We start from the raw sequence: 222731 nt of genomic DNA on the forward strand, positions 1-222731 counted from the left end.
CGGCGGTCAACCGCGCTTTCTCGCCCTTGGCGGTATCGCCCATCGTACCGAGGCCGAGCAGGAGCTTCGTATCGCCGCGAGGCTGGTACAGCGCCGTCGTGCCCGCCGGCAGCGGGATGCCAAGACCGCTCTTCTCCTCGTTGCGCATCCTGAGCACCGCCGATGCCGCAGCGCCGCTTGCCGCGCTCCAACTGTAGAGATGGACCCGGTAGACCTTATCGAACGCGACGTGATGCTGGACCAGCAACGCCACCTGCTTCTGCCCGTTGGCCGAGACATCGACGGCCTCGGGCACCCGGTAGAGTTTCAGGTCGCCCAGATCCTCTGGCGGAGGGGGAGGTGGCGGCGGCGGCGGTGGAGCTGCCGGTGCGACCAGCCCCGCCCGCGCGAAGCGACGCGCTCCAGTCACCACGATGTCATAGGCCTCCGCCACTTTCGGAGCGCGGCTATAAGGCTCGATCACCGGCAGATCGGACGTGGTGGTGCCGAGCGGATAGCAATGCAGTTCGAGCCTTGCTGCCCGCGCCGCGATCTCGCGAATATTCTGGCGCTCGATCCGCCCGGCAACCGCCTGCACATTCGCATCCGGAAAAGCCTGCGCGTTGGAATTGGCGAGCGTGAGCCATGCGAACAGGTCGAGCGAACCGCCGCCCGGCACGACATTCGCGACATAGCTCGCGCTCCAGTCGAAACCGCTCGCCAGGTAGGACAGGCTGACGGTCGCATCCATCGCCTGGGGGCTGTGGGTCAGCACGCTCAACACCGGTTTCGCGGACAGCCCCTGCGGAACGCCGTCATAGCGGGGACTTTCTCCTAGCCCCGAGCAGCCCAGCGTCTCGATCCCGCTCTCGGTGCGCAGCACCACCCCGTGCGCCGGGCCGGCGACGATCGTGGCGCGCTCCTCGCTGACCTTGCCGGTCTTGCGATCGGTGCGACGCAGCGTCACCTCCCGACCAAGCGTGCCGTCGATCAGCGCTGCCGGGGATAGCAGCCGCGCATCCCGGTTCTTCTCGATCGTGCCGCCAGGCAGGCCCGTGACGATCGCACTCGCCGGTATGATCCCGTCCGCCACACCCTCGAACCGCAGCACCGCATCGCCGGCCGGCACATGGATGCGGCGCGTCTCCGTTACCAGCGCAAACCCGCCGAGCCAGCGCAGATCCATCGCCTGCTGCCGGCCGCGCGAGGGATCGCGGTATATGGTCAGCGAAACATGCTCCGGCCCCGGCGACGCCGCCGTCGGGGCAGGCGGAACGGCCGCGGCGAGAAGCACCGCAAGGCCGAACATCAGAAGCGCGTTTCAAATGTCGCGGTGACGGTGGTCGTTCCGTTGGCCGGCACCGGCACCTGCCACACGGAGGTGCTGGCGTCGCGCCGCTCGCTCTTCAGGCTCTCGGCGGTGATGCGGGTATCGTTCCACCACCAGGGCACGCCGTCCTGCACCAACTCCACCGTCACCGGGCGATCCTTGGCGTTTGTGACAGTGTAGCGCATCGCGGTGCGCCAGCGGTCGGAGGAGAGCCGCGTCCGCTCGATCACGGCGGGCTGCACCTTCACGTCGAAGGCATCGCCGGTGCGGATCACAAGGTCCGATCCCTGCGGTGTATGATCGATCCGGTTCTCGCCGATGAACTGCGGCTGACCACGCGCGTCGCGCATGTAGACGCGCACCGTTCCGGCCGGCAGCGCGTCGCCGAGGCCGCCCTTCTCGGCGTTGGAGAATTTGAGCACGCTGGATGCGCTTTCCGGCTGCTCGGCACTGTCGTTCCACTGTGCGTGATAGACGTAGCCGCTGGTCGCCGGCGCGCCCTTCACGTCGAGGAAGCTCACCTGCTTCGTCTGCTTGTCGGCGATGGTGGTGCGTTCGGGCAGCGGATAGAGGTAGAAATCGCCCAGTTGCTCGCGTGCCGCCGTCTCCGTGCCGGCCCGCCGCAGTGGCGGCACCGCAGGGCGCGGCCGATAGAGGTTCGGGTTGGCATTGTCGTCCCCGGACCCGACCTCGCCCGCCACCAGCAATGTCTTGGCGTTGTAGAACGAGGTGCCGCTGGTGTTGCGTAGCGTCACCCAGCCCTGAACGTCGATCGTGCCGGCCTTCTCGTCGAACAGCGCGACGTAATCGGCACTCCACCCCAGTCCGCCGGAAAGATAGGATAAAGTCACCGGCCGGGCACCGGCGCGCTTGCTGTCGAGGCTGACCGACAGCGTCGGCCGCGCGCGCAGGCTGTCCGGCACCTTGTCGAAGATCGCGCGGACCGGCAGGCCGTCGTCGCGCAGCACCTCGATCTTGTCGCCGACCTGCAGCACCACACCGCCGTTGACCGCGAGCACCTTGGCCCGTTCGCGTGTCTCGGCCCCGGTGCCGGGATTGGTGCGGACGAGCGTGATCGTCTCGCCGACCGCCTTCTGCATGAGGCTGGAGGGGCTGAGCAGATCGTAATCGAAATTCTGCTCGATCACCGTTGCGTCCGGCGCGGCGAGGCCGACCGTCTCGGGCCGGATCGCGGCAGACACATCGGCGAAGGCCTGCCGCGTCCGGCCGGAGGGCAGGTCGAGCCGCCGTACATCCTGCACCAGCGCGAGGTCGTTGGAATAGATGGTGACGGAGAGGTCGCCCTGCGCGGTGCCGCCCGCACCCGGCGGGGTCTGCGGCGCGGGCTGCCCCCATGCGATCGAGGGAAGCAGGACCAATCCGGCCAAAACCGCTGCACGCATACGCCTCTCCCTGTCTTTGGAAGATCATGACTCAATTCGATGACGAAACAAGGTGCGCCACCGAAACGATGGTCATTTCCTTTTAAGAGTCCGGAGATTAGGATGGTTTCCGTTGCCGCGAAGGAGGCGGACGTGAAACCGGTCGCAGCGCTGCCCCTCACCCACAGCTGGCCGCTCTTCGAGTGCGCGCAGCAGTTCGAGCTGGGCACGACCTTCGATGCCGGGATGGTGGCCGAACTACCCATCTCCTGCGCCATCGGGCGTTGGGAATGTGATCTGCGCGACAATCGGCTCACCTGGTCGTCCGCCGTCTACGATCTGTTCGGCCTGCCGGAACACGCGCCGCTCGTGCGCAGCGAAACCCTGCCGATCTACGCGGAGGAATCGCGCGCCGTGATGGAGCGGCTGCGCGCCTATGCGATCCGTCACCGGCGCGGCTTTACGTTGGATGCGGAGCTTCGGCCCGCCAATGGCGGTACGCGCTGGATGCGGCTGATCGCCGCGCCGATCGTCGAGGACGGACGCGTCGTTCGAATCCACGGCATCAAGCGGGACATCTCCCACCAATATCCCTGATGCCCAGCGCCATTGCGCCACGCCCGCTTTTCGTCTTGAATATCGTATAATCGGTTCAGGACAGGGCAGACGATGATCAAGGGACTGTTGCTTTTCGCCGCCGCGCTCACGGCTCCGGCCGCGGCCTTCGCGGCACCCACGCTGGACGTTCCCGCCGCCAAGGCGAAGATCGACGCCAGCCTCGCCAAGACCTATCCGGACCTCGAAACGCTCTACAAGGATCTCCATACCCATCCGGAGCTGGCCTTCCACGAAACCCGCACCGCCACACTGCTCGCCGCCCGGATGCGCAAGCTCGGCTTCACCGTGACCGAGCATGTCGGCAAGACGGGCCTCGTCGCGCTCTACAAGAATGGCACCGGCCCCACCGTGCTGGTCCGCACCGAGCTGGACGCGCTGCCGGTCGAGGAGAAGACCGGTCTGCCTTATGCGAGCACGGTCAAGACGATCGGCGAGGATGGCAAGGAAACCTTCGTCGATCACGCCTGCGGGCATGACAGTCACATGGCCTGGTGGATCGGCACCGCCGAAGCGCTGCTCGCGATGAAGGACCAGTGGCACGGCACGCTGATGTTCATCGCCCAGCCCGCCGAGGAGATCGTCGCGGGCGCCAAGGCGATGCTGGCGGACGGCCTCTATTCCAAGTTCCCGAAGCCCGATTACGGCTTCGCCGCGCATGTCGATCCCAGCCCGATCGGTACGGTTGCGGTGAAGCAGGGCGTCGTAACCTCCGCGTCCGATACGATCCTGATCACCTTCAAAGGGGTCGGCGCGCACGGATCGATGCCAGACAAGAGCATCGATCCGATCATCGAGGGCGCGCATTTCGTCGATGACGTGCAGACTGTGATCAGTCGCCAGAAGGATCCGCAGAAGTTCGGTGTGGTGACGGTCGGTTCCTTCCATGCCGGCACGGTCGCCAACATCATCTCGGACCATGCGGACCTGCAGCTGACCCTGCGCTCCTACGATCCGGACGTGCGGAAGGTGCTGAACGACGGCGTGGTGACGACCGCCAACGCCGTGGCGATGATGGCGCACGCTCCCGCCCCGGACATCAGGCACCCGTTTGCGGCGGACCCGGTGTTGAACGACAGCGCGCTGGCCGCCAACACCGCCGCGATCCTCAAGACCGCACTGGGCGATGCCAATGTCGATCTCGTGCCGGAAACCAAGCCCGGCTGGACGGCGAGCGAGGATTATTCGGAACTGGTTAACGCCGGAATGCCGCACTCGGTCTATTTCAGCATCGGCGGCTACGCGCCCGAGACGATCGCGAAATACAAGGCCGAGGGAAAGCCCTTGCCGGTGAACCACTCGCCCTTCTTCGCGCCCGTGCCCGAGCCTACGATCCGGACAGGCGTCGAAACCCTCGCGCTGGCCGTTCTCAGCGTCGCGGGGGGCAAGTGAGCATGATCCTCGCACTCGCGATGGCCCTGCAGGCCTCAACCCCCGCCGTCTCCGCGCCATCCAAAGCCGTCGCAGCCGAAGTCTCGAAATGGCCGACGCATGAGGCCGACTATGTCGTCCACAATTTCCGTTTCCGCTCAGGCGAGACGATGCCGGACGTGCGGATCCACTACACCACGCTCGGCCAGCCGCACCGCAACGCGAAGGGCGAGATCGACAATGCGGTGATGGTGCTCCACGGTACCGGCGGCAGCGGGCACCAGTTCCTCTCGCCGCAATTCGCCGACCAGCTCTATGGGCCGGGCCAACCGCTCGACATCCGCAAATATTGGGTGATCCTGCCGGACAATATCGGCCATGGGAAATCGTCCAAGCCCTCTGACGGGCTGCGGATGAAGTTCCCGCGCTACGATTACGCAGACATGGTGGAACTGCAGCATCATCTGCTCGCCGACGGCCTCGGCATCATCCATGCCCGTCTGATCATGGGCACCTCGATGGGCTGCATGCACGCCTTCGTATGGGGCGAGACCTATCCGGATTACGCCCGCGCGCTGATGCCGCTCGCCTGCGAACCAATCGAGCTGGCCGGCCTCAATCGCATGTGGCGGCAGATGATCGTCGACGGGATCGAGGCCGATCCGGCCTGGGACGGCGGCAATTACAAGGCGCAGCCACAGGAAGGATTGCGGCTGGCGGAATCGATCCTCGTCATCGCCGGATCGGCCCCGCTCAATTGGCAGAAGCTCTATCCGAAGCGCGAGCAGGCGGTGGGCTTCGTACGCGACCGGATCAGCAAGGGCATCGCAAGCCTCGACGCGAACGATCTGATCTATCAGGTGGATGCCTCACGCACCTACGATCCCTGGCCCGATCTCGAAAAGATCACCGCGCCGATGATGTGGCTCAATTCGGCCGACGACTTCATCAACCCGCGCAACTTCCCCTATCCGCAAGAGGCGGTGAAGCGGATGCCCAACGCGCGCTTCCGCCTGATCCCCGAGACCGACGACACGCACGGCCACGGCACCCACACCTGGGCCGTCAACTGGAAGGCCGATCTCGCGGATCTGCTCAAGCGGACGGAATGAGGCTCACGGCGCCGGGGCGTGCGCCTCGTAGCTGGAGACATGGTTCATCGCGATCACCCAGCGCCCGCCTACCTTGCGGAACAGGCGGGTGTTGATCCCCTCCTGCGGGTGATCGGGGCGTTCGAGATGATAATGGCCGACCAGCATGGCCGCGTCCGGCGCCAGCACATCGATCTTCATGTCGTAGAAATGGAGCGTGCCGCGCCGTTCCGGCGCCCCGCCATAATCGCGGACATAATGATCGAGCGTTCCCTGCCAGTCGGCCTGCATCTTGCCGCCCGACACGAACACCACGCCGGGGTTTTGGAAGCCCACCATATAGCCCCTGAAATCACCCCGGTTCCACGCCGCCTCCATGTCGGACACGGTGTGGAGGATGGCGGCCCTGATCGGCTCCGGATCGGGCACGCGCGCAGCGAGCGGCGTGGCCGCCAATGCCACGGACAGGATGGCGGCAACATATTTCACGGGCGGTTCTCCGTATCCTGGGGGCGCATCAGGCCGATCGATGCCAGTATCATACCGGCCAACGGCAGACAGACCACGACCCATTCCATCTTTCCGCCCGGCATCACGGCACGCTCTCCCACGAGGCCGGTCAGCGCCATCATCCAGCCGAGCAACGCGGCCGCCATGCCGTCGGCGATCCGCTGCAACAGTTCGGCAATCGCATAGAGCAGCGCGTCCATGCCCTGCCCCGCCTCACGGCCCACCCGCTCGACCTCGGCCGGCAGCAACGACCAGAAGCCGAAGAACAGCCCGGACGCGCCGATCTGAAACAGGATGAACGACACGCGCGACAGGGCCGGATGTGACGGCAAAGCGATCATCGCGATCGCACCCAGCAGGCAGCTGGCACCCCATTGCGCCCGGTGACCGAACCGCGCGGCGCAAGCCATCCAGACCGGCACGGACACCACCCCCGCCACCCCCATCAGTGAGAGCGTCGCGGCCGTCGCGCGATCGTCGTGCACCACGTAGTGGAAGAAGAAGGGCACAGCGCGGGAGAGTGCCGACATCGCAGCCACGCATCCGCATATGCCGAGGTTGAGCCGCAGGAAACGGCCATCTCGCACCAGCAGAGCCAGCGCGCGGCCGAGGCCATGCAATCCCGCTCCGCACCGGATCGACGGCGAATTCGTGCCGGCCGTGCTCACCAGCAGCAACAGGGGCGTCGCGATCAGCCCGACGATCAGCGCGATGGCCGCATATCCGAAACCGCTCGCCCACTCGACCGCGTGCCGGGTGCCCAGCGCGACCGCACCCGCCGCCGCCGCCCCGAACAGCATGCGCAGGCCCGCAATCCGCGATCGATCGGCCTGGACGCGGGAAACCCGCACGGTGAGCGCGGCATAGGGAATACTCACCGCCGCATAGAGCGTGCGGAACAGGATCTGCGCCACCAGCGCGAACCAGACCATCGCCGTTCCGGCCAGTGGCATTGGCCAGTAGAGCAGCAGAAATGCAACCGCGAGCGGAAGCGCCGCAATCCGCATGAGGAGACGTTTGTCGGTGCGATCAGCCGCCAGCCCCACCAGCAGACCGACCGCGCCATCCCACAGGGACGCCGCCAGCGTGATCGCCCCTGCCGTCGCGACCGGCACGCCGAGCACAGTGGTTGTGAAGAAGAGCAGATAGAAGCTCTGGCTTTGCCAGTAGAGATTGCAGGCGAAATCGCCGCTCGCGAACAGGATGCTGCGCGGCCAGCCGATCCGCGATGCCGCCGATGCGGTCACCTCAGCCGATCTGGACGAACAGGTTGGCAGTCAGCCGTCCAATAAGCGGGTCGGCGCTGAATTCCACATCCGGCGCGATGATCCCCGAATGAAGCAGCGCGCCGCGATAGATGACGAGCCGATCCGCCACGCCCTCGACCATGCCGATCTGCTCGTAATGATCATCCGACGCGCGGATATAACCTTGGGCAGCCTCTGCCGCTGGCCGGGCCGCCGCGACGAAGGCCTCGACATTGTCCTTGCCGACGATCTCGATACCCGTGGCTCGCTGGCGGTAGAAGGCCGTCCCCGGCGTGCCCGACAGGTAATGAAGCAACGCGAGATAGCCCGGATCGAGGGAATCGAAATGCGGCGCACGCTGCGCGGGTGACAGCGCCGACGGCTGCGCCGTCACCATCGAGAAGCTCGCCTCCAGCACATCGAAACGCGCCGCGTCGAAGCCGCCACCGATGAACGGCGAAGCCTGGCGCAGCACATGTTCGACATAAGCGAGCGCTGGCCGATCCGACACCTCGATGATCCGGCGGAGACCCGGATAGTAATTGCCCCGGCTCGCCGGAAAAGGCGCCATCGCCGCCGCGATCGCGCGGATCTCCGGCAGGCGGCCGGTGAAGCCGTCCACCACGACCACCGGATGCCGGCCTTCTCCCACGTGGTGCAACTCGGGCTTCATGCGAAGGCTCATGCCATCCCGCGCCGACATCGCCAAGAAGGGGCGCGGCGAAAGCCGGCGCCCCTCCCCGTCGATCACGTCAGAAGCTGTATTTCAGGCCGACCTGGAAGCTGCGCGCCGGCGGATTGCCGGTGAAGCTGTTCTCGACGCGCGGCGCGGGCGTACCCGAACCGGCGCCCCATGCCGAATAATCGCGGTTCAGCGTGTCGAACACATTGAACACCTCCGCATCGACGGTCAGCTCATGCCCCCAAGGAGTCTTGAACTGCTTCTCCAGCCTCAGGTCGAGATCCTTGTAGGCGAAGGGGTTTTTCGGCCAGTAGACGCCGCCCAGATTGACGATGCAGCACGCGTTTTCCGGGGGATTGGCGGGGAATTTCACCGATCCGAAGGACGGGCCGCTGGCAAACGTGCCGGTCGCCGAGAACTTGATGTCCCAAGGCAGGCGCACGATGCCGGTGGCCACGATGCGATACTTGTCGATGCCGGCGACATTCTGCCAGCCGAACTGGGTCATGTTCGGGCCGGAGAAGAACTCGTCCGCCCCCTGCTCCAGCGCCGCGTTCGATTTGGCGTCGGACAAGGTACCGGACAGCGTGAAACCCCAGCCGTCCTGCTCGCTATAATCCTTGTTCAGCGTCAGGTAGATCGCGTCGTAATGCGCCTTTCCGGCGAACGAGCCGATGTTCAGCTTGCCGTTGAAGCCGGGAAGCTGGCCCGCAGCCGGGAAGCTGTCCTCGACCCAGCCGTCGCCCTGCGAGGTGTAGGTGCCGTCCGGCAGGCGATTGCCGCGTACATACGCGAAGATATGGCGGGATTCATTGTGCGCGAAGGTGATCGCCGCCTGAATCTTGCCGAAGCGCTTGCGGATGCCGAAATCGTACTGATCCGTGTAGGGAACCTTGGTCTTGTTCGGCAGCAGCCAGACATTGCCACCCTGATGACAGGAGGCCGCGAGCGCGCGGAGGTTTTCGACGTCGTAATAAGAAGAGTTGAACTGCGGCACCTGCACGGTGCCGTTGTTGCATGTTCCGCCGAACACGATCGTCGTATCGGAGCGCACGCTATCCGTCAGCGTCTCGATCTGGCCGGTGGTGAAGAGATTGCGATCGTAATAACGGCCGGCGCCTGCGAAGATCACGATGTCGCGATCCCCGTTCCAATCGTACGAGATACCGAGACGTGGCTGGAAGGCCTTCAGATAGGGTTTCCTGTTATGGCCGTTGGAAATGTAATCGGCCGGATTGATCCCTGCCGCCTTCCAGCCCTGATAATTGTTCAACGCCGTCACAATGTTCGCCGGGGTGACGAAATTGTAGTTGAACATGTTGGACTCATAGTCCCACCGCAGACCGTAATTGATCGTCAGGTGATCGTTGACCGTCCAGTCGTCTTGGATGAACACGCCGAGCTGATCATCCTTGGCGCTGGCGGCCTTGGGTGGATTGACCGAGACGGTCGCGCCGATCGGCTCGCAGCTCGGCGTGCTGGTGCAGGTCGGATCCTGATAATCGGCTGCGTTGAAGTAATAGGCGCCGTTCGTATACCAGTCTTCCTCGCGCTTGAACTTGGCGTGGTTGAACTTGAAACCCGCCTTGATGACGTGCCCGTTGCCGAAGAAGGTGATGTTGTCCTTGAACGTCAGGAAATTCTGGCGGCTGTCCTGCTGGAAGCTGTTGGCGCCCGTCTGGGCGACCGTGCTGCCGACGCTGTCTCCGGCTGTGCCGCCGGTCGTCAGGTTGATTTCCGGACCTTGGGTGAGGTTCGGCGTGCCGGTCCGCTGCTTCTGATAGGCGACGCTGAACTCGTTCAGCCAGTGATCGCCGCGGTGCGAATATTGCAGCAGATACTGCCGCGTCGCGACCGCGAGATCATGGCCGTGAGACTGGGTGGAGGTGCCGCCATAATCGGTGTGATCCGATTCCGTACGGTCGAACACGCTGAAATTGAACGTGTCCTTGTCGCTGGCGAACAGGGTCAGCTTGCCGAACCAGAGATCCTGCTTGAACGGATCGGCGAAGGTGCCCGCCGCGTCGAGGATCGAGGCCGGCACGCCGCTGCCGTTGGCGAACTGGATGTTCTTGGGCGGATTGTTCTGCTGCGTGCCCTCATAGGCGACGAAGAAGTGCAGCACATCCTTGATGATCGGGCCGCCGAGATCGGCGCCATATTGCCAGCGCTTGTAGTCTGGCTTCGGGATCGATCCGTCCGGATTGTTCGGCCCGCCGGCTCGGCTCAGCTTGTCGCGGCCGTAGAAGCTCTTCGGCATGAACTCGCCGAAGGCATCGCCATGGAAGGAGGTGCCGCCCGTCTTGGTGACGGCGTTGATGATCGCGGAGCCAGCCTGATCATATTCGGCCTTGAAGTTCTGGGTATCGACCTTGAACTCCTGCACCGCAGACTGCGGGAAGGGATTGCCCTGCGAGAAGGACTGGCCGGCGACGCCGCCATGGCCGTTCTGGTTCTTGAAGCTCTCGCCATCGATATAGACGTTGACGTTGTCGGACGAGACACCCCCGGCCTGGACCTGCTTGCTCGACGGATTGGTCGAGACGGCGACGCCCGGCGCCAGCGCGGCGAAGTTCAGGAAGTTGCGATCGTTCTGCGGCAGCGTGTTGATCTGCAGCTGGCTGACGTTGGTCGCGACTTCCGCGGTGCGCACCTCGTTGCGGGCACGAACGCCCTTGACGACGATTTCGCTGCCCTTGGCGCCGGCCTCGCCCGACGGGCTGCCGAGATTGATGTCGAGCGTCGCGGTCTGGCCGACCGGCAACGTGATGTCCTGCGGCGCGCCGTTTTCCAGCTGCACGTGGTAGGTACTCGGCCGCATACCCACGAAGATGTAATTGCCGGCAGCGTTGATCGTGGAGGTGATGCGCTGGCCGGTCACGGCGTCGGTCGCGATCACCTTCGTTCCGGCGGGAGCGCCGGTGACGTGGCCCTGGATGGTGCCGGTATCGTTGGCGGCGTAGGCGGGCCGGGCCACCACCAGCGCCGTGCACAGCGCGACCCCGGAAATGCTGCGCGCAAAACCGGTGCGACGATCCTTCAACCTCATGCGATCTCCCCTCTGTCCCCGGCCTTCTCGACTGCACCCGCCCCTCCAGGGGACCGAATGAGTCGGAGACCTATGTTTCGCGTAGCTGCGCTCGTAACCGGTTACAAGGACACTTCCTTCATCCGGCGTTCACACAGCACCGATCGTCTCGAATTGTTGCGCGCGTGCTACGGTTCGATGCTCAAGCGGTCTTGGGCAGCGGCGGTGCCTGGCAGGTGCGAGCTATGAATGCGGCATGATCGGGCATGGCCCGCGCGCAATCCGCGATCACCTCCTCGATATCGCGGAGGAAAGACAGCGCCTGATCGTCCGGTACCATATCGACCATCGGATCGTACCGCATCGGCAAGCCCTGCCCCAGCAGGACCTGAACCCAGCTTTCCTCGCGGAACAGCTCGGCCTTGGCGCGCATGAAGAAGCGGCCGGACGAGCGGAAAAGCTCCAGTCGCTCGACCAGGCTGTCGGGCACGTCCATATGCTTCAGATAGGCCCAGAAAGGCGTGTCTTCGCGATCGGTAACCTTGTAGTGCGCGATGATAAAATCGCGCACGTCGCAGAATTCAAAGTCGTGCTGGCGGTTATATTCGGCGATGTCGGCGACGTTGAAGCCCTGCCCCGGAAACAGGGCGACCAGTTTGGTGATGCCAGTCTGGATCAGGTGGATGCTGGTCGATTCCAGCGGCTCCAGAAAACCGGCCGAAAGCCCGATCGCGACGACATTCTTTTCCCATGCCCGATGCCGCTTTCCGGGCCGGAAACGCACGACCCTGGGATCGGCCAGCGGCTTGCCGTCGAGATTGGCGAGCAACACCGAAGCCGCCTCGTCATCGGAGATATGGCTGCTCGCATAGACGTGCCCGTTGCCGATGCGATGCTGCAGCGGGATACGCCACTGCCAGCCGCTGCCGTGCGCCGTGGAGCGGGTGTAGGGGGTGAGCGGCGAGACGCTTTCGCACGGCACCGCCTGTGCCCGATCGCACAGCAGCCAGCGGTTCCAGTCCTCATAGCCGACACCCATCGCATCGCCGATCAGCAGCCCGCGCATCCCCGAGCAGTCGACGAACAGATCGCCATCCACCTCGCGCCCGTCGGCGAGCACGACGCGATCGACGAAGCCGTCCTCCGGCCGGAGCTTCACGTCGACGATCCGCCCCTCGATCCGCTCGACGCCGCGCCCCTCCGCCTGCCCCCGCAGGAAACGCGCGAACAGCGAGGCATCGAAATGGTAGGCGTAGTCGATGTCCGCCATCGGCGAGCCGGGGTTGCGAGGATCGGGCGGGCAGAAACGGTTCATCCGCGCGGCCAGCGTATTCAGCGAATAATGATCGAAATGCCTGGCCCGCCCCTTGGCCAGCGCCTTCAGCCAGAGCTGGTGCGGGTGGAGCCACATCAGATCCTGCCCGATCTTGCCGAAGCCGTGGATATAGCTGTGGCCCGGCGCCCGCCAGTTCACGAACTCGATGCCGAGCTTGAACGTCGCCTGCGTCGCCTGCACCATTTCCTTCTCGGCGATGCCGGCAAGGCCGTTATAGCTGCGGATCGCCGGGATGGTCGCCTCGCCCACGCCGATCGTGCCGATCTCGTCGGATTCGATCAGGCGGATCGTGTACCCGCGAATGAACAGGCGCGAGAGGAGCGCCGCCGTCATCCATCCGGCGGTGCCCCCGCCCACGATCGTGACGGTTTTCAGCGGCACATTGGGACTGTCCACGCGATCCCCCTCAATCCTTGCGGAAGCCGATCTTCTTCAACGCCGGCGCGATTTCGGGATTGGACATGAACAGCTTCCAGATCAAGCCGCTCCGGTAGTTCTCGATCATCACCACCGGCGGCGCCTGGTTCAGCCCCATATAAGTCTCGTCAAACCAGTTGTCGGTCTCGTTATAACCGTCCGAGAAGCCATAGACGCCCCAGGTCTTCGCGCCGAGATCGCGGTAGAAATGCTTGAGCGCCTTCATCGATTCCACCGGCGTGTAGGGAAAGGAACTGAGCGCCCCCTGCGGCGTGATCGTGCCGTTGTCGTCGGCCTCGCGCGGGCGGCCGCCGGCGTGGATACCGGCCGTGAAGCCCCAGGCATCATCGCCATAGCCCTTGAACCCGCGCGGATTGTCCACCGCATAAGCGTGATTGATCAGCGAGATGGCGCGGTTGTTCTTGAAATAGTCGGTATAGGCATCCCGCTTGCCTCGCGGGTCGAAGCCCATGAAGGAGAAATGGGTGAAGAACAGGTCGGCGCCATTGCCTTCGCCGACATCCAGCTTGATGCCGTAGAAGCTGTGGCCGTTGGTGAAGTGGTCGCCGAGCGTCGTCTTGCTCCAGCGCTGGCGATAGGCGACGGCGAGCGGCGATTGCCCCGCCCACCCGGTGTGCCAGAGGCTCGGCGGCACCGCATGGGTCGGCGAGGCGATCGCCAGCAGATAGGCGATCATCGACTCGTTCCAGCCGATCAGCGGATGGTGGATGTGGAAGCCGTAATCCGGCGACCAGTGCCAGTAGAGATAGGGGCTGTCCGCACCGTCGCGATACCAGTTCCAATCGACCGCCTTCCACATCGCGGTGATCGTGTCGCGGATTTCGCGCTCTTCCGGCGTGTTCCGGATGAAATATTGGCGCGCGGTGAGCAGCCCCTCCATCATGAAGGAGGTCTCGATCAGATCCCCGCCATCGTCATACTGGCCGAAGAAGGACATCGCCTTCCCCGTCCGCCCGTCGAGATAATGCGGCCAGACGCCGTGGAAGCGATCCGCTTTGTCCAGAAACCGCACGATCCGGAGGAAGCGCTGCACGCCCTGCTCGCGCGTGACGAAGCCGCGATCGATACCAACGACGAGCGCCATCAGCCCGAAGCCCGATGCGCCCAGCGCGACCTGGTTGGGATTACCGGGCTGGATCTCCAGCGCCAAGCCCGCATCGGGATGCGCGCCCTCCCAATAATAGCGGAACTGCGCCTCCTGAACCATGGTGAGCAGTTCGTCGTCGGACAGCGCGCGGGTCGTGGCGCTCACCTCGGCCGAAGGCGCCGACTCCTGCCCCGCCGCGTCGAGCGCGGTCACGCGATACCGCGCCGACTTGCCGCTCGCGCCGAGGAAATCCTCGAAGCGGGCGATGTTGCCCTTCTGCGTACCGAGCGGCACGAAGGGCTGGCCGTCGATGGAACGGTCGATCCGCCAGCTGTCCACCGGTGCGGACGGCAATTGCCAGGCCAGGTCGATATGCCGGTCATAGCCCTTTGCGGTGACGCCCACCGGCGCCGATGGAGGCGTGGCGGGCGCCTGCGCCTTGCCGTCCTCGACGCGGATGTCGTCGATGTAGAGCGTGTGCGGCGTTCCGTCGTCGAGCGACTGGTTGATCGTGATCCCCGACAGTTTGGTCATGTCCACCTTGCGGTCGCTGATCGATCCGATCATGTCGACGAAGGTGGCGAAGGGCAGGCTGATCTTAACCCACTTCTTCACCGGAATATCGGGGTTCGGCCCCAGCAGCGGGATGGTCGTGGTGCTGCTGCCGGTCGCATCGGTGAGGAAAAGACCCGGCGACCCATGCGGCCCGACCGGCTGTTCGGCATAGACCCAGAAGCTCAGCGTATCGCCGATGAAGCTGGCGGTACGGAAATATTTCTGGACATCCAAGGCGACCCGCCAGTCGCCGCCGGTCTTCGATGTCCATGACAGGCGCAGGCTGTTGGGCGGGCTGTGGAAGGTGCGCGCATCGACCGGCAGCGCGCCATTTTCCAGCTCGAAGCTGCTCGGCGCGATCACGCTGCCCTTGCTGAAATGATAGGGACCGCCGACACGCGCATTGTCGAACGCGACATGCTCGTCATAGCTTTCGGCAAGTGCCGGCACGGCGAGGCCGATCGCCAGAGCGACCGCGGTCGATCGACGGAGCCAGAGCCTCCCCCTACCGCGATTTTGCCTCGTCATCATCATCCCCTCGCTTATTATGTAATCGGTTCCATAACGCGCTGCGGAGATTCCGCATCGCAAATCGACGGGTTTCTAGGACTTGTCTTGCGGAGCGGATCCCGTGGTGGTGCCGCGCACGACCAGATCGGGCTGATGCCATTCCACCAGCGGCGCGTCGTCGCCCTCATCATCCATCATCGTCGCGAGCCTTTCCACCGCCCGCGCTCCGATTTCGGCAATCCCGACCCGGATCGTCGTCAGCCCCAGATAGCGGGCGATCGGAACATCGTCGAAGCCCGCAATGGCGATTTCCGCAGGCACCTGCCGACCGGCGTCGCGCAGGGTCTGGAGACAGCCGACCGCCATCATATCGTTCGCCGCAAAGATCGCGTCCACGGGAATGTTTTCGGCGAGGATATGCCGAGCGGCCGCTTCCCCGCTCTCCTCGGTGAAATTGCCCGGCAGCAGCGTGAGCAGCGCACCGGGAATTTCGCGACCGATCGCCTCCGCGAAACCGTCCCGCCTTTCGCGCGCATCGACGTTATGATCCGGTCCGGCAACGTGAACGATCGAGCGTCGGCCGATCGTCGCGAAATGCCGCGCCACGGCCGCCGCGCCGGCGCGATTGTCCATGCGAAGCGCGGGATGGTGGCCGTTATCGTCGGAAGAATTGATCAACACCGCCGGCAGTCCGCGCGGCACCGCCGACGACCAGCCATCCGCCCGCATCTGGGGGGACATGATCAACAGGCCATCGACCCGACCACGCATCGCCCGCAGTGCCTGCGTCGCCTGTGCCGGATCGGCGTGCATGTTGGACAGCAGGAGTTGCAGGCCCCGGCGGCTCGCCTCCCGATCCATGCCGCGCACGATCTCGGAGAAGAACTCGCCATGGAGATCGGGCAGCACGACGCCAATCGCGTTGGAGCGCGCCATGCTGAGGCTGCGTGCACCCGCATGGGGCACATAACCCAGCCGGTCCGCCACTGCGACGACATGTGCCCGTGTCTCGGGCCGCACGCTCTTGTGGCCGTTGAGCGCGCGGGACACGGAGGCGACCGAAAGCCCGGCTTCCCTTGCCACGTCGCGGATCGTCGCCTGTGTCATGCCCCTCCTGCCGACCCGTCGATTCAGCGATCGATCGGGTGCCGGCATTCCGGTAACCGGTTCCACCCCGCGCAGCAAGCGCGGCGGCCGTTCGGCCGATCAGCGGAGATCAGAAATGGTGCGTGCAGAGCGCCACCAGCAGAATGATGGGGATCGGAACACCGATCACGTAGAGCAATATCGAACGCATGTCTGGCTCCATCCGCGAGAAGATCACGGGCAAACGCCCCGGAGCCGAAAATTCTCCTTGCGCGTCAGTCACAAGCTCCGTCAGGCGCAGGCGCGCGGCGGCTCGAGGTAGGAGAGGAGCTGGCCGCCCAGCGTCAGCGGATCGAACGGCTTGGTCAGCACGCCATCGGCACCCCGCTTGCGGTACGCGGCTTCCTCGCGCAGGCCCACCTTGGCCGTCATCAGGACGAAAGGCATTCGTTTCAGCCCCTCGCGCTGCAGGATGTCGAGCAGTTGCAGGCCGTTCAGACCGGGCATCATCAGGTCGCTCACCACCAGGTCAGGCAGCCATCCGCCCTCCTTGAGCTGGCGCAGCGCCTCGTCACCCTCCTCGACATGGCGGGCCTCGATCCGCGAATCGAGATCGAGGGCGAGCAGCGTGATCTGGGCAATGTCCCAGTCGTCTTCGATCAGGAGAACCTTTGTCTTGGTCATCATCTCAACTCACGTTCGCGATACGACGCTCGCCGTGCATTCCGGCATGTCTGTCGATCCAATCCCGCCGGCCACGATCGCCGCCGAGTTGCGTCCGGTCGAACGGTCCCAACTCGTCCCAGCGCCCTTCCGGACGCAGCAGCAGCATCGGATCCGCGCCAAAGCGTATCGCGTCGTTGGACGGCTCGAGATCGAGCATGATCTCGCGATACGGAATGTCGGCGAAGCTGAAATTCCTGCCGCCCATGTCGCGCCAGCCAAGGCTGCCCCACAGCGGCACGAGATCCGCGCGCGAGTGGGCGTAGAGCTTGCGATAGCCCTTGCGTCGGCAATGTTCGACGGCGGTGCGGACGAGTTGCCGCGTCAGCCGGTGGCGACGATATTCCTTGCGTACCGCAACCCGCTCGATCTTGGCGAAATCGCCGAACCAGCGAATGCGCAGACATCCTGCCGGATCGCCGTCCACCGTCGCGAGGAAATGGGTAGCGCAGAAATCGTTTCCGTCGAACTCTTCCTCATAGAGCGGGAACTGCTCGGCCATGTAGACGGTGGAGCGCACGGCGAAAACACGGGCGATATCCTCCATGCTGCGCGCCACATGCACGCCGATTTCAGGGCGATGCAGCTTCACCGCGGGAAGTGCCACCAGCAGCCAGTCGGGCGCGGAAGGGTAAAGCTCGCTCGCGTGCTGGAAGCCGATCGCGGCCTGCATACGCGACGAAACCCGCGTGACGCCGCGCGAGAAGATCGGGATGCCATCCGCCACGCAGTCATCCATGTGGCCGATCAGCCGGACGCACTGGCCGATCTGCTGTGGCGCCCAGACCAACCAGATGTAGATCGACGACGCCGGCTCGCCGGGACGAGCCAGCCAGGCGGGGTTCGGCGAACGACCGGAGAAGCGACCGTCGATGATCGCGGCCGTACCCGCCTCGTTGAGACGAAGAAACGCGATGAGCTGGCGCGCCCCGCCTGCGCTCGGCTCGGTGATTCGGAACTGCGCGGGATCGATCGCCCACACAGCATCGACCGCGCGGTCATCCGCGAGGGTCATGACCTCCCGCGCGACGGCGAGAATCTCGGCGACATCCTGACGGGTAGCCGCGCGGATCGGGCGCGCCTCGGCATGATCGGCCCAGCGGTAGAAGACCGGCTCGAACCGCCGCCCCGCCGACATCTCCAGTCCGGTCGCACGTGCAATGTTGCTCATGATTCCCGCCTCGATCCGTGCTAAAAAGTTAACGAGAAACATAATGGCGACCTTGCACGTGACGGATATGGAGATTGCTGAACGCAGCGTTCAGGCGCTGAACACACGGCTGGAGGCGTTGCCGGCCGGCGCGCGGTGGGACGATGTGCGGGTCGCCCAATCCCTGAATGATGTCGGCAGTTTCCGGCAGGCGGCGGAACGCCTCGGCATCACCGTGAACACGGTGCGAGCGCGTCTTGATCGGCTGGAGGCTGCAGTCGGACTACGGCTCTTCCGGCGCTCGCCGAAAGGGGTCACCGCCACGCCGGCCTGCGTCGATCTCCTTGCTGCCGTGCGGCGTATCCGCACCGGCCTGGACACGCTGGAGATTGAGTCGGCACCGCCCCTGGTGTCGCCCGGCGAGATACGCATCGGCGCATCGGAGGCGCTCGGCGTACTCTGGCTCGCCCCTCGACTCGGCGATCTGCAGGACCGTCTGGAAACGCGATCCGTCCATCTCAGTTGCTCCTACGATCTTCAGCGGGATCGCAGCTTCGAAATCGATGTCGAGGTCGGGTTCAAGCGTTCCGAAAATCCGGATCGAATCTGCGCGCGTCTTGCGACCGTGCATTTCATGCTGTTCGCGTCCCGTGACTATATCGCGCGGCACGGCGCCCCCCGAACGCTGGCGGAGATTACCCGTCATCGCTTCATCGAGCAGGTCGCGCCGGGGGTGAATTCGCACATCATCGATTTCCTCGTCGGCACGGGCCACGAGGAATCGTTCAGGCCGCTGCGCATGAATTCGGGGATGGCGCTGCTCACGGCGGTGGAGCGCGGCGAAGGGATCGCGTTCATGCCGACCTATGTCGTGGCGCTTGATCGGGGTCTCGTGCCGATCGCTCTTCCGGTACAGCTGCGTTTCGACATCTTCCTCAGCTATGCGGGCGACGTGAAAGGCGCGAAGCCGATCGTCGATACCGTCCGCTGGCTCCGCGAGATTTTCGATCCTGCCGACCAACCGTGGTTCGGCGAGGATTTCATCCACCCCCATGCGATGGCGGACATGACATTGCGCGCGCTCGCGGATTTCGACGGCAGCATCCGCTAGCACGCACGACGCCGCCGCGCTGCTATCGCCCGGTCGCCGGTATAAGCGCCGGGGGCAGGCGCGGCTTCACCACCTCGCGCAGCACGAAACCCGATTCCATCCGTACCACACCGGGCAGGTGCGACAGCTCGGCACGATGGATTTCCGCGAAATGATCGAGGGACCGCGCCAGCACGGTGACCAGATAATCGTCGGTGCCGGACATTAGATCGCACCGGACGACCGAAGGGCAATCCACGACCGCGCGCTCGAATGCCTCCAGCACCTCGGCCCGCTGGCTGCCCAGCGCGATCTTGATGTGGACGATCGTGCCGTGGCCCAGCCGCCGCAGGTCGAGCTTCGCCTCGTAGCCCGCGATCACGCCCGCCTCCTCGAGCGCCGTCTGCCGCCGGGCGATGGCTGTGGGCGACCGGCCGATAGTCTCCGACAGCGCATTCTGCGTTATACGTCCGTTACGCGAAAGTTGACCGAGGAGCTGCCAGTCGAGCGCGTCGAGCGAAGGTGGGGATTCCTGCATGGATGATCGCCTTTGCGAAGATTATCGGCGCTCGTAGCAGGTTCATTCGCCGACTTCGCCGGGAAACAGCGTCCGTTTCGATATATCCTGTGTTCAAACCACTAGGAGACCCACCATGCTCGTCGGCGTTCCCAAGGAAATCAAGAATCACGAATATCGCGTCGGCCTGACGCCGGGCGCGATCCGCGAATATGTCGCGGCCGGCCACAAGGCGATCGTCGAGACCAATGCCGGTGCCGGCATCGGCGCCTCCGACGACGTCTATCGTGCAGCGGGTGCCGATATCGTCGATACCGCCGAGGAAGTCTTCGCGCGTGCCGAGATGGTGGTGAAGGTGAAGGAGCCGCAGCCCTCCGAGTGGGTACAGCTGCGCGAGAGCCAGATCCTCTTCACCTACCTCCACCTCGCGCCCGATCCCGAGCAGGCCAAGGGCCTGATGGCGTCCGGCGTCACCGCCGTCGCCTATGAGACCGTGACCGATGCGACCGGCGGCCTGCCGCTGCTCGCGCCGATGAGCGAAGTCGCCGGTCGTCTCTCGATCGAGGCGGCGGGTACCGCGCTGAAGGCGGTCTCCGGTGGTCGCGGCTTGCTGCTCGGCGGCGTTCCGGGCGTGCAGGCGGCGCGCGTCGTCGTGCTGGGCGGCGGTGTCGTCGGCACCCACGCGGCCCGCATGGCGGCCGGCCTCGGCGCGGAAGTCACGATCATCGATCGCTCGATCCCCCGTCTTCGTCAGCTCGACGAGCTGTTCCACGGCCGGGTCCGCACCCGCGTCTCGACCATCCAGTCGATCGAGGACGAGATCGCCGAGGCTGACGTGGTGATCGGTGCGGTGCTGGTGCCGGGCGCCTCGGCGCCGAAGCTGGTGACCCGCCCGATGCTCGGCCTGATGAAGCCGCGCGCGGTGCTGGTCGACGTCGCGATCGATCAGGGCGGCTGCTTCGAGACCAGCCACGCCACCACCCATGCCGACCCGACCTACGAGGTGGACGGCATCATTCACTATTGCGTCGCCAACATGCCGGGCGCGGTGCCGCTGACCTCCAGCCACGCGCTCAACAACGCGACGCTGCCCTACGGCCTCGCGCTGGCGAAGGATGGCGTCAAGGCGTGCGAGACCAATGCGGGCCTCAAGGAAGGCCTGAACGTGCAGGGCGGCCACATCGTCAACAAGGTGGTGGCCGACAGCCTTCACTTCGCCTGAGGCTTCGCCCCGAAATCGATGGCGCCGCGACGATCCACCGTCGCGGCGCCATTGTCGTTTCAGGGCAGATCCATCCAATCGCTCTCGCCACCGATCGGATCGCCGGGCGGGACATCGACGGTGCGCGGGCGATCGGCGAGCAGGCGCTCGCGCTGTTGCGGATCGAGCAACTGCCGCGACAGGCTGGAGGCCCACGCCATATCCGCCGCGTCGCCCTTGCGACGCGCCAGCCCCTCGGCGACATCGTGAACGCGACTGTCGAGGATCGCGGCGATTTCGGGCATGACCTGCGGGTTGCGTGCTGCCTGCGCCATCGTGACGATGGTGCGATAGGCGATGCGGCGGGTCAGCGCGTCCGTGCGATCGGGCAGCGTCACGGCCAGCAAGCGGTCGAGCAGTTCGCTGACGCCCAGCGCGTTCGGATCGACCGCGTGCTGCACCTCCAGCCGCGCCAGTCGCGTCGGCGCCAGCAGGGCGTTGAGCGGGACCTCCGCGCCGACATCGGCCGCCACCAGCGGATCGAACACCGGCCCCCCGGCGGTCGCGAACAGCTCGATGTCGAACTGGCGGTTGTCGCTGCCGTTGCGGGCCGAGGAGAGCAAAGGAAGCAGCCCCGCCGGCACCCGCAACTGATCCGGTGACAGCGTCGCCAGCACCGCCGAGAGCGCGGCGCGCTGGCGGTCCGCCGGTACGGGCAGCGACTGCTCGCGCCCGTCGCCATAGATCGAATAGGCAAAATCGACGCCGCCGATCGCCTTGGCCGCCGCAACCACCTCGTAGCGGTGGAGCAGGTAGATCGGCACGAAGCGGCGGCGCAGATCGGCCATCGGCTCGCCCGGCAACAGAGCGGCGGTGCCGAAGCCATCGATCGCCGCCCGGCGGACAGTCATCAGACGGGTCAGCTCGGCGGTCGGATCCGGCCCGTCATCCCACAGGCCGCCCCATGGCTGGGCGGTGTCCGCCTTACGGGCATTGTCGTCCTGTACGTAGCGCATGCCGGCCGCGACATCGGCGGTCGCCTTGGCATCAGCCTCGGCCTGCGTGCCGGCGCCATAGAGCCAGTCGACCGTCGCCTTATCCCACGTGCCGATGCCGCGCGCATAGGCGTCGGTCAGGTCCGGCTTGCCGTCGACCAGCCCGATGCGCGGCCCCGGATAATCCATCACCGAGGCGCGATCCTGCGTGCTGCCTGCGAAATTGTGCGCGAAGCCGAGCGAATGGCCGACCTCGTGCGCGCCGAGCTGGCGGATACGCGCGAGCGCCACCTGCACCGGATCGTTCGGCCCACCCTGCCCGGTCTTCGCCGCGCCGACGAGGCCCTGGAAGATCAGGATGTCCTGCCGCACCCGCTCGGAGCCCAGCACGACCATGCCCTTGACGATCTCGCCGGTGCGCGGATCGACGATATCCTGCCCGTAGGACCAGCCGCGCGTCGCGCGATCGTCCCAGTTCACGATGTTGTAGCGCACATCCATCGGATCCGCGCCCTCGGGCAGCAGCTCGGCCTTGAAGGCATCGATATAACCGGCAGCGTCGAAGGCCTGCCCCCACCAGTCGATCCCCTCCAGCAGCGCGGCGCGGATCGGCTCGGGCGCGGCGCGATCGAGGTAGAAGATGATCGGCTTCTTCACCCGCGAACGCGCGGCTGTCGGATCGACCTTCTCCAGCCGGAAGCGGTTGGCGACGTCCCGCACGACATCCTGCCCCAGCGGCACACGATAATCGACCGACTGGGTGGAGAAGCCCCCAATACGTGGATCGAAGGCGCGCGGCACGAAGCCCGGCCCCGGCAGCCGCACGAAGCTGTGATGGACGGTGAAGCTCACCTGACGCGGATCGGGCGCGATATTCTCGACCTCCGCGCCGGGCTTGTCCGACGTGTAGGTCTGGATCGCGTCGATCTCGAGATTGTCGGGGAACAGCTTTACCGATGCGGGATCGGCGGCGCTCAGCTTGTCGTCGAGCTTGAAGCCCTTGCCCGCGCCCTGCGCGGCGTCGCCGGTGCCCATCGCGTCGCCTTCCTGCCCCAGCGACTTGGCGATGCCAAGCCGGTCGGCGGTGAGAAAGCTCGCTATGTCGACGACGATCGATCCGTCCGGCTGCGTCGCCACGACGTCACCGGTCCACACCACCGAGGTCGCGAAATCGCCGCTCGGCACGCCGGCACCGGCGGGCGAGCGGAAACGGGGGTTCTCGAACTGCGCCACCACCTTCTTGCCGAGCCGGCGGAACGCGAGGATCTGCGCGTCGCCGACCCGCCCGCGATCGAGGAAGGTCGGTGCCGAGCCAAGGCCGGTACGAAGCGCCGTTGTGTAGAGATAGCGGCCGGAAACCCCGTCCGGCCCCGCCGCCGGCAGAGTCAGAAGGATGCGCCCACCGTTGCGATCGACATGGACGGGCAACAGCCCCTCCATCGCGACGCTCCCCGCAAAGGGCGACGGCACGGAAGCCGGCGCGGCGGCGTGAACTGGCAACGCGAACGCCAGCATCGCGGCAGTGGACAGTAGAGCAAAACGCATGACGCCCCCGAAACATTGGCCCCCGTCCGCACGATGCGGAAAGCGGCCGGCATCGGCAAGCACCGATCGTATAAATTACGTCACGATCATCATCGCTCCGCTGGTGCCATAGCCCTCGACGATCGGGGCCAGCGCGACGTGCACCGGCCGCTCATCCGCTCCGTTGACCAGCAGCAGGCTGGCGATGGAGCGAGCACCCTTGCCGGACAGCACCTCCTCCAGCGCCTCCGTGACCTTCGCACGGGCTGAGAGCGCCAGCAGATCGGTGGCGCGAACGCCGACGAGACGGCCGGGCATGAAGCCCGCCATGCGCGCGAAGCCGACATCCGCCACCTTGATCGTGCCTCGCATGCTGAGGTGCGCCGTGCCGATCGCGCCATGCACGTCGATCGCCTCGCGCAACGCTGCGGCGGTGCGCTCGGCCTGATCGGCCTCGTCCTCCTCGCCGGCCGGGCGGAGCGTCAACGCCACGCCGTCCGGCCAGGGAAAGACGTGGACGCGCAACTTGCCGCCGCCATGCGGCGCGGTCAGCCTGCCTTCCTCGCCGGTGCGCAGCGTGCGGCGGATCTGGCCGCCGACCGGCCCATCCGCCAGCACCGGCATCGCCTCCGCGAAGGACAGGCCGGCGAGCGTCTCGCGCGCATGGCCGAGCATCATCGCGCCCAACGCGTTGGCGCCGCGCACGATCAGATCGGCATCGAGCGCGATGAAGCCGGAATCGATCCGTTCTGCCAGCAGATCGTGCTCGATCAGCGCGCGCTCGCCATCGGGCACCGGCTCGATCGCCGACATGGCGTTCCACGTCGCGGCGGAGACGAGCACGCAGCGCGGCCGCCCGTGGTGGGTGACGATCAGCGGCCCGAGCGCGGTGCGATCCTGCCACATCCCGAAGTTTCGCGTAATTTCCGCAGCCGACACGAACCGCGGAGCCTGCCGTTCCAGCATGACGCCCTCTCTTCCCACGATTGCGTGCGTGATCGTGGTTAAGGGACGTGAACGTTGCAACCGAAGCCCGATCCGAATTGCGCGTAATCTCCGCGAAATTGCGCGAAAGCGGAGAGACCGGCTCCTTCATCGTGATCGGGCCATGATCGGGCCATGGTCAAGCATCAGCCCGGATCGACTCTTCTGGCGGCGCGCAAGCGCTTGTCGGCCGACGCGCGCGGTGCCGCGATCGTCGAGATGGCGATGACGCTGCCGATCCTGTTGATCCTGCTGATCGGGATCGTTTCCTACGGCGACTGGATGCTGACCGCCCACAGCGTGCAACAGGCCGCCAACGATGCGGCGCGCGCATCGATCGCGGGGCTGACCAGCAGCGAGCGGGCCGGCATCGCGCAGACGACCATGCAGACCACCCTGCGCCGCGCGGGCGCGCTCGATCCGAACCGTGCAACGCTGTCGGTGGACGACGACGGCACCACGCTCGTCGTGCGGCTGCGCTACGATGCCAGCGCCGACCCGCTGCTCCACCTCACCTTCGTCCCCATGCCGAGCGCGCAGATCCAGCGCAACGCGGCGATCCGGCTCGACAGCCTTTGAGGCCGTCCATGATCCGCTGGCTCCAGCGCCTCCGTCGCGATCGGCGCGGCGCCGTCACGATCATCGCAGCGGGGTCGCTGATCGCATTGCTCGCCGCCACCGCGCTGGCGGTGGACATGGGATCGGTCTACCTCAACAGCCGCCGCCTGCAGGGCGTCGCCGATGCCGCAGCCCTTGCGGCGGCCGGCGCGAAGGATCCGACCGGCGCGGCCCGGCAGGCCATCGCGATCAACGGCCTGGCAGCGGCGCAGGTCGCAGCGCTCACGCAGGGGAGCTATACGGCCGACGCCTCGCTCGCCCCCGGCCAGCGCTACGCCGCCGGCGCATTCCCCACCAATGCCGCGCAGGTGACGCTGGAGCAGGACGTGCCGCTCTTCTTCGCGCGGGCCTTCACCGGTCATGCGACGACCCACATCGCCGCCAAGGCGACGGCGGTGCGCATCGACTATGCCGCCTTCTCGATCGGATCGCGGCTCGCATCGGTTCAGGGCGGGTTGCCAAACACGCTGCTCTCTGCGCTGGCGGGGACGAGCCTCAACCTCTCGGTGATGGACTATAATGCGTTGGTCGGCACCGACATCGACGTGCTGAAATTCTCCGACGCGCTGCGTACCCAGCTTAAACTCACCGGCGCCACCTTCGGCCAGACGCTCGATACCAACGTCACGCTCCCGCAGGCGCTGAGCGCGCTCGCGGCGGTGACGCCGGACAGCACCGCCGCTGCCGCGCTCAACCGCATCGCGCTGAAGGTCTCGCCCGTCACCGTCCGCCTGTCCGACCTCATCGATCTTGGCCCCTATGCCAACCAGGACCATGCCGACCCCGACACGGTCGTGAAGGTCGATGGCTATTCGGTTCTCCGCGAGTTGCTTCAGCTTTCCAACGGCCAGCGGCAGGTGGCGCTGAACCTCGGCCTGTCGCTGCCGGGGGTGACGAGCACCACCCTCACCCTCGCGATCGGGCAGCGGCCGTCTCACTCACCCTGGCTCGCGATCACGCAGGCCGGCGGAACCTTCGTGCGGACCGCGCAGGCGCGCCTCTATCTCGATACGCGGGTGGGCGGCGTGGCGACGCTCGGCATCGCATCCCTGCGCGTGCCGATCCTGATCGAACTGGCCGAGGCACAGGCGAAGCTGGACAGCATTTCCTGTTCGGGGGGCGCCGCCAGCGCCTCCGTTACGCTGGACGCACAACCGGCGGTCGGGTCGATCGCCATCGCCGACATCGACACCGCGACGCTCGGCGACTTCACCGTGGCGCCGACCGAGAACCGCGCGCTGCTCGCCCACGCGCTGCTGCTCGACGTCACCGCGAAGGCACATGCGGCGCTGGGCGGGGTGACGTGGCAACCGGTCACCTTCTCCGCCGCCGACATCAAGGCGGGCAGCATCCGCCCCGTCTCGACCGGCGACATTCTGCAGGGCGTCGCGACCTCCCTGATGAAGAGCATGGATCTGCAGGTGAAGGTGCTCGGCCTCGGCGTGAATGCATCGGCCGCGACGCAACTGGTCGGCGGCGTGCTGATGCCATTGTCGCCCGCGCTCGACGGGATCGTCGATCAGGTAACCGGGCTGCTCGGCGTCCATGTCGGCCAGGCCGACCTGCGCGTCGATGGCGTCCGTTGCGGCAAGCCGACCCTGGTCGCCTAATACCCCATCAGGCTGAGCACTTCCTGACGGCTGCGTTCGTCGTCGCGGAAGACACCGAGCATCCGGCTGGTCACCATGCCGACGCCGGGCGTGCGCACCCCGCGCGCGGTCATGCAGGCATGGCTCGCCTCGATAACCACGGCGACACCGGCCGGCTGCAGCTTCTCCCAGATGCAATCGGCCACTTCCGCGGTCAGCCGCTCCTGCACCTGCAGGCGGCGCGCATAGCCCTGCAGCACGCGCGCGAGCTTGGAAATGCCGACCACCCGGTCCTTCGGCAGATAGGCGATCGAGGCCTTGCCGATGATCGGCGCCATATGATGCTCGCAATGCGACTGGAAGGGGATGTCTTTCAGCAGCACCACATCGTCATAGCCGCCCACCTCCTCGAAGGTGCGGGCGAGGTGCTTGCCCGGATCGTCGCCATAGCCCGAGCAATATTCCTTCCAGGCGCGCGCGACGCGCTTGGGGGTATCGAGCAGGCCCTCGCGGGTAGGGTCGTCGCCGGACCAGCGGATCAGGGTGCGGATCGCGTCGGCGACCTCGTCCGGCACCGGGATCTTGGCTTGCTCGGCGACCAGATCGCCATCCTCTGGATCATGTATCATGCGTCGCATGTGGAGGCTGCACCGCCCCCGCACAACATAGAAAAGGGAGGCGCCCCCGAAAGGCCGCCTCCCCCTTTTGGCACGCAACGCTACGAAAGCAGGATCAGCCGTGCAGCTTGATCGCCGTCTCGGCGACGAGCTTGCCCTGGAAGCGGGCGGCGTCGAGCTCCTCCTGGCCCGGCTGGCGCGAGCCGTCGCCATCGGCGAGCGTGGTGGCGCCGTAGGGAGCGCCGCCCTTCACCTTCTCCACGCCCATCTGGCCCTGGAAGCTGTAGGGCAGGCCGACGATCGTCATGCCGAAATGCAGCAGGTTGGTGATGATCGAGAACAAAGTCGTCTCCTGCCCACCATGCTGGCTGGCGGTGGAGACGAAGGCCGCCCCGACCTTGCCGTTGAGCGCGCCGCGCATCCACAGGCCGCCGGCCTGATCGAGGAATGCCGCCATCTGCGAGGAGATTCGGCCGAAGCGGGTGCCGGTGCCGACGATGATCGCGTCGTAGTCCGCCAGTTCGTTGATCGTCGCGACGGGAGCCTTCTGGTCCAGCTTGAAATGTGCGGCCTTCGCAACCTCCTCGGGCGCCGTTTCCGGCACGCGGCGGATCGCGACCTCCGCGCCGGCCGCGCGCGCGCCCTCGGCCATCGCCTCGGCCATCTGCTCGATGTGGCCGTAGGAGGAATAATAGAGGACCAGAACCTTCGCCATGATCGTGTCTCCCGATTTGATCGCCCGAAGGCGCTGAACACGGAAGCCGATCTAGCGATCCGACCCGAGAGGGGCGACCCGGATAAAACGGGATCGAACGTTCGAGATTTTGGAAAAGGTGGTGGCCCCAGAGGGATTCGAACCCCCGACCTGCGGTTTAGGAAACCGTCGCTCTATCCTGCTGAGCTATGGAGCCACTCCGGCGCGGAGCGTTAGGCGAGCAGCCCGATACGGTCAATTGTCGCGCGCCGGATCTCGCACCGGAAAGGGCAAGGGCGCCACCGGCACGCCTTCCTCGATCAGCGCCTTCGCCTCGGCGGGCGTGGTCTGGCCGTGGATCAGGCGATCCTCGGAATCGCCGGCATGGATGGCGCGGGCTTCCGATGCGAAGCGGTCGCCGACATCCTCCGAGTTCGCCAGCATCCTTCGCTGGGCCATCATCATCGCCTGCATCACCTGCTTGGGATCGGGCGTGGCGTTGCTCCGGGTGCCGGAGATGCGCGGCGCCATTGGTGCCTTGTCCACCGCGCCGTCTCCGCAGATCGGGCAGGAGACCAGCTTTCGGGCGCGCTGGTCGTCATAATCGGCCTGGCTGCCGAACCACGCTTCGAACACATGGCCGCCCGAACAGGCGAGATCGAACACGATCATGCGCGCACGACCTCGGGGATCGGACGACGATGCTTCAGCACTGGGATACGCGCGCGAACCTCGTGGAGCGTGGCCAGGTCGATCTCCGCGAAGCCGACGCCGGGCGCTTCGCCCATGTCGAGCAACACCTCGCCCCACGGATCGATCACCAGCGAATGACCATAAGTGGCGCGGCCGTCCTCGTGCGTCCCGGTCTGCGCTGCGGCGACCACGAAACAGCCCGCCTCGATCGCGCGGGCGCGGAGCAGGACGTGCCAGTGCGCCCTGCCCGTCGGCACGGTGAAGGCGGCAGGCGCCGCGAGTATCTCGGCGCCGGCATCGCTCAACGCGCGATAGAGATCGGAGAAACGCATGTCGTAGCAGATCGACAGGCCGAGCTTGCCGATGGGCGTCTCCGCTACCACGGCGCCCTCACCGGGGGCATAGGCAGCCGATTCGCGCCAGCTCTCGCCGGTCGGCAGATCGACGTCGAACAGGTGGAGCTTGTCATAGCGCGCGCGGATCGCGCCGGCATCGTCGATGAGGAAGGCGCGATTGACGTAGCGCCCCTCCCCACCGCCGGGCCGGAGCGCCAGCGAACCGAGATGCACCCACAGGCCCAGCCGCGTCGCCGCTTCACGCACCGCCGCCAGCACCTGATCGGCATCTTCCTCGACGATCGAGGCGGCAGCGCGCTTGCGGTCGCGATCGAGCAGCCCGGTCATCTCCGGCGTGAACACCATGCGCGCGCCACCCACCGCCGCCTCTTCCAGCCCGGCGACGAGCGTCGCGGCGTTGGCGGCGGGGTTGATCCCGCTGGTCATCTGGAGGACGGCGATGCGCATCGATCAGGCCGCCAGCAGCGTATCCAGCTCGCCCGATGCATTCAGCGCGGCGAGATCGTCCGACCCGCCGACATGCCTGCCGTCGATGAAGATCGAAGGGACGGTGGTGTGGTTCGGTGCGCGCTCCAGCATCTCCTTGCGCTTCGGCCCGCCCATGGTGATGTCGATCTCCTCGAACGCCACGCCCTTCTCGTCAAGCAGCTTCTTGGCGCGCGCGCAGAAGGGACAGAACATCTTGGTATACATCTCGACCTTGGCCATGGGACGCTCCTTCGTTTCCGTTGACCTGTGGATGCGTCACGCGATTGTCAACGTATCGCCGGCTTCGTCCCGCAAGACGCGCGCCCAGCAGAGTAGCCGCACCTCGCTCGCGCCCTCCCGTTTGAGCACCTTGGCGCAGGCGTTGGCGGTGGCGCCGCTGGTGTAGACGTCGTCGATCAGCAGCACGGCCCTGCCCTTCAGCCGCGCGCGATCGGTCACCGCGAAGGCGCCCGAGACCGTCCTGGCACGCTGCTTGCGGCCGAGTCCGCGCAAGGCCGGCGTCGCCCTGGTGCGGATCAGCGTGTCGGGCAGACACTCCCGCCCCGATCGTTCGGCGAGGCCACGCGCGATCAGCAGTGCCTGATTATAACCGCGCGACCACAGCCGCCAGCGATGCAGCGGCACCGGAACGATCACCGCATCGGCCGGCAGATCGCCGATCAGCCGCGCCATGTGATGCGCCATCGTTCGGGCCACGCCGGGCCGTCCGCCATATTTGAGGCGCAGCGCCACCGTCCGCGCGACGTCTCCATAGGCCACCGCCGCCGCCGCGCGATCGAAGGCGGGCGGATCGGCGTGGCAGGCGCCGCACAGCGCGTCGGTGCCGAGATCATGCGGCAACGGCACCGCGCAGCGCGCGCAGGCCGGCGGCCCGAGGAAGTCGAGCGCCTGCCAGCAATCGACGCAGAAGCGGTGATCCCCATCGACGATCAGTCCGCAACCGGGGCAGCGCGGCGGCAGCACGAAGTCCAGCCCCGTCGTCCAGAGCGAACGCATCCATGTCGCGGCGAGGGCGGCCATGCGCCCTTGTCCGCCGGGACGCGGCGTTGCACAAGCCGGCATGGCCTCCGCTCCCCCCGAACCGTTCGACCGCCGCCGCCGCCGCGCGCGCCGCGACCGGGCGCTGTCGCGCTTCGCCGATCACGGCTTCCTCACGCATCATATCGTCGAGGAACTGCTCGGCCGACTGGAGGCGATCGACCGCCGCTTCGCGCGCGCGCTGGTGATCGGCGCGGGCGACGACATACTGGCGAGCGCGCTCCGGGCGCAGGGCATGACGGTGATCGTCGCCGAGCCGGGCTTCGCCGCCGCGAAGGCCGCCGGCGGCATCCAGTGCGACGAGGATCGCCTGCCCTTCGCGGATGGCGTGTTCGACATCGTACTCTCGGCGGGATCGCTCGACAGCGTCAACGACCTCCCCGGCGCGCTGGTGCTGGCGCGGCGCGTGCTGAAGCCGGACGGGCTGTTCATGGCCGGCTTCCTCGGCGCGGGCAGCCTGCCCCGCCTGCGCGCCGCGATGCTGCAGGCGGATTTCGCCGGCGGCGGCGGAGTGGCCCCGCGCATCCATCCGCAGATCGACGTGCGTTCGGCGGGCGACCTCCTCTCCCGCGCCGGCTTCGCGCTACCCGTGTCGGACGGCGAGACGTTGCAGGCGCGCTACCGCGACCTGGGCGGACTGCTCGCCGATCTCCGCTTCGGGGCGCAGGGCGGCGTGCTGTCGGGCGATCGCCCGCCGCTCGGACGGATGCAGGCAGCCGCCGCGCACGGTGCTTTCCTCTCCGAAGCGGATGAGGACGGCCGGGTCAGCGAGACGTTCGAGATCGTCTACCTGATCGGCTGGGCGCCCGATGCCTCGCAACCGAAGCCGGCGCGACGCGGCAGCGCGGTCGCGTCGCTGGCGGACGCGTTGAAGGCGAAGGGCTAGACCAGAGCCTCCAGCAACCCGATCAGCGGGCGATCGGGCGCCGGCATGTCGAGCCGGTGCAGTTCGACCGGGCGCACCCATTTGAGCGCCGAAGCCTCCAGCGGCTGCGGCACGCCCTTCCATTTGCGGCAGACGTGGAGCAGCAGCAGCAGATGCCGCTCGCCCAGCGGCTCGCTGGCGAAGGCTGCGGGTGCGAGGCAGGCCGCCTCCACATCGATGCCCAGTTCCTCGCGAAGCTCGCGGATCAGCGCCGTGGCGGGCGTTTCACCCCCTTCGATCTTGCCGCCCGGAAACTCCCACAAGCCCTTCAGCGGGCCGGCCGCGCGCTGCTGAACCAGAACCCGCCCGTCACGATCGACGAGTGCCACCGCGGAAACCAGCAGAAGGGTCGGATATGGTTCCATCGGCGTAAATCTTCCTTAAGCCAAAACGAATAAGGCAGCATCGGGACGTGAATCGACAGGGGATCTGTGTGCGCTGGTTTCGGGAGCTTTCGCGCGATGAAAAAGGCGGGACGCTCATCGAATATGGGCTGATCCTGGCATTGATCTTCGTCGTGATGATGGTTGCGGTACACGCGCTTTCGATCCAGGTCGTCGGCACGATCAATCACGTCAAGAACGAGGTCGTCAACGCGAGTGATCTTTAATGTCGCGTTTACGATAGATTCTTCGCCTCTCCCCGTTCCCGTTTAAACATTTGGCAACCCAGTTTCGTCTAAAGCCGGTTCTGCCGAGCCCAAGGGGGCAAAGCCGGGTAGTGTTACGGACGAAGACGTAGGAGAATTCCATGCGCAAGTTTCTGAAGAACAACAAGGGCGCCACCGCGATCGAGTACGGCCTGATCGCCGCCCTCATCGCCGTTGCCGCGATTTCCGCGATGTCGGCCCTCGGCACGAAACTGAAGAACACCTTCACCAACGTGTCGACCGCGATGAGCTCGACCGTCTCGTAAGAGACGCGTCCGATCTCACGATCGAATGGGCGGGCGGCGTATCTTCGGATACGCCGCCCGTTTCATTTCAGGCTATCGCTCTGTGTGCGGGATCCGCCCGTCCCGCTCAGCCGATCGTCAGGAACTTGTCGCGACGCCGGTTTCGGACCTCCACCGACGACAGCGGCGCCAGCGCATCCAGTTCCTCGCCCAGCGCCTTGCCGAGCGCGGCCACCGCCGCCTGCGGATCGCGATGCGCCCCGCCAACCGGCTCGGTCACGATGCGATCCACCACGCCGAGCTTTTCCAGATCCTGCGCGGTGATCTTCATCGCGTCCGCAGCGTCCGCCGCCTTCTCGGCGGTGCGCCACAGGATCGACGCGCACCCCTCGGGCGAGATCACCGAATAGACGGCGTGTTCGAACATCAGCACGCGGTTCGCCGCCGCCAGCGCGATCGCGCCGCCCGAGCCGCCCTCGCCCACCACCGCCGACACGATCGGCACGCCGAGCGCGAGGCACGCCTCGGTGGAGCGCGCGATCGCCTCCGCCTGGCCACGCTCCTCGGCCTGCACGCCGGGAAAGGCGCCGGACGTGTCGACAAGCGTCACCACGGGGATACCGAAGCGGTCCGCCAGTTCCATCAGGCGGATCGCCTTGCGATAGCCTTCGGGCTTGGCCATGCCGAAATTGTGCTTGAGGCGCGTCGCGGTGTCGTCGCCCTTCTCGTGGCCGATCACCATCACCCGGCGCCCGCCGATCCGGCCGAAACCACCGATGATCGCCTGATCGTCGGCGAAGGCGCGGTCGCCGGCCAGGGCCATGAAATCATCGACGAAGCCGGCGATATAATCTTTCAGGTGCGGGCGCTGCGGATGGCGCGCGACCTGCGTCTTCTGCCAGGGCGTCAGCTTCGCATAGGTGTCGCGAAGCATCTTGTCGGCCTTGGCCTCCAGCTTGCCGACCTCCGCCTCGATATCGAGCGAGCCGGAATCGGCGGTGTCGCGCAGTTCGGCCACGCGGGTGCGCAGCTCGGCGATCGGCTTTTCAAAGTCGAGAAACATCATGGCCAGAGCGATTAAGCGTCCGGCTTGGCGAGGTCAACGGAAGGCGGATCGTTCAACGGGTGACGCTGGTTGACCAGTTCGATCAGGCGGCGACTGTCGACATGGGTGTAGATCTGGGTGGTGCCGATGTCGGCATGGCCCAGCATCGTCTGAAGCGCGCGCAGGTCCGCCCCGCCTTCGAGCAGGTGCGTGGCGAAGGCGTGGCGCAATACGTGCGGGCTGATCCGGTCGGGCGGGATGCCCGCCTGGGCGCCCAGCGCGCGGATCAGCTGATAGAGGCGCACCCGGCTCAGGTGGCTCTTGCCCGATGGGAAGAGGAAGGGCTGCCCATCCGGCACCAGCGCCCGCCAGCGATCGACCGCCGCCAGTGCGCGATCCGAGATCGGCACCAGCCGCTCGCGCCCGCCCTTGCCCTTCAGGATCAGGAAGGGCTGGCCGGTGCGGATCGCGGCGCGCGGCAGCGAGACCAGTTCGGTGGCGCGCAGGCCCGATCCGTAGAGCAGTTCGACCAGAGCGGCGGCGCGAATATCCTCCGGCCGGGCCGGATCGAGGCAGCGACGGTCCAGCACTTCGAACAGGCGGTCGACGTCGGCGTGGCTCAGCACCTTGGGGAGCGAACGCCGCACCTGCCCGCGCGGCAGGGCCGCGGAAGGATCGTCGCTGCGATCGCCCTCGTCGACGAGGAAGCGGTAGAAGCGCCGAAGCGCCGCCGACTTACGCGCGATCGTGGCGCGGGCGAGCGCCGCCCATTCCTCGCCGAGCGTCGCCATATCGTCGGCCCCCGCGCCCGCCAGCCTGCCCTCCAGCAGCGTAGAGGCGGAACGCAGATCCGTCCCGTAGGCGAGCAACGTGTTGCGCGAGGCCCCCGCCTCCGCCGCCATCGCTTCAAGGAAGCGCTCGATGGCGCGCGCGTCCTCCCCCTGGGCGAACGCCGCTCCCACCCTCTTCGTCATTGCGAGCGAAGCGAAGCAATCCAGTCGCGGCGTCTGGATCGCCACGCCGCTACGCGGCTCGCGATGACGAGAGTGGAGATCATGTCCGCATCAGGGCTTCGGCGGCGATCATCCGGGCCTCCGGCTCCAGCCCCACCGATCGGAGCGCAGCGAGGATGTGGTAGAGGAACACCGGCTGAACCTGGCTCCAGTCGCTGGTCTGCATGCCGACCGCCGCCAGCACCACCACCGTCGCCGGCTCGCGCCGCGCCGCCGCTTGGTCGATCGCCTGCGTCCAGATGTTGCGCACGCCCATCGGCACGTCGAGCTTGCCCGCCAGTTCCTGAGCGTCGCTGGCCTTCAGCCGGCCGAGCGCGGCGAGGCTGACATAGAGCAGTTGCGCCCTGAGCTTGGCCGAGCCGCGTCCGCCATCACCGAAGCTGGCGACGCGATCGGCATCGACATCGACCACCGGACGGGGTGCGCCGACCGCCATCAACGCCCAGGCCTCGTCGCCGGTCGTGCCGCTCGCGCCACGCGCGATATCGGCCCAGCGCGCCGACTGAATATCGAGACCGGCCGAGAGCATCGCCGCGATCAGGTTCGAGACATCGGAGGCATAATCGCTCGAAGGAACGATCCGCGCCGCGGCCCGCGCGGTGAGGATGCGCGAGGCGTACTGGTCGCGCTCGTCCTCCGGATCCTTCCACAACGCCCGCAGCGCCGCGACGCGATCCGCCTCGTTCTCGCCGGCATAGGCCTTGCGGAGACGGCCGGCGGGGCTGTCGTCCATCGCATAGGGGTCGCCCCCCTCGGCCACCTGGGACACGAAATCGACCAGATCGGCCGACGAGACAACACCCAGGGTCGCCGCCACCCGCTCCGCCTTGGCGCGGCTGGCGACCGGCAGCATCGGCGCACGCGCGCGCCAGCCCTGCATCGCGAGGCCGCCCTGATCGAGCAGGTAGGACGGGATTTCGAGACCCAGCGCGCTGCCGAGGCCGAAGCGCCAGCTCGTCAGCGAATTGACGCTGTTCCAGTCGACCTCCGGCGCGCGCTTGGCGGCGGTACCGGCGCCGACCACGCGCTCGGCAAGCGCGAGGTCCATGCCGTCGGCGGCGCCGGGCAGCGAGCGGGCGCGATCGATCAGCGCGGAGGCCGTGCCGCCGTCATTCTGCAAGCCCGCGCACATCGCGCGCGCCAACGGCCAGGTGGAGGTCTTGGACGCCGCGTCGGCGGCATCGGCAACCGGGCAGAGCGCGCCGGGATCGGCCGCCGCCATCGCCGATTCGAGCACCGCCTCGTAATAACGCGGCGTGCCCTTGTCGGGATCGACCTTCTCGACCAGCAGGTGCGCCGCATCCGCCTCGCCCATGCGCGTGAGCAGCAGGGTGCGTTCCGCCACCCAGTCCGACGGGTTCACCCCGCCCGGCGTGGCGATGTCGGTGGTCAGCACGCGACGCAGCAGCATCGACAGCCAGCGCGAGGCGATCGGCGCATCGAGGCGCGCGAGCAGCGTGTTCAGGTAGCGACCCGACGTGTTGCCGAAGCCATCCTGCGGAATGCCGGTGACGGCACTGCTGAGGATACCGACATGCTCGGTCGAGCGGCGGGCGAATTCCGGAATGTCCTGCTTGCGCAGGGCATCGGCCGCTTCCTCCGCCGCCTTCTCGGCGGCGTTGTCCGCCTCGTCCTGCGCGGCGGCGGCGGCGTTGGCCTCCTCCGGCGTCGGCGGCGCGAGCGTGAGGGTCGGCACCTCCTGCACCTGCCCGGTGTCGGGCGCCTGCGCGGGTTCGGCGGGTGCGGCCGGCTGCGGCTGCGCCTTGGGTGACGGAGACCCGAAACCCGGCGGCAGGATCGATTGCGGGGACTGGCCGATCGCGGCGGGAATACCGATCGCCAGCAGCGCGACGCCGCCGGCGAGCGCCGCGACGCGCTTAGTGCGAGGACGCATCGGCGCCGTTCAGCGTCACCACCTTCTCGACGTGATGCGGCGTCACATCATGATGGCCGCGCGACAGCCAGACGAGGCCCGCGATGATCAGGACGATGATGACGATCAGGATGGTGGTGCCGCGGGACATGGGGCTTTCTGCCTTGAGAAGAAAAAGATGACACAGACGAAGGAAGCGGGCTTTTGCCCCAACCCATGGCCCTGTGTATAGCCCCGGCGCCATGCCGCAAACCCCGCCCCCGCAACGGTCCGCCCCGATGCCGCCCCGGCCGCGCCGGCCGATCGTGCTCGTGGGGCTGATGGGGGTCGGCAAATCGACCGTCGGGCGACGGCTGGCGAGCCGTCTCCATCTGCCCTTCGTCGATGCCGACAAGGAGATCGAGACCGCCGCCGGCCTTTCCATCGCCGAGATCTTCGCTCGTTATGGCGAGCAGGCCTTTCGCGACGGCGAGCGGCGCGTCATCGCGCGGTTGATCGACGGCCGCCCCAAGGTGATCGCCACCGGCGGCGGCGCCTTCATGAACGACGAGACGCGCGCGCTGATCCTCAAGCGCGCCACCGCCGTGTGGCTGGATGCCGATATCGACGTGCTGGTCGATCGGGTGGGCAGGCGCGACGATCGCCCCCTGCTCCACGATCGCGATCCGCGCGAGGTGCTGATCGAGCTGTCCGCCACGCGCAACCCGGTCTACGCGCTCGCCCCCATCCATGTCCGGTCCGAACCGTTGCCGCACGATGCGACGGTCGACTCCATCCTGAAGGCGCTCATTCCATGACGATCGTTCCTGTGTCCCTGGGCGATCGCAGCTATGACGTGGCGATCGCGGCAGGCGCGCTGGCCCATGCCGGAGAGCGCCTGAAATCCTATGCGCGGGGCGGCCGGTTCGTGGTGGTGACCGACGAGCATGTCGCCGCCGCACAGCTGCCGAAGCTCACCGCCTCGCTGGAGGCGGCGGGGCTGACGGTCGAGCCGATCGTGCTGCCCGCCGGCGAATCGACCAAGAGCTGGGAGCAACTGGCGGCATTGAGCGACCGGCTGCTCGGCCTCGGCATCGAGCGTTCCGACAACATCATTGCGCTCGGCGGCGGCGTGATCGGCGATCTGGTGGGATTCGCGGCCTCGATCCTGAAGCGCGGCTGCGGCTTCGTGCAGGTGCCGACGACCTTGCTCGCGCAGGTCGATTCATCGGTCGGCGGCAAGACGGCGATCAACACGCCCGCCGGCAAGAACCTGATCGGCGCGTTCCATCAGCCGAGTCACGTGCTGATCGATCCCGACACGATCGATACCCTGCCTCGGCGTGAGGTTGGGGCCGGCTATGCCGAGGTGGTGAAATACGGGCTGATCGACGATCCCGTGTTCTTCGACTGGTGCGAGGCGAACGGCGAGCACCTGCTGGCCGGCGATCCGGCGGCACGCACCCACGCCATCGCCACCAGCATCGCCGCCAAGGCCCGCATCGTCGCCGCCGACGAGCGCGAGACGACCGGCGTGCGCGCGCTGCTCAATCTCGGCCACACCTTCGGCCACGCGCTGGAGGCGGAGACCGGCTTCGGCACGCGCCTGCTCCATGGCGAGGGCGTGGCGTGCGGCATGGCACTGGCTTTCCGCTATTCGGCGCGGCTGGGTTATTGCGAGCCTGAGGATGCGGCGCGGGTCTCGGCGCACCTCAAGGCCGCCGGGTTGCCGGTGACGCTGGCGGAGGCGGGCGTCGATACCTCTGGCGAGGTGCTGGTCGGCCACATGCTCCACGACAAGAAGATGGCTGGCGGCAAGCTGCCCTTCCTGCTCGCGCACGGCATCGGGCGGACGTTTCTGGCGAAGGGTGTCGATCTGGCCGACGTGGCGGCGTTTCTGGACGGGGAACGCGACAGCTAGATCAGGCTCGTGCCCGCCACGCCCCGATCGCCAGCGCGAACCAGCCCATGATGAGGCCCATGCCCCCGAACGGGGTGACGATCCCGAAGATATGCGGCGCCCCCAGCGCCAGCGCATAGAGCGAACCCGCGAACAGCGCGCCGCCCGCCACGAAGCACCAGCCGGCGAACGCGCCCAGCGGCCGCTGGAACAGCGCCAGCGCAGCGAGCGCGTGGATCAGCTGATAATGCGATCCTGTCTTCAGCAGTTCGGCCGCCATGCCGCTCGCGCCGTGCGCACCGAACGCGCCCGCCGCCACCGCCAGCGCGCCGGACAGAGCGGCGAGGATGGCGAGTGCCCTCACCCCTCGGCCTGGTCGTCGAGCGCGTCCGGCGTGCGGCCGGGCCGGTACATCAGGCTCACCGCCGTCTGCGCGCGCAGTTCACCCGCCTCGTGCTGGGCACGCAGACGGCGCATGTCCCGCTCGCGATAATCGGCCTCGATCCGATCGATCTCCTCGGTCTCCGCGCCAACCGAATCGAGCGCCATGCGCCCCATCTTCACCGCGCTCTCCATCACCTCGCGCACCGATTGCGGCGCGAGGCCGATCTTCTTGAGCGCCAGCACGTCGCGCCGGTCGAACACGCGGACCAGCAGGCGGGCGTGCGGGAACGTCTCCTGCACCGCCTCCAGCACATCCACGGAGGGCTGGTCGCCATCGATACAGAAGCAGATCAGCTCGGCCTCGTCGGCGCCCGCCTGCCGCAGCAGATCGAGCCGGGTGCCGTCGCCATAATAGACCTTGATCTCCATCCGGTCGCCGATGTCGATGATCTCGGTGTCGAGATCGACGATGGTCACCGACATGCCGTGGGCGAACAGCATCTGGGTGACGGTCTGGCCGAAGCGGCCATAGCCGACGACGATCGCCTGCCCCTGCTCGGCCTCCTCCGGCCCGGCGAGCCCACGCAGCTTGGCGCCCGCCTCCTCGCCGCCGAAGCGCCGGGCGAGCGACATCAGGAACGGTGTCGTCGCCATCGAGAGCGTGACGACGGCGGAGAACAGGCTCGCCGCCTCGGGCGCGATCAGATAGGCGGCCTGCGCCTGCCCGAACAGCACGAAGCCGAATTCGCCGCCCTGGCTCAGCAGCAGGCCGAGCGCGAAGGCGGATTTCGTCTCCATCCGCGCGATCTTGGCGATCCCGAACAGCACGCCCGTCTTCACGATGATCAGCGCGGCGGCGATGCCCAGCACGAAGAAAGGCCGCGTCGCGATCGCCGACAGATCCAGCAACATGCCGACCGTCAGGAAGAACAGGCCGAGCAGGATCGAGCGGAACGGCTCGACATCCGCCTCCAGCTCGTGCCGGTAGGGCGAATCCGCCAGCATCACACCCGCCACGAAGGCGCCGAGCGCGGTCGAGAGATGCAGCCACTCCATCAAAGCGGATGCCGCGAGCACCGTGAACAGCCCGGCCGCCACGAACATCTCGCGCTCGCCGAGCTTGCCGATCGCGCGCAGCGCGGGGCTGAGCACATAGCGTCCGGCCAGCACCAGCGCGACGATCGCACCCAGCGTGTAGAGGCCGAGCAGCCAGCCCGGCGGCGCATTCTGGTCCACCGGCGCGCGGCTGAGCGCGGTGATGATCGTGATCAGCGGGATGATCGACAGATCCTGGAACAGCAGGATCGAGAAGGCCCGCTCGCCGAACTGGGTGTGCAGGCGCCCCTGCGAGCGCAGCAGCGGCAGCACCTGCGCGGTGGACGACAAGGCCAGCGGCAGGCCGATCGCCAGCGCCGCCTTGGGGCTGAAATTGGCGCAGAAGCGCAGCACCAACGCGACCGCGAGGCCCGCCGCGATCACCTGCGCGGCGCCCAGCCCGAAGATGTCTCGCCTCAGCTCCCATAGCCGGCGCGGATTGAGCTCCAGCCCGACGAGGAAGAGCAGCAGGGTGATGCCGATCTCGGCGATGCCCATCTTGCCCTGCGCGTCGCCGACCAGATCGAGCATCTGCGGCCCGATCAGCACGCCCGCGACGAGATAGCCCAGCACCGCGCCGAGGCCGAAGCGGCGGAACAGCAGCACGGCGGGCAAGGCCGCGCCGAGCATGATCACGCCGTCACGCAGCAGGTTGTCGGTCGGCGTCGTCATGCCGCCTGCGCCCGGCGGGCGTCGGCGACGGCCTCGACCACCGCCTCGAAAGCGAGGCGGATCGAGGGGTGGCGCGCCGGATAATCGCGCGCCGGGCCGAAGATTTCGAGGCCGGGCCAATCGCCCGGATCGTCCCGCTCTTTCGCGAGGAAGGCCGTGATCGCATCGCGCGCCGCCGCCAGTTCCTCGGGGCTTCGGCCGATCGCGTGTGCGCCCATCAGCGAGGCGGAGGCCTGCCCCAGCGCGCAGGCGCGCACCTCCTGCCCCAAGGCGGCCACCCGCCCTTCGCCGTCCAGCACGACATCGACTGTGACGCGGCTGCCGCAGACCGGCGAGCGCTTCTCCGACGAGCCTTCCGCATGGGTCAGCCGCGCGTCGTGCGGGATCGAAGCGGCGAGCCGCAGGATGGTGGAATTATACAGCGCGGCCGACATGGACCGACAGATAGGCGACCGTTTCAGCCGCGTCACCCCCACGTGCCCCCCTCCCTGAAAGGGAGGGATTAGGGGTGGGTTCTTCTCAGTATCTCGTCATGCCTGCCTTAAACGAACCCACCCCCGGCCCCTCCCATTTAGGGAGGGGAGGTTTCAGTTCGTCGTACTTCCCTCGACATTCTCCACACCCGCCGGCTCGCCGCGGCGCTTCGCGATCATGTCGTCGATCGCGTGGCGGCTCGCCTGCAGCAGCGAGATCGAGCGCGCCTCGCGCACCCAGTCCGGGCGCGGCGCCGCGCCGCCATAGCCGATGTCGTAGACGAGGTTGCCGAACATGAAGAGCAGCGTCGCGCCGATCAGCCCCTTCAGCGCGCCGAAGCCGAGGCCGAGCGTGCGATCGATCGGCCCCAGCACCGAATCGCGCGTCCGCCGGCCGATCCGCTGCGCGATCATGCGCCCGCCGAAAAAGGTGATCCCGAACACCAGCACGAAGGCGAGTAGCGACGCGCCCGATTTCGTGTGCAGCCACGTCCCCACGATCAACGCGGCGGGCGTGTAGAAGAGCTTGAGCGCGATCACCACCGCCACCCAGGCGAACAGCGACAGCACCTCCGTCACGAAGCCGCGCAGCACGCCCAGAATGGCGCCGCCGCCAACGAAGATCAGCACGATGATGTCGAGAAGGGTGAGTGAGTGCATGGTCGCGCGGAGGTAGGAGGTGGATGCGGGAGGGTCAATCGGGACCGCTCATCCTCCCTCGGGCGGGGGGAGGATCTGGAGAAGGCACACGTCTCCCGTAAAATCAGGACAGGGGGAAGGTCACGGCCGGCGCGTCCTTTGCCAATGGCACCCGGTTGCTGGACGGCTTGGGGTAAGCAAGTGCGGATCGTAACCGGAGCCGCGTCCAGACTTTGAGATCGGGACCAGAAGCCCCTGCCCACGGTTGGCCTGGCAGGGTGTCACGACAGTCCCGGGGTTACAGTTTTTTCAGCGAAGCTTCGGCTTGTAACCGGATGACTCCGCGCCGCCGCCCAGGGCTTCGATGCGAACATCTCGGACCCGGTTCCCATCCTTCGCTCCCGTGCGCTTAGGGTTTGAAGAACGCCGCAATTAATAACCCATATGGTTCTCAATGTCAAGATCCATCCGAGCGCGCTATCGCCGCCGGGCCGATCGATGCTAGGCGGCGCCGAAAGGTGCGTATCGATGATCGCCATTGGTTGCCTGTTGCTCGGCATCCTTCCCATCGCCGGCTTCATGCTCGGTCTGTTCGTATCGGGGATGCCGATGGCGATCGGCCTCGCGGTCTCCGGCTTCGTGATCGCAGCAGCCGTTTGCGGCGTCACCGGCTACGCCCTCGCCAAGGCCGGGCGGCGGGAGTAGCGGCGACACCGGCGATGGAGCGATCGTCCGCAAATGGTGGATTTGCGACGGTTGGCTTTCGGATGGCAATTAGAAAAAGCCGACTGCCCGCTTATCGACGTTGGGTTATCGTCGTAGTTTCATGTGCCGACTTGTAAATAGACCTGTTGATAATGGCAAGGAATAGGCCACCAAATCCGCCAGCAATGGCTGTCGGCCAAGACGCTTGAGAAGCACTATGACTCAATATCATTACCCAGAAAACGCTCGATATCGCCCCCGTACCAACAGACATCATGATTCCGATGATCTTTTTTCGAGCCGTTTCTTGCATCAATATGAGCAAGGCCGCAGTTGCCGCGCTTGGAACAAGACCCACTTCGTAGATGGCAAACCATGCCTTTGGACCAGCGATAAACACGATCAGAAGTAGTGGGCAAATGATCGACAATGCGGAAAAACCGAGCAGAGGCCCTAACATCGCAAGGAAAGCCCCGCGCATAAAAGGATACGCGTTCAGAAAGCGGATCATTCGGTACCTGCCAAACCTACTACTACGCGGTCAATATCCCTGAATTCACTTATCAAACGTTGCGGCGACCAATCATGGAAATGGCCTGACTGTTTTTCGGGCCGACATCTCGGTTCGAAACGTCCACGCCTATTCGTGTGCAAGCCAGCGGCCCGAACTGGCACCGATCATGGCGTTCGCACGGCCGGCGTGGTGGCATCGAGACAGTCAGCTATCCCCCGCTGAGATGCGCGGAATAGAAAAGCAGGCCAGTGAACGCCGCGATTGCGCCTGAGGAAAGCGCGTAAAATAGCTTCACGCTTGATTTCATTGTTAATAGGGCCATGGCACTGCAAACCACTGCGGTCCAAATCAGCGCTTTTGACCACATCGGCGCGTAAGGTGGCGTGCCGTGATCCAATTCGAGCGCAGAAATGACCATCAATACTAGAGCGTCTATGATAAAAAACGCGACGGCAATAGCTATTTTTATTCTTGCCATGGAAGGCTCGCGCGAATTCATAACATCAGTTGCCCTAATGATCGGAGAGGCTTGCGCCTACCGCATGGGATGTATGCCGCAATTGGACGCTAGCTGCCAGTAGTCGCCCCTGCGAGGCCAACGGCCAATCCTTACCGGTCCGCGAGCGCGTCAGTTCGGATGATGGGCTCCAGTCTGCGCAGGAGCGACGGCTATTCTCGCGATCATCTTCGGGCAGGCTCTCACCCCCGCCCGAGCAGATGATCCACCAGCCGCCCCAGCGTCGGGAAGCGGCTGGGCGCGATGCTGCCCGCCTCGATGCTCCCCGCGCTCGGCACCAGCGCGCGTTCGAAGCCGAGCTTGGCGCTTTCCTTCAGGCGGATCGCGGCGTGGGCGACGGGGCGCAGTTCGCCCGACAGCGAGACCTCGCCGAACGTCACCGCGTCGGCCGGCACCGGCCGCTCGGCGAGCGCCGACACCAGGGCCGCCGCCACCGCGAGATCTGCCGCCGGATCGGTGATGCGGTAGCCGCCCGCCACGTTCAGATAGACCTCGGCGGTGGAGAAGCTCAGCCCGCAGCGCGCCTCCAGCACCGCGAGGATCATCGCCAGCCGCCCCGAATCCCAGCCGACCACCGCGCGGCGCGGCGTCGCACCGGAGGCCAGCCGCACGGTCAGCGCCTGGATCTCGACGAGCAGCGGCCGCGTCCCCTCCAGCGCAGGGAACACCACCGCGCCGGCGACACCCTCGTCGCGTTGCGTCAGGAACAGGGCGGAGGGGTTCGGCACCTCGCCCAGCCCCTGCTCGGCCATGGCGAAGACGCCGATCTCGTCGGTACCGCCGAAGCGGTTCTTGATCGCGCGCAGGATGCGATACTGGTGGCTGCGCTCGCCCTCGAAGCTCAGCACCGTGTCGACCATATGCTCCAGAACGCGCGGGCCGGCGATCGCGCCGTCCTTGGTGACATGGCCGACGAGGATCAGCGCCGCGCCCGTTTCCTTGGCGTAGCGGATCAGTTCCTGCGCCGACGCGCGCACCTGGCTGACCGTGCCGGGCGCGCCCTCGATCATGTCGCTGTGCATGGTTTGAATCGAATCGATCACCAGCAAGGCGGGCGGGCGGCCGCTGTCCAGCGTGGCGAGGATGTCGCGCACCGAAGTGGCGGACGCGAGCTTGACCGGCGCGTTGCCGAGACCGAGGCGACGGGCGCGCAGCCGCACCTGATCGGCCGCCTCCTCACCCGAAATATAGGCGACGGGCAGACCGCGATCGGCCAGCCGCGCCGCCGCCTGGATCAGCAGGGTCGACTTGCCGATCCCCGGATCGCCGCCGATCAGCGTCGCCGAACCGGGGACGAGACCGCCGCCAAGCGTGCGGTCCAGCTCGGCGATGCCGGTCTGCGTGCGCGGCGGCAGCGCGACGTCGGCGTCGAGCGCTACCAGTTCGATCTGTCTGCCACCGCGCCGCAGGTCATGCTTGGCGGCGAAGGCGGTGGCGGCGACGGGCGCTTCCTCCACCAGCGTGTTCCACTCGGCGCAGTCGCCGCACTGCCCCTGCCAGCGTGACGTCACGCCGCCACAGGCCTGACAGACGAAGCGCTTGGTGACCTTGGCCATGGGGTGTCCGGGCGGTTGAACGAAGCGGGAACATAGCAACACAATTCCTCTCCCCGCAAGGGAGGGAGTTTACGCTTCGCTCATCGTCGCCTTCAGACCGAAGCTGGCCGCCAGCGTCTTGTGCCGCCGCTCCACCGCCTCGCCGTAGAGCGCGCCGTCTCCGTCCGCGAGACGCAGCGCGACCGCATCCTTCTCCAGCCTGATGCTGCTCGACTTGAGCGGCCCGGCGACACCGCCCGACAGGCGCTGCCCCAGCCGCATCGCGAGACCCCAGCGAAGCGCCCGCGTGCGATCCTCCGGCGAGCAGAGCTGCGCGACGATCTCCGGTTCTCCATCCGCGCCGAAGCTGGTGTAGAGCGCCTGCGCCATCATCGCCCGGCCGCGCGCGTCGATGCCGACCCAGTTGCCGTGCAGCGCCGTTTCCAGGCCGCGTTCCCCCCGGAACTCGGGATGTGCGCGCCAGCCCACGTCGGCGAGCAGGCAGCAGGCATGGCGGAGGCGGGTCTCATAGGCGCCTTCCTCCTTGAAGAGAGGCGCCATCCATTTGTCGAGCAGGTCGCCATGTTCGGGGAAGCGCCCCAGGCGGCGCCCCTCCTCGCGGGTGGCGTGGATCAGCGGATCGACGTCGCGGATGTCGGCCGGCAGATTGCGGTGCAGCACGCCTTCGCGCAGACCGTAGGCGGAGGTGACAAGGCTCGCCGACCCCAATTCGCGCACCACCAGCGCCAGGATCGCGGCGGCATCGGGCAGCGCCCCGGCTCGCGAGGAAGACAGCGAATGGACGTCCTTGAGCCGTGCCTTGTCGAGATGGGCGAGCGCCCGGACCACGCGCTGCGCGGTTTCCGCCGGCATGGCGTAACCGTGGACGATCGGCAGCGGATAATCGGTCATGTGCATGACCAGCCGCGCCAACGCGCGCCACGATCCGCCGACGAGGTAGAAGGGCAGGCCTGCGCCCTTGCCGTGCCAGCCCGCCTCGCCGAGCATATGCTCGACCCGCTGACGCAGCGCGCGCGGGCCTTTCTTGCGGATTTCGGCGACGCGCAGCACACCGAGCGGGAAGGAGACGCGATCGTGGACCTTGCCGTCCTTCACCCGCGCGAGTTCGAGGCTGCCACCACCAAGATCGCCGACGATGCCATCGGCCTCCGGAAAGGCGGCGAGTACGCCCTCGCCCGCCATTTCGGCCTCTTCCTCGCCGGAGAGGACCGAGACGTCGAGACCGATTTCGGCCGCACGGGCGAGGAAATCGGTGCCGTTGGTGGCATCGCGCACCGCCGCCGTGGCGACGACGTGGAGCGTGGCGACGCCGATCTTGTCGGCGACCAGGCGGAAGCGCTCCAGCGCCACGAAGGCCCGCTCCACCGCCTGCGGATCGAGCGCGCCGGTGGCGGCCAGGCCCTTGCCCAGCCCCGCCATCACCTTCTCGTTGAACAGGATCGAGGGGATGCGGTGCGGCCCGTCATAGACGACGAGACGAATCGAGTTGGAACCAATGTCGATGATGCCGACGCGCCCGTCGGCGCCGTCCGGGCGATGAACGCCGGCTTCCTTGGGCGGGGCCGGGCGGAAGAGAAAACCGGGTTTCATTACGGTGGAGAGTTAGCCGCATTTCGGGATGAGGCAAAGGGGAGGCATTCGGTTGGGCGCTTGGGAATGTCGGATCGACGACCCTGCCCGATCCTCCCCCGCCAGGGGTGAGGTGGCACGCAGCACGCGTGACGGAGGGGGCGGGCGCCGGGATGTCATAGGCGAATTCATCGCCGTCCTCCCCCTCCGTCGCCTTCGGCGTCACCTCCCCTGGCGGGGGAGGATCGGGATTAGGCCCCGCCCCGCCTGAGCTTCAGCCTCGGCACGCCCTCGCTCTTCTTGAGCGCAGCACCTCGACCGGACAGCGACGGATTGGTCATGAAATAGCGGTGCAAGTTGAATGGCTTGCCACCCGCATTGACAACCCGGTCGTAGCTTCCGTCCGGCTTCAGAACCCAGCTCTGCTCGGTGTCGATCAGGTTGGCGACCAGCACCTGCCCCAGCACCTGCTCGTGCACCGTGGGGTTGTCGATCGGCAGCATATATTCGACTCGGCGATCGAGGTTGCGGGGCATCCAGTCCGCCGACGAGATGAACACCTTCGCGCTCGGGCTGGGCATCGCTTCGCCGTCGCCGAAGCAGAAGATGCGGCTATGTTCGAGGAAGCGTCCGACCACCGACTTCACGCGGATATTCTCGGACAGCCCCGGAACGCCGGGCTTGAGACAACAGATGCCGCGCACGATCAGATCGACCTGCACGCCCGCCGCGCTCGCCCGATAGAGCTTCTCGATGATCGAGGGATCGACCAGCGAGTTCATCTTGGCCCAGATCGTCCCCGGTCGCCCGGCGCGGACATGATCGATCTCCGCATCGATCAGCGCGGAGAGCTTCTCGCGCAGGCCGTGGGGCGAGATGGTGATGCGCTCCAGATCGTGCGGTTCGACATAGCCGGTAATGTAGTTGAACACCTGCCCCGCATCGCGCCCGATGCGAGGATCGGCCGTGAAGAAGCTGAGATCGGTATATATTTTCGCCGTCACCGGATGATAGTTGCCGGTGCCGAAGTGGCAGTAGGTACGAAAGGTGCCGTTCTCGCGACGGACAACCATGCTGATTTTGGCATGGGTCTTCCAGTTGGTGAAGCCGTAGACCACCTGCACGCCGGCGCGCTCCAGCTGGCTCGCCCACATGATGTTCTGCTCTTCGTCGAAGCGCGCCTTCAGCTCGACCACCGCCGTCACCGACTTGCCGGCTTCCGCCGCGTCGATCAGCGCGCGGATGATCGCGGACTGCTTGCCGGCGCGGTAAAGCGTCTGCTTGATCGCCACGACATCGGGATCCTGCGCCGCCTGCTTGAGAAAGGCGATGACCACCTCGAAGCTCTCATACGGGTGGTGGACGACGATATCCTTGTCTCTGATCGCGGCGAAGCAATCGCCGTCATGTTCTCGGATTCGTTCGGGAAAACGTGGCGTGTAGGGTGGCCATTTGAGATCCGGCCGGTTCTCCTCGGTCAGCTGGTCGAGATCGGCGATGCCGAGGAAGCCCGAGGCTTCGGAGACGATCGCGCCCTGCCCCACCGCCTCGCAGACCAGCGCCTCCAGATCCTCCGGCATCCCCGCTTCCATGCGCAGCCGGATCACCCGGCCGCGCCGGCGGCGCTTGATCGCGGTGTGGAAGAAGCGGACCAGATCCTCCGCCTCCTCCTCGATCTCGATATCGCTGTCGCGGATAATGCGGAAAGCGCCGTCGCCGAGCAGTTCGTAGCCGGGGAACAGGATCGCCGTGAAGCGGCGGATGATGTTCTCGATCGAGACGTAGCGTGCCGCATCGCCCGGCAGGCGCACGAAGCGCGGCAGGGTGGTGGGGATCATCAGCAGCTCGCGGATCGGCTCGCCGTCCGAGATGCGCTTCAGGTCGAAGATCAGGCTGAAGCCCTTGTTCGGGATGAACGGGAAGGGATGCGCGGGATCGAGCGCCTGCGGGGTGAGAACCTGCAGCACCTGATCGCGGAAATATTCCTCCAGCCAGCGCGAGGAGTCGGCATCGACATCCTTGTTGCTCAGCACGCGGAAGTCCTGGGTGGCCAATTCATGCCGCAGCTCGCGCCAGACGATCTGCTGGCGATGCATCAGATTCTCGGCGCTGGCTCCCAGCGCTTCGAGCTGTTGCACCGGGGTCAGCCCGTCCGCCGACAGCTGCTCGACCGCGTTCAGCTGCTGGCCGCGCAGGCCGGCGACACGCACCATGAAGAATTCGTCGAGATTGCCGCCCGAGATCGACAGGAAGCGCAGCCGCTCCAGCAGCGGGTGCGCCGGATTGCACGCCTCGTCCAGCACGCGCTCGTTGAAGGCAAGCCAGCTCAGTTCGCGGTTGAAATAGCGTTCGCGCGGGGCGACCGGATCGGCCACGACCGCCTCGTCATGGTGGCTCTGCACCTCGGCGACGGCCTGCTCGATGGTTTCGGTGGTGACCGGCGTAATGACCGGCGCGTCTTCGGGGGTTTCGATCCGTTCGCTCATCGGTGACAGGATAGCGCAGCTTTCATGAATCGTCGATGACACCGGCCTGCAGCAAGGCGTCCCGCGCCAGCGGGATGGTGAGCCGATGATGACGGGTGAGCGAGGCGCGGTCGAGTGCGTCCACCGCCGACAGTATGCCGACATAGCTCCGCTCGATCCGCGCGCCGAGCCAGGCGATCAACGTCGGCGGCGCGGGCAGGCCGCGATGCGCGAGGCCGCGCTCGATCAGCGCGCGCAGCAGATCGTCGTCCGGCGGCAGGATCGCGACGCGCGGCGTCGCGGTAAGGCGCGAGGCGAGATCGGGGAGCGCCACCCGCCATTCGGGCGGCGCCGCATCGGCCACGATCAGCAGCGGACGTCTTGACGTCATCGCCGCGTTCCAGGCGTGGAAGATCGTTTCCTCGTCCGCCTTCCACGCATCGTCGATCAGCCGGCCGCCGGTCTTCTGCGCGAACAGGCGGGCGAGCAGGCTGCGGCCGGACTTGCGCGGACCGGTCAGGATGGTGATCGGCACCGGCCAGAGCGCCCAATGCTCCAGATGCTTCGCCACGGCGGCGTTGGCGTCGGACAGGATGAACTGGTCGTCGCGCTCGTCCTCCGGCCAGTCCAGCGGGAGGGCGATCTGGCTCACGGCTTGGGCTGTCCCGCGGGCGTCGGCGGTGCGGGCGGAGCCGCCGCCGGAGCGGGCGCCGGCCCGCCACGCTTCATGCTGAGTGCCGTGCCGGAGCCTTCCAGCCGCCAGCCGCGTGCCTGCAACCCGATCTTCAGCGCCGCGAGATCGCCATTGTAGGTGAGCGAGAGCAGCGAGGTGCCGCCGAGCGCGAGGCTCTGCACGCTGGCCGATTGCACGCCCGGCACCGCGCGCAGCGCCGCCTGCGCCTGATCGAGCGTGGCAACGTCGCCGGTCTCCAGCTGGATCGTGGCGTTGTTCTGATCGATACCCGAAATCACCGAGGCGAGCGGATCGTCCGCCGTGGTCGGCAGCAGATCGTCGGTCGGCGTGTCCGGTTCCTCGATGGTCAGCGACGGATCGGGCTTCAGGCGGCCGCCATTGAGCGCCTGGATGTAGAGATCATCGACCTGCTTCACGCCCTGATCGAGCATCTTGTCCAGCCCGGCAGTGTTCGGCGCGGCCAGCGTGAAGGTGCCGAGCACCTCCCCGTCCGGCCCGTGCCGCGCGATGAAGCGCGCCGCGATCGGCCCCCCGGGGAAGCGACGCTGAAGGTGGACTTCCGGCACGACGATGTCCGATGCGCCATATTGGTCGAGCAGAGCGCGCCACCACAGCCGACCCGGACGATTGGCCTGGCCGATGTTGAGCAGCAGCGGATCCGGCCCGTTGCCGTAGGGGCGGACGTAGTCGATCGGGCTCTGGCCAGTGCGATAGCGCGCCCAGGCCTTCTGCCAGCTGCTCCGCTGCTCGAAGGTGACGGGGCCGGCACCGTCCATCTCGACCGGGATCACCAGCATCGGCGCGGAGTGCGGGGTGCCGTTGACCGATCCGATCATCTCCCCGGTGCGGCCGCGATCGAACAGGATGCCGAGCGTCGCAATATAGCGGTGCGGGCCGACCTGCTCCTGCTCCACCTCGATGCCCGCGACGATCGAATCGAGCGTCGAATCGGGCACGCCGGGCGCCGCATCGGGGCCGAGGCCGTGCATCCGGCCCCACAATATCTTCCAGCCCTTGCGCTGGGCGAGCCGCCACGCGGCGGTGCGCGCCTCGTCCGCCGTCTTGCCGGCGACGTCGACCTGCACGCCCGTCACCTCGTAGTTGGACGAGCTGTCGATCGGCGCGACTCCGCGATCACCGGGCGCCAATTGCGCGATGGCATACCATCCGCCGACGCCCGCCAGCGCCACGCCCAGCGCGATCATCGGGGCGCGGAAACGCCGCCGGGGGGCAGGCACGACGAAATCGGAGGGGTTCACAGGCTTCACGATCGCCCTTCTGGCGGGTTGGGCATGGAAATCCAAGTCCGGAGTCGCTACGGGCCGCGCATGAGCGACGACGAGAGCTACACCTACGCCAAGGCAGGCGTGTCCATCGCGGCCGGAAACGCCCTCGTGAAGGCGATCGGGCCGCTGGCCAAATCGACCCGCCGGCCGGGCGCGGACGCCGATCTGGGCGGCTTCGGCGGCTTCTTCGATCCGAAGGCGGCCGGGTACAAGGATCCGTTGCTGGTGGCGGCCAATGATGGCGTCGGCACCAAGCTGAAGCTCGCGATCGACAGCGGGCGGCATGACGGCGTCGGCATCGATCTCGTCGCGATGTGCGCCAACGATCTCGTCGTACAGGGCGCCGAACCGCTCTTCTTCCTCGACTATTTCGCCACCGGAAAGCTGGAAACCGGCGTCGCCGAGCGCGTGATCGCCGGCATCGCCGAGGGCTGCCTGCAGGCCGGCTGCGCGCTGATCGGCGGCGAGACGGCCGAGATGCCCGGCATGTACGCGGACGGCGACTACGACCTCGCGGGTTTCTGCGTCGGTGCGGTGGAGCGCGGCGAGCAGCTGACCGGGGACAAGGTGGCCGATGGCGACGTGATCCTCGGCCTCGCGTCGACCGGTGTGCATAGCAACGGCTACTCACTGGTCCGCCGCCTCGCCGCCGACAAGGGCTGGAAGCTCGACCGCCCCGCCCCCTTCGACATCGAGACGCTGCTGATCGACGCGCTGCTGGCGCCGACCCGCATCTACGTGAAGTCGTTGCTGCCGATCGTGCGCAGCGGCCACATTCACGCCATGGCGCACATCACCGGCGGCGGCCTGCTGGAGAATATTCCGCGCGTGCTGCCCGACGGCCTCCACGCCTTCATCGACGCGGATGCCTGGCCGCAGGCGCCGATCATGGCATTCCTGCAGGCGCAGGGCCGGATCGAGCCGGAGGAGATGGCGCGCACCTTCAACTGCGGCATCGGCATGGCGGTGGTGGTGAACCCCGTCGACGTCGATTTCGTCACCACCGAGCTGGAACGCGCCGGCGAGACCGTTCACCGCATCGGCCGCATCGAGACGGGCGCCAAGGGCTGCACCGTCTCGGGCAAGGACGAAACCTGGGCCAAGCGCGAGGCGTGGTCGGCCACGCACAATGCGTGAGTGATCGCAGACGCGTCGCCGTCCTGATCTCGGGGCGGGGATCGAACCTCAAGACGCTGATCGATGCCGAGCAGGACGCCTACGAGATCGTCCTCGTCGCCTCCAATGTCGAGGATGCGCCCGGCCTCGATTTCGCCCGCGCCGCCGGCATCCCGGTGTTCGCCAAATCGCACAAGGGCCTCAAGCGTGCCGAGTTCGATGCGCTGATCGACGCGCAGTTGCGCGCCCATGACGTCGAGGCGGTGGCGCTCGCCGGCTACATGCGCATCCTCTCCGAAGGCTTCGTCGAGGGCTGGGCCGGGCGGATGATCAACATCCATCCCTCGCTGTTGCCGCTCTACAAGGGCCTCGACACCCATGCCCGCGCGATCGAGGCGGGCGACCATTTCGCCGGCTGCTCCGTCCACATCGTCACCGCCGGGCTGGACGAAGGCCCGGTGATCGCGCAGGCGCGCGTGCCGATCATGCCGTGGGACACGCCCGACACGCTCTCGGCCCGCGTGCTGATCGAGGAACATCGCCTCTATCCCCGCGCGCTGGCGGCGCTTACAAGGACGCTGTGACGCCGCTGGACCGCATTCGCGCCATCGCCATGGAGCAGCCCCGCGCAGCGGAGAAGCTATCCCACGGCATGCCCGTCTTCTTCATCGACAAGGGCAAGACCTTCGCCTGGTTCAGCGAGAACCACCACGGCAACGGCATCACCGCCGTACTGGTGAAGACCTCCGGCCCCGACGAGCAGGATGCGCTGGTCGAAATGGACCCGGACCTGTTCTACAAGCCCGCCTACCTCGCGCCGTCTGGCTGGATTGGCATCCGCGTCGACACCGGCGACACCGACTGGAGCCAGATCGAGGCCCGCATCGAACAGAGCTGGGCCTATGCCGCCACACCCCGTCTGAGAGAGCAGTTCGGCCGATGAACGACGTCCCCGAAACCCCGATGGAACGCGCGCGCCGCAAGTCCCGCCTGCGCTGGATCACGCTGGGCGAGGCGGTGGCGGTATCCGCCGTGATCATCTCCGGTCTCGGCCTCTGGATGAACTATCAGGACCGCCGCGACGCGCGCGCCGACAAGGTGGCCGAGGCGACGAAGGGCATGACGCGCGCCCCCTTCCACCTGAAGGCGGAAGCGAATGGCTCCGGCTCTTCGCTGACGCTGGCGCCGGTGAACGCCGACGACGTCATCCAGGGCCAGTCGATCCGCTTCCCGCCGAGCTTCGGCCTGTCGCCGGTGACAACAACCAGCGACGCGCGGATCGACGCCGACTGGTTCGCGAGCGCCCTCAAGGCGGATCGCAAGAAGCGCGAACTGCCCGACGAGACGGCCGGCGACGAACGCGTGCCGGTGATGATCGAAACAGACTATCTGGCCAATGGCGAGACGAAAAGCGCGCGTTCCTATTACGACATCGGCTACGCGCTGGAGGGCCACTTCTTAGGCGGGGCGAGCGTAAAGCTGCGTGGCTTGTCGCTGATCGGCGTCGCGGCGACGCAGGATACCCCGGCGGACCAGCGGCTCGCGGGGCTGTGGAGCCTGCGCGCGGGGAAGGTGAAGGAAAAGAAGTAGGCCCCGGCAGCGCCGAGGCCTTTTCGTCATTGCGAGCGAAGCGAAGCAATCCATGCCACGAACGTTGCGCGGATGGATTGCTTCGTCGCTACGCTCCTCGCAATGACGGCCCGAGAGCCGTCATCCGCGATGTCAGCCGACGATCTCTTCCGGCTTGAAGAAATACGCGATCTCGATCGCGGCATTCTCCAGGCTGTCCGAACCGTGGACGGTGTTCGCCTCGATCGATTCGGCCAGCTCCTTGCGGATCGTGCCCGCATCGGCGTTGGCCGGGTTGGTGGCGCCCATCACTTCGCGGTTGCGGGCCATGGCGTTCTCGCCCTCGAGCACCTGCACGACGACCGGGCCGGAGATCATGAAGGAGACGAGCTCGCCGAAGAACGGGCGCTCCTTGTGGACGGCGTAGAAGCCCTCGGCCTGCTCCTGGGTCATGTGGATGCGCTTGGAGGCGACGACGCGCAGGCCCGCATCCTCCAGCATCTTGGTGACCGCGCCGGTCAGGTTGCGGCGGGTGGCGTCGGGCTTGATGATCGAGAAGGTGCGTTCGGTCGCCATGGCGAAGCCAAGCTCCATGTTTTTAAGGTTGGAAATTGCGCGCCCCTCTAGGCGTGCGCGCGTCCGGAGGCAAGGCCCCCTCCCCGCGCCGCGCCGCGCTTCCGCCACAATCATCGCCGAGCTTGGGCAGATCATCGCTTCGATGCGGGGTGCCCATGCCCGGTTTCGCGCTGCTCATCCTCCAGGCGGCCTCCACCGTCACCACGCCCACCCCCGACGAACGCCTGCTCCATCCCGTTCCGCCCCGCCATTGCGAGGGATCGTCCGGAGAGATCATGGTCTGTGCGAAAGATCAGGAGGCATACCGCCTTCACGGCAGCGGCCCGCAGATCGAGCCGACGGTGCCGACGAAGGCCGAATGGCGGCTGTTCGGCGATACCAGGATGAACGTACATGCCGAACAGCGCGCACTCCCCGGCGTCGGCAGCGCGCCCGCCGCGATGGTGACCGTCACCGTCCCCTTCTAGTCGGATCCATGCTTGCTGGCGGCGCCGCGCGTCCGTAAGGGCCGGCCGATCTCCAGGGGGATGACAGTCATGTTCGATCGGCGTCAGTTCGGTGCTCTCCTGCTGGGAGGCCTCGCGGCGCCCGCCGCCTTCGCCACCAGGCGCGACGCGATCGCGACACCGCTGATCCTCGAGGACAAAAGGCTGTGGATCGCGGCCGCGATCGGTTCCGCCAAGCCGATGCTGTTCGTCGTCGATACCGGCGCCGGCCACGATTATATCCGCCCCGAAATCGCGCAGCAGCTGCATCTGCAGGTCGCAGGCGCCGCCGTCGCGCGCGGGCTGGGCAAGGATGCCGTGCAGGGCACGATGTACGTCGCCCACAACGTGCTGCTGGGCGGCACGATGATGGAGCAGACCGTCGCCTTCGCCGGATACGAATTCGGCGGCGGCCTTCCTGACGATGCCGCCGGGCTGATGACCGCCGGCCTGTTCACCACGCGGGACAGCGACATCGATTTCGACAAGAACGAATGGCGGCTGTGGCGCGACGGCAAGCCGGATCGCGAGGGGCTGGTGGCACTCGATTCGAAGATCACCGGGCCGGGGCGCAGCGATCTCTACTCGCACCGCATGTTCGTGCAGGCGACGCTAGACGGCGCCAGCTACCGCCTGCTGGTCGATACCGGATCGCCCGGCACGCTGCTGCTCGGGCCGCGCGCCGCCGCGCGATCGGGCCTGTTCGCGGACGATCGCCCTTATGCCCCGGCGCAGACGCGGGGGTTCGGCGGCAATGCGGCGCGGCTGAGCCGGCGCGTCCGCGCGGGCCGCTTCGCGATGGGGCCGCTCACGGTCGAGCGGCCGCTGGTCACGCTGATGGATCCGCGCCAGCAATCGCACGCCGACGACGATCATGACGGCATCCTCGGCCTGCACTGGGCGAGCCTGCTCAACTGGTCGACCGACGTGCAGGCATCGCGCCTGTGGGCGGCGCGCAACACGCGGCCGGAGACGCCCGAATCCTATCTGCTGAGCGCGGTCTGGCTGGAAAAGGACGACGACGGCCACGCCCACATCGCCGATGTCGGCGTCGGCAGCCCAGCCCATCAGGCGGGTCTGCGCGCCGGCGACACGATCGTCTCGCCTGCGGGTCTGGCCGACGCGGCGAAGGCGCTGTCGGGCCAGCCCGGCAAGGCCGTGTCGCTCCAGGTACAGAGCGCGGGCGGAGCGCCCCGCCCGGCGAACTTCACGCTACAACCCTATCTCTAGGCGACCTTCGTCCAGCGGCCGTCTTCCTGCCGCCAGTAGCGCGGCTCGACGCCCTCGCGCCCCTTGAGGCCGCGCCACGCGGTGCGCGCCGCGTCGATCGAATTGTCGTCGAAGAAATGGAAGGCGCGGTCGAAGCCCATCGCCTCCTCGCGCCATACGCCATCGACGATCGCGACATTGCGCGCCGCGTTGGCGGGTTCGGGCGTGGCGGAGATCAGGATCGGCTGGTCGGCGCCGATCAGGCCGTGCGGCAGGAAGCTTTCGACCTGTGCGGTCCACAACCCCTCGTCGATCGCCTTCGCCTGTTCCTCGTCGCCGGTGACGACGAGAAGCCGCCCGCCCCCCGCCAGCACGCGCGTCGCGATGCTGGCGAGGACGGACGCGAGCGGATCGCGGCCGAGCTGGTAGAAATCGACCTGCATCGGCCGCGCCCGAATCAGCCTTCGAGGTTGTCGGCCACGAACTTGTCGAGCACGCGCACGCCGAAGCCGGTCGCGCCCTTCTCGTAGGTGGAGCCGGCCTTCGCCGACCAGACCATGCCGGCGATGTCGAGATGCGCCCACTTCACGCCATCCTCGACGAAGCGCTTGATGAACTGCGCCGCCGTAATCGAGCCGCCACCGCGCGGGCCGACATTCTTCATGTCGGCAATCGGCGAGTCGATCAGCTTGTCGTAGGCGTCGCCCAGCGGGAAGCGCCACAATTTGTCGCCCGAGGCGTCGCTCGCCTTGAGCAGCTTGTCGGCGAGGCCGTCGTCGTTCGAGAACAGGCCGCCATATTCGTTGCCGAGGCTGATGATCATCGCGCCGGTGAGCGTGGCGAGATCGACGATCGTCTTCACGCCATGGGTCTTCTGCACCCAGGTGATCGCGTCGCACAGGACGAGGCGCCCTTCGGCATCGGTGTTGATCACCTCGATCGTCTGGCCGGACATCGACGTCACGACGTCACCAGGGCGCTGGGCGTTGCCGTCGGGCATGTTCTCGACGAGGCCGCACACGCCGATGACGTGCGCCTTCGCCTTGCGCCCGGCGAGCGCCATCATCGTGCCCGCGACGGCACCGGCGCCGCCCATGTCCCACTTCATGTCCTCCATGCCGGCGGCGGGCTTGATCGAGATGCCGCCGGTATCGAACGTCACGCCCTTGCCGACGAACGCCACCGGCTCCTTGTCCGCGCCCTTCCAGCGCATGACGAGCAGGCGGGCGGGCTTGCGCGAACCCTGCGCGACGCCGAGCAGCGCGCCCATGCCGAGTTCCGCCATCTGCTTGTCGTCCAGCACGGTGATCTCGACGCCGAGATCGGCCAGCTTCCGACAGCGCTCCACGAAGCTCTCGGGATAGATGATGTTGGCCGGCTCGGTGACCAGCTCCTTGGTGAAGGCGACACCGTCGGCCAGCGCCTTGGCGGACGTCCAGGCGGCGTCCGCGCCCTCGCCCGCGCCGACGATCACGATCTCGTCGAGCTGCGGTTTCTGGCTCGCCTTCAGCCTGGTGCGATAGACGTCGTAGCGCCAGTTGCGCATCACCGCGCCGAACGCCAGCGCGGCGGCACGGGCGCCGCTCGTCTTGTGGCCGGAGAAGTCGACGACCAGCGTCTTTTCGGAGGTCTGCACCTTCGCGGCGAGCGCACCGCCGGCCTTTTCATAGGCCTTGTCCGAATCGCCATCGCCGAGGCCGACGAGGATCACGCGCTCCTCACCGGTGAACAGCTCGGCGATCGCACCGGCCTCTCCCTCGAACTTCGCGGACACGGCGGCGCGCGCGACGAAGGCGGCGGCATCGCCGGAAAGCCCTGCGAGTCGAGCGGCTTCCACCTTGCCGGCGGTCAGCGGGATGGCGAGCGCGTGGGGCGCTTCCGGGCGGCGGTCTGCGAAGCGGACGTTCATTGCTCTTATTGTCTCCATGGGGGCGCCTTCGGGCGCTCGTTGGGGGCATATGGCAAGCCCCGCGCGCCCGCGCCACCCCTGCATCCCGCCGCAGACCCGTTCAGGGGAGATTGCGGAGCCGGCGTTGCGGTGCGATAGGCGCTGGAAAGGCTAGGCCGTTCGGGCACTCCCTGGGGGACAAGTGGATTTCAGAAGCCCGAATATCGTGTTGAACGCCCGGCGCCTGGCAGACACGCGCCTCGCTACCGCCCTTCCGCTCGTGCTCGCCCTGACTTCGGCGCCCGCGCTGGCGCAGGGTGCGCCCGACGCCAGCATGGGCGCCGGCGGCGGCTTCGGCGCGAGCGACAACGGCCGCCCGGCATTGTCCCGCCCCTCGCCCGACCCGGCGCTGACCGTCGCGAACGTCGACAAGCCGCTGGCCGACAACGAGGCCGCGTTCACCGCCGACCAGCTCGACTACGACACCGACAAGCATATCGTCACCGCCACCGGCGACGTCCGCATGATCCGCCAAGGCAACCGGATGCGCGCCGACAAGGTGGTGTGGAACCGCGACACGGACGACGTCCACGCCTACGGCAATGTCGCGATCCAGAACCCGCAGGGCGACATGACGTACGCCCAGGATGCGGAATTGACCGATTCGATGAAGGACGGCGTGGCGCAGGACATGCTGCTCGTCCTCGAAAACGGCGGACGCATGGCGGCCAAGCAGGGTGCGCGCAAGGATGGCGTCTACACGCTCAACCACGCCGCCTACACGCCCTGCGACGTGACCACTAACGCGGGCTGCCCGAAGGAGCCGATCTGGAAGATCACCGCGGCGAAGGTGGTCTACGATCCCGCCCGCCACCGCGTTTCATACCGTGACACCCGCCTGACGTTCCTGGGCCTGCCGATCTTCTGGCTGCCCGCCTTCTCGCATCCCGACGGATCGGGCGCGGGCGGCAATTCGGGCCTGCTGGTGCCGGACATCAGCTATAACAGCCGCAACGGCCTGCAGGTCGCGACGCCTTATTACATCCAGCTCGCGCCGAATCGCGATCTGACCGTCACGCCCTACGTCTTCACCGCCGTCGCGCCGATGCTCAGTGCCGAATATCGCTCGCTCTCCGAAAAGGGCGCGTGGCGGATCCAGGCCTATGCCACCGAAAGCAGCCGCACGACGATCACCGGCGACAATGGCAAGCGCGATCCGCGCGGCTATATCGAGGCGAACGGGACGTGGCAGCTCAGCCCGACCTGGACACTGACCGGATCGATCCGCGCCGTATCCGACAAGACGTTCCTGCAGCGCTACGACCTCAATTACGACGACACGCTGCGTTCGGTGGTGAAGGCCGAGCGGATCGACGACGACAGCTATCTCTCGATCGCCGGCTGGGCGTTCCAGACGCTGGTCCCGAAGCTGCCCGGATCGAACCTCGCGCAGGCGCGACAGGGCCAGCAACCCTTCGCGCTGCCCGCGATCGACTATCGCCGCCGGATCACCGACCCGTGGCTGAACGGCACCTTCACGCTGCAGGCCAACTCGCTCGCGCTGATCCGCACCGACGGGCAGGACACGCAGCGCGCCTTCACCAGCGCGCAGTGGGAAAAATGGCTGCTCACCGGCATGGGCCAGCTGATCACCTTCACAGCCTATGGCCGCGCCGACGTCTATCACAGCTCGGACAACGGGCTGACCCAGACGGTGATCTACCAGGGCCAGCCCGGCTGGCAGACGCGCGGCATCGCCGCGGGCGCGATCGACGTGCGCTGGCCTTTCGCCGGCGCGGTTTGGAACGGTACGCAGCGGATCACGCCGCGCATCCAGTTCGCCGGCAGCCCCAAGACACGCAACATGCAGATCCCCAACGAGGATTCGCGCGCCGTCGATCTGGAGGACACCAACCTCTTCTCGCTCAACCGCTTCCCCGGCTACGACCGGTGGGAGGATGGCGCGCGCGTCACCTACGGCGTCGAATATGCGCTGGACCTGCCGCGCTTCTCGCTGCGTTCGGACATCGGGCAGAGCTATCGCTTCTCCAACCGCGCCAGCATCCTGCCGCCGGGCACCGGGCTTTCCGGCCGCACCTCCGACATCGTCGGCCGCGCGACCGTGCGCTACGGCAATTTCGTGAGCCTCACCGAACGTTTCCGGCTCGACAAGAACAGCTTCGCCATCCGCCGCAACGAGATCGACGCGACGCTGGGTTCGGCCAACTCCTATCTCGAGGTCGGCTACCTCAACCTCAGCCGCAACATCGATCCGGCGATCGAGGATCTGCGCGATCACGAGGAAGTGCGGCTGGGCGCGCGGCTCGCGATCGGCAAGCGCTGGTCGCTGTTCGGATCGACGACGCTCGATCTCACCAAGAACGAGCAGACCGTCACCGCCAGCCAGAGCCAGACGCTGCAGGATCTGGAGGACGGCTTCGATCCGGTGAAGTCGCGCGTCGGCCTCGCTTATGAGGACGACTGTTTCGAGGCGAGCGTCCAGTGGCGGCGCAACTATGCGGCGTTCGGCGACGCACGCTACGGCGACAGCTTCCAGTTCCGGCTGGCGTTCAAGAACCTCGGACGCTAAAGCCTTCATTCATCGGCGCCCTGCGACAAGGGCCGATCGCGATGTGTGCTTCCGAGGGGGAAGCGCGACCTGACGGGCGGGATTGAGAACGGCGTGATTTCCAAGAAAGCTATGTTCAAGCCGCGCCTGGCGGCGCTTTGCCTGGCGGGCGCGATCGCCCTCATCGGCCCCGGCCACGCCTTCGCCCAGGGCGATGACGGGGCTGGCGTCACCAATCCGCTCAACCTGCCCAATGACGTGCAGGTGTTCGGCAAGTTCGATCCGACGATCCGCAAGGCGACCGCGATCGTCAACGGCTTCATCATCACCGACACCGATGTCGATCAGCGCCTGAACCTGGTGCTTGCCGCCAACGGCCAGCAGGTCGCCGGTGAGGAGAAGGACCGCCTGCGCCTGCAGGTGCTGCGCAACCTGATCGACGAGACGCTGGAGATCCAGGAAGCGAAGTCCAACGATGTCGACGTGCCGCAGTCGGACATCGATTCGACATTCCAGCGCGTCGCCGGCCAGTTCAAATACACGCCGGACCAGTTCGCCGCCTTCCTGAAATCGAAGGGTTCGTCCGCCGCCTCCATCAAGCGCCAGATCCAGGGCGAAATGGCCTGGCAGCGACTGCTCGATCGCAAGGTGCAGCCGTTCATCAACGTCGGCGACGACGAGGTGAAGCAGGTCATCGCCCGTCTCAACGCGGCGAAGGGCGCCAAGGAATATCATGTCGGCGAGATCTTCATCTCCTCGACCCCGGCCACGGATGCGCAGTCGCATGAGAATGCCGACAAGGTGTTCGAGCAGTTGAAGAAGGGCGGCAGCTTCGTCGCCTATGCCCGCCAATATTCCGAAGCCTCGACCGCCGCGGTCGGCGGCGATCTCGGCTGGGTGCGCGCCGAGCAGCTTCCCGATGCCATCGCGCAGGTGCTCCCGCAGATGCAGAACGGCTCGGTCACCCCGCCGATCCAGGTGCCGGGCGGCTATTCGATCATCGCCCTGCAGGACACCCGTCAGGTGCTCACCTCCGATCCGCGCGACGCGCTGCTGAGCCTGAAGCAGATCACGATCAGCTTCCCGCCGGGCACGACGCAGGCCACCGCCGGCCCGCGCGTCGCCGCCTTCGCCGAGGCGACGCAGAAGATGGGCGGCTGCGGCGCCGCCAAGGACGTCGCCACCAAGTTCGACGGCAACATGGTCGAGAACGATAACATCAAGATCCGCGATCTGCCGCCGGCGCTGCAGGAGCAGATGGCGGCGCTGTCGATCGGCCAGTCGACCACGCCGTTCGGCTCGGTCGAGGATGGCGTGCGCGTGCTCGTGCTGTGCGGCCGCGACGATCCTCAGACCGCGAACGCGCCCTCCTTCGACGCCATCTACAATCAGATGGAGCAGGAGCGCGTCGATCTGCGTGCCCGCCGCTACCTGCGCGATCTGCGCCGCGACGCGGTGATCGAGTACCGATGAGCGTCGCCCCGATCGCCGTATCGATCGGCGATCCGGCCGGGATCGGCCCCGAGGTGCTGGCCAAGGCCTGGGTGCGGCGCGCCCAGGACCGGCTGTCGCCCTTCTTCGCGATTGGCGACCTGCGCTCCATCTCCACCGTCTGGAAAGGCCCGCTGCGCAAGATCGACGGACCCGAGGACGCCGCCGCCTGCTTCGGCGAGGCGTTGCCGATCATGGAAGTGGAGGATGCGGGCGAGATCGTCCCCGGCCAGCCCAACATGCCCGGCGCACGCTGTGCCATCGCCAGCCTGGAGATCGCGGTCGGCCTCGCGCGGGAGGGGGCCGCGAGTGCGATCGTCACGGGGCCGGTCTCCAAGGCCGAACTCTACGCGATCGGCTTCACCCATTCCGGGCAGACGGAATTCGTCGCCGAACGCTGTGGCGTGTCGCCGGGCAATGTCGCGATGATGCTCGCCGGCCCGACGCTGCGCACCGTCTGCATCACCACCCACGTTCCGCTGGCCCGCGTGCCGAGCCTGCTCAGCGTCGATCTGGTCGTGTCGCGGGCGCGGGTGACGGCGCGCGGCCTGCAGCGCGATTTCGGCATCGACAATCCGCGCATCGCCATCGCCGGCTTCAATCCCCATGCCGGGGAAAGCGGCGCGCTCGGCCGTGAGGAGATCGACATCCTGCTGCCCGCGATCGAGCAGCTGCGCGACGAAGGGATCGACATCGTCGGCCCGATGGCGGCGGACACGATGTTCCACCCCCGTGCCCGCGCCCGCTACGATGCGGCGCTGTGCACCTATCACGATCAGGCGCTGATCCCGCTCAAGACGCTGCATTTCGACGAGGGCGTCAACATGACGCTGGGCCTGCCGATCGTGCGCGCCGCGCCCGATCATGGCACCGCGTTCGAGATTGCGGGCAAGGGGCTGGCCGAGCCGGGAGCCACGATCGCGGCGATCCGGATGGCGGGCGAAGCCGCGGAGCGTCGCGCCAGCGCGTCATGAGCGGTCTCGCCGATCTTCCCCCGCTGCGCGAGGTGATCGCGAAGCACGGGCTGTCCGCATCCAAGTCGCTGGGCCAGAATTTCCTGCTCGATGGCCAGCTGCTCGATCGCATCGCGCGGGTGGCGGGCAATCTGGACGGGCAGCGCGTCTACGAGGTCGGCCCTGGCCCCGGCGGGCTGACCCGTGCGCTGCTCCGCGCCGGCGCCACCGTGACCGCCGTGGAGCGCGACCGGCGCTGCCTCCCCGCGCTGGCGGAGCTTGGCGAGGCCTCGGGCGGGCGGCTGCGCGTGATCGAGGGCGATGCGCTGGAAATCGACGAGCGGGCGGAGGCCGGCGACGGTGCGCACATCGTCGCCAACCTGCCCTACAATGTCGGTACCGTGCTGCTGGTCCGCTGGCTGGAGAGCGAGGCGTGGCCGCCCTTCTGGTCCTCGCTCAACCTGATGTTCCAGAAGGAGGTCGCCGAGCGGATCGTCGCGAAGCCCGGTAGCGACGCTTATGGGCGGCTGGCGGTGCTTGCCCAGTGGCGCGCCGACGCCGCGATCGCGCTCAACGTCCACCGATCGGCCTTCGTGCCGCCGCCCAAGGTGATGTCGGCGGTGGTGCACATCGTGCCCAAGGCGATGCCGGAAGGCGTCGATCCGGCGAAGCTCTCCGCACTCACCGGCGCCGCCTTCGGGCAGCGCCGCAAGATGCTGCGCCAGAGCCTGAAGGGGATGCCCGGCGCGCTGGACGCGCTGACGACGCTCGGCATCGCGGTGGAGCGTCGCCCGGAGACGCTCTCGGTCGACGAATTCGTCGCAGTGGCGCGGGCACTCAGCTAACCTACCACCCCATCGTCATTGCAGAGTTGAGAAGCAATCCACAGGCGCTACGTTCGTGGCGCGGATTGCTTCGCTACGCTCGCAATGACGAAAAAAGCCGCTCAGTTCTTCTCGGGCGTGGTGGCTTCCTGGCCCTTCGGCGGCACCTTGTCGGTCACCTGCGCGGTCTGCACTGCGGCCGGCGGGCCCTTGGCGATCGCGGCGGCGAGCGTTGTCGCGGCCGGGCAGGTCGCGTTGCCGCAGAGCTTCTGGACGCGCGCGAGATTGTCCTTGGCGCGATCGACCGCGCCGCGCTGGACCAGCGCATCACCCTCGCCCGACAGCGCCGCGAGATCGTTCGGCTCCAGCAGCAGCGCGTTCTTGTAGTAGCGGATCGCCTTGCCCGGCATCGCCTGCGCCTGCGCGACCTTGCCGAGCGACACGAAGGCCGCACGATTCTTGGGATCGGCGACCACCGCTGCCTCCAGCGCATCGTTGGCGGCGGGCAGGTTGCCGGCGGCCAGTGCCGCCTCGCCGCGCTTCTCGAAGGTCAGCGAAGTCGGGTTGATCTGGCTGTCCGGCTTCTGGCCCAAGCTTCCGCTGGAAATCGTCAACACGCCGAGCACGGCAGCAGAGGCAAGGGCGAGGAACCGCATCTGTTTCTCCGAAAGCGACATCACAGTCTCTCTAGCACGGTGCCTTGAGCCTCGCGACGAAAAAGCCGTCGGTACCGTCGGTGGCGGGGGTCAGGCGCAGGCCCGGCCCGCGCGGGGTGCCGGCGGGGAGCATGACCGGTTCGGCCGCCCAGCCCGGATGGCGCGCGAGGAAGGCCTCGGCCTGCCCCGCCCCCTCCTCGTCGAGCAGCGAGCAGACGATGTGGACAAGCGTGCCGCCCGGCCGCACCAGCCGCGCCGCGACATCGAGCAGGCGCGATTGCAGCGCCACCACCCGCGCCAGCCGCTCGGGCGTGAGGCGCCAGCGCGCCTCCGGATTGCGCCGCCAGGTGCCTGTCCCCGAACAGGGCGCGTCCACCACCACGAGATCGGCCACGCCCATCAGATCGCCCAGCGCCATGATCTCGCGCCCGCCGTCGAGCAGGCGCGTCTCCGCGATGGTCACGCCGGCCCGCTCGGCACGGGGCGCCAGGCGCGAGAGGCGGTTGCGATCCGCGTCGCAGGCGAAGATGATGCCGCGATCGTCCATCGCCGCCGCGAGGCCCAGCGTCTTGCCGCCGGCGCCTGCGCAGAGATCGACCACCTTCATGCCGGGCTCGGCGGCGCAGGCGATCGTGACGAGCTGGCTGCCCTCGTCCTGCACCTCGACCAGACCGGCCTCATATTCGGGCAGCGTATCGACCAGTGTACCTTCGGGCAGGCGCAGGCCGTCGGGCGCGTGGGGTGTCGGCTCCGCCCCCTCGATGGCGATCGGGCCGTCCTTGAGGCGGTTGATCCGGAGATCGAGCGGTGCGCGCTCAAGCAGGCCCAGCCCGCCGAGCTTGTCGCGCAGCCACATCGGCACTTCGGCCGCTTCGGCGCTGGTTTCGTTGGCGGCGATCGGCGGCGGACCGTGGACCGAACCATCGAACAGAGCGGCGAGCGCCGGATCCCCCTCCGCCAGCCCGATCAGCGCGGCACGCCCGCTTTCGGGCCGCTCGCCCGAACGACGAATCGCGGCATAGACCAGTTCGCGCACCGCGCGGCGGTCCTTCGACCCCGCGTAGCGGCGCGCGCGGAAGTAACGCTGGATGATGACGTCGGCGGCCGCGCCGGCATCACGCGCGGCGGCGATCACCTCGTCGAGAATGTCGATCGCCGCCTGGGCGCGGGCCTGCGGGGTCATCGATCCACCCCCTCGCCACGCAAAACTCCGTTCGCACTGAGCGAAGTCGAAGTGCGGGCATCAGGCGCAGCGCTTGCAGCCCGTCCTTCGACTTCGCTCAGGACGAACGGACGATTGGGCAAGGGCCTAGCGCGTCGGATAGTTCGGCGCCTCGCGCGTGATCGTCACGTCGTGGACGTGGCTTTCCTTGAGGCCCGCGCCGGTGATCTGCACGAAGCGGGCGCGCTCCTGCAGCTCCTCGATGGTGTGCGATCCGGTATAGCCCATCGCCGCCTTCACGCCGCCGACGAGCTGATGGATCACATCCTTGGCCGGGCCCTTGTACGGCACCTGACCCTCGATCCCCTCGGGCACGAGCTTCAGCTGATCCTTGATGTCCTGCTGGAAATAGCGGTCGGCCGATCCGCGCGCCATCGCGCCGACACTTCCCATGCCGCGATAGGATTTGTACGCACGGCCCTGATAGATAAAGGTTTCGCCCGGCGCCTCCTCGGTGCCGGCGAGCAGCGAGCCGACCATCACGGTCGAGGCGCCCGCCGCCAGCGCCTTGGCGATGTCGCCCGACGTGCGCAGGCCGCCGTCGCCGATCACCGGCACGCCATGCTTCTTGGCCTCCTCGGCCGCGTCCATGATCGCAGTGAGCTGCGGCACGCCGATGCCGGCGACGACGCGCGTGGTGCAGATCGAACCGGGGCCGATGCCGACCTTGAGACCGTCCGCCCCCGCATCGATCAGCGCCTTGGCGGCTTCCGCGGTGGCGATGTTGCCGGCAACCACCTGCACGTTGTTGGACAGGCGCTTCACCCGGTCGACCGCCCTCGCCACGTCCTTGTTGTGGCCGTGGGCGGTGTCGATGACGATCAGGTCGCATTCGGCGTCGATCAGCGCCTCGGTGCGCTCGAAGCCCTTGTCGCCGACCGTCGTCGCGGCGGCGACGCGCAGGCGGCCCGACGCATCCTTGGTGGCCGACGGATAGGTCACCGCCTTCTCGATGTCCTTCACGGTGATCAGGCCGACGCAGCGATAGTCACCGTCCACTACCAGCAGCTTCTCGATCCGGCGCTGGTGGAGCAGGCGCTTGGCATCCTCGGTCCCGGTGCCGAGCGGCACGGTGGCGAGGTTCTGCGCGGTCATCAGCTCCGAAACCGGCTGCTTCGGGTTCTCGGCGAAGCGCACGTCGCGGTTGGTGAGGATGCCGACCAGCTTGCCCGACGCCTCGGTGACGGGGATGCCGTTGATGCGGTGGCGGGCCATCAGCTCCTGCGCGTCGGCCAGCGTCGCGTTGGGCGCGATGGTGATCGGGTTGACCACCATGCCGCTTTCGTAGCGCTTCACCGCCTTCACGGCCGCCGCCTGTTCCTCGACGGTCAGGTTGCGGTGGAGCACGCCCATTCCGCCGAGCTGCGCCATCACGATCGCCATGTCGGCTTCGGTGACCGTATCCATCGCCGCCGAGAGGACGGGGATGTTGAGCGCTATGCCCTTGGTGACGCGGGTCTGGGTGTTCGCCATGCTCGGCAGCACTTCGGACTCCGCCGGCTGGAGGAGCACGTCGTCGAAGGTAAGGCCGAGGCGGATCTGCATGGGGGTCGAATCTTTCGCTGGGCGACGGGATTCGCACCCCTATAGGCATGGGTCGGTTGCTTTTCCAGACCATCCCGCCACAGGAACAAAAGCCGGGGGCGATGCGATCATGTCGGGCCACCGAAACCGGAGACCGGATGATCCTCGATCGACGCGCTCTGCTGGCCAGCATCGCCGCCGCCGCCTCCCCCGTGACGCGGGAGGGCAAGCCGGTGAGCCTGGTGCCGACGGACCAGCAGACCAAGAAGCCGTCGTCGGCGACGATCCCGCTCTGGCCCGGCCCGGCACCCGGTTCGCCGCCGGCGCCGCGATTGCCCTCGCCCAAGCTCAGGCAGACGCCGGTGACGGGCGGCAAGGAATATCGGCTGAAGGGCATCGCCGCCCCCGTGCTGTTCGCCTATCGCCCGGCGCAGCCCAACGGCGCCGCGATCATCGTGATGCCGGGCGGCGGCTTCACCTTCCTGTCGATCGAGAATGAGGGGAGCGTGCCGGCAACCTTCTTCACCGATTTCGGCTACACCGTCTTCGTGCTGAGCTATCGCCTGCCGGGCGAAGGCTGGACCAACCGCGCCGACGCGCCGCTGCAGGACGCGATCCGCGCGATCCGTCTGGTGCGGGATCAGGCCAAGGCCTACGCGATCGATCCGGACCGTGTGGCGGTGCTGGGCTTCTCGGCGGGCGGGCATGTCGCCGCCAGCCTCGCCACCGACTACGGCACGCCGCTCTATCCGCCGGTCGACGCGGCGGACAAGCTGTCGGCCAAACCGGCGCTGGTCGGGCTGATGTACGCCGTCACCACGATGAAGAAGTTCGAGACCCATTCGGTCTCGCGCGCCAACCTGCTCGGCCCCGATCCGGCGCCCGATCTGGTGCAGCGCCGCTCGCCGCTCGCCCATATCGGCGCGGGCACCCCGCCCTGCTTCGCGGGCTGCGCGCTCGACGACCCGGTGGTGCCACCCTTCTGCTCGATCGACTGGCTCGCCGCCTGCCAGACGGCGAAGGTGCCGGTGGAGGGCCATTTCTTCGAGAAAGGCGGCCATGGATTCGGCCTGCGCCTCTCCACCGACAATCCCGGCGCGCTGTGGCCCGAGCTTTTCCGGCTGTGGATGGGCAAGCACGGCCTCTGACCCCGCATCGTCATTGCGAGGAGCGAAGCGACGCGGCAATCCATAACGCAACGCCTGTGGCCGTGGATTGCTTCCCCCGGATCAAGTCCGGGGTCGCAATGACGAAGGAAGGCCGATTTGCCCCTTGGCTCCGCTCTGCTAGAGGATCGCGATGTCCGCCTCCATTGCCCTCGTCGACGACGATCGCAACATCCTGACCTCCGTCTCGATCGCCTTGCAGGCCGAGGGCTTCGCCGTGCGCATCTATTCGGACGGCGAGGCCGCGCTCAAGGCATTCGCCGAGAACGCGCCCGATCTCGTCGTGCTCGACATCAAGATGCCGCGCATGGACGGGATGGAGGTGCTCCGGCGCCTGCGCGAAAAGAGCCAGGTGCCGGTGATCTTCCTCACCAGCAAGGACGACGAGCTGGATGAGGCGCTGGGCCTCGCGATGGGCGCCGACGATTACATCGCCAAGCCTTTCTCGCTCCGCCTGCTGATCGCGCGCATCCGCGCCATCCTGCGCCGCACCGACGCGCGCGCGCAGCCACAGCCCGAGGAGGAGACGCCCGCCGAGCGGCTGGTGCGCGGCCGGCTCGACATGGACCCTGCCCGCCACAAGGTGCGCTGGGACGGCGAGGAGGTGGTGCTGACCGTCACCGAATTCATGATCCTGGAGGCGCTCGCCCAGCGCCCCGGCTTCGTCAAATCGCGCGATCAGCTGATGGATGCCGCCTATCAGGACGACGTCTATGTGGACGATCGCACCATAGACAGCCATATCAAGCGTCTGCGTCGCAAGTTCAGGCAGGTCGACCCGCAGTTCAAGGCGATCGAGACGCTGTACGGGGTGGGATACAGATTTGGCGAGGAATGAGCCGCCGGCGCGATCGCTGCGCACGGATCCGGACGACAATCCGCTCACCTGGTCGGCCCGCTGGTCGCTGACCAGTCGTATCCTCGCGGTCAACGTCTTCGCCGTTGCCATGCTGGCGGGCAGCTTCGCTTATCTCGACAGCTATCGCGCCCGCGTCGCCGAAGAACGGACCGAGCAGGCCGAGGACGATGCGCAGATGATCGGCACTGCGCTCGCCGCCGTGTCGCCGGAAAAGCGCGCGCGCCTCGCCACCCAGCTCGCTCTGTATGAGGGCGAACGGGTGCGCGTCTATGATGCCGCCGGCACCCCGATCCTCGACAGCTGGCGTACCGGGCCGATCACCTACCAGTTGATCGATCCCGAGACGCAGCCCTGGCAGAAGCATGTCGCGCGCTTCATGGACAGGACGTTCGACGATATCGTCGGCGCCGATCATGTCAGCGATTTCGTCGAGCCGGCGCACGACGTGCGCGATGCCTGGCCGGAGGCGAAGCTGGCGGCGGCCAATCCCAACCGCGTCTATTCGATGCGCCGCTACGCGCCCGATCGCACGCCGGTCTTGTCCGCCGCCGTCGCCGCGCCCGGCGTGGGCACGGTGCTGACCACCAACAATGTCCGCGACATCACCCGCATCGTGCGGGCCGAGCGCTACGCCATCGGGCTGGTGATCGGAGGCGTGCTGATCGTCTCGATCCTGCTTTCGCTGTTCCTCGCGCGCACCATCGCGCGGCCGCTGCGCCGGCTGGCGCTCGCCGCGCATCGCGTGCGGCTGGGCCGCGCGCGCGAGGTGGTGGTGCCACGCCTGCCCTCCCGCCGCGACGAGATCGGCCTGCTCGCCCGCGCCCTGTCGGACATGAGCCAGGCGCTGCGCCGCCGGATCGACGCGGTGGAGGCGTTCGCCGCCGACGTCTCCCACGAGCTCAAGAACCCGCTCGCCTCGTTGCGGTCCGCTGTCGACAGCCTTGGCGTGGTCAAGGATCCGGCGTTGCAGGATCGCCTGCTCGACATCGTGCGCGACGACGTGGTGCGGCTCGACCGGCTGATCACCGACGTCGCCGAGATCTCGCGGCTCGACGGCGAGCTTTCGCGCGCGCGCTTCGAGGCGGTGGACCTCGGCCTGCTGATCGAGGGCATGGTCGAGGCGCGAGACGAGCGCGGCCGCAACGGCGATGTCCGCGTCGCCTTCGCGCGCCCCTATATCGACACCGCCGTCGTGTTCGGCGATCCCGGTCGCCTGGCCCGCATGATCGAGAATCTGATCGACAACGCCGTCTCCTTCTCCCCGCCGGGCGGGCTGGTGGAAGTGAGCGCGATCGGTATCGAGGGCATCGTGCTGATCGCGATCGAGGACGAAGGCCCCGGCGTCCCGCCCGACAAGCGCGAGACGATCTTCCGCCGCTTCCACACCGACCGACCGGATGCCGAGGAGCCGGAACGCCATTCCGGTCTCGGCCTCGCCATCGCCAAGGCGATCGCCGACGGGCATGACGGCACGATCGAGGTGCGCGATCGCTCCGACGGCCGCAGCGGCGCCCATTTCCTCATCACCCTGCCGAGGGCACCCGAAGCATGAGCCAGCTCTCCTCCGATCTTCTCCACGCATCCTGCGTCGCGATCGGGGGGCAGGCCGTGCTGCTCTCCGGCCGGTCGGGCACCGGCAAGTCCGATCTGGCGCTGCGCCTGATCGATCGCGGTGCGGTGCTGGTGTCGGACGATTATACCGAGGTCCGCCGTCGCGACCGGAAGCTGTACGCGACGCCCCCCGCCCGCATCGTCGGCAAGATCGAGGTGCGCGGCATCGGCATCGTCGACATGCCGCACCTCGCCGAGGCCGAGGTCGCGCTGCTGATCGACCTGGACGGGGCGGTCGAACGGATGCCCGAGGCCGCCACACGCCGGCTGGCCGGCATCGAGGTGCCGGTGTTCACGCTGGCGCCGCTGGAGGCGTCCGCGCCGATCAAGGTCGAGCTGCTGCTCAAGGCGCTGGCGCGATGAGCGAAGGCCAGCATCGTCGCCTCGTCCTGGTCACCGGCATGTCCGGCGCGGGCAAGTCGACGGCGGTGCGCACGCTGGAGGATCTCGGCTGGGAGGTGGTCGACAACCTGCCGCTGATGCTGCTCGATCGCCTGCTCGACGCCCCCGCCCCCACCGACGGGGACGAGGAGCGCCCGCTCGCCGTGGTGGTCGATGCACGGACCCGTGGTTTCGATCCCGCACGCACGGTCGCCCGCATCCAGAAGCGCCGCGAACAGGGCGACGATGTCGGCATCCTGTTCCTCGATTGCACCGGCGCCGAGCTGGTTCGCCGATTCTCCGAAACGCGTCGCCGCCACCCGCTCGCCCCCGATCGCCCCGCGGAAGACGGCATCGCCCGCGAGCGCGAGCTGCTGCAGCCGCTCAGGCAGGCGGCGGACCAGTTGATCGACACCACCGACCTCAACGTCCACACGCTGGCGCAGGAGCTGCGCAGCCGCTTCGCCACGCCGGAGGCCGGGGTGACGCTGTCGATCATGTCGTTCGGTTTCGCGCGCGGGGTACCGCGCAACGCCGATCTGGTGCTCGACATGCGCTTCCTGCGCAATCCGCACTGGGATCCGGAACTCAAGCCGATGACGGGACTCGATCAGCCTGTGGCCGATTATGTCGCCGCCGATCCGGCCTATGCCGAAGCGCTGGACCGCATCGACGGGCTGCTCGCCCTGTTGCTTCCGCGCTACGCTGCGGAAGGAAAGAGTTACGTCACCATCGCTTTCGGCTGCACAGGCGGCAGGCACAGGTCCGTCCATGTTGCCGAAACGATAGGCAGACGGTTGCGCGGGCGCGGTTTTTCGCCCACCATCCTGCATCGCGATCTGGCCCCGCACTGAGAGAGCCGGACGCAAGGGAGCGAAGGGTGACCGCGGAGAAGGGCCAAACTCGGGTGGATCGATGATCGGTTTGGTGCTGGTGACGCACGGACGTCTTGCGGCGGAATTCGTGACCGCGATGGAACATGTGGTGGGTCCGCAGGAGGCGATCGCGCCGATCTGCATCGGGCCGGAGGACGATATGGAGGGTCGGCGCAACGACATTGCCGAGGCGATCCGCTCCGTGGATCAGGGCGACGGCACGATCGTGCTGACCGACCTGTTCGGCGGCACGCCCTCCAATCTCGCCATCTCGCTGATGAAATCGGACAGTGTCGAGGTGATCGCGGGCATCAACCTGCCGATGCTGATCCGCCTCGCGTCCGCGCGCCGCACGATGAAGATCAAGGCCGCCGTCGCTGCCGCGCGCGATGCGGGGCGCAAATACATCTCCGTCGCATCCGACCTTTTGGGAGAGGCCGCCGCGTGACACAGCCCGTCAGCCAGACTGTCCAGATCACCAACAAGCGCGGGCTGCACGCGCGGGCCTCCGCCAAGTTCGTCACGCTCGCCTCGGGCCAGCCGGCCGCCGTGGAGGTGGAGAAGGACGGATCGAAGGTCGCGGGCACCTCGATCATGGGGCTGATGATGCTGGGCGCCGCGAAAGGCGACCACGTCACGATCAGCGCCGAGGGCGAAGGCGCCGAGGCGACGCTGGCGGTGCTGGTCGAGCTGATCGAGAACAAGTTCGGCGAGGAATGAACCTCTAGAGCCGCCGCCATACCCCGTTCGCACTGAGCATAGTCGAAGTGCGGGCCTCACATGCAGCGCTCGCTGCCCGTCCTTCGACTTCGCTCAGGACGAACGGATCGCTATAGCCCTCCATATGCCCCGCGAGATCACCGCCTTTTCCAATCCCCTCGTCAAGCGCGTGCGCAACCTGCGCGAGAAGCGCCATCGCCGCGAGGAGGGCCTGTTCATCGCCGAAGGGCTGCGCATCCTCACCGATGCGGAGGAAGCCGGCCGCCTGCCGCGCTGGATCTTCTACACCGGCGAGATGCGCAACCATCCGCTCGTCCGGCGCCTGTCCGCCGCGTGCGAGGCGGATGGCGGCGAGGCGATCGAGACCAATGTGGACATCCTCCACAAGCTCTCCGGCAAGGACAATCCTCAGACCGTGCTGGGCGTCTATGCCGAGTTCGATACCGCGCTGGAGCGGATCGACCGGTCGGCCTCGGGCATCTGGATGGTGGCCCAATCCCTGCGCGATCCCGGCAATCTCGGCACGATCCTGCGCACCGGCGACGCGGTCGGCGCGGGCGGGCTGATCCTCGTCGACGATTGCGTCGATCCCTTCTCGGTCGAGGCGGTTCGCGCCTCGATGGGCGCGTTGTTCACCCAGACCATCGCCAAGGCGAGCTGGGCCGAGTTCATCGGCTGGCTGCGGTCCGGCCCCGGCCAGCTCGTTGCGCTCAGCCTGCGCACCGACATCGACTATCGCGCGGCGACCTATGAAGCGCCGACCTTCCTGCTCGTCGGCAACGAGGCGCGCGGCCTGCCGGCGGAATATGAGGATGCCTGCGATCTGCGCGTGAAGCTGCCGATGCGGGGCAAGGCGGACAGCCTCAACGCCGCGATCGCCACCGCGGTCATGGCCTATCAGGTGCTCGGCCAGCGGCTCTGATCGAGCGGGCCGATCACTTAAACCACATCAAGCCGCTGGACCCGTCTGTCGCAAAGGATCATCCTCGCACCCATAACGATGAGAGGGTGCCAGCGATGAGCGATGATCCGGTACCGCTGCGTGCGGAAGGGCCGGCGATGCAGATCGTCCACGATATCGGTTCGCTGAGGCCCGGCACGGCCTATTGGGTGCCGGCGGTCGAGGCACCCGAGCGCGGCTGGGCCGGCCTGCCCGGCGCGCATCGCGGATCGCGCTACCTGATCGACGCGGAGAGGCTGCGCCCCGGCCATGACGGATTCCCCGTCTTCCTGAGCCGCGCCGACTGCCTGCGCTGGATCATGGCCAACCAGCGCGCCATTGCGGAAGGCGCGCCCGGCGCGCACGTCCATGCCGCGCGGCTGGATGCCTGGATGCTGGGTCTGGACGCGATCTAGCGGCCGGCCCGGACGGCGCGCCTTACAGCGCGCCGTGACAATGCTTGTATTTCTTTCCGGATCCGCAGGGGCACGGCGCGTTGCGGCTGACCTGCCCCTCCCAACTCGCCGGATCGTCGCCGAGGTTGCTGTCCTCCGGCGCATCCGGCTGCGGGATCTGCATCGGCGCCACGCGGGTCGTGATGTAGCCCGAATCGTAGCCGTCGCGGTCCGACGTGTCGTCGCTGCCGGTGAACGGATCGAGGTGAGTGGTCAGGAACTCCGGCAGCTCGGGCAGTTCCGGCGGCGCCTGGAACTGCACCTGCGCGAGGATACGCGTCACGTCCTCGCGGATCGTTTCGAGCATGCGCTCGAACATCGCGAAGGCTTCCTGCTTGTACTCGTTGATCGGCGTCTTCTGCGCATAGGCGCGCAGGTGGATCACCTGGCGCAGCGAATCGAGCCGCGAAAGGTGGTCCTTCCAATGCTCGTCGAGGCTCTGGAGCAGCACGCTCTTCTCGATGCCGCGCCAGCTCTCCTCGGTGATCTCGCCGATCTTGGACTGGATCTGAGCGTCGGCCTGTTCCTTGATGCGCTCGGCCAGCACTTCCGGCTCGATGCCTTCCTCGGCGACCCATGCGGGGATCGGCAGCTCGACGCCGAAGATCTCCAGCACGCGGGCCTGCAGGCCCTCGCCATCCCACTGCTCCGGATAGGAGCCGATCGGGCAGGCATCGCCGACCAGCGTCGAGACGGTCTCGCCGCGCATCTCGTCGGTCACGTCATCCACGGTCGCGGCGTCCATGATGTCGGAGCGCTGCTCGTAGATGATCTTGCGCTGGTCGTTCATCACGTCGTCATATTCGACGACCTGCTTGCGGATGTCGTAGTTGCGCGCCTCGACCTTCTTCTGCGCGGTCTCGATCGCCTTGGTGATCCAGGGCGAGATGATCGCCTCGCCGTCCTCCAGATTCTTGTTCATCATCTTGGCGAACAAGGTCTGGGGGCCGAAGATGCGGAGCAGATCGTCGTCGAGGCTCAGGTAGAAGCGGCTGAGGCCGGGATCGCCCTGACGGCCCGAACGGCCGCGTAGCTGGTTGTCGATGCGGCGGCTTTCGTGCCGCTCGGTGCCGAGCACGAACAGGCCGCCATTGGCGAGCACCTGCGCCTTCTCGGCCTTGATCTCCTCGGCGATGACAGACGCCTTGGCGTCATAGTCCGGCGTGCCCTCGACCAGATCGGGGAACTCGTCGGCCATGCGGAACTCGAGGTTGCCGCCAAGCTGGATGTCGGTGCCGCGGCCCGCCATGTTGGTGGCGATGGTGACGGCGCCGATACGGCCGGCCTGCGCCACGAGATGCGCCTCGCTCTCGTGATGGCGCGCGTTCAGCACGTTGTGCTTCACGCCTTCCTTCTTGAGGAACTCGCTCAGCAGCTCGGACTTCTCGATCGACACCGTGCCGACCAGGATCGGCTGGCCGCCGGTTTCCTGCTTCTGGCGGATCGCCTGCGCGATCGCGCCGAACTTGTCGGTGATGTTCTTGTAGAATTCGTCGTCGTCGTCGCGGCGCTGGACGGGAACGTTGGTCGGGATCGAGACCACGTTCATCTTGTAGATCTCGAAGAATTCCGGCGCCTCGGTCGCCGCCGTGCCGGTCATGCCACCGAGCTTCGGGTACATGCGGAAATAGTTCTGGAAGGTAATCGAGGCGAGCGTCTGATTCTCCGGCTCGATCTTGACGCCTTCCTTGGCCTCCACCGCCTGGTGCAGGCCGTCGGACCAGCGCCGCCCGTCCATCATGCGGCCGGTAAACTCGTCGATGATGACGACCTTGTCATCCTTCACGATGTAGTCGATGTCGCGCTTGAACACGGCGTTGGCACGCAGCGCCTGGTTCAGGTGGTGGACCACCTGCGTGTTCTCGTAATCGTACAGATTGTCGCCTTCGAGCAGCCCGGCCGCCTCGAGCATCCGCTCGATCTTCTCGGTGCCGTCCTCGGTCAGCACGACCGAGCGCTGCTTCTCGTCGATCTCGTAATCCTCGTCCGACAGCTGCTTCACGACGGCGTCGACGCTCATGTAGAGCTCGGACTTGTCGTCGGTCGGGCCGGAGATGATCAGCGGCGTGCGCGCCTCGTCGATCAGGATCGAATCCACCTCGTCGACGATCGCGAAGTTGAACGGCCGCTGGACCATCATCGAGCGGTCGTACTTCATGTTGTCGCGCAGATAGTCGAAGCCGAACTCGTTGTTCGTGCCGTAGGTGATGTCGGCGTGATATGCCTCGCGCCGCTCGTGATCCTGCAGGTTCGGCACGATCACGCCGGTGGTGAGGCCCATGAAACGGTAGACCTGGCCCATCCACTCCGCATCGCGGCGCGCCAGATAGTCGTTGACGGTGACGACGTGGACGCCCTTGCTGGTGAGCGCATTCAGGTAGGTGGCGAGCGTTGCCACCAGCGTCTTGCCCTCGCCGGTGCGCATCTCGGCGATCTCGCCGCGATGGAGCACCATGCCGCCGATCATCTGCACGTCGTAGTGACGCTGGCCGAGCACGCGCTTGGCCGCCTCGCGCACCGTGGCGAACGCCTCGGGCAGCAGATCGTCGAGCGTCTCGCCCTGATCCAGCCGCTGCCGGAACAGCACCGTCTGGTTGGCGAGCGTTGCATCGTCCATCGCGGAGATCTGCGGCTCAAACGAGGCGATCTTCGCGACGGTGCCGCGCAGAGACTTGACGTAGCGGTCGTTGGACGAACCGAAAATGGCCTTGGCGATACCGCCGAGCATGGGCGTTCCTACACGAATGGGACGGCGGGGATCAGGCACGGCAGGCCGCCCCGCGACCCCCGCGCGAGCAGGCGGCTGATCTAGGGACGGGGCAAGGGGGTGTCAATTCGCGGAGGTGCGATCCACGCTACGGGATCTTCCAATCCACGCTGGCGCTATAGTCCGCCTGGATCGGGTCGCCATGCGCATCAACGGCCGGCTTGAAACGGCCCCTCGCCAAAATATTCCGACATGTTGCCTCATCGAGCACGGAATGCCCGCTCGATGACGTTATTCGGCAATTAGAAGCATGACCCGACGGATCGATCGCGACTGTAAAGCCGACCCGCCCTTCCCAATGATGCGCGAGCGCTTCCGGTGGATAACCCTCCTCGCTAACAAAACCACCCGCCATTGACGGTGCAGAAACAGCGAACACGAACAAGATCGCAATTGTACGCATTGCCGGCGAAAGCATCGCCAACTCCCCCTTCTCTAATTTCTGACTATTCTGGAAACCTAGCCGACAACCATAGGATCGCAAGGGCGAGATATAGCAAAACGGCCGCGCCCCAACGGAGCGCGGCCGTCTCGTTCCGGCGAGCCGGTGTTACCAGGTGCGGCCGTTATGCTTGGCGCGATAGATGTGGCGGCTGGCGCGGTCCTCGCGGTGCTGGAGCATGGCGCGCTGATAGCCGTTGAGGTGGCCGCCGTTGCGGTAGCGCATGCGCGCCTCCTGACGGTCGATCGAATGCTGCTGGCGCTCGATATGACGCGCCTCGCGCGGGGTCATGCTGCCGTTGCGCAGGCCGTGATCGATGCGGCGCTGCTGGTCGTAATGGCGCTGGTCGACACCCTGCGCCTGCGCGGCGCCGGCGACGAGGCCCATGCCCAGCAGGGCGGCAGCAATGCGGTGCGACATCTTCATGACAATTCCTCCTCTTACGCGAACTGGCGTGGATGAGGATGTAACGGCCCCGGTCTGAACGCGTTGCGAACGCGCCTTGCAGCATCGGTTCAGGCGAGCGCTTCGCCCGCTCGCGCGTGCGACGGCGGTTGATCCTGTCGCTCTGGATCGATAGCGGCTCAGCGACCCTTCCAGGCCCGAGGAATCGCCCATGTCCGACGCCGTCTCTCCCCTCGCCTCGCCTTTCCCGGCGATGCCGCCCGTCGCGGGCGCCCGCCTCGCGACGGTGCGCGCAGGATACAAGGCGTGGGAGCGCCACGACCTGACGCTGGCGCTGCTCGACGAGGGCACGGTGGTGGCAGGCGTCACCACGCAATCGAAATGCCCCTCGCCGGAGGTGGAATGGTGCCGCACCGCGCTGCCGCTCGGCCGCGCGCGGGCGCTGGTGGTCAATGCGGGCAACTCCAACGCCTTCACCGGCCATCGCGGCCGTGCGGCGGTCGAGGCGATCGCGGCACGGGTGGCGGCGCATGTCGGTTGCCAGCCGTCGGACGTGTTCGTCGCCTCGACCGGGGTGATCGGCGTGCCGCTGCCCATCCCCACCGCCGAGGCCGGGATCGACGCCGCCCTGATCGCGCCGCAGGTCGGCTGGGAGGAAGTCGCCGCCGCGATCTCGACCACCGACACCTTCCCCAAGGGCGCCAGCGCGCGCGCGGTGATCGGCGACCGCACGGTGGAGATCGTCGGCGTCATCAAGGGCTCCGGCATGATCGCGCCGGACATGGCGACGATGCTGGGTTTCATCTTCACCGACGCGGCGATCGAGCCTTTGTTCCTCCAGCAGATGCTGAACGCGGCCAACGCGCGCAGCTTTTCGTGCATCACGGTGGATGGCGACACCTCGACGTCGGACACGGTGCTGGCCTTCGCGACGGGCAAGGCGGGCAACGCTCCCCTCGCTTCGTATGACGATCCCGGCGCCGACGCCTTCGCCGCCGCGCTGAGCGACGTCTGCCTCCAGCTCGCGCAGCTGGTGGTGAAGGACGGCGAAGGCGCCTCCAAGTTCATCGAGGTGGCTGTGGAGGGCGCGGAGAACGATGCCAGCGCGCACCGCATCGCGCTCTCGATCGCCAACTCGCCGCTGGTGAAGACCGCCATCGCCGGCGAGGATGCGAATTGGGGCCGCGTCGTGATGGCGGTCGGCAAGGCGGGCGAACCGGCCGAGCGCGACAAGCTGGCGATCCGCTTCGGCGACACGCAGGTGGCGGCGGGCGGCCTCGCGGTCGAGGGCTATGACGAGGCGCCGGTCGCGGCGCATCTGAAGGGGCAGGATGTGCGGGTCGGCGTCGATCTGGGCCTTGGCGAAGGCCGCGCGACGGTCTGGACCTGCGACCTGACCCACGGCTACATCTCGATCAACGCGGACTATCGGAGCTGACCATGGCGCTGACCGGCGGCTGCGCGTGCGGGGCGATCCGCTACCGGATCGATGGCCCCGCCTACGACACCGGCTGGTGCCATTGCCGCCTGTGCCAGAAGAGTTCGGGCGCCCCCGCCATGGCGTTCACCACCTGCGCGCTCAAGGATTTCCTGATCGAGCAGGGCAGCATCGCGACCGTGAAGCTCGTCGATTATGGCGAGCGCGGCTTCTGCGCGGCGTGCGGCACCTCGCTCACCATCCATGTCGATTACCAGAAGGACGAGATCGACGTCGCCTGCGCCAGCCTCGACGACCCGGAGGCCGTGGTGCCGGAGTTCCATATCTTCCACGACCAGAAGATCGGCTGGGTGAAGCTCGCCGACGGGCTGCCCACCTATGACGGCTTCGGCGTCGACGCGCGCGGCCTGATGCCCGGAGATCGCCCCGCATGAGCCCGCTCCACGCCGCCGTCGACGGGCTGATGCGCAAGATCGGGCGCGACGTCGTGATGGCGCGCTTCCGCAACCTCGACGCCTCCGACATCGAGGAGAAGGCGAAGGACGATTACGTCACCGTCGCCGACAGGCTCTCCGAGGAGAAGCTCACCGAGGGGCTGATGGCGATCCTGCCGGGCAGCCATGTAATCGGCGAGGAGGCGGTGGCGGCCGATCCCCAAGTGGTCGATCGCATCGCGGAGGGTCAGGCATGGATCGTCGATCCGATCGACGGCACCGGCAATTACGCTGCCGGCCGCACGCCCTTCGCGATCATGGTCGCGCTCGCCGAGGAGGGCGTGGTGCAGGCGGGCTGGATCCTCGATCCGGTCACGCGGCGGATGTGCCATGCGGCGCTCGGCGAAGGCGCGTTCGTCGACAACAAGCGGATCATGGCGCGGGAGACCGGCGCCGCGCTCCCCGTAGCCGCGCTGGCGACGCGCTACCTGCCGCCCGATGTTCGCGAGCAGGTGCTGTCACGCGGCGCCGGCCGCCTCAGCGAAGTCGAGGTTCCCCACTGCGCTGGCGAGCAATATCCGCGCGTGGTGCTGGGCGAGAACGATCTCGCGCTGTTCTGGCGATCGAAACCGTGGGACCATGCCCCCGGATCGCTGTTCGTGGAGGAAGCGGGCGGCCGTGTCGGGCGGCTGGACGGATCGCCCTACCGCGTCGGCGACGAGCGGACCGGGCTGCTCGCCGCTGCCTCGCCCCGGCTGTGGGACGAAACGGCGGCGCTGCTGTTCGGGTGAATCGAAATCCTCCCTACGCGAAGCGTGGGAAGGGGGACCGCTCGCCGCAGGCGAGCGGTGGAGGGGGCAAACGCCGCGCATCTTCCCCTCCACCACCCTGCGGGCGGTCCCCCTCCCCATCTGCGATGGGGAGGATGGGGAAAATTACAGCGACTCTTCGATGAAGGCCTTGAGCCGGCTCTTCGGCGCGGCGCCGACCTGCGTCGCGGCCGGCGCGCCGCCCTTGAACAGGATCATCGTCGGGATGCCGCGCACGCCGTACTTGCCGGGCGCATCGGGGTTCTCGTCGATGTTGAGCTTGGCGATCGTTACCTTCTCGCCCAGCTCGTCCGACAGTTCTTCCAGCGCCGGGCCGATCATCTTGCACGGGCCGCACCACTCGGCCCAGAAATCGACCAGAACCGGGCCGTCGGCAGCGAGGACGTCGCTCTGGAAGCTGGCGTCGGTGATCGTCTTGGTGGCCATGGACACGTACTCCTGATTGCGTTTGATCGCAGATGTAGGCGGCTCGCTGCCCTACCTCAACCGACCGCGCCCAAACTTTGCTCCATGCCCCGCAAGCGCGGCTTGTGCGCGGCGAGGATGTCGGCGGTGAGCGGGATCAGGATCGGTCCGGCAGTGTAGAGCAACGCCGCCTCGATCGCGCGACCGGGGAAGATCGCGGCGAGTGCGGCGGCATAGGCGCCCATCTGGTCGAGATGATGCTCCGGCACCCGATCCAGCGCGGCAGGCGCGCGCCGGCCGGTCTTGAAATCCACGATCGTCACCCGGTCGTCGGTGACGAGTAGCCGATCGACCGTGCCGGCGATCACGTCTCCCTCCACCACCGCCGCGATCGGCGCCTCGGCCAGCGCGGAGGGCGAGAAGATCGCGGCGAAGCGGGCGTCTTCGATCACCGCGAGCGCATCGCCGATCAGCGCATCGCGCACGGCCTTGTCGGAAACGCCGGCGGATCGCTCCAGCCATCGATCCGCCGCGGCGGCACGGGCGGCGGGCGCGAGATCTGGCAGACGCTCGAACAGGGCATGGAGCAGCCGCCCGCGTTCGGCAGCCGCGCGCATCGCGGCGCCGGGTGGCGGGTTGGTGATGGTGTCGACGCCGATCGATGACGGCGAGAGCGGACGGGGCGGACGCGCTTCCTCCGGCGCTGACGCATGGAGCCAGGCCGGCGGCAAGGATTCCGGTCCGGCGGCCGCCTTGGACCGTTCACGACCCTTCGGCGCTTCGTGGCCGTGCGACCGCTGCGTCCCCCACAGCGCGTCCTCCGCCTCCTCCGTGTCGAGGTTCCCGAGCGCCGCCTCCAGCGCCGCATACCAGCTGTTCGCCGGGATCATCCCGCGCGCGCCCGGCCCGAGTGCACCGCCGATCGCCAGCCACTCCTCGGCCCGCGTCGCCGCCACGTAGAGCAGCCGCCAATGCTCCTCGAGGTCGCGCTTTTCCTGTTCCTCGATCAGCGCAGTAAAGGGGGCGAAGCGCTCCTCCTTGCGCGGGCGGATGACGGGGACGGTCTCGCCCCCCTCCACCGGCCAGCCGATGCCGCCGCCGGGCGAGCGATCCGGGTCGCCGGTCGCATCCGCCAACACCACGATCGGCGCCTGCAAGCCCTTGGAGCCATGCGCGGTCATCACGCGCACGGCATCGAGCGGCGCGGACGGGTCGCGCTTGATCTGCACCTCGCCGCGGTCGAACCAGTCGAGGAAGAGTTGCAGCGACGGCGTACCATTCTCCTCGAAGAGCAAAGCGGCGTTGAGCAGTTCCTCGATCGGGTCGCGCGCCTCCTCGCCCAGCCGCCGCAGCAGCTTGCGTCGCGCCTGCAGCGGGCCTGAGAGCAACTCCTCGAAAAAGCGGTAAGGCGTGACGAGATCGGCGGAGGAGAGGATTTGACGCAGAGCCTCGCGGAGTTCGCCTTCGGGCAAAGCCTGCCAGAATGTGCCCGCACGGCCGAAGCCGATCTCGTAGAGCTGATCCTGAGACAGCCCGAACAGCGGCGAGACGAGCAAGCCGGCGAGATTGAGGTCGTCCGCCGGCTGGAGCGCGAAGCGGGCGGCAGCGAGCAGATCCTTCACCGCCAGCGGCGCACCGAGGCTGAGGCGATCGACGCCCGCAACCGGCACGCCATGCGCGTGCAGCCGCGCGACCAGCAACGAGGCGAGATCGCCGCGCTTGCGGACGAGGATCATGATGTCCTCGGGGCGCAGCGGCCGATCCTTGGTGACCATCCACGGCCCCGCGTCGATCCACGCCTTCACCTGTTGAGCGACCTTGTCGGCGAACTCCCGCGTGGCCTCGCTCAGCCATCCCTCCTCGCCCGGCACACCATCGTCAGCTTGCCCGGCGATCACCGGCGGCCAGAGTATCACGCGCCCCGGCCCCTGCTTAGCGGCTTCGTGCGGTGGCACTGCTTCGAAAAGACCCAGCGCATCGGCGCTCAGATGTTCGATCAGCTTGTCGACGACTGCCAGAATCGGGGGAGTAGATCGAAAGGAGCGATCTAAGGACAATGCACTAAAACGCCGTTCGCCCTCTTCTGCTCGCTCCGAGAAGAATTGCTCGGCAGCTTTGAAAAAGACCGGATTGGTTCCTTGGAAGCCGAAGATCGCTTGCTTAAAATCTCCGACTGAAAAAAGAGTGCGAAGGCGCTCGTTTGGCTCCGGCTCCGTCCGCCAGAACTCTTCCACCAGAGCCTTCACGATCGACCATTGGTGAGCATTGGTATCCTGCGCCTCGTCGACGAGGATATGGTCGGTGCGCTGATCCAGCTTGTAGCGGACCCACTCGCCCATCCCCTCGGTGCCGAGCAGCGCGACCGCCTTGCGGATCAGATCCTCGAAATCGACCGCACCGGCCGCGCGTTTGGCCTCGGCATAAGCGCGGGCATAGGCCTGCCCCGCGCGCAACCCGGCGCCGAGCAGCGCCGCGAACGCCGCCTTGGCGCGCAGCGCGAGAAGCTCCGCGCAATCCTCGCCCAGCCGCATCGCGAAGTCGGCATAAGCGGCGTCGGCGGCGATCAGTTTGGGCGAATATTTGCGCGGCTCGCCCTTCGCGGTGTGAAAGACGCGGACCAGATCGCCGAGCGAGGCCGCCCGCCCCGCCGGATCGCGCCCGCGCCACGCCGCGATCACATCCGCGTCGGCCAGCCCCGTAGCTGTGCCCCATGCCGCATTCGCCGCCGCCAGCCGTGCCAGCGCCCCCATATCGAAGCGATCATCGCCGCAGCCCTCAGCGATCACCTCTTCCACGTCGCCATCGGGCACATCCACTGCGCGGCGCAGCTTCGCCTCGATGCCCGGCCCCAGCGCCGCCATGGCATCGGGCGCGCGGGCGCATTGGCGCAGGAAGCTCTCGGCGCCCTGTTCGCCCAGGCGGCGGCTCAGCGCCTGCACATCGCGGATCAGCGGCAGGTCGCCGCCGCGCTCGGCCTCGACCAGCATCTGCGCGAGCGTCGCGTGGGCGAGCGCCTGCTCCTCGCGCTCTTCCAGCGGACGGAAGCCGGGGATTAGCCCCGCCTCGGACGGAAAACCGGCGAGCAGGGTCTGGCAGAAGGCGTGGATGGTCTGGATACGCAGCCCGCCGCCGGTCGCTTCCAGCACGCGGGCGAAGAGGGTGCGCGCGTCGGCGATCGCGTCATCGTCGTTCGGCTCGCCCAGCGCGAACAGCTCCTTGCGCAGATCCGCCTGCCGCATCCTGACCCAGCTGGCGAGCCGTGCGTGGATGCGATCCGCCATCTCGGCCGCGCCCGCCTTGGTGAAGGTGAGGCAGAGGATCGCCGCCGGGTCGTTCCCCGCCAGCAGCAGGCGGATCACGCGCGCGGTGAGAACGTGGGTCTTACCGGTGCCGGCCGAGGCCGACAGCCAGACCAATTTGCGCGGATCGGACGCTTCGGCCTGCGCACCCTCCAGCGGCCGTAGCAGCGACGGGCGGCGGCTCATGGCGTCGGCTCCCCGTCCGTCCGATCATCCTGGCGGCCATACCACTCGTCGAGGCGCATCAGCTGGTCATAGTCGCCATAGGGGGAATATTCGGGGTGGAGCTTGGCTATGAACTCGGCCTCGCCGGTCAGATAGGCGGCGGCGGCCTCCTCGAACTGGACGCGCGCGTGGCCGACGAAATCGGCCGGATCGAGGCCCGCCCGCTTCGACGTCGCGCCCGCGACATAACCGAGCTGCCCGTCCTTCTGCGCCAGCGACCAATATTCGAAGGTGGAGGCGGTGCCCTGCACGCCGCCGAACCCGGCCTCCGCGATCAGTCCGAGCAACCCTAGCTGCATCGCATAGCCCGCCGCGACCTGCCGCGGCGCGGGCGGCTGTCCGGTCTTGTAGTCGACGATCGCCAGCGTGCCGTCAGCGAGGCGGTCGATCCGGTCGACCTTGCCGTAGAGGCGGATGCCTTCGATCAGACGCTCGCCGAATGTCTCGGCGACGACGGGTTTGCGCCCCTCCGCCGCATCCTCGATCATCTTCGCGGCGATCCAGTCGATCGCCTCGCGCAGACGCGGCGCCCACAGCGCGCGGAGCACCGGATGCGCGGCGATGCCGTCAAGCATTTGATCCGCCCGCTGGGGGAGTTTCGCCGGATCGTATTCGTCCTCCTTGGCCCACGCCTCCAGCACCTCGTGGACGGCGCTGCCCCGCCAGGCGGCGCTGGGATCGGCATCGATCGGGTCGAGCGCGGAGAGCTTCAGCATCTGCTGCGCGTAGAAAGCGAAGGGGTCCGCCTTCAGCCGATCGAGGCGGGTAACGGCCAGTTCGCGGGGGCGCTGATCGACCGGCGGCTTGGGGCGCGGGCGAGAGGCCGGTGCAAACTCGCCGGGCCGGTCAATCGCGGCCATCCAGCGGCGATATTCGGGCGCGCGGGCGACACCGCCGGTCATCGCCTCCAGCCTGAGCCAGAAGCGCGAGGCGACGGCCGGTGCGCGTGCGTCACGGCGGGCACGGGTGATGAGGACGCGGGGGCTGCCGAGCGTCGAGACGAAATCATGCGCCGCGACGCCGATCCGCCGCTCCAGCCCCGGCAGGCCGAGCATCGCCCGCACGCGCGGCCCGAGCCACGGATCGGGGCTGGGCAGCGCCGGCCAGACGCCTTCGTTGAGGCCCGCCGCGACGACGAAATCGGCATGTTGCAGCCGCTGCTCGATCAGGCCCCAGATGAAGACGCGCGGGTGGCCGCCCTGCGGCGGGCGGATCGCCACCTCGTCCATCAGACCGCCGAGCAGCGGCGCGACGGCGCTCGGCGCCAGTTCGCGCGGGCCGAGCGGGGCGGAGGCCTCGACATCGGCGAACAGCTCGGCGGCGGCACGCCCCGCCGGCCCCGCCCATGCAGCCTCGCCGGTGAGCGCGGAGGCCGCTTCGCGGATCAGCGGCAGAATGTCAGGCAAGGCGGTCGCGCCGGAGAACGCGATTTCCAGAGGCGCCAGCAGGCGCGCCTGTCGCTCCCACCAGTCGCCCAGTCCGCGCGGCAGCTTCCTGGCTTCGGCCAGATGCGCGCCGATCCCGGCCAGCCCCGGCGACGGCCGCGGCCCGCGCAACACAAGGTCGAGCGCGCGGACCTGATCGAGCCAGGCGAGGCGATCTCCTTCCGCCGCGACCAGCGGATGTTTCAGCAGCGTCAGCAATTCCACCGGCGCGAAGTCGCTCGCCGCCGCCTCGGCCAGCGCGACGATCAGCGTGCCGGCGGGCGTCGTGGTGAGCGGACGGCCGGCCGAATCGTCGGCGACGATCCCCCAGCGCGCAAGATGCGCCGAGACGCGGCGGGCGAGCGCGCGATCGGGCGTCACCAGCGCGGCGGTTTGTCCCGGCTCCTCGATCTTCTGCCGGATCGCGATGGCGATGGCCTGCGCCTCCTCCGCCGGGGTCGCACATTCCAGCGCGCGGATGCCCGACAGGCGGCGCTCGGGCGGCCGCAGATCCTGCCACTTGCCCGTGAACGAGGCCGGGGCCATCGCATTGGCGACCGCCCGCCCCCGCGCCGCCGTGGCCGATGCGCCGGTGCGGCCCCGCCAGCGCCAGCGTTCCACCTCGCCCCGCGCGACGCCCATGCGATCGAGCAGCAGCTTGAGGTGGTATTGCGGGTGGGTCTCAATCCGGCGACCCTGATCGTCCGGGCCGAGTGCCTCCCACTCCTCGTCCGGCATGGCGAGATCGATGCCGGGCAACAGCACCGTGCCAGCGGGCTGAAGGGCGATGGCGCGCAGCAGGCGACCAACAGCGGGTGCCGTATCGGTGATCCCGGCCGCGACCACGAACGAGGCTGGCGACCGTCCGCGCCAGATCGCAGCCGCGCGATCCAGCAGCCGGTTGCGGCGCTCACCCGGCTCGATGCGGCCCGTCGCGGCCAGTTCCGCCGGCCAACGCGCCAGCACTGCGGTCAGCACCCCCAGCGCGCGCTGCCAGTGGTCGGAAAGATCCCCCTCCACCTCCAGATCGAGGAGTGCGCGCGTCGGCACTTCCTCGACTGCCAATTGGTCGAGCGTTCGCACCAATGCCTGCGCCAATCGCACCGCCTCGGCGGCATCGACCGGCTCGCCCGCCATCGCCCGCTCCTCGGCGATCAGGCGGGCCAGCATCATGCGGCGCGGCATCGCCTCGATCGCGGGTGGCACCGGCTCGGCATCGGCGGGATCGAGCAGTTGGCCCAGCGCCTCGTCGGGGTCGAAAGCGCCGATCGGCACCAGTCGGGGGAGCAGCAACCCGCCTTCCGCGCGACGCACGAAGGCATCGGTGATCGCGCGCTGGGCGCGGTTGTTGGGAACGAGGATCAGTCCCCGCGCCAGCGCCATCCGGTCGTCGCCGGCCTGCGCCAGCAGCCCCGCCACCAGCGCGTCGGCGAAGCGCCGGTGCGCGGGAATCGTGAAGACGGCGGGGCGGCCCTCAGCCACCCTTGAGCAGCTCTTCCGCCAGCGGGATCGCGGCGGGCGTGCCGACGTCGCACCACAGGCCCTGATGCACCACGCCGAACGCGCGCCCCTGCTCGATCGCGCGATCCCACAGAATGTTGGTGGAGAAAGGCCCTTCCGGCGCATCCGCGAACAGCCGCGGCGAGACGAGCTGGACGCCGGTATAGACGAAGGGGGCGATCCGGCGCGGCTCGCGACGGCGCAGGCGCCCGGCGGCGTCCATGTGGAAATCGCCCTGCCCGCCATGCGCCGTGGCGCGCGCAAGCGGCACGACGAGGAGCAGCGCGTCCATCCGCTCGTCGTTCCAGCGATGGGCGAGCAACCGCAGGGTATCGATCGGGCCATCGACCCAGAGATTGTCGCTGTTGATCACGAAGAAGGGCTTGTCGCCGAGCAGCGGCAGCGCGTGGACGACCCCGCCACCGGTTTCCAGCAACGTCGCCCGCTCGTCCGAGATGGTGACGTCGAGATCGGCGGCGTGGCGGCGGACGTGCGCCTCCAGCGCGTCGGCCAGATAGTGGACGTTGACCACCACCCGCTTCACGCCCGCCGCCCGCACGCGATCGAGCGCATGATCGAGCAGCGCCTTGCCGCCCACCTCGATCAGCGGTTTGGGCCGCGTCGCCGTCAGCGGCCGCATCCGCTTGCCGAGGCCGGCGGCGAGCAGCATGGCGATGTCGGGCAGTTCCTGCGCCGCATGCGGATCGGGGCGCAGCGCGAGGGGCTTGGCGAACTTGCTCACGCGCTCATCTCCGTCCAGTGCGCCGCGCGACGATCGACGGGCACGTTGGCTTGGAACCATTCGGCCACCGGCGCCAGCGCGGGGTGACGCAGATTGCGCTCCAGATAGCGCCAGACGCGCGGCTGGAAAGGCAGATAATTGCGCTTGCCGTCGCGCTTCCACAGCCGGGTGAAGATGCCCAGGATCTTCGTGTTCCGCTGTGCGCCGAGGATCTCGTAATCGGCGCGGAAGGCGTCCATGTCGGCGATGCCCGCTTCGGCTGCGTAGGCCTGCAGCATCTCCGCCTCCAGCGCTTCCGGCACGTCGCGCCGCGCATCCTGCAGAAGCGAGACGAGATCGTAGGCCGGGTGCCCCGCCAGCGCGTCCTGAAAATCGAGCAGGCCGAGCCGCTTCAGGCCTTCGCGATCGAGCAGGATGATGTTGTCGACATGATAGTCGCGCAGCACCAGTACGGCGGGATCGGGCGCGGCGACGCGGGGCAACACCTCGCCCCAGGCCTTCGCCCAGCCTTCCTGATCGATGTCGAGATCGACGGCGGGCGCATACCATTCGGGGAACAGCCCGATCTCGCGGGTCAGCACCGCCATGTCGTAGGGCGGCAGGCCCTTGGGGAGCGGCCGTCCGACAAGCTGCGCCAGCAGCGTGATCGCATCTCGGTAGATCGGCGTCTCGTCTTCCGACCCGGCACGCAGGAGCGGCCCGACCAGCCGATCGCCGAAATCCTCCAGCAGCAGCAGGCCGCCGGCGCGATCGACGGCATGGCTCTGCGGCGCCGAGAAGCCCAGCGTATCCAGATGTTCGGCGATGGCGAGGAAGGGACCGACATCCTCATGTTCGGGCGGCGCGTCCATCAGCACCGCCTGCCGATCGCCATCGACGACGCGGAAATAGCGGCGGAAGGAGGCGTCGCCGGCCAGCGGCAGGATCTCCGCTCCGCCCCACCCGTTCGCGGCGAGGAAGGCGGGGGCGTGGGCGGGCGGAATCATCGGGGCGGCCATCGCGCTTCCCATGCCGCCGGCGCCACCCAAGTCAAGCGCCGGCCGCCCGCCGGGTCCGGCTCCAGCGTCAGGCGGAGCGCGTGGGGCCACAAAGCGGCGCCCAGCCGCTCGGGCCATTCGATCAGCAGGGCACCGTCCTCCAGCATCTCGTCCAGGCCCAATTCCTCCGCGTCGTCGGGATCATCGATGCGATAGAGATCGACATGCGCGACCGGCAGCGAGACTTCGGGCGGCGCGTAGGGCTGGACGATCGCGAAGGTCGGACTCGGCGCCTCTTCCGCCAGACCCAACGCCGCGAGCGCGCCGCGTGCGAGGCTTGTCTTGCCGGCACCGAGATCGCCGTAGAGTGCCACGACGTCACCCGCCGTCAGAAGCCTCCCGAGCTTACGACCCAGAGCTTCGGTGGCGGCCGCATCGGCGAGATGGATCACGCCTTGATCCTCGGCAGGCGGATCGAGATGGTCGTACCTTGCCCCAGTTCGGAATCGAGCGCGACCTCACCGCCATGCGCCTCGACATAATGGCGGGCGAGCGGCAGGCCGAGGCCGATCGAGCCTTCGCGCCGTTCGCCGCCAGCCCGGTGAAACGGATCGAACAGCTTGTCGCGCTCTTCCTGCGGGATGCCGTTGCCATTGTCCGACACCACGACGGTCGCCTGTTCGACGTCGCCCGAGGCGTGGAAGAAGATGCGGCCCCCCTCCGGCGTATAGTCCACTGCGTTGCGCAGCACATTCTCGATCGCCTGGCGCAGGCGGCGCACATCGCCGGTCACCACGCCGGCGGACGGTTCGATCGCGACGATCATCTCCAGCTTGCGCTCACGCCCCTGCGCGGCGAGATCGCCCGCGACGCCCTTGCAGAGCGTTTCCAGCTCGATCGGCACATGTTCGAGATCAAGGTTGCCCGCCGCGCTCCGGGTGAGATCGAGCACCTCGTCGATCAGCTGGCCGAGCCGCGCCGAGGCGGTGAGGATCGAGCGGACATATTCGTCGCCCCGCTCGGTCAGCGGCCCGGCGAAGCCCGCCTGCAGCATCTCCGCAAAGCCGCCGATCGAAGTGAGCGGGGTGCGCAATTCGTAGCTCATCGTCGCCATGAAGGCAGACTTCACCCGATCGCCCTCCTCCAGCGCGGCGGCGCGATCGCGCAGCGCCTGCTCAGCCCGTCGGCTGTCGGTGACATCGAGCAGGGTGAACAGCGCGTTTCCATCCGGCAACGGCACGGCGGCGAACTGGAAATGGCGACCGTCCGCGAAGGCGATGCGACCCGCGCGCCGCTGGCGCTCGGTAGTGGCGAGGCGCACCAGTTCGCGGATCAGCCCCGCACGCGCCGGATTGGCGAGGCGCGTGGCGACCATCGAGACCAGCGCATCGACCCGTGGGTGACGCGCCAGTTCCTCCTCGCTCAGCTCCCACACGTCGGAGAAGCGGTTGTTCCAGAGATGGAGGCGACCGTCCGCCGCGAATACGCCGACCGCCTCGTTCATATTATTGAACGTCGCGGTGCGCACGCGCAGCAGCGTGTCGGCCTCCGAGCGCAACCGCACCTGCTCGGTGCGGTCCTCGAAGATCATCAGGATGCCGCCGTCGGGCAATGGCTGGGCGACGACGCGCAGGTGCGTGCCGGATGGGAGCTGCCACGCCTCCTCCTGCGCCTCTTCCTGCAGGAACCAGCGCCGCCGCTCTGCCTTCCATCCGGGGAAGTCGCGGCTTTCAGGCAGGCGATCCGCCTCACGCATCCGTTCCAGCACGCGATCGAATTCCGGCCGGTCGGCGATCCATTCGGGCAGCATCGCGAACAGGCGCTGGAAGGCGGCGTTGGAAAAGGTCAGGTGGCGGCTGGCATCGAACTGCGCGACGCCCGCCGAAAGCCGGTCCAGCATGTCGCGCTGGGCGTCGGCGAAGCGGACGAGATCCTGCCGCGCCTGCTCGATCTCCTCGATGTCGATCGCATAGCCCGCGATGCCGGTCGCGCCGAGCGGCACGTCGACCACGCGCAGCGTGCGCCGCTCGCCGCCGATGGTGGCGGGCACGGTGCGCACCGACATCTCGCCTTCGTCGCGCGCGGCGGCAGCCGTGGCGATCGGGCTGCCCGGCCCCTGGCCCTCGATCAGTTCCAGACCGCGCTCGATCACGTCGTGCGCGCTGTCGCCATCGACGGCGCGGGTGTAGGCGGAATTGACCAGGCTGAGGCGCAGATCGGGGCTGCGATGCCACATCGGGATCGGCGCCGCCTCGATCAGCCCGGCGAGCGCATCGATCGCATCGGCAAGGCGATCGCGCTCGGTCTCCAGCCGGCCGATCTCCTCCTCGCTTTCGGTGGCGTCGAACAGCCAGAGCAGCGCCGCGCCCTCACCCAGCGCGGCGGCTGCGGGCCGGCCGCGCACCATCAGCACGCGCTGCGCATCGATCGGGCGGAGCGCCCGCGCAAAGTCGGCACCGCCGCGCTGCACGGCGAGTACGTCATGCGCCAGAGCCTCGGCATCGGCCGGTTCCAGCCGGGGCGCGATGTCGGCGAGCGTGCGGGGCACCCGATCCAGCCCCAACCAGTCCGCCACGCGCTCGTGCGCGCGCAGGCGCCCGTCGGAGGATACGAGGATCGGCAGCGCGGGCGCGCCGGCCAGCATCTGGCGCAACCGGCCCAGTTCGGCGATGCCGGCCTTGGCGGCGTTGTGCCGCCGCCAGCCGAGCGTCACGGCGACGACGGCCGCCGCCAGCCAGATGGCGAGGATCAGCCCGGCCAGCGTCGCGTGCAGGGGATCGAGGGTGATCATCTGCCCCGCCCCGAAAGGAATCCCCGCTCCATTCTCACAGCGCTTCGCTTAGAGGCTGCTCGGACCAGATGGAAGCGCCTTGCAACAAACCGCCACGCGGACACATCGCACAAACTGTTGCTCTTTTATAACACCGGGTCCTCGAATCTTTGTCCGATTGTGGCAGAAGGTTGACCATTGCGTATCAATACGTTGCTGTAGTGCGGCAATCCGAAGTCGGATGCGAAACAGGGGTCCAGTATGCGCACTCACTTCAGCGGCGGCAGCGCCGCCCTTTCCGATTCATCCTTGCGGCTCGTTCGCTCCGCCCTGCTGGCGGGAGCGTCCGTCGCCCTTCTCGCCGCAGCATCCACCGCCAACGCCCAGGCCGATGGCGCCGCCGCCCAGACGCAACAGGATCCCAAGGCGCCAAGTGCCGCCGAGAGCCAGGACAGCGCGCTGAGCAACGAGATCGTCGTCACCGGCTCGCGCATCGTCCGCAAGGCGGTCACCTCGCAGCCCACCGCCGTGCTGGGTACCGACGAGATCAGCAAGCGGGGTTATACCAACCTCGGCAACGCGCTGCAGGAGCTGCCCTCGTTCGGCGTTCCGGGCAACAGCCCGATCGGCGGCCAGGGTTCGTTCAGCGCCGGCCAGACCTATGTGAACCTCTACAACCTGGGTTCACAGCGCACGCTGAGCCTCGTCAACGGGCACCGTTTCGTAACGTCGGCCAGCTCCTCCATCTTCTCGCCGATCTCCGGCGATCCAGTCGATTTCTCGGCGATCCCGACCGCGCTTGTCGATCGGGTCGAGGTGGTGTCGGTCGGCGGCGCGCCGATCTATGGTTCGGACGCGATCGCAGGCACCGTCAACACCATCCTGAAGAAGGATTATCAGGGCTTCGAGATCAACGCCCAGACAGGCATCTCGCAGCATGGCGACGGCGCCGATTACAACGTCTCGGCCCTTGCCGGTCAGAACTTCTCCGAAGGCCGCGGCAACATCACGCTGAGCGTGAACTACGACAAGCAGAAGGGCATCCCCAGCTCCGATCGCTATACTCTGGGCGGCAACGGCCCGTTCTTCGGCACGGCACTGCCCGGCTCCGACTACACCTACCAGCTCTATCAGGGCGGCCTGCACTATAACGAGTTCACCAATACCGGCATTCCGCTGCTGGTGGACAGCTACCCCACGCTGTATGGACAGGCATACGCGAGCTTCACCAACGCCGCCGGCCAGCCCCTCTATTTCGACAAGAGCGGCCATCTCGCGGTGTTCAACACCGGCCAGGCGACGGGCAGCGCCCTCTACGGCGCCGGCGGCGACGGCTTCGCGATCGACGACTACGCCAATTTCCTGGCGCAGAGCCAGCGCATCCAGGCGACGTTGCTCGCCCGCTACGACTTCTCCGATCACTTCCACTTTTCGGGCGAAGGCTGGTACGGTCACAGCAGCGCGCACAATCTGCGCGACCAGCCGTTCTACAACACCGCTCTCTTCGCCGATGCGGGTGACGTCAACGGCGACCTGATCATGAGCACGGACAACCCCTTCCTGTCCGCGGCCGACCAGGCCGCGCTCAAGGCCAGCCTGACGGAAAATGGTCTCGACCCGAGCACCTTCTATCTCGCCCGCGCCAACACCGATCTCGCGACTGGCGCGTTCAAGACCAGCACCGATCTCTATCGCGTCGTCGGTACGCTGAACGGTGACTTCTCGGTGGGCACGCACCAGTTCAACTGGGAAGTGAACGCCGTTTACGGCCGCACCGTATCGCACACCCGCGATCGGCAGGTCGTCAACCAGAACTTCTACAACGCGCTTGACGCCGTGACGGATGCCGATGGCAACATCGTCTGCCGCCCCGGCTACACCAACGCCAATATCGCCACGATCAGCGAAACCTGCGCCCCGCTCGACGTGTTCGGCGTCGGCCAGGCCAGCCAGGCGGCGATCGACTATATCACGGCGCTGACCAAGACCACGCAGAAGAACTCGCAGCTCGATATCGTCGCCGACATCAACGGCTCGATCATCACGCTGCCGGCCGGCGACGTGAAGTTCTCGCTGGGCTACGAACATCGCCGGGAATCGACCTCGTTCGATCCGGGCGCGTTCTATTATGGCGAGGATAACGGCGACGGCACGCGGACCCAGTATGGCAACTCGATCCCGATCGATCCGGTCGGCGGCGCCTACCATACCGACGAAGGCTTCGGCGAACTCGACATTCCGGTCGTCTCGCCGACCATGAACGTGCCGCTGGTCCACAGCCTCGATATCAACGGCTCGGCCCGTTACGTGCACAACAGCATGACCGGCGGTTTCTGGACCTATACGGGCGGCGGCACCTATTCGCCGGTCAAGGACATCACGATCCGCGGCAACTACACCCGCTCGTTCCGCGCCCCGGCGATCACCGAGCTATTCGCCCCCACCGGATCCGTGTTCGATACCGGCGATGATCCCTGCGACTCGCGCTTCATCGACGGCGGCCCCAATCCGACCCGCCGTGCGCAGAATTGCGCGGCCGCCGGCATCACCCAGCCGTTTACCTCGAACGTCGCGGATTACACCGCACAGGGCACGTTCGGCGGAAACCAGAACCTCAAGAACGAAACGGCGGATAGCTGGACGGCCGGCGCCGTGCTGCAGCCGACCTTCCTGCCGGGCTTCCGCCTGTCGGGCGACTATGTCTCGATCGACATCAAGAACGAGATCACCTCGCTCGGCCTGACCGACCTGATGAACGCCTGCTATGACGCGGTCGATTATCCCAGCAATCCGTTCTGCAGCACCTTCACGCGCGATGCTGATCATCAGGTGACATCGTTCGCGGAGGGCAACTACAATATCGGCATCGAGCATTTCCGCGCGCTGCAGGCCGAACTGGAATATACGTTCAGGCTGAGCGCTCTGGGCCTGCCGGAAAATGCCGGCGCGCTGGGCCTGTCGGTGAACTACCTCCACACGTTCTCGCATTACACCAAGGTCGGCGAGGGCGATAAGGAATACTCGGTCGGCACCACGCAGGAGCCGTCCGACAACTTCACTGCCAACCTGAACTACAATAACGGCGGCTTCAATTTCATGTGGCAGACCATGTATTATGGTCCGACCAAGCTGACAGTGAATCTGCCGCAGACGACCTATCAGTATCCGAAGGTTGGCCAGTATTTCATGTTCAACACGTCGGTCGGCTACGATCTCGGAAAGAATTACAACATCCGGCTGGTTGTCAACAACGTACTCAACAAGCACGTGCCGTTCCCCTATGCGGTTTCGCAGACGCGCTATTATGACGCGCTGATGGGCCGCTACTTCAAGATGAGCGTCGGCTTTAAGTTCTAAGACACGACGACATCCAGCTCAGCGAAGCCCGGCAGGTGCGAGCCTGCCGGGCTTTTCTTTTGCTGCCCCATCGAAAGCCGCCCCGCATTGAGGCCACAGAAAAAGGGCGGAACCTTGCGGCTCCGCCCCCTTCGAATGCACCGATGGCAGTGGGATCAGTAGCGATAGTGATCCGGCTTGAACGGCCCCTCGGTCGTCACGCCGATATACTTCGCCTGCTTCTCGCTCAGCTTGGACAGCTTCACGCCCAGCTTCTCGAGGTGGAGGAAGGCCACCTTCTCGTCGAGATGCTTCGGCAGGACGTAGACCTTGTTCTCATACTTGTTGGCGCCGGTGAACAGCTCGATCTGCGCCAGCGTCTGGTTGGTGAAGCTGGACGACATCACGAAGCTCGGGTGGCCGGTCGCACAGCCAAGGTTCACCAGGCGCCCCTTGGCGAGCATGATGATCTTCTTGCCGTCCGGGAACTCGACCTCGTCGACCTGCGGCTTGATCTCGGTCCACTTCATGTTGCTGAGGCCCGAAATCTGGATCTCGCTGTCGAAATGGCCGATGTTGCACACGATCGCCATGTTCTTCATCGCGCGCATGTGATCGACGGTGATGATGTCCTCGTTGCCCGTCGCGGTCACGAAGATGTCGGCGCGGCTGGCCGCGTCCTCCATCGTCACGACCTCATAGCCCTCCATCGCCGCCTGCAGCGCGCAGATCGGATCGATCTCGGTGACCAGCACGCGGGCGCCGCCGTTGCGCAGCGACGCGGCCGAGCCCTTGCCCACATCGCCGAAGCCCGCGACGCAGGCGACCTTGCCGGCGAGCATCACGTCGGTGGCGCGGCGGATCGCGTCGACCAGCGATTCCTTGCAACCGTAGAGGTTGTCGAACTTGGACTTGGTGACGCTGTCGTTCACGTTGATCGCCGGGAAGGGCAGCTTGCCCTGCTTGGCGAGCTCGTAGAGGCGGTGGACACCGGTGGTGGTCTCCTCCGACACGCCCTTGATAGCGGCGACCGTCCGGGTGAGGTAGCCCGGACGCTCGGCAAGGAAGCGCTTCAGCGTCGCGACGAAGATCTCCTCTTCCTCGTTGCCCGGCGTGAACAGCGCCTCTCCAGCCTCGACGCGCGCGCCCCACAGCGCGAACATCGTGGCGTCGCCGCCATCGTCGAGGATCATGTTGCAGGTCTCGTCCTGGCCCCAGTCGAAGATGCGGGTGACGTAGTCCCAATATTCCTCCAGCGTCTCGCCCTTTACGGCGAAGACCGGAATGCCCGAGGCCGCGATGGCGGCGGCGGCGTGATCCTGGGTGGAGTAGATGTTGCAGGTCGCCCAGCGCAGCTCGGCGCCGAGCGCGGCCAGCGTCTCGATCAGCACGGCGGTCTGGATCGTCATGTGCAGCGATCCGGTGATCTTCGCGCCCTTGAGCGGCTGCGACGCGCCATATTCCTCGCGCAGCGCCATCAGGCCGGGCATCTCGGTCTCGGCGATCTCGATCTCCTTGCGGCCGAAGGCGGCGAGATTGATGTCGCGGATGACGTAGTCGTTCGCGGGCAGGACGGAGGCGGTGGCCACGGAAAATGCTCCCAATATCTGGGGCCGGCCCAGCGACATGCGGCCGGCGATGGTTCGCCACCTAACCCCGGCGACGGCCTAATGCAAATATAAAGATGTCTTTATATGTGTCGCGGAACCGTCACGCATGGCCGCTGCTGGAGGAGAGCAGGCGCACATCGATGCCTCCCGACGCGAAAGCGGCGGTCCAGCGATGGCCGACCTCGCGCTCGAACAGCAGGGTGTCGGTGCCGGGCACGCCGAACCAGCCGTTGGCCAGCATCTCGTCGTCGAGCTGGCCCGCGCCCCAGCCGGCATAGCCCAGCGCGGCGAGCCATTTGCGCGGCCCCCGCCCCTCGCCGATCGCGCGCAGCACATCGAGCGTGGAGGTGAGGCGCCACAGGCCGGCGACGTCGATGCTGCCCTCGCCCGCCCAATCGTCCGAGTGGACGACGAAGCCGCGATTGGGCTCGACCGGCCCGCCCATGAAGAGCGGCGCGTCGGGCGCCACGCCCGGATCGATATCCAGCTGCTCCATCAATCCATGCAGCGTGATCCCCGCGACATGATGGCCGATGCCGATGCCGAGCGCGCCCTGCTCGTCATGGTTGCACATCGCGATCACCGCTCGCTCGAAGCGCGGATCGGTCATGCCGGGCATGGCGAGCAGCAACTGGCCGGTGAGGAAGCGGGGGCTTTCCATGATTCCGCTGTAGCGGGATGCACCCCGCCGGTCCACTTTCCGGCAGAATTCCGCCGGAACGCGACATTTGTTCACGCGGTGGTAGCGATTGGGCGTGCTATGATCGCCGCGCATGAACCCGCCCCCCGCCGTTTCCGTGATCGTCCCGGCCTGGGGTGTGGCGCATCTCGTCGGCGAGACACTGGCGTCGCTGCAGGGCCAGGCCTTTGCCGACTGGGAAGCGATCGTCGTCGATGACGGCGATCCGGCGATCGCCTCCGTGATCGCGCCGCTCGTCGAGGCCGATCCGCGCATACGCTTCGTCGCCATCCCGCACGGCGGCCTGCCCTGGGCGCGCAACCACGCCATCGCGGCGGCACGCGCGCCGCTGATCGCCCTGCTCGACGGGGACGACCTCCATATGCCGGGCTATCTGGAAAAGATGGTGGCGGCGATCTCCGCCGATCCCGCACTCGGGCTGGTGACATGCGATGCGATCTTCACCGGCGACACGCGGCGCGCCGGTCGTCGTTTCTCGGACTATCTGCCGCAGGGTGGCGCCTACACGCTTGATGCCGTAATCACGCGGAAGGCTAACGTCTTCATCGCCTCGATCATGCGTCGCGAGGTGCTGGACGCGATCGGCAGCTTCGACGAGGAATTGCCGGCGGCCGAGGATCTCGACCTCTGGATTCGCATCGCCGAGAAGGGCTGGCCGATCGCGCACGTGCCCGAACCGCTGGTTCTCTATCGTCGTCGCCCCGGATCGCTCTCCGCCGCGACCCTGAAGCTGCGGCTCGCCGCCGCCTCGGTCTACGAAAAGGCCGCCACGCGACTGGACGGGCGGCCCGAGGCGGACAGCGCGGCGGCGATGGCACACACGATGCGTGAGGAGGCAGGCTGGGTGGAGGGCGAGGACATGGTGATCGCCGGGCAGATCCGCGATGGGCTCGCGATGCTTCGCCAATCACATGCCGAGCGGCGATCCCCCCGCTGGCGGATGATGATGCCGCTGTTCACGGCCCTGCCCCCTCTGGCCCGTCCGCTGCTCGCCTGGCGTCGCCGGCAGGAACTGGCCGAAGGCTGAGGATTTTGGGCAAAGGCCGGACCGGCCTTGGCGCGGCGGCGCGGCTCGGCTAGTCCGGCGCGAAACCAACGCCCAGGAAAGGACGCCTGCCATGACCATCCAGATCGGCGACACGCTTCCCGACGTCACCTTCACCACGATGACCGCAGACGGCCCCGAGCCGGTCGGCCAGGATTTCTTCGCCGGCAAGACGGTGGCGCTGTTCGCGGTGCCCGGCGCCTTCACGCCGACCTGTTCCGCCAAGCACCTGCCCGGCTTCATCGATAAGGCCGGCGAGTTGAAGGCCAAGGGTGTCGACGCGATCGCCTGCACCTCGGTCAACGACGTGTTCGTGATGGGCGCGTGGGGCAAGGATGCCGGTGCCGAGGGCGTTACCATGCTGGCGGACGGCAACGGCGCCTTCGCCGAGGCGGTGGGCCTTACCATGGACGGCTCCAAGTTCGGCATGGGCACGCGCTCGCAGCGTTACTCCATGCTCGTCGAGGACGGCATCGTGAAGCAGCTCAATGTCGAGGGTCCGGGCGAATTCAAGGTTTCGACCGCCGACTACCTGCTCGGCCAGCTCTGACCGCTCGGGCCGGCTGGGTCGCGCGATCCGGCCGCCTCAGCGCGCCGCGCGGCGCGGCATCGCGCGATAATCGAACTCGGCCTGAGGCCCGGCCTCGAACGGCTGGAAGCGCGGCGGTGCCAGCGTGATCCGGTCACGCCCCTCCATCTTGGAGCGGTAGAGCGCGGTGTCGGCGCGCTGCATCATATCGGCCAGCGTATCATGGCGCCCGGCCAGCACGGCGATGCCGAAACTCGCGGTGATCCGGTAATCCGGGCCGAATTCCGGCACCGTCGCCGCGAAGCCTGCGCGAACCCGCTCCATCGCGTCGAACGCGGCGCGATCGCCGGTATCGGGCAGGACCAGCACGAATTCCTCGCCGCCCAGCCTGCCGAACAGGTCGCACCCGCGGATCACGCTCGAAACATGGGCCGAAAAGCGCTGAAGCGCGACGTCGCCAAGGTGGTGGCCGAAACGATCGTTCACCGCCTTGAAACGATCGATGTCGGCGATCACCACCGCCAGCGGCCGTCCCTTGCGCTGGGCCTGCGCGATGAGCGGTATCGCCGCCTGCTCGAAACCGCGACGGTTGAGGATGCCGGTCAATGGATCGCTGCCCGCCAGCCGCCGCATCCCCTCCGCCAGATCCGCGGCCAGCAGGAACATCGCGAACAGGCCGACGCCGAACAGGCCCGTCGGCACCCCCATCAGCAGCATCAGGCGGTAGAGGTGGAAGACGGGATCTTCGGTCGGATAACCGCTCCCCGCCGGCGTGCAGAACGCCAGTACGCCCAGCGCGGTGGTGTAGATGGCGAACAGGGTCAGCATCCAGAACGCAGCACCGCCGGTCGCCAGCCGTCCGTTGCGCCCGCCGGCCCGCAGCGACAGGGCCGAGATCACCAGCATGGCGGCGCAGAACAGCACCACCAGCGCGCGCGTGAAACCCGCCTCGCTCGATCGCAGGATCGCTGCGCCCACGAAGAATATCGTGACGCCGGCCGCCGCCAGAATCGCATCCCAGCGCAGCGCCAGCCCGGCTCGGCGACGGAACCCCAGCGCGATCAGCGCGAAGCTGCCGATCGAGCAGACCGCCGATATGAGCGTCAGCCCGGAATCGGCAGGAAGCAGCCACACCTTCAGCAGGTTGGCGGACCAGTTCGCGGCGGAAAGCCCGTAGGCCAGCGACCAGAGCGCGGCATGAGCCTCGCGGCCGAACGTGCGCCACGCGACAGCGAGCGCGATGCTGAGCAGCAGGCTCGTTGCCACAAGGCCAAACAGGACGATCACCGCGGATTCCATCCCCGGTGCTATCCGACTATGCCTGTGAAGGATTTGCTAAATTTCCGCGCGGTTTTGCGCGATCGGGCGGTCAGCGCGCTAGAAAGCGCGCCATCGCCTCACCCAGCGCCCTGTTGGTCACCGCGCTCATGTGATTGCCCGGCACCGCCGCATAGGTGCCGTGCGGCAGCGCCTCGGCCAATGCTTCGGACGATCCGTTATCGTGATCGTCGCGACCGGACACCACCAGCACCGGCGTTTCGATCGACCGGATGGTCTCGATCGGCGTGTCCACGAAGGTTTCGAGGATGTGGAGCAGAGCCACCGGGTCTCCGCCTGTCGTCTTGAGGAAGGCTTCCGCCATCCACTCGGGCGATCCGCGCTCGAACGTGCCGAGGTTGGTGAGGATCTTGCGGAAGTGGCCGCCGCGCCCCTGGGTATGGATCGTGCCCTCCAGCCCCATGCCGGCGCAGATCGCCTTGCCGGGTTTCGCGCCGCGCGCGAGCATCCGCATCGTGGTGCGCCCGCCCAGCGAATAGCCGGCGAGATCGTAGTCGGTGAGGCCGAGATGCGCCACCAGTGCGAAACAGTCATCGGCCAGCGCATCCTTGGGATAGGCCGCGACATCGTGCGACTTGGTGCTGTCGCCATGCCCGCGAAGATCCGGCATGATCACGCGGTAGCCTTCGGCCGCGATCCGCTCCGCATGGCCGTAGCGCACCCAGTTGACCATCGCGGTCGAGAAGAAGCCGTGGATCAGGACGAGCGGCCGTCCTCCGCCGTTTTCCGGCCCCAGTTCGCGATACGCGATCTCTTCCCCGTCGAAGCTCGTGAAACGGTGGACGGGCAGTTCAGTCGGGGAGCTTGCCAAGAGCCTTCTTCCAGCGATCGACGGCCGGCGCGTGCTCGTCGAGCCGCTTTCCGGGCAGGTGGGTGACGTCCATCCACGCCTCCAGCGCCGTCTCGATCGAGAAGTTGGAGGTGGGGCGGAAACGGCTTGGGTCGTCGAACGAGCCGACGGTCAGGTCCATATTCGGGCTGTCGAGGAATTGGAAGCCGAGCGGTGTGCCGCACGTCGCGCAGAAGGGCCGCTTCGCGATCGGCGAGGACTGGTAATAATCCGGTGGCGAGGTGGTCCATTCCACATCCGCCTGTGCCACGTTCTTGAACGCGATCGAGACGCCGCCCGTCGCCCGCCGGCAATAATTGCAATGGCACAGATAGGCCTCGTCGTCGGCGATCCGCACCGTGTAGCGCACGCGCCGGCACTGGCAGCCGCCGGTCATGATCCCGGTCATCCGTTCTCTCCTCCGGCGCGCAGGATAGGCCGGTTGGGATATTTCGCCAATCGCGCCAGCCCTTGGCGATATTCACCAATCGGAAAGCCGCCGACCACTATCCGATCGCCCGCATTCCGGGGGATTCCGCGACTTGGCATGGCGTCTGCAAAGCGGCTGTCACGATCGCGGGATAGTCCGCCGGAAGCATGGAGCCGAACCGATGTCCGCCAACCAGACCCAGACCGACGCCCCCGCCAAGGACAACCTTCTGGGCATCTGCCATGCCATCGGCGAGGATTTCGGTTTCAACCCGATCTTCCTGCGCATCCCGCTCGCCGCGATGATCATCGTCAACGCCAAATGGACGCTGATCGCCTATGCCGCGATGGGCGTACTCGTGCTGGCCAGCCGTCTGCTGATCCGCAAGCCGAAGGCGAAGCCGGCGTCCGCGATGGTGATCGAGGGCGTCGCCACCCATCGCGAGACGCAGCCCGCCGAGGAACTGGCCATCGCCGCCTAAGCCGGCCTGAGCGCCGCTGCCAGGTCGTCCAGCGGCGCGGCCTCCGGCCAGGTCCGCGCGCCCTCTGGCAACGCCAGCCACGGCTGCTTTCGCTTCACCCAGATATGCGCGGCGACCTCGATCCGGTGCGACTCGTCCAGTGTCCCCGCCCGGATCACTGCGATCCCCGGCCGCCGCGTGTTCGTGTTGTAGAGCCGGGTATGGCAGGTTCCGCACATGCGCTGCTGCGACGTGCGGTCCTCGGTGGTGAGATCGTAGCGCACCACCGGCCCGACCACCGACACCTGATCCTCCCGCAGCAGCAACTGCTCGCTGAACGCGCTGCCGCTCCACGTCTGGCACTGGAGGCAATGGCAGGCGTAGGCGGGCGGGATCGCCTCGATCGCCAGTTCGTAACGCACCGCCCCGCAGCGGCATCCTCCGCTGATCGACATAGCCCGCTCCTTATGGGACGACGGCCCGGCACATCCACGCCGGACCGTCATGCCATTATCGATCAGGCCGCCTTCTTCAGGTGCCGGCGGCCGAGCAGCTCGGCGATCTGCACCGCGTTCAGCGCCGCGCCCTTGCGGAGGTTGTCGCTGACGCACCACAGGACGAGGCCGTTCTCCACGGTCGGGTCCTCACGCACGCGGCTGACGAAGGTGGCGAAGTCGCCGACGCACTCGACCGGCGTCGTGTAGCCGCCATCCTCGCGCTTATCGATCAGCATCACGCCGGGGGCTTCGCGCAGGATACGCTGCGCGTCCTCGGCGGACAGCTCGTTCTCCATCTCGATGGTGAGCGCTTCCGAATGGCCGACGAACACCGGCACGCGCACGCAGGTCGCGACCACCTTGATCTTGGGATCGAGGATCTTCTTGGTCTCGACGACCATCTTCCACTCTTCCTTGGTGAAGCCGTCGTCGAGGAAGGAGTCGATGTGCGGGATCACGTTGAAGGCGATCTGCTTGGTGAACTTCTTCGCCTCGGCCGCATCGCCGACGAAGATATTGCGGCTCTGCTCAAACAGCTCGTCCATGCCCGCCTTGCCCGCGCCGGAGACCGACTGGTAGGTCGAGACCACCACGCGGGTAATCTTCGCCGCATCGTGGATCGGCTTCAGCGCCACCACCATCTGCGCGGTCGAGCAGTTGGGGTTAGCGATGATGTTCTTACGCGTGTATCCGTCGATCGCCTCCGGATTCACCTCGGGCACGATCAGCGGCACGTCCGGGTCCATGCGGTAGAGCGACGAATTGTCGATCACCGTGCAGCCGGCGGCGGCGAAGCGCGGCGCGTGGATCTTGGTCGCCTCCGATCCGATCGCGAACAGCGCGATGTCCCATCCGGTCGGATCGAAATGCTCGATGTTTTTGATCGTCAGCATCCGGCCCGTCTCGCCGAACTCGACCTGATCCCCGGTGGAGCGCGACGAGGCGAGCACCGCGATGTCGTCAATCGGGAACTCGCGCTCGGCGAGAATGGCGAGCATCTCGCGCCCGACATTGCCCGTAGCACCAGCCACCACGACACGGTAACCCATCTTACTGCTCCAATATGCCTTCGTCTTGCGCAGGATTGCGCGGGCGGCATAGCGCGGCATGGCATTTTGTCCATCCCGGCCATCCATGGTAAAACATCGTTGCGGCCAAGCTGGGCTTCAACCCCACTGGCCCCAACCCGATCGCCGACGGGCGATGCCCCGTCCCCGACCGATGGAGAATGATGATCGAACCGTAGGAGAGTGTCGCCATGGTAGCCGTATCCGCCCCCGCTTCGTCCGCGCCGCCCGCAGCCGTGCCGATCAGACGGATAGGCCCTGCCGACCTCCGCATTTCCCTGCGCATGGGCTGGGACGATTTCCTGGCGATGCGCGGCGACCTGCTGTTCGTGGCGCTGATCTATCCGCTGGTTGGGCTGGTCACTGCCTTCCTCGCGCTCGACGGGCTGCCGCTGCACCTCTTCTTCCCGCTCGCTGCCGGGCTGTCGCTGATGGGGCCGCTGGTCGCGGTGGGATTCTACGAGCTGGCACGGCGACGCGAGGCGGGGCTGGAGAGCGGCTGGAGCCACTTCTTCGATCCGCTGCGCAGCGCCTCGTTCGGGTCGCTGCTTGGCATCGCGATCGGCATGATCGCGCTGTTCGGATCGTGGGTCTATGTCGCGGGCGCGATCCACGATGCCTTCATGACCAACGTGCCCCCGCCGAGCGTTGGCGCCTTCCTGTCCCGCCTGTTCGGCACGGCGGAGGGCTGGCAGATGATGATCGTCGGCAATCTGGTCGGCCTCGCCTACGCGATCGTCACGCTGGCGCTGACCTGGGTGGCGATGCCGATGCTGGTCGACCGGCCTACCGACAGCTGGACGGCCATCTCCACCTCGCTCCGCGCGATGGCCGCGAACCCGATGATGGCCGCGCGCTGGGGCCTGACGGTGGCGGTGCTGCTGGTGCTGGGATCGATCCCGGCCTTCGTCGGTCTCGCCGTGGTGCTGCCGTGGCTGGGCTATGCGACCTGGCACCTCTATACGCGCGTCATCGACCGAGACGCGTGGGCGCGGGCCTGACCGCGCGGCTGGCAGAGGGCACCGGCAAGGGTGGGTTGGTTCGACATCGTACTGTGACACCGACGCCCCGGTGCCCCTCTGTCCCGGCAAAGGGACGGATCGATTTGGCGCGCATCAACGAGAATACAAACCAAACAGCGCCGACACTTGCGACCCCTAACCAAGAGTATTCCTGATAAGTTGTTTAAATTTTGTAACTTTTCTTAGAATAATTGGCGGAAATAAATCTTCAATCAATTCTTGCTTCTTTATTGACCAATCAGTTCTATCGCGACTTCCGGGCCTGACCTTGAATTGAGTGGTATGAGATCTTTTGGATTTATCCCATGTCGACGTATAATAATAAAGTGCTATCGATTTTCTTGATAAACCATCAGGATGATTGATTGGATTTGGATTGCCGTGCAGACTGTTGTTTGACGTGGTGAATATGACGCACCGGTTGAATGATGGCTCAAACGAACGCACCGCGTGCGTCATTTGAGCATCCCACAGTTCAAGCTGGCCGCCATATTCGCTCTTCCAGTCCTTGTTGAGATAGATCAAGACTGTGATACGGCGCTCCAGATTGAGTATTTTGTGATGATTAAAATCGGTGTGGATCGCAAGGGATCCGCCGTTGTGCATTTCATGAAACCCGGCACCAAAAAAATATGGGTCTGGGATCAATCCTTTCAATCCAGTAATGTTTTCAAAAATTTTTACAAATGATCTGGAATTAAATGAATAAAAAATCGCCCTTGCAAAATCATCCAGTGTATCTGGATTATAGCTATCCTTAAGTTTTTCCTGATACCTATTATAATGGTGATTCAGGTCACTCGACTTGCGCTTCTCACAAAAGCGCTCAAAAAGACCATTTATCAATTCATCCGGCAAGAAATCATCGATCGCGATTGATGGAAAAGGCTTCGCGGACGTGTAGCTACCAGCCAGTTCTTTCCCCTTATGTTCGAATCCGGTCAAAGGGATGAATCCGGTCCGCGGGTCGATGCCATCCAGATACGCCATATGCCCTCGCCCGCGTTATCTGTGGACAGCTTTAAGCGCGATCCATGTCGACCCATGCAAACTAAAAAGAACTAGTTATGGAGCTACATTAAAAAATGTTCATTATTTCGCAATGCAGCCGATAGCCAATGTGATTTTTGGCTATACTTCCCCTAGCGGCCATCCATCGCGAGATGCCTTTACGGCCTGGCTCGTATACCTCGCGCCTCCTGCATCGGTCGGCTGGCCGTCCCCAGCACCTTCTCTTTCAGAAACTGCTCGATCGTGTGCTGGACGTGCGCCTGCCGCCCTTCGCCCGCGATATGGTGGGTCTGGCCGACATAAAGCATCATGTCGAACGGCGTGTCGGTCTCCTGCAGCCGGTTGATCAGCGCCGCGCTGTTCTCGAACACGACATTGTCGTCGGACAGTCCGTGCATCAGCAGCATCGGCGTCTTGATCGACGGCGCCTCGTCGATCGCGTCCGACGTCGCGTAAACCTTGGGATCGGCCAGCGGGTTACCGAGATAGCGCTCGGTATAGTGGGTGTCGTACAACTCCCACTTGGTCACCGGCGCGCCCGAGATACCGGCGGCGTAGAGGCCCTGCCCCTTCTCCAGCATCTTGAGCGTCATGTAGCCGCCATAGGACCAGCCGTAGGTGGCGATCTTCTTCGGATCGACGAACGTCTGGCTCTGGAGCCAGCGCGCGGCGGTCGCCTGATCCTCAACCTCGACGCTGCCCATCGCGTGATAGATCTGGTTCTGGAAGGCGGTGCCGCGATTGGGCGATCCGCGATTGTCGATCTGGAAGTATATCCAGCCCTTCGACACCCAATATTGCGCCATCGGTGCCATCCACGCCCGCTTCACCTGCTGCGATCCGGGGCCGCCGTAATGCTCGAAGAAGACCGGGTAGCGCTTTCCCGCCTCCAGCTTGGGCGTGATCATCTCGTAGTAGAGCGTCGATCCGTCCGCCGCCTTCATCGTGCCGTATGTCACCGGACGATGCGCCGCGAGATAGGGCGCGTAGGGATGGCTGGCGTCGAGCCGGTTCTCCTCGATCCACGCGATCCGCTTGCCGGTCGCATCGGCGAGATAGACCTGCGGCGGCTGGCTCGGCGACGAGCGCGTGACGACCATGCGGGTAGCTGCCTTGTCCATCACCGCCTCGTTCCACCAGCCGCGCTCGGTTACGCGCTGCGGTTCGCCCGGATGGAGATAGTCGACCGTGTAGAGCTGGCTTTCCAGCACGTCGTCCTTGTTGGCGGTGAAGAACAGGCGATGGTTCGCCTCGTCCACCGCGATCAGGCCGGTATGGGCGGACTGGCCGTTCATCTCCACCGACCAGTCGCCGTGGGTGAGTTGCGTCCATTTTCCGTCAACGAAGCGGTAGAGATGCATGAACCCGCTGCGCGCCGATCCCCAGATCAGGCTGCCGTCCTTCAACGGCTTGAAATCGTCGGTGAGGTCGATCCAGGTCTTCGATGTCTCGGAGAACAGCGCCCTCGCTGCACCCGTCACGGGATCCACCGCCAGCATATCGAGCCGCTTCTGGTCGCGCGTCTCGCGCTGGACGTAGAGGATGCGGCCGTCCGGTGCCCAATTGACGCGGGCGATGTAGATATCAGGATCGGTGCCGAGATCGACCTTCACCGCCTTGCCTGTCGTCGGCGAGACGATGCTCAGCGAAACCGTGACATTGGGCGTACCGGCCGCCGGATAGCGCTGATCGAAGGTCTTGGTCCCGTCCGCGCCGATCGCGGCGCGGGTGACGACCTTCACCTTCGCCTCGTCGTAACATTCGACCGCCACACGGGAATCGTCCGGGGACCACCACGCGCCTTCGGTGCGATCCATCTCCTCCTGCGCGACGAACTCGGCGGTGCCGCAGGTAACGGTGCCGCCGCCAGCCTTGGTCAGCGCGTTCGCCTTGCCGCTCGCCAGATCGAGCGCGACGAGATTCTGGTCGCGCACGAAGCTGACGTAACGGCCACCTTCCGAGACATGCGGATCGAGCACCGCCTCGCCGCTGGTCAGCTTGCGCACCTTGCCGTCAAGCGTCGCCAGATAGAGATCCCCGTCGATCGGCACGAGCAAGGCCTTGCCGTCCGGCGCCCAGTCATATTCGACGATGCCCTCGGTGCCACCGACACGCGCGCGCTCGCGCCGCATCTTCTCTGCCTCGCTGAGCGCCGCGCCAGAGCCGACCTTCTTGCTGTCCACCAGCATCGTCTGCTTGGCCGTGGTCGTATCGACCGCCCAGAGATCGTAACGATCGCGATCGTCGGCGCGGGGCTTGAGCAGGGTCACCCACTTGCCGTCCGGCGAGAGCTTCAGCTTGCGCGGCGTCGGGCCGGACAGCGAGGGACTCGCGAAGATCCGGTCGATGGTGAGCGGCTGTTGCGGAACCGGAGCGGCGGCGAGGAGCAGCGGCAAAGCCGCGAGGAGGAGCGAACGCATACATCGTCTCTAGAACGACTCCCCGAAAATCGGAATCGTCATTGCGAGCATAGCGAAGCAATCCAGTCCGGCGTTCGTGAATATGGATTGCTTCGCTACGCTCGCAATGACGGCGGAGATGCGTCACTCGCTTGCCTCACGTCCGCCGTAGGCTAGGCTCGCACAAGGGGGGACGGAAAGGATGACGATGGCCCATCGATTGCTCCCCGCGCTCGCTCTCGCCCTGTTCGCCGCCGCGCCGACCTGTGCGAAGCCCGCCCCGGCGGCGCCAGCCGCAACGCCCTTCTCGATCGGCAGGATCAAGTTCGTGGCGCTGCGCGACATGAGCAACGTGGTGCCCAACGACGGCAGCGTGTTCGGCGTCGGCGTGCCGACCGATCAGGTCGCGGCCGTACTCAAGGCACATGGCGCGGCGACCGATCAGATTCCGCTGAGCGTCGATGCCCTGCTGGCCATCCTGCCGGGCCACGTCGTGCTGCTCGACACCGGGCTGGGGCCGAAGGTCGGCGGCGTGCTGCCGCTCAGCCTGGCCGAAGCCAAGGTCGCGCCCGCCAAGATCACTGACATCCTGATCACCCACAGCCATGGCGACCATATCGGCGGGCTGCTGACCAAGGAGGGCGGTCTCGCCTTTCCCAACGCCACGATCCGCATGTCGGCTTCCGAATGGGCGTTCGTGCAGGCCAAGGGCAATAAGGCAACGGTCGAGGCGATCCGTCCCAAGGTACAGCCGTTCGAGCCGGGCGCGGAGGTGGTGCCGGGCATCCGATCGGTGCCGCTGCCGGGGCACACGCCGGGTCATTCGGGCTATCTGATCGGCACCGGCCAGGATGCGCTGCTCGACATCGGCGACACCGCCCACAGTGCGATCATCTCGCTCGCAAAGCCGGATTGGCCGATCCAGTATGATACCGACGAAGCCGAAGGACGCGCCCAGCGCAAGGCGGAACTCGCCAAGCTCGCCGCCAGCCACCAGCGCATCTTCGCGCCGCACTTCCCGTATCCGGGGGTGGGCTATGTGGTGAAGGCGGGGGATGGATATCGCTGGGAGGCGGACATTCCGAAATAAGGAAAGGGCGCCGGCGGTTCCCCGCCGACGCCCTTCCGATAAGGCTCTCGCGAACCGAAGGCTTACGCCTTCGCGGTCTCGCGGTTGTCCTTGCGCTCGGCGATGCGGGCCGACTTGCCGGTGCGGCCGCGCAGATAATAGAGCTTCGCGCGACGGACGGCGCCCTTGCGCACCACCTCGATCGTATCGACGTTGGGCGAGTAGAGCGGGAAGACACGCTCCACACCTTCGCCGAACGAGATCTTGCGGACGGTGAACGACGAACCCATGCCCTTGTTGGCGCGCGCGATGCACACACCCTCGAAGGCCTGCACGCGGGTGCGCTCGCCTTCGACCACCTTCACGCCGACGCGCAGGGTGTCGCCGGGGCGGAATTCCGGAATCTTCTTGGTCTCGTTGAAATGCGCGATGGCCTCGGCCTCGAGCTGCTGGATCAGGTTCATGACTTCTCGTCCCAGTCTTCGTGCCGCGCGCCAGAGGGCGACCGACCCGGAGTGCCACCGTGGCGCTCCCAAAGGTCCGGCCGCCTTAGCCGTGTGATGGCCTCGGCCTCGCGTTTCCGCCAGGCCGCGATCCTCGCATGATCCCCCGATCGCAGCACTTCGGGGATCGTGCGCCCTTCCCACTCCTGTGGTCGGGTATAGTGCGGATATTCGAGCAGCCCCGTCTCGAAGCTCTCGTCGTCTCCGCTCGAAGCGGCGCCCATTACGCCGGGAAGCAGCCGGATGCAAGCGTCCAGAAGCGTCAAAGCGGCCATTTCGCCGCCCGAGAGGATATAGTCGCCGATCGAGACCTCCTCGATCTGCCGCGCGTCGAACAGCCGCTGGTCGATCCCCTCGAACCGCCCGCAGAGAATGATCGCGCCGGGGCCTTGTGCCAACTGGCGGACGCGGGCCTGCGTGAGTGGCGCGCCGCGTGGCGTCATGGCGAGGACGGGGATGCCCGGATGGCGCGCAACGGTGGTGTCGAGCGCCAATGCCAGCACGTCGGCGCGCATCACCATGCCCGCGCCGCCGCCTGCGGGCGTATCGTCTACGGAGCGATGCCTGTCAGTCGCGAAATCGCGAATCTGCACCACATCGAGTGACCACTTGCCCTCCGCCAGCGCTCGCCCGGCAAGGCTGATGCCCAGCGGCCCTGGAAACATCTCCGGATAGAGCGTCAGGACGGTGGCGACGAAGGTCATAGCCGGCTCAACCAGCTTTGGCTCAGGAAAACGGCCACATATCCAATAACGAACATGACAGCGGAGAGCATGATACCGAACATGCCCGCTGCGGTTGCCATGCCACAGGCATCAACTCCGCATCTCTCGCGAGGCGCATTGGCGGCATCGACGATGACGACGACGCTCGAGAGACAACCGAGAAGCGGCAATGGAAGCGCCGAAAGCATGGCGAGCCGATGCCGTGACCACGACGGCCGAAGGCGACCGAGACAATAGCCAGAGACACTTGCCACCACCGCCACGACAAAGACGATAAGAAGGAAATACAGGCTGTCCATCATCGCTGCGTCCAGCGGATCACCATGCTCGCGAGGATCACGCCGATCAGCCAAAGGATCGCATAGGCAAAGAAGAATTCCGCGACCGGCCCGGTCGAGACGCTATCCGCCGGAACGCCCTGCTGTTGCAGACCGCGCACGTAGGAGATGCTGACGATCAGGAAGAGCAGGATCGGCACCGCCGCCGGCGCCACGAACCGATAGGTCTGCGCGCGCGACGGGAAACGGCGCGCCACGACCAGGGTCAGCGCGACGGTGAAGCAGAATTGCGTCGCCAGCACGACGAAGAAGAAAATGGCCGGGCCGCTCATGCTTCCACGAACTCCGCATGCACCCGGATCGGCGGGCCAAGATCCTCGACGCCGGCCTTCACCGGCACGAGGAAGCGGCGGCCGTCGGGGCGCTCGATCTCGATCAGGTCGCCGGCGCCGTAATCCATGACGTCGACCACCTTGCCCAGCGCCTCGCCGGTGGTGGAGAGACAGGCCTCGCCGATCAGGTCGGCGTGATAATATTCGTCGTCGCCCAGATCGGGCAGCGACGCGCGCGGCACGGCGATCTGGGTGCCGCGCAGCGCCTCGGCGGCGTTGCGGTCGCTCACCTCGGCGAAGCGCGCGACCGCGCCGTTGGGGCCGGGGCGCACCGACTTGAGCGTCAGCGTGCGGGCGCCCGCGATCAGCGACGGATAGCGCGCCAGATCGTCGGTGAAGAGCTTGAGGCGCACCTCGCCCGATATCCCATGCGCGCCGATCACGGCGGCCAGGGTGACGAGCTTTTCGTGCGATTCAGACTGGTCAGGCAAAGCAAACTCCGTTCGCACTGAGCGAAGTCGAAGTGCGGGCTGCAAGCGCCGCGCCTGTGGCCCGTCCTTCGACTTCGCTCAGGACGAACGGAGGAATGGCGCCCGCCCCCCCGGAAGGCGGCGGGCGCCCGAAGCATTACACCTCGGTGGTTTCCTCGGCGGCCGGAGCCTCCTCGGCGGGGGCCTCCGCAACCGGCTCTTCCTTCGGCTTGGCGGCCTCGGCGGCAGCCTCGGCAGCGGCAGCGGCCTTCGCCTCGCGCTCCTCGGCGCGCTCCTTGGCCTTCTCGCCCGGCTCGGCCTTCTTCGGGTTGTTCTTCGCGGCGCGCTCACGGACGCCGGCGGCGTCGAGGAAGCGGGCGACACGGTCGGTCGGCTGCGCGCCGACGCTCAGCCAATGCTTGGCGCGATCGGCGTCGAGGATGACACGCTTCTCGTCGCCCTTCGGCAGCATCGGGTTGTAGGTGCCGATCTTCTCGAGGAAGTGGCCATCGCGCGGCGCCGTCGAGTTGGCGACGACGATGCGGTAATAGGGGCGCTTCTTGGAGCCACCACGCGACAGACGGATCGAAACGGACATTCTCTTCTTCCTTCTTCAAATCAATGGCCTGACGGCCAAACTTCTCACTTCTTCTTCATGAAATTCTGGAAGCCGGGCGGCAGGTTCTGCCCACCGGGGAGGCCGGGCAGACCACCCAGCCCGCCGCCACCGCCGAGGCCCGGCGGCATGTCGCCCCCCGGACCGCCGGCACCGCCGAGGCCACCCATGCCACCACCGCCCATGCCGCCCTTGCCGAACATCGCGGCGAGGCCCTTGAGGCCGCCCATCTTCTTGATCTTCTTCATGGCGGTGGCCATTTCCTGATGCATCTTCAGGATCTTGTTGACCTCCTGCACGGTGGTGCCGGAGCCCTTGGCCACCCGGATCTTCCGCTTGGCATTGAGCAGTTCGGGCTTGGCGCGTTCCTTGGGCGTCATCGAACCGATGATCGCGTCCATGTGGATCAGCACCTTGTCGTCGACCTGGCCGTTGGCCATGGCGTTCTTCACCTTGGCGACGCCCGGCAGCATCGAGGCGAGCGCGCCGAGGCCGCCCATCTTGCGCATCTGGTTGAGCTGGCTACGCAGGTCGTTCAGGTCGAACTGGCCCTTGCTCATCCGCTCGGCGAGCTTTTCGGCGTCTTCCTGCTTGATCGTCTCGGCGGCGCGCTCGACCAGCGACACGACGTCGCCCATGCCGAGGATGCGGCCGGCGACGCGGCCCGGCTGGAACAGTTCCAGCCCGTCCAGTTTCTCGCCGGTGCCGACGAACTTGATCGGCTTGCCGGTGACGGCGCGCATCGAGAGCGCCGCACCGCCACGCGCATCGCCGTCCATGCGGGTGAGCACGACGCCGGTGAGGTTCACCTGTTCGGAGAAGCTCTTGGCGACGTTGACGGCGTCCTGGCCGGTGAGCGAGTCGACGACGAGCAGGATCTCGTCCGGCTCGGAGACGGAGGCAACCGCCTTCATCTCGTCCATGAGCGCCTGATCGACGTGGAGGCGGCCGGCGGTATCGAGCAGCAGCACGTCGAAGCCCTGCAGCTTCGCGGCGTTGAGCGCGCGCTTGGCGATGTCGACCGGCTGTTGGCCGGCGACGATCGGCAGCGTCTGCACCTCGGCCTGGGTGCCGAGCACCGCCAGCTGCTCCTGCGCCGCCGGGCGATTGACGTCGAGCGACGCCATCAGCACCTTCTTGCGGCCTTTCTCGCGCAGGCGACGGGCGATCTTGGCGGTGGTGGTGGTCTTGCCCGAACCCTGCAGGCCGACCATCATCACGATCGCGGGCGGGGTCACGTCGATCTGGAGATCGGAGGCTTCCGAGCCCAGCATCTCGGTCAGCGCGTCGTTGACGATCTTGACGACCTGCTGGCCCGGCGTGACCGAGCGGAGGACCGACTGGCCGACCGCCGCTTCCGTCACCTTGTCGACGAACTCGCGCACCACCGGCAGCGCGACGTCGGCTTCCAGCAGCGCGATGCGAACCTCGCGCATCGCCTGGCGCACGTCATTTTCGTTGAGCGCACCACGGCCGCGGAGTTTGTCGAAAACCCCACCCAGCCTTTCGCTCAGACTCTCGAACATGCGCCAAACTCCAATCTCACCAGCTCCAACGCACAAAGCGCCGGCGGGCGAAACTCGCCGGCCGGCGTGCGCCACCTCTCAGTGGGAAGCGCTGGAGCCATCACGATCCCGAGGGAACGATTGCGGCGGCCGATAGCGGAAGCGCGGGCGGATGGCAACCCGCTCGGGCTATCCGCCCGCTCGATCTATCGGAGCGTGCGGGCGAAGAACGCCGTCATGTCCTTCATCGCAGTCACGCTTTCTGGAACGTCCGGTCCGGCGAGATAGGTGGCGTGGCTCTCGCCTTCATAGACGATCAGCTCGCTATGGCGATCGGCATCGCGCAGCTTGCGATCGACGCGGATGGTGTTCGACAGGAACAGGTCGCGCGTCCCCGTCAGCAGCAGGGTCGGCGGAAAGGCCGCGAACGAGCCGTAGATCGGCGACAGTCGCGGATCCTTCAGATCCATGCCGTGCGCATATTGCGCGGCCGAGACGCTGAGATCGCCCTGATAGACCATCGGATCGGCGTAGCGGTTGGTGAAATAGCTGTCGCCCGTTTCCGACAGGTCAGACCATGGCGTGCCGGCGATGATCGCGTCGGGCACGCGGAAATGCTCGGCGATGGCGCGCTGCGTGACTTCGAGGACCATCGCGCCGCCGGTCGATGTGCCGAACAGGCCGATCTTCCGCCCCGGCCAGCGCTGCACGATCTGCTTCCACGCGGCGACCGCATCGTCTACCGGAACGGGGAAGGAAAATTCCGGCGGCATGCGATAGTCGATCGAGACCGTCCGGATCCCGCTCGCACCGGCGAGCAGGATGGCCTCCCCGACGCCAGCCTCGCCCGCGCCTGCCGTATAGGCACCACCATGGATGTGGACCAGCAGGCGCCCCGGCTGCATCTCCCGCCCGCGCGGCGCGATCACATAGCAATGCACGCCGCCGATCCGCTCCTCGGTCAGCGTCAGCCTGTATCGGTCGAGCAGCCTCACGACGTCCGCATGGGTCCGGGCGGGATCGGGATTGCTCCGTGCGATCCATCCCGCATTGGTCGTCGGCATCGATGCCGCAGGCTCGGATGGCGGCGCCTTGGCGATAGCGGCCTGCAGCTGTGGACTTACTGTCGAAGGAATGGGCAAATCGTAGGCCGGCACATGGCGGACCGGACCGGCATTCGCCCATCCTGCCGCCGAGATCGCCAGGTACGCGAAGCCCAGTTTCATGGCGGTGCGCGTCATCATCCCTCTCCGATACCGACCTTCGAGCGAGCCACTTCCGACGATCGCCAGGAGATTTCAACCGCGCGACGACCCATGCCTCTTTACCGGTTCTACACGCTTTCCAGCCAAGAGAGAGATTGCCGTGGCAGGGATATGGCGACGATGACGAGACGAAAGGGCGAGCAGAACAGCGCCGCGAAAGCGTTGAGCCGCGCCCGTCGCGATCTGGTCACCGGCGTGATCCTGATCGGTGGCCTGACCCTGCTCGTCACCAGCGGGTGGCACTATGTCGCATCGCTGGAACGCCTGCTCGGCAGCACCAGCCGCGCGCAGGAGCTGGCTTCCAGCGACCGCATCCTGATGGCCGGAATGCTGCTCAATCTCGCGCTGATCCTGTTCGGCTGGCGCCGCTACCGCGACCTCGTCGCGACCAGCAGCCAGCGCGACGAGGCGGAAGCCCGCGCCACCACCCTCGCCCGCACCGATGAGCTTACCGGCTTCCTCAACCGCCGCGCGCTGGCCGAGGAAGGCGCCGCCGCGATCGCGCTCGCCACCCGCCGCGACAAGGCGGTGGCGCTGCTGGTCGTCGATCTCGATCACTTCAAGACGGTCAACGAGGTGCATGGCCACCTCGCCGGCGACAGCATCCTGCGCTGCGCGACCGACATCATCCGCAAGGCGCTCCCCGCCTCCGCCGTCGCGGGGCGGCTCGATGGCGACGAGTTCGCGGTGCTGCTGCCGTTCGATCCGCGTCATGTGAACACGGTCGATTCGATCGCCGACTATATCGTGGGCGCACTCGCGCAGCCGATGATCGCCCGATCCGTGACAGCGCATATCGGCGCCACCATCGGCGTCGCGCGTACCGAGGCCGACTGCCATACGGTCGATGCGCTGCTTCGCCGCGCCAACATTGCGATGCAGGCCGCCAAGACCGCGGGACGTGGCCGCCACGCCTGGTTCGACGCGACGATGGAGCGCGAGCTGATCAGCCGCAACGCCATCGAGGCGGGCCTGCGCGAAGGCATCCCCGCCGGCCAGTTCGTTCCCTATTACGAGCCGCAGGTCGATCTCACGAGCGGCGCGATCATCGGCTTCGAGGTGCTGGCCCGCTGGGAGCATCCGACGCGCGGCATCATCCCGCCGGACAGCTTTATCCCGGTCGCCGAGGAATGCGGGCTGATCGCCGACATGTCGGTCTCCGTGATGCGCCGCGCCTTCACCGAGGCACGCGACTGGGATCCCTCGATCACCCTCTCGGTCAACATCTCGCCGGCCCAGCTCAAGGATCCGTGGCTGGCGCAGAAGGTCGTCAAGCTGCTGGTCGAGACCGGCTATCCCGCCAACCGGCTGGAGATCGAGATCACCGAAAGCTCGCTGTTCCAGAATCTCAGCCTCGCCCAGTCGATCGTCGGCAGCCTGAAAAATCAGGGCATCCGGCTGGCGCTCGACGATTTCGGGACGGGTTACTCCTCGCTCGCCCACCTGCGCGCTCTGCCGTTCGATCGCATCAAGATCGACAAGAGTTTCGTCACGGCGATGAACAAGGATCCGGAATCGATGGCGATCGTGGACGCCATCTCGAAGCTCGGCGAAAGCCTCAACCTGCCGATCACGGCGGAAGGCATCGAGGATCAGGCCATCTACGACTCCTTACGCAAGATGGGCCTGCACAAGGGCCAGGGATGGCATTTCGGCAAGCCGATGACGGTCGCCGCCGCCCGCCGCCTGCTGGCCGAGAAGGGCCTGCTGCCCAGCGCGCGCGCCGTCGTCGAGGAACCGCTACAACGCCGCGCCTGATAGACTTGGACATGGACTTGGGGAAAGCGCGCCCCTAGATGCGCGCGATGCGGCAGATTTTTCACAAGATGCACGGATTGGGCAACGACTTCGTCGTGTTCGACGCGCGTGACGCCGCGATCGCCATCACGCCGCAGCGCGCCCGTGCCATCGCGGATCGCCACTTCGGCGTCGGCTGCGACCAGCTGATCCTGATCGAACCGTCCGACGTGGCCGCCGCCCGGATGCGCATCTGGAATGCCGACGGGGGCGAGGTCGAAAGCTGCGGCAACGCCACCCGCTGTGCCGCCATCCTGCTCGGCGACGGCACGACGCTGGAGACGATGGGCGGCATTCTCGATCTGTCCGTGACCGACGGCGGCGCCAGCGTCGACATGGGGGCGCCGCGCTTCGACTGGGACGCGGTGCCGCTCGCCTATGCGATGGACACGCGCGCGCTGCCGCTGGCGTGGGACGGCGTGGAGACGATCACCCCGCCGATCGCGCTCAGCGTCGGCAACCCGCACGTCATCCTGTTCGTTCCCGATACCGATGCGCTGGACATCGAGGCGCTGGGCCGGCCGATCGAGCATGACCCGATCTTCCCCGAGCGGGTGAACGTCAACTTCGCCACGATCGAAAGCCGGACACGCATCCGCCTGCGCGTGTGGGAGCGCGGATCCGGCGCGACGCTCGCCTGCGGGACGGGCGCCTGCGCCACGGCGGTCGCGGCGATCCGATCCGGCCGCGCCGAAAGCGGCGTGACGGTGGCGCTGCCCGGCGGCGAACTGGTGATCGACTGGCAGCCCGGCGGCACGATCCGCATGACCGGCCCCGCCACCCACGTCTTCTCGGGCGAGCTCGATCTCGCCGCCTTCCCGGCGTGACCGAGATCGTCACCCTCGGCTGCCGCCTGAACGCGGCGGAGAGCGAGGCGATGCGCCAGCTGGCCGGGGATCAGGACGATCTCGTCATCGTCAACAGCTGCGCGGTGACCGCCGAAGCCGTCCGCCAGGCGCGCAAGGAGATACGCCGCGCGGCGAAGCTCCGGCCCGATGCGCGCATCGTGGTGACGGGCTGCGCCGCGCAGGTCGAGCCGGAGCGGTTTGCCACGATGCCGGAAGTCGCTGCGGTGATCGGCAACAAAGAGAAGTGGGACGCACGCCACTTCCTGCCCTCGGCCGAGCAGGTCCGCGTCTCCGACATCATGGCGGTGCGCGAGACCGCGCCGCACCTCGTCGCCGGTTTCGGCGAGCGCGCGCGCGCCTTCGTCGAGGTGCAGAATGGCTGCGATCATCGCTGCACCTTCTGCATCATCCCCTTCGCACGCGGCCCGTCCCGCTCGGTGCCCGCGGGGCTGGTCGTCGATCGCATCCAGGCGCTGGTCGACGAAGGCTATAACGAGGTCGTGCTGACCGGTGTCGACACCACCAGTTACGGGCCGGATCTGCCGGGCGACCAGAGCCTCGGCCACCTCGTCGAACGCGTGCTGAAGCTGGTGCCCGGCCTGCGACGGCTGCGCCTCTCCTCGCTGGATTCGGTCGAGATCGACGATCGCCTGTTCGATCTGGTGACCGGCGAGCCGCGGGTCCAGCCGCACCTCCATCTCTCGCTGCAGGCCGGCGACGACATGATCCTGAAGCGCATGAAGCGCCGCCACTCGCGCGCGCAATCGGTGGCGATGGTCGAGCGGCTGAAGGCCAGGCGACCCGACATCGCGATCGGCGCCGATCTGATCGCCGGCTTCCCGACCGAGACGGAGGCGCAGGCACTGAACGGCCTCGCTTTGCTCGACGATTGCGATATCGTCCACGCGCACATCTTCCCCTTCTCGCCCCGTACCGGCACGCCCGCCGCGCGGATGCCGGCACTCGACCCCGTGCTGGTCGCCGCCCGTGCCCGCCGACTGCGCGAGGCGGCCGAGGCGCGACGCCGCCGCTGGCTGGAGACGCTGGTCGGCACCGAACAATCCCTGCTGATCGAGCAGATCGACGGGCGCGGCCATACCGCCGGTTACGCCCCCGCCCGCCTCGCGTCCGGCGCCGCACCGCGCGGCGCCCTCACCAACGCCGTCCGGCGCGGCGATGTCGTCGCCATGCGCATCACCCATATCGAAGGCGAGATGCTCGTCGGAGAGGCCCTTTGAGCGATACCCGCAACACCCCCTGGCACGACAAGCTGGCCGCCGGTTTCCGCCGCACCGCCGAGCGGCTGGGCGGCAATCTCGACAGCCTGTTCAACAAGGAAAAGCTCGACCGGCAGACGCTGGACCAGATCGAGGAAGCGCTGATCGCCTCCGATCTCGGCCCCGTCACCGCCATGCGCATCCGCGACCGGCTGGAGGACGAGCGCTACGACAAGGATCTCGACGAAGCCGGCGTCCGCAAGGTCGTGGCCGAGGAAGTGGCCAAGGTTCTGCGCAAGGTCGCCAAGCCGCTGGAGATCGAGGCGTTCCCGCGCCCGCAGGTGATCCTCGTGATCGGCGTCAACGGATCGGGCAAGACCACCACCATCGCCAAGCTCGCGCATCTGCTGCAGGAGCAGGATTATCAGGTGATGCTGGTCGCCGGAGACACCTTCCGCGCCGCCGCGATCGGCCAGCTGAAGGTGTGGGCCGAGCGGATCGGGGTGCCGATCATCACCGGAAAGGAGGGCGGCGACGCCGCGTCGCTCGTCTGGGAAGGCGTGAAGCAGGGCACCGCGATCGGTACCGACGTGCTGATCGTCGACACCGCCGGCCGGCTGCAGAACAAGGCCGGGCTGATGGACGAGCTCAGCAAGATCCGCCGCGTACTCGGCCGTCTCAACCCGGCGGCGCCGCACGACGTGGTGCTGGTACTGGACGCCACCACCGGCCAGAACGCGATCAGCCAGATCGAGATCTTCGGCCGCGATGCCGGTGTGACCGGACTCGTCATGACCAAGCTGGACGGCACCGCCAAGGGCGGCGTGCTGGTCGCTGCGGCGGAGAAGTTCGGCCTGCCGATCCACGCGATCGGCGTCGGCGAGACGCTGGAGGATTTCCGCCCCTTCGATCCGGACGAGGTTGCCGGGCTGATCGCGGGCAGCAAGGCGAGCGTCAAATAAGCGTCAAGCACGTTCAGGATTGCGAAGGCCGACCGGTTCTATGCCGGCGGGAATGGAGAGGATCGCTTTGAACACCCCCGCCAAGCCCGAAGCCGGGCCGTTGCTGCGTCTCGCGCTCGATCTCGGGCCGCTGGTCGTCTATTTCGCGGCCTATTCGCTGACGGGGAAGAACATCTTCGCCGCCACCGGCATCTTCATGGTTGCCACGGTCGCCGCGATGATCTTCTCGCGCATCCGCTTCGGCTGGATCTCCGCGATGCAGTGGTTTTCCAGCGCGATGGTGCTGGTGCTCGGCGGCCTGACGCTCTGGCTGCACCAGGACTGGTTCATCAAGATCAAGCCGACCATCTATTACCTGATGGTATCGGGCATCCTGTGGTTCGGGCTGTGGACCGGCAGGCCGACGCTCAAGCTCGCGCTCGGCTCCGCCTATCCGGGGCTGGATGAGCGCGGCTGGGTGCTGCTGTCGCGCAATTGGGCCGTCTTCTTCATCGTCATGGCGATCGCCAACGAAATCGTCTGGCGCAATTTCTCGACGAGCGTCTGGATCGGCTACAAATTGTGGGGTGCGCTGCCCGCCACGATGATTTTCGCCGCCGCCAACGTGCCGATGCTGCTGAAGCACGGCCTGGGCGAAACCCCGGCGGAAGCGATCGCGGACGCTCCGCCGACGGAATGAGCGGGCCGACGGAATGAGCGGGGCAGCCCAAGCCGCCCCGCTCCTCGTCATCACGCCGCCGGCTGATCGGCGCGCGAAATGCCCTCGCCGTCGAGATTCTGCGACACGAAGTCCCAGTTCACGACGTTCTTGAGCACCTTCTCGGCAAAGTCCGGACGGGCGTTGCGATAGTCGATGTAATAAGCGTGCTCCCACACATCGAGCGTGAGCAGCGGCTTCATGCCCTCATGCACCACCGGCGTGTCGGCATCGTGCAGCGACGTCACCTTGAGCGCGCCGCCATCGAGCACCAGCCACGCCCAGCCCGACGCGAAGTGGCCGACGGCCTCTTCCTTCAGCTTGGCGATCAGCGCGTCCTGGCCGCCGAAATCGTCGATCAGCTTGGCGAGCTTCTCGCTCGGCTTGGTGGTGCCGGCCGGCGCCAGGCTGTTCCAGAAGAAGGTGTGGTTCCAGATCTGGGCGGCGTTGTTGAACAGGCCCTTGTCGCCCTTGTCCTTGGACAGGTGGATCACCTCGACGAGCGACTTGCCCTTCAGGCCCTTCTCGTCTTCCCAGCCATTGACCTTCTGGACATAGGCATTGTGGTGCTTGCCATGGTGATAGTCGAAGGTCTCGGCCGACATGATCGGATCGAGGGCAGTCTTCTCGAAGGGCAGCGGGGGGAGGATGAAGGCCATCGGGCGTCTCCTGGCTGGTTGGCAAAAAGGTTCGGCTCCCTAACGCCTGCCGATGCCAAAAGTGCAGCGAAATCGCCTGTTGCGAAACATTCTCACAGAACGGACACGAAACGAGGTAAGGCTGGAAGCGATCGGCATCGTCTTGGTATTCGAGAGCGGAGGGTCGGGCTCTTCCATCCCTCAACAACCGGAAGTCCCCCTCCCGGCCCTTCGTTCTCACCCTCAGGAGGTGCGATCGAGCAAAGCGTGCTTCTTGAGCGCGTGGCGAAGCTGGTCGTAGGTCAGCGACAGTGCCACCGCCGTCGTGCGCTGGTTGAATCGGCACCGCTTGAGCGCGGCCTCCAGCAGGCGCTTCTCATAGGCTTCGCAGGCCGCCTTGAAGTCGCTGGTCTCCGGCTCCTCCACCACCGCGATCGCCTGCGCCGGCCCCGGCTCGGCGGTCATCGCCGGCCTGGCGGCGGCACCCTGCGGGCGCCAGGGCGAGGCGAACGGATCGAACTCGATCGCGTCGATCGGCTTGCCTTCCTCCCAGCGATAGACCGCGCGCTCGATCACGTTGCGCAGCTCGCGGACATTGCCCGGCCACTCGTAGGCGACGAGCGCGCCCATCGCCTTGGAACCGAAACCCGGCCAGCGCTCCCAGCCCACCTCGATCGCCATGCGGCGACCGAAGAAGTCGGCAAGCACCGGAATGTCACCCTCGCGATGGCGCAAGGGAGGGAGAGTCACCACCTCGAACGACAATCGATCGAGCAGATCGGCGCGGAACCGTCCGCTTTCCACCAGCGCCGGCAGATGCTCGTTGGTCGCCGCAACGATCCGACAATCGACCCGGATCGCCTTGGACGATCCGATGCGCGTCACCTCGCCATATTCGACCGCGCGCAACAACCGTTCCTGCGCACCGGACGACATGGTCGCCAGCTCGTCGAGAAACAGCGTGCCGCCGTCCGCCTCCTCGAAGCGCCCCGCGCGCGCCTTTGTCGCGCCGGTGAAGGCGCCCGCCTCGTGCCCGAACAATTCGGCTTCGATCAGCGTCTCAGGCAGTGCCGCGCAATTCAGCGTCACGAACGGACCAGCCCAGCGCGGCGAGAGGTGGTGGAGGCGCTCTGCGATCAGTTCCTTGCCGGTTCCCCGCTCGCCGATCACCAGCACCGGGCGGTTGAGCGTCGCGGCGCGGCTGGCGCGCTCGACGGCATCGAGGAAGGCGGTCGATTCGCCGATGAATTTCTGGTCGCGATCCATGGGCGCCAGTTGGGATATTTCACCAACGCTTGGCAAGCCTCACATGGCGTATTGCTGTATTAACACGGCAAGAAACGGCAGAAAATGGTCGTTCGTCGAAACTGGCACGCTCTCTGCAGAACTGTCCTCGTCACCGCGCGATGCGGTTCAAAAGATCGAAGACGGAGAAGTCACCATGTTCACCCTCGATGCCACGGAGCGCAGCCGGATCGCCGTCGCGCTCGTCACCCTGGTCGCGACGGCCGCCGCAAGCCTCGCCTGCGTCGCCGCCGCCGTCGGTCCGGCCCTGTCCTGATCGACGCCCCGCCGGCGGGGGCACGTCCCCGCCCCCGCCGGCCCTTCCCCACCAAGTTCGAAACTGGAGTGCAACAGATGGGTATCTTCTCCCGCACCCGAGACATCATCGCCGCCAACGTCACCGACCTGCTCGATAAGGCGGAGGATCCGGCGAAGATGATCCGCATGATCATCATGGAGATGGAAGAGACGCTGATCGAGGTTCGCGCCTCGGCCGCGCGCACCATCGCCGACCAGAAGGAGATGCGCCGCCACATCGCCAAGCTCGACAAGCTCCAGGAGAGCTGGACCGAGAAGGCTGAGCTGGCGCTGAGCAAGGGCCGCGAGGATCTCGCCAAGGCCGCCCTGGTCGAGAAGAACAAGGCGACCGATATGGCCGAGCGCCTGAAGGAAGAGATCGGCGTGCTGGACGATGCCCTCCAGGCGTCCGAGGCCGACATCACCAAGCTGCAGAACAAGCTGCGCGAGGCGCGTGCCCGTCAGACCTCGATCGTCGCCCGGCTGGAGAGCGCGCACAACCGGTACAAGCTGCGCGAGATGACCAACGGCCCGAAGATCGACGAGGCCTTCGCCCGCTTCGAGACGCTGGAGCGCCGCGTGGACTTCGCCGAAGGCCGCGCCGACGCCGCCGGCATGGGTGCCGCGCCGCGCACGCTGGAGGAGGAGATCGCCGATCTCAAGTCCTCCGAGAAGGTCGATGCCGAACTTGAGGCGCTGAAGGCCCGCATGGGCAAGTCCGCCGGCCAGGAGGGCTGATCCGATGGAGGATGTCCTCGTCCCCGTCATGATCTGCGGGATCCTGTTCATCGGGCTGCCCTGGATCATCTTCCACTACGTGACGCAGTGGAAGAAGGCCCGCGGCCTCTCGATCGAGGACGAGAACCTCCTCGACGGCCTGCACGACCTCGCCCGCCGCCTCGACGACCGGCTCTCGACCATCGAGCGCATCGTCGCCGCCGACAATCCCAACTGGCGCCCCGGCCAGTCCGAACGCCCGAGCCGCGACATCACCCGCGATCTCGGCCGCGATGCGGACGACTGGCAGGGCCGCGCCTGAAACGAACAGAACAAGATTAGGGAGAAATCCGATGTCCGCCCGTCACACCAAATTCTACCTCGACAAGCGGAATTCCAAGTGGCTCGGCGTCTGCTCCGGCATCGCCGACTATACCGGCCTCGATGCGACCCTGGTGCGCGTCGCCGCCGTGATCCTGACCCTGATCGGTGGCTTCCCCTGGACGCTGATCGCCTACTGGATCACCGCCTGGATCGCCTCGGACAAGCCGCGCGAGTTCGAGGACATGAGCTACGAGGATCGCAAGTTCTGGCAGAAGGTCCGCGTGACGCCGGGCAATTCGGTCCGCGACGTGCGCAGCCGCTTCCGCGACATCGACCGCCGGCTCTCCGACCTCGAAGTCTATTACACCAGCCACAATCGTCGCCTCGCCGACGAGATCGACAGCCTGCGCTGATCGCCTGAGACCGGAGACCCGTCATGGCCCCCAACGCCTTCGCCCAGTTGCTGCCCTTCATCATCATGCTGGGCCTGATCGTCACCGCCGCCGGCATCGGCGGGTGGGTGTTCACCACCTGGCTCCGCGTGAAGAACGGCTATCCGCTGGACGGCGCCTGGGGCCAGGCGATCCACCCCGCCCGCAACACCGAAACCGACGAGCGGGTGAAGCTGCTGACGCAGGAAAACGCCCAGCTCCGCGCCGAGATCGGCTCGGTCAAGGATCGTCTCGCCAATATCGAACGGATCGTCACCGACGGCGCCTACCGCCTCGATCGCGAGATCGACGGCCTGCGCGGCCCCGCCAACTGATCACCGCTGAAGGAAACGCCCGATGAGCCCCCTTCTGATCCCCATCTTCGCCTTGATGATCCCGATCGTCGCGATCCTGTCCGGCCCGCTCAAGCGCTGGATCGACATGAAGGAGCGCGCGACGCAGCAGGCCTCCAGCGAGGCCGCCGAGAAGGCCGCGCAATACGCCGCCAAGACCGAGCGCCTGGAACAGCGGGTCGCGGTGCTGGAACGCATCCTGACCGACCGCTCCGCCAATCTCGCCGACGAGATCGACCGGCTGCGCGACAGCCCCCTGAACTGATCGGCCCTTTAACCGACGCTTCCCAACAGGGAGACAGACAATGAACCACGGTGAATGGATGGTCGTCGTGATCGTGGGCATGGTGATCGCCGCCCGCATCTACCGCGACAAATGCGGGATCGGCGGAGGCAGCTTCGGCCGCCGCAACGCCAACCGCGACCGCTTCGACACGCCCCGCCAGCGCTTTGCCGGCGATGCCGACGACGCGGAGAACCAGCGGCTCCGCGAGGAAGTCCGCGCGCTCAAGGACCGGATCGCGGTGCTCGAGCGGATCGCCACCGACAGCTCCACCAGCCTCGATCGCGAGATCGAAGCCCTGCGCGATCGCCCCTACGATCGCGCCAGCCCCGAACCGCGCGACCGGCCGTCCAGCCGCGAGCGCCAGTAACCGAGGACCGATGCGATGACCGAGACCGTCTCCATCATCACGCTTTCCGTCGCGGGCCTCGCCGGCCTGGCGATGGTGACCGCCGCCGCTCTGGCCGGCTGGCGCGGCTGGCTCGACCTCCAGCGTACCGCGCTCGCCGGCGACCATCCCGAGATGCCGGCCGCGGCGGCGCCCGCCAACACCGGCGCCCGCATCGAACTCGCCGACCTCAAGGAGCGCGTGCGCAAGCTCGAGGCGATCGCGGCGGGGATCGACCTTTGACTCCGCGGGGGTACGTGGCCGGCTGAGGGCTTCCCGCCCGCCGGCCACGCTGCTAACCGCCCCGCATGGCCGCCTCTCTCGACGATATCCGCGAGGAATATGAATTCCTCGATTCCGACGACCGCTATCGCCTGCTGATCGATCTGGGCCGCCAGCTCGAAGCGATGCCCGAACCACTCAAGACCGACGCGACGCTGGTGCGGGGCTGCTCCGCTTCGGTGTGGGTCTATCCGACGCAACCTGACGGCGACCGGCTCCACTTTCTCGCCGACTCCAACGCCGCGATAACAAAGGGCATCATCGCGCTGGTGCTGCTGACCGTGCAGGACAAGCCCGCATCCGAGATCGCCAAGACCGATATCGAGGAGCTACTCGCCCCGTTCGACCTGAAGAACCAGCTCAGTTCCAACCGCACGCAGGGCATCCCCAACATGATCGCGCTTATCCGCGAGACCGCGACGCGCTATGCTGGGGCATGATGTTCGCAAAGCGTACCGCCGCCGCTCTCGGGTTCGCGCTGCTGCTCGCCGGTAGCGCGGTCGCAGCCGTTCCGGCCAAACCTGCCAAGACCTATCCTACCGGTGCCTTCGCCGTGGCCGATCACAAGGTCGCGCCGACCGAGGTCATGGATGCACGCGCTATCCCCGACATGACGGGTAAGCCGTCGCTGATGATCACGCTGAGCCCGGCGGCCGCCGCCGCGATCGGCGGAAAGGCGGGCGACAGGCTGCCCTGCACGCTCGATGGCAAAGTGATCGGCACCAGCCCCGCCGATGCGCTGGCGACCGATCATGTCCTCGCGATCTCGGGCGATTTCGGCGACTACGACGCCACCGCCGCGCTCGCCCGCCGCATATCGGGCCGCGATCCGCTGCCGGACGCCGAAGGCGACGAGTGAGCCGCTAGACTGTCAGGCCAAGCCGCTCGGCCACCTCGTCCACCGACGCACCTTCTTCCACCAGCATCCACTTGCCTGGATGCGCGGCGTCGATCACCGTGACAGCGCCCTTGGGGCAGACGCCGAGGCAGCGCGTCTCGATCACGCCGAAATCTGCCTTGCGCTTCTTGCCGCCGCCGAGCTTCCGCAGCACCTTGGCGAGCGGCGTCCTGCCCTTCTCGCCGAAGCCGCCGCCGATCTTCTTCGAGCATTTGCCGCAGACGAGGATCGTCGCCGACCAGTTGGACCGGACCGAGAGCTTCACGAAACGCCCTGGCGCCGTTCCTCGGCGGTCCTGAGAACGTCCCACGCCGCCTGCACCTTGCGGAAGCGCTCGGCGGCGGCATCGTCTCCCGGCTTCACGTCGGGATGGTTGGCCTTGGCGAGCCGGCGCCACGCCGCCTTGGCATCCTCGAACGAGGCGTCGCCGTCCAGCTCCAGCGCCTCCAGCGCGCGCATCTCGTCGCGCGAGCGGCTGCCGTCGCCGGGGCCGCCCCAGCTGTTGTAGGAGGAGTCCGCATAGCCCGCCGACGTCCGCCGCTCGTCGCGCTCGCGCTTGGCCGCCTCCTCTGCGGAGAGGCCCTGAAAATAATCCCAGTTCCGGTTATATTCGGCGGCATGTTCCTCGCAGAACCACCAGCGTTCGGGGCTGTTGGGCGATTTGGGCGCGGGCCGGTCGCCGGGCCGGTCGCAGCCGTCGCGATCGCACAGGCGCACCTGCGTGGCGCCGCGCTCGGACCCGTAGCCCCGCCAGCGGGGAAAACCCCAGTCGTTCGATCGTGTCTGCCGTCGTGCCATTCCGCCCTATCTAGGAGCGCGCGCCGACTTTCGCGACTGCGAAAACCGAAAAATCAGGCGGTGCGGCGGCGGGAGAACCAGGCTTCGACGATGCTCAGCAGCACCAGTGCGGCCGCCGGCGCAAACAGAACCTCCGGCCCGTAGCGCAGTTGCCCGCGCGCGCCGAGCGCCACGCCGAGCACCAGCGCGCCCCAGAGCAGGCAGTCCAGCATCACTGCCCGCGCCTCGCCGGGGCGGCCGAGGCGGGTCAGCCCGGTGCCGATACGCACCAACGTCCCCGTCATGTAGGTCATTCCGATCCGCGCGCCGCGCTCGCCCAGCACCAGCGCGTTGGACAGCCCCATCGCCACCGGGAGCAGCACGATACCCGTAATCGGGTGCGCGCCCTCTATCATCAGGCCGGCCACGCCGATCAGCGCCGCCTCGACGAGGAACAGCAGCGACGCGGCGAAGCGGCCCGCCACCTCGTCGATCAACGCGCCCAGCGCCGCGCCGCCGATGAACAGGACGATCAGTCCGCCGACGAACAGCGCCGAATGCCATTCCCGGTAAGCGAGGTGCATGCCGAGCCGGGTCGAGTTTCCGCTCATGAACGAGACGAAATAGCCGCCAAGCTCGGTGAAGCCGACCGCGTCCACGCAGCCGGCAACCAGCGCAAGAAGGATGGCGGCGGTGGTCCGTTCCGTCGGCAGGCTCTGCATCGCCGGTATTGCTAGGGCGTGATGCGCGAAAGCGGAAGAGGTAAGTTAACAGCGGTCCGATCCTCCCCCGCCAGAGGGAGGTTGCACGCGAAGCGTGACGGAAGGAGGCCAGCGGAAGGGTCGAAAGCGGATCGCCGCCCGCCCCCTCTGACGCCCGTTGGGCGCCACCTCCCCCTGGCGGGAGAGGATTTCAAAGCGCCAGAGGGTCTATAAGCCGGGTTCTGTCCATCCCTTTCGGGACTGTGCGACCATTCCTCTCGGGCCGGTGTCGCCACCGGCCTCCAGCAACCAACCCGGACCACGGGGCGGAAGCGGCCCCATATGCGGTCCCTATTCGGTCTTGCTCCCGGTGGGGTTTGCCGTGCCGCTCCTGTTGCCAGGAACGCGGTGCGCTCTTGCCGCACCCTTTCGCCCTTACCGTGCCGAAGCGACGGCGGTGTCCTTTCTGTGGCACTTTCCCTGGGGTCGCCCCCGCCGGGCGTTACCCGGCACCGTGCTTTCCGTGGAGCCCGGACTTTCCTCGACACTCGCGTGACGCGGTCGCCCGACCCTCTGGCGCAGCGGCTGTTAGCCGAGCCGCGACTGTCACGAAAGCGAAATCAGTATGGATCCCCGGCCCGCATCGCCGCGCCCTTGTCTCCGCCGGTGAGCAGCGATAGCAGGATGGCGCGGCACTGGCCGTCGATCACGCCGTCCAGATTCTCCGGCCGGAAACGCCGCTGAAAGGCGCGCACGGCCGCCTCCTGATCGACGATGTCGTAGCCGAACCGCTCCAGCGCGAGCAGGAAACCGGCATCGCTCCAATGCGGGTCGGTCAGATACTTCTCCGGCCTCGGCAGCGCGAGGCGCAGCTTCGCCAGCCGCTCCCAGTCGAACAGCTCGCCCGGATCCTCCTTGCGGGCCGGCGCGATGTCCGAATGGCCGACGATGTTCCCGCGCGTGATGCCGTAGCGCGGCACGATCTGCATCATCAGCGTCACCAGCGCGGCCATCTGCTGCTCGGGGAAGGGTCGATAGCCGAATTCGTGCCCCGGATTGACCAGCTCGATCCCGATGCTCGCCGAATTCACGTCGGTGATGCCGCGCCAATAGCTGCGGCCCGCGTGCCAGGCGCGCAGTTTCTCATCGACGAGGCGGACGACCTGCCCGTCTTCGGCGATCAGATAGTGCGAGGAGACCTTCGCCTCCGGATCGGTCAGCCGGCGCAGCGCAGAGGCGCCGTCCTGCATCCCGGTATAATGCAGCACGATGATCGAGATGGGCAAAGACCGCTCGTCGAAATTCGGCGAGGGACAATCGATGATACCGGCCATGGCGCAGCAGTCGCGCGGCTCGGTTACCGCGTCAAGTCAGAGAGCGTGTCGAAGCCCCTCAGCGCAGCACGGCGACCGAGGACGCATCGATGCGCTTGCGATACAGGCCCCGCGCCTCGAAATCCGAAACGAAGGCGTCGGTCTGGCCCATTGCCGTCTCGCCCGCGCCGAGCATGAGCACCGCATCGGCCTGCATGGCGCTCGCGATCCGGCTGAAAACGAGCGTGCGCACGTCGGGCGAGAAATAGAGCAGCACGTTGCGGCACAGCACGACATCGAACAGCCCGACCGGCGGCGGCGTCAGCAGATTGTGCACGCGGAAGCGCACCGCCTGCCGCAGCAAGGGAGAAGCCTGCCAATATCCGCCATCCTGATCGAAACGGCGCAACATCTGCGCGACCGGCAGGCCGCGCTGGATCTCGAACTGCGAATAGCGCCCTTCCTTCGCCCGCTCGATCGCGGTGGGCGAGAGATCGGTGCCGAGGATGTCGATCGTCCAGCCCCGCCAGCGATCGGGCCGCTCGGCGATCATCATCGCGATCGTATAGGCCTCCTGCCCCGTCGAGCAGCCGGCCGACCAGATGCGCAGGCGCCGCGTGCCGGCGCGCGCGGCGCGCATCCGCTCCAGCCCCTGTTCGTCGAGCAGGCGAAAAGCGTTCAGGTCGCGGTAGAAGAAGGTCTCGTGGTTGAGCAACGCCTCGATCGCCTCGTCCGCGAGTGCCGCGTTGCGTCCGGAGACGATGCGGTGGACGAGATCATCCAGCGTCGGGATGTCATGCTTCGCGATCAGCGGACGCAGCGCGGTATCGATCCGCCAACGGCGGCCGATCGCGAGCTGCTGCCCCGTCCTCGCCTCCAGCAGACCGGCGAGGATACGGACCGCACCGTCACTTATCTCCATGCCGGCACCCGCCGCGGGGGCTGGCCGCGCATACGGTCGGCGATGCGGGCCGCGATCGTCGAAGGCCGCGCGATGGTGGAGGCGAGACCGGCGGTGGCGACGCTGCCAGGCATACCCCAGACGACCGAGGTGGTGCGGTCCTGCGCGGCAATCTCGCCACCGGCTTCGACGATGTCGCGCGCGCCGATCGATCCGTCGCGCCCCATGCCGGTCAGCACCACCGCGAACGCGCGCTCGCCGAACAGCTGGGCGACCGAGTGGAACATCGGATCGACCGAGGGCAGGCAGCCCGAAGGCGCCGGATCGCGGTTGAGGATGACGCGCGGCAACCCGCCTATCGAGCGCAGCCCGATGTGGGCGTCACCCGGCGCGACGAGGATCTGGCCGCGCAACAGGCTGACGCCATCCCGCGCGACAGTCGCCGGACGACCCGCGATCTCGGTCATCTGCGCGGCGAAATAGGGCATGAAGCTGGCCGGCAGGTGCTGCGTAATCAGGATCGGCATGTCACAGGCTGATGGCAGCGAGTCGAACAGCTCGGCCAAAGCGTGGAGGCCGCCGGTGGAAGAACCGATGGCGAGGCAATCGACCGGACCCGCGACCAGCGGCCGGGTGACGTCGGGCGTTACCGGCACAGCCTTGGCGGCGGCGCGCACTTCCTCGCGCTCGGCCGGCCGACTCTCGCCGACGCGGCGCAATTTCTCGACAAGAGCGGCCGCGAAACGGTCACGATAGGTGCCGGCGCTCGGCTTTTCGAGCGTGTCCGCGGCGCCGAGCGTCAGCGCCCGGACGCAGGCCTCGGCGCCTTCGCTGGCCGAGGTAGAGACGATCAGCACGCGAGCCCCCCGCCCGCGCGCGATGATCTCGGGAAGTGCCGTGAAGCCGTCCATGCCCGGCATGGCGAGATCGAGCAGCACGATATCGACGATGCAGCTGCGCAGTTTGTCGAGCGCCTGATCGGCGCTGCTCGCCGTCGCGACGATTTCGAATTCGGGATACTCGCCCAGAATCGTCTGGAACACCGATCGCGCGACGATCGAGTCGTCGACGATCATCAGCCTGATCGGCCTGGGCTCCGTCTTGCGCCCGTAGAGGGACTGGGCTGGCATCTCCGCGTGTGCAAGGTCAGGCGACGCCGACCAGCTGGAACTTGCTTTCGAGCGTCTCGCGGTCGAACGGCTTCATGACATATTCGTCGGCGCCGGCGTCGATCGCGGCGCGGATGTGGGCGATGCCGTTTTCGGTGGTGCAGAAGATCACCTTGGGACGCGTCTCAAACTCTTCCTGGCCGAGCGCGCGGAGGAATTCGATGCCGCTCATCACCGGCATGTTCCAGTCGAGCAGCACCACATCGGGCGCCGACGCACGGCAGCTGTCGAGCGCTTCCTGGCCGTCGCCGGCCTCACTCACGGTGAATTCCAGCGTCTCCAGGATATGGCGGGCGACCTTACGGATCACCTTGGAATCGTCGACAACCAGACAGGTCTTCATCACCAAACCCTCGATGCAAGCACTTGTACGTAAAAGGATTAGCCGACGGTCGGTAAGGACCGGGTTAACGCTGCCGCTCAGGCTGCCGCAGAAAGCGGGCCGGAAACGATGCGGGCGGGATCAAGCAGCAGCAACGCGCGATCCTGATGCTCGACGAGGCCGAGCGCGGCGTGCGCCCAGCCCAGCGACAGCCCGGCATGGAGCGGCTGGGGATCGCCGGTGATCGCCGCGACATCCACCACCTCGTCCACGAGAAGCCCGTATAGATGGTTGTCGATCGTCACCACGATCGCCTGGATCACACCGTCACGGGGCGATTGGCCAAGCTCCAGCGCGGCATAGGTATCGATGATCGTCAGCACCCGACTGCGCAGCGCGGCGAGGCCGGCGATGTGGCGGGCGGCGAGCGGCACCGGCGTGATCGCATCGATCTCCACGACCGATTCGACGGCGTCTGCCGAGATCGCGACCTCCTGGCCGGCGACGCGGGCGATGAGCTTCAGGTCTTCCATCTCAGCGCCTCCCCTGCGCGGCCGCCAGAGCGGCCATCAGGCCGCTGCGATCGTAGCGATAGATGCTGCCGGCGGAGGCCGCCGTCTCGTCGGCGGTGGCACGAAGGCGGATCACCGATGCGGCGGGCAGCGGCGCCGACGGCGCATGATCGACAGAAAGGATCGCGACCGCAGCCGCTTCGCCCCCCTCACCGCTCCAGCCTACACGGTAGCCGGCCTGCTCCACGATCGGGCGCAGGATGTCGCGCATCCACGGATCAGTGCCGTCGAGTACGCAGAGCGGGCGCTCGGGCGGCAGGGCAGCGGCACCGGCCTGGCCGAACAGCCAGAAGCTGTCGACCAGCTCCACCTGGACATCGCCGACCAGCATGACGCCCGCGATCGGCCCGGCCTCGGCGGCGGGCAGGAAATCGGGGGCGAGCGCGTGGATGTCGATCACTTCGCCGATCGCGTAGGCGATCTCGCTGGTGCCATCACCGAGCAGCAGGACGCGGACACGCCCGTCCTTGTCGGGCATGGCGCGGTCGCAACCGAAGAGCGGCAGGATGCGGCCATCGTGGCTGAGCCGCAGGCGACCGCCGACGCGCGCCACGGCGCTCTCGGCGACATCCTCGATACGCTCGACCAGGCTGAGGCGGATGGCGCGGACGGCGCCATCGCAGGCGCGGAAAAGAAGGGTCGGCACGGTTTCGACCCGCGCTTCCTCGGCCTCGACCTTCGCCGGGATCGCCGCATCGGGCGCGCGGACACCGGCGACCTGGGCAACGCCGGCCGGATTGATCAGCAGCATCGGGCGGCCGTTGTCGGGCAGAGTGGTGCCGGCATAGACGCCGGTCGCCATGATCGCCGGAGCGGCGGGCTTCACCACTAGTTCCTCGTGATCCTGCACGCTATCGACGGACAGCGCGTAGCGCTCGCCGGAGGATGCGCGGACCACAACGAGGATCGAACGACCGGGCGGGGCATAGCCCTGCACGCCGAGCAGCTTGGCCAGATCGACCACCGGCACGCGCTCGCCACGGATGCGGGCGACCGGCGCGGAGCCGACCGTCTCGACCTCGACCGAGCCGCCATAGGATCGCACGATCTCGTCCACCGCGCCGCGCGGGATGGCGAACAGCTCCGAACCGACCGCGAAGGTCAGCGCCGGGATGATGGTGAGCGTCATCGGCACGCGCAGCGTCAGGCGGGTGCCGCGCCCCAGATTGGTGTCGATCTCGACGGTGCCACCGATCCGTTCAACATTGGCACGCACCACGTCCATGCCGACGCCGCGCCCGGAAATGGCCGTGACCGCCTGCGCGGTGGAAAGGCCGGCGGCGAAGATCAGCTCCAGCCGCTCCTGCCGATCCATCCGCTGCGCGCGCTCGCGGGTCACGATGCCGGCAGCGATCGCCTTGGCGAGCAGTTTCTCATCGTCGATGCCGCGCCCGTCGTCGGCGATCTCGATCAGGATCTGGTTGCCCGACTGGCGCGCATCGACGCGCAGCGTGCCGACCATCGGCTTGCCGGTGGACGCACGCTCGGCCGGCGCCTCGATACCATGGTCGATCGAGTTGCGGACGATGTGGGTCAGCGGATCGCGGATCATCTCGATCATCTCGCGATCGAGCTCGACGTCGCCGCCATCGACGATCAGGTGGATCTGCTTGTGCAGTTCGGCCGACAGGTCGCGCACCATGCGGGGCAGCGCGGAGAACAGGCCGTCGATCCGCTGCATACGGGTGCGGGTGATCGATTCGCGCATCTCCGCGACGCAGGCGGAGAGGCGCTCGAACGCGGTATCGACGATCGCGTCGCCTCCGCGTTCGCGCAGGCGGCGGGACAGTTCGTTGCGGGCCAGCACCATGTCCGACACGCCGGCCATCATGCGATCGAGCAGTTCGACCGGCAGGCGGATGGATCGCGCCGGGGCACGCGGGGTCGACTGGGCCTGGGCGACCACGGCCGGGGCCGGCTCAGGCGCTTCGACCTCATTGTCCTCCAGCGCGAGGATCAGCGCTTCGTCACCGCCTTCGGGATAGGTTTCGCCAGCCGCCAGGGCCTCGACGAACTCGCCGATGCGATCGATGATCGCGAGCACCGCATTGACCAGCTTGCGATCGGCAGAGCGATCGCCCGAGCGAACCTCCGCCAGCGCGCTTTCCGCCGAGTGGCTCAGGCGCTCCAGACGCGGGAGATCGAGGAAGCCGCAGCTGCCCTTCACGGTATGGACGAAGCGGAAGATCGAATCGAGTCGGGCACGATCGGACGGGTCCGCTTCCCACGCGACGATCTCGCCGGCCAGCGGCTCCAGCGTCTCGCGCGTCTCCGCGATGAATTCGCCCAGCAATTCTTCCATCGGCCCCGCTCACACAGATACGGGACCGCTATCGTCCGGCGATGGTAAAGAACGCGTTAGCTGCGGGCGTTTATCAGGCGCCCGAAGGCAGAGAACAGCCGAGCATCAGCACGCCGTCCTCCGGCTCGGCGATCATCACCTGGCCGCCGCGCTCGTTGGCGAGGTGCCAGACCAGCCATGCGGCGGACGCGCGCGGCGTCAGCGCATCCTGCGCGGTGCCGCCGGTCAGCGCGGTGCGCAATTCCGGATCGAGCACGATGCGCGGCCCTTCGGCGCGGATCACGATTTCGGTCGCCGAGCCGGTATTCTCGACGCCGATATCGAGCCGACCGCCGCGCACCAGCGCATCGCCCGCAATCAGCGCGAGGTTGAGCAGGATCTTGATCGGTCCCTTGCCGAGCGAGGCGTCGCCAACCATCCAGCCCACCGAAATCCGGCGATCGCCGCCGAACAGCCCCTCGATGGCGGCGCGCACCTCGCGCGTGTCGACCGAATCGCCGAAGCCGCCGGCCGCGCCGAAGGCCAGCCGGAAGAACTTGAGCTTGTTCGCCGATGCGCGCGCGCTTTCCGCCAGCAGATCGAGGCAGCGCGCCCGCATTTCCGGATCATGCTCGTCGGCGAGCAACTCGATGCCGTTGTTCAGCGCACCGACCGGACTCAGCAGATCGTGGCACAGACGGGAGCAGAGCAGGCTCGCAAATTCGATGCCGTCGCCTGCCGCCATGTCGTCCTCCCGAAACCTTCTCGAAACGCGGCCCTTGTGGCGATTGCGCCCCTCAAGTGCAACCGTCGTCCGCGCCATCCACCACGAGTTCGACCGGATCGAACGCTCCGTGCATCGCACCGCCGGACTGTTCGCGCCACATCCGCGCCTCTCCCGCCGCGACGATCAGCCACAGCCGGCCGGGCTGGAACGCCATGGCGGCATCGCGCGCGGAAGGGGTCGCAGAGCCGTTGGGATGCGAATGATAATGGCCGAGAATGCACGGGCCGCCGGTGCGTTCGGCCCGGACCGCGGAGAAGAGCGCGGCGGGATCGATCTCGAAGGTGGTGGAGGGATCGGGGGCGACGTTGGCGGTTTCGGCCGTTCCCGTGATCCGTTCGTCCTGAGCGAAGTCGAAGGACGGGCTGCAAGCGGCCCGTTCGTGGCCCGCACTTCGACTTCGCTCAGTGCGAACGGATTTGTTGGATGCGAACAGCAGCCCGCACACCTCCCGCCCCGGCTCCTTCGCCGCATGTGCGAGGATGCGTTGCAACACGCCTCTTGAAATCCGGATCGTCATCCCCACATCCGCTAGCGGATGATATCGGGGGTTTCCAACATCGATGTGCTGATCCCGGCCGACGCGGACGGCTGGCGGCTCGATCGCGCGCTCGCGGCGGCAGTGCCGACGCTGTCGCGTGAGCGGCTGAAGGCGCTGATCTCGTCCGGCGCGGTCAGCAATGATGGCCTGCTGGTCCGCGATCCGGCGGCGAAGGCGAAGGCCGGCGCGATCTTCACGGTCGCGGTGCCGGAACCCGCTCCCGCCCACAACGAGGCGCAGGATATCCCGCTCGTCATCGCGTACGAGGACGAGCACCTGATCGTCGTCGACAAGCCCGCCGGCCTGGTGGTCCACCCGGCCTGCGGCAACCTCGACGGCACGCTGGTCAACGCTTTGCTCCACCATTGCCACGGCGAACTGTCCGGCATCGGCGGCGTGGCGCGGCCGGGGATCGTCCATCGCATCGACAAGGATACGTCCGGCCTCATCGTCGCCGCCAAGCATGACCGCGCGCATGAGGGCCTCGCGAAACAATTTGCAAAGCACTCGATAGACCGGCGTTACAAAGCGATCGTAGACAAGGTGCCGCTGCACAGTGCAGGCAAGGTGGACGCGCCGCTGGCGCGCTCTCCGCACGACCGCAAGAAAATGGCGATCGTTCAATCCTCACACGCCAAGCACGCTGTAACCCACTGGCGGCTTGAGTCGAAGTTGAAGGATGCGGCGCTGGTCGAATGTCGGCTGGAAACGGGGCGGACCCATCAGGTCCGTGTCCACATGGCCTCGATCGGCCACCCGCTGCTCGGCGATCCGGTCTACGGGCGCGCCGGGTCGCGGCACGGGAAACTATTGAAGGAGTTGGGCTTTCAACGACAGGCGTTGCACGCGGCGGTGCTCGGGTTCACCCATCCGATAACAAGCCAGTCTATCAGTCTGATCAGCAAAATTCCTGACGACATGCAGCGACTGTTCAGCGAACTCTCGCTATAAAGGTTTCAAGTCGGAACCGATCTTCGAGTCGGTTCCACAAGGTTTGGGAGACACGAACATGGCAACCGCCGCAAAAGTCCCCGCGACCATCCCCGCCCTTGGTGGTGAGCAGAGCCTCAACCGCTACCTGTCGGAGATCCGCCGCTTTCCGATCCTCGCCCCCGAGGAGGAATATATGCTCGCCAAGCGCTATCAGGAGCATGGCGACACCGAGGCCGCGTCCAAGCTGGTCACCTCGCACCTGCGCCTCGTCGCGAAGATCGCGATGGGCTACCGGGGCTATGGCCTGCCCGCGTCCGAGCTGATCTCCGAAGGCAATATCGGCCTGATGCAGGGCGTGAAGAAGTTCGAGCCGGATCGCGGCTTCCGCCTCGCCACCTACGCGATGTGGTGGATCCGCGCCTCGATCCAGGAATATATCCTGCGGTCGTGGAGCCTCGTGAAGATGGGCACCACGGCAGCGCAGAAAAAGCTGTTTTTCAACCTGCGCCGGATGAAGTCCAAGCTCGACGCCTTCGAGGAGGGCGATCTCAACCCCGAGCATCTCGCCAAGATCGCCAAGGATCTCGGCGTGACCGAGGACGAGGTCAACTCGATGAACCGTCGCATGGCGATGGGCGGCGATTCGTCGCTCAACGCGCCGATGCGCGAGGATGGCGAAGGCACCTGGCAGGATTGGCTGGTCGATACCGATCCGCTGCAGGACGAGCGTCTGGCCGAGGACGAGGAGAAGCATGTCCGCCACGATCTGCTGGTCGAGGCGATGGACGATCTCAACGATCGCGAGAAGCATATTCTCGCCGAGCGTCGCCTGTCCGACGAACCAAAGACGCTGGAGGAACTGAGCCAGGTCTATGGCGTGTCGCGCGAGCGCGTCCGCCAGATCGAGGTCCGCGCGTTCGACAAGCTGCAGAAGGCGATGCTCCGGCTCGCCGGCGGCAAGGGCCTGCTGCCCGCGATGGCCTGAGGGTTATAAGTTCCCTGATGGAAGGGGCGTCCGGAGCGATCCGGGCGCCCTTTTCTTATGGGGAGGCGATCAGAAGGCGGCGCGGTCGAGCCCGGTTGCCGACGCGCACATCGTCTGGAACACCTTGCCGCTCGGCGGCTCGTCGAAGACGCAGCCGATCCGGCCCCTGTCGTTCCAGATCACCCGGCCGACCAGCCGGGGCCAGCCCGAAACCTCCAGCCGGAACGTTTCACCCGCATCGTAGCGGCCATCGACATGCAGGCGGAAACCGTGCCGCGAGAAGTTGACGAGCGATGCGGCGATCGGCTCGCCCTCGTCCACGATCATCGCCGCCGGCAACCGGGCACTGAGCCGCGCCTCCTGAAACCGCACGGAGACATGCTCAAGATAGGGGTCGTGCTGCATCTCTCGCTCTTATGATTGGCAGTTGAACGCAACTCGCTCCGCGGGAGACTATGATCTGCATTGGTTTCGGACCCGTTACCTCGATCGTCATGGCGCTGCAGGTTCCCGCTTGTCCGGAGACGCATCGGCCCGCTAGGTCCGCGACATGGACGAACTTGCCGAGCCTGCCCGCCCCCGCCGCTTCACCCCGCGCCGCATCGTGCGCTGGTGCGCCAGGGCGGTGATCTGGTTCGTCGTAATCTCGGTCGTCTGGGTCGGCATCTATCGCTTCGTGCCGCCGCCGGTGACGGTGACGATGCTCACCAACGCGCTGGACGGGCGCGGCATCACCAAGGACTGGATGCCGCTGTCGAAGATCGATCCGGACATGGCGCGCGCCGCGATCGGTGCGGAGGATTCGCGCTTCTGCTCACACCACGGCTTCGACTTCACCGCGATCCAGAAGGCGATGGCGCATAACGAGGACAGCAAGCGGATCCGCGGTGGATCGACGATCAGCCAGCAGACCGCGAAGAACGTCTTTCTCTGGCAGGGCCGCTCCTACGTCCGCAAGGGGCTGGAGGCCTGGTTCACCGTGCTGATCGAGCTGCTCTGGGGCAAGCGCCGGATCATGGAAATGTACCTGAACGTCGCGGAGACGGGGATCGGCACCTACGGAGTCAATGCCGGTTCCGAGCGCTATTTTCACCATGACGCCAGCCACATGAGCCCGATCGAGGCGGCACGCATCGCGGCTGTGCTGCCGCTCCCCAAGAAACGCGGTGCGGTGGCGCCCAAGGGGTTCGTCGCGCGCTACGGCAACAGCATCGCACGGCGCATCGGCGCGGTGCGGGCGGGCGGCTACGACAGCTGCCTGCGGTAATCCGTCGTCATCGCCAGCGAAGCGAAGCAATCCAGAGCCGCTAGCCTCGTGCACAGGGATTGCTTCGTCGCTGGCCTCGCAATGACGGGGGGGACGATCAGAACGGCAGCTTGAAGCCCGGCGGAAGCGGCAGGCCCTGGGTCATCTTGCCCATCTCCTGCTGGCTGACCGCATCGGCCTTGGCGCGCGCGTCGTTGAAGGCGGCGGCAATCAGATCCTCCAGCATCTGCTTTTCGGAAGGCTGGAGCAGGCTCTCGTCGAGATCGACACCGATGATGCGGCCCTTGGCGGTCGCCTTCACCTTGACCAGACCGCCGCCGGCGAAGCCTTCCACCTCGACCTTGTCGAGCGTGTCCTGTGCCTTGCTGAGCTGGTCCTGCACATTCTGGGCGGCCTTCATCAGCTCTTCGATGTTCATGCGATGCTCCGTTCGTCTTCGATGAGCTCGGCGCCCGGAAAGGCGGTGCGGATCGCCGCGACCACCGGGCTGTCGAGGATTTCCTGTTCGGCCGCCGCCTTGGCCGCCAATTCCTGCTCGCGCAAGGTCGGCTCGCCGGGCTGGTCCGCCAGCGCCACCTTCCACTCGATCGAAAAGACCTCACCCAAGGCCTTGGCGATATTGCCGTCTATCGGTCGCTTGGGGTGGATCGCCAGCTCCGGCGGCGCATAGCGGACGAGGCTGGCATAATCATGCAGCTGTTGCGCGAGATGCGCGTGGCGGCTGGCGACCCCCTCGATCAGCGCTGGGAAGTCTGCCGGCAGGCGCACCGCCGGCATCACTGGCGCTGCCATCACAGGCGCACCACCGCCCGCGACGGGCGCGGCGGCATCCAGCGCCGGCATCGGCTCGCCCGACTGCAGTTTTCGCAGCAGTTCGCCCGGATCGGGCAAAGTGCCGGCGTGGACGACGCGCAGCAGCGCCATCTCGGCCGCCTCCATCGGCATCGCCGTGGTCTCGACCTCGCTCAATCCCTTGAGCAGCAGCTGCCATAGTCGGTGCAGCGTCGCGTGGCCGAGCTTGCCGGCCCATTCCTCCAGCGCGGCGCGCTCCTCGACCGACTGGGCCGGATCGGGCGCGCCGCCGGCCTTGGCGCGGGTGACGCCATGCACCGCCTCCAGCAGCCCACGGAACAGCGCGGCCGGCTCTACGCCCAGCGCGTGCTGCTCGGCGAGTGCCGCCAGCACGGCCGGCGCATCGCCCGACAGCAGCAGCGCGAACAACCGCCGCACCGCGCCGCGATCGGACAGGCCCAGCATCTCGCGCACCTGCACGGCGGTAACGCCGCCCGCATCGGTGCCGGCATGGGCGATCGCCTGATCGAGAATCGAGAGGCCGTCTCGGGCCGACCCTTCCGCCGCGCGCGCAATCAGCGCCAGGGCCTCGGGTTCGGCGGAAATCTGTTCCTCGTCCACGACATGCTGGAAATGCTTCGCCAGCAGCTCGGCCGGGATGCGCCGCAAATCGAAGCGCTGGCAGCGCGACAGCACCGTGATCGGCACCTTGTTCACTTCGGTCGTCGCGAGGAGAAATTTAACGTGCTCAGGTGGTTCTTCGAGCGTCTTCAGCAGCGCGTTAAACGCGTTCTTCGACAGCATGTGAACTTCGTCGATGATGTAGATCTTGAAGCGGGCCGAGAACGCGGCGAGACGAGCGGCCTCGATGATATTCCGCATATCGTCCACGCCGGTATGGCTCGCCGCATCCATTTCGATGACGTCGATATGTCGGCCCTCGGCAATCGCCTGGCAGGGATCGCATATGCCACATGCCGAAATCGTCGGGCCACCTTGTCCGTCCGGCCCGACGCAGTTCAGCGACTTGGCGATCAATCGCGCGGTCGAGGTCTTTCCCACTCCGCGCACCCCGGTCATCAGGAACGCGTGCGCGATGCGGCCCCGCTTGATGGCGTTTTCGAGCGTCTGGACCATCGCGTCCTGCCCGATCAACTGATCGAAGGTCTGCGGACGATATTTGCGCGCCAGGACGCGATAAGGTGTGGGGGATTCGCTCATCGGAGCATGTCTAGCCGGAAAGGGCAGAAGGTGGGAGCCGGAACGACCCGGCGAGAAATCGTTGTGGCTGCTTCCTTCCGGACCTGACCAAGTTGGCGACGACGACGTCCGCCCGACTCCCGGCGCGGGAGATAGGGGACGGCGCCCGCGCTGGCAAGGGCCTGGACCATCGGCTAGTCTCGAGGCCGATGACCTGCCGCACCGCCTCCTGCTCCTGTGGAGCGCTCACCGCCACCTGCGAGGGTGAGCCGGTGCGCGTGTCGGTCTGCCATTGCCTCGATTGCCAGAAAAGATCGGGCAGCGCCTTTGCCGTGCAGGCCCGTTTTCCGCAGGAGCGGGTGGAGATTGCCGGCGAATGGCGCGAGTGGGTGCGGATCGGCGACGAGGGTAGCCACGCCCGCTTCCGCTTCTGCCCGACCTGCAGTTCGATCGTCTTCTATGAGGTCGACGAAATTCCGGGCTTCGTCATCGTGCCCGTCGGCGGGTTCGCCGATCCGTCCTTTCCGCCGCCGCACGTGACCGTCTACGAAGGGCGCCAGCATCCCTGGCTCTCGATACCCGGCGAGCATATCGAGCGATACTGACGCTCAGCGCCCCGTCATGTCGTGCGCGGCGCCGGGCATGCGGACAGTCAGCTCCGCCAGTTCCTCTGTAAGATGAATCTGGCAGGCCAGCCGCGACGTGCGCGAGACATGTGCGGCCAGATCGAGCAGATCCTCCTCCATCTCGGAAGCCGCGGGCAGCGACGCGAAATCGGCGGGATCGACGATGACGTGGCAGGTGGAACAGGCCATCTGCCCCTCGCACGTGCCTTCCAGCGGCTGACCGGCGGCCTGCGCGACGTCGAGCAGGCGCTCTCCGGCAGGCGCATCGACCTCGGCGGAAAGCGCGCCGCGCGGATCGAGGAAGCGGATGCGGGTCATGCGAAGGCCCGCTGGCGATCGGCGGCCTCGCGGATCAGCGCCATGGCGGTGTCGACCTCCTGTTCCGTGGTATAGCGGCCGAAGCCCAGGCGGATGCTGGAGCGGGCCTGCGCCGCCGCAAGCCCGATCGCCTCCAGCACATGGCTCGGCCGCCCCGATCCGCTGGCGCAGGCGGAGCCGGCCGAGAAGGCGACGTCGCGCACGTCCGCCATCAGGCGCGAGACGTCCAGGCCGTCGCGGCGGACGTTGAGATTGCCGTGCCAGCGCCGGCTGGCGGCGCCGTTGAGCGTCCACTCGGATCCAAGCGCGCGCGCCCGGCGGAAGAGCATATCGACGTGCTCGGCGTCCGCCCCGATCCGCTCGAACGCCAGCTTCGCCGCCGCGCCGAAACCCGCGCACAAGGCCGGCGCGAGCGTGCCGGAGCGCAACCCGCCCTCCTGCCCGCCACCGTGCATCAGCGGTGCAGGCTCCACACCATCGCGCAGCCAGAGCGCGCCGATGCCTTTGGGTCCGTGGATCTTGTGCGCCGAGACAGCGATCAGATCGCAGGCATCGACCGGCAGATCGATCCGGCCGAAACCCTGCACGGCGTCGCAGATCATGACCGCACCCGCCGCCTTCGCGAGTGCACCTAGCTCCGCGATCGGCTGGATCGTGCCGATCTCGTTGTTGACCAGCATCGCGGCGACCAGCGCCGTATCGTCATCGATCGCCGCGCGCGCTGCATCGAGATCGACGAAGCCGTGGCGATCGACCGGCAGCACGATGACGTTATGCCCTCGTCCGCCAAGCCATGCGACCGTATCGAGCACGGCGGCATGTTCGATCGCGGTCGTGACGATGCGGCGGCGCGGGCTGTTTTCCGCAATCCCCTTGATCGCCCAGTTGAGCGCCTCGGTGGCGCCGCCGGTGAACAGCAGACGCCCGCCCGGCCCGAACGGCGCCGCGATCCGGTCCCGCGCAACCTCGACCGCTGCCTTCGCCGCGCGACCCATGCGATGCGGCGAATGGGGATTACCGAACTCCTCCTCCAGCAGCGGGCGCATCGCGGCCAGCGCCTCGGGGGCGAGCGGCGTGGTCGCCTGATAGTCGAGATAGATCATGCCGCGCGCGCTTTCGCATCGCTGGCGATCGCGCGCCATTGCTCGGCGAAGCGCCAGACGTCCTCGCGCCGGGTGGTGCGGCCGAAGCTCACCCGGATCACCTCGCCCGCCGCCTTCGCGTCCAGCCCCATCGCGGCCAGCACATGGCTGGGCCTGAGGCTGCCCGACGAGCAGGCGCTGCCCGCCGACACCGCGAAACCGGCGCTGTCGAAACGGATCAGTTGCGCCGCCGCCGACATTCCCGACATCCGGTAGGAGGCGATCGTAGCGAGACGCGGGGCATCGCGGGCGATCACCTCGCCGCCCGCATCCTCGATCGCCGAGTCGAGATGCGCACGCAGATCGGCGATACGCTCGATCCAGCCCGCGCCTTCCTCCAGCGCCGCCGCCATGCCGGCAATGGATGGGAAGTCCTCGGTGCCGCCGCGATAGCCCTGTTCCTGCCCACCCGAAGGCTCCAGAGTGGCGAGATCCTTCACCAGCAGCGCGCCGATGCCCGGCGGCCCGCCGAATTTGTGTGCCGACAGAGCGAGGAAGTCAGCATCCGGCAGCTCTATCTTGCCCACCGCCTGCGTCGCGTCGCAGAGCCAGAGGCCACCTCCGCCGCGTACAGCCTCACCGATCGCGTCGAGCGGCTGGATCACGCCGGTCTCGCTGTTCACCGCCTGCACTGCGACCAATGGCCGCTCGCCCGCCTGCTCGATCGCGAGCGCAAGGCCGACCTCCGTCGCCCGGCCATCGGCGCCGACAGGCAGCGGCACGGCATCCGCGCCATGCCGCAGTACCGCGTCATGCTCCACCGTCGAGACGATGCGACGCCCCGCCTTCGCCCGCGCCATCACCATCGCGATCGCCTCGCTCGCGCCGCTGGTGAACAGGATCGCGCCGCGCCAGCCCAGCGCCTCGGCGATCCGCATCCGCGCCGCCTCCAGCGCGGCGCGCGCGGCGCGGCCTTCGGCGTGGGGCGAGGACGGGTTGGCCCAGACCTCGTATGCCTCCAGCATCGCGGCCCGCGCAGACGGCCTCAGCGGCGTGGTCGCGGCATGGTCGAGATAGACGCGGGAGGGCATGATACGGGCGTGTTTCCAGATTCGTTGCGCGAAACGGGTGCCTTTCTATATAGGACGCCGTTCGCGCGGCCAGTGCCGCACCCCTCTGTTTCTGTCAGGTGCCTGTGCCCGAAGTCATTTTCCCCGGCCCCGAGGGCCGTCTCGAAGGCCGTTTCACCCCCGGTCCGCGCCCCCGCGCACCCGTCGCGCTGATCCTCCACCCGCACCCGCAGGCGGGCGGCACGATGAACAACGCCATCGTGCAGGCCCTTTTCAAGACCTTCGTGCGGCGCGGTTTCGCGACCTTGCGCTTCAATTTCCGGGGCGTCGGCAAGTCGCAGGGCGTGTTCGACAACGGCATCGGCGAACTGTCCGACGCGGCCTCCGCGCTCGACTGGGTGCAGTCGATCCATCCCGAGGCCTCACAGACCTGGATCGCCGGCTACAGCTTCGGCGCGTGGATCGGCATGCAGCTGCTGATGCGCCGCCCGGAAGCGCGCGGCTTCATCTCGATCGCGCCGCCAGCCAGCATGTACGATTTCAGCTTCCTGGCGCCCTGCCCCTCCTCCGGCATCCTGATCCAGGGCGACGCCGACGAGGTGGCGACCCCGGCTGCCACCCAGAAGCTGGTCGACAAGCTGCGCACCCAGCGCCACATCACCATCCACCACGACGTCATCCCCAACGCGAACCACTTCTTCGCCGACGAGATGACCGAGATGATGAAGTCCGTGGACGATTATCTGGACATGCGACTGAAGTAGGCTCCAAGCGCGGAAGGCATACCCGTTCGTCCAGAGCGAAGTCGAAGGACGTGCTGCAAGCGTTGCGCTTGGGGCACGCACTTCGACAGGCTCAGTGCGAACGGATTTTGCTGTTTAGTGGCCGGTCACCGGCATCGGCCAAGCCCAGATCAGCACGTTGATCACCAGCACAGCCGCGACGCCGAGCATCAGCCCGCCGCGCCTGCGATCCCGACCCGTCGCGATCAGGCGGATGCCGAAACCACCCAGCACGAAGGCCGCCACCATGGCGAGGCTGAGCGCGAAGGTGGCGAAGCCGCTCCCCAGGATCATGCCGTCAGCGCCTGAAATTTCGCCGGATCGACATTGCCGCCGGAAACCAGCAGCACCGTGCCGTCGAGCGGCACCTTGCCCGCCAGCGCCGCCGCCAGCGCGACCGAACCGCCCGGTTCCGCCACGATCTTGAGCCGCTCGAAGGCGAAACGCATCGCGTCCGCCACCTCCGCCTCGCTCACCGATACACCGGTCGCGCCGCGCGCCTTCAGGACGCCGAAGGTCAACTCCGCAACCCGCAACGTCTGGAGCGCATCGCAGGCCGTCGCGGGCGGGTGAGGCTGGACGGGCACAATCTCTCCGCGCCGCAACGACTCGCCCATGTCGTCCCAGCCGTCCGGCTCTGCCACCACGATTTCGGCATCCGGCGCGCCGAGCGAGATGCCGGAGGACAGGCCGCCGCCCCCGCAGCACACCACGATCCGCTGCACGTCATGGCCTGTGGCCTCGCGATACTGCTCGACGATCTCCAGCCCGGCCGTGCCCTGACCCTCGACGATCCATGGATCGTCGAAGCTCGGCACCAGCACCGCCCCCCGATCCGCAGCGATCCGTGCAGCGATCTCTTCGCGACACTCGGTCAGGCGGTCGTAGAAGACGATTTCCGCCCCGCTCGCCCGCGTACCGGCCACCTTGGCGGCCGGAGCGTCGGACGGCATCACGATCAGGGCCGGCATCCCCAGCCTGCTTGCCGCCCATGCCACGCCCTGCGCATGATTCCCGGACGAGAAGGCGACGACTCCGGCCCGCTTTTCCGTTTCGTTCAAGGACGATAACCGCCACCACGCGCCCCGCAATTTGAAGCTGCCGGTGCGCTGGAGGCATTCGGCCTTGATATAGACCGGTTCGCCCCGAACCTCGGTTGCAATCAGGGGTGTTCGGACCCCTATTCCCTCCAGGGCAAGGGCTGCGGCCCGGACACCCTCGAGAGTCGGTTGGCGGTTCGTTAATTCGCGCTGTGAGTCGGCGGCAAAAATGGCTGTTCTCCGCGGGTTTCCATGGGTCTTTACATGGGGGTTCGGCGTCCGTATATCGCCCCCCTCGCTGCCCCATGGGACTTCCAACCGCAAGGCAGCTTTTAACCGTAACTGCTCGTTGGAGGTCCCTTGAATTGCACAAGCACCATAGCGCGCTGGGGGTAGCTGCTTCCCTTCGTCCGGTTCAGCCGGTCACGCTCGTTCGTCCGCACGCCGCCAAGCGTGCCGCCCGCTTCTTCTCGGAGAAGTTTCCTGGCCGGTCGCTCTATGCGGTGAAGGCGAACCCGTCGCCTGAGCTTCTGCTCACCCTGTGGGAAGGCGGGATCACGCACTACGACGTGGCCTCGATCGCCGAGGTGCGTCTGGTCGCGCGCACGCTGCCGCAAGCGACGCTCTGCTTCATGCACCCGGTGAAGGCAGAGGAAGCGATCGCCGAGGCGTATTTCACGCACGGTGTCCGCACCTTCTCGCTCGACAGCCATGAGGAGCTGAACAAGATCGTGCGCGCCACGAATGGCGCGACCGACCTGACTCTGTGCGTTCGTCTGCGCGTCTCCTCCGATCATTCGAAGCTCAGCCTCGCGTCGAAGTTCGGCGTGGATCTGGCCGACGCCGCCTCGCTGCTGATGGCGACCCGCCAGGTTGCCGACGCGCTCGGCATCTGCTTCCACGTCGGCTCGCAGGCGATGAGCCCGGCCGCCTATGGCGAGGCGCTGACCCGCGTGCGCGCCGCGATCGTTTCGGCGGCGGTAACCGTGGACGTGATCGACGTCGGCGGCGGCTTTCCGTCCGTCTATCCGGACATGGAGCCGGTGGCGCTGGAGCAGTATTTCCACGTCATCCACGAAGGCTTCGAGTCGCTGCCGGTCAGCTATTCGGCCGAGCTGTGGGCCGAGCCGGGCCGTGCGCTCAGCGCCGAATATGCCTCGCTGCTGGTGCGCGTCGAGCGTCGCCGTGGCGACGAACTCTACATCAACGACGGCGCCTATGGTGCGCTGTTCGATGCCGCGCACATCGGCTGGCGCTTCCCGGTCACGCTGCTGCGCGAGCCGGAAAGCCACGCCAAGACGATGGGCTTCAGCTTCTACGGCCCGACCTGCGACGACATGGATCGCATGGCCGGCCCGTTCGAGCTTCCCGCCGACGTGCAGCCGGGCGATTATATCGAGATCGGTATGCTCGGCGCCTATGGCTGCGCGATGCGCACCGCGTTCAACGGCTTCACCAACGGTGAAACGGTGATCGTGGACGACGAGCCGATGCACAGCCTCTACGTCGAGGCGGAAGCCCCGGCCGAGGTGGCGGGCCGCGTCATCAAGCTGTAAAGGCTTCGGCCAACAACAGATCCACTCCCGGCGCGGGCTTCGGCCCGCGTCGTCCCTTTTCGTTTTCCTCGGGAGCGAGACCATGAACGACCAATCCCCGATCAACGACACCCGCAAGGCGGAGCTTCTCTCCACCGTCGTCGAGCATGTCGACATCACCAGCTTCGATGCGCGCCCGATCGTCGATGCGATGAAGAAGATGAGCTTCACCTCGCGCGATCTCGGCCGTGCCGCCGACATCTACAACCAGATGCTCGCTGACAAGGATTGCTCGGTGGTGCTGGTGATCGCGGGGTCGACCTCCGCCGGCGGCTGCATGGATCTCTATGCCGAGCTGATCCGCAACAACATGGTCGACGCGGTGGTCGCCACCGGCGCCTCGATCGTCGACATGGATTTCTTCGAGGGCCTCGGCCACAAGCATTATCAGGCCAAGGAAATCCCCGACGACGACACGCTGCGCTCGCTCTACATCGATCGCATCTACGACACCTATATCGACGAGGTGGCGCTGCAGAACGTCGATCACACCATCTTCGAGATCGCCGAGACGCTGCCGGCCAAGGCCTATTCGTCCCGCGCCTTCATCCGCGAGATGGGCCGATATCTCGTGAAGAACGGCAAGAAGGACAACAGCCTCGTCAAGCTGGCGTTCGAGCATGACGTGCCGATCTTCTGCCCGGCCTTCACCGACTCGTCGGCGGGCTTCGGCCTCGTGAAGCATCAGGTCGATGCGATGAAGGCGGGCAAGCCCTACCTCACCATCGATTCGATCGCCGACTTCCGCGAGCTGACCGACATCAAGATCAAGGCGGGCACCACCGGCCTGCTGATGATCGGCGGCGGCGTGCCGAAGAACTTTGTGCAGGACACCGTGGTCTGCGCCGAGATCCTCGGCCACGACGATTGCGAGGTCCACAAGTACGCCGTGCAGATCACCGTGGCGGACGTGCGCGACGGCGCCTGCTCATCCTCGACGCTGCAGGAAGCGGCCTCGTGGGGCAAGGTGAGCACCGCGCTCGAGCAGATGGTCTATGCCGAGGCGACCTCGGTGATGCCGCTGCTGGCGTCCGACGCCTATCATCGCGGCCACTGGAAGACCCGCGAGAAGCGCTCGTTCAGCAAGATGTTCGCCGACGATTGAGCCGGGATTCCCCTCGTTCCGGGTCTGCGCTATGCTGCAACCCGGAGCGAGGGAGACTTAATGCGTACCATCACCACTCTGGCTTTGCTGGCGGGCGCGCTGCTCGTCACGGCGTGCAATACCGTCCATGGCGTCGGGCAGGATGCGAAATCGGTCGGCCGCGTCTTCTCGCACGATCCGGACGGCGATCACCGGAATCACTGACGGCGGAAACTCGCCGCCAGTTCGACATGGGTCGACCAGCGGAACTGGCCGACCGGTCTGATCCAGTCCAGCCGCCATCCGCCATCGACCAACATCTTCGCGTCGCGTGCGAAGGTGGCGGGATTGCACGACACGTAGGCGATGCGCGGCAGCTTCGCTTTCGCGAGTTCGACGGTCTGCTCCTTGGCGCCCGCACGTGGCGGATCGAGCACTACCGCGCCGAAGCGCGACAATTCGGCCGCCGTATAAGGCCGCCGGAACAGATCACGGTGATCGGCCACGATCGGGCGCCCCGCCTGCCCCGCCGCCGCCTTGAGCGACAGGATCGCATCGCGCGCGCCCTCCGCCGCCAGCACTTTCGCCGTTGCGGATAGCGGCAGCGCGAAGGTGCCGAGACCCGAGAAGAGATCCGCCACCACCTTCGCCCCCCCGACGATCTCGCGGACCGATCCGAGCAGCACCGCCTCGCCGTCCGTTGTCGCCTGCAGGAAACCGCCCGCCGGCAACCCCACCGCCACGCCGCCGAGCGTCACCGTAGCAGGGCGCGGCTCCCAGCGCGCCTCGGCGCCATAGCCGCCGTCCGTGGAGACGCGGGCGAGACCATGGGTCTGGGCGAAATCATTGATCGCCTCGATCGCGGCAAGCCCGTCCGGATCGATGCCGGTGAGCAGCAGGTCGATTCCCTGATCCGCCACGGTCAACTCGACACCACAACCGCGCTTGTCGGCGAGCAGGATCGCCAGCAGCCCGCGCAGCGGCGCCAGCAGCGCGAACAGCTCCGGTAGCAGGATCCAGCATTCGGCCAGGTCGACGATCTTGCGGCTCTGCCCCTCGTTGAAGCCGAGCAGGATCTTGCGCCCGATCCGCTCCGCGCGCAGCGACGCGCGGCGCCGGGTGCGCGGCGGTGAAAGGTGCGGGCGTGCGATCTCCGCCGTCAGCCCTTGCTGCCCCATCGCTGCGGCAACGCGGTCGACGAGATAGTCGGCATAGGCCGCGTCATCGACGTGCTGGAGCGTACAGCCCCCGCATGTCGGAAAATGGCGGCAGGGCGGCGTCTGATGGTGCGGTCCGGGCACGACGCTACCGTCGCCGAGCACCATGTCGCCAGGCGCGGCGAGCGGCACAGCGCGGCCATCGGCGGTCATGCCGTCGCCACGCGCGGCCAGGCGGATGATGGGGGAGTCGGTCACAGGCAGGCGGCAATGGCGCCTGGAAGCTCCGCGATCAAGTCGTCCGCGATCAGCGCCGGCCCCGCCCGCCGCCCGGCCTCCGAATGGAGCCACACCGCCGCCTGCGCCGCCGCGAACGGATCGTCCATCTGCGCCAGCATCGTGCCGAGGATTCCGGCAAGGACATCGCCCGTCCCCGCGCTCGCCAGCCATGCGGGTGCCGGCGCGCCGATCGCGGCACGGCCATCGGGATGCGCGACGACGGTGCAGGCGCCCTTGAGCAGCAGGATCGCGCCCGCCGCCCGTGCCCCGGCCAGCGCCTTGTCGAGCGCGGTGCCCTGCGCATCGGGGAAGAGCCGCGCATATTCGCCACCATGGGGCGTCAGCACCACCGGCGCCGCGCGCCCCTTCAGGCGGCCCAGTCCATCCTTCGCCAGCATCGTCAGCGCATCGGCATCGAGCACCAGCGGCCGATCGCCAGCCAGCACGAGATCGAGCCGACGCCGCGCCTCCTCGCCCATGCCGAGGCCCGGCCCGATCACGACCGCACCGATCCGTTTGTCGGTGAGCGCGGCATCGTTCCATGCCCGGCGGACCAGCGCGTGTGGCGGCGCCTCGCCCTCCGCGCCGAGCAGCTCGACATAGCCCGCCCCAGCGCGCTGGGCGGAGAGCGATGCCAGCAGCGACGCACCCGGCATCGCGCCGGCCGCCACCACCACCTTGCCGCGCGTATATTTGTTGGCGTCCAGCCCCGGCGCCGCGATCGACGGCCGCGCGATCTCCATCACGCCGTGCGGCAGATCGCCGAGGCCGATATCGGCGACCACGACATTCCCGCACTGCGCCACCGCCGGCATCGACCGGTGCGCGCGCTTCAAGGCGCCGAGCGCGACGGTCAGGTGTACGGCCGGAAGCGCGGTGAGCACCGCCCCATCGTCGGTCGCGACGCCGCTCGGCAGATCGACAGCGACGCGAAACGATGCGGCCAGGAGCAATCGCGCGGCGGATGTCGCAATTTCATCGGTGAGCGGCCGGGAGAGGCCCGTGCCGAACAGGGCGTCGATCGCCAGCGGCGCGGACGCCGCCCCCGCCAGCGGCTCCACCGGCCCGTTCCACATCTCCCGCGCCTCCCGCGCCGCGTCGGTCTTCGGCTCGCCTGAGGCCGCGACGCGCACCCGCACGCCGCGTTCGCGCAGCCGCGCGGCGATCACATAGCCGTCTCCACCGTTATTGCCGGGGCCGCACAACACCAGGGTTTCACACGGGCCGAAGCGATCCCAGGCGATGTCCGCGACCGCACGGCCCGCCTTCACCATCAGATCGAACACCGGCATCCCGCGCGCGAAGAGCGCATCTTCCGCCGCCCTTGTTTCCGCGGCGGTGAGGATCGGGCGTGCGGTCATTGCGATCCGGCTGTCTGCCCTTTCACCGTCGCGGGCAAGCGATAACGATCCTCGCCGACCGTGACCTCGATCGATCCGGGCGAAACCACCTTGACGTTGGCGGCGTCCGCGCCGTCGGCGGTGATCACGCCGCGCCCGTCGGTCGCGACCTGCAGCCGGCGGAAGCCGCCATCGGGATGGTGCAGGGTCAGCACGATGCCATCCGCCACGGCCGTCCGCTCGACCGTGCAATCGGGCTTGAACGCCTCCGATCCGCCGAGCGCGCAGGGGATGGTGGCGCCGCCATCGCCGGATACCGCGCCATGGCTGCTGGAGGTGGCATCCTTGTCGCAGGCGGCGAGCGGCAGGGTCAGCAGGGCGGCGGCGAGGAAGAGGATGCGCATCCCGCTTTCCTATGCCCGCCGGCGGGCGCCGTCATCCATCGCGTCGGCGAAACTGTCCCAACTCGCGCCGATTATCGGCGCCAGCCGTTCCGCCCAGAGCATCACGCCGGCATCGTCGCCGATCAGATCCTGCCGCACTTCGATGCCGATATAGGGAATCCCGGCGCCTTCGGCATGGCGGTTCATCGTCGCGTTGAGCACGCGCCCGGAATAAGGCTGGTTGTCGCCGGTGACGATGCCGGCGGCCTCCAGCAAGGGAATCGCGATGCGCGCGGCGCGCTCGTCCTGATTGTAAAGGATGCCGATCTGCCACGGGCGCTGCTCTTCTGGCCGCGTCTCCAGCTTCGGCGTGAAGCTGTGCAGGGAGACGATCAGCGCCGGCCGCCCCCGCGCAATCGCTGCCGCAACGGCATCATGATAGGGCCGGAAGATGCGGGCCAGACGCGCCTCGCGCCCGGCCGCATCCAGATGATTGCCCGGAATGTCGATGCCGTCGCTGGAGAGCGGAATGAGGCCTGGCGCATCCTCCTCGCGATTGCAGTCGCAGACCAGGCGCGACACGCCACCGAGCACCGCATCGCAGCTGAGCCGATCGCACAGGGCCTGCGCCAGCGGCGCCACGCCGATATCCACCGCGACGTGGCGGGTCAGCACATCGGCCGGGATGCCGAGATCGATGTCGTCGGGAATTCGCGCGGAGGCATGGTCGGCGACGATCAGGATGCCGCCCTGCCCCCTACCTGCGCCGATCGTCTGCCAGGCTTCCACCCCTTCTCCACTCATCCGGCGAAGTCGGGCTTGCGGCCGGAGCGGAACGCCTTCCAGCCTTCCTGAAAATCAGCGGAGGCGAAGGCGTCGTCAAAGCGCTTGTCGACGCCGAAGCGCCCGGCCAGCGTCGCCTTGAGCGCGTAGAGGCTGTAGGGGGCGTTGCCGGCGATGCTGTCGATCACGTCGCAGCCGGTCGCCGCCTGCGGACAGACCATCTCGACCAGCCCGATGCGGTGCGCTTCCGCGGCATCGATGAAGGCGGCGGTGAACAGCAGGCGCGCCGCCTGCCCCGGCCCGACCAGTTCGGCCAGTCGCATCAGGTCCGGCTGCGGATAGGAGATGCCGAAGCGCGCGGGCGTGATCGCATAGGTCGATTTCGGCCCGGCGATCCGCATGTCGCAGGCCATGGCGAGCGAGACACCGGCGCCGAAGCAGCCGCCCTCGACGATCGCCAGCGTCGGCTTGTTGATGGCGCGAATGCGCGACAGGGCGCTCGTCATCGCGCCGCGGAAGATGTGGCGCTTCTTCACGTCGTCGATCAGCGCCGGCATTTCGGAGAGGTCGGCGCCGGCGCAGAAGCTGACGGGATCGGCCGACGTGATGATCACCAGCCGCGCATCGGAAGCGGCAGCCTCGCTCACCGTCTTTTCCAGCGCGCTCCACTGCGCGATCGGGACCGCGTTGCGCTTCTCGCCGCGATCAATGACGACCCGTGCGACGGGCCCTTCCAGTTCGAGCCTGAACATCGACATCGGCCTTCTCCTTCCCCCAGGGGCAACTCCGCAGCGTGGTTCGGGTTGCATCCTGCAACCGGAACGGCCGCCTTGTCACCTCTCAGTAAGGCTCGTCGCCTCACCGCAAGAAGGTTGCCAGAAACCACCAATCGGGGAAACGATTCTCTATCGCCCGATAGGCACCATCCCGCTCTTCGGCTGTGCCGAAAAGGGCAAAGCAGGTAGCACCCGAGCCGGACATGCGCGCGAGGCGGACGCCCGGCGCGACGGAGAGTGCCTCAACCACTTCGCCGATCACAGGCTGCATCGCGCGGGCGGGTGGTTCCAGATCGTTGCGGCCGGCCAGCGCGGCGGCGAAGGGATCGCCATCATCCAGCGCCCCGCGATCCGTCCCGTCCCAGCGCTGGAAGACCGGCCCGGTCGGCACCGGAACGCGCGGATTGACGAGCAGCACCGGCACACCCTGCAGGGTCGCATCGTCGAGCAGATCGAGCGCGTCGCCCTTGCCCTCGCCGCGACAGCTCCGCGAGACGAGGCAGGCCGGAACGTCGGCGCCCAGGCGGGCCGCGATGTCGTGCAGCGCCGTATCGGGGATATCGATATCCCATAGCCGCACGAGCAGCCGCAAGGCAGCCGCCGCATCGGCCGATCCGCCGCCGATCCCCGATGCGATCGGCAGCCGCTTGTCGAGCCGGATCGTGGCACCGGCCTCCACACCCGCCTCATCGCGCAGCATCGCGGCGGCGCGCAGGACGAGATTGTCCTCCCCCGCCGAAAGCCCCTCGCCGAACGGCCCGGAGATGGTAAGGCCCAGCCCACCGGCCGGCGCGACCGTCAGTTCATCCCCGTCCACGCAGAAGGCGAACAGGGTCTCGAGGTCGTGATAGCCATCGGCCCGCCGACGGCGGACGTGCAGGGCCAGGTTGATCTTGGCGTACGCAGTCTCGGTCAACATCACGGCTTGGCGGTCAACCCGTTGTCGATCTTGGCCTTGATCCGCGCCTTCTCGTCATCGTCGGCCGCGACCAGCGCCGCGCGCCACGCATAGCGGGCGTCGAGCCTGCGATCGGCCTTCCAATAAGCGTCACCCAGATGCTCGTTGATGTCGCTTTCCGCCGGCGCCCCCTGCGCCGCGCGCTCCAGCAACGGGATGGCGCGATCGAGATTGCCGCGCAGATACCAGGACCAGCCGAGCGAGTCGGTGATCGAGGGATTGTCGGGCGCGAGCGCGCTGGCCTTGGCGATCATCGCCCCGGCGCCGGAAATATCCTCGCCATGCTCCAGTTCGGAATAGCCGAGAAAGTTCAGCACTTCGGGCTGCTGCGGCGCCAGCGCCAGCGCACGGGCGGCCTTGGTCCGCGCGGTCGGCCAGTCGCCCGCTTCCAGCACCGCATTGGCCTGCTGGAGCAGCAGCGGCCAGGCGATCTCGGCCGCGGCCTTGTCACCGCCGGCCATCGCCAGCGCATGGTCATAAGCCTGCCCGGCGTCGGCCGGCCGCTTCGAGGCGGAGAGCAGATCGCCGTACCGGCTCCAGTCGCCAATCGTCGCGGCGGGATCGCGCACCGCCGCTTCCGCCTCGGCGAGCGCCTGGTCCTTGCGGCCGGCGCGGACCAGCAGGGTCAACCGCGTGTCGCGCGCGGCGCCGGCGAAGGGATCGTCGGGCGAGACATGGTTCACCGCTTCCAGCGCCGCATCGTCCGCGCCGCCGAGCGAGAGCAGGCTCGCCGTCACCAGCCATGGCTCGCTGGCGTCGGGCGCCAGCATCGTCGCCACCCGCGCGAAGCCGAGCGCCAGCGGCGCCGCCTGCTGGCGGTTGAGATCGGCCGCCACGCGCACGTAAAGTTCGGCGATGCCTTCGGACGGCGTGTCGATCGCGCCGGGCAGCTTGCGCTTTGCCGTCAGGATCGCGCGCGCCTTGGCGATCGCGGGAGAGTCGCCGACCAGCATGGCGAGCGCGGCGTCGCGCTTGCGCCGCTTGTCCAGCTCGGCGGCGGCGGCGATGCGGATACGGGATGCGCGCGCGCCTTCGGGAAGCTGCATCGCGTTGATCGCGGCGACGCCCTCCTCCTCCTTGCCCATCGCGATCAGCAGCAGGCCCTGATGCTCGTTGCCGTATGTTTCGGAAAGGCTGCCCGGCGGCAGCGCCTTGAGCGGGGCGAGCGGATCGCCGTCATGCGCGCCATAGGCGATCCAGGCGCGCATCGCCGGCACCAGAAAAGCGAACAGCCGTTCGCCGACCACGCGGTTGGCCAGCGTGTCCGCACGCTTCCAGTCCTTCCGGTTGACCGCATCGGCGAGCAGCAGCAGCGTGCCGTCCGGCGGCAGCGACTTGTCGGCGTCGAGCGCCTGCGCGCCCCGCAGCGCCAGATCCATGTCGCCCGCCGCCACCGCCTGCCGATAGGCCCGGAGCGCGAGCATCTTGTCGCCCGGATTCTGCGCCGCCGCCGCCGCATAGCCGTTGGCCGCGACGGAAAGCTCGCCCAGATCGTCGGCGGCACGGGCGCGGACGTAATCCACCACCGGGTCCGTCTTCGCTGCGCGCCTGGGATTGTCGGCCGTCGCGGGGGTCATGGCCGTCGCCGCCATCAGGGCGGCGAGGAGAAACGGGCGGGAGAAATTCATCGATATCATGCTCGGCAATACGGGTGACGCCCCGCCCGAACCTTTGTCGATCCGGCCGCCCGTGGCAAGCGCCGCTTTCGCCGCACCGGCAAATGCCGGAGCGGCGAAGACGGACTTACATGTTCGGATAGTTCGGGCCACCGCCGCCCTCCGGCACCACCCAGTTGATGTTCTGGGTCGGATCCTTGATATCGCAGGTCTTGCAGTGGACGCAGTTCTGCGCGTTGATCTGCAGGCGCGGATCGCCCTCGTCGCGCCCCACGATCTCGTACACGCCGGCAGGGCAGTAACGCTGCTCGGGCGCCTCGAACTCCTTGAGGTTCACCTCGATCGGCACCGAGGCGTTCTTGAGCGTCAGGTGGACCGGCTGATCCTCCTCATGGTTCACGCCCGAGATGAACACCGAGGACAGGCGATCGAAGCTGATCACGCCATCGGGCTTGGGATAGTCGATCTTCCGGCACTGATTGGCCTTCCAGAGCGATTCCGCATCGGTGTGCTTGTGCTTGAGCGTGAGCGGCAGGCCGATCTTGAGATAGCGCATCCACAGGTCGAGGCCCGACACCAGCGTGCCGACCGTGCCGCCGGACTTGGCGACCGCCGGCTCCGCATTGCGGACCATCTTGAGCTCCTTCGCCACCCAGCTGGCGTTCAGCGCATCCGGATAGCTCGCCAGCTCGTCCTGCTTGCGATCGGCCTTGAGCGCATCGAACGCGGCCTCCGCGGCGAGCATCCCGCTCTTCATCGCGGTGTGGCTGCCCTTGATGCGCGGCACGTTGACGAAGCCCGCCGAGCAGCCGATCAGCGCGCCGCCGGGGAAGATGAGCTTGGGCACCGACTGCCAGCCACCCTCGTTGATCGCGCGCGCGCCGTAGGAGACGCGGCGGCCGCCTTCGAGGATCGCCTTGATCTCCGGATGCTGCTTCCAGCGCTGGAATTCCTCGAAGGGCGACAGCCAAGGATTCTTGTAGTCGAGCGCCACCACGAAGCCGAGCGCGACCTGGTTGTTCGCCTGATGATAGAGGAAGCCGCCGCCCCACGCATCGTCGAGCGGCCAGCCCTGGGTGTGGATCACGCGGCCCGGCACGTGCTTGGCAGGATCGATATCCCACAATTCCTTGAGGCCGATGCCGTAGACCTGCGGATCGCAATCGCGCTCCAGATCGAACAGGCGCTTCAGCTCCTTGGTGAGATGCCCGCGCGCGCCCTCCGCGAAGAAGGTGTATTTGCCGTGCAGCTCCATGCCGGGCTGATAGTCGCCCTTATGCTCGCCGGTGCGAGAGATGCCCATGTCGCCGGTGGCGACGCCCTTCACCGCGCCATCCTCGTCGAACAGCACTTCGGCCGCCGCGAAGCCGGGGAATATCTCGACACCGAGATTTTCTGCCTGCGAAGCGAGCCAGCGGCAGAGATTGCCGAGCGACACCGTGTAGGTGCCCTTGTTGTTCATGAACGGCGGCATCATCAGGTGGGGCATTTCCCACTTGCCGGCCTTGGACAGCACCCAATGCTGGTTGTCGGTGACCGGCACCGTCATCGGGCTGTCCAGCTCCTTCCAGTTCGGGATCAGCTCGTCGAGCGCGATCGGATCGACCACCGCGCCGGACAGGATGTGCGCGCCGATCTCCGAGCCTTTCTCCAGCACGCAGACCGACAGTTCGCGCCCCTCGGCCTCCGCGAGCTGCTTCAACCGGATCGCCGCCGACAGCCCCGCGGGGCCACCGCCCACGATGACGACGTCATATTCCATCGATTCGCGATCCGACATGCTCACTCCTTCCGCGCGCCAACCCCTACGGAATCCGCACAAATCTGCGGATCGGCGCAATCCCCTAACGCTCTGACCTCTCCCCGCGTTTCCCGAGATTGACCTCCACGTCAACCGCAAGGCATGGGATGCACATGCTTAATGGGGGGCAGCATCGCTTTCGGGACGTGATCGCCAGCGCGATCGGCTGGTGGGCCGAGGCGGGGCTGGACACGATCGCCGACGAACAGCCGCGCGACTGGCTGGCGGCACCGGCCAGGGTGGCGCGGCCGACGGAAGGCCCGGCTCCGGGGGTTTCGACACCAGCCGCCGCGGTTCCAGCCGCCGTGATCCCCGACAGCCTCGACGCCCTTCGCGCGTTGCTCGCCATCGGGGACTACGCGCCCCAGTCCGCCCCGCCAAGCCGCCGCATCGCGCCCTCCGGAACGCCCGGCGCAGCGCTGATGATCGTCGCAGACATGCCCGATGCGGACGATGTCTCCGCACTCTTCACCGGAGAGGCCGGCCGATTGTTCGATGCGATGGTCGCTGCGGTAGGCCTCGATCGCGAGCGTATCTATCTCGCCCCCTTCTCCCCGGCCCGCTCCGCCGGCCGCATCGCGCCCGATCAGGGCGAAGCGCTCACCGCAATGATGCGTCGCCATGTCTCGCTCGCTGGCCCAAAGGCGCTGATGGTCTTCGGCGACGAGCCGGCGCGCTGGCTGTTCGGGCCGGAAGCTCTCCAAAATCGCGGTGGTTTACGCGAGTTTAACCATGACGGCGGCACGGTGCCCGCCATCGCAACCTTTCACCCGCGCCACCTGCGCCGGATGCCCGCCCTGAAGGCGAGCGCCTGGGCGGACATGCGCCTGCTGCTTGGAGTTATCGGCCAGTGACGTTCCGCTCTTGCGCCTGGGCGCTGGCTCTCGCCTGCACCTCCGCCTCGGCCGTGGCCGCCGCCGATCTCACCACCCCGCCCGCCTACACCGCCGCCGCGCCGGTGACCGCCTCCTCTTCCGGCGCGATCCTCACCCCCGATCAGCGCCAGGCCTATGAAGGTGTGTTCGGCGCGATCCGCGACGGCCGCTGGAGCGATGCCAGTGCCGCGCTCGCCGCAATGCCCGATGGCGTGCTGACCCCGGTGGCGCGCGCCGAGCTGTTCCTCGCCAAGAACAGCCCGCGCGTCGAACGCGACGATCTGGTCGCCCTGATCAACGCGGCGCCCGATCTGCCGCAGACGCCGCAACTGGTGCTGCTCGCCAGGAAGCGTGGTGCTACCGACCTCCCCGCTTTGCCCACCCCACGCGATCTGGACTGGGTGAACGGCGCTCCCAACCGGACGCCCGCCCGCGCGACCTCCGGCGACATCGCCGCCGCCAACCTCACCGTGCAGGCGCGGCCATTGCTCAAGACCGACAATCCGGCGGGCGCCGAGGCCCTGCTCAACGCCGCGATGACGCAGCTGACGCCCGAGGCGCAGACCGAATGGCAGCAGCGCATCGCCTGGAGCTACTTCCTCAACAACGACGACATCAACGCCACGCGCCTCGCCAGCGTCGCCGCACGCGGCCCCGGCGAATGGGCGGTGCAGGCGAGCTGGGTGCAGGGCCTTTCCGCCTGGCGCCAACAGGATTGCAAGGCCGCCGACGGCGCCTTCTCCCGCGTCGCCGCCAACGGCAGCGACGTCGCGATGCGCGCCGCCGGCCATTTCTGGGCCGCGCGCGCCGAGACGAGCTGCGGCCATTTCTCCTCGGTGCAGAGCCACCTGCGCATCGCCGCGCGCAATCCGGAGACCTTCTACGGCCTGATCGCCGCGCGCCTGCTCGGCATGGCGGTGCCCGCGTCCGCCGTCGCGCCCAAGCTCACCGTCGAGGAGTGGACCGCGCTCTCCACCCATGCAGACGTCCGCCGCGCCGCCGCACTGGCCGAGATCGGCGAATATGGCCTCGCCGACGAGATGCTGCGCTGGCAGGCGCGGATCGGTTCGGACAACGAGCACAGGTCGCTGCTCCACCTCGCCGCCCGGCTCGATCTTCCGGCGACCCAGATCTGGCTCGCGCACAATTGCCCGACCGGCGAGATCGTCGAGGCCTCCGATCGCTATCCGGCCCCCAATTGGGTGCCGCAGGGCGGCTGGCAGGTCGACAAGGCTCTGGTCTTCGCCCACACGCTGCAGGAATCGCGCTTCCGCACCGACGCACTCTCTCCCGCCGGCGCGCGCGGGCTGATGCAGGTGCTGCCCACCACCGCCGACCTGATCGAGCGCAAGCGCGGTTCCGGCGTCACCGTCGATCGCGCCAGCCTGTCCAGCCCGCAGGTCAACATGGCCTATGGCCAAGCCTATCTGCAGCAGCTGCGCGACGCGACTGGCGGCCTGCTACCCAAGGTGATCGCCGCCTACAATGCCGGCCCCAACGCCGTCGCCCGCTGGGACATCAACAACCGCGCGCAGAACGATCCGCTGCTCTATATCGAGAGCATCCCCTATGCCGAGACGCGCGGCTACGTGACGACGGTGCTGCGCAATTACTGGATGTACCAGCGCCAGTCCGGCGAGCAGACCGCCAGTCTGAAGGCGCTGGCGCAGGGCGCCTGGCCGCGCTTCCCCTCGACCATACAGGCGAGCGTGCGGACGGGCACGGCCTCTGCCGAGGTCCAGCGCTCGGCAATCGCCAACAACTGATGGCTCTGGATGAGAGCATCGCGTTCAAGCCGGTCCGCATCGCCGTCCTGACGGTTTCGGACACGCGCACGGCGGCGGACGATCGATCGGGCGACACGCTGGTCGAACGGCTGACCACGGCCGGCCACATCCTCGCCGACCGGGCGATCGAGAAGGACGATGCCGAACTCATCGCCGGCCGCCTGCTCGGCTGGATCGCCGACCCGCAAGTCGACTGCGTGATCTCCACCGGCGGCACCGGCGTCACCGGTCGCGACGTGACGCCCGAGGCGTTCGCGAAGGTGTGGGACAAGGAGATTCCCGGCTTCGGCGAGCTGTTCCGCTGGCTGAGCTACGCCAAGATCGGCACCTCGACGATCCAGTCGCGCGCCTGCGCGGGCGTGGCGCGGGGCACTTACCTGTTCGCGCTCCCCGGATCGACGGGCGCGGTGAAGGACGGTTGGGACGGCATACTCGCCACCCAGCTCGACATCCGCCACCAGCCCTGCAATTTCGTCGAGTTGATGCCACGGCTGCGCGAGGCGTAACGCGCCCCGCGCACTCCGGCTCGGTCGCCGTCAGCGATGCCGGCCGCCGCCATGCCCGCCCATCGGCGGTGTGAAATTGCCGTGCATCGGGTGGAAGGCATGGCCACCTCCGACCGGCTGACCCATGTCGTGCCGGAAATGGCCGCCAGTGTCGTGCCGCCAATGACCATGCTCGCTGGTACGGTAGTAGAAGGCGCCGCCGTCGCCCCAATAGCCGTCGTAAATCGGGCCGTAATAATCGTCGTAGAAGCCGTCATAGGCGATCGGCCCCGGCCCGGCCGGCCCGCCATAATAACCATCGCTCACGCAGCCGGCGAGCGGCACGGCCATCACGACGCCGGCAAGGGCGATCAGCTTCTTCACGGTCTTTCTCCTCATTGTCCCGCAGGAGAGGAAACCGGCCGCGAAACGGAATGTTGCCTTACAAATCGGACAGGTTGAGCGCTCCCGAAGCGAACGGCGCGCGGCACGGAGCCGCGCGCCCCACAAGCTCAGACCAGCTCGGCCAAGGCCGCCGCCTGGAAGCCCTTCAGCCCCTGCGCCTCGTTGACGCGGACCTTGGCCGCCCAGTCGGCATCGCTGATCAGCGCGCGGCCGACCGCGATCAGATCGAACTCGTCGCGCTCCATCCGCTCGACCAGCCGCTCCACCCCGACACTGGTCGAGGCCTCGCCACCGAATGCCGCCATGAAGTCGCCCGAAAGGCCGACCGAGCCGACGCTGATCGTCGCAGCACCCGTCAGCTTCTTCGCCCAGCCGGCGAAGTTCAGGCCGTTCTCGCCGTCGATCTCGGGGAATTCCGGCTCCCAGAAACGGCGCTGCGAACAGTGCAGCACGTCCACCCCGGCATCGACCAAGGGCTGCAGCCAGTCGGTCATCAGTTCCGGCGTCTCGGCGAGGCGCGCGGCATATTCCTGCTGCTTCCACTGGCTGACCCGCAGGATGATCGGGTAATCGGGGCCGACCGCCGCGCGGATCGCCGCGATCACCTCGCCCGCGAAGCGCGAGCGCTCGCGGATCGTGGCACCGCCATAGCGATCGGTCCGCTCGTTGGTGCCCGACCAGAAGAACTGGTCGATCAGATAGCCATGCGCGCCATGCACCTCGATCGTATCGAAGCCGAGCGCCTTGGCCTCGGCGGCGGCGCGGGCGAAGGCGGCGATCGTGTCAGCGATATCCTCCTCGCTCATCGCCTGCCCGCGCGGGGTGGCGGGCGCGACGAGACCGGACGGGCTCTCGATCCCGGTTTCCGGCTCCCACTCGGTCTGGAAGCTCTTGACCGCCCCGGTGTGCCAGAGCTGCGGCCCCATCTTGCCGCCGGCGCCGTGCACCGCGTCGATCACGCCTTTCCAGCCGGTCAGCGCCGCATCGCCATGGAAGAAGGGAATACCCCGATCGTTGCGCGACGCGGGGCGATCGACCACCGTGCCTTCGGAAAGGATCAGACCGACGCCACCCTCGGCACGGCGCCGGTAATAGGCCGCATTGTTTTCACCGGGCACGCCATCCGGCGCGAAGGATCGGGTCATCGGCGCCATCACGATCCGGTTGGCAAGCTCCAGCGAGCGCACGCGAAACGGACGGAACAGGACGTCGGCGGAAGCAGTCATCAGTCAGGCTCCATTGCTGGGAACAGATGATAGGTATATCTTGGATACCTGCCGTCAATCACGCACCTGAAGTCGACCAGGTATATCCGAGGAAACCTCCATGTCCGCCTCCCCCGCCATGTCCTGCGCGATGAAGCATTTCTCGGCCGAATGTCCGAGCCGCGTGCTGTTCGACCAGATCGCCGACAAATGGTCGATCCTGGTGCTCGCTGTGCTCGATGGCGGTCCGCTCCGCTTCAACGCGATCAAGCGCCAGATCGAGGGAGTGACGCAGAAGGCGCTGACACAATGCCTGCGCCGACTGGAACGCAACGGCATCATCGAACGCCGCGTGTTGCCGCTGTCACCGGTCGCAGTGGAGTATGAGATCACCCCGCTGGGCCGCACCCTGCAACCGCCGTTCAAGGCGCTCTATGCCTGGACGATGTCCAATCTCGGCGAGGTGGAAGAAGCCCGCCAGCGCTTCGATGGGCGCCTCGCCGCCTGATCCCGTCCGGGCCTCAATGGCTCGCCTCGACCACCGCCAGCTCGTTCCCCGACGGATCGCGAAAGTGGAAGCGCCGGCCGCCCGGAAAGGCGAAGATCGGCCGCACCACCGTGCCACCCGCCGCCTCGACCTTGGCGGGCCACGCGTCCAGCCCCTCGACATCGATCACCGGCAGCGGCGCCTGCGTCGCCTCGGCCGCATCGCCCTGCAGGCCGAGATCGACGTCACCGGTCGTGGTGGCGGCATAGGTCGGCCCGAACTCGCTCATCAGCCAGCCGAACGCCACTTCGTAGAAGCTCTTCGCGATCGCCGTATCCGCCACCGGCAGCTCGACATAATTGATCCGTGCCATCCGCGCCTCCATTCATGTTCTTTCTTTGTTCTATTCGATCCGCTACACTTCGTCAATGCCGAGTCGGTCTTCAGAACAGCGCGCCGGGCGCGGCGCCACGGTCAACGAGGTGCCGCAGCGCTTCGGCCTGGCGGCGCGCGAGGTGGACGGCGACTGGCTCGATACCCGCACCGCCATCGACGGTGAGCCGCCGCCGCTACGCACCACCGTCACCATCGAACAACCGCGCACGATCATCACGAAGAACGCCTCGCCGGACGTCGGGTTCGATCGCTCGATCAATCCCTATCGCGGTTGCGAGCACGGCTGCATCTATTGCTTCGCGCGGCCGACCCATGCTTTCCACGATCTTTCGCCCGGCCTCGATTTCGAGACGAAGCTGTTCGCCAAGCCCAATGCGGCGGAGCTGCTGGCGAAGGAACTGGCCGCCCCCCATTACCAGTGCCGCCCGATCGCTTTCGGCACCAACACCGATCCCTACCAGCCGATCGAAGGCCGTTACCGCATCACGCGCGCCTGCATCGAACTGCTGGCCGGGTGCCGGCATCCGATCACGATCACCACCAAATCCGACCGCGTCGTCTCCGACATCGAACTGCTGCGCGACATGGCGCGCGACGATCTGGCGGCGGTGGCGATCTCGGTCACCTCGCTCGATCCCAGGATCGCGCGCACGCTGGAGCCGCGCGCACCGCATCCCGAGCGGCGGCTGACCGCCGTGCGCCGGCTGGCCGATGCGGGCATACCGGTCCACGTCTCGATCGCGCCGATCGTGCCGCAGATCACCGATCACGAGATCGAGCATCTGGTCGAGCGCGCGGCAGAGGCCGGGGCGCGGGGCGTCTCCTTCATCCCCGTCCGCCTGCCGCACGAGGTCGCGCCGCTGTTCCGCGCCTGGCTGGAGGCGCATCATCCGGATCGTGCCGCGAAGGTGATGGCTACGATCCACTCGATCCGTGGCGGGAGGGACAATGATCCCGATTTCTTCACGCGGATGAAGGGACAGGGGCCGTGGGCAGAACTGATCCGCAACCGCGTCCAGATCGCCAGCCGCAAGCACGGGCTTGGCCGCCAGCGCTTCCAGCTGCGCACCGATCTGTTCACGCCCCCGGTGCTGCCGGGTACGCAGATGTCGCTCTTCTGACGTGCGAGCGTCATCCCCAAGCGCGGCTCGCGGAAATTGGCCGGTCGTGATAGATCAATACGGCAACGGAGAGAGATCAGCCCGGAGCATCTGCCATGCCGTTCGACCCGATCGACTACCGACCGGAAGATCCCGCGCCGCCCGGCCCGCTGGCGCCGACCGATCGTCACGGCGCCATGGTGCTGATCCTGCTGGCGCTGCTCGCCGTCCTGCTGACCGGGCTGATCGAGTTCCCCTATACGCTGGACGGGCTTGGCCGCCTGGGAGATGCGGTGGGTCTATAGGAAAAAGCTGTCGAGGAACGCGGCCGCGCCGTTCGTAACGCCAACGATCTTGTCGGTAGCCTGGCGGTAGAATTTGAAGTTGAGTTCGGTTTCCGGCCGGCCGTCATCCCAGCGGTCGAAGGATTTCAGCTCGCGCCGCCCGAGCGATCGGAGCACCGGCGCGATCACCTCGATCGTCACATCCACGCGCGGCGTCTGGCGTTCGACGCCGGGCTTTCGCGGGAGGGCAGCGGCGGCGGCCACAACGCCCTTCGCGATCAGGCCGTGCCCGCCGCTATTCTCGCTGGCGAAGAGGAATATCGCGTCGCCCTCGGCGATACGTTTGCCGCCGTACATCGTCTTCTGCGCGGGGAAGACCAGCACTCCGGCGGGTGTTTCCTTGATGGCCGCCTTGATCGCGAACGCCATCTCAGCCCCGCGCGACGCCGGCACGTGCGAGTTCGCGGCCCAGCCGGCCGCTGATCCAGCAGCCATACATCACGAAATCGGCGACGAGACTCCACAGCGGATAGGTGAAGGTCGCCGGCCGGTTCCGCTCGATCGCGAAATGGGCGAGCCAGGCGAAGAAATAGCCCGCCACCGGCATCATCCAGAACAGCCAACGCCACCCTGACACGATCGCCGCCGCCAGACAGATCAGCACCAGGGTGGTCCCGATATAATGGAGCGCGCGCGTCGCCGGTTTGCTGTGCTCGCGCAGGTAGAAGGGCCAGAATTCGGCGAAGCTGGTGATGCGCTTCGCCGTCATGCCTCACCCCACCAGCGCGAGGCGCGGCGCCTCGATCGGGCCAAGGCGGGCGGAGCCGATGCCGGGCAGCTTCTCGATCCGAGCGACCAGCTCGGCGTCGAAATTGTAGTCGCGACCGGCGAGCAGGTGCGCGCGGCGGCCGTCAGGCAGCACGGCATAGAGATGCAACTCGCCCCGCCCACCGCGCTGGCTCGCCAGTAGCTCTGCCAACGCAACCACCGCCTCCGGCTGCTCGACCGCGACATCGAGCTTGAGCCGCGTCGCCATCGTCATGCCCTCGAACGGCCGGATGCCACGGATCGTGACGCGCGGCGTCTCGTCGGCGTCGCGCCGATCCAGCTCCACCGCGAGCAGACCGCAGCCGCCGGCCTTCGCGGTCTCCTCGATCTTGGCCGAGACGTCATCGTCGAAGCAGCTCGCCATGAACTGACCGGACGCGTCCGAGCAACTGGCGAACAGATAGCGCCGCCCGCTCTTCGCAGCAGTCCGCCAGCGCGCATCCTCGACCAGCACCGCCATCGAGACAGTGGGCGCCGGCTGGCGACGGCCGCGCTCGTCGGGCGGAGGCGCGGCGGGCGTCGGCAGCGCGCACCATTCAGCGAAACTGCGCGCGCCGTGCGCCTGCGCGAGATGGCGGTAACGGTCGGTCGGGTGCGAGGAGAAGTAGAAGCCGAACGCCTCCTTCTCCTGCGCCATGCTGTCGATCATCGACCAGTGGACGCCGGCCGGCAGGCGGATCGGCGGCACCTCGATATCGTCGCCGCCGAACAGGCCGCCCTGCCCGCTGGTCCGCCCCTCATGCGCGGCCTTGGCGTGGGCGAGGATGGTCTCGGCGCCGCCATGGACGGTCGCGCGTTCCAGCCCGAGGCATTCGAAGGCACCACCCGCCGCGAGACTTTCCAGCTGACGCTGGTTGAGCATGCGGGGGTCGATGCGATCGGCGAAATCCTCAATCGACTTGAAGAGCCCGCCGCGCACCCGCTCGGCGCACAATTCCTCCATCGCGCGCTCGCCGACCCCCTTGAGCGCGCCCAGCGCATAGCGGACGGAGAGGCCTTCCGGCGCCTCCTCGACGCTGAATTCTGCCTCGCTGTGGTTGATCGACGGCGGCAGGCCCGGCACGTCCATGCGCCGCATATCCTCGACGAAGATCGCGAGCTTGTCGGTCTGCGCCATGTCGAAACACATCGATGCGGCGAAGAATTCGGGCTTGTGGTGCGCCTTCATCCACGCCGTCTGATAGGCGACCAGCGCATAGGCGGCGGCGTGCGACTTGTTGAAGCCGTAGCCGGCGAACTTGTCGATCAAGTCGAACAGCTCGTTGGCCTTCTGAGCGGAAATCTGGTTGTGTTCGGCGCAGCCCTTCACGAAGATCTCGCGCTGGGTGTCCATCTCCGCCTTGATCTTCTTGCCCATCGCACGGCGCAGCAGGTCGGCGCCGCCGAGCGAATAGCCGGCGAGGATCTGCGCGGCCTGCATCACCTGTTCCTGATAGACGAAGATCCCGTAGGTCTCCTTCAGGATCGGCTCCAGCAGATCGTGCGGATACACCACCTCCTCGCGCCCGTTCTTGCGCGCACCGAACATCGGGATGTTGTCCATCGGGCCGGGCCGGTAGAGCGAAACGAGCGCGATGATGTCCTCGAAACAGGTCGGGCGGACGGCGGACAGCGTGCGCCGCATCCCCTCCGATTCCAGCTGGAACACGCCGACCGTATTACCGGACATCAGCAGCTCGAACACCGCCGGGTCGTCCCACGCCAGCTTGGCGAGGTCGACCTCGATGCCGCGCTTGGCGAGCATCTGAACGGCCTTCTGCAGCACAGAGAGCGTCTTGAGGCCGAGGAAGTCGAACTTCACCAGCCCGGCATCCTCGACATGTTTCATGTCGAACTGCGTGACCGGCATGTCCGATCGCGGATCGCGATAGAGCGGTACCAGCTGATCGAGCGGGCGATCGCCGATCACCACGCCCGCCGCGTGGGTGGACGAGTGGCGCGGGAAGCCCTCCAGCTGTTTCGCCAGATCGAGCAGCCGCTTCACCTCCGGCTCGCGCTCGTACTCGTTCACCAGCTCGGCGACGCCGTTGAGCGAGCGTTCCAGCGTCCACGGATCGGTCGGGTGGTTGGGGACCAGCTTGGCGAGGCGATCGACCTGGCCGTAGCTCATCTGAAGCACGCGGCCGGTGTCCTTGAGCACGGCGCGCGCCTTGAGCCGCCCGAAGGTGATGATCTGGGCGACGTGATCGCGGCCGTATTTCTCCTGCACGTAGCGGATCACCTCGCCACGCCGGGTTTCGCAAAAGTCGATGTCGAAGTCCGGCATCGAGACGCGCTCGGGGTTGAGGAAGCGCTCGAAGAGGAGACCGAGGCGCAGCGGATCGAGATCGGTGATGGTCAGCGCCCAGGCGACCACCGAGCCCGCGCCGGAGCCGCGGCCGGGGCCGACCGGGATGTCGTGATCCTTGGCCCACTTGATGAAGTCGGCGACGATTAGGAAGTAGCCGGGGAAGCCCATGCCGACGATGATGTCGGTCTCGAAGGCGAGACGTTCGAAATAGGTGGGGTATTTGGCCTCCACCTCTGCATCGGAGACGTTGGCCACCGCCTCGTCGGCGAAGCGCAGGCGGGCGAGCAGACCGTTATAGGCATCCTGCCGCAGCATCGTCGCCTCGCCCTCGCGGTCGCCGGCGAGGCTGGGGAGGATCGGCTTGCGCTTGGGCGCGGCGAAGGCGGTGCGCTGGGCGACGACGGCGGTGTTGAGCAGCGCTTCGGGCAGATCCTCGAACAAGGCCTCCATCGCGGAGGCCGGCTTGAGCCACGTGTCGGGCGAGGAGCGGCGGCGGTCGTCGCTATCCACATAGGCCGAGTCCGCGATGCAGAGCATGGCGTCATGCGCTTCGTGGAAGCTCGCCTCGGTGAAGCAGGTCGGGTTGGTGGCGACCAGCGGCAGATCGCGGGCGTAGGCGAGATCGATCAGCCCCGCCTCGGCCGCCTCCTCGATCGCTTCGCCGCGTCGGGCGAGTTCGATGTAGAGGCGGTCGCCGAACAGCGCCTCCAGCCGGCCGGCGTAGAGCGCGGCGTGCACCTCCTGCCCCTCCGCGAGCAAGCGGGCGAGCGCACCCTCTCCCGCGCCGGTCAGCGCGATCAGCCCGTCGGTGCGGCCATCCAGCGCGTCGAGGCGAACGTGCGCATCCTCCTCGATCGGGCGATCGAGGTGGGCGGCGGACACCAAAGCGCAGAGATTGTCGTAGCCCGTCGCATCCTGCGCATAGAGCGGCAGCCAGTCGATGACCGGTGGCTTGCCCGGCTCAGCGCCGCCGCACTCGGCGGGTCGCGCCACTGCCAGCAGCGTGCCGACGATCGGCTGTACGCCCTCTCCCTTCGCCGCGCCGCAGAAGGCCATGGCGGCGTAGAGGCCGTTGCGGTCGCAGATGGCGGCGGCGGGGAAACCGAGCTTCTTTGCCTGCTTGGCGAGCACCTTCGGATCGATCGCGCCTTCCAGCATGGTGAAGGCGGTGAAGACGCGCAGCGGGATAAAGGGGTTCGCCATTGCCGGACTATGGGCGCCGCTCCGAGTCGGTTCAACCGCACCGCCCGCTTATCCACAGCTATGCGCCGGAGAGTGCCGATCGCCGCATCGAATAGCCGAAATAGATCAGGCAGGCGGCGCCCAGCCAGATCGCGAAGAGCAGCCAGGTATCGGCCGGCAGCCCTGCGATCAGATAGAGGCAGAACAGCACGCTGGCGATCGGCAGAACCGGGAAGAGCGGCACCCGATAGCCTCGCGGCAATTCCGGCCTGGCGCGACGCAGCAGGATGACGCCGAGCGACACGGTGGCGAAGGCGATCAGCGTCCCCATGCTGGTGAGGTTGACCAGCACGTCGAGCGGCACCAACGCGGCCAGCAGCGCCACGCCGATCGCCACCACCCAGGTATTCTGGCGCGGCACCTGGCTGACCGGATCGACGCGGCTGAAGAAGGCCGGGAGCAGGCCATCGCGGCCCATCGCGTAGAGGATGCGGGTCTGGCCGTAGAGCACCACCAAAGTCACGCTGAAGATCGAGGCGATGGCGCCGAGCGACAGCAACACGGCGGGCCACGCCGCGCCGGTGAGATTATGCAGGATCACGGCAAGCCCCGCCTCCTGCCCGGCGAATGCGGTCCACGGCTGCGCGCCGACCGCCGCGATGGCGACGAGGATGTAGGCGGCCGTCACGATCAGCAACGACAGCACGATCGCCAGCGGCAGCGTGCGGCGCGGATCCTTCACCTCCTCGCCGGCGGTCGAGACGGCGTCGATGCCGATGTAGGAGAAGAAGATCGACGAGGCGGCCGATCCGATTCCGGCGATGCCTAGCGGTGCGAAGGGCTTGAAATTCCCCGCCTTCGCATGGGCCAGCGCGATCACCACGAACAGCGCCAGCACCGCCAGCTTGGCGACGACCAGCACGGCGTTGGCGGTGGTCGATTCCTTCGCGCCGCGCAGCAGCAGGATCAGACAAAGCGCGACCAGCAATACGGCGGGCAGGTTGACGATGCCGCCATGGCCCGGCGGATTGGCGATGGCGTCGGGGATATGCCAGCCCATCGTCACCGCGAACAGCTCGTTCAGATACTGCCCCCACCCGACCGCGATGGCCGAGGCCGACACGCCATATTCGAGCAGCAGGCAGGCGCCGATCAGGAAGGCGGCCAATTCGCCCAGCGTCGCATAGGCGTAGGAATAGGACGAGCCCGCCGCCGGCACGCACGACGCCAGCTCCGCATAACAAAGCGCGGTCAGCGCGGCGGTAATCCCAGCGATCACGAAGGAGACGATCACCGCCGGCCCCGCCTCGGGCACCGCCGTCGTCAGCGCCACGAAGATGCCGGTGCCGATCGTCGCGCCGACGCCCAGCATGGTGAGCTGGAACAGCCCGATATTGCGCGCGAGATGGCCGTGGCCGTCGTCCGCCACGGCATCGACGATCGGCTTGCAGCGCAGGATCGTGGCCAGCGCGCTCCGTCCGGTCATTCTCGCAATCTCCGTGGCAGGGTCGCGGCGACTGTTAGGCGAGTTGGCGTGGGCTGGCCACTGTCGCCGGCTCAGGCCGCCCCGGCACGCTCCGTCGCATAGGCCTGCGTACCCCGCGTCAGCAGATCGTCGCCGGGCGCGAGATCGGCCGGGCCGAGATCAGGCAGGTCGGCCAGCTTCTCGTAGAGCGGCGCGAAATCGGTCTCGATCGTCTGGCGCAGCAGATCCTCGAAGCTGTCGATGACGAAATAGACCTGCTGATAGTCGTCGATCCGGTAGCGTGTGCGCATCACGCGCTCGAGATCGAAGCGGATGCGATTGGGGCTGGGATCGTCGAGCGCGAACAGGCTCTCGCCGTGGCTGGAGACGATGCCCGATCCGAACAGCTTGATGCCGTCCCCCTCACGCACCAGCCCGAACTCCACCGTGTACCAGTAGAGCCGTGCCAGCTTGTCGAGCGATCCGAAGCCGAGCGAGCGCAGCCCGCCCTGCCCATAGGCCTGCATGTAGTCGCCGAACACCGGGTCAGCGAGCATCGGGACATGGCCGAACACGTCGTGGAAGACGTCCGGCTCCTGCAGGTAATCGAGCTGGTCCCGCCTGCGGATGAAGTTGCCGGCCACGAAGCGACGGTTGGCGAGGTGATCGAAGAACACATCGTCCGGCACCAGCCCCGGCACCGCCACCACCTGCCATCCCGTCGCCCGCATCAGGCGCTCGTTGAGCTCGTCATAGTTCGGGATGCCGGGCTTGGAGAGGCGCAGCACATCCAGCCCGCGCAGGAACGCCTCGGCCGCGCGGCCGGGGAGCTGCTTCGACTGGCGGGCGAAGAGGATGTCCCAGGTTTCGTGATCCTCGGCCGTATAGGCGGCCCAATCCTGCGGGATCGTCCAGTCAGCCGCCGCGCCTTCCGGCGGGGATTCGAGAACATGCTCTGCCATGGGAAGAAGGTAACATATGAAACGGGTTTGGCTAGGGGCGGTTCACCCCGCCGCCGCGACGATCGCAGCCCATTCCTCCTCGGTGGCGACGCGGACGCCGAGTTCCTGCGCTTTCTTGAGCTTGGAGCCGGCATCGGCGCCGACCACCACCAGATCGGTCGCCTTGGAGACGCTGCCCGCCGCCTTGGCACCCAGCCGCTCGGCCTGCGCCTTGGCCTCGTCGCGCGACATGGTGAGGAGTTTGCCGGTGAACACCACCGTCTTGCCCGAGACCTCCGAGGCGATCGTATCGACCACGAAATCCGGCGGCGTCACCTCGGCGAGCAGATCGTCCCACGCCGCGACATTGTGCGGCTCGTGGAAGAAATCGGCGAGCGCGTGGCCGACCGCCGAGCCGACATTCTCGACGCCGATCTTTTCCGCGATCGCCTTGTCGAGACGGTTGCGGAACTTGCCGTCCTCCTCGCCGAGCGCGGGGATGGTTGCGTCACGCAGGTCGATCAGATCCTCGGCGAGCGCGCGGATGTCCGGCAGCGTCCGGTAGCGCTTGAGCAGATCGCGCGCGGTAACGATGCCGACGTGGCGGATGCCCAGGCCGAACAGCAGCCGCGCCGCATCGGGCGCGCGCTTGGCCTCGATCGCGGCGAGCAGCTTGTCGACCGAGACCTCCTTCCATCCGTCACGCCCGATCAGTTCCTCGCGATGCGCGGCGAGACGGAAGATGTCGGCCGGCTCCTTGATCCAGCCCAGTTCGAGGAATTCGTCGATACTTTTCTCGCCCAGTCCCTCGATGTCGAGCGCGCCGCGGCTGACGAAGTGGCGCAACCGCTCGAAGCGCTGGACGGCGCAGATCAGGCCGCCGGTGCAGCGGATATCGACCTCGCCTTCCTCGCGCACCGCCTCCGATCCGCAGACCGGGCAGTGGGTGGGATAGACGAAGGCGGGGCGCTCTTCGTCGCGGGTCAGCACCTCGACGATCTGCGGGATGACGTCGCCGGCGCGCTGGACGACGACGCGGTCGCCGGGCCGCGCGCCGAGCCGCTCGATCTCGTCGGCATTGTGGAGCGTGGCGTTCGAGACGACGACGCCGCCGACCGTCACCGGCTCCAGTCGCGCGACCGGGGTGAGCTTGCCGGTACGGCCGACCTGGATGTCGATCGCGCGCAGCAGGGTCTGCGCCTGCTCGGCGGGGAATTTGTGCGCGATCGCCCAGCGCGGCGCGCGCGCCACCTGACCCAGCCGCTGCTGCCAGTCGAGCCGATCGACCTTGTAGACCACGCCGTCGATGTCGAACGGCAGATCGGCGCGGCCCGCCTCGATGGCGCGATAATGCCGGAGCGCCGCCTCGGTGGACGTCACGCGAACGAAGGCATCGGCGACCGGCAGGCCGAAGCACCCGATCGCTCTCATGACATCGGTCTGCGTTTCGCCCGGCACCTCGGACACCTCGCCCCAGCCGTGGGCGAGGAAGCGCAGCGCGCGCTCGGCAGTGACCTTGGCATCCTTCTGCCGCAACGATCCGGCGGCAGCGTTGCGCGGGTTGGCGAAGACGCGCTCCCCCGCCAGCTTCTCGTTGAGCGCGGCGAAATCGGCCTTGGACATATAGACCTCGCCGCGCACCTCGAAGACATCAGGCGCGGCACCGTGCAGCGTCTCGGGAATGTCGGCGATGGTGCGGACGTTGGCGGTGACGTCCTCGCCGATCGCCCCGTCGCCGCGCGTTGCGGCCTGCACCAGTTGCCCCTTCTCGTAACGCAGCGAGCAGGAGAGACCGTCGATCTTCGGCTCGGCCGTGAGCGCGACCTCGACATCCTCGGGCAGCGCCAGGAAGCGGCGGACGCGCGCGACGAACTCTGCGACATCCTCGTCGGCGAAGGCGTTGTCGAGGCTCAGCATCGGCTTGGCGTGCTGCACCTTGGCGAGATGGCCGGACGGCGCCGCGCCGACCAGCTTCGATGGCGAATCGGCACGGATCAGTGCGGGAAACCGCTCCTCCAGCGCCTTGTTCTCGCGCATCAGCGCGTCGTAGTCGGCGTCGGAAATCTCGGGTGCATCTTGATCGTGGTAGAGCCGGTTATGCCGCGCAATCTCGGCGGCGAGATGGGCCAGGCGGTCGGCGGCTTCGGACTCGGTCGTCATGGCCAAATCCCTATCCGCCCTCGCTCGTCATTGCGAGCGTGGCGAAGCAATCCATGACGATGGCGTGTGGATCAGGCGGGAAGCAGCAGGCTTCCATCCCCATAACTGTAGAAGCGATACCCATGCGCAATCGCGTGGGCATAGGCCGCCTGCATCGTCTCCAGACCCATCAGCGCGGAGACCAGCATGAAGAGCGTGGACTTGGGCAGGTGGAAGTTGGTCACCAGCCCGCCGATCGCCCGGAAGCGGTAGCCCGGCGTGATGAAGATCGCGGTGTCCCCCTCGAACGGGGCGACGGTGCCGTCCTCCCGCGCGGCGCTTTCGAGCAGGCGCAGGCTGGTGGTGCCCGCCGCGATCAGGCGACCGCCGCGCGCCTTCACCGCGTTGAGGCGATCGGCGGTGGCGGCGTCGATGCGGCCCCATTCGGCGTGCATCCGGTGATCGTCGGTGTCGTCGACCTTCATCGGCAGGAAGGTGCCGGCGCCGACGTGGAGGGTCAGCGTCTCGTGGCCGATGCCTGCCGCCGCCAGCCGCTCCATCAGGCGCGGCGTGAAGTGCAGCGAAGCCGTCGGCGCCGCCACCGCGCCCGCTTCCCGCGCGAACATCGTCTGGTAGTCCTCGGCGTCGCGCGCGTCGGTATCGCGCTTGCCGGCGATGTAGGGCGGCAGCGGCATCCGCCCCGCCCGTTCCAGCAGCAGTTCGACCGGCTCGTCCCCGACAAAGCGCAGCAGCCAGCTGCCATCCTCGCCGCGATCCGAGGCGATGGCGGAGACATCCGCGCCGAAATCGATCACATCGCCGTCGCGCAGCCGCTTGGCGTTGCGGATGAAGGCGCGCCAGTCGCGCGGCCCTTCGCGCTTGTGGAGCGTCGCGCCGATTCTCGCGTTTCCGCGCTGGCCCTCGAGTTGCGCCGGAATGACCCGCGTATCGTTGAACACCAGGCAATCGCCCGGCCGCAACGCATCGGCGAGATCGAGCATCGTGCGATCGGCCAGCCCGTCCGGCCGTACGAGCAGCATCCGCGCGGAATCGCGCGGGGAAGCAGGGCGGAGCGCGATGCGATCCGCCGGAAGATCGAAGTCGAAGAGATCGACGCGCATGATCGGTATTCCTCCCTGCGCGTAGCGTGGGGAGGGGACCGCCACAGGCGGTGGAGGGGCCGCCGGCGAAGACGGCGGTTGTACCGCCGCCCCTCCACCATGCTTCGCATGGTCCCCCTCCCCATCCGTGATGGGGAGGATTATGTGTTTACTGCGGCGTGCCCGAAGTCGGCAGCGGTGCCGATTGGTCCATCGCACCCGAAGGCAAGGTGGCCGGCGCCTGCACGGCCGGCGCCGCGACCGGAAGCGCGGGCGGCGGCGTGTTCACGTTGGGATCGTTGCCCATGATCGCGCGCACGATCCGCGTAGGGTTGGCCGGGGGCTCGCCCTTCTGGATCGCATCGACATATTGCATGCCGGACACGACACGGCCGAACACCGTATAGTGCATGTCCAGCTTCATGTTCGGCATGAACATGATGTAGAACTGGCTGTTGGCGCTGTTCGGATCGTTGGCGCGCGCCGCCGCGACCGCGCCGCGCACGTGCGGCAGATCGTTGAACTCGGCCGGCACGTCCGGCAGCGTCGATCCGCCCTCGCCCGTGCCCTTGGGGTCGCCGCCCTGCGCCATGAAGCCGGAAATCACGCGGTGGAAGTCGAGGCCGTTGTAGAAACCCTGCTGGGTCAGCGTCTTGATCCGCTCGACCATCTTGGGTGCCTTGTCCGGGCGCAGCTGGATCACCACGCGACCGCCATCCGAGAGATCGAGATCCCAGGTGTTGTCAGGTGTGAGCGGCGGCGGCAGGAAGGCGGTCAGGTTCGTCGCGGCGACCTGATCCGCCGCCTTGATCCGCACCTTCTTGGCGTTGTTGCGCTTCGCATCGGCCGGGCCACCGAGCACCAGCGCGGTCGTGAGAATGAGGGCAGCGGCAAGTTTCATGGGGTGGCCGGGCTCCGGAATACGGCGAACGAGGATCATGACAGATGCACTAGCTGAAGCGGCGGCGCTTTCCTATCGCTGAACATGCTATCTCTGCACGCGCAGCGCGGGATCGCCCTTGATGCCCAGGCGATGGACGCGCTCGGCCACCTCGATGGCGACGGCATCGGGCACGAAGTTGCCGATCTCGCCGCCATACATGGCGATTTCCTTGACCAGCCGCGAGGCGATCGGCTGCAGCGCGACGTCCGCCATCAGGAACACCGTCTCGATCTTGCGATCGAGCTGCTGGTTCATGCCGGCCATCTGATATTCGTATTCGAAATCGGCGACGGCGCGCAGGCCTCGCACGATCACCGAGGCGCCGCGCGATCGGGCGAAGTGGATCAGCAGGCTGTCGAAGGCGACCACCTCGATCTCGGCCTTGCCCAGCCCTTCCGTCTCGCGGCGGACCATCGCCAGCCGCTCGTCGAGCGTGAACATCGGCGACTTGGACGGGTTGGTGGTGACACCGATCACCAGCCGGTCCACCAGCGCGGTGGCGCGGCGGATGATGTCCATGTGCCCCAGCGTCACCGGGTCGAAGGTGCCGGGATAGATACCGATGCGCTCGCCCATGATCCTCTCCCTTATCCTCTAGTGATCGCGTTCGACCACGTAGCGGGCGATCGCACGCAGCAGGTCGGCCTCGGTGCCGAAGGCCGAGAGATGGCCGATCGCCTGATCGACCAGCATCTTCGCCTGGGTCCGCGCGCGATCGACGCCGAGCAGCGACACGAAGGTCGCCTTGCCGGCATCGGCATCCTTGCCGGTCGCCTTGCCGACCACCGCGACGTCACCCTCGACATCGAGCAGGTCGTCGGCGATCTGGAAAGCGAGGCCGATGTCGCGGGCATAGGCGCGCAGGCCGCGGCGCCCTTCCGGCGGCACCCGGCCCAGGATCGCGCCCGCTTCCAGGCAGAAACCGATCAGCGCGCCGGTCTTGAGCTGCTGGAGGCGCGTCGTGGTCGGCAGGTCGAAGGTGGTTTCCTCGGCGACGAGGTCCATCATCTGCCCGCCCGCCATGCCCGACGGGCCGCTCGCCCTGGCCAGCTCCAGCGCCAGTTCCGCGCGGACGAAGGGATCGGCATGGGTTTCCGGATCGGCGACGATCTCGAAGGCAAGCGCGTGCAGCGCATCGCCCGCCAGCACCGCGATCGCCTCGTCCCACTGCTTGTGGACGGTGGGCTTGCCGCGCCTGAGATCGTCGTCGTCCATGCAGGGCATGTCGTCGTGGACGAGGCTGTAGACGTGCAGCGCCTCGATCGCGAGGCCGGTGCGCAGCGCGCTCGACCGGCTGACGTTGAAGAGATTGGCGGATGCGAACACCAGCAGCGGCCGCAGCCGCTTGCCGCCGCCGATCGCGGCATGGCGCATCGCTTCGTAGAGCACGGCGCGCGGATCTTCCGGCACCGTCAGGAGGTGATCGAACAGCTCGTCGATCTCGGCAGCGACAGACTGCATGGCTTCGGCCAGCGAAAGGGACACGGGATTCACCTTGCGATCATTCGGCGGGATCATTCGGCATCGAAGGGCCTGAGGCCGGCAGGCGTGCCGTCGCCGCCGAGCTGGATCTGGTCGATCTTCGCCTGCGCGCTTTTGAGGCGGGCCTCGCACTGCGAACGCAGGCGATCGCCCTCCTGGTAGAGCTGAATCGAATTTTCGAGCGATTCCTCGCCGCTTTCCAACCGGCGGACGATCTCCTCCAGCCGCTTCAGCGCGTCCTCGAAGCTCAACTCGGCGATTGCATCGTCTGCCATGGGGCGCTTGTGGTCCGGAGGGGATGAAGGGTCAAGGGATCGCTCGCCATCTCGTCATTGCGAGCGAAGCGAAGCAACCCAGAGCCGCCATCGCTGTGCCCATGGATTGCTTCGCCGCTACGCTCCTCGCAATGACGAGGTGACGTCTCAGCGTTTGAACGGATCGACCACGCCTTCGGGCAGCTGGTAGCTCGGGCGCGGCGCCTCGTCCTCGCCATCCGCCGCCGGAGCCGCGTCGCTGCCGACCGCCGGGCGATGCGCGGCGTCGCGCTGGGCGCGCAGTTCCTCGATCAGCGCCGCGCGGTCGCCGGACAGGCGCTCGTCGACCGGCGCCTCGATGCCCGCCGCCTTCGCCGCCTTGGTGATCGCCGCGTCCAGCTCGCGCTGCGAGCAGAGACCGAGGGTCACCGGATCCTTCGGCGTGATGTTGGCGATGTTCCAGTGGCTGCGATCGCGGATCGCGCCGATCGTGGTGCGGGTGGTGCCGATCAGCTTGCCGATCGCGCCGTCCGACACTTCCGGATGGTTGCGGATGATCCAGGCGATGCCGTCGGGCTTGTCCTGCCGCTTGGAGACCGGCGTGTAGCGCGGCCCCTTGGTGCGACGCGCCTGCTCCGGACCCTTCAGCATCTGCAGCTTGTAGTTCGGGTTGGCCTGGCCCTTCTCGATCTCCTCCATGGTGATCTCGTGGGCGCGCACCGGATCGCGGCCGGTCAGCTTGGTGCCGGCGGTGTCGTCGGCGATCGCCTGCACCTCGAGAATGTGGAGGCCGCAGAACTCCGCGATCTGCGGGAAGCTGAGCGAGGTATTGTCGACCAGCCAGGACGCTGTCGCATGGGGCATGAGGGGCTGGGCCACGGGTCTCTCTCCGAGCAGATAAAGAAAGGGCCGCCCAACGCGGGGCGGCCTGTGCATGGCGGGAATGTAGTGCGAACGGCGCCTGCGGGCAAGCGCTTCCGAACATGCCAAGCCCGGCCGCCCTCGGGAGAGCGACCGGGCCAGCGTCAAGGTTTACTGCGGCGAGCCGGTCGTAACCGTCGTCGTGGTACGCTCCGCGACCGCCGTGGTGGCGGGTCGATGCACGACCTTCACCACCTTGTGACGCACCGGAGCGCGGCTCGTGGTCTTCTCGGTCGTGGTGGTCACCACCGTCGGCGGCTGGTTGCGCATGGCATCCAGGTTTTCCTGCGCGGCCGCGGCCGAGGCCGCCGAAGCCTGAGCCGAGGCATTGGCGTCGGCGGCGCGCGCATCGGCGTCGGCGACCTTCTGCTGGGCGTCGGCCTGCGCGTCGGCCGCATCCTGCTGCGCCTGCTGGGCCTGCGCATTGGCATCGGCGACACGCGCGGCGGCCGCATTGTTGTTGGCCTGATGCGCCTCACCGATCGCGGTATCGGCCAGGCGACCCGCATCGATCGCCTGATCGATCGCGGTATCCTTGTGACCGTCCTCGACATTCTGCTTGGCCAGATTCAGTTCGGCCTGAGCACGCGCGATCATCGCGGGCGTATTGCCGCTGGCGCCGACCTTGTTCGCGGCATCGATCTTGGCCTGCGCCGCGGAAATCTCCGCATGAGCGCGATCAGCCTTCCCCCAACCGGCATAAGCCGGAACAGCGCCCAGCGCGAGAAGCGCGGACACCGAAGCCCCCCGCATCAACATAGAAAAGCGGGTCATGACCATATCTCCTTTACCCTGGTGGTCGGCGCCCGAACGATTGCTCAGAAGAAGTGGTTCCTACATTTATGTGGGGTTCATCAAATAGGCGGAAGCGGGGCACGAGGCCTTGGCTTTACTTGGCCGAAAATCTGGCAGATTCCTCAGCGTCTTGCCGGTCACTGGTCGATCGCGATGTGCCCAGGCAGACCCGCGACCCGATCCAGCCATCCCTGAACGGCAGGCCAGCGGGCGAGATCGAAGCCGCCCTCGCCCGCGACATGGGTGTAGGCAAAGAGCGCGATGTCGGCGAGGGTGAACGCCTCCCCCACGAAGTAGTGCCGGTCGCGCAGATGCTCGTCCATCAGATCGAGCGCCGCTTCGCCGGCCACGCGCTTGCCCGGCAGCGCGGCCTTTTGCGCATCGCTCAGCCCATCCGCGCCGATGAAGGCCAGCCAGAAGCGTAGCGTCGCGACATTGGGTTCGTGATTATATTGCTCGAAGGCCATCCAGCGCAGCATGTCGGCGCGATCGAAGCGATCCTCGGGGATCAGGGGCGAGCCTTCCGCCAGATAGAAGCAGGCGGCGCCGCTCTCCGGCAGGAAGCGCTCGCCGATCTGCAGGACGGGGATGCGGCCGTTGCCATTGACGTCGCGCAGAAACGCAGGCGTCCGCGTCTCGCCCTTCAGGATGTCGTAGCCGCGCCGTTCCAGCGGCAGGCCGAGATGGGCGGCGACCAGGCGGATCTTGTAGCAATTCCCCGACGGCGCATATTCGTGCAGTACCAGCTTTTCCAAGGACGCCCCCCTCTTCCGTCATGCTGACGAAGGTCAGCATCCATTCGCGCATCCATCGATGCGGCGCGAATGGATGCTGAAACAAGTTCAGGGTGACAGGAAGGAGAAACACGGCGCCCTTCGATAAGCCCCGCTTATCCTTGCTCCCCGCTTATCCGTCCATGGTCAGCACGATCTTGCCGACATGATCGCCGCCATCCATCCGGGCGTGCGCGGCGGCCGCGTCGGCCAGCGGGAAGGTCGCGTCGATGATCGGCCTGAGGCGACCATCCAAGACGTGCGGCCAGACCTCGCGCTTCAGTTCGTCCGCGACCAGCGCCTTGAACGCCACGTCGCGGGCGCGAAGCGTCGATCCGGTCATCGTCAGGCGGCGCACCATGATGTCGACCAGGCTCACCGTCGCCTTCGCTCCGGCCTGCACCGCGATGGTGACGTGCCGCCCGTCCGGCGCCAGGCATTTCAGGTTACGCGGCACATAATCTCCACCCACCATGTCGAGCACCGCCTGGCACCCCTTCCCGCCGGTGAGGCGCTTCACCTCCTCGACGAAATCGGCCGTCTTGTAGTTGATCGCGTGTGCTGCGCCGATCTCCAGCGCGCGGGCGCATTTGTCGTCCGACCCGCAGGTGACGATCACGGTGAGGTCGAACAATTTGCCGAGCAGGATCGCCATCGTGCCGATGCCCGACGTGCCGCCATGGACCAGCACGGTGTCGCCCTCGATCGCATAGGCGCGTTCGAACAGGTTGCTCCATACGGTGAACAGGGTTTCGGGTATCGCGGCCGCCTCCACCATCGAGAGGGACGGCGGCACCGGCAGGCACTGGCCGGCGGGCGCCGCGCAATATTCGGCATAGCCCCCGCCCGAGACCAGCGCACAGACCTTGCTGCCGACCATCGAGGCGTCCGCCCCCTCGCCCGCCGCGACCACGGTGCCGGCAATCTCCAGCCCCGGAATCGAGGGCGCGCCGGGCGGCGGCGGATACATGCCCTTGCGCTGCATGACGTCGGGGCGATTCACGCCCGCTGCCGCCACCTGGACCAGATATTCGCCCGGTCCCGCCACCGGCACCGGCCGCTCGACCGGAACGAGCACCTCCGGCCCGCCGGCTGCCTCCGGATCGATCGCGAGCATGGTCTTGGGAAGGTCGGACAAATTATCCCCCGCTTTTGCGCCGGATGGCCGCGCGCACTTATTGACAGCAGGCGACGCAGGGTCAACGATCCATCCATGAGTTCGGAAGATGACCTGCCCCGCCGCGCCGACGATCCCGTCGCCGCGCTGGCGCGCCAGGATCTCGATCCGCTCTCCGTCGAGGAGCTTCACGCCCGCATCGCCGGCCTCGAAGCAGAGATCGCCCGCACTCGACGAAAGATTGAAGGCGCCGTTAACCATCGCGCAACCGCGGACGCCTTATTCAAGCGATGAGGACAGCCCGCTCCGAGAGCGGCGACACGCACTATGCCCCTCCGGGGATGGGCGTCCTTGATGAAACGGTTGCCGCACCCGACATGAAGGGAACGGCGCTCCGCTTCGTCGGGCCGCCGCCTAGGAGTTGAATACATGCCGTCCTTTGCCAGAGAGCTCGAAACCACCCTCCACAATGCGCTGGCCGCCGCCAGCACCCGCAAGCACGAATATGCCACGCTGGAGCATCTCCTCCTCGCCCTTGTCGGCGACGAACATGCCGCGCAGGTGATGTCGGGCTGCGGCGTGGAGCTGTCCGAGCTGAAGGACGCGGTGACGCACTATCTCGATACCGAGCTGGATGCGCTCAAGACCGATACCGAGACCGATCCTTCGCCGACGAGCGGCTTCCAGCGCGTGATTCAGCGCGCGATCCTGCACGTCCAGTCCTCGGGCCGCGAGGAGGTGACCGGCGCCAACGTGCTGGTCGCGCTCTTCAGCGAGCGCGAGAGCTATGCCGTCTATTTCCTGCAGCAGCAGGACATGACCCGCCTCGATGCCGTGAGCTTCATCAGCCACGGCGTCGGCAAGGGTGGCCAGCCCACGGAGGCGCGTGAAGTGAAAGGCAATGAGGAAGACAAGCAGCCGAAGGCCGAGCCCAAGCAGAAGGGCGACAGCGCGCTGAAGCAGTTCACCGTCAACCTCAACGAGAAGGCGAAGGAAGGCCGCGTCGATCCGCTGATCGGCCGCACCGCCGAGGTGGATCGCACGATCCAGATCCTCTGCCGCCGTTCCAAGAACAACCCGCTCTATGTGGGCGATCCGGGCGTCGGCAAGACCGCTATCGCCGAGGGCCTCGCGCGCAAGATCATCGAGGGCCAGGTGCCCGAGGTGCTGAAGCCCGCCGTGATCTACTCGCTCGACATGGGCGCCCTGCTCGCCGGCACGCGGTATCGCGGCGATTTCGAGGAGCGGCTGAAGCAGGTCGTGTCGGAGCTGGAGAAGCTGCCGCATGCCGTCCTCTTCATCGACGAGATCCACACCGTGATCGGTGCCGGCGCCACCTCCGGCGGCGCGATGGATGCGTCGAACCTGCTCAAGCCCGCGCTGTCCGGCGGCCAGATCCGCTGCATCGGCTCCACCACTTACAAGGAATTCCGCAACCATTTCGAGAAGGACCGGGCGCTGCTCCGGCGCTTCCAGAAGATCGACGTCAACGAGCCGTCGGTCGAGGACACGATCAAGATTCTCGCCGGCCTGCGCCCCTCGTTCGAGGCGCATCACCACCTGAAATACACCACCGACGCGGTGAAGACGGCGGTCGAGCTGTCGGCCCGCTACATCAACGACCGCAAGCTGCCCGACAAGGCGATCGACGTGATCGACGAGGCGGGCGCGATGCAGATGCTGCTGCCCGAAAGCCGCCGCAAGAAGGTGATCGGCCCGAAGGAGATCGAGGCGGTGATCGCCACGATGGCGCGCATTCCCCCGAAATCGGTCTCGGCCGACGACAAGACGGTGCTCGCCAGCCTCGAGACCGATCTCAAGCGCGTCGTGTTCGGGCAGGACAAGGCAATCGAGATACTGTCCTCGGCGATCAAGCTCAGCCGCGCGGGCCTGCGCGAGCCGAACAAGCCGATCGGCAACTATCTCTTCTCCGGCCCCACCGGGGTCGGCAAGACGGAGGTGGCGCGCCAGCTCGCCGAGATCCTGGGCATCCCGCTCCAGCGCTTCGACATGTCCGAATATATGGAGCGCCACTCGGTCAGCCGGCTGATCGGCGCGCCTCCGGGTTATGTCGGCTACGATCAGGGCGGCCTGCTCACCGATGCGGTGGACCAGCAGCCCCACTCGGTCCTGCTGCTCGACGAGATCGAGAAGGCGCATCCGGACCTGTTCAATATCCTCCTGCAGGTGATGGACAACGGCAAGCTCACCGATCACCACGGCAAGACGGTCGATTTCCGCAACACGATCCTGATCATGACGACCAATGCCGGCGCGTCCGACATGGCGCGTGAATCGGTCGGCTTCGGCGTCTCGACCCGCGAGGACGTGCAGGAGGAGGCGGTGAACAAGCTGTTCACCCCGGAATTCCGCAACCGCCTCGATGCGGTGGTACCGTTCGGCTACCTGCCAACCCCGGTGATCGCGCGGGTGGTGGAAAAGTTCATCCTCCAGCTCGAACTTCAGCTGTCGGATCGCAACGTCCACATCAGCCTGGCGGATGATGCCCGCGACTGGCTGACCGAGAAGGGCTACGACAAGCTCTATGGCGCGCGCCCGATGGGTCGTCTCATTCAGGAGAAGATCAAGCAGCCGCTCGCCGAGGAATTGCTGTTCGGCAAGCTGGTCAACGGCGGCGAGGTCCGCGTGAAGATGAAGGACGAGGCGCTCGCCTTCGAGATCACTCCGGCCGCACCGAAGGGATCGAAGAAGAAGGCCCCTCCGAAGAAGAAGGCGCCGAGCAAGGCGTAAGCGCTACCCCCGAGCGGGGTCGAAGGAGCGGCCGGGCAGCGATGCCCGGCCGTTTTCCATGCGGCTATACGCGGCGCGGGCGCGAGAGGATCATGCGGGTAAGGCTCACCAGGCCGGGGAAGCTGGCGGTGGCGAGCTGGCAGACGAAACTGATGTTTCCGGCTTCCGCCCATGTGGCGTAGTCGATCGTGTTCGTGACATGCAGGACATCCAGCACGAGATTGACCGCGAATAGGCCGAACAGCGCCAACAGCCAGCCTCTGCGCATCCTTACGGCAAGCGCGAGCGCGCCCAGCGCGAACAGGCCGTCGCTGGGGAGCGACCAATCCTCTACGACGCCCAGCATCCACAGGATCGTGTTGAACGCCCAGTAACAGACCAGCAGACCGGTGCAGCCGACCGAGACCCACCACCGCTCGTCGTCCGCGAACAGCGAGATCAGGAAGAACAGGATCGACAGCAGAGCGAAGATGGTCGTCTGCTCGGCCGGCTCCATATTCCCGCCTCAGTAGGGCTGCGACGGCGGCTTCGGCGGCGGCGTGGTCGGGATACCCCCGCTCTGCGGCTGCGCGGTGCCCGGATTGATGGCCGCGGTGTCGGTGGAAGGCTGCAGAAACAGCATCAGAACGGCGAGCAGGCTCATCACACGCCCTCTTGTCATGACCGACGGATCGACGGTCGCCAAGCACCATATCGCGGCTCATGCCCGCTGTCAGCAGGCTCGCCGCGCATTTCGTGGTTAACGCACCGGACGGACGGGCCATCGCCGCACGCCGAATCGCTGGCGCGGTGCGCACCCCCGTGCCACCTTAACGAACATGGTTAACGGATTCGGGCGGCCGCCCGCATCCAGGCCGCGTACGCTTATCCTGTTCCGTTTTCCCCCGAGGATCCTCGCCCGATGCACAGGCCGAAACGCCCGCTGCTCCTCGCGCTCGTCGCGCTCGGCCTGACCGCCGGCACCGGGGTGCCCGTTGCGATGCGTGAGCGCGGTTATTGGGCGGATCGGCCGCTCCCCGCCCGCCCACTCGCCTCACGCTTCACGCCGGCCGACGCGATGCGGCTGCGTCCCGGCCAATATCGCTGGGCGCCCTATGCGGAGGACGGCGCGCCGATCAGCGTCGCGATCGACCTCACCAACCAGCGCGCCTTCGTCTTCCAGGGGCAGGCGCTCGTCGGCATCGCGGCGGTATCGACCGGACGGCGCGGACACGGCACGCCGACCGGCACGTTCCCGATTCTGGAGAAAGCGCGCTTCCACCGATCGAACATCTATTCCAATGCGCCGATGCCCTTCATGCAGCGGCTGACCTGGGGCGGCATCGCGCTCCATGCCGGCTACAATCCGGGGCGACCTGCCTCGCACGGCTGCATCCGCCTGCCCTACGGCTTCGCACGCATCCTGTTTCAGGCGACGCGGGTGGGCGCCACCGTCGTGGTGACGCGCGGCGCCCCGATGGAGGCGCCGCCGATGATCGAGCAGCCCGACATTCAGATGACCGCCGCCGAGCCGGAACACACCCAGCCGCTCACGCCAGGCAAGCAGGTGGCGGTGATGAGTACGGACCGGACGGTGGCCTACGTGACGGCAACGATGCTCTAGAATCGTCATCGCGAGGCGCGCAGCGCCGTGGCGATCCACAGGCCGCGTCATGGATTGCTTCGCTACGCTCGCAATGACGACTGAGAGACGCCTTGCTTACCCCAGCACCCCATCGTGCAGCCGCACCACGCGGTCCATCCGCGCCGCCAGCCGCTCGTTGTGCGTGGCGATCAGCGCGGCCGATCCCTCCTCGCGCACAAGCCGCAGGAATTCGACCAGCACGATGTCGGCGGTCGCCTCGTCCAGATTGCCGGTAGGCTCGTCGGCCAGCACAAGCGCCGGCCGATTGGCCAGCGCGCGGGCCACCGCGACGCGCTGCTGCTCTCCGCCGGAGAGCTTCGACGGCCGATGATCGAGCCGGTGCGACAGGCCGAGCGTCGTCAGCAGCGTCTTCGCCCGCGCGTCGGCCTCGGCGCGGGTGGCGCCGTGGATGATCTGCGGCAGCACGACATTCTCCTGCGCCGTGAAATCGGGGAGGAGGTGGTGGAACTGGTAGACGAAGCCGAGGCTGTCGCGTCGCACGCGGGTGCGGCCGTCATTGTCGAGCTGCGCGGCCTCCTCGCCGGCGATGCGGATCGATCCCTCGAAGCCGCCCTCCAGCAGGCCTACCGCCTGCAGCAGCGTCGACTTGCCCGATCCGGAAGGGCCGACCAACGCCACGATCTCGCCCTGCGCGATCGAGAGGTTCACGCCACGCAGCACGTGGATGGTCTGGCCGCCCTGGCTGTAGGCGCGGCGCAGATCGGTGAGTTTCAGCACCTCACTCATAGCGCAGCACCTGCACCGGATCGGTGCTCGACGCCTTGAACGACGGGTAAAGCGTGGCCAGGAACACCAGCAGCAGCGTCATGCCGATGATCACGGCGTTGTCCGGAAAGTCCGGCTGGAACGGCAGATCGGTCAGCATCCGCACCGAAGGATCCCAGAGATTGGCGCCGGTCAGCCACTGGATGCCGTCGACGATATCCTGGTGGAACACCGAGAAGATCAGGCTGATGCCGATACCCGCCAGGATACCGAGCACGCCGATCGTCATGCCGATCGTCATGAAGATGCGCAGCACCGCTCCCCTGCTCGCCCCCATCGTCCGCAGGATGGCGATGTCGCGGGTCTTGGCGCGCACCAGCATGATCAGCGAGGACAGGATGTTGAACGCCGCGACGATGATGATGATGCTGAGCACGATGAACATCACCACCCGCTCCACCTCCAGCGCCTGAAACATCGCCGCGTTCATCTGCCGCCAGTCGACCAGCACGCCGTCGCGGATCACCTTGGGCGCGAGCGGGGCCAATATCTGCGACACCTTGTCCGGATCGGTGACGCGCAGTTCGACCATGCCGACGGTGTTGCCCATCAACAGCAGATCCTGCGCATCCTCCATCGGCAGCATCACATAGGCCTTGTCGTAATCGTAGACGCCGATCTCGAACGTGGCGGCGACACGGTAGCTCACGATCCGCGGCGCGGTGCCGAACGGGGTCGACTGGCCGGCTGGATTGAGGACGGAGATGGAATCGCCCACCGTCACACCCAGCGATTCCGCCAGCCCCGTGCCGATCGCGACGTTGCCGGAACCCGGCGTCACCTCGGCGAGATTGCCCGCCTTGACCTTGGAGCCGATAGTCTGGCGCATGTCGGACAGGCGCATCCCGCGCAGCAGGATCGGCTCGGCCCGGCCATCCACCTGCGCGAAGAGGGGCTGTTCGATCAGCGGGATGGCGGAAGTGACGCCAGGCGTCGCCTTCGCCTCGTCGGCGATCGTCTGCCAGTCCGCGATGCCCCGGCCCGAATAGCCCTGCACGATGGCATGGCCGTTGAGACCGGCCATCTTGTCGAACAGATCGGCGCGGAAGCCGTTCATGACGCCCATCACGATGATCAGCGCGGCCACCGCCAGCGAAACCGCGATCAGGCTGATCGAGGCGACCATGAAGATGAACGCCTCGCCCCGCCCCGGCAGCAGGTAGCGCCGGGCGACCATCCGCTCCGTACGGCCGAGGATCAAGCGCTCACCTTCGCCAGCGCGGCCTCGATCGAGAGTTCTTCCTTGTCGCCGGTGGCGCGGCGCTTCAGCTCGACGACGCCCTTCGCCAGCCCCTTGGGGCCGATCACGATCTGCCAGGGGATACCGATCAGATCCATGGTCGCGAACTTGGCGCCGCCGCGCTCGTCGCGGTCATCGTACAGCACCTCGATGCCCGCCGCCTGCAGCTTCGCGTAGAGATCGTCCGACGCGCCCAAGCAGGCCTCGTCATCCACGCGCATGTTGATGATGCCGACCTTGTACGGCGCCACCGCATCCGGCCAGATGATGCCGTTATCGTCGTGGCTCGCCTCGATGATCGCGCCCATCAGGCGCGAGACGCCGATGCCGTAGCTGCCCATGTGCGGGATCACCTCGCCGCCGCCTGGCCCCTGCACGCGCAGGTTCATCGGCTTCGAATATTTTTCGCCGAAGTAGAAGATGTGGCCCACCTCGACGCCGCGCGACTGGCGGAGCTGGTCCCCCGCCGCCGCCTCGGCGGCCGCGTCGCGCTTCTCGTCGGTGGCGGCATAGTCGGCGGTGTAGCCCGACACGATCGACTGCAGGCCCGCGACGTCATCGAAATCGACGGCCGAAAGCTCGGCGGGCTTCTCCCAATTGCTATGGTAGAAGACATCGCTCTCGCCGGTCGGCGCCAGCACGATGAACTCGTGGGAAAGGTCGCCGCCGATCGGGCCGGTGTCCGCCTGCATCGGGATCGCGCGCAGGCCCATCCGCGCGAAGGTGTTGAGGTACGCCACGAACATCTTGTTGTAGCTGTGGCGCGCGCCGACCTCGTCGAGATCGAAGCTGTAGGCATCCTTCATCAGGAATTCGCGGCCGCGCATCACGCCGAAGCGGGGGCGCACCTCGTCGCGGAACTTCCACTGCACGTGATAGAGCGTGCGCGGCAGATCGCGATAGCTGCGCGCCGAATCGCGGAAGATGGTGGTGATCATCTCCTCGTTGGTCGGGCCGTACAGCATCTCGCGGTCGTGCCGGTCGGTGATGCGCAGCATTTCGGGACCGTAGGCGTCGTAGCGACCCGATTCGCGCCACAGGTCGGCCGACTGGATGGTCGGCATCAGCAGTTCGATCGCACCCGACCGGTCCTGCTCCTCGCGCACGATCTGCGCGATCTTCTGGAGCACCCGCTGGCCCAGCGGCAGCCAGGCGTAGATGCCGGCGGCGGTCTGGCGCACCAGCCCTGCGCGCAGCATCAGCTTGTGGCTGACGATCTGCGCGTCGGCGGGCGATTCCTTGAGCACGGGCAGGAAGTGGCGGGACAGGCGCATCGATCTCTCTGGAATCTCTCGTCCGGCCACGGGATGCGGCCGTTCCGAGGCTCTATGCGCCGAGCGCGCGGGAGGCAACCTTGCGGCTATGTTGCGGAATCGTCACAGAGCGGGGCCATTCGGCTGTCCAACCGTGCAAGGCCGGTGACAAGCGGACATTTACCAACGTAAACAGACGCCACGAACACAAGGCAAGGCCTCGGTTCGGGGAGGGCAAAGGCCCCGCTGACCTTTTCTGAGGGGGAAAGGATCGGCGAGCGGGCCGGAGCCGTAAAAAGGGGGCTGACGAGCATTCGTCACGCGGGACGCCCGGATCGAAAAGGTCCGGGCGTTTCGATTCGTGGGCTACGGACATCCTCCCCGTCAGCGGGAGGATTTTGGACCTTGGCCCATCCCGATGCGTTGAGCCGTGGAAGGAGACCTCCCCATGGCCACGCGCCCGCCAGAAGCCGATCCCAGCCTGCCAATCGATATACCCGTGCCCGAGCCGGTCGATCCGCAGATCCCCTCGCCCGCTGACCCTACCGCGCCCGGCGTCGTTCCGGGCCAGCCGCCACTGCCGGGCCACCATCCCGATCCGGACGGGCGCTAACCGCTCGCTAACCGGCTGCGTGGCATCGTCGCGCCATGCTGCCGATCAAGACCCGAACCGTTTTCAAGAGTCGCTGGATGGCATTGCTGTGGGCGGGCGGAATCGTGTGGAGCGCGGCCGAATTCGCCGGCAGCCAGCCGCACAGCGCATCCCCCGCTCCGGCCAACGGGGCAGACGCGAGCGGAAACACCGCCGCCCCTGTCGCGACCGATGCCGATGGCAATCCGATCAGCCCGGCCGATGTCGCCGCGGCGAAGGCGGCCGTCGCCGCCTTCGGTAAATAGAGGTCAAACCAGCCGCGACTGCTTGAGCGCCGCCTCGATGAAGCTCGCGAACAGCGGGTGCGGATCGAACGGCTTGCTCTTCAGCTCGGGGTGGAACTGGACGCCGACGAACCACGGGTGATCCGGCCGCTCGACGATCTCGGGCAGCTCGCCGTCGGGCGACATGCCGGAAAAGACCAGCCCGCCCTGCTCCAGCGCGTCCTTGTAATGGACGTTCACCTCGTAACGGTGGCGGTGGCGCTCCGAGATATCGGTCGATCCATAGATCGATGACACGTGGCTGTTGCCGGCCAGCTTCGCCTCATAGGCGCCCAGCCGCATCGTGCCGCCGAGATCGCCGCCCTCTTCCCGCTTCTGGAGGCCAGCCTCGGTCATCCATTCGGTGATCAGGCCGACCACCGGCTCCTCGGTCGGGCCGAATTCGGTGGTGGAGGCCTTTTCGATCCCCGCCGTGTTCCGTGCACCCTCGATGCAGGCCATCTGCATACCAAGGCAGATGCCGAAATACGGCACCTTGCGCTCGCGGGCGAAGCGGACGGCGGCGATCTTGCCCTCCGACCCGCGCTCGCCGAAGCCGCCGGGAACGAGGATGGCGTGCATCGGCTCCAGAGACGGCGCGATGTCCTTCTCCGGTCCCTCGAACAATTCGGCGTCGAGCCAGCGGATGTTGACCTTCACCCGGTTGGCGATGCCGCCATGGACCAGCGCCTCGTGCAACGACTTATAGGCGTCCTTCATGCCGGTATATTTGCCGACGACGCCGATCGTCACCTCGCCTTCCGGGTTGGCGAGGCGGTCCTCGATGTCCGCCCAGCGGCGCAGATCGGGCGCGGTGCTGTCCGGATCGATGTCGAAGGCGCGCAGCACTTCGGCGTCGAGGCCTTCCGCATGATATTGCTGCGGCACGCCGTAGATCGTCTCGGCGTCGAGCGCCGGGATCACCGCCTCGGGCCGCACGTTGCAGAACAGCGCGATCTTGGCGCGCTCGCCCTGCGGCAGCGGCTGCTCGCAGCGGCAGACCAGCACGTCGGGCTGGATACCGAGCGCGGTCAGGTCGCGGACCGAATGCTGCGTCGGCTTGGTCTTCAGTTCGCCCGCCGCCGCGATGTACGGCACCAGCGTCAGGTGCACGAAGATCGACTGGTTGCGGCCGAGATCGTTCTTCAGCTGGCGGATCGCCTCCATGAAGGGCAGCGATTCGATGTCGCCCACCGTGCCGCCGATCTCGCACAGCACGAAATCGAGGTCGTCGGTGTCGGCGCGGGCGAACGCCTTGATCGCGTCGGTCACGTGCGGGATCACCTGCACGGTGGCGCCAAGATAGTCGCCCTTGCGCTCCTTGGCGATGATCGTCTGGTAGATCCGGCCGGAGGTCACGTTGTCGCTCTGGCGGCCGGGAACGCCGGTGAAGCGCTCGTAATGGCCCAGATCGAGGTCGGTCTCCGCCCCGTCGTCGGTCACGAAGACCTCGCCGTGCTGGTAGGGCGACATCGTGCCTGGATCGACGTTCAGATAGGGATCGAACTTACGGATGCGGACCTTGTAGCCGCGCGCCTGGAGGAGTGCGGCGAGCGATGCCGCCATGAGACCCTTGCCGAGCGAGGAGACCACGCCGCCGGTGATGAAGATGAACCGCGCCATGGGAGTCGGGCCTTAACGGAGCGAATCGAGAAAGGGCAAGACGTAGGACTCCTGCAAACGCGCACAAAGAAACGCCCGTGCCGGACGGCACGGGCGATGAAACGTCTGAAATCAATCGGTTACTGGGGCGTCGCGCCGTTCGAGGCGGGCGCGGCCGGAGCCGGAATGTTCACCGTCGGAACAGCCGGCTTGGTCGCCGCCGGAGCCGGAGCCGTGGTGGCGGGCGCCGTCGTCGCCGGCTTGCGCGCCAGCGAGAAGTTGCCGCTGCCGATGTCGCCGATCGCCTTGTCGGCCTTCGACGTATCGATCTTGCGGATTTCCGGGGCGGGCGCCGCCTTGCGCATCGCCTCCGCCTGCGCGCGCAGCTTGTCGGCCTGCTCCTTCGCGTTCGGCGCCGGGGCCTGCTGGGCCGCACCCGGAAGACCGGCGGCGGCGGGCTGCAGCGCCTGCTGGGTCGCGGCATCGGGTGCCGGTGCGATCGGCTGGCCAGCCATCGGGATGCCCGAGATCGGCGATCCGGTCTGGCCCGGCGCGGTGATCGGGCCGATCGGACCCTGGGTCGGCGCGTTGGCGTCGATCTTGGTGGTGCCGTCGCGGCGCGAGGCGAGCGCCGCGATCACGAAGGCCATGATCACGAACAGGGTCGCGAGGATCGCGGTCGCCCGGCTCAGGAAATCGGCCGCGCCGCGCGCGGTCATCAGGCCCGAGGGGCCGCCGCCGACGCCGAGTCCGCCGCCTTCCGACTTCTGCATCAGGATCACGCCGACGAGCAGCGCCGCGATGATGGCGTGGATGACGAGCAGGAAGGTAATCATCGGGCGAACGGTCTCTTCGACATATGGAAAGGCGCCCGGAGCCTGAGGCCCGGACGACAAGCGCCGCCCTCTAGCGCGTGTGGGGGTCGGAGGCAATGGAGGTGCGCGCCACGCCACGTACAGACGCCGCGTGCAGGATTTGCGGACACAGCTCCGCCCTCGAAATGTGCGAGGGACGGCCGGTGGTCTCGCGATCGCCTTCGCCTCGCGAGGGGGTGGCTATCGCAGGGACGGCGCGCATTCGGCCGTGTGCGTCGCCGGGCAGGCTTGGGCGGGCGTGGCGGGGAAGTTCGCTCAGGGAACCGCGCCGGTCACGACGGCCCCGGTGGGAGGGATAAAAACCACCGAACCGTCCCTCCGGGCGCCGTGGCGCATCGCCACCGCCCGAAGAGATGCACCGCGCGTTGATCAGGAGCGCGACACTTGCCGTAGTGATTAACCCAACTGGTTATAAATGTCAAGCTGCTGCCCACTCCGGCGCATCATTCGCCCTGAACGGCGCGGTGAAACCGTCCTTCGATGACGTCGATCTTCTGCTGAATGAACTGATCATGCTCCGGAGTCAGCGTGCCTCCATCCGCCGCCTGCAGCTTCTGCGCCTGCGAACGGAGCGCGATCATCTGCTTCTTATAGTCTCGAAAATCGGCGTTGGCGGCGGGCCGGTAGGTGTCGGGCTGATATGTCGCGCCCGGAGGATCGGCCCGTCCGGCCGCAACCGACATCGCCGCAGTGATCATGACGAGCAGATTTGTCATCTCGCAATCGACCCCATCTTTTCGCGCGATCGGATCCGACCACGCGACGCCGAACGACAGATAAGTCCGTACATGGAACTAATATTCCGTCAGTCCAGTTGCAAGCGAACCGCCGCTTTTTACGGAATGCCGAGCGCCGCGCTCGCCCCGCAGGGAGGCTCCGCCCTACACCGCTGCCGCCTCGATGATCGGCACGAACGCCGCCGCCGTCAGGCTCGCGCCGCCGATCAGGCCGCCGTCGACGTTGGCGACCGCCAGCAGGTCGGCCGCGTTGGCGCCGGTCATCGATCCGCCGTAGAGGATGCGCACGGCCCCGGCGCGCTCGCGGCCGAGCAGATCTTCCAGCATGGCGCGGATCATCGCGTGCATCGCGCCGACATCTTCCATCGTCGGCGTGCGGCCGGTGCCGATCGCCCAGCGCGGCTCGTAGGCGACGACCAGCACGTCCCCGCCCGCGACCGGCAGCGATCCGCTGAGCTGCGCGGAGACGCGCGCCTTCGCCTCGCCGGCGTCGCGCTCCGCCTCCGTTTCGCCGACGCAGACGATGGCGGTCAGCCCGGACGCGATCACCGCCTCCGCCTTGGCCTTCACCTGCGCATCGGTCTCGCCCTGCGCCGCGCGACGTTCGCTATGGCCGACGATAACGATCCTGGCGCCGGCCTCCACCAGCATCCCGGCGGAAATGCATCCGGTGAACGCGCCCTTCTCGCCAGCGTGGCAATCCTGCCCGCCGATCGGCAGCGCGGGCGTGCGTGCGGCGGCACGCTCGATCAGCGTGAAGGGCGGGCAGATCGCGACATCGACCTCCGGCGCGGCCTCGGCGGCGGCGGCGATTCCGTCCAGCTCCGAGAGCGATTCCCGGCTGCCGTTCATCTTCCAATTGCCCACGATCAGCCGCTTGCGCATCAACGTCCCCCGAAAATGTCCTGTATCGGACAAAAGCCGATAGCGAGCGACGCGCGGCAGCGCCAGCCTCGCCGCCCGCTTCAACTTGTCGAGGGCGTCCGGCCGCTCTAGGGGAGGCAGGCTCAAGGCTTCGGCTCATTCAGTTTCGGGAACCCCCATGCTCTCCATCTTCCGCAACAACCCCAAGCTCGTGGTGGTGATCTTCTCGCTCGTCGCGCTGGCCTTCATCGCGACCGGGGTGATCACGCATGAGATGCCGGGCATGGGGGGCAGCAGCAGCGGTTCGAGCGCGGGCGCAATCGCCACCATCGGCGACGCGACCGTGACGCCGGAGGATCTCGAACAGCAGGTGCGCAACCGCTACCAGCAGGCCAGCCAGCAGCAGCCGGGCCTCGACATGGCGAGCTTCATGGCGGCGGGCGCCTACGATGCGATCGTCGACCAGTCGATCGGCGCGACGGCGCTGGAGCAATATGCCCGCAAGATCGGCCTCGTCGCCAGCGACAAGCAGATCGACGGCCAGATCGCGGGCATCCCCGCCTTCCGCGGGCCGGACGGCAAGTTCAGCCAGGCCGCCTATGAGGCCGCGCTCCAGCAGCAGCGCCTCACCGACAAGGCGGTGCGCAGCGACATCGCCGGCACCATCCTGCGCCAGATGGTCTACCTGCCCGCCACCGGCGCGATGACGCTGCCGGACGGTCTGGTGAAGCCCTATGCCAACCTGATCATGGAAACCCGCGCGGGCGAGATCGGCTTCGTGCCGGTCGCCGCGATCCAGGGTGGCGCTGCGCCGACCGACGCGGAACTGCAGGGTTTCTACAAGAGCCACATCGCCGCCTACACCACGCCCGAGAAGCGCGTGCTGCGCTACGCCATGATGGGCCGCGATCAGGTGGCGGCGAAGGCGATCCCCACCGACGCCGAGATCCGCAAGCTCTACGATTCCACCCCCGACAAGTACGCCGCACGCGAAACCCGCGATCTGGCGCAGGTGGTGCTGCCGGACGAGGCCAAGGCGAAGGCGTTCAAGGCGTCAGTCGCCGGCGGCAAGAGCTTCGCCGAGGCCGCGCAGGCCGCCGGCTTCAACGCTGCCGACACCGCGATCGGCGTCAAGACGCAGGCCCAGCTCGCCCAGCAGGTCGGCGCGGCCGTCGCCACCGCCGCCTTCGCGGCGCCCGACGGCGGCGTCTCCGATCCGGTGAAGTCGGATTTCGGCTGGGTCGTGGTGAAGGTGAACAAGGTCAACCACGTCGCCGCCACCACCTTCGACGCGGCCAAGGCGCAGATCGCCGCCGATCTCGTCAAGTCCAAGCAGGACAAGGCGCTCGCCGATCTCGTCGCCAAGGTGCAGGACGCGATCGACAACGGCCAGGGCTTCGCCGACGTCACCAAGAACAATGGCCTCGCCATCGTCGAGACGCCGGCGCTCACCGCCGGCGGCATCGCGCCCGACCAGCCCGCTTTCAAGCCCTCGGCCGATGTGCAGCCGCTGATCGCGCCGGGCTTTAAGACCAACCCGGACGATCCCGCCTCGGTGCAGACCGTTCTGCCCAACGAGCGCTACGCGCTGCTCGCTGTCGGCCATGTCACGCCCGCCGCTCCGATCCCGTTCGCGCAGGTGAAGGCCCGCGTCGCGGCCGATTTCACCGCGTCGCGCGCCAACGATCAGGCCAAGGCGATCGCCACCGCGATCCAGGCGAAGGTGAAGGCCGGCACCAGCATGGCCGATGCCTTCAAGGCGGCGCCGGTGAAGCTCCCCGCGGTCAACGCGACGCAGGGCCGCCGGATGGATCTCGCCCGCCTGCAGGGCAATGTGCCGCCGCCGCTCGCCGCTTTGTTCCGCACCACGGTCGGCTCCGCGCAGATCGTCGCCGCACCGGGCGGCCAGGGCTGGTACGTCGTCCACGTCAGCAAGGTGACGCCGGCCGACGACAAGGCGCTCGCGCCCGCCACCCAGGCCTCGCGCGGCGACCTGCTGCAGGCGGCCAACGACGAATATCTGGAGCAGCTCGCCGGTTCGGCCAAGATCGCGGTCGGTACCAAGCGTGACGACGCCGCCATCATGGCGCTGCGCCTGAAGCTGCTCGGCGCGACGCCGGCCCAGTGAACCGAACGCCAGTGAATCCAAGGGGCGTGAGCGATAGCGCCGCCGATCGGCGCGCCGCCGAGGCGCTGGCCTCCGGTCGCCCGGCGCTCGTCTGGCGGCGGCAGATCGCCGACACCGAGACGCCGGTTTCCGCCGCGCTCAAGCTGATCGAGCCGGGTCGCGGCGACTATCTGCTCGAATCGGTCGAGGGCGGGCGCACGCGTGGCCGCCACTCGATGATCGGGCTGGCGCCGGACCTCGTGTTCCGCGCGCACGGCCGCGACGCCGCGATCAATCCGCACTGGCTGACCGACCGCGAGGCGTTCGGCCCGTGCGAGGGCGACAGCCTCGCGGCGCTGCGCGCGCTGGTCGGGCGGTGTCGGATGGACGTGCCTGAGGGTCTGCCCAAGGCGCTCGCCTGCCTCGTCGGCTATTTCGCCTACGAGACGGTCGGACTGGTCGAGGATCTGCCCCGCCCCGCCCCCAATCCGCTCGACCTGCCCGACATGCTGTTCGTGCGGCCGAGCCTGATCCTGCTGTTCGATCGCCTGACCGACGAACTCTTCTGGGTCGCCCCGGTGTGGCCTGATGCGGGCGGCACCGTCGGGCAGGCGGTGGAGCGGATCGAGGCGGCGCAGGCGCGGCTGGCGCAGGCGGTGCCGGCCTCCTCCCGCCTCGCTGCCGTGCCCCAGGATGGCGGCCTGACGCCCAATCTCCCGGCCGGCCGCTATGGCGAGATGGTCGCCACCGCGAAGGAGTATATCGCCGCCGGGGACATCTTCCAGGTGGTGCTGGCGCAGCGCTTCACGCGCCCCTTCCCGCTGCCGCCCTTCGATCTCTACCGGGCGCTCAGGCGGGTGAACCCCTCGCCCTTCCTCTATTTCCTCGATCTGCCGGGCTTCGCGCTGATCGGCTCCAGCCCCGAAATCCTCGTCCGCGCCCGCGACGGCGAGGTCACGATCCGCCCGATCGCCGGCACCCGTCCCCGTGGCAGGACCGACGCCGAGGACGCCGCGCGCCGCGAGGAGCTGCTCGCCGATCCCAAGGAGCGCGCCGAGCATCTGATGCTGCTCGATCTCGGCCGCAACGATGTCGGCCGGGTGGCGGCGGCGGGTACGGTGACGGTGACCGAGAGCTATACGGTCGAACTCTACAGCCACGTCATGCACATCGTCTCGAACGTGACGGGCCGGCTCGACCCGAAGAAGGATGCGATCGACGCGCTGCTCGGCGGTTTCCCGGCGGGCACCGTCTCGGGCGCGCCCAAGGTCCGCGCCTGCGAGATCATCGCCGAGCTGGAGCCGGAGACGCGCGGCGCCTATGCCGGCGGCGTCGGCTATTTCTCGCCCGACGGATCGATGGACAGCTGCATCGTACTGCGCACGGCGGTGGTGAAGGACGGCGTGATGCACGTCCAGGCTGGCGCCGGCATCGTCGCGGACAGCGATCCCGCTTCCGAACAGCGCGAATGCGAGGCCAAGGCCGGCGCCCTCCTCGCCGCCGCGCGGGAGGCGGAGGCACGGGCGGCGGACGCGGGATTTGGACAGTAACTCGTCCCGCCGCAAACCGGGCTCAAACTTAACCATCCTTTAGTCGTAACCATCGCAGAACCGGCGCCATGTTCATGGACAGTGGCCCGACCCAACTCGCGAACACCGTGCGCCGGGCGGCCAAGCTGTCCGGCGACCTCGGTATCCGCACGCTCGATCTGCAGGCGAACATCGCCGCGCTCGCCGAGCGGGTGACCGAACAGGCCGCGACGGTCGAGCGGATCGGCCTCGATACCGATCGGCTGGAGCGCGACCAGCAGGCCGTCGGCCTCGCCGCGCGCGAAGCCAAGGAGAAGGCATCGGCCGCCACCACGGTGATCGACGCATCGACCCGCCGCCTGTCCGCCGCCAACGCCAACGTCGTCGAACTGATCGATCAGGTCAGCCAGATCCACGCCGGCCTCGGCAGCTTCAACGCCGCGCTGGCGTCGGTCGCGCAGGTGACGGAGGCGATCAGCCGCATCACCAGCCAGGTCAACCTCCTCGCCCTCAACGCCACGATCGAGGCGGCGCGCGCGGGCGATGCCGGCCGCGGCTTCGCGGTGGTTGCGCAGGAGGTGAAGAAGCTCGCGCTGGAAACGGCATCGGCCACGCAGAAGATCGACCAGGCGGTGAAAGGCCTGACCAATGAGGCCGACGTGATGCTCCATCGCATCGAGAGCGGCGTCGACAAGGCGCGCGCCGCGCACACCGGCACCCGCCAGATCGAGGCGATGACCGCCGAGGTTGGCGGGCTGATGATGGGCCTCAGCGACAATGCCGACGCGGTCGCGCGATCGATGGAATCGGTGGTCGGCGCGGTTTCGGGCGTGCGCCACGGCATCGATGCGCTGGGCGACACCAGCAGCGAGAACGCGACCGATCTCAACCAGCTCAGCAAGCTGCTGAGCAGCGTGTCGGACGACACCAACGTGCTGCTCCAGTATATCGCCGAGAGCGACGTCGATATTCCCGATTCGCCCTACATCCGCTTCGCCACCGGCATGGCGGCCGACATCTCGGCCAGGATCGAAGGCGCGATCGCTGATGGCCAGGTGACGCTGGCGGAGGTGATGAGCGAGGATTACCGGCCGATCGCAGCCAGCTATCCGCAGAAATACAATCATCCGGTGGTGCCGTTCGTGGTGCCGGCCGCGCGCCCGCATCAGGAAGCGGCGCGTGCGCTGCCCGGTTTCTTCGGCCTCTCCGTATCGGATCGCAACGCGTTCGGCGCGGTCGCCATGCCGGAACGGTCGATGCCCGAACGCGCCGATCGGGCGTGGAACGAGGAATATAGCCGCCACCAGCAGATGTTCACCGACGAGACGACGCGTCGGCAGTGCAAGACGACCCAGCCCTTCCTGATCAAGGCCTATCGCCGGCCCGTGGCATCGGGCGGGGTGATCCTGCTCAAGCAGGTGATCGCCTCCATCCATGTCGACGGCCGACACTGGGGCATCCTCCAGCTCGCCTATCAGGATCAGGGCTGACCTCTTCCCCTCTCCGAGCTTTGCTCCGAGAGGATTTTAGTTTCTTGCACCGACGCCCCACCGCGCTAAGTCGCGATCATGATCCTCGTGCTCGACAATTACGACAGCTTCACCTGGAACCTGGTTCATTACCTCCAGGAGCTCGGCGCCGCCGTCGAGGTGGTACGCAACGACGCGATCGGCGTCGGCCAGGCGATGTCGAGCGGGGCGGAGGCCTTCCTCATCTCGCCCGGCCCCTGCACCCCCAACGAAGCCGGGATCAGCCTCGATCTGGTCGCCGCCTGCGCGGAGGCCGGCAGGCCGCTGCTGGGCGTCTGCCTCGGCCACCAGGCGATCGGGCAGAGCTTCGGCGGCACCGTGGCCCGCGCGCGCCAGCTGATGCACGGCAAGACCAGCCGCGTCGTCCATGACGGCACCGGGTTGTTCGAGGGTCTGCCCTCGCCCTTCACCGCGACGCGCTACCACTCGCTGATCGTCGAGGAGGGCGATCTTCCGTCCGCGCTGATCGTCAATGCGCGCAGCGAGGACGGCACGATCATGGGCTTCCGCCACGAAAGCCTGCCGATCCACGGCGTGCAGTTCCACCCGGAGAGCATCGCGACCGAGCATGGCCATGCCATGCTGGCCAATTTCATGCGGTTGGCCGGCATATCGGTGACGGAGCGTGAAGTCGCATGAGCATCGTCGCGCTGCTCCCCGATCCCGCCACCCCGCTCGAGTTCGAGACTGCCGAGGCCGCCTTCGCCGACATCCTCGACGGCCGGGTGCCGGAAGAGGCGATCGCCGCCTTCCTCACCGGCCTGACGATGCGCGACGAGACCGCCACCGAGATCGCCGCCGCCGCCCGCGCGCTGCGCGAGCGCATGGTCGAAGTGACGGCCCCGGCCGGGGCGATCGACGTCTGCGGCACCGGCGGCGACGGCGCGCACAGCCTCAACATCTCGACCGCCGTCTCGATCGTGGTGGCGGCCGCCGGCGTGCCCGTGGCCAAGCACGGCAACCGCGCCGCCTCCTCCAAGGCGGGCGCCGCCGACACGCTGGAGGCGCTGGGCCTGAACCTCGATCGTGCCGCAGCGACCGCGCAGGAGTCCCTGGAAGAACTGGGTTTGTGCTTCCTCTTCGCGCAGACCCATCATCCCGCGCTCGGCCGGCTGGCGAAGGTGCGCAAGGCGATCGGGCGGCGGACGATATTCAACATCGTCGGCCCGCTCTGCAATCCGGCGCGCGTCACCCGCCAGTTGATGGGCGTTGCGCGCACCGACTATCTCGGCACCGTCGCGCGCGCGCTCGATCTGCTCGGCACCGAGAGCGCGATGATCGTGGCCGGTGACGAGGGACTGGACGAGCTTTCGATCGCGGGCGGCAGCCGCATCATCCGCTTGGGCGACTGCGGTGGCCCCGATCTTTGGCGCGAGGAGCATGTCGTGCCCGGCGATGTCGGCGTCGAGCCGCACCCGCTCACCGCGATCCGGGGTGGCGACGCCGCTTACAACGCCGCGGCGCTGGCGCGACTTCTCCAGGGCGAAACCGGGCCGTATCGCGATGCGGTGCTGCTCAACGCGTCCGCCGCGCTGATCGTCGCGGGCCGCACCACCGATTGGCAGGAGGGTGCCGACATCGCCGGTGCCGCGATCGACGACGGATCGGCCGAAGCCCTGCTCCAGCGCTGGATCGCCTTCTGATGGGAACCGTGCTCGACAAGATCCTAGACACCACGCGCGCCGAAGTGGCGCGCCGCAAGGCCGAAGCCCCGCTCTCCGCGATCGAGGCGACCGCGCGCGCCCAGCAGGCTCCGCGTGGCTTCGCGGCGGCGCTGTCGCGCAAGGCCGAAACCGGCCATGCACTGATCGCAGAGATCAAGAAAGCATCGCCTTCCAAGGGGCTGATCCGGGCCGATTTCGATCCGCCCGCCCACGCTCGCGATTACGAGACCGGTGGCGCTGCCTGCCTCTCGGTACTCACCGACAAGCCCTTCTTCCAGGGCGACGAGGCGTATCTGGTCGCAGCGCGCGCGGCCTGCGCGCTGCCGGCGATCCGCAAGGATTTCATGGTCGATCCCTGGCAGGTCGCCGAGGCGCGCGCGATCGGCGCGGACGCGATCCTGATCATCGTCGCCGCGCTCGACGACGGCGCGATGGCCGAGATCGAGGCTGCCGCGATCGACCACGGCATGGACGCGCTGGTGGAAATCCATGACGAGGCCGAGCTGGAGCGCGCGCTCCGCCTCCGCTCGCGGTTGATCGGCGTCAACAATCGCGACCTGCGCGACTTCTCGGTCGATCTCGGACGGACCGAATCCCTTGCGAAACTCATGCCGCAAGGCACGCAAATTGTTGCCGAAAGTGGCCTCACGGCCAAGGCGGATCTCGATCGGCTGGCGGCGGCGGGCGTCCACCGCTTCCTCGTCGGGGAGACGCTGATGCGGCAGGCCGACGTCGCTCTCGCGACGCGCGCATTGCTGACCGGGGCATGAGCCGCCTCACCCATCTCGACGATCAGGGCGCCGCCCGCATGGTCGATGTCTCGGCCAAGCCCGCCACTGCGCGCGAGGCGACCGCGACCGGGCGCATCGCCATGTCTCGGCAAGCCGCGACGGCTATCCGCGACGGCGCGGTGAAGAAGGGCGACGTGCTGGCGGTCGCACGCGTCGCTGGCATCATGGCGGCGAAGCGCACGGCGGATCTGATCCCGCTCTGCCACCCGCTGCCGATTTCCGGCGTGACGCTCGATCTCTATGCCGGCGACGACGGGGTGATCGCGACGGCGACCGTGCGCACCACACATAACACAGGCGTAGAAATGGAAGCGATGTCAGCGGTTTCCGTCGCATTGCTCACCATCTACGACATGGCCAAGGCGCTCGATCGCGGGATGGTGATCGGCGAGGTGCGGCTGCTCGCCAAATCGGGCGGGCGCTCCGGCGACTGGCGGGCATGAGCCTCTTGCCGGTGGCGGAGGCGCAGGCGCGGCTGCTCGCGCTTGCCGCCCCCCTCCCGGTCGAAACGGTGCCGCTGGTCGATGCGGTCGGCCGCTGGACCGCCGGAAACGTGCTCGCGCTCCGCGATCAGCCGAGCCGCGACCTCTCCGCGATGGACGGTTATGCGATCCGCTACGCCGAACGGCCCGGCCCGTGGACGGTGATCGGCGAAAGCGCGGCCGGAGGCGGGCTGGATCGCCCGCTCGGCACCGGCGAGGCCGCGCGGATCTTCACCGGCGCCCCCGTGCCGGACGGCGCCGACTGCGTGCTGGTGCAGGAAGAGGCGGAACGCGCGGGCGACCGGCTCACTATGAACGGCGAAGGGCCGCGCCGAGTTGGTGGCAACATCCGCCCACAAGGCACTGACTTCAAAAGCGAAACAATCTTGATCGCCGAGGGTCGGAAGATCGACGGCCGGCATGTCGCTCTCGCCGGCATCGGCGGCCATGCTACCGTCACCGTCCGCCGCCGCCCTCGCGTCGCGCTGATCTCGACCGGCGACGAGCTGGTGCCGCTGGGCCAGCCGACACCCGGCGCGAACCTGCCCGCCTCCAACGCACCGATGCTCGCCGCGCTGCTCGCCGGCCGGCCGGCGGAGGTGCGCGATCAGGGCATCGTGCCCGACGATCTCGACCGGATCGCCGCCGCCTTCCGCACCGCAGCCGCGCAGGCCGACATCATCGTGACAACCGGCGGCGTCTCCGTGGGCGACCGCGATCTCGTCCGCCCCGCGCTCGAGAAAGCCGGCGCACGGCTCGATTTCTGGCGGGTCGCGATGCGGCCGGGCAAGCCGCTGCTCGCCGGTACGCTGGACGGCGCGATCGTGCTCGGCCTGCCCGGCAATCCGGTGTCGAGCTACGTCACCGCCTGCCTGTTCCTGCTGCCGCTGATCGCGCAACTGGGCGGCGCGGCCGATCCGTTGCCCCGCCCCCGTACCGTTACATTGGGCGCGGCCCTGCCCGCCAACGGCCAGCGCCAGGATTATCTGCGCGCGCGTATCGAAAACGGCCTCGCCTTCGCGCCCGACGGGCAGGATTCGGCCGCGCTGATGGCGCTGGCGGCGGCGGACGGGTTGATCGTTCGTCCCCCGCATGTTCCGCCGGCCGCGATCGGGGAATCGGTGGAAATGCTCGATCTCCGCGACGCTGGAGGGCATTGACAGGTTCGTTTCGGTTTCCTACACGTTCGCCATCCGTTCCAGACAGGAATTGGCGATGCTGACGCGCAAGCAACACGAACTGCTCCTCTTCATCCACGATCGCCTCGCCGAAAGCGGCGTGTCGCCCTCGTTCGAGGAAATGAAGGAGGCGCTGGACCTCAAGTCGAAATCCGGCGTGCACCGCCTGATCCGGGCGCTGGAGGAACGCGACTTCATTCGCCGCCTGCCCAACCGGGCACGTGCGCTGGAAGTGTTACGGATGCCCGAGCGGGTGATCCCGGCCAAGCCTGCGGCGGCGGCCAGCCCTCCCGCGCCGGCTTCGGTAGCACCCAAGATCCCGACCGCCGCCAACGACAGCGTGATCGAGCTACCGCTTCATGGTCGCATCGCCGCCGGCGTTCCGATCGAGGCGCTGGAGGGTCAGGCGACGCTCCCCGTCCCCGCAGCGCTGCTCGGGCCGGGCGAACATTATGCGCTGGAAGTGTCGGGCGACTCGATGATCGAGGCCGGTATCCTCGACGGCGACTATGCCCTCATCCGCCGCACAGAGACCGCCCGCGACGGCGAGATCGTGGTCGCGCTGGTCGACGAGGCCGAGGCGACGCTCAAATATTTCCGCCGCGAAGGCCAGATGATCCGGCTCGATCCGGCCAACCACGCTTACTCGCCGCAGCGTTACCAGTCCGGGCAGGTGCGCGTGCAGGGCAAGCTGGCGGGGCTTCTGCGCCGCTATTGAGTGGAACGGGGTTTGGAAGAGCTTTGGCCGGAACGGCTGGGTGGCACGCGGTTGATCGGGGATCGCCTTCAGCGAAGCAGGCGCGACAGGTCGCGCCAGCCATAAGCGATTTCGACGAGCGTCGCGCCGCTCTGCCCGTCCACGCGTTCGCTTATGAGTTCAGCCTCCAGCGCAGTGTAGAAGGCACGCGCGGCGACATTCTCGCGAAGCACCCAGAGGCTCACCGCCTGATGCGCCTGGAGTAATAACCTCCGCGCCATCGCCGCCATCAGCAAGCGCCCCACGCCGCGCCCGTGATGGGAGCGTAGCACGTACAGCGCGCCGATTTCGCTGCTGAAGCCCGCTTCGGCCAACGCCTCGTCACGCTGCAGGCCGCATGCGCCGAAGCCGATCAGGTTTCCCTGATCCTCCGCCACGAAAAGGCCCACGCAACCCGCCGCCTGCGGATCGGCGAGAACCCGGCTCCACATGGTTGTGCGCGCATCCACGTCGATGATCGAAAGCATCTCGTCCGGCATCAGACCGGCGTAGGTTTCGCGCCACGAGGCAACATGCACCGCGGCGATCCGGCCGGCATCCCCGTCCGTTGCCTCCCGAAGCGTCATGCTCCCCGTCGCGCGGCCGAGCACGGCGCTACCCCGCGTCGCAGGCGGTGATGATCGGGAAGGTCCGCTCTGGCTGCTGGTCGATCGTGTAGCGGACGGTACGGCAGCCACGCGCGTCGGCGGTCGGGCTGGGGACGGCATAGCCGGCGAGGCCCGCGTCGGACCAGCGCTGGGTCTGGCCGGTCTTCAACGCGCGGTGGATCGCGTCCTTCACCGCCTGCGAGCCGAGCGGGTTGATGCCGCCGTCGTTGCCAGCCGGCACGGCCGCCGCGTTGCTACCACCGCTGGCCGCGCCGTTCGCGGCGACGGCAACGGCCGGCCCCTGCCCGTTATCGGGCGTTTTCGAGCGGTCGCTGCAGGCCGCCAGCGTCAGCAGGGCCGTCGTCATCAGGGCCATCGTCGCGCCAGGGATCGCGCGCCGCCCAGGCACGCTTGGTGTAGGACGGGTCGGAGCGAGGGGGTGAAGCCGGGTCATGATCGGGCGGCAGCATGGCCCACGGGTGCGCGCCCTGCAACTCCGCGACGCTGGTCACGCCCGGCCGCGCGAGTTGAATGGCGAGGCCGCCCGTCCGGCGGAGCAGCGTCGGGTCGGCCTTGATCCAGCGCGGTCGGCACCAGTCCGGCAGGCGCCGGTCGCTCGCGACGATGTCGGCGGCGGCGCAGGCCGGCTCCATCACCGCGCGATCGATGCGATAGGCGCTGCGCGTCGCCAGCAGGCGCCAGACGCGATCGCCCCGCACGATCAGCGCGGCGCAACTGTCCGGCCCGCAGCGCGCGCCTGGCAGATCGTCCAGCGCCACCGCCTCGTCGCCCTCGCGCCCGGAGAGTTCGGAGAGCGTGTCGCGCATATAGTCGCCGGTCCGTTGGCGCAGCAGCGCAATGCGGCCGTCGGCTCCGCGCACCGCCAGATGCCGCCCGTCACCGGTGATGAAGATGTCGGCGGGGTGCGCCGCCAGCGTCATCGCCATCCCGATCGCGATCGGCAGCAGCCCGAGCAGCCGCGCGCGCGTCCGCCACAGCGCCAGCCACAGCCCGCCCGTCGCGACCAGCGCGAAAGCCGAGCGCGACATGGTCGGCACGAAGGTGACGGCGCCGGGCAGCGATCCCACGGAATGCGCAATCCACAGCAGGAGCGCGAGCGCCTTGCCCGTCATCCACCAGAAGGGCGCGCCCAGACCGACGATATCGGCGAGCAGCGCCAGTGCCTCGGCCGGCATGATGACAAAGGTTGTCAGCGGGATGGAGACGATGTTGGCGGCGGCACCGTAGAGGCCCGCGCGGTGGAAATGGAAGATCGCGATCGGCGCCAGCGCCGCCTCGACGACGAGGCCGGTGAGCAGCAGCGCGACAAGTTCGCGCAGCAGGCGGCGGGGCCACGCCTCCTCGCGCTTTTCAAAAGTCACGCGGACCCAGCGCAGTTCGTGAAGCGCAACGATCGAGAGAATCGCGGCGAAGCTCAGCTGGAAGCTCGGGCCGGCCACCGCCTCCGGCCAGAACAGCACGCAGACCAGCGCGCCGGCCGCGACAAGCCGGAGTGTCATCGCCTCGCGCCCCAGGGCGACGCCGGCCAGCACCACCAAAGCCGCGATCAGCGAGCGGACGGTCGGCACCTCGGCCCCGGTCAACAGCGTGTAGCCGGTCCCCATCACCGCACCGCAGCCGGCCGCGATCAGCAGCAGCGGCGCGCGCAGGGCAAGGCGCGGCCAAAGCGCTAGCAGGCGGAGCGCCAGCACCATCGTCGCACCGACCGCCGCGGTGAGATGCAGGCCGCTCACCGACAGCAAATGGGCGAGGCCGGAACGGCGGAACGCCTCGTTATCGTCCTGCGTCACGGCCCCCATGTCGCCGGTGATCAGCGCGGCGGCGACGCCGTTCTCGCCGGGCGGCAGCTTCGACAGGATGTGCGCGGTGAGCGCGATGCGCATATCGGCGAGCCATTGCGACGGGCGCGAAGGCGGCGCGGGACGGACCAGCGTCACCGGATCGAGCGCCTTGCCGGTCGCGGCGATCCCGCCGAACCAGGCGACGGCGGAATAATCGTAGGCACCCGGCACGGCGGCCGAGGGCGGCGGCACCAGCCGCGCGCGGATCGACACGATGGCGCCGGGCATCAGCCCCGCCACCGCATTCTCGATCGGCACGTTGATGCGGATGCGGCTTGGCAGGGGGGCGTTCGCCGACGCGCCCTTCCCCTCCGTCACCAGGGTTCGCGGCAGCAGCGTCAGCCGTATCGCCCCGCGCGCCGGCAGCGGCTCGACCCGCTCGATCGTAGCGGTGAGTCGGGCGACCCCGGCGCGTGCCAGCGGCGTCACGCCGACACGTTCCGCCTTCCACCAGACCAATCCGCATCCTGCCGCCACGGAGAGCCCGAAGATCGCGACCGCCCGCCCCGTCCGGCCACCCCGCCCGAAGGCGAAGCCGACGAGCGCCAGCGCTGCCATCGACAGCAGCAATCCGGCCCAGGCGCGCACCCCCGGCAGCCAGAACCAGGCCGCGACTCCAGCCACGAGGCCCACCGGCAGCCACAGCGGCAACTGCGTCCGCTCCGCCTCCAGCCAGGCCTCGAGTCGCGCGGGAATCGCCGAAAGCGCCCGGAAACGGCCCTCCTTCAGGCCAGTTTGCCGGGCACCGAACGCCATGCTAGGGCCGCGCGCGACATCCCCCATGGGTGTTCAGTGTGGAGAAAGCCTGCGTGGGTGCAAGCGACGACAAGAATGATTCGACCATGACGGCAACGACGGCGCCGGTGGTCACCCGTTTCGCCCCCTCGCCTACCGGATTCCTGCACATCGGCGGTGCGCGCACCGCGCTGTTCAACTGGCTGTGGGCGCGCCACACCGGCGGCAAGTTCCTGCTGCGGATCGAGGATACCGATCGCGCGCGGTCGACCCAGCCGGCGATCGAGGCGATCCTCGACGGCATGAAGTGGCTCGGCCTCGATTGGGACGGCGACGAGGTCTACCAGTTCGCCCGCGCGTCCCGCCATGCCGAGGTGGCGTTCGACCTGCTCGAGCGCGGCCATGCCTACAAATGCTTCGCCACCGCCGAGGAACTCGCCGAGATGCGCGAGCAGCAGCGCGCGGCCAAGCTGCCGATGCGTTATGACGGGCGCTGGCGGAACCGCGATCCGAAGGAGGCACCCGAGGGGGCGCCCTTCGTCGTGCGTCTCAAGGCCGAGACCGAGGGCGAGACCACCATCCACGATCTCGTCCAGGGTGCCGTCACCGTCCGCAATTCCGAGCTGGACGACATGGTGCTGCTCCGTTCGGACGGCACGCCGACCTACATGCTGGCCGTGGTGGTCGACGATCACGACATGGGCATCACCCACGTCATCCGTGGCGACGACCATCTCAACAACGCCTTCCGCCAGCTCGGCATCATCCGCGCGATGGGCTGGCCCGAGCCGATCTACGGCCACGTGCCGCTGATCCACGGCGACGACGGCGCCAAGCTCTCCAAGCGCCACGGCGCGCTGGCGGTCGATGCCTATCGCGACGAGATGGGCATCCTGCCCGAAGCGCTCAACAACTACCTGCTGCGCATTGGCTGGGGCCATGGCGATGAAGAACTGATCGACCGCGACCGCGCGATCGAAATCTTCGACGTCGCCGGCATCGGCCGCTCGCCCGGCCGCACCGACAGGAAGAAGCTCGAAAACGTCAACGGCCACTATATCCGCGCCGCCGACGATGCCCGGTTGACCGATCTCACCGCGCCCTTCGTGGCGCAGAAGATCGGGCGCGACCTGACAGCGGAAGACATCGAGCTTCTGCGCCGCAGCATGGGCGTTTTGAAGCCCCGCGCCAAGGATTTGCTGGAATTGGCGGAGGGTGCGACTTTTCTTTTTCGCACTCGCCCCCTAGATATGGAGGACCGCGCGCTGGCCCTTCTGGAGGGCCAGGGCGAACAACTGCTTGCCGCCGTGACGTCGGCGCTGTCGTCCGCCCCATGGACGAACGAGGCGCTGGAAGAAGCGGTGCGCGGCGTGGCCGAAGAGGCCGGCGTCGGGCTCGGCAAGGTGGCGCAGCCGCTGCGTGCGGCGCTCACCGGCCGCACCACCTCGCCCGGCATCTTCGACGTGCTGCTGTTGCTCGGACGCGACGAGAGCCTCGCACGGCTTTCCGACCGGATGACGATGGCGAAATGATCTGACGGCGCCGTTGGGCCCGGTCCTCGGGCTCGCGAACGGCGCCCTTTTGGAGGACGAAGAACATGGCTGACGGAACCGCCAAGCTGGCGCTCGGCGACAACAGCTCCGACTACCCGATCATGTCGGGCACGGTCGGCCCGCAGGTGATCGACATCCGCAAGCTCTACGGCAACACGGACATGTTCACCTACGATCCGGGCTTCACCTCCACGGCGAGCTGCGAATCGGGCCTCACCTACATTGACGGCGACAAGGGCGTGCTGCTCCACCGCGGCTACCCGATCGACCAGCTGGCCGAACAGTCGAGCTTCATGGAGGTCGCCTACCTGCTGCTCAACGGCGAACTGCCGTCGAAGACCGAGTTCGACTCGTTCAACAACCACATCACGCGTCACACGATGGTGCACGAGCAGCTCGCCAGCTTCTTCCGTGGCTTCCGCCGCGACGCGCACCCGATGGCGATCCTGTGCGGCGTGGTCGGCGCGCTCTCGTCCTTTTACCACGATTCGACCGACATCAACGACCCCAAGCAGCGCGAGATCGCTTCGCACCGCATGATCGCCAAGATGCCGACGATCGCCGCGATGGCGTACAAATATTCGGTCGGCCAGCCCTTCGTCTATCCGGACAACTCGCTGAGCTATACCGAGAATTTCCTGAAGATGACCTACTCGGTGCCCGCCGAGGAATATGAGATCGATCCGGTCATCGCCTCCGCGATGGACAAGATCTTCATCCTCCACGCCGATCACGAGCAGAACGCCTCGACCTCGACCGTGCGCCTCGCCGGTTCGTCGGGCGCCAACCCGTTCGCGTGCATCGCGGCCGGCATCGCCTGCCTGTGGGGCCCGGCGCACGGCGGCGCCAACGAGGCAGCGCTCAACATGCTCCGCGAGATCGGCACGCCGGACAAGATCCCAGAATATATCGCCCGCGCCAAGAACAAGGACGATCCGTTCCGCCTGATGGGCTTCGGCCACCGCGTCTACAAGAACTTCGATCCGCGCGCGAAGGTGCTGTCGAAGGCCGCGACCGAGGTGCTCGACAAGCTCGGCATCAACGATCCGGTGCTCGATACCGCCCGCGAGTTGGAGCAGATCGCGCTCAAGGACCAGTATTTCATCGACAAGAAACTCTACCCGAACGTGGACTTCTATTCGGGTGTGATCCTGTCGGCGATCGGCTTCCCGACCACGATGTTCACCGTCCTCTTCGCGCTCGCCCGCACCGTCGGCTGGGTCGCGCAGTGGAACGAGATGATCACCGATCCGGCGCAGAAGATCGGCCGCCCGCGCCAGCTCTACACCGGCCCGACGCAGCGCGACTACGTGTCCGTCGACAAGCGCTGACCCTAAGCACAGCGATAAGGAAGGGGCGGTCGCTTACGCGGCCGCCCCTTTTCGTTGGCTGATACAAGCGCCAGTTTACCGCAGCCGCCACGCCATGATCCCCTCCCCGCCAGACAAGAACGGGAGAGAGCGATGGCGGAGACGGCATCCGAGACGCGCACGCTGTTCCAGCAGGCCTATTTCGTGAACGATCTGGGCGAGGCGGCGACGCGCTGGTCCACCTTGTTCGGCGCCGGTCCCTTCTTCGCGGCGCGGCATCACCAGACCGACGAGTTCAGCTATCGCGGCAAACCGGTCGAGGCCGATGTCAGCTACGCCTTCGGCTATCTTGGCGACACGATGATCCAGTTCATCGAACAGCATGACGAGCAGCCGTCCATCTACCGCGACATGTATGCGCGTGGGCAGGAAGGCTTCCACCACATCGCCTATCTGGTCCGCGATTTCGCGGGCGAGCGGCAGCGCCTGCTCGCCATGGGGTGGGAACTGGCGTGCGAGCTGTACGCCGACGGCGTCAACGCCGCCTATTTCGATACCCGCGCGGCGACCGGCGGCTTCACCGAGATCCATGGCGACCCGCCGCATATCCTCGGCATGTTCGGCCTGTGGAAGCGCGCGCACGAGCGGCGCGATCCGGACGGCCCGGCGCTGATCGAATATGAGCAGTGGCAGGCGCCGACCGACGACGGCGCGCTCTATTACCAGTCGGTGCCGATGCTGCCGCTCACCGCCTGACGCTCCCGGCGGGCGTTGGTGCGCTCGCCGCGATGCCTTATGCTGGTGCCGTCACCCGACGGAGCCACCCCGATGAACCCCTTTCCGCACGATATCTTTACCGAGCCGAGCGACGTCGATCCGGACACGCTCGCCAATCTCGGCCCGCTGACCCGGCTGGCGGGGCGGTGGGAAGCGCAGAAGGGCGTCGACATCAATCCCAAGGCCGAAGCGCCCGAACGCCGCGTGTTCATCGAACGCGTGTCTTTCGATCCGATCGATCCGCAGACCAACGGGCCGCAGCTCTTCTACGGGCTGCGCTACCACATCCACATCACGACCAGGGAAGAGGAGATCACCTTCCACGATCAGGTCGGCTACTGGTTGTGGGAGCCGGCGACGGGGCTGATCCTGCAAACGCTGGCGATCCCGCGCGGGCAGGTCGCGCTCGCCTCCGGCCGGGGCAAGGCGGGCGATGACACACTGACGCTCACCGCGACGCGCGGGCAGACCGAATATGGCGTCTGCTCCACCGCCTTCCTCGAATATGGCTTCCGCACGGACAGCTACACGATCGCCATCACCTTCGATGGCGACGATGCGTGGAGCTACGACATCAAGACGATGCTGACCGTCCACGGCCGGGCGGAGCCGTTCGAGCACCACGACACCAACACGCTGAAACGGGTCGCGGCGGGCAAGCCCAATCCGCTCAAGCAGATCCTCGATCGGCGATCGGCGAAACCACCGGCAGCGTGAAGACGAAGCGGGCGCCCTCGCCGGTCGCGCTTTCGATCGCGATCTCGCCGTTCATCGCGCGGGCGAGGCGGCGGGAGATGTAGAGGCCGAGGCCGGAGCCAGGCTCGCGCGCACCCAGCCGCTCGAACTTGGCGAAGACCAGCTCTCGGTTTTCAGCCGCGATCCCCTGCCCCTGATCGGCGACGATGATCGCCACCATGCCGGCGCGCGGCTCGGTCGAGACGCGGATGGTGGAGCCTGCGGGGCCATAGCGCACCGCATTGCCGATCAGGTTGACCAGAACCTGCAACGCGCGCTTGAAATCGCCGGTCGCGTGCAGCGCCTCCGCGATGTCGGGCTGCTCGATCCGCATGTCCTTGTCGTCGGCGCGTACCGAGAGCAGGCCGGCGGCGCGGCGCGCGAGATCCGCCATGTCGAGCGGCTCATGCTCCACCTCGATGTCGGCGCGCTCCACCGCCTCCAGGTCGACGAGGTCGTCGATCAGGCCGAGCAGGTGGCGCCCGGCGTTGGCGATATCGCCGGCATAGCCGTTATAATCGGCACGGACCGGGCCTTCGTCCTGCTCGCGAATTTGCTCGGCGGTCGCGACGATGCGGTGGATGGGCGTGCGGAGCGCCGTCTCCAGCCGCCGCGCGAAGGCGCTGCGCGCGTCGTTGGCCGGCTGCGGCACCACAGGTGCCGGCTCGGGATCGGGAATGGCGAAGCCGCCGCCGCGAAAGCCGGTGAGCGTGCCGCCCGATCCGTAGATCGGCACGCCGGCCAGGCGGTAGCGGCGGGTCGATCCGCGCAGCGTCACGAACTGGTCGGCGAACCCCTTCTGGTTGGCGAGCGCCTCCAGCAGGGGCGGCCCGGCCTCCGTGCTTTCCTCCAGCACGAACAGCCGGGTCAGCGCATCGCCCAGCACCGGGCTGGAGCTGGCGCCGGACAGCGCCGCCATGCCGGCGGCCGACAGCGAGGAGAGGCGCAGCGCCGCATCGGTCTCCCAGGTCCAGTCGGCCTCGGCACGCAGGAAATCGGCGTCGCGATCGTTGTGCGGCGCGGATGGGCTGGCGAGGCCGGCGGCGCGCGGCGTCCAGCCCGCGATCACTAGATCGACCATCAGCCCATCGGGCTTGGCGCGCACCCACAGATCGAGATCGTCGTCGCCATCCGCCGCCAGCACGGCACGCGAGACGGGGATGGAGAGGCGCCGCGCGAGGCGGGCGAGTGCTGCGAGTTGCGGCACGGCCAGCGGCCCGCCCGGCTCTCCGCCGGCCCGCGACTGCAGATCGGCGAGCGCCGGATCGGCGGCGATCAGCCGGCCGTCGCCATCGACACGGCCATGGACCGGATTGTGCTCCAGCCCCTGCATCAACGGCCCGTCAACGCGGCGAGCGCATCGCGATAATGCGGTTCGAGGCGGGCGCGGCGCACCTCGGCGCGGGCGCGCTCGACGGTCAGCGCATTATAGCCTTCGACCAGGGTCGCGGCGTGATCGGCGGGATCGGCCCCGAAACCGCGATCGAGCGCCAGCGCGAGGGCGAGCACCATTGCGGCGGCGATGCCGCGCTCCACCTCGCAGGCGCGCAGCAGCACGGCGAAGCGGGCAGCGTCGGTCAGCATCGCGCGGGCATCGTCGAACGGGATGCCGACACGCACCGCGAGCATCCCGGCCAGACTGGCGACGCGCCCGGCGGCCAGCGTACCGGCGAGCAGTGCGTCATCGAGCTGGCGCGCGCCATCGACGCGGTGGGCAAGGCGCATCGCGGCGGGCGCGATCCCCTCTCCATCGTCGATCGCGGCGAGCGCGCGCGAGACGGCGGCACCGGCGGCGCGGTGGACGACGGCTTCCTCGCCGCCCTGCGCCAGAGCGCGATCCGCGAGGCAGGCGGCGACCTGCCAGAACAAGGCGTGGCGATCCTCGGCAGGAACGTCGTGGAGCGGCAGAAGCGGATCGCCGGTGCGCTCGATCCGCGCGGCCTCGGCGGCGCGCACGGCGAAGCTCTCGGCCGCGAATTCGCCGCCGATCGGATCGAGCCGCTGCGCGCCCGGCCCCTCGATCTCGCCCGCCCCGCGCACCAGCGCGGCGGCGAGGCGATGCTCCTCCGCGCGCAGCAGCGCGGCGGCGGCGATGCCCGATCGGGAGAGCAGTCCGGCGGCGATGAAGCGCTCGCCCAGTTCGCCGGTCGGGCCGTCGTTCAGCATCGGCTCGGCGGTGCGCAAGGCCAGTTCGGTGGCATCGATGGTCGCGCGGATCAGTTGTCCGGAGCGCGCGCGCATCTCGTCGTCGATACCGAAGGACGGCGGGCGGGCCAGCTCGATCCCGGCGGCGGCGACGCGATCGCCGAGCAGCGCCTCAGCCCCATGGGCGGCGGACAGCAACGCCTCGCCGGACGGCAGGGGGCCGGACGGCGAAGCGCCCGATGGCGCGAACGGGGACGATGGTTGCGGCACGCTCATGGCAACACCCCTAGCGGGACGTCGTTAACACCTGACTAAGCATGGACCGCCACCCCGTCCCGCTCAACGGCTATTGCACATTGGCCATGGGAAGCTGGCCGTTTTCGTCCGGAATGAGGCCCGACACGGCAACGCCCTCGCCGGCCGCCTCATTATCCTCGTCGCGTATCGCGTTGAGCGCCGCATCCTCGTTCGCGTCGGCGGAGGTGTAATTGGTCGACGGCGGGCTCTGGCAGGCGGACAGCAGCGGCATCGTCAGGGCAAGCAACGCGAACACGGACCGGCGCATCGGATCATCCTCAATCTGGGCCGAAACGATCTCGGAAATTTCGCGACCAAAGGCAAGACGCCTCAGCCGATCGCGCGCGCCGCCCCCACCAGCCTGTGCTGGACGATGGCGAAGGAAGCCGCCGCGTAGAGACCCAGCGCGATCAGCCCCGGCAGCGTCTGCTGCACCAGCGCGAAGGGCAGGAAGAGCAAGGCGAGCGCATCCGCATCCGCCACCCACAAGGGCGCCGACAGCCCGCCGATCCGCCGCAGCGCCCAGCGTTCCCGTGCCATGGCGATCATCACCGCGATGGTCGCGATACCGACGACGAGCGGCGTGGCGCTGCCGTTCATCCGATGCCAGGCGAAACCCAGCAGGCCAAGCGCCATCGCACCCGCACGGCCCAGCGCGAGCCTGTCGTCGGGGGCAGCGGGCGAAAGCCGGAGCGCCGCGAGCAGCCGCCCCGTCGCATCGAGCAGCGCGCCGGCGACCAGCAGCACCAGCCCGGCGAGCAACCACCCCTTCAGCATCGCCGGGACAGCCAGCAGCGCGGCACCGATGCCGCCCCAGCGCAGCCAGCGCGATTCGAGATTCCGATCGAGCACCAGCGCGACCAGCAGCCGCGCCGCCGGCCCATAGATCAGCCGCGACGGCCAGCCCTCGCCCGACCGATCGATCGCGAAGCTCGCCTCGGTCGCGGCGCGCGCGCCGGCTTTCGAGCGAACCAGCATCGCGGGGAAAGCCTCGGCCAGACCCGCGCCGTCCGCCACGTCCACCCGACGGGCAGACGCCCCCACCGCGCGACGCAGCAACGTCGAGTGCAGATCCCAGTCGCCCAGCATCGCCACCGTCTTGCGCAGCATGTCGCCGGAAACGAGCGCGAGGCCGGCCCAGCGCGTCGCCGCGTCGATCCGCTCGAACGGCCCCGGCGGCGCGCCCTCGCCCATCGTCAGCAGTGCCGGCGCGGTTCCGGTCACCAGACGACCGATCGCGCCGCCACCGGCTACCGCACCATCGGCGAAGATCAGCACGCGTTCGTCGGGATGGAAGCGATCCGCCGCGTCGCCGGCACTGCGCGCGACATCGATCGCGATGCCGTCGCGCCGCAGCCGGTCGATCGCGCCGGTCAGGCCCGCCGGCAGCCGCTCGACCAGCAGCACGACATGCTCGGCCCCGGCCCGCGCCGCCAGCCGCGCCTGCCGCTCGATCAGCGTGCGGCCGGCGACCGGCAGCGTGCCGACCAGCCCGCTGCCGTCCTCGGCGTCGCGCACCGCCGCGATCAGTGCCGCAAGCGCCATGTCGTATCCCAATCCCTCATCCATGCCGGATAGCTTGGGCCGCGCCCGGACGCCAGCCGTTCCGCCCCCGCGCTCCATTCATCGCGTCGGGGCACGGTTCGGCCCGCAGCCCGCTTCCGTTCCGGGCCAGCCGGTGTAAGATCGCGGTCATGAACCAGGGGGCATATTGGGCGGGATCGCCGCTGTCGCAGAACGATGATCAGGGAACGGTGCGCGCGGTCGAGCCGCAGGCGCCCCAACCGCAGCTGGGGATCGCCTTGACCGACCTCGACGACGCGCCGCTGGCGCCGCCGCCGGCCTCCACGGGCGAGAAGCTGCTGCTCGGCGTGCTGGGCCTCGCCGCCTTCGTGTGGATCGCCGCGATGGTCGGCATGGCCATGACCGCGTTCGGCGAGCGCACGCTCGATCCAGTCGATGCGATCAAGGGCGTCAGCATGGCCTGCGGGCCACTGGCGCTGATCGTCGCGGTGCTGATCCTCTGGCAGCGCAATTCCGCGCGCGAGGCGCAGCGCTTCGCCGACGTGGCGCGTAACGTGCGCATGGAGAGCCTGGCGCTCGACGCCGTTCTCGGCCTCGCCTCGCGCCGTCTGGCCGAGGATCGCGTCGCGGTGGCCGATCAGGCCGACAAGCTGCTGCTGCTCGCCGACCAGACCGCGCTGAAGCTGCGCGAGGCGACCGACGATATCGCCCGCGAGATCGCCGAACTCGGCCGCCGCACCAAGGATCTCGACGCCGCCGCCGGCACCGCGCGGGTCGACATGGGCGTGCTGCTCGCCGATCTGCCCAAAGCCGAGGAGCAGACCCGCCTGCTCGCCGAGACGATCCGTTCGACCGGCGTCGGCGCGCACGAACAGGCCGCCGCGCTGGACGCGGTGCTCGCCGGGCTTTCGGCGCGCGCCCGCGAGGCCGAGGAAGGTGCTGCGGGCGCCGCCAACCGCCTCTCCGGCCAGCTCTCCCACATCGGCGGCGCCAGCGAGATCGCCGCGCGCGCGATCGAGGACGTGTCGCAGCGCATGACCTCGTCGGTCGACGGCGTGCTGGAGCGTGCGACCGAGGCGGTCGAGCGCACGCGCCAGGGCATCATCGCGCAGGGCGAGGCGATCGGCACGATGATCGACCGCGCGCAGGCCTCGTCCGAGGCGGCCGCCCGGCAGGCCGCCGACGCGCTGGAGCGTCAGGACGGCCTCGGCAGCCAGATGATCGAGCGGCTGCAGCGCGGCCTCGCCAATGTCGAGGCGCGCTTCACCGAGCTGGACGAGACCGGCCGCGCCCGCACCGAGAAGCTGGGCGCTGCGCTGGGCACGCTGGGCGGCCATGTCGAGCGGGTGATGGCCTCGCTCAACGACGGCGGCACGGCGGCGACCACCTTCATCAACCGCGCCGAGACGCTGCGCGGCGCGATCAACGCCTGCCTCGCCGAACTCGGCGAATCGCTCCCCGCAGCGCTCTCCGAACTGGAAGCGCAGGCCGCGCGCAGCCGCGAGCTGATCGCCGGCGCCGGCCCGGAGGCCGAGAAGCTCAACACGGTTGCGAAGGAAGCCTCCGACGCGCTCGATGCCGCGCGCACCGCGCTGGAAGAGCGCCGCACCGCGATCGACGGCCTCGCCGATGCGATCGACAGCCGCCTCTCCGCCGCGCGCGAGGGCACCATCTCGCTGGGCGAGGCGATCCGCGAGGTCGATGCCGAATCGGCCAAGCTCGCCGACTCGACCTCGCCGCAGCTGGTCGATGCGCTGATCCGTGTGCGCGAGACGGCCACGCAGGCCGCCGAGCGCGCCCGCGAGGCGCTGGGCACGATCATCCCGCGCAGCGCCGAGGCGCTCGGCGACGCCGGCCGCGAGGCGCTGGAGAAAGCGGTCGAGGGTCAGGTCGAAAGCCAGATCGAGCGCGTCCGCACCGTATCGCAGACCGCGATCGAGGCGACGCAGGCCGCCGCCGCCCGGCTGGAGGAGCAGCTCTCGCGCATCGCCGAGACCAGTGCCTCGGTCGATCAGGCGATCGCGGAGGGCAAGGAATCGGTCGAGACCTACGATCGCGACAATTTCTCGCGTCGCGTCGCGCTGCTGATCGACTCGCTCAACTCGACCTCGATCGACGTCACCAAGCTGCTGTCCAACGAGACCAGCGACAGCTCGTGGGCCTCCTACCTCAAGGGCGATCGCGGCGTGTTCACGCGCCGCGCGGTGCGCCTGATCGACAATGGCGAAGCGCGCGAGATCGCCCGCCATTACGAGGAAGAGCCGGATTTCCGCGAACAGGTGAACCGCTACGTCCACGATTTCGAGACGCTGCTGCGCCCGATCCTCTCGACCCGCGACGGATCGACGCTGGCGGTGATCCTGCTCTCGTCCGACATGGGCAAGCTGTACGTCGCGCTGGCGCAGGCGATCGAGCGGCTGCGGGCCTGACGCCTACGTCGTCATTGCGAGCGTAGCAAAGCAATCCATAGCCCCGAACGCGAAGTTCATGGATTGCCGCGTCGCTACGCTCCTCGCAATGACGAGGTGGCTTACGGGATCCGGCTGACTGCGCCGTCCGGAATGTCGACGTTGAGTACGCCCGTTCGATAGATACCGTAGAAGCTGGCCGTCAGCACCAGCGCCGCGATCGTCGTGCGGATCACGATCTGCCACGGACGAAAAACGTGCGGTGCGCTCTCGGCGTGGCCGATCTCCGCTTTTTCGCCAACCTCTTCCGGCGGATTGGCGCTGAACGGCAGCACCACGAACAGCGATATGAACCAGAACAGGAAGAAGATCGCGAGGAGCGAGAACCAGCGCATAGCCTATCCTTAAGCCCTCCCCCACCTCTGCGGGAGAGGGCATCACGTCACACCCGCAGCAGCATCACGTCGACCACCGGCTTCTTGCCCGTCCACTGGGTCGCCCGGCGACGCACCGCGAGGCGCACCGTCTCGCGCAGCTTGGCCTCGTCGCGCGGCGCGCCTTCCAGCGCGTCGAGCACCGCCTCGGCGACCTCCTCGACGAAATCCTCGCGATCCTCCTCGACGGGGATGCCCTGCAGCGCCACCTGCGGGCGGCCCTTCGCGCGATTGCCCTTTTCGAGCGCGACCGCCACCGAGATCAGGCCGTTGGCGGCGATCTTGCGGCGATCGTTCATCGTCTGGCCGTCGGCGGCGAGGATCACGTCGCCGTCGAGCACCAGCCGCCCGGAACGCTCGCGCGAGACGATCTTGGGGCCTTCGGGCGCGAGCCGCACCATGTCGCCATTCTGCTGCACCAGAGTACGCGGCACGCCGAGCGAGGCAGCGAATCGGGCATGTTCGGCCATGTGGCGGCGCTCGCCATGCACCGGGATCACGATCTCAGGCTTGAGCCAGCCGTACAGCTTCTCGATCTCCGGCCGCCCCGGATGGCCCGAGACGTGGATATGTGCCTGCCGCTCGGTCACCATGCGGATGTTGCGCGCGGCGAGCGCGTTCTGGACGATGCCGATCGCCTCCTCGTTGCCGGGGATCTGCTTGGACGAGAACAGCACCGTGTCGCCTTCGGAGAGCTTCAGCTTGTGACTGTCATGCGCGATGCGGCTGAGTGCTGCGCGCGCCTCGCCCTGTCCACCGGTGGCGATGATCATCAGATCCTTGGGCGGGAGCCGCATCGCCGCGTCGAAATCGACGGTCGGAGGGAAATCGAGCAGGTAGCCCGCCGCCTTGGCGATGCGGATGATGCGATCGAGCGAGCGGCCCGCGACGCAGACCTGCCGCCCGGTCGCCACCGCCACCTGCCCCAGCGTCTGCAGGCGCGCGGCGTTGGAGGCGAAGGTGGTGATCAGCACGCGCCTGTCCGCCGCGCCGACGAAGCGCTCCAGATCGGCCTTCACGCTCGATTCCGAGCCGGAGGGCTGGTCGTTGAACACGTTGGTGCTGTCGCCGAGCAGCGCCAGCAGGCCGTCGTCGCCGATCTTCTTGAGCGCCTCGGCGCTGGCCGGCTCGCCGATCACCGGCTGGTCATCCAGCTTCCAGTCACCGGTGTGGAAGACCTTGCCGAACGGCGTCTCGATCAGCAGCGCGTTCATCTCGGGGATGGAGTGCGCCAGCGGCACCCACTCGACGCTGAAATCGCCGAGCTTCACCTTCTCGCCGACCTTGACGATCTTCACCTTCACGCGATCGGCCAGCCCCTCTTCGGACAGCTTCTCGCGGATCAGGCCGGCGGTGAAGGCGGTGGCGTAGATCGGCACGCCGAGGTCCAGCGCCAGATAGGGGATGGCGCCGATATGATCCTCATGGCCGTGCGTGATGACGAGGCCGAGCAGATCCTTCTGCCGCTTCTCGATGAAATCGAGGTCGGGCAGCACCACGTCGATGCCGGGATAGTTGGCGTCGGCGAAGCTCACGCCGAGATCGGCCATGATCCACTTGCCGCGGCAGCCGTACAGGTTGACGTTCATGCCGATCTCCCCCGAGCCGCCGAGGGCCAGGAACAGGAGTTCGTCTCCGGGTTTGGTCAAATTCTTATCCTTGTTGGGTCTCGGCCTGGCGGCGGTACATCATCGCGAGGCCGGTAATGGTGAGGTCGGGTTCGACCGTGTCGAACACCGAACTATGCTCGTCGAACAGGGTTGCAAGGCCGCCCGTGGAAATAACCTTGGCCGGCCGGCCGATCTCGGCCTTGATGCGGGCGACAAGGCCCTCGATCATGCCGATATAGCCCCAATAGACGCCGCTCAGCATCGCATCCTGCGTATTGCGGCCGATGACAGTGTCCTTTTCGGGGATCTGGATGGCGATGCGCGGCAGGCGGGCGGCGGCGGCGAACAAGGCGTCGAGCGACAGGTTGATGCCCGGCGCGATCACGCCGCCCTTGTAGGCACCGGTATAGTCGACGATGTCGAACGTGGTCGCGGTGCCGAAATCGATCACGATCAGGTCGCCGCCATGGATGGCGTGCGCGGCGATGGCGTTGACGACGCGGTCCGCGCCCACCGCCGCCGGCTCATCGAGGTCGATCGGGATGCCCCATTCCACCGGCGCGCGGCCGGCGATCAGCGGGGTCACCTCGAAATATTTGTCCGCCAGCACCTCCAGATTATGGAGCGCGCGCGGCACCACCGTGCAGATGATCACCGCCGACACCTGGGTGCGGTGATAGCCCTCCAGCTCGATCAACTGGTTGAGCCAGACCATATATTCGTCGGCCGTGCGGCGCGGATCGGTGGCAATGCGCCAGCGGGTCTTGATCTCCATGCCCTCGACCAGCGCGAAGACAACATTGGTATTCCCCGCGTCGATCGCAAGCAGCATCGGCTCAATCCCGGATCAGGAAGACGTCGGCGGCGTGAATGACATGCACTTCGCCATCCGCCAAGCGCAGTCGGAGCGCGCCCATGGCGTCGAGGCCGTCGAACAGGCCGTCGAGGCTGGCGCCGTCGGGCAGGCGCGCGCTGAGCGCGGTCCCGATCGGGTGGGCCTTCTCCAGCCAGCGAGAGCGGACCGGAGCAAGGCCCTCGGCGCGCCAGCGATAGAGCCAGCGGGCGAAACTTTCGGCGAGTGCGCCGACGAAGGCGTCCGGCTCGGGCGCGTGGCCCAGGATCGTCGCCAGACTGGTCGCCGGGCGGTCGATATCCTCGGGATGATGCGCGAGGTTGACGCCGATGCCGACCACCACCGCATCGCCCGCGCGCTCGAGCAGGATGCCGGAGAGCTTGGCGCCATCGACCAGCAGGTCGTTGGGCCACTTGATCTGCGGGGCGGCACCGAAGGCCTCGGCCGTCTCGGTGACCGCTACCGCCGCGACCAGCGCGAGGCTCGGCGCCGGCGGATCGTGCGGCTGGAGGCGGACCAGAACGCTCGCATAGAGGTTGCCGGGCGGTGACACCCAGGCCCTGCCCTGCCGCCCGCGCCCGCCGCGCTGCTGCTCGGCGCGGACCCACACGCCCTCCGGCGCGCCCGCCTGCGCGAGCGCCAGCACCTCGTCATTGGTCGAGAGCGTGTCGCGGATGGTGCGGATGTCCATGCCCCGCCCCTATCTCATCCGTCCGCACTGCGCGAAGCCGAAGTGCGGGCCACAAGCGGTGCGCTCGCAGCCCGTCCTTCGACTTCGCTCAGCCCGAACGGTGGAAATGCAGCGAATCAGAACAGCGACTTCGCCGCCGCCATCGTGCCCGTCTCGATGAACGGGATCAGCAGGTAGCCGAGCGGCGACACGAACAAAGCCGCGATCGCGATCAGTACCGCCTCGGTGGTCGAACGGCTCGGCGCCAGCTCCACCGCAGGTTCGTCGAAGTAGATCGTCTTGATGATCTTCAGGTAATAGAAGGCACCGATCACCGACGTGGCGATGCCGATCAGCGCGAGCGGCCAGAAACCGGCGGCGACGAGAGCGGAGAACACCTCCCACTTCCCCCAGAAGCCGAACAGCGGCGGGATGCCGGCGAGGCTGAACATGAAGATCGCGAACGCCGCCGCCAGACCCGGCCGCGTGCGCGACAGGCCCGCGAGCGAGGCAATCTGCTCGGTCGGCAAGCCTTCCTTGGTCCGCATCTGCAGCACGCAGATCAGCGAGCCGAGCGTCATCGCGACGTAGATCGTCAGGTAGAAGAGAACCGATGCGGCGCCCTCCGCAGTGCCCGGCACGAGGCCGAACAGGATGAAGCCGACATTGTTGATCGACGAATAGGCCAGCAGGCGCTTGATGTTGGTCTGGCCGATCGCCGCGACGCCGCCGAAGATGGTCGACGCCAGCGCGCAGAAGATCACGATCTGCTGCCAGTCGTGCGTCGCCGGCCCCATCGCCGAGATGGCGACGCGGGTAGTCAGCGCCATCGCCGCGACCTTGGGGGCCGAGGCGAAGAAGGCCGTCACCGGGGTCGGCGCGCCTTCGTACACGTCCGGCGTCCACATGTGGAACGGCACGGCCGAGATCTTGAAGGCGAGGCCGGCAAGCACGAAGACCAGACCGAACAGCAGGCCATAATAGGACGGATCGCCCGCCGCCGTGCCGTGGAAGGCGTTCGCGACGGTGGCGAAGCCGGTGCCGCCCGAGAATCCGTAGAGCAGCGAGATGCCGTAGAGCAGGATGCCCGAGGCCAGCGCGCCCAGCACGAAATACTTGAGGCCCGCCTCGGCCGAGCGGCCGTCGCGGCGCAGGAAGCTCGCCAGCACGTAGGACGACAGGCTGTTCAGCTCGAGCCCGACATAGAGCGTCAGCAGGTCGGCGGCCGACACCATCATGCCCATGCCGACGGCGGCGAGCAGGATCAGCACGCTATATTCGGCGCGCAGCGGCTCGCTGTCGGTCTCGAAGAAGCCCGGCGCGATCAGGATCGCGACGGCGGCCGAGACGTAGATCAGCAGTTTGGCGAAACCGGCGAAGGCATCGGCATGGAAGGCGCCATCATAGCCGAGCGCGCCGGAGGTCGGCGCGCCGATCAGGCTCACCGCCGCGGCGGCAAGCAGCAGCACGCTGACATAACCGATGGCGCGCGCGCTGCGGTCCCCCGCCCAAGCGGCGACCAGCATCAGCACGATCGATCCGAGGCCGAGGATCTCCTCGGGGAGCGAGAGCGCGAAGGACGAAACGGTATCCATGGTCTCAATGCTCTCCGGCGGCGGCGGCGGCGGCCGGCCCAGTCTGGGCTTTAACGTGGGGTACGGTCAGCGCGGCGTCGCTCGCCGGCGCGGTCGGGTGGAGACGCTCCAGCAGCAGGACGACGTCGCCGCGGATCGGCTTCAGGAAGCTCTCCGGATAGACGCCCATCCACAGTACCGCGAGCGCGATCGGCGCCAGCGTCAGCCACTCGCGCGGCTCCAGATCCGGCATTGCGGCGGCGTCGGCATTCTTGCGGGGGCCGAAGCAGATGCGGCGATAGAGGTAGAGCATGTAGGCCGCGCCGGTGATGATGCCCGTCACCGCGATGAACGCCGCCCAGCTCGACTGCTCGTAGGTGCCCATCATCGACAGGAACTCACCGGGGAAGTTGGAGAGGCCGGGCAGGCCCACCGACGCCATGGTGAAGAACAGGAAGAAGGTGGCGTAGGCCGGCATGTTGTCGGCGATGCCGCCGTAGCGGCTGATCTCGCGGGTGTGCAGGCGGTCATAGACCACGCCGACGCACAGGAAGAGCGCGCCGGAAACG

The 222731-nt window shown here is 67.4% G+C and carries 226 protein-coding genes, 1 tRNA gene, 2 other RNA genes and 1 pseudogene (2 of these 230 running past the window's edge); 89 read left to right on the forward strand and 141 right to left on the reverse strand.

What is annotated here, in order from left to right:
• Together QGN17_RS06555 and QGN17_RS06560 are read right to left on the reverse strand one after the other, a co-directional pair.
• Positions 1-1288, reverse strand: partial view of a DUF4139 domain-containing protein gene (locus tag QGN17_RS06555; RefSeq protein WP_281043695.1) — the 5' portion only. 233 nt of this gene lie to the left of the window's left edge; the window shows 1288 of its 1521 coding nt (coding positions 1-1288); the start codon lies at positions 1286-1288; the stop codon falls past the left edge of the window.
• Positions 1288-2712: a DUF4139 domain-containing protein gene (locus QGN17_RS06560; protein ID WP_281043696.1), complete on the reverse strand. Its 1425-nt coding sequence runs from the start codon at positions 2710-2712 to the stop codon at positions 1288-1290. The genes QGN17_RS06555 and QGN17_RS06560 overlap by 1 nt, the downstream gene beginning before the upstream one ends.
• A 102-nt stretch (positions 2713-2814) precedes the next feature.
• On the opposite strand from QGN17_RS06560, the gene QGN17_RS06565 reads away from it, so the two are divergent.
• From QGN17_RS06565 to QGN17_RS06575, 3 genes are all read left to right on the forward strand, one after another.
• Positions 2815-3288, forward strand: a complete 474-nt coding sequence (locus QGN17_RS06565; protein ID WP_281043697.1) for a PAS domain-containing protein — start codon at positions 2815-2817, stop codon at positions 3286-3288.
• A gap of 72 nt (positions 3289-3360) precedes the next feature.
• Positions 3361-4698, forward strand: a complete 1338-nt coding sequence (locus tag QGN17_RS06570; RefSeq protein ID WP_281043698.1) for an amidohydrolase — start codon at positions 3361-3363, stop codon at positions 4696-4698.
• A gap of 2 nt (positions 4699-4700) precedes the next feature.
• Positions 4701-5789: an alpha/beta fold hydrolase gene (locus tag QGN17_RS06575; protein ID WP_281043699.1), complete on the forward strand. Its 1089-nt coding sequence runs from the start codon at positions 4701-4703 to the stop codon at positions 5787-5789.
• A 3-nt stretch (positions 5790-5792) separates the two neighbouring features.
• Here the strand turns inward: QGN17_RS06575 and QGN17_RS06580 are convergent, their stop codons facing one another.
• From QGN17_RS06580 to QGN17_RS06620, 9 genes are all read right to left on the reverse strand, one after another.
• Positions 5793-6257, reverse strand: coding sequence for a YybH family protein (locus QGN17_RS06580; RefSeq protein ID WP_390902638.1), 465 nt, complete (start codon positions 6255-6257; stop codon positions 5793-5795).
• On the reverse strand, positions 6254-7525 hold the full coding sequence (locus tag QGN17_RS06585) for an MFS transporter (RefSeq protein WP_281043700.1): 1272 nt from the start codon (positions 7523-7525) through the stop codon (positions 6254-6256). Before QGN17_RS06585 ends, QGN17_RS06580 begins: the two co-directional genes overlap by 4 nt.
• Position 7526: 1 nt before the next feature.
• Positions 7527-8198, reverse strand: a complete 672-nt coding sequence (locus tag QGN17_RS06590) for a DUF6445 family protein (protein WP_281043701.1) — start codon at positions 8196-8198, stop codon at positions 7527-7529.
• Positions 8199-8277: 79 nt separating this feature from the next.
• A complete protein-coding gene (locus tag QGN17_RS06595; protein ID WP_281043702.1) occupies positions 8278-11256 on the reverse strand; it encodes a TonB-dependent receptor in 2979 nt (992 codons plus the stop codon).
• A gap of 181 nt (positions 11257-11437) precedes the next feature.
• A complete protein-coding gene (locus tag QGN17_RS06600) occupies positions 11438-12967 on the reverse strand; it encodes a tryptophan halogenase family protein (protein WP_281043703.1) in 1530 nt (509 codons plus the stop codon).
• A 10-nt stretch (positions 12968-12977) separates the two neighbouring features.
• Entirely contained in the window at positions 12978-15179 is a 2202-nt protein-coding gene (locus QGN17_RS06605) for a glucoamylase family protein (protein WP_281043704.1), read from the reverse strand.
• Between the two features lie 75 nt (positions 15180-15254).
• On the reverse strand, positions 15255-16268 hold the full coding sequence (locus QGN17_RS06610; protein WP_281043705.1) for a LacI family DNA-binding transcriptional regulator: 1014 nt from the start codon (positions 16266-16268) through the stop codon (positions 15255-15257).
• 270 nt (positions 16269-16538) lie between these two features.
• Positions 16539-16934, reverse strand: a complete 396-nt coding sequence (locus tag QGN17_RS06615) for a response regulator (RefSeq protein WP_281043706.1) — start codon at positions 16932-16934, stop codon at positions 16539-16541.
• A gap of 1 nt (position 16935) precedes the next feature.
• Entirely contained in the window at positions 16936-18141 is a 1206-nt protein-coding gene (locus QGN17_RS06620) for a GNAT family N-acetyltransferase (protein ID WP_281043707.1), read from the reverse strand.
• Between QGN17_RS06620 and QGN17_RS06625 the strand changes: the two genes are divergently transcribed.
• A complete protein-coding gene (locus tag QGN17_RS06625; protein ID WP_281043708.1) occupies positions 18140-19231 on the forward strand; it encodes a LysR family transcriptional regulator in 1092 nt (363 codons plus the stop codon). The genes QGN17_RS06620 and QGN17_RS06625 overlap by 2 nt on opposite strands.
• A gap of 22 nt (positions 19232-19253) precedes the next feature.
• Here QGN17_RS06625 and QGN17_RS06630 read toward each other — a convergent pair whose 3' ends face one another.
• Positions 19254-19748: an Lrp/AsnC family transcriptional regulator gene (locus QGN17_RS06630; protein WP_281043709.1), complete on the reverse strand. Its 495-nt coding sequence runs from the start codon at positions 19746-19748 to the stop codon at positions 19254-19256.
• Between the two features lie 115 nt (positions 19749-19863).
• Between QGN17_RS06630 and ald the strand changes: the two genes are divergently transcribed.
• Positions 19864-20949 carry an alanine dehydrogenase gene (gene ald, locus QGN17_RS06635; RefSeq protein ID WP_281043710.1) on the forward strand — a complete coding sequence of 362 codons (1086 nt, stop codon included), beginning with the start codon at positions 19864-19866 and terminating at the stop codon, positions 20947-20949.
• A 59-nt stretch (positions 20950-21008) separates the two neighbouring features.
• Here ald and QGN17_RS06640 read toward each other — a convergent pair whose 3' ends face one another.
• Positions 21009-23468 carry a zinc-dependent metalloprotease gene (locus tag QGN17_RS06640; protein WP_281043711.1) on the reverse strand — a complete coding sequence of 820 codons (2460 nt, stop codon included), beginning with the start codon at positions 23466-23468 and terminating at the stop codon, positions 21009-21011.
• Positions 23469-23543: 75 nt separating this feature from the next.
• Positions 23544-24413, reverse strand: a complete 870-nt coding sequence (locus tag QGN17_RS06645) for a PAS domain-containing protein (RefSeq protein WP_281043712.1) — start codon at positions 24411-24413, stop codon at positions 23544-23546.
• 153 nt (positions 24414-24566) lie between these two features.
• Between QGN17_RS06645 and QGN17_RS06650 the strand changes: the two genes are divergently transcribed.
• Positions 24567-25010: a TadE/TadG family type IV pilus assembly protein gene (locus QGN17_RS06650; RefSeq protein WP_281043713.1), complete on the forward strand. Its 444-nt coding sequence runs from the start codon at positions 24567-24569 to the stop codon at positions 25008-25010.
• 8 nt (positions 25011-25018) lie between these two features.
• Entirely contained in the window at positions 25019-26659 is a 1641-nt protein-coding gene (locus QGN17_RS06655) for a TadG family pilus assembly protein (protein ID WP_281043714.1), read from the forward strand.
• On the opposite strand, the gene folE is transcribed toward QGN17_RS06655, so the two are convergent.
• The 7 genes from folE to QGN17_RS06690 form a co-directional block, all read right to left on the reverse strand.
• Positions 26656-27267, reverse strand: a complete 612-nt coding sequence (gene folE / locus QGN17_RS06660) for a GTP cyclohydrolase I FolE (RefSeq protein WP_281043715.1) — start codon at positions 27265-27267, stop codon at positions 26656-26658. The two genes, QGN17_RS06655 and folE, sit on opposite strands and share 4 nt — an antisense overlap.
• Positions 27268-27370: 103 nt before the next feature.
• Positions 27371-27970 carry an NAD(P)H:quinone oxidoreductase gene (gene wrbA, locus QGN17_RS06665; RefSeq protein WP_281043716.1) on the reverse strand — a complete coding sequence of 200 codons (600 nt, stop codon included), beginning with the start codon at positions 27968-27970 and terminating at the stop codon, positions 27371-27373.
• 119 nt (positions 27971-28089) lie between these two features.
• Positions 28090-28166: transfer RNA gene (locus tag QGN17_RS06670), tRNA-Arg, on the reverse strand.
• 38 nt (positions 28167-28204) lie between these two features.
• Entirely contained in the window at positions 28205-28621 is a 417-nt protein-coding gene (locus QGN17_RS06675; protein ID WP_281043717.1) for a DUF1178 family protein, read from the reverse strand.
• Complete coding sequence (locus tag QGN17_RS06680; protein WP_281043718.1) at positions 28618-29445, reverse strand: carbon-nitrogen hydrolase family protein; 828 nt, start codon at positions 29443-29445, stop codon at positions 28618-28620. The genes QGN17_RS06675 and QGN17_RS06680 overlap by 4 nt, the downstream gene beginning before the upstream one ends.
• A gap of 3 nt (positions 29446-29448) precedes the next feature.
• Entirely contained in the window at positions 29449-29706 is a 258-nt protein-coding gene (grxC, locus tag QGN17_RS06685; RefSeq protein ID WP_281043719.1) for a glutaredoxin 3, read from the reverse strand.
• A gap of 36 nt (positions 29707-29742) precedes the next feature.
• Positions 29743-30507: a ComF family protein gene (locus tag QGN17_RS06690; protein WP_281043720.1), complete on the reverse strand. Its 765-nt coding sequence runs from the start codon at positions 30505-30507 to the stop codon at positions 29743-29745.
• 40 nt (positions 30508-30547) lie between these two features.
• Here QGN17_RS06690 and QGN17_RS06695 point away from each other — a divergent pair, with 40 nt between their 5' ends.
• A complete protein-coding gene (locus tag QGN17_RS06695; protein WP_281043721.1) occupies positions 30548-31411 on the forward strand; it encodes a class I SAM-dependent methyltransferase in 864 nt (287 codons plus the stop codon).
• On the opposite strand, the gene QGN17_RS06700 is transcribed toward QGN17_RS06695, so the two are convergent.
• Positions 31408-31815, reverse strand: a complete 408-nt coding sequence (locus QGN17_RS06700) for a (deoxy)nucleoside triphosphate pyrophosphohydrolase (protein WP_281043722.1) — start codon at positions 31813-31815, stop codon at positions 31408-31410. The genes QGN17_RS06695 and QGN17_RS06700 overlap by 4 nt on opposite strands.
• Positions 31816-31883: 68 nt before the next feature.
• Here QGN17_RS06700 and QGN17_RS06705 point away from each other — a divergent pair, with 68 nt between their 5' ends.
• Positions 31884-32060, forward strand: coding sequence for a Flp family type IVb pilin (locus QGN17_RS06705; protein WP_281043723.1), 177 nt, complete (start codon positions 31884-31886; stop codon positions 32058-32060).
• Positions 32061-32200: 140 nt separating this feature from the next.
• Positions 32201-32365, forward strand: a complete 165-nt coding sequence (locus QGN17_RS06710) for a Flp family type IVb pilin (protein WP_160366366.1) — start codon at positions 32201-32203, stop codon at positions 32363-32365.
• A 106-nt stretch (positions 32366-32471) separates the two neighbouring features.
• Here QGN17_RS06710 and QGN17_RS06715 read toward each other — a convergent pair whose 3' ends face one another.
• The 4 genes from QGN17_RS06715 to QGN17_RS06730 all read right to left on the reverse strand — a co-directional run bounded on the left by QGN17_RS06715 (position 32472) and on the right by QGN17_RS06730 (position 36426).
• The gene (locus QGN17_RS06715) at positions 32472-33410 is read right to left on the reverse strand and encodes an acetyl-CoA carboxylase carboxyltransferase subunit alpha (protein WP_281043724.1); all 939 of its coding nucleotides are present in this window, start codon (positions 33408-33410) and stop codon (positions 32472-32474) included.
• 11 nt (positions 33411-33421) lie between these two features.
• Positions 33422-34363 (reverse strand): tyrosine-type recombinase/integrase, encoded by a 942-nt coding sequence (locus tag QGN17_RS06720; protein WP_281043725.1) that lies wholly within the window; start codon positions 34361-34363, stop codon positions 33422-33424.
• 79 nt (positions 34364-34442) lie between these two features.
• Positions 34443-36296, reverse strand: coding sequence for a hypothetical protein (locus tag QGN17_RS06725; protein ID WP_281043726.1), 1854 nt, complete (start codon positions 36294-36296; stop codon positions 34443-34445).
• Entirely contained in the window at positions 36280-36426 is a 147-nt protein-coding gene (locus QGN17_RS06730) for a hypothetical protein (RefSeq protein WP_281043727.1), read from the reverse strand. Before QGN17_RS06730 ends, QGN17_RS06725 begins: the two co-directional genes overlap by 17 nt.
• A 127-nt stretch (positions 36427-36553) precedes the next feature.
• Between QGN17_RS06730 and QGN17_RS06735 the strand changes: the two genes are divergently transcribed.
• Together QGN17_RS06735 and aroB are read left to right on the forward strand one after the other, a co-directional pair.
• Positions 36554-37072: a shikimate kinase gene (locus QGN17_RS06735; RefSeq protein ID WP_281043728.1), complete on the forward strand. Its 519-nt coding sequence runs from the start codon at positions 36554-36556 to the stop codon at positions 37070-37072.
• Entirely contained in the window at positions 37069-38175 is a 1107-nt protein-coding gene (aroB, locus tag QGN17_RS06740; RefSeq protein WP_281043729.1) for a 3-dehydroquinate synthase, read from the forward strand. Before QGN17_RS06735 ends, aroB begins: the two co-directional genes overlap by 4 nt.
• 1 nt (position 38176) lies before the next feature.
• On the opposite strand, the gene QGN17_RS06745 is transcribed toward aroB, so the two are convergent.
• The 4 genes from QGN17_RS06745 to QGN17_RS06760 form a co-directional block, all read right to left on the reverse strand.
• Complete coding sequence (locus tag QGN17_RS06745) at positions 38177-38518, reverse strand: DUF423 domain-containing protein (protein ID WP_281043730.1); 342 nt, start codon at positions 38516-38518, stop codon at positions 38177-38179.
• Positions 38515-40305, reverse strand: coding sequence for a cation:proton antiporter domain-containing protein (locus QGN17_RS06750; RefSeq protein WP_281043731.1), 1791 nt, complete (start codon positions 40303-40305; stop codon positions 38515-38517). Before QGN17_RS06750 ends, QGN17_RS06745 begins: the two co-directional genes overlap by 4 nt.
• Positions 40302-40739: an iron-sulfur cluster assembly scaffold protein gene (locus QGN17_RS06755; protein ID WP_281043732.1), complete on the reverse strand. Its 438-nt coding sequence runs from the start codon at positions 40737-40739 to the stop codon at positions 40302-40304. The genes QGN17_RS06750 and QGN17_RS06755 overlap by 4 nt, the downstream gene beginning before the upstream one ends.
• A gap of 153 nt (positions 40740-40892) precedes the next feature.
• On the reverse strand, positions 40893-41438 hold the full coding sequence (locus QGN17_RS06760; protein ID WP_281043733.1) for a CvpA family protein: 546 nt from the start codon (positions 41436-41438) through the stop codon (positions 40893-40895).
• A gap of 507 nt (positions 41439-41945) precedes the next feature.
• Between QGN17_RS06760 and QGN17_RS06765 the strand changes: the two genes are divergently transcribed.
• Positions 41946-42122 carry a hypothetical protein gene (locus QGN17_RS06765; RefSeq protein WP_281043734.1) on the forward strand — a complete coding sequence of 59 codons (177 nt, stop codon included), beginning with the start codon at positions 41946-41948 and terminating at the stop codon, positions 42120-42122.
• A 91-nt stretch (positions 42123-42213) separates the two neighbouring features.
• Here the strand turns inward: QGN17_RS06765 and QGN17_RS06770 are convergent, their stop codons facing one another.
• The 7 genes from QGN17_RS06770 to QGN17_RS06800 all read right to left on the reverse strand — a co-directional run bounded on the left by QGN17_RS06770 (position 42214) and on the right by QGN17_RS06800 (position 50705).
• On the reverse strand, positions 42214-42633 hold the full coding sequence (locus tag QGN17_RS06770) for a hypothetical protein (protein WP_281043735.1): 420 nt from the start codon (positions 42631-42633) through the stop codon (positions 42214-42216).
• Positions 42634-42844: 211 nt separating this feature from the next.
• Positions 42845-43135: a hypothetical protein gene (locus QGN17_RS06775; protein WP_281043736.1), complete on the reverse strand. Its 291-nt coding sequence runs from the start codon at positions 43133-43135 to the stop codon at positions 42845-42847.
• 200 nt (positions 43136-43335) lie between these two features.
• Entirely contained in the window at positions 43336-44709 is a 1374-nt protein-coding gene (gene radA, locus QGN17_RS06780; protein ID WP_281043737.1) for a DNA repair protein RadA, read from the reverse strand.
• A 69-nt stretch (positions 44710-44778) separates the two neighbouring features.
• Positions 44779-46299 carry a Ppx/GppA family phosphatase gene (locus QGN17_RS06785; RefSeq protein ID WP_281043738.1) on the reverse strand — a complete coding sequence of 507 codons (1521 nt, stop codon included), beginning with the start codon at positions 46297-46299 and terminating at the stop codon, positions 44779-44781.
• Between the two features lie 230 nt (positions 46300-46529).
• The gene (locus QGN17_RS06790) at positions 46530-48764 is read right to left on the reverse strand and encodes an RNA degradosome polyphosphate kinase (protein ID WP_281043739.1); all 2235 of its coding nucleotides are present in this window, start codon (positions 48762-48764) and stop codon (positions 46530-46532) included.
• A gap of 22 nt (positions 48765-48786) precedes the next feature.
• The gene (locus QGN17_RS06795) at positions 48787-49395 is read right to left on the reverse strand and encodes an HdaA/DnaA family protein (protein ID WP_281043740.1); all 609 of its coding nucleotides are present in this window, start codon (positions 49393-49395) and stop codon (positions 48787-48789) included.
• Positions 49392-50705, reverse strand: coding sequence for a heavy-metal-associated domain-containing protein (locus QGN17_RS06800; RefSeq protein ID WP_281043741.1), 1314 nt, complete (start codon positions 50703-50705; stop codon positions 49392-49394). The genes QGN17_RS06795 and QGN17_RS06800 overlap by 4 nt, the downstream gene beginning before the upstream one ends.
• Positions 50706-50765: 60 nt before the next feature.
• Here QGN17_RS06800 and purM point away from each other — a divergent pair, with 60 nt between their 5' ends.
• The 4 genes from purM to QGN17_RS06820 are packed head-to-tail and all read left to right on the forward strand — an operon-like array spanning position 50766 to position 53429.
• Positions 50766-51860: a phosphoribosylformylglycinamidine cyclo-ligase gene (purM, locus tag QGN17_RS06805; protein WP_281043742.1), complete on the forward strand. Its 1095-nt coding sequence runs from the start codon at positions 50766-50768 to the stop codon at positions 51858-51860.
• Positions 51857-52423 carry a phosphoribosylglycinamide formyltransferase gene (gene purN, locus QGN17_RS06810; RefSeq protein WP_281043743.1) on the forward strand — a complete coding sequence of 189 codons (567 nt, stop codon included), beginning with the start codon at positions 51857-51859 and terminating at the stop codon, positions 52421-52423. Before purM ends, purN begins: the two co-directional genes overlap by 4 nt.
• A complete protein-coding gene (locus QGN17_RS06815) occupies positions 52420-52782 on the forward strand; it encodes an MmcQ/YjbR family DNA-binding protein (RefSeq protein WP_281043744.1) in 363 nt (120 codons plus the stop codon). Before purN ends, QGN17_RS06815 begins: the two co-directional genes overlap by 4 nt.
• Positions 52779-53429 carry a hypothetical protein gene (locus QGN17_RS06820; protein ID WP_281043745.1) on the forward strand — a complete coding sequence of 217 codons (651 nt, stop codon included), beginning with the start codon at positions 52779-52781 and terminating at the stop codon, positions 53427-53429. Before QGN17_RS06815 ends, QGN17_RS06820 begins: the two co-directional genes overlap by 4 nt.
• Before the next feature lie 132 nt (positions 53430-53561).
• Here QGN17_RS06820 and ndk read toward each other — a convergent pair whose 3' ends face one another.
• On the reverse strand, positions 53562-53984 hold the full coding sequence (ndk, locus tag QGN17_RS06825) for a nucleoside-diphosphate kinase (RefSeq protein WP_281043746.1): 423 nt from the start codon (positions 53982-53984) through the stop codon (positions 53562-53564).
• Positions 53985-54133: 149 nt separating this feature from the next.
• On the opposite strand from ndk, the gene QGN17_RS06830 reads away from it, so the two are divergent.
• A complete protein-coding gene (locus tag QGN17_RS06830) occupies positions 54134-54451 on the forward strand; it encodes a hypothetical protein (RefSeq protein ID WP_281043747.1) in 318 nt (105 codons plus the stop codon).
• Positions 54452-54520: 69 nt separating this feature from the next.
• On the forward strand, positions 54521-55699 hold the full coding sequence (locus tag QGN17_RS06835; protein WP_281043748.1) for an aspartyl protease family protein: 1179 nt from the start codon (positions 54521-54523) through the stop codon (positions 55697-55699).
• Here the strand turns inward: QGN17_RS06835 and QGN17_RS06840 are convergent.
• Positions 55696-56121, reverse strand: coding sequence for a DNA polymerase III subunit chi (locus QGN17_RS06840; protein WP_281043749.1), 426 nt, complete (start codon positions 56119-56121; stop codon positions 55696-55698). The two genes, QGN17_RS06835 and QGN17_RS06840, sit on opposite strands and share 4 nt — an antisense overlap.
• Before the next feature lie 14 nt (positions 56122-56135).
• Positions 56136-57587 (reverse strand): leucyl aminopeptidase, encoded by a 1452-nt coding sequence (locus QGN17_RS06845; protein WP_281043750.1) that lies wholly within the window; start codon positions 57585-57587, stop codon positions 56136-56138.
• A 313-nt stretch (positions 57588-57900) separates the two neighbouring features.
• Here QGN17_RS06845 and QGN17_RS06850 point away from each other — a divergent pair, with 313 nt between their 5' ends.
• The 4 genes from QGN17_RS06850 to rsmA all read left to right on the forward strand — a co-directional run bounded on the left by QGN17_RS06850 (position 57901) and on the right by rsmA (position 63424).
• Positions 57901-60156, forward strand: a complete 2256-nt coding sequence (locus QGN17_RS06850) for an LPS-assembly protein LptD (RefSeq protein WP_390902682.1) — start codon at positions 57901-57903, stop codon at positions 60154-60156.
• Between the two features lie 111 nt (positions 60157-60267).
• On the forward strand, positions 60268-61608 hold the full coding sequence (locus QGN17_RS06855) for a peptidylprolyl isomerase (RefSeq protein ID WP_281043752.1): 1341 nt from the start codon (positions 60268-60270) through the stop codon (positions 61606-61608).
• Positions 61605-62600 (forward strand): 4-hydroxythreonine-4-phosphate dehydrogenase PdxA, encoded by a 996-nt coding sequence (gene pdxA, locus QGN17_RS06860; protein WP_281043753.1) that lies wholly within the window; start codon positions 61605-61607, stop codon positions 62598-62600. Before QGN17_RS06855 ends, pdxA begins: the two co-directional genes overlap by 4 nt.
• The gene (gene rsmA / locus QGN17_RS06865) at positions 62597-63424 is read left to right on the forward strand and encodes a 16S rRNA (adenine(1518)-N(6)/adenine(1519)-N(6))-dimethyltransferase RsmA (protein WP_281043754.1); all 828 of its coding nucleotides are present in this window, start codon (positions 62597-62599) and stop codon (positions 63422-63424) included. The genes pdxA and rsmA overlap by 4 nt, the downstream gene beginning before the upstream one ends.
• 101 nt (positions 63425-63525) lie before the next feature.
• Here the strand turns inward: rsmA and QGN17_RS06870 are convergent, their stop codons facing one another.
• The 3 genes from QGN17_RS06870 to guaB all read right to left on the reverse strand — a co-directional run bounded on the left by QGN17_RS06870 (position 63526) and on the right by guaB (position 66826).
• The gene (locus QGN17_RS06870; RefSeq protein ID WP_281043755.1) at positions 63526-64059 is read right to left on the reverse strand and encodes a tetratricopeptide repeat protein; all 534 of its coding nucleotides are present in this window, start codon (positions 64057-64059) and stop codon (positions 63526-63528) included.
• A 31-nt stretch (positions 64060-64090) separates the two neighbouring features.
• Positions 64091-65242, reverse strand: coding sequence for an RsmB/NOP family class I SAM-dependent RNA methyltransferase (locus QGN17_RS06875; RefSeq protein WP_281043756.1), 1152 nt, complete (start codon positions 65240-65242; stop codon positions 64091-64093).
• Between the two features lie 126 nt (positions 65243-65368).
• Positions 65369-66826 carry an IMP dehydrogenase gene (gene guaB, locus QGN17_RS06880; RefSeq protein WP_281043757.1) on the reverse strand — a complete coding sequence of 486 codons (1458 nt, stop codon included), beginning with the start codon at positions 66824-66826 and terminating at the stop codon, positions 65369-65371.
• Between the two features lie 137 nt (positions 66827-66963).
• On the opposite strand from guaB, the gene QGN17_RS06885 reads away from it, so the two are divergent.
• The 9 genes from QGN17_RS06885 (at position 66964) to QGN17_RS06925 (ending at position 73773) form a co-directional block, all read left to right on the forward strand.
• Positions 66964-67953, forward strand: coding sequence for an alpha/beta hydrolase (locus tag QGN17_RS06885; protein WP_281043758.1), 990 nt, complete (start codon positions 66964-66966; stop codon positions 67951-67953).
• A gap of 151 nt (positions 67954-68104) precedes the next feature.
• Positions 68105-68809, forward strand: coding sequence for a response regulator transcription factor (locus tag QGN17_RS06890; RefSeq protein WP_281043759.1), 705 nt, complete (start codon positions 68105-68107; stop codon positions 68807-68809).
• 109 nt (positions 68810-68918) lie between these two features.
• A complete protein-coding gene (locus QGN17_RS06895) occupies positions 68919-70382 on the forward strand; it encodes a HAMP domain-containing sensor histidine kinase (RefSeq protein ID WP_281045161.1) in 1464 nt (487 codons plus the stop codon).
• Positions 70379-70804, forward strand: a complete 426-nt coding sequence (locus QGN17_RS06900) for an HPr kinase/phosphorylase (protein WP_281043760.1) — start codon at positions 70379-70381, stop codon at positions 70802-70804. The genes QGN17_RS06895 and QGN17_RS06900 overlap by 4 nt, the downstream gene beginning before the upstream one ends.
• On the forward strand, positions 70801-71676 hold the full coding sequence (rapZ, locus tag QGN17_RS06905; RefSeq protein WP_281043761.1) for an RNase adapter RapZ: 876 nt from the start codon (positions 70801-70803) through the stop codon (positions 71674-71676). Before QGN17_RS06900 ends, rapZ begins: the two co-directional genes overlap by 4 nt.
• A gap of 61 nt (positions 71677-71737) precedes the next feature.
• On the forward strand, positions 71738-72145 hold the full coding sequence (locus QGN17_RS06910; protein WP_022691818.1) for a PTS sugar transporter subunit IIA: 408 nt from the start codon (positions 71738-71740) through the stop codon (positions 72143-72145).
• Complete coding sequence (locus QGN17_RS06915) at positions 72142-72417, forward strand: HPr family phosphocarrier protein (protein WP_022691819.1); 276 nt, start codon at positions 72142-72144, stop codon at positions 72415-72417. The genes QGN17_RS06910 and QGN17_RS06915 overlap by 4 nt, the downstream gene beginning before the upstream one ends.
• 124 nt (positions 72418-72541) lie before the next feature.
• Positions 72542-73339: a TrmH family RNA methyltransferase gene (locus tag QGN17_RS06920; RefSeq protein ID WP_281043762.1), complete on the forward strand. Its 798-nt coding sequence runs from the start codon at positions 72542-72544 to the stop codon at positions 73337-73339.
• 95 nt (positions 73340-73434) lie between these two features.
• Positions 73435-73773 carry a hypothetical protein gene (locus QGN17_RS06925; protein WP_281043763.1) on the forward strand — a complete coding sequence of 113 codons (339 nt, stop codon included), beginning with the start codon at positions 73435-73437 and terminating at the stop codon, positions 73771-73773.
• 22 nt (positions 73774-73795) lie between these two features.
• On the opposite strand, the gene secA is transcribed toward QGN17_RS06925, so the two are convergent.
• The 3 genes from secA to QGN17_RS06940 all read right to left on the reverse strand — a co-directional run bounded on the left by secA (position 73796) and on the right by QGN17_RS06940 (position 77447).
• Positions 73796-76540 carry a preprotein translocase subunit SecA gene (gene secA / locus QGN17_RS06930; RefSeq protein WP_281043764.1) on the reverse strand — a complete coding sequence of 915 codons (2745 nt, stop codon included), beginning with the start codon at positions 76538-76540 and terminating at the stop codon, positions 73796-73798.
• Positions 76541-76667: 127 nt separating this feature from the next.
• On the reverse strand, positions 76668-76997 hold the full coding sequence (locus QGN17_RS06935) for an energy transducer TonB (protein WP_281043765.1): 330 nt from the start codon (positions 76995-76997) through the stop codon (positions 76668-76670).
• Between the two features lie 132 nt (positions 76998-77129).
• Positions 77130-77447 carry a hypothetical protein gene (locus QGN17_RS06940; protein ID WP_281043766.1) on the reverse strand — a complete coding sequence of 106 codons (318 nt, stop codon included), beginning with the start codon at positions 77445-77447 and terminating at the stop codon, positions 77130-77132.
• 190 nt (positions 77448-77637) lie between these two features.
• On the opposite strand from QGN17_RS06940, the gene argJ reads away from it, so the two are divergent.
• The 3 genes from argJ to QGN17_RS06955 are packed head-to-tail and all read left to right on the forward strand — an operon-like array spanning position 77638 to position 80089.
• Positions 77638-78864: a bifunctional glutamate N-acetyltransferase/amino-acid acetyltransferase ArgJ gene (gene argJ / locus QGN17_RS06945; protein WP_281043767.1), complete on the forward strand. Its 1227-nt coding sequence runs from the start codon at positions 77638-77640 to the stop codon at positions 78862-78864.
• Between the two features lie 2 nt (positions 78865-78866).
• Positions 78867-79298, forward strand: a complete 432-nt coding sequence (locus tag QGN17_RS06950; RefSeq protein WP_281043768.1) for a GFA family protein — start codon at positions 78867-78869, stop codon at positions 79296-79298.
• A complete protein-coding gene (locus QGN17_RS06955) occupies positions 79295-80089 on the forward strand; it encodes an inositol monophosphatase family protein (protein WP_281043769.1) in 795 nt (264 codons plus the stop codon). The genes QGN17_RS06950 and QGN17_RS06955 overlap by 4 nt, the downstream gene beginning before the upstream one ends.
• A gap of 144 nt (positions 80090-80233) precedes the next feature.
• Here the strand turns inward: QGN17_RS06955 and trxA are convergent, their stop codons facing one another.
• The 7 genes from trxA to QGN17_RS06990 are packed head-to-tail and all read right to left on the reverse strand — an operon-like array spanning position 80234 to position 91491.
• The gene (gene trxA, locus QGN17_RS06960; protein ID WP_281043770.1) at positions 80234-80554 is read right to left on the reverse strand and encodes a thioredoxin TrxA; all 321 of its coding nucleotides are present in this window, start codon (positions 80552-80554) and stop codon (positions 80234-80236) included.
• A 56-nt stretch (positions 80555-80610) separates the two neighbouring features.
• Positions 80611-84018 (reverse strand): double-strand break repair helicase AddA, encoded by a 3408-nt coding sequence (addA, locus tag QGN17_RS06965; protein ID WP_281043771.1) that lies wholly within the window; start codon positions 84016-84018, stop codon positions 80611-80613.
• Positions 84015-86963: a double-strand break repair protein AddB gene (addB, locus tag QGN17_RS06970; protein WP_281043772.1), complete on the reverse strand. Its 2949-nt coding sequence runs from the start codon at positions 86961-86963 to the stop codon at positions 84015-84017. The genes addA and addB overlap by 4 nt, the downstream gene beginning before the upstream one ends.
• Entirely contained in the window at positions 86956-87666 is a 711-nt protein-coding gene (locus QGN17_RS06975; RefSeq protein WP_281045163.1) for a nucleotidyltransferase family protein, read from the reverse strand. Before QGN17_RS06975 ends, addB begins: the two co-directional genes overlap by 8 nt.
• A 53-nt stretch (positions 87667-87719) precedes the next feature.
• The gene (locus QGN17_RS06980; protein ID WP_281045164.1) at positions 87720-88709 is read right to left on the reverse strand and encodes an aminoglycoside phosphotransferase family protein; all 990 of its coding nucleotides are present in this window, start codon (positions 88707-88709) and stop codon (positions 87720-87722) included.
• Positions 88706-89149, reverse strand: a complete 444-nt coding sequence (gene tsaE / locus QGN17_RS06985; protein ID WP_281045166.1) for a tRNA (adenosine(37)-N6)-threonylcarbamoyltransferase complex ATPase subunit type 1 TsaE — start codon at positions 89147-89149, stop codon at positions 88706-88708. The genes QGN17_RS06980 and tsaE overlap by 4 nt, the downstream gene beginning before the upstream one ends.
• On the reverse strand, positions 89149-91491 hold the full coding sequence (locus QGN17_RS06990; protein WP_281043773.1) for a sensor histidine kinase: 2343 nt from the start codon (positions 91489-91491) through the stop codon (positions 89149-89151). Before QGN17_RS06990 ends, tsaE begins: the two co-directional genes overlap by 1 nt.
• 288 nt (positions 91492-91779) lie before the next feature.
• On the opposite strand from QGN17_RS06990, the gene QGN17_RS06995 reads away from it, so the two are divergent.
• Positions 91780-94827 carry a TonB-dependent receptor domain-containing protein gene (locus tag QGN17_RS06995; RefSeq protein ID WP_281043774.1) on the forward strand — a complete coding sequence of 1016 codons (3048 nt, stop codon included), beginning with the start codon at positions 91780-91782 and terminating at the stop codon, positions 94825-94827.
• A 155-nt stretch (positions 94828-94982) separates the two neighbouring features.
• On the opposite strand, the gene ahcY is transcribed toward QGN17_RS06995, so the two are convergent.
• Together ahcY and QGN17_RS07005 are read right to left on the reverse strand one after the other, a co-directional pair.
• Positions 94983-96395 (reverse strand): adenosylhomocysteinase, encoded by a 1413-nt coding sequence (gene ahcY / locus QGN17_RS07000; RefSeq protein ID WP_281043775.1) that lies wholly within the window; start codon positions 96393-96395, stop codon positions 94983-94985.
• A gap of 121 nt (positions 96396-96516) precedes the next feature.
• A complete protein-coding gene (locus QGN17_RS07005; protein WP_281043776.1) occupies positions 96517-97077 on the reverse strand; it encodes a YqgE/AlgH family protein in 561 nt (186 codons plus the stop codon).
• A 112-nt stretch (positions 97078-97189) separates the two neighbouring features.
• Here QGN17_RS07005 and QGN17_RS07010 point away from each other — a divergent pair, with 112 nt between their 5' ends.
• Together QGN17_RS07010 and QGN17_RS07015 are read left to right on the forward strand one after the other, a co-directional pair.
• Complete coding sequence (locus QGN17_RS07010) at positions 97190-98143, forward strand: glycosyltransferase family 2 protein (protein WP_281043777.1); 954 nt, start codon at positions 97190-97192, stop codon at positions 98141-98143.
• 91 nt (positions 98144-98234) lie between these two features.
• Positions 98235-98711: a peroxiredoxin gene (locus QGN17_RS07015; protein WP_281043778.1), complete on the forward strand. Its 477-nt coding sequence runs from the start codon at positions 98235-98237 to the stop codon at positions 98709-98711.
• Positions 98712-98747: 36 nt separating this feature from the next.
• Here QGN17_RS07015 and QGN17_RS07020 read toward each other — a convergent pair whose 3' ends face one another.
• From QGN17_RS07020 to QGN17_RS07030, 3 genes are all read right to left on the reverse strand, one after another.
• Complete coding sequence (locus QGN17_RS07020; protein ID WP_281043779.1) at positions 98748-99989, reverse strand: GGDEF domain-containing protein; 1242 nt, start codon at positions 99987-99989, stop codon at positions 98748-98750.
• 70 nt (positions 99990-100059) lie between these two features.
• Positions 100060-100839, reverse strand: coding sequence for an alpha/beta fold hydrolase (locus QGN17_RS07025; protein WP_281043780.1), 780 nt, complete (start codon positions 100837-100839; stop codon positions 100060-100062).
• Positions 100820-101266, reverse strand: a complete 447-nt coding sequence (locus tag QGN17_RS07030; protein WP_281043781.1) for a GFA family protein — start codon at positions 101264-101266, stop codon at positions 100820-100822. Before QGN17_RS07030 ends, QGN17_RS07025 begins: the two co-directional genes overlap by 20 nt.
• Positions 101267-101468: 202 nt before the next feature.
• Between QGN17_RS07030 and QGN17_RS07035 the strand changes: the two genes are divergently transcribed.
• Positions 101469-101768 (forward strand): PspC domain-containing protein, encoded by a 300-nt coding sequence (locus tag QGN17_RS07035; protein WP_281043782.1) that lies wholly within the window; start codon positions 101469-101471, stop codon positions 101766-101768.
• Here QGN17_RS07035 and QGN17_RS07040 read toward each other — a convergent pair.
• On the reverse strand, positions 101765-102202 hold the full coding sequence (locus QGN17_RS07040; RefSeq protein WP_281043783.1) for a GFA family protein: 438 nt from the start codon (positions 102200-102202) through the stop codon (positions 101765-101767). The genes QGN17_RS07035 and QGN17_RS07040 overlap by 4 nt on opposite strands.
• A gap of 62 nt (positions 102203-102264) precedes the next feature.
• On the reverse strand, positions 102265-103293 hold the full coding sequence (locus tag QGN17_RS07045; protein WP_281043784.1) for an aspartate-semialdehyde dehydrogenase: 1029 nt from the start codon (positions 103291-103293) through the stop codon (positions 102265-102267).
• Positions 103294-103502: 209 nt separating this feature from the next.
• Here QGN17_RS07045 and QGN17_RS07050 point away from each other — a divergent pair, with 209 nt between their 5' ends.
• Positions 103503-104312: a DUF2189 domain-containing protein gene (locus tag QGN17_RS07050; protein WP_281043785.1), complete on the forward strand. Its 810-nt coding sequence runs from the start codon at positions 103503-103505 to the stop codon at positions 104310-104312.
• A 156-nt stretch (positions 104313-104468) separates the two neighbouring features.
• Here QGN17_RS07050 and QGN17_RS07055 read toward each other — a convergent pair whose 3' ends face one another.
• Entirely contained in the window at positions 104469-105323 is an 855-nt protein-coding gene (locus tag QGN17_RS07055) for a 2OG-Fe(II) oxygenase (protein ID WP_281043786.1), read from the reverse strand.
• A gap of 179 nt (positions 105324-105502) precedes the next feature.
• Positions 105503-107764: a S9 family peptidase gene (locus tag QGN17_RS07060; RefSeq protein ID WP_281043787.1), complete on the reverse strand. Its 2262-nt coding sequence runs from the start codon at positions 107762-107764 to the stop codon at positions 105503-105505.
• Between the two features lie 187 nt (positions 107765-107951).
• Between QGN17_RS07060 and QGN17_RS07065 the strand changes: the two genes are divergently transcribed.
• A complete protein-coding gene (locus QGN17_RS07065) occupies positions 107952-108833 on the forward strand; it encodes an MBL fold metallo-hydrolase (RefSeq protein WP_281043788.1) in 882 nt (293 codons plus the stop codon).
• A 62-nt stretch (positions 108834-108895) separates the two neighbouring features.
• On the opposite strand, the gene rplS is transcribed toward QGN17_RS07065, so the two are convergent.
• The 8 genes from rplS to QGN17_RS07105 form a co-directional block, all read right to left on the reverse strand.
• Positions 108896-109276 carry a 50S ribosomal protein L19 gene (gene rplS / locus QGN17_RS07070; RefSeq protein ID WP_281043789.1) on the reverse strand — a complete coding sequence of 127 codons (381 nt, stop codon included), beginning with the start codon at positions 109274-109276 and terminating at the stop codon, positions 108896-108898.
• Positions 109273-110019, reverse strand: coding sequence for a tRNA (guanosine(37)-N1)-methyltransferase TrmD (trmD, locus tag QGN17_RS07075; RefSeq protein ID WP_281043790.1), 747 nt, complete (start codon positions 110017-110019; stop codon positions 109273-109275). The genes rplS and trmD overlap by 4 nt, the downstream gene beginning before the upstream one ends.
• A complete protein-coding gene (locus tag QGN17_RS07080) occupies positions 110016-110342 on the reverse strand; it encodes a hypothetical protein (protein WP_281043791.1) in 327 nt (108 codons plus the stop codon). The genes trmD and QGN17_RS07080 overlap by 4 nt, the downstream gene beginning before the upstream one ends.
• Complete coding sequence (locus QGN17_RS07085) at positions 110339-110650, reverse strand: hypothetical protein (RefSeq protein WP_281043792.1); 312 nt, start codon at positions 110648-110650, stop codon at positions 110339-110341. Before QGN17_RS07085 ends, QGN17_RS07080 begins: the two co-directional genes overlap by 4 nt.
• Entirely contained in the window at positions 110647-111141 is a 495-nt protein-coding gene (rimM, locus tag QGN17_RS07090; RefSeq protein WP_281043793.1) for a ribosome maturation factor RimM, read from the reverse strand. The genes QGN17_RS07085 and rimM overlap by 4 nt, the downstream gene beginning before the upstream one ends.
• Positions 111142-111277: 136 nt before the next feature.
• On the reverse strand, positions 111278-111718 hold the full coding sequence (gene rpsP, locus QGN17_RS07095) for a 30S ribosomal protein S16 (RefSeq protein WP_281043794.1): 441 nt from the start codon (positions 111716-111718) through the stop codon (positions 111278-111280).
• 44 nt (positions 111719-111762) lie between these two features.
• On the reverse strand, positions 111763-113262 hold the full coding sequence (gene ffh / locus QGN17_RS07100) for a signal recognition particle protein (RefSeq protein ID WP_281043795.1): 1500 nt from the start codon (positions 113260-113262) through the stop codon (positions 111763-111765).
• Positions 113263-113447: 185 nt separating this feature from the next.
• On the reverse strand, positions 113448-114482 hold the full coding sequence (locus QGN17_RS07105; RefSeq protein ID WP_281043796.1) for an alpha/beta hydrolase fold domain-containing protein: 1035 nt from the start codon (positions 114480-114482) through the stop codon (positions 113448-113450).
• A gap of 144 nt (positions 114483-114626) precedes the next feature.
• On the opposite strand from QGN17_RS07105, the gene QGN17_RS07110 reads away from it, so the two are divergent.
• The 5 genes from QGN17_RS07110 (at position 114627) to QGN17_RS07130 (ending at position 120009) form a co-directional block, all read left to right on the forward strand.
• Positions 114627-116264 (forward strand): putative bifunctional diguanylate cyclase/phosphodiesterase, encoded by a 1638-nt coding sequence (locus QGN17_RS07110; protein WP_281043797.1) that lies wholly within the window; start codon positions 114627-114629, stop codon positions 116262-116264.
• Between the two features lie 47 nt (positions 116265-116311).
• Positions 116312-117130, forward strand: coding sequence for a diaminopimelate epimerase (gene dapF / locus QGN17_RS07115; RefSeq protein WP_281043798.1), 819 nt, complete (start codon positions 116312-116314; stop codon positions 117128-117130).
• A gap of 50 nt (positions 117131-117180) precedes the next feature.
• On the forward strand, positions 117181-118389 hold the full coding sequence (gene mtaB / locus QGN17_RS07120; protein ID WP_281045167.1) for a tRNA (N(6)-L-threonylcarbamoyladenosine(37)-C(2))-methylthiotransferase MtaB: 1209 nt from the start codon (positions 117181-117183) through the stop codon (positions 118387-118389).
• On the forward strand, positions 118386-119330 hold the full coding sequence (gene ftsY / locus QGN17_RS07125; RefSeq protein WP_281043799.1) for a signal recognition particle-docking protein FtsY: 945 nt from the start codon (positions 118386-118388) through the stop codon (positions 119328-119330). Before mtaB ends, ftsY begins: the two co-directional genes overlap by 4 nt.
• A 67-nt stretch (positions 119331-119397) precedes the next feature.
• Complete coding sequence (locus QGN17_RS07130; RefSeq protein WP_281043800.1) at positions 119398-120009, forward strand: septation protein A; 612 nt, start codon at positions 119398-119400, stop codon at positions 120007-120009.
• Positions 120010-120059: 50 nt separating this feature from the next.
• On the opposite strand, the gene QGN17_RS07135 is transcribed toward QGN17_RS07130, so the two are convergent.
• Entirely contained in the window at positions 120060-120686 is a 627-nt protein-coding gene (locus tag QGN17_RS07135; RefSeq protein ID WP_281043801.1) for a superoxide dismutase, read from the reverse strand.
• A 222-nt stretch (positions 120687-120908) separates the two neighbouring features.
• Positions 120909-121931: a phage shock protein operon transcriptional activator gene (gene pspF / locus QGN17_RS07140; protein WP_281043802.1), complete on the reverse strand. Its 1023-nt coding sequence runs from the start codon at positions 121929-121931 to the stop codon at positions 120909-120911.
• On the opposite strand from pspF, the gene QGN17_RS07145 reads away from it, so the two are divergent.
• The 10 genes from QGN17_RS07145 (at position 121909) to QGN17_RS07190 (ending at position 125883) form a co-directional block, all read left to right on the forward strand.
• Complete coding sequence (locus tag QGN17_RS07145; RefSeq protein WP_281043803.1) at positions 121909-122226, forward strand: hypothetical protein; 318 nt, start codon at positions 121909-121911, stop codon at positions 122224-122226. The two genes, pspF and QGN17_RS07145, sit on opposite strands and share 23 nt — an antisense overlap.
• Positions 122227-122303: 77 nt before the next feature.
• Complete coding sequence (gene pspA / locus QGN17_RS07150; RefSeq protein WP_022690414.1) at positions 122304-122984, forward strand: phage shock protein PspA; 681 nt, start codon at positions 122304-122306, stop codon at positions 122982-122984.
• 4 nt (positions 122985-122988) lie between these two features.
• Positions 122989-123285, forward strand: a complete 297-nt coding sequence (pspB, locus tag QGN17_RS07155; protein ID WP_281043804.1) for an envelope stress response membrane protein PspB — start codon at positions 122989-122991, stop codon at positions 123283-123285.
• A 31-nt stretch (positions 123286-123316) separates the two neighbouring features.
• Entirely contained in the window at positions 123317-123700 is a 384-nt protein-coding gene (gene pspC / locus QGN17_RS07160; RefSeq protein ID WP_281043805.1) for an envelope stress response membrane protein PspC, read from the forward strand.
• Between the two features lie 23 nt (positions 123701-123723).
• Positions 123724-124053 carry a hypothetical protein gene (locus QGN17_RS07165; protein ID WP_281043806.1) on the forward strand — a complete coding sequence of 110 codons (330 nt, stop codon included), beginning with the start codon at positions 123724-123726 and terminating at the stop codon, positions 124051-124053.
• 22 nt (positions 124054-124075) lie between these two features.
• Entirely contained in the window at positions 124076-124336 is a 261-nt protein-coding gene (locus tag QGN17_RS07170) for a hypothetical protein (RefSeq protein ID WP_022690410.1), read from the forward strand.
• A gap of 58 nt (positions 124337-124394) precedes the next feature.
• Positions 124395-124724 carry a hypothetical protein gene (locus QGN17_RS07175; protein ID WP_390902683.1) on the forward strand — a complete coding sequence of 110 codons (330 nt, stop codon included), beginning with the start codon at positions 124395-124397 and terminating at the stop codon, positions 124722-124724.
• Positions 124725-124739: 15 nt separating this feature from the next.
• A complete protein-coding gene (locus tag QGN17_RS07180; protein ID WP_281043808.1) occupies positions 124740-124985 on the forward strand; it encodes a hypothetical protein in 246 nt (81 codons plus the stop codon).
• Between the two features lie 65 nt (positions 124986-125050).
• The gene (locus tag QGN17_RS07185) at positions 125051-125464 is read left to right on the forward strand and encodes a SufE family protein (RefSeq protein WP_281043809.1); all 414 of its coding nucleotides are present in this window, start codon (positions 125051-125053) and stop codon (positions 125462-125464) included.
• Positions 125461-125883 carry a hypothetical protein gene (locus tag QGN17_RS07190; RefSeq protein ID WP_281043810.1) on the forward strand — a complete coding sequence of 141 codons (423 nt, stop codon included), beginning with the start codon at positions 125461-125463 and terminating at the stop codon, positions 125881-125883. Before QGN17_RS07185 ends, QGN17_RS07190 begins: the two co-directional genes overlap by 4 nt.
• 4 nt (positions 125884-125887) lie before the next feature.
• Here QGN17_RS07190 and QGN17_RS07195 read toward each other — a convergent pair whose 3' ends face one another.
• The 12 genes from QGN17_RS07195 to QGN17_RS07250 all read right to left on the reverse strand — a co-directional run bounded on the left by QGN17_RS07195 (position 125888) and on the right by QGN17_RS07250 (position 135238).
• The gene (locus QGN17_RS07195; RefSeq protein WP_281043811.1) at positions 125888-126187 is read right to left on the reverse strand and encodes a (2Fe-2S) ferredoxin domain-containing protein; all 300 of its coding nucleotides are present in this window, start codon (positions 126185-126187) and stop codon (positions 125888-125890) included.
• Complete coding sequence (locus tag QGN17_RS07200) at positions 126184-126720, reverse strand: J domain-containing protein (protein WP_281043812.1); 537 nt, start codon at positions 126718-126720, stop codon at positions 126184-126186. Before QGN17_RS07200 ends, QGN17_RS07195 begins: the two co-directional genes overlap by 4 nt.
• Before the next feature lie 53 nt (positions 126721-126773).
• Positions 126774-127421: a YoaK family protein gene (locus tag QGN17_RS07205; RefSeq protein WP_281043813.1), complete on the reverse strand. Its 648-nt coding sequence runs from the start codon at positions 127419-127421 to the stop codon at positions 126774-126776.
• Between the two features lie 194 nt (positions 127422-127615).
• An RNA gene (gene rnpB, locus QGN17_RS07210) (RNase P RNA component class A) lies at positions 127616-127977 on the reverse strand.
• Between the two features lie 43 nt (positions 127978-128020).
• A complete protein-coding gene (locus QGN17_RS07215; RefSeq protein WP_281043814.1) occupies positions 128021-128734 on the reverse strand; it encodes an N-acetylmuramoyl-L-alanine amidase in 714 nt (237 codons plus the stop codon).
• Between the two features lie 58 nt (positions 128735-128792).
• A complete protein-coding gene (locus QGN17_RS07220) occupies positions 128793-129635 on the reverse strand; it encodes a CheR family methyltransferase (protein WP_281043815.1) in 843 nt (280 codons plus the stop codon).
• Positions 129626-130744: a chemotaxis-specific protein-glutamate methyltransferase CheB gene (gene cheB, locus QGN17_RS07225; RefSeq protein ID WP_281043816.1), complete on the reverse strand. Its 1119-nt coding sequence runs from the start codon at positions 130742-130744 to the stop codon at positions 129626-129628. The genes QGN17_RS07220 and cheB overlap by 10 nt, the downstream gene beginning before the upstream one ends.
• A gap of 16 nt (positions 130745-130760) precedes the next feature.
• Positions 130761-131126 (reverse strand): response regulator, encoded by a 366-nt coding sequence (locus QGN17_RS07230; RefSeq protein ID WP_110155827.1) that lies wholly within the window; start codon positions 131124-131126, stop codon positions 130761-130763.
• A 77-nt stretch (positions 131127-131203) separates the two neighbouring features.
• Positions 131204-131638, reverse strand: coding sequence for a chemotaxis protein CheW (locus tag QGN17_RS07235; protein WP_281043817.1), 435 nt, complete (start codon positions 131636-131638; stop codon positions 131204-131206).
• Between the two features lies 1 nt (position 131639).
• Positions 131640-133979 carry a chemotaxis protein CheA gene (locus QGN17_RS07240; protein WP_281043818.1) on the reverse strand — a complete coding sequence of 780 codons (2340 nt, stop codon included), beginning with the start codon at positions 133977-133979 and terminating at the stop codon, positions 131640-131642.
• 73 nt (positions 133980-134052) lie between these two features.
• Positions 134053-134703 carry a histidine phosphotransferase family protein gene (locus QGN17_RS07245; RefSeq protein WP_281043819.1) on the reverse strand — a complete coding sequence of 217 codons (651 nt, stop codon included), beginning with the start codon at positions 134701-134703 and terminating at the stop codon, positions 134053-134055.
• A 52-nt stretch (positions 134704-134755) separates the two neighbouring features.
• A complete protein-coding gene (locus QGN17_RS07250; RefSeq protein WP_281043820.1) occupies positions 134756-135238 on the reverse strand; it encodes a M67 family metallopeptidase in 483 nt (160 codons plus the stop codon).
• A gap of 42 nt (positions 135239-135280) precedes the next feature.
• Here QGN17_RS07250 and QGN17_RS07255 point away from each other — a divergent pair, with 42 nt between their 5' ends.
• The gene (locus QGN17_RS07255; RefSeq protein WP_281043821.1) at positions 135281-136234 is read left to right on the forward strand and encodes an RluA family pseudouridine synthase; all 954 of its coding nucleotides are present in this window, start codon (positions 135281-135283) and stop codon (positions 136232-136234) included.
• Between the two features lie 58 nt (positions 136235-136292).
• Positions 136293-137201, forward strand: coding sequence for an RNA polymerase sigma factor RpoH (rpoH, locus tag QGN17_RS07260; protein ID WP_281043822.1), 909 nt, complete (start codon positions 136293-136295; stop codon positions 137199-137201).
• A 69-nt stretch (positions 137202-137270) separates the two neighbouring features.
• On the opposite strand, the gene QGN17_RS07265 is transcribed toward rpoH, so the two are convergent.
• A complete protein-coding gene (locus tag QGN17_RS07265; protein WP_281043823.1) occupies positions 137271-137606 on the reverse strand; it encodes a PilZ domain-containing protein in 336 nt (111 codons plus the stop codon).
• 145 nt (positions 137607-137751) lie between these two features.
• Here QGN17_RS07265 and mtgA point away from each other — a divergent pair, with 145 nt between their 5' ends.
• Positions 137752-138468, forward strand: a complete 717-nt coding sequence (mtgA, locus tag QGN17_RS07270) for a monofunctional biosynthetic peptidoglycan transglycosylase (RefSeq protein ID WP_281043824.1) — start codon at positions 137752-137754, stop codon at positions 138466-138468.
• Between the two features lie 97 nt (positions 138469-138565).
• Here mtgA and QGN17_RS07275 read toward each other — a convergent pair whose 3' ends face one another.
• From QGN17_RS07275 to ffs, 3 genes are all read right to left on the reverse strand, one after another.
• Entirely contained in the window at positions 138566-138886 is a 321-nt protein-coding gene (locus QGN17_RS07275) for a YbaB/EbfC family nucleoid-associated protein (RefSeq protein WP_281043825.1), read from the reverse strand.
• A complete protein-coding gene (locus QGN17_RS07280) occupies positions 138883-140481 on the reverse strand; it encodes a DNA polymerase III subunit gamma/tau (RefSeq protein WP_281043826.1) in 1599 nt (532 codons plus the stop codon). The genes QGN17_RS07275 and QGN17_RS07280 overlap by 4 nt, the downstream gene beginning before the upstream one ends.
• A gap of 26 nt (positions 140482-140507) precedes the next feature.
• Positions 140508-140605: signal recognition particle sRNA small type (gene ffs / locus QGN17_RS07285), an RNA gene on the reverse strand.
• A 64-nt stretch (positions 140606-140669) separates the two neighbouring features.
• Between ffs and QGN17_RS07290 the strand changes: the two genes are divergently transcribed.
• Positions 140670-141065 (forward strand): GFA family protein, encoded by a 396-nt coding sequence (locus tag QGN17_RS07290; RefSeq protein ID WP_281043827.1) that lies wholly within the window; start codon positions 140670-140672, stop codon positions 141063-141065.
• Positions 141066-141068: 3 nt separating this feature from the next.
• Here the strand turns inward: QGN17_RS07290 and QGN17_RS07295 are convergent, their stop codons facing one another.
• The 3 genes from QGN17_RS07295 to QGN17_RS07305 are packed head-to-tail and all read right to left on the reverse strand — an operon-like array spanning position 141069 to position 143577.
• Positions 141069-141404 carry a 2Fe-2S iron-sulfur cluster-binding protein gene (locus tag QGN17_RS07295; RefSeq protein ID WP_281043828.1) on the reverse strand — a complete coding sequence of 112 codons (336 nt, stop codon included), beginning with the start codon at positions 141402-141404 and terminating at the stop codon, positions 141069-141071.
• Positions 141401-142507: a cysteine desulfurase family protein gene (locus QGN17_RS07300; protein WP_281043829.1), complete on the reverse strand. Its 1107-nt coding sequence runs from the start codon at positions 142505-142507 to the stop codon at positions 141401-141403. Before QGN17_RS07300 ends, QGN17_RS07295 begins: the two co-directional genes overlap by 4 nt.
• The gene (locus tag QGN17_RS07305; protein ID WP_281043830.1) at positions 142504-143577 is read right to left on the reverse strand and encodes a cysteine desulfurase family protein; all 1074 of its coding nucleotides are present in this window, start codon (positions 143575-143577) and stop codon (positions 142504-142506) included. The genes QGN17_RS07300 and QGN17_RS07305 overlap by 4 nt, the downstream gene beginning before the upstream one ends.
• A 104-nt stretch (positions 143578-143681) precedes the next feature.
• Between QGN17_RS07305 and QGN17_RS07310 the strand changes: the two genes are divergently transcribed.
• Positions 143682-144320: an alpha/beta hydrolase gene (locus tag QGN17_RS07310; protein WP_281045168.1), complete on the forward strand. Its 639-nt coding sequence runs from the start codon at positions 143682-143684 to the stop codon at positions 144318-144320.
• 114 nt (positions 144321-144434) lie between these two features.
• Here QGN17_RS07310 and QGN17_RS07315 read toward each other — a convergent pair whose 3' ends face one another.
• Both QGN17_RS07315 and QGN17_RS07320 read right to left on the reverse strand, forming a co-directional pair.
• Positions 144435-144632, reverse strand: a complete 198-nt coding sequence (locus QGN17_RS07315; protein ID WP_281043831.1) for a hypothetical protein — start codon at positions 144630-144632, stop codon at positions 144435-144437.
• Positions 144629-145531 (reverse strand): threonine ammonia-lyase, encoded by a 903-nt coding sequence (locus tag QGN17_RS07320; protein WP_390902684.1) that lies wholly within the window; start codon positions 145529-145531, stop codon positions 144629-144631. Before QGN17_RS07320 ends, QGN17_RS07315 begins: the two co-directional genes overlap by 4 nt.
• 212 nt (positions 145532-145743) lie before the next feature.
• Between QGN17_RS07320 and QGN17_RS07325 the strand changes: the two genes are divergently transcribed.
• The 3 genes from QGN17_RS07325 (at position 145744) to QGN17_RS07335 (ending at position 148282) form a co-directional block, all read left to right on the forward strand.
• Positions 145744-146934 (forward strand): type III PLP-dependent enzyme, encoded by a 1191-nt coding sequence (locus QGN17_RS07325; RefSeq protein WP_281043832.1) that lies wholly within the window; start codon positions 145744-145746, stop codon positions 146932-146934.
• A gap of 82 nt (positions 146935-147016) precedes the next feature.
• On the forward strand, positions 147017-148078 hold the full coding sequence (locus tag QGN17_RS07330) for a 1,9-bis(guanidino)-5-aza-nonane synthase (RefSeq protein WP_281043833.1): 1062 nt from the start codon (positions 147017-147019) through the stop codon (positions 148076-148078).
• Between the two features lie 60 nt (positions 148079-148138).
• Entirely contained in the window at positions 148139-148282 is a 144-nt protein-coding gene (locus QGN17_RS07335; protein WP_281043834.1) for an entericidin EcnA/B family protein, read from the forward strand.
• Here the strand turns inward: QGN17_RS07335 and QGN17_RS07340 are convergent.
• The 8 genes from QGN17_RS07340 to QGN17_RS07375 form a co-directional block, all read right to left on the reverse strand.
• On the reverse strand, positions 148276-149472 hold the full coding sequence (locus tag QGN17_RS07340; RefSeq protein WP_281043835.1) for a class I SAM-dependent RNA methyltransferase: 1197 nt from the start codon (positions 149470-149472) through the stop codon (positions 148276-148278). The two genes, QGN17_RS07335 and QGN17_RS07340, sit on opposite strands and share 7 nt — an antisense overlap.
• A complete protein-coding gene (locus tag QGN17_RS07345) occupies positions 149469-150854 on the reverse strand; it encodes an NAD(P)H-hydrate dehydratase (protein WP_281043836.1) in 1386 nt (461 codons plus the stop codon). Before QGN17_RS07345 ends, QGN17_RS07340 begins: the two co-directional genes overlap by 4 nt.
• Positions 150851-151237, reverse strand: a complete 387-nt coding sequence (locus QGN17_RS07350) for a hypothetical protein (RefSeq protein ID WP_281043837.1) — start codon at positions 151235-151237, stop codon at positions 150851-150853. The genes QGN17_RS07345 and QGN17_RS07350 overlap by 4 nt, the downstream gene beginning before the upstream one ends.
• A 9-nt stretch (positions 151238-151246) precedes the next feature.
• Positions 151247-152020 (reverse strand): N-formylglutamate amidohydrolase, encoded by a 774-nt coding sequence (locus QGN17_RS07355; protein WP_281043838.1) that lies wholly within the window; start codon positions 152018-152020, stop codon positions 151247-151249.
• Positions 152017-152757, reverse strand: a complete 741-nt coding sequence (locus QGN17_RS07360) for an enoyl-CoA hydratase/isomerase family protein (protein ID WP_281043839.1) — start codon at positions 152755-152757, stop codon at positions 152017-152019. The genes QGN17_RS07355 and QGN17_RS07360 overlap by 4 nt, the downstream gene beginning before the upstream one ends.
• Positions 152758-152857: 100 nt before the next feature.
• On the reverse strand, positions 152858-153694 hold the full coding sequence (locus tag QGN17_RS07365; RefSeq protein WP_281043840.1) for a 4-(cytidine 5'-diphospho)-2-C-methyl-D-erythritol kinase: 837 nt from the start codon (positions 153692-153694) through the stop codon (positions 152858-152860).
• Complete coding sequence (locus tag QGN17_RS07370) at positions 153694-155370, reverse strand: hypothetical protein (protein WP_281043841.1); 1677 nt, start codon at positions 155368-155370, stop codon at positions 153694-153696. The genes QGN17_RS07365 and QGN17_RS07370 overlap by 1 nt, the downstream gene beginning before the upstream one ends.
• Positions 155371-155476: 106 nt before the next feature.
• On the reverse strand, positions 155477-157129 hold the full coding sequence (locus QGN17_RS07375; RefSeq protein ID WP_281043842.1) for an electron transfer flavoprotein-ubiquinone oxidoreductase: 1653 nt from the start codon (positions 157127-157129) through the stop codon (positions 155477-155479).
• A 134-nt stretch (positions 157130-157263) separates the two neighbouring features.
• On the opposite strand from QGN17_RS07375, the gene QGN17_RS07380 reads away from it, so the two are divergent.
• From QGN17_RS07380 to moaB, 3 genes are read left to right on the forward strand one after another with little or no spacing between them, the layout of a single operon-like run.
• A complete protein-coding gene (locus tag QGN17_RS07380; RefSeq protein ID WP_281043843.1) occupies positions 157264-158004 on the forward strand; it encodes a uracil-DNA glycosylase family protein in 741 nt (246 codons plus the stop codon).
• Entirely contained in the window at positions 158001-159791 is a 1791-nt protein-coding gene (locus QGN17_RS07385) for a lytic transglycosylase domain-containing protein (RefSeq protein ID WP_281043844.1), read from the forward strand. Before QGN17_RS07380 ends, QGN17_RS07385 begins: the two co-directional genes overlap by 4 nt.
• The gene (moaB, locus tag QGN17_RS07390) at positions 159791-160318 is read left to right on the forward strand and encodes a molybdenum cofactor biosynthesis protein B (protein ID WP_281043845.1); all 528 of its coding nucleotides are present in this window, start codon (positions 159791-159793) and stop codon (positions 160316-160318) included. The genes QGN17_RS07385 and moaB overlap by 1 nt, the downstream gene beginning before the upstream one ends.
• Positions 160319-160348: 30 nt before the next feature.
• Here moaB and QGN17_RS07395 read toward each other — a convergent pair whose 3' ends face one another.
• Complete coding sequence (locus QGN17_RS07395; RefSeq protein WP_281043846.1) at positions 160349-160681, reverse strand: hypothetical protein; 333 nt, start codon at positions 160679-160681, stop codon at positions 160349-160351.
• A 128-nt stretch (positions 160682-160809) separates the two neighbouring features.
• Positions 160810-161928 (reverse strand): NADH:flavin oxidoreductase, encoded by a 1119-nt coding sequence (locus QGN17_RS07400; RefSeq protein WP_281043847.1) that lies wholly within the window; start codon positions 161926-161928, stop codon positions 160810-160812.
• A 100-nt stretch (positions 161929-162028) separates the two neighbouring features.
• On the opposite strand from QGN17_RS07400, the gene QGN17_RS07405 reads away from it, so the two are divergent.
• Positions 162029-162415 carry a winged helix-turn-helix transcriptional regulator gene (locus QGN17_RS07405; RefSeq protein WP_281043848.1) on the forward strand — a complete coding sequence of 129 codons (387 nt, stop codon included), beginning with the start codon at positions 162029-162031 and terminating at the stop codon, positions 162413-162415.
• A gap of 13 nt (positions 162416-162428) precedes the next feature.
• Here the strand turns inward: QGN17_RS07405 and QGN17_RS07410 are convergent, their stop codons facing one another.
• The gene (locus tag QGN17_RS07410; RefSeq protein WP_281043849.1) at positions 162429-162767 is read right to left on the reverse strand and encodes a VOC family protein; all 339 of its coding nucleotides are present in this window, start codon (positions 162765-162767) and stop codon (positions 162429-162431) included.
• Between the two features lie 55 nt (positions 162768-162822).
• Here QGN17_RS07410 and QGN17_RS07415 point away from each other — a divergent pair, with 55 nt between their 5' ends.
• Entirely contained in the window at positions 162823-163911 is a 1089-nt protein-coding gene (locus tag QGN17_RS07415) for a PA0069 family radical SAM protein (RefSeq protein ID WP_281043850.1), read from the forward strand.
• A gap of 95 nt (positions 163912-164006) precedes the next feature.
• Complete coding sequence (locus tag QGN17_RS07420) at positions 164007-164195, forward strand: hypothetical protein (RefSeq protein ID WP_281043851.1); 189 nt, start codon at positions 164007-164009, stop codon at positions 164193-164195.
• Here the strand turns inward: QGN17_RS07420 and QGN17_RS07425 are convergent.
• The 15 genes from QGN17_RS07425 to QGN17_RS07495 form a co-directional block, all read right to left on the reverse strand.
• Complete coding sequence (locus QGN17_RS07425; RefSeq protein WP_281043852.1) at positions 164190-164603, reverse strand: hypothetical protein; 414 nt, start codon at positions 164601-164603, stop codon at positions 164190-164192. The genes QGN17_RS07420 and QGN17_RS07425 overlap by 6 nt on opposite strands.
• A 1-nt stretch (position 164604) precedes the next feature.
• A complete protein-coding gene (locus QGN17_RS07430) occupies positions 164605-164943 on the reverse strand; it encodes a DUF962 domain-containing protein (protein ID WP_281043853.1) in 339 nt (112 codons plus the stop codon).
• Between the two features lie 3 nt (positions 164944-164946).
• Positions 164947-168495: a DNA polymerase III subunit alpha gene (gene dnaE, locus QGN17_RS07435; protein ID WP_281043854.1), complete on the reverse strand. Its 3549-nt coding sequence runs from the start codon at positions 168493-168495 to the stop codon at positions 164947-164949.
• A 58-nt stretch (positions 168496-168553) separates the two neighbouring features.
• Complete coding sequence (locus QGN17_RS07440) at positions 168554-169960, reverse strand: APC family permease (protein WP_281043855.1); 1407 nt, start codon at positions 169958-169960, stop codon at positions 168554-168556.
• A gap of 71 nt (positions 169961-170031) precedes the next feature.
• Positions 170032-170901 carry a phenylalanine 4-monooxygenase gene (gene phhA, locus QGN17_RS07445; RefSeq protein WP_281043856.1) on the reverse strand — a complete coding sequence of 290 codons (870 nt, stop codon included), beginning with the start codon at positions 170899-170901 and terminating at the stop codon, positions 170032-170034.
• A gap of 42 nt (positions 170902-170943) precedes the next feature.
• On the reverse strand, positions 170944-173040 hold the full coding sequence (gene ligA, locus QGN17_RS07450; protein ID WP_281043857.1) for an NAD-dependent DNA ligase LigA: 2097 nt from the start codon (positions 173038-173040) through the stop codon (positions 170944-170946).
• A gap of 71 nt (positions 173041-173111) precedes the next feature.
• Positions 173112-174140 carry a tRNA preQ1(34) S-adenosylmethionine ribosyltransferase-isomerase QueA gene (gene queA, locus QGN17_RS07455; RefSeq protein ID WP_281043858.1) on the reverse strand — a complete coding sequence of 343 codons (1029 nt, stop codon included), beginning with the start codon at positions 174138-174140 and terminating at the stop codon, positions 173112-173114.
• A 148-nt stretch (positions 174141-174288) separates the two neighbouring features.
• Entirely contained in the window at positions 174289-175059 is a 771-nt protein-coding gene (locus QGN17_RS07460; protein WP_390902639.1) for a peptidylprolyl isomerase, read from the reverse strand.
• Positions 175060-175107: 48 nt separating this feature from the next.
• Positions 175108-175638, reverse strand: a complete 531-nt coding sequence (gene coaD, locus QGN17_RS07465; RefSeq protein ID WP_281043859.1) for a pantetheine-phosphate adenylyltransferase — start codon at positions 175636-175638, stop codon at positions 175108-175110.
• 18 nt (positions 175639-175656) lie between these two features.
• Positions 175657-176580 (reverse strand): polyprenyl synthetase family protein, encoded by a 924-nt coding sequence (locus QGN17_RS07470; protein WP_281043860.1) that lies wholly within the window; start codon positions 176578-176580, stop codon positions 175657-175659.
• Positions 176577-176819 carry an exodeoxyribonuclease VII small subunit gene (locus tag QGN17_RS07475; protein WP_022688535.1) on the reverse strand — a complete coding sequence of 81 codons (243 nt, stop codon included), beginning with the start codon at positions 176817-176819 and terminating at the stop codon, positions 176577-176579. The genes QGN17_RS07470 and QGN17_RS07475 overlap by 4 nt, the downstream gene beginning before the upstream one ends.
• Positions 176820-176966: 147 nt before the next feature.
• A complete protein-coding gene (locus tag QGN17_RS07480) occupies positions 176967-177662 on the reverse strand; it encodes a DUF1013 domain-containing protein (protein WP_281045171.1) in 696 nt (231 codons plus the stop codon).
• A gap of 168 nt (positions 177663-177830) precedes the next feature.
• Entirely contained in the window at positions 177831-178493 is a 663-nt protein-coding gene (locus QGN17_RS07485) for a hypothetical protein (RefSeq protein ID WP_281043861.1), read from the reverse strand.
• Positions 178494-178651: 158 nt separating this feature from the next.
• Entirely contained in the window at positions 178652-179269 is a 618-nt protein-coding gene (locus QGN17_RS07490; protein WP_281043862.1) for a glutathione S-transferase family protein, read from the reverse strand.
• Between the two features lie 151 nt (positions 179270-179420).
• On the reverse strand, positions 179421-180404 hold the full coding sequence (locus QGN17_RS07495; protein ID WP_390902685.1) for an NAD(P)H-quinone oxidoreductase: 984 nt from the start codon (positions 180402-180404) through the stop codon (positions 179421-179423).
• A 96-nt stretch (positions 180405-180500) separates the two neighbouring features.
• On the opposite strand from QGN17_RS07495, the gene QGN17_RS07500 reads away from it, so the two are divergent.
• Both QGN17_RS07500 and clpA read left to right on the forward strand, forming a co-directional pair.
• Positions 180501-180698 carry a DUF1192 domain-containing protein gene (locus QGN17_RS07500; RefSeq protein ID WP_281043864.1) on the forward strand — a complete coding sequence of 66 codons (198 nt, stop codon included), beginning with the start codon at positions 180501-180503 and terminating at the stop codon, positions 180696-180698.
• 135 nt (positions 180699-180833) lie between these two features.
• Positions 180834-183155 (forward strand): ATP-dependent Clp protease ATP-binding subunit ClpA, encoded by a 2322-nt coding sequence (clpA, locus tag QGN17_RS07505; protein WP_281043865.1) that lies wholly within the window; start codon positions 180834-180836, stop codon positions 183153-183155.
• A gap of 64 nt (positions 183156-183219) precedes the next feature.
• Here the strand turns inward: clpA and QGN17_RS07510 are convergent, their stop codons facing one another.
• Positions 183220-183651 carry a hypothetical protein gene (locus tag QGN17_RS07510; RefSeq protein ID WP_281043866.1) on the reverse strand — a complete coding sequence of 144 codons (432 nt, stop codon included), beginning with the start codon at positions 183649-183651 and terminating at the stop codon, positions 183220-183222.
• 9 nt (positions 183652-183660) lie between these two features.
• On the reverse strand, positions 183661-183798 hold the full coding sequence (locus tag QGN17_RS07515) for a hypothetical protein (protein ID WP_281043867.1): 138 nt from the start codon (positions 183796-183798) through the stop codon (positions 183661-183663).
• A gap of 414 nt (positions 183799-184212) precedes the next feature.
• On the opposite strand from QGN17_RS07515, the gene QGN17_RS07520 reads away from it, so the two are divergent.
• Positions 184213-184758, forward strand: coding sequence for a L,D-transpeptidase family protein (locus QGN17_RS07520; RefSeq protein WP_390902686.1), 546 nt, complete (start codon positions 184213-184215; stop codon positions 184756-184758).
• 96 nt (positions 184759-184854) lie between these two features.
• On the opposite strand, the gene QGN17_RS07525 is transcribed toward QGN17_RS07520, so the two are convergent.
• From QGN17_RS07525 to proS, 3 genes are read right to left on the reverse strand one after another with little or no spacing between them, the layout of a single operon-like run.
• Positions 184855-185526, reverse strand: coding sequence for an ABC transporter ATP-binding protein (locus QGN17_RS07525; protein ID WP_281043869.1), 672 nt, complete (start codon positions 185524-185526; stop codon positions 184855-184857).
• Positions 185519-186766, reverse strand: a complete 1248-nt coding sequence (locus tag QGN17_RS07530; RefSeq protein WP_281043870.1) for a lipoprotein-releasing ABC transporter permease subunit — start codon at positions 186764-186766, stop codon at positions 185519-185521. Before QGN17_RS07530 ends, QGN17_RS07525 begins: the two co-directional genes overlap by 8 nt.
• Positions 186763-188079: a proline--tRNA ligase gene (gene proS, locus QGN17_RS07535; RefSeq protein WP_281043871.1), complete on the reverse strand. Its 1317-nt coding sequence runs from the start codon at positions 188077-188079 to the stop codon at positions 186763-186765. The genes QGN17_RS07530 and proS overlap by 4 nt, the downstream gene beginning before the upstream one ends.
• Before the next feature lie 427 nt (positions 188080-188506).
• Here proS and QGN17_RS07540 point away from each other — a divergent pair, with 427 nt between their 5' ends.
• Entirely contained in the window at positions 188507-188671 is a 165-nt protein-coding gene (locus QGN17_RS07540) for a hypothetical protein (protein ID WP_281043872.1), read from the forward strand.
• 35 nt (positions 188672-188706) lie between these two features.
• A complete protein-coding gene (locus QGN17_RS07545; protein ID WP_281043873.1) occupies positions 188707-188955 on the forward strand; it encodes a hypothetical protein in 249 nt (82 codons plus the stop codon).
• 3 nt (positions 188956-188958) lie between these two features.
• Here the strand turns inward: QGN17_RS07545 and QGN17_RS07550 are convergent, their stop codons facing one another.
• The 4 genes and pseudogenes from QGN17_RS07550 to tpiA form a co-directional block, all read right to left on the reverse strand.
• A complete protein-coding gene (locus QGN17_RS07550) occupies positions 188959-190596 on the reverse strand; it encodes a CTP synthase (protein WP_281043874.1) in 1638 nt (545 codons plus the stop codon).
• A gap of 592 nt (positions 190597-191188) precedes the next feature.
• Positions 191189-191411: pseudogene (secG, locus tag QGN17_RS07555) on the reverse strand (preprotein translocase subunit SecG); the annotation flags it as partial.
• A 482-nt stretch (positions 191412-191893) separates the two neighbouring features.
• Positions 191894-192166: a hypothetical protein gene (locus QGN17_RS07560; protein WP_281043875.1), complete on the reverse strand. Its 273-nt coding sequence runs from the start codon at positions 192164-192166 to the stop codon at positions 191894-191896.
• Between the two features lie 165 nt (positions 192167-192331).
• The gene (gene tpiA, locus QGN17_RS07565; protein ID WP_390902640.1) at positions 192332-193072 is read right to left on the reverse strand and encodes a triose-phosphate isomerase; all 741 of its coding nucleotides are present in this window, start codon (positions 193070-193072) and stop codon (positions 192332-192334) included.
• Between the two features lie 157 nt (positions 193073-193229).
• Between tpiA and QGN17_RS07570 the strand changes: the two genes are divergently transcribed.
• The 9 genes from QGN17_RS07570 (at position 193230) to lexA (ending at position 203049) form a co-directional block, all read left to right on the forward strand.
• Positions 193230-195179, forward strand: a complete 1950-nt coding sequence (locus QGN17_RS07570; RefSeq protein ID WP_281043876.1) for a peptidyl-prolyl cis-trans isomerase — start codon at positions 193230-193232, stop codon at positions 195177-195179.
• A gap of 26 nt (positions 195180-195205) precedes the next feature.
• Positions 195206-196708 (forward strand): anthranilate synthase component I, encoded by a 1503-nt coding sequence (gene trpE, locus QGN17_RS07575; RefSeq protein ID WP_281043877.1) that lies wholly within the window; start codon positions 195206-195208, stop codon positions 196706-196708.
• Positions 196709-196782: 74 nt separating this feature from the next.
• The gene (locus QGN17_RS07580) at positions 196783-198177 is read left to right on the forward strand and encodes a methyl-accepting chemotaxis protein (protein WP_281043879.1); all 1395 of its coding nucleotides are present in this window, start codon (positions 196783-196785) and stop codon (positions 198175-198177) included.
• 78 nt (positions 198178-198255) lie between these two features.
• Entirely contained in the window at positions 198256-198855 is a 600-nt protein-coding gene (locus tag QGN17_RS07585; RefSeq protein WP_281043880.1) for an anthranilate synthase component II, read from the forward strand.
• Positions 198852-199859: an anthranilate phosphoribosyltransferase gene (trpD, locus tag QGN17_RS07590; RefSeq protein ID WP_281043881.1), complete on the forward strand. Its 1008-nt coding sequence runs from the start codon at positions 198852-198854 to the stop codon at positions 199857-199859. Before QGN17_RS07585 ends, trpD begins: the two co-directional genes overlap by 4 nt.
• Entirely contained in the window at positions 199859-200650 is a 792-nt protein-coding gene (trpC, locus tag QGN17_RS07595) for an indole-3-glycerol phosphate synthase TrpC (protein WP_281043882.1), read from the forward strand. Before trpD ends, trpC begins: the two co-directional genes overlap by 1 nt.
• Positions 200647-201114, forward strand: coding sequence for a cyclic pyranopterin monophosphate synthase MoaC (gene moaC, locus QGN17_RS07600; RefSeq protein ID WP_281043883.1), 468 nt, complete (start codon positions 200647-200649; stop codon positions 201112-201114). The genes trpC and moaC overlap by 4 nt, the downstream gene beginning before the upstream one ends.
• Positions 201111-202313 carry a molybdopterin molybdotransferase MoeA gene (locus QGN17_RS07605; RefSeq protein WP_281043884.1) on the forward strand — a complete coding sequence of 401 codons (1203 nt, stop codon included), beginning with the start codon at positions 201111-201113 and terminating at the stop codon, positions 202311-202313. Before moaC ends, QGN17_RS07605 begins: the two co-directional genes overlap by 4 nt.
• 55 nt (positions 202314-202368) lie before the next feature.
• Positions 202369-203049, forward strand: coding sequence for a transcriptional repressor LexA (gene lexA, locus QGN17_RS07610; RefSeq protein ID WP_281043885.1), 681 nt, complete (start codon positions 202369-202371; stop codon positions 203047-203049).
• 68 nt (positions 203050-203117) lie between these two features.
• Here the strand turns inward: lexA and QGN17_RS07615 are convergent, their stop codons facing one another.
• From QGN17_RS07615 to QGN17_RS07625, 3 genes are read right to left on the reverse strand one after another with little or no spacing between them, the layout of a single operon-like run.
• Positions 203118-203678, reverse strand: a complete 561-nt coding sequence (locus tag QGN17_RS07615; RefSeq protein WP_281043886.1) for a GNAT family N-acetyltransferase — start codon at positions 203676-203678, stop codon at positions 203118-203120.
• Between the two features lie 4 nt (positions 203679-203682).
• Entirely contained in the window at positions 203683-204042 is a 360-nt protein-coding gene (locus QGN17_RS07620; RefSeq protein WP_281043887.1) for a hypothetical protein, read from the reverse strand.
• Entirely contained in the window at positions 203984-206293 is a 2310-nt protein-coding gene (locus tag QGN17_RS07625) for a ComEC/Rec2 family competence protein (protein WP_281043888.1), read from the reverse strand. The genes QGN17_RS07620 and QGN17_RS07625 overlap by 59 nt, the downstream gene beginning before the upstream one ends.
• Positions 206294-206379: 86 nt before the next feature.
• Here QGN17_RS07625 and gltX point away from each other — a divergent pair, with 86 nt between their 5' ends.
• The 4 genes from gltX (at position 206380) to QGN17_RS07645 (ending at position 210629) form a co-directional block, all read left to right on the forward strand.
• Positions 206380-207804, forward strand: a complete 1425-nt coding sequence (gene gltX, locus QGN17_RS07630) for a glutamate--tRNA ligase (RefSeq protein WP_281043889.1) — start codon at positions 206380-206382, stop codon at positions 207802-207804.
• Between the two features lie 65 nt (positions 207805-207869).
• Positions 207870-209156 carry a citrate synthase gene (locus QGN17_RS07635; RefSeq protein ID WP_281043890.1) on the forward strand — a complete coding sequence of 429 codons (1287 nt, stop codon included), beginning with the start codon at positions 207870-207872 and terminating at the stop codon, positions 209154-209156.
• Positions 209157-209288: 132 nt separating this feature from the next.
• On the forward strand, positions 209289-209891 hold the full coding sequence (locus QGN17_RS07640; protein ID WP_281043891.1) for a VOC family protein: 603 nt from the start codon (positions 209289-209291) through the stop codon (positions 209889-209891).
• Between the two features lie 72 nt (positions 209892-209963).
• Positions 209964-210629: an FABP family protein gene (locus tag QGN17_RS07645; protein WP_281043892.1), complete on the forward strand. Its 666-nt coding sequence runs from the start codon at positions 209964-209966 to the stop codon at positions 210627-210629.
• Here the strand turns inward: QGN17_RS07645 and QGN17_RS07650 are convergent.
• The 4 genes from QGN17_RS07650 to QGN17_RS07665 all read right to left on the reverse strand — a co-directional run bounded on the left by QGN17_RS07650 (position 210583) and on the right by QGN17_RS07665 (position 214658).
• A complete protein-coding gene (locus QGN17_RS07650) occupies positions 210583-211980 on the reverse strand; it encodes a sensor histidine kinase (RefSeq protein ID WP_281043893.1) in 1398 nt (465 codons plus the stop codon). The genes QGN17_RS07645 and QGN17_RS07650 overlap by 47 nt on opposite strands.
• The gene (locus tag QGN17_RS07655) at positions 211980-213068 is read right to left on the reverse strand and encodes a DUF2336 domain-containing protein (protein WP_281043894.1); all 1089 of its coding nucleotides are present in this window, start codon (positions 213066-213068) and stop codon (positions 211980-211982) included. The genes QGN17_RS07650 and QGN17_RS07655 overlap by 1 nt, the downstream gene beginning before the upstream one ends.
• A 70-nt stretch (positions 213069-213138) precedes the next feature.
• Positions 213139-213357 carry a hypothetical protein gene (locus QGN17_RS07660; RefSeq protein ID WP_281043895.1) on the reverse strand — a complete coding sequence of 73 codons (219 nt, stop codon included), beginning with the start codon at positions 213355-213357 and terminating at the stop codon, positions 213139-213141.
• Between the two features lie 62 nt (positions 213358-213419).
• Positions 213420-214658 carry a hypothetical protein gene (locus tag QGN17_RS07665; protein WP_281043896.1) on the reverse strand — a complete coding sequence of 413 codons (1239 nt, stop codon included), beginning with the start codon at positions 214656-214658 and terminating at the stop codon, positions 213420-213422.
• Between the two features lie 125 nt (positions 214659-214783).
• On the opposite strand from QGN17_RS07665, the gene QGN17_RS07670 reads away from it, so the two are divergent.
• On the forward strand, positions 214784-217042 hold the full coding sequence (locus QGN17_RS07670) for a hypothetical protein (RefSeq protein ID WP_281043897.1): 2259 nt from the start codon (positions 214784-214786) through the stop codon (positions 217040-217042).
• 101 nt (positions 217043-217143) lie between these two features.
• Here the strand turns inward: QGN17_RS07670 and QGN17_RS07675 are convergent, their stop codons facing one another.
• The 6 genes from QGN17_RS07675 to QGN17_RS07700 all read right to left on the reverse strand — a co-directional run.
• On the reverse strand, positions 217144-217416 hold the full coding sequence (locus tag QGN17_RS07675) for a DUF1467 family protein (RefSeq protein WP_281043898.1): 273 nt from the start codon (positions 217414-217416) through the stop codon (positions 217144-217146).
• 47 nt (positions 217417-217463) lie between these two features.
• Positions 217464-219044: a ribonuclease J gene (locus tag QGN17_RS07680; protein ID WP_281045173.1), complete on the reverse strand. Its 1581-nt coding sequence runs from the start codon at positions 219042-219044 to the stop codon at positions 217464-217466.
• Between the two features lie 64 nt (positions 219045-219108).
• A complete protein-coding gene (locus QGN17_RS07685; protein WP_281043899.1) occupies positions 219109-219897 on the reverse strand; it encodes a type III pantothenate kinase in 789 nt (262 codons plus the stop codon).
• A gap of 4 nt (positions 219898-219901) precedes the next feature.
• Positions 219902-220609, reverse strand: a complete 708-nt coding sequence (locus QGN17_RS07690) for a biotin--[acetyl-CoA-carboxylase] ligase (RefSeq protein WP_281043900.1) — start codon at positions 220607-220609, stop codon at positions 219902-219904.
• A 116-nt stretch (positions 220610-220725) separates the two neighbouring features.
• Entirely contained in the window at positions 220726-222183 is a 1458-nt protein-coding gene (gene nuoN, locus QGN17_RS07695) for an NADH-quinone oxidoreductase subunit NuoN (RefSeq protein WP_281043901.1), read from the reverse strand.
• Between the two features lie 4 nt (positions 222184-222187).
• Positions 222188-222731 carry the end of an NADH-quinone oxidoreductase subunit M gene (locus tag QGN17_RS07700; RefSeq protein ID WP_281043902.1) on the reverse strand. The gene runs 1013 nt beyond the window's last position, so 544 of the gene's 1557 nt are visible here — the last part of the coding sequence; the start codon falls outside the window, past its right edge; its stop codon occupies positions 222188-222190.

The organism is Sphingomonas oryzagri, from assembly GCF_029906645.1.
Taxonomy (GTDB): Bacteria; Pseudomonadota; Alphaproteobacteria; order Sphingomonadales; family Sphingomonadaceae; genus Solisphingomonas; species Solisphingomonas oryzagri.

Coding starts and splice junctions, on each gene's coding strand:
- QGN17_RS06560 (WP_281043696.1), bottom strand. CDS start 2,712: ATGCGTGCAGCGGTTTTGGCCGGATTGGTCCTGCTTCCCTCGATCGCA.
- QGN17_RS06565 (WP_281043697.1), top strand. CDS start 2,815: ATGGTTTCCGTTGCCGCGAAGGAGGCGGACGTGAAACCGGTCGCAGCG.
- QGN17_RS06570 (WP_281043698.1), top strand. CDS start 3,361: ATGATCAAGGGACTGTTGCTTTTCGCCGCCGCGCTCACGGCTCCGGCC.
- QGN17_RS06575 (WP_281043699.1), top strand. CDS start 4,701: ATGATCCTCGCACTCGCGATGGCCCTGCAGGCCTCAACCCCCGCCGTC.
- QGN17_RS06590 (WP_281043701.1), bottom strand. CDS start 8,198: ATGAAGCCCGAGTTGCACCACGTGGGAGAAGGCCGGCATCCGGTGGTC.
- QGN17_RS06595 (WP_281043702.1), bottom strand. CDS start 11,256: ATGAGGTTGAAGGATCGTCGCACCGGTTTTGCGCGCAGCATTTCCGGG.
- QGN17_RS06605 (WP_281043704.1), bottom strand. CDS start 15,179: ATGACGAGGCAAAATCGCGGTAGGGGGAGGCTCTGGCTCCGTCGATCG.
- QGN17_RS06610 (WP_281043705.1), bottom strand. CDS start 16,268: ATGACACAGGCGACGATCCGCGACGTGGCAAGGGAAGCCGGGCTTTCG.
- QGN17_RS06615 (WP_281043706.1), bottom strand. CDS start 16,934: ATGATGACCAAGACAAAGGTTCTCCTGATCGAAGACGACTGGGACATT.
- QGN17_RS06625 (WP_281043708.1), top strand. CDS start 18,140: ATGATTCCCGCCTCGATCCGTGCTAAAAAGTTAACGAGAAACATAATG.
- QGN17_RS06620 (WP_281043707.1), bottom strand. CDS start 18,141: ATGAGCAACATTGCACGTGCGACCGGACTGGAGATGTCGGCGGGGCGG.
- QGN17_RS06630 (WP_281043709.1), bottom strand. CDS start 19,748: ATGCAGGAATCCCCACCTTCGCTCGACGCGCTCGACTGGCAGCTCCTC.
- ald (WP_281043710.1), top strand. CDS start 19,864: ATGCTCGTCGGCGTTCCCAAGGAAATCAAGAATCACGAATATCGCGTC.
- QGN17_RS06640 (WP_281043711.1), bottom strand. CDS start 23,468: ATGCGTTTTGCTCTACTGTCCACTGCCGCGATGCTGGCGTTCGCGTTG.
- QGN17_RS06645 (WP_281043712.1), bottom strand. CDS start 24,413: ATGCTGGAACGGCAGGCTCCGCGGTTCGTGTCGGCTGCGGAAATTACG.
- QGN17_RS06650 (WP_281043713.1), top strand. CDS start 24,567: ATGGTCAAGCATCAGCCCGGATCGACTCTTCTGGCGGCGCGCAAGCGC.
- QGN17_RS06655 (WP_281043714.1), top strand. CDS start 25,019: ATGATCCGCTGGCTCCAGCGCCTCCGTCGCGATCGGCGCGGCGCCGTC.
- folE (WP_281043715.1), bottom strand. CDS start 27,267: ATGATACATGATCCAGAGGATGGCGATCTGGTCGCCGAGCAAGCCAAG.
- wrbA (WP_281043716.1), bottom strand. CDS start 27,970: ATGGCGAAGGTTCTGGTCCTCTATTATTCCTCCTACGGCCACATCGAG.
- QGN17_RS06675 (WP_281043717.1), bottom strand. CDS start 28,621: ATGATCGTGTTCGATCTCGCCTGTTCGGGCGGCCATGTGTTCGAAGCG.
- QGN17_RS06680 (WP_281043718.1), bottom strand. CDS start 29,445: ATGCGCATCGCCGTCCTCCAGATGACCAGCGGGATCAACCCCGCCGCC.
- grxC (WP_281043719.1), bottom strand. CDS start 29,706: ATGGCCAAGGTCGAGATGTATACCAAGATGTTCTGTCCCTTCTGCGCG.
- QGN17_RS06690 (WP_281043720.1), bottom strand. CDS start 30,507: ATGGCCGCCCTCGCCGCGACATGGATGCGTTCGCTCTGGACGACGGGG.
- QGN17_RS06695 (WP_281043721.1), top strand. CDS start 30,548: ATGGCCTCCGCTCCCCCCGAACCGTTCGACCGCCGCCGCCGCCGCGCG.
- QGN17_RS06700 (WP_281043722.1), bottom strand. CDS start 31,815: ATGGAACCATATCCGACCCTTCTGCTGGTTTCCGCGGTGGCACTCGTC.
- QGN17_RS06710 (WP_160366366.1), top strand. CDS start 32,201: ATGCGCAAGTTTCTGAAGAACAACAAGGGCGCCACCGCGATCGAGTAC.
- QGN17_RS06715 (WP_281043724.1), bottom strand. CDS start 33,410: ATGATGTTTCTCGACTTTGAAAAGCCGATCGCCGAGCTGCGCACCCGC.
- QGN17_RS06720 (WP_281043725.1), bottom strand. CDS start 34,363: ATGACGAAGAGGGTGGGAGCGGCGTTCGCCCAGGGGGAGGACGCGCGC.
- QGN17_RS06725 (WP_281043726.1), bottom strand. CDS start 36,296: ATGCGTCCTCGCACTAAGCGCGTCGCGGCGCTCGCCGGCGGCGTCGCG.
- QGN17_RS06730 (WP_281043727.1), bottom strand. CDS start 36,426: ATGTCCCGCGGCACCACCATCCTGATCGTCATCATCGTCCTGATCATC.
- QGN17_RS06735 (WP_281043728.1), top strand. CDS start 36,554: ATGCCGCCCCGGCCGCGCCGGCCGATCGTGCTCGTGGGGCTGATGGGG.
- aroB (WP_281043729.1), top strand. CDS start 37,069: ATGACGATCGTTCCTGTGTCCCTGGGCGATCGCAGCTATGACGTGGCG.
- QGN17_RS06750 (WP_281043731.1), bottom strand. CDS start 40,305: ATGACGACGCCGACCGACAACCTGCTGCGTGACGGCGTGATCATGCTC.
- QGN17_RS06755 (WP_281043732.1), bottom strand. CDS start 40,739: ATGTCGGCCGCGCTGTATAATTCCACCATCCTGCGGCTCGCCGCTTCG.
- QGN17_RS06760 (WP_281043733.1), bottom strand. CDS start 41,438: ATGCACTCACTCACCCTTCTCGACATCATCGTGCTGATCTTCGTTGGC.
- QGN17_RS06765 (WP_281043734.1), top strand. CDS start 41,946: ATGATCGCCATTGGTTGCCTGTTGCTCGGCATCCTTCCCATCGCCGGC.
- QGN17_RS06770 (WP_281043735.1), bottom strand. CDS start 42,633: ATGATCCGCTTTCTGAACGCGTATCCTTTTATGCGCGGGGCTTTCCTT.
- QGN17_RS06775 (WP_281043736.1), bottom strand. CDS start 43,135: ATGAATTCGCGCGAGCCTTCCATGGCAAGAATAAAAATAGCTATTGCC.
- radA (WP_281043737.1), bottom strand. CDS start 44,709: ATGGCCAAGGTCACCAAGCGCTTCGTCTGTCAGGCCTGTGGCGGCGTG.
- QGN17_RS06785 (WP_281043738.1), bottom strand. CDS start 46,299: ATGAAACCCGGTTTTCTCTTCCGCCCGGCCCCGCCCAAGGAAGCCGGC.
- QGN17_RS06790 (WP_281043739.1), bottom strand. CDS start 48,764: ATGAGCGAACGGATCGAAACCCCCGAAGACGCGCCGGTCATTACGCCG.
- purM (WP_281043742.1), top strand. CDS start 50,766: ATGAGCGACGACGAGAGCTACACCTACGCCAAGGCAGGCGTGTCCATC.
- QGN17_RS06820 (WP_281043745.1), top strand. CDS start 52,779: ATGAACGACGTCCCCGAAACCCCGATGGAACGCGCGCGCCGCAAGTCC.
- ndk (WP_281043746.1), bottom strand. CDS start 53,984: ATGGCGACCGAACGCACCTTCTCGATCATCAAGCCCGACGCCACCCGC.
- QGN17_RS06835 (WP_281043748.1), top strand. CDS start 54,521: ATGTTCGATCGGCGTCAGTTCGGTGCTCTCCTGCTGGGAGGCCTCGCG.
- QGN17_RS06840 (WP_281043749.1), bottom strand. CDS start 56,121: ATGCAGGTCGATTTCTACCAGCTCGGCCGCGATCCGCTCGCGTCCGTC.
- QGN17_RS06845 (WP_281043750.1), bottom strand. CDS start 57,587: ATGAACGTCCGCTTCGCAGACCGCCGCCCGGAAGCGCCCCACGCGCTC.
- QGN17_RS06850 (WP_390902682.1), top strand. CDS start 57,901: ATGGGCGCCGGCGGCGGCTTCGGCGCGAGCGACAACGGCCGCCCGGCA.
- QGN17_RS06855 (WP_281043752.1), top strand. CDS start 60,268: ATGTTCAAGCCGCGCCTGGCGGCGCTTTGCCTGGCGGGCGCGATCGCC.
- pdxA (WP_281043753.1), top strand. CDS start 61,605: ATGAGCGTCGCCCCGATCGCCGTATCGATCGGCGATCCGGCCGGGATC.
- rsmA (WP_281043754.1), top strand. CDS start 62,597: ATGAGCGGTCTCGCCGATCTTCCCCCGCTGCGCGAGGTGATCGCGAAG.
- QGN17_RS06870 (WP_281043755.1), bottom strand. CDS start 64,059: ATGCGGTTCCTCGCCCTTGCCTCTGCTGCCGTGCTCGGCGTGTTGACG.
- QGN17_RS06875 (WP_281043756.1), bottom strand. CDS start 65,242: ATGACCCCGCAGGCCCGCGCCCAGGCGGCGATCGACATTCTCGACGAG.
- guaB (WP_281043757.1), bottom strand. CDS start 66,826: ATGCAGATCCGCCTCGGCCTTACCTTCGACGACGTGCTCCTCCAGCCG.
- QGN17_RS06885 (WP_281043758.1), top strand. CDS start 66,964: ATGATCCTCGATCGACGCGCTCTGCTGGCCAGCATCGCCGCCGCCGCC.
- QGN17_RS06890 (WP_281043759.1), top strand. CDS start 68,105: ATGTCCGCCTCCATTGCCCTCGTCGACGACGATCGCAACATCCTGACC.
- QGN17_RS06895 (WP_281045161.1), top strand. CDS start 68,919: ATGCTGGCGGGCAGCTTCGCTTATCTCGACAGCTATCGCGCCCGCGTC.
- QGN17_RS06900 (WP_281043760.1), top strand. CDS start 70,379: ATGAGCCAGCTCTCCTCCGATCTTCTCCACGCATCCTGCGTCGCGATC.
- rapZ (WP_281043761.1), top strand. CDS start 70,801: ATGAGCGAAGGCCAGCATCGTCGCCTCGTCCTGGTCACCGGCATGTCC.
- QGN17_RS06910 (WP_022691818.1), top strand. CDS start 71,738: ATGATCGGTTTGGTGCTGGTGACGCACGGACGTCTTGCGGCGGAATTC.
- QGN17_RS06920 (WP_281043762.1), top strand. CDS start 72,542: ATGCCCCGCGAGATCACCGCCTTTTCCAATCCCCTCGTCAAGCGCGTG.
- QGN17_RS06925 (WP_281043763.1), top strand. CDS start 73,435: ATGAGCGATGATCCGGTACCGCTGCGTGCGGAAGGGCCGGCGATGCAG.
- secA (WP_281043764.1), bottom strand. CDS start 76,540: ATGCTCGGCGGTATCGCCAAGGCCATTTTCGGTTCGTCCAACGACCGC.
- QGN17_RS06935 (WP_281043765.1), bottom strand. CDS start 76,997: ATGCTTTCGCCGGCAATGCGTACAATTGCGATCTTGTTCGTGTTCGCT.
- QGN17_RS06940 (WP_281043766.1), bottom strand. CDS start 77,447: ATGAAGATGTCGCACCGCATTGCTGCCGCCCTGCTGGGCATGGGCCTC.
- argJ (WP_281043767.1), top strand. CDS start 77,638: ATGTCCGACGCCGTCTCTCCCCTCGCCTCGCCTTTCCCGGCGATGCCG.
- QGN17_RS06950 (WP_281043768.1), top strand. CDS start 78,867: ATGGCGCTGACCGGCGGCTGCGCGTGCGGGGCGATCCGCTACCGGATC.
- QGN17_RS06955 (WP_281043769.1), top strand. CDS start 79,295: ATGAGCCCGCTCCACGCCGCCGTCGACGGGCTGATGCGCAAGATCGGG.
- trxA (WP_281043770.1), bottom strand. CDS start 80,554: ATGGCCACCAAGACGATCACCGACGCCAGCTTCCAGAGCGACGTCCTC.
- addA (WP_281043771.1), bottom strand. CDS start 84,018: ATGAGCCGCCGCCCGTCGCTGCTACGGCCGCTGGAGGGTGCGCAGGCC.
- QGN17_RS06980 (WP_281045164.1), bottom strand. CDS start 88,709: ATGATTCCGCCCGCCCACGCCCCCGCCTTCCTCGCCGCGAACGGGTGG.
- QGN17_RS06990 (WP_281043773.1), bottom strand. CDS start 91,491: ATGATCACCCTCGATCCCCTGCACGCGACGCTGGCCGGGCTGATCCTC.
- QGN17_RS07005 (WP_281043776.1), bottom strand. CDS start 97,077: ATGGAAAGCCCCCGCTTCCTCACCGGCCAGTTGCTGCTCGCCATGCCC.
- QGN17_RS07010 (WP_281043777.1), top strand. CDS start 97,190: ATGAACCCGCCCCCCGCCGTTTCCGTGATCGTCCCGGCCTGGGGTGTG.
- QGN17_RS07015 (WP_281043778.1), top strand. CDS start 98,235: ATGACCATCCAGATCGGCGACACGCTTCCCGACGTCACCTTCACCACG.
- QGN17_RS07020 (WP_281043779.1), bottom strand. CDS start 99,989: ATGGAATCCGCGGTGATCGTCCTGTTTGGCCTTGTGGCAACGAGCCTG.
- QGN17_RS07030 (WP_281043781.1), bottom strand. CDS start 101,266: ATGACCGGGATCATGACCGGCGGCTGCCAGTGCCGGCGCGTGCGCTAC.
- QGN17_RS07035 (WP_281043782.1), top strand. CDS start 101,469: ATGTCCGCCAACCAGACCCAGACCGACGCCCCCGCCAAGGACAACCTT.
- QGN17_RS07040 (WP_281043783.1), bottom strand. CDS start 102,202: ATGTCGATCAGCGGAGGATGCCGCTGCGGGGCGGTGCGTTACGAACTG.
- QGN17_RS07045 (WP_281043784.1), bottom strand. CDS start 103,293: ATGGGTTACCGTGTCGTGGTGGCTGGTGCTACGGGCAATGTCGGGCGC.
- QGN17_RS07050 (WP_281043785.1), top strand. CDS start 103,503: ATGGTAGCCGTATCCGCCCCCGCTTCGTCCGCGCCGCCCGCAGCCGTG.
- QGN17_RS07055 (WP_281043786.1), bottom strand. CDS start 105,323: ATGGCGTATCTGGATGGCATCGACCCGCGGACCGGATTCATCCCTTTG.
- QGN17_RS07060 (WP_281043787.1), bottom strand. CDS start 107,764: ATGCGTTCGCTCCTCCTCGCGGCTTTGCCGCTGCTCCTCGCCGCCGCT.
- QGN17_RS07065 (WP_281043788.1), top strand. CDS start 107,952: ATGGCCCATCGATTGCTCCCCGCGCTCGCTCTCGCCCTGTTCGCCGCC.
- rplS (WP_281043789.1), bottom strand. CDS start 109,276: ATGAACCTGATCCAGCAGCTCGAGGCCGAGGCCATCGCGCATTTCAAC.
- trmD (WP_281043790.1), bottom strand. CDS start 110,019: ATGACCTTCGTCGCCACCGTCCTGACGCTCTATCCGGAGATGTTTCCA.
- QGN17_RS07080 (WP_281043791.1), bottom strand. CDS start 110,342: ATGATGGACAGCCTGTATTTCCTTCTTATCGTCTTTGTCGTGGCGGTG.
- QGN17_RS07085 (WP_281043792.1), bottom strand. CDS start 110,650: ATGAGCGGCCCGGCCATTTTCTTCTTCGTCGTGCTGGCGACGCAATTC.
- rpsP (WP_281043794.1), bottom strand. CDS start 111,718: ATGTCCGTTTCGATCCGTCTGTCGCGTGGTGGCTCCAAGAAGCGCCCC.
- ffh (WP_281043795.1), bottom strand. CDS start 113,262: ATGTTCGAGAGTCTGAGCGAAAGGCTGGGTGGGGTTTTCGACAAACTC.
- QGN17_RS07105 (WP_281043796.1), bottom strand. CDS start 114,482: ATGACGCGCACCGCCATGAAACTGGGCTTCGCGTACCTGGCGATCTCG.
- QGN17_RS07110 (WP_281043797.1), top strand. CDS start 114,627: ATGACGAGACGAAAGGGCGAGCAGAACAGCGCCGCGAAAGCGTTGAGC.
- dapF (WP_281043798.1), top strand. CDS start 116,312: ATGCGGCAGATTTTTCACAAGATGCACGGATTGGGCAACGACTTCGTC.
- mtaB (WP_281045167.1), top strand. CDS start 117,181: ATGCGCCAGCTGGCCGGGGATCAGGACGATCTCGTCATCGTCAACAGC.
- QGN17_RS07135 (WP_281043801.1), bottom strand. CDS start 120,686: ATGGCCTTCATCCTCCCCCCGCTGCCCTTCGAGAAGACTGCCCTCGAT.
- QGN17_RS07145 (WP_281043803.1), top strand. CDS start 121,909: ATGAATTTCTGGTCGCGATCCATGGGCGCCAGTTGGGATATTTCACCA.
- pspF (WP_281043802.1), bottom strand. CDS start 121,931: ATGGATCGCGACCAGAAATTCATCGGCGAATCGACCGCCTTCCTCGAT.
- pspA (WP_022690414.1), top strand. CDS start 122,304: ATGGGTATCTTCTCCCGCACCCGAGACATCATCGCCGCCAACGTCACC.
- pspB (WP_281043804.1), top strand. CDS start 122,989: ATGGAGGATGTCCTCGTCCCCGTCATGATCTGCGGGATCCTGTTCATC.
- pspC (WP_281043805.1), top strand. CDS start 123,317: ATGTCCGCCCGTCACACCAAATTCTACCTCGACAAGCGGAATTCCAAG.
- QGN17_RS07165 (WP_281043806.1), top strand. CDS start 123,724: ATGGCCCCCAACGCCTTCGCCCAGTTGCTGCCCTTCATCATCATGCTG.
- QGN17_RS07170 (WP_022690410.1), top strand. CDS start 124,076: ATGAGCCCCCTTCTGATCCCCATCTTCGCCTTGATGATCCCGATCGTC.
- QGN17_RS07175 (WP_390902683.1), top strand. CDS start 124,395: ATGGTCGTCGTGATCGTGGGCATGGTGATCGCCGCCCGCATCTACCGC.
- QGN17_RS07180 (WP_281043808.1), top strand. CDS start 124,740: ATGACCGAGACCGTCTCCATCATCACGCTTTCCGTCGCGGGCCTCGCC.
- QGN17_RS07185 (WP_281043809.1), top strand. CDS start 125,051: ATGGCCGCCTCTCTCGACGATATCCGCGAGGAATATGAATTCCTCGAT.
- QGN17_RS07190 (WP_281043810.1), top strand. CDS start 125,461: ATGATGTTCGCAAAGCGTACCGCCGCCGCTCTCGGGTTCGCGCTGCTG.
- QGN17_RS07200 (WP_281043812.1), bottom strand. CDS start 126,720: ATGGCACGACGGCAGACACGATCGAACGACTGGGGTTTTCCCCGCTGG.
- QGN17_RS07205 (WP_281043813.1), bottom strand. CDS start 127,421: ATGCAGAGCCTGCCGACGGAACGGACCACCGCCGCCATCCTTCTTGCG.
- QGN17_RS07215 (WP_281043814.1), bottom strand. CDS start 128,734: ATGGCCGGTATCATCGATTGTCCCTCGCCGAATTTCGACGAGCGGTCT.
- QGN17_RS07220 (WP_281043815.1), bottom strand. CDS start 129,635: ATGGAGATAAGTGACGGTGCGGTCCGTATCCTCGCCGGTCTGCTGGAG.
- cheB (WP_281043816.1), bottom strand. CDS start 130,744: ATGCCAGCCCAGTCCCTCTACGGGCGCAAGACGGAGCCCAGGCCGATC.
- QGN17_RS07230 (WP_110155827.1), bottom strand. CDS start 131,126: ATGAAGACCTGTCTGGTTGTCGACGATTCCAAGGTGATCCGTAAGGTC.
- QGN17_RS07235 (WP_281043817.1), bottom strand. CDS start 131,638: ATGGAAGACCTGAAGCTCATCGCCCGCGTCGCCGGCCAGGAGGTCGCG.
- QGN17_RS07240 (WP_281043818.1), bottom strand. CDS start 133,979: ATGGAAGAATTGCTGGGCGAATTCATCGCGGAGACGCGCGAGACGCTG.
- QGN17_RS07245 (WP_281043819.1), bottom strand. CDS start 134,703: ATGGCGGCAGGCGACGGCATCGAATTTGCGAGCCTGCTCTGCTCCCGT.
- QGN17_RS07255 (WP_281043821.1), top strand. CDS start 135,281: ATGATATCGGGGGTTTCCAACATCGATGTGCTGATCCCGGCCGACGCG.
- rpoH (WP_281043822.1), top strand. CDS start 136,293: ATGGCAACCGCCGCAAAAGTCCCCGCGACCATCCCCGCCCTTGGTGGT.
- QGN17_RS07265 (WP_281043823.1), bottom strand. CDS start 137,606: ATGCAGCACGACCCCTATCTTGAGCATGTCTCCGTGCGGTTTCAGGAG.
- mtgA (WP_281043824.1), top strand. CDS start 137,752: ATGGACGAACTTGCCGAGCCTGCCCGCCCCCGCCGCTTCACCCCGCGC.
- QGN17_RS07275 (WP_281043825.1), bottom strand. CDS start 138,886: ATGAACATCGAAGAGCTGATGAAGGCCGCCCAGAATGTGCAGGACCAG.
- QGN17_RS07280 (WP_281043826.1), bottom strand. CDS start 140,481: ATGAGCGAATCCCCCACACCTTATCGCGTCCTGGCGCGCAAATATCGT.
- QGN17_RS07290 (WP_281043827.1), top strand. CDS start 140,670: ATGACCTGCCGCACCGCCTCCTGCTCCTGTGGAGCGCTCACCGCCACC.
- QGN17_RS07295 (WP_281043828.1), bottom strand. CDS start 141,404: ATGACCCGCATCCGCTTCCTCGATCCGCGCGGCGCGCTTTCCGCCGAG.
- QGN17_RS07300 (WP_281043829.1), bottom strand. CDS start 142,507: ATGATCTATCTCGACTATCAGGCGACCACGCCGCTCGCCCCCGAGGCG.
- QGN17_RS07305 (WP_281043830.1), bottom strand. CDS start 143,577: ATGCCCTCCCGCGTCTATCTCGACCATGCCGCGACCACGCCGCTGAGG.
- QGN17_RS07315 (WP_281043831.1), bottom strand. CDS start 144,632: ATGATCCTGGGGAGCGGCTTCGCCACCTTCGCGCTCAGCCTCGCCATG.
- QGN17_RS07330 (WP_281043833.1), top strand. CDS start 147,017: ATGAACGACCAATCCCCGATCAACGACACCCGCAAGGCGGAGCTTCTC.
- QGN17_RS07335 (WP_281043834.1), top strand. CDS start 148,139: ATGCGTACCATCACCACTCTGGCTTTGCTGGCGGGCGCGCTGCTCGTC.
- QGN17_RS07345 (WP_281043836.1), bottom strand. CDS start 150,854: ATGACCGCACGCCCGATCCTCACCGCCGCGGAAACAAGGGCGGCGGAA.
- QGN17_RS07350 (WP_281043837.1), bottom strand. CDS start 151,237: ATGCGCATCCTCTTCCTCGCCGCCGCCCTGCTGACCCTGCCGCTCGCC.
- QGN17_RS07355 (WP_281043838.1), bottom strand. CDS start 152,020: ATGAGTGGAGAAGGGGTGGAAGCCTGGCAGACGATCGGCGCAGGTAGG.
- QGN17_RS07360 (WP_281043839.1), bottom strand. CDS start 152,757: ATGTCGATGTTCAGGCTCGAACTGGAAGGGCCCGTCGCACGGGTCGTC.
- QGN17_RS07365 (WP_281043840.1), bottom strand. CDS start 153,694: ATGTTGACCGAGACTGCGTACGCCAAGATCAACCTGGCCCTGCACGTC.
- QGN17_RS07370 (WP_281043841.1), bottom strand. CDS start 155,370: ATGATATCGATGAATTTCTCCCGCCCGTTTCTCCTCGCCGCCCTGATG.
- QGN17_RS07375 (WP_281043842.1), bottom strand. CDS start 157,129: ATGTCGGATCGCGAATCGATGGAATATGACGTCGTCATCGTGGGCGGT.
- QGN17_RS07380 (WP_281043843.1), top strand. CDS start 157,264: ATGCTTAATGGGGGGCAGCATCGCTTTCGGGACGTGATCGCCAGCGCG.
- moaB (WP_281043845.1), top strand. CDS start 159,791: ATGGCTCTGGATGAGAGCATCGCGTTCAAGCCGGTCCGCATCGCCGTC.
- QGN17_RS07400 (WP_281043847.1), bottom strand. CDS start 161,928: ATGACTGCTTCCGCCGACGTCCTGTTCCGTCCGTTTCGCGTGCGCTCG.
- QGN17_RS07405 (WP_281043848.1), top strand. CDS start 162,029: ATGTCCGCCTCCCCCGCCATGTCCTGCGCGATGAAGCATTTCTCGGCC.
- QGN17_RS07410 (WP_281043849.1), bottom strand. CDS start 162,767: ATGGCACGGATCAATTATGTCGAGCTGCCGGTGGCGGATACGGCGATC.
- QGN17_RS07415 (WP_281043850.1), top strand. CDS start 162,823: ATGCCGAGTCGGTCTTCAGAACAGCGCGCCGGGCGCGGCGCCACGGTC.
- QGN17_RS07420 (WP_281043851.1), top strand. CDS start 164,007: ATGCCGTTCGACCCGATCGACTACCGACCGGAAGATCCCGCGCCGCCC.
- QGN17_RS07425 (WP_281043852.1), bottom strand. CDS start 164,603: ATGGCGTTCGCGATCAAGGCGGCCATCAAGGAAACACCCGCCGGAGTG.
- QGN17_RS07430 (WP_281043853.1), bottom strand. CDS start 164,943: ATGACGGCGAAGCGCATCACCAGCTTCGCCGAATTCTGGCCCTTCTAC.
- dnaE (WP_281043854.1), bottom strand. CDS start 168,495: ATGGCGAACCCCTTTATCCCGCTGCGCGTCTTCACCGCCTTCACCATG.
- QGN17_RS07440 (WP_281043855.1), bottom strand. CDS start 169,960: ATGACCGGACGGAGCGCGCTGGCCACGATCCTGCGCTGCAAGCCGATC.
- phhA (WP_281043856.1), bottom strand. CDS start 170,901: ATGGCAGAGCATGTTCTCGAATCCCCGCCGGAAGGCGCGGCGGCTGAC.
- ligA (WP_281043857.1), bottom strand. CDS start 173,040: ATGACGACCGAGTCCGAAGCCGCCGACCGCCTGGCCCATCTCGCCGCC.
- queA (WP_281043858.1), bottom strand. CDS start 174,140: ATGCGCGTCGATCTCTTCGACTTCGATCTTCCGGCGGATCGCATCGCG.
- QGN17_RS07460 (WP_390902639.1), bottom strand. CDS start 175,059: ATGATCCTCGTTCGCCGTATTCCGGAGCCCGGCCACCCCATGAAACTT.
- coaD (WP_281043859.1), bottom strand. CDS start 175,638: ATGGGCGAGCGCATCGGTATCTATCCCGGCACCTTCGACCCGGTGACG.
- QGN17_RS07470 (WP_281043860.1), bottom strand. CDS start 176,580: ATGATCCCGCCGAATGATCGCAAGGTGAATCCCGTGTCCCTTTCGCTG.
- QGN17_RS07475 (WP_022688535.1), bottom strand. CDS start 176,819: ATGGCAGACGATGCAATCGCCGAGTTGAGCTTCGAGGACGCGCTGAAG.
- QGN17_RS07480 (WP_281045171.1), bottom strand. CDS start 177,662: ATGCCCCATGCGACAGCGTCCTGGCTGGTCGACAATACCTCGCTCAGC.
- QGN17_RS07485 (WP_281043861.1), bottom strand. CDS start 178,493: ATGACCCGCTTTTCTATGTTGATGCGGGGGGCTTCGGTGTCCGCGCTT.
- QGN17_RS07495 (WP_390902685.1), bottom strand. CDS start 180,404: ATGCTCGCGATCGATCCGGAGGCAGCCGGCGGGCCGGAGGTGCTCGTT.
- QGN17_RS07500 (WP_281043864.1), top strand. CDS start 180,501: ATGAGTTCGGAAGATGACCTGCCCCGCCGCGCCGACGATCCCGTCGCC.
- clpA (WP_281043865.1), top strand. CDS start 180,834: ATGCCGTCCTTTGCCAGAGAGCTCGAAACCACCCTCCACAATGCGCTG.
- QGN17_RS07510 (WP_281043866.1), bottom strand. CDS start 183,651: ATGGAGCCGGCCGAGCAGACGACCATCTTCGCTCTGCTGTCGATCCTG.
- QGN17_RS07515 (WP_281043867.1), bottom strand. CDS start 183,798: ATGAGCCTGCTCGCCGTTCTGATGCTGTTTCTGCAGCCTTCCACCGAC.
- QGN17_RS07520 (WP_390902686.1), top strand. CDS start 184,213: ATGCGGCTGCGTCCCGGCCAATATCGCTGGGCGCCCTATGCGGAGGAC.
- QGN17_RS07525 (WP_281043869.1), bottom strand. CDS start 185,526: ATGAGTGAGGTGCTGAAACTCACCGATCTGCGCCGCGCCTACAGCCAG.
- proS (WP_281043871.1), bottom strand. CDS start 188,079: ATGCGCCTGTCCCGCCACTTCCTGCCCGTGCTCAAGGAATCGCCCGCC.
- QGN17_RS07540 (WP_281043872.1), top strand. CDS start 188,507: ATGGCCACGCGCCCGCCAGAAGCCGATCCCAGCCTGCCAATCGATATA.
- QGN17_RS07545 (WP_281043873.1), top strand. CDS start 188,707: ATGCTGCCGATCAAGACCCGAACCGTTTTCAAGAGTCGCTGGATGGCA.
- QGN17_RS07550 (WP_281043874.1), bottom strand. CDS start 190,596: ATGGCGCGGTTCATCTTCATCACCGGCGGCGTGGTCTCCTCGCTCGGC.
- QGN17_RS07560 (WP_281043875.1), bottom strand. CDS start 192,166: ATGACAAATCTGCTCGTCATGATCACTGCGGCGATGTCGGTTGCGGCC.
- tpiA (WP_390902640.1), bottom strand. CDS start 193,072: ATGCGCAAGCGGCTGATCGTGGGCAATTGGAAGATGAACGGCAGCCGG.
- QGN17_RS07570 (WP_281043876.1), top strand. CDS start 193,230: ATGCTCTCCATCTTCCGCAACAACCCCAAGCTCGTGGTGGTGATCTTC.
- QGN17_RS07580 (WP_281043879.1), top strand. CDS start 196,783: ATGGACAGTGGCCCGACCCAACTCGCGAACACCGTGCGCCGGGCGGCC.
- QGN17_RS07585 (WP_281043880.1), top strand. CDS start 198,256: ATGATCCTCGTGCTCGACAATTACGACAGCTTCACCTGGAACCTGGTT.
- trpD (WP_281043881.1), top strand. CDS start 198,852: ATGAGCATCGTCGCGCTGCTCCCCGATCCCGCCACCCCGCTCGAGTTC.
- trpC (WP_281043882.1), top strand. CDS start 199,859: ATGGGAACCGTGCTCGACAAGATCCTAGACACCACGCGCGCCGAAGTG.
- moaC (WP_281043883.1), top strand. CDS start 200,647: ATGAGCCGCCTCACCCATCTCGACGATCAGGGCGCCGCCCGCATGGTC.
- QGN17_RS07605 (WP_281043884.1), top strand. CDS start 201,111: ATGAGCCTCTTGCCGGTGGCGGAGGCGCAGGCGCGGCTGCTCGCGCTT.
- lexA (WP_281043885.1), top strand. CDS start 202,369: ATGCTGACGCGCAAGCAACACGAACTGCTCCTCTTCATCCACGATCGC.
- QGN17_RS07620 (WP_281043887.1), bottom strand. CDS start 204,042: ATGACGACGGCCCTGCTGACGCTGGCGGCCTGCAGCGACCGCTCGAAA.
- QGN17_RS07625 (WP_281043888.1), bottom strand. CDS start 206,293: ATGGCGTTCGGTGCCCGGCAAACTGGCCTGAAGGAGGGCCGTTTCCGG.
- gltX (WP_281043889.1), top strand. CDS start 206,380: ATGACGGCAACGACGGCGCCGGTGGTCACCCGTTTCGCCCCCTCGCCT.
- QGN17_RS07635 (WP_281043890.1), top strand. CDS start 207,870: ATGGCTGACGGAACCGCCAAGCTGGCGCTCGGCGACAACAGCTCCGAC.
- QGN17_RS07640 (WP_281043891.1), top strand. CDS start 209,289: ATGGCGGAGACGGCATCCGAGACGCGCACGCTGTTCCAGCAGGCCTAT.
- QGN17_RS07645 (WP_281043892.1), top strand. CDS start 209,964: ATGAACCCCTTTCCGCACGATATCTTTACCGAGCCGAGCGACGTCGAT.
- QGN17_RS07650 (WP_281043893.1), bottom strand. CDS start 211,980: ATGCAGGGGCTGGAGCACAATCCGGTCCATGGCCGTGTCGATGGCGAC.
- QGN17_RS07655 (WP_281043894.1), bottom strand. CDS start 213,068: ATGAGCGTGCCGCAACCATCGTCCCCGTTCGCGCCATCGGGCGCTTCG.
- QGN17_RS07660 (WP_281043895.1), bottom strand. CDS start 213,357: ATGCGCCGGTCCGTGTTCGCGTTGCTTGCCCTGACGATGCCGCTGCTG.
- QGN17_RS07665 (WP_281043896.1), bottom strand. CDS start 214,658: ATGGATGAGGGATTGGGATACGACATGGCGCTTGCGGCACTGATCGCG.
- QGN17_RS07670 (WP_281043897.1), top strand. CDS start 214,784: ATGAACCAGGGGGCATATTGGGCGGGATCGCCGCTGTCGCAGAACGAT.
- QGN17_RS07675 (WP_281043898.1), bottom strand. CDS start 217,416: ATGCGCTGGTTCTCGCTCCTCGCGATCTTCTTCCTGTTCTGGTTCATA.
- QGN17_RS07680 (WP_281045173.1), bottom strand. CDS start 219,044: ATGAACGTCAACCTGTACGGCTGCCGCGGCAAGTGGATCATGGCCGAT.
- QGN17_RS07685 (WP_281043899.1), bottom strand. CDS start 219,897: ATGCTGCTTGCGATCGACGCGGGGAATACCAATGTTGTCTTCGCGCTG.
- QGN17_RS07690 (WP_281043900.1), bottom strand. CDS start 220,609: ATGGACATCCGCACCATCCGCGACACGCTCTCGACCAATGACGAGGTG.
- nuoN (WP_281043901.1), bottom strand. CDS start 222,183: ATGGATACCGTTTCGTCCTTCGCGCTCTCGCTCCCCGAGGAGATCCTC.